This window comes from Kitasatospora sp. NPDC058478 (assembly GCF_042720345.1).
Taxonomy (GTDB): domain Bacteria; phylum Actinomycetota; class Actinomycetes; order Streptomycetales; family Streptomycetaceae; genus Kitasatospora.
Genome location: NZ_JBHXML010000003.1, coordinates 56,170 through 228,855 on the forward strand (window position 1 = coordinate 56,170; position 172,686 = coordinate 228,855).

Sequence of the window (172,686 nt, forward strand, 5' to 3'; positions counted from 1 at the left end):
CACCGCGTCGGCGATGTCGTCGGGTTGGCCGTCGCGCCCAAGCGGGGGAGTGGTGGTGTCCTGGCCCGGCCCCGCGTCCAGGCGCGCCCACTGCTCGCGCGTCGCTAGGCGCTATAGGGGCGTCCTATGGCGTGCCGGTTCCGTCGTACGCCGTCGCCAGCCGCTCACCCTGCGGCCCCGACGTGCTCAGCGGCCACCCGTGCGTGACTATTTGGCGTTACATCAGATGTGGTGTGTGGGTTGAGAGTTGGGGAAGTGAGGCGCCGAGGGCGCAACGGCGGCGCGTTCGTCAACTTTTACTTTCCCCCGCCCGCCCCCGCATAGTGACGGCCCGAACCCGAGAGGAGGCCCGTCGTGCCGTACAGCGATGACCGTGCCGAGTGCCAGGTGCAGGCGGAAAACGTGCAGGTGGGGGCTGTGTGCGCCGAGTACGACCGGCGTCTGGAGCAGGCGCGCGCCGAACTGGCCCGTACCCTCGCCGCGCCCGCCGACGGGGCCGGGGCCGTGTACGAGCGGGACGTGGAGGCCGCGCGGTGGGCCGGGGAGGTGCGCCGCCTGGAAGGCGCCGGCCACGGGCTGGTGTTCGGCCGCCTCGACACCGCCGACGGCACCACGTTGCGGATCGGGCGCCTGGGCCTGCACACCGAGGCGGACGAACTGCCGCTGCTGGTGGACTGGCGGGCCGAGGCCGCCAGGCCCTTCTACGAGGCCACGCCCGTCCACCCGATGGGCCTGCGACGCCGGCGCCACCTGCGTCTGGACGGCCGCACCGTCGCTGCCGTCAGCGACGAACTGCTGGACGGCTCCGACCCCACCCGCGAGGACGTGATCGGCGACGGCCCGCTGCTGGAGGCCCTGTCGGCCCGGCGCACCGGACGCATGGGCGCCGCGGTCGCCACCCTCCAGGCCGAGCAGGACGCGATCGTCCGCTCCCGCCACCGGGGGGTGACGGTGGTGCAGGGCGGCCCCGGCACCGGAAAGACGGTGGTGGCCCTGCACCGCGCCGCGTACGTGCTGTACGCCTTCCCGCGCGCCGCCGAACGCGGCGTCCTCGTGCTGGGCCCCAACGCCCGCTTCCTGGACTACATCTGTCAGGTGCTGCCCTCGCTCGGCGAGAACGACGTCGCCCTGGCGACCTGCGCCGACCTCGCCCCCGCCACCCCCGGCCCGGCGGCGCCCGAGGAACCGCAGACCGCCCGCCTCAAGGGTGACCCCGCCCTCGCCGACGCCCTGGCCGCCGTGGTCCGCGCCCACCAGGCCCCGGCGGCGGACGGCCTGGCCATACGGGTCGGCCAGGAGGAGGTGCACCTGCCGCAGTCCGACCTCGCCGTCGCCGCCCGCGCCGCCACCGCCGACGGCCTCGCCCACAACCGCGCCCGCGACCTGTTCAAGGACCTGCTGGCCGACGCCCTCACCCGCGCCCTCGAACGCGACACCGCCGACACCCTCGACCAGCTCGACGCCGAGGTCGCCCAGCTCACCGGCCTCAACCTCGACCGCGTCGCCGCCGCCGATCTGCGCCGGCTCGGTCTCGACGGCTCACGTGCCCACGAGGCCGTGGGTAGCGACGATGCCGCGGGTGCTGGCGGCACCGCGGGAACCGACGGCACCTTCGACGCCGAGGCCGTTCGCGCGGCCCTGCTGGACGACCCGCACCTCGACCGCGTCCTCGACACCCACTGGCCCGCCCTCACCCCGCACGACGCCGTCCGCGCCCTGCTCACCGACCCCGCCGCCCTCGCCGCCCACCTGCCCCACCTCTCCGACGACCAGCGCGCCCGCCTGCTGCGCGCCCCTGACGCCCCGTGGACCGACGCCGACCTTCCGCTGCTGGACGAGGCCGCCGCCCTGCTCGACGGCCCCCCGCAGCGCAGTTGGGGCCACGTCGTCGTCGACGAGGCCCAGGAACTCACCGCGATGCAGTGGCGCGCCGTGCTGCGCCGCTGCCCCACCCGCTCGATGACCGTCGTCGGCGACTTCGCCCAGGCCGGCCCCGCCGCCCAGGCCCGCGACTGGCACGAGGCCCTCCACCCGCACACCGGGAGCCGCTTCGACCTGCACACCCTGACCGTCAGCTACCGCACCACGCAGGAGATCCTCGCCACCACCACCGACCTGCTCGCCCGCATCGCCCCCGGCCAGGCCCGCGCCCGCGCCATCCGCCACGGCGAACCCCCGCGCACCCTCACCGCCCCGGCCCACGGCCTCGCCGCCGCCGTCCTGGCCGAACTGCGCGCCCAGACGGCCGCCCACCCCGGCGACCTCCTCGCCGTGGTCTGCGCAGACGCCCGCCTGCCGGAGCTGGAGGCCGCCGGCCTGCCCGGACACGTCCGCCTCGTCCCCGCCTCCGAGGCGCGCGGCCTGGAGTTCGACGCCGTCCTCGTCGTCGACCCCGACCAGATCACCGCCGCCCGCCCGGCCGGCGAACGCGACCTGTACGTCGCCCTCACCCGTGCCACCCGCCGCCTGTGCGTGATCAGGACCGCGGGGTAGGCCGGGCAGGGGAGGGGGAGGGTTCGGCCCGGTAGACGGTGAGGTGCCGGCCGGGGGCGCCGGGTACCCGGGCGGCACCGCCTACCCCGCTCCGGCGCATGCCTCCGCCTCCGCCAGGTACCGCGCCACCGGGCCCAGCGTCAGCATTCCACTGGCGGCGCCGGCATGTTCCGCACGGGCACCGCGCAGGGAAGCCCCGGCGCGTGCGGCGATTCCGGGCTCGCCGAGGCGTACGGCGGCGCGGGCGGTCAGGCACCACATGGCCTCCTGCATGTGGTCACGCGCCGGTTCGGGCACCGCGGCGAGGGCGGTACGGGCCTCCTCGACCCGGTCCTGGGCCAGCAGCACGAGGGGGCGCGCCCAAGCCCGGTACGGGCCCCAGTCGAGGTGCGGGTCGGTGGGTGCGGGCCGGTCGTGCAGCAGGCGCAGCCCGAGGAGCGCGAGCGCGAACAGGCCGCGGTGCAGCCCCGGCATTCCGGCCTGCTGGAGGGCGTTCTCGGCGGCCCGGTAGTGCGCTGCGGCCGTGGCGGCGGTCGGCCCGCCCGGTTCGGTGCTGCGGGCGGCCGTGGCCCGGGCCCGGAACCACCCGGTGAGGACGGGGACGAGGGGCGCCTCGGTGGTGGCGGCGAGCCGCTCGGCGGCCTCGGCGTGCGAGGCCGCGGCGTCGAGGTCCCCGAGGGCCGAGGCGGACTGGAGGCGGACGAGTCGGCCGAGTACGGCGAAGTTCGGCAGCTCGTGCCGGGCGGCCAGATCGAGGATCTCGGCGCCGATCCCGTCCCGTACCGCCGCGAGCCCGGGGCGGGTGAAGGACTGCAGGAACACCCCGTTGAGGGCGAAGACCAGCAGGGCGGGATCGGCCAGGCCCCGCGCCAGCGCCTCCGCCTGTTGTGCCGCCTGCCGCGCGCGCCCCAGCTCGGCCGCGGACAGGTCGGCGCTGCGGCTCTCGACGGCGACCGTGGCCAGGAGGCGGGCCGACAGGTCGGCGGGGCCGTCGGTGCTGCCGGTGCTGCCGGTGCCGCCGGTGCCGAGCGCGGTGAGCGTGCGCTCGGCAGCCGCGACGACCGCGCGGGACTGCTCGGGGTCGTCGGCCCGGCTCCAGATGGCGGGCACGTCGTAGGCGCCGATGATCCGGGCGGTCAGGGAGAGGTCTCCCGTGCGTTCCGCCGCCTGAATGGCGGCGAGGCGGTCGCGTCGCGAGTGGACGAGGGCGTCGCCACCCGCCAGTGCGAGGGTGCGGGCCAGATCCACGGTGGTGCGCGGGCCGAGTCGGACGCCGGGGCCGCTCCACCCGGTACGGGCGCCTTCGAGGGTCGCGGCCCCGTTGAGGATGTCCGTCTCCAGACGCCGGAGTTCGGCGCCAGGGTCGAGTCCGAGTTGATCGACAAGCATCGCGCGGGCGCGGCGGAGGGTGGCCAGCGCGTCGGCCTGGCGGCCCGCGCGGTACAGCGCGCGGGCCAGCAGCCCCCAGGCCGGCTCACGCCACGGGTGTTCGGCGACGTGGGCGCCCAGTTCGGCGACGAGACCGGCCCCTTCGCCGGAGTCGAGGAGGAGGCGGGCGCGCAGTTCCACCCCCTCCATCCGCAATTCCTCCAGCCGGGTCCGCTCGCGCCGTGCCCATGCGGCGCCGGTCACATCGGCGTACGCGGGTCCGCGCCAGTCCTTGAGTGCCGCGCTGAGGTCGGCCACCGTGTCGGGGTTGGTCACTGTGTCGGGGCCGGTAGCTGTGTCGGGGCTGGTCACTGTGCCGGGGCGGCGCCGGGCGCGGGCCAGGGTGTCCTGGAAGCGGTGGGCGTCCACGTCCTCACGCGACAGACGCAACGCGTAGCCGGGCCCTTCGGTGACGATGACGCGCGGCGCATCGTGGGGCGGCCGGTCGGGTTCGAGGGCGCGGCGCAGCGCGGCGACGAACGTACGCAGAGCGCCCACGGCGCGGGCCGGTGGATCGGTCCACAGGTCGTCGACGAGGGTGTCGGTGGTGACCATCCGCCCCTCGGCGGCGACGAGCCGGGCGAGCACCTCCCGATGGCGGGGGCCGCCCAGGTCGATCGGGCTGCCGTCGTCGCGGAAGGCTCGCACGGCACCGAGCACGTCGATTCGCATGCCCCCATCCTCCGTGCCGGGGGTCGGCTGCGCTTGACCGTACTGATCGGCTGCTGATCGGCGCGCAGTGACCGGTATGTGCTGGCGGCCGGTACTGATCCGTTGCTGATCGCCGTCGCCCAGGCTGGTCCGGTCAGCCCCCGACCGACAAGGATGGCCCTTCATGACGCTCACCATTCCCGGCTTCGACCCCGTCCGCCTGCCCGGTGCGAACGGGGTGGAGCTGGCTGCCGCCGTCGGCGGCAGCGGGAGCCCGGTCGTGCTGTTGCACGGTTTCCCCCAGACCCACCTGATGTGGCGCCACGTTGCCGAGCGGCTCGCCGACGAACACACGGTGATCTGCCCCGACCTGCGGGGCTACGGCGCCAGCGACAAGCCGGCGGCCACCGACCCCGAGGTGTACGCCAAGCGCACCATGGCCGCCGACGTCGTGAACTTGGCGGCCGCCCTCGGCCACGAGCGCTTCGCCCTCGTCGGCCACGACCGGGGCGCCCTGGTCGCCTTCCGGGCGGGGCTGGACCACCCTGAGACCGTCACGCACCTGGGCATCCTCGACGTCGTGCCGACCCTCGACATGTGGAACGTCCTGCACGGCGTCCCGGCGGCGGTCGGCTACCACCTCTTCCTGATGGCGCAGCCGCCGGGCCTGCCGGAGACGATGATCGCCAACAGCGCGGACGCGTTCTTCGGCTCGTTCCTCGACTCCTGGGCCAACGACGCGACCGCCGTTCCCGAGGATGTCCGTGCCGAATACCTGCGGGCGAGCGCGGCGGCGGTGAGGTCGATCGTCGCGGACTACCGGGCCTCGGCGGGCATCGACGTCACGCACGACCGAGCGGACCTGGACGCGGGGTCGCAGCTGGCCATGCCCGTGACGGTCGTCCAGCAGGACTGGGGCGCGCAACTGGGCTATGACGCGGCAGCGGTGTGGAAGGCGTGGGCGCCGGACCTCGACCACCGGCTGACCCGGGCGGGGCACTTCATGGCCGAGGAGGCTCCCGACGAGATCGCGGAGGCGATCCGGGAGCTGCTGGCCCGCTGAACCTCCCCTTCCCGGCTCGCCGACTGACTGACCGACCGACCGGGCCACGGTCGGTCGGTCGGCGAGCCTTGGGCTTCCTCGGCGGTCGGGAACCTCTTCCCGTGTCGGGTACCCGCCGGGGTCGGTGTCAGGTGTGGGTGCCGTCCGCCGGGGGCTCGTCGGCGAGCTCGGCGAGCTCGGCGGCGTAGCGAGTGGCGGCCTCCGCCAGCTTGCGGGTCTTCCGGTCCGGTTTGTCGCTGAGGTGGGCGGCGACGGCGCGGTGGGCGTCTTCGAGGTTGCCGTCAAGGTCGTCGCCGAGTAGTTCGCGGGTGATCACCAGGGAGTTGTCCGGGAGCACGTGCCGCTGGGACATCCGTTGCTGGACCTCGGCCATGCCCTCGCGCGCCAGCACCTCCCGCAGTTCCTCGATCAGCGGGGCCAGCCACTGGGCACGCAGTGTGTACTCGCCGTGGCCGGCGAAGGTCGCGTGGAGCCCGGCGAGCAGCTGCGCCGGGTACTCCTCCACGGGTTTGGCGAACTGCGGGTAGTCCTTGGCGAATTCGTCCCAGTCGACGTAGAGCCCGGAGATCTGCTCCGGGAGGACCGGCCAGCGCGACCAGCTCTCGTCGGACTGGGTGAAGACCTGCCGCAGCAGGTCGTAGGGCACCTCGTCGGTGCGCGAGAGCAGGATCGCGTCGTAGAGGTCCTTGCCCTGCGGGTGGTTGTCCGAGACCAGCCAGAGGATCTTCCACGCGAGGGAGAGTTGTGGCGTGGCGGCGAACAACCGGCCGGTGACGCCGGGGAGCTGGTAGGACTGCGGTGGGACGGGCAGGTGTTCGGTGAAGACGAAGTCCAACTGGACGGTCCCGCCCGGGACGCCGGGTGCCGACCACGGCAGGATGAGCCGGCGCCCGGGAATCCGGCTGTACGTCCAGATCTCGTCGCTGACCGCCTGGTCCGCGTGCAGCCGCACCGCGCCCGAGAGCCGTTCGGCGTCGGCGGCGAGCTCCTCGAACATGCGGTCCGTGCGCTCGTCCTCCAGCTGCCAGTCCGTCGGGCGGACCACGAAGTCCAAGTCCCCCGGCTCCCGCGCCTGCTCGCCGTACCAGGCCCGCAGCAGGACGCTCCCGCGCAGGACCAGGTGCTCGGACCACTGCGAGCCGGCGACGGCGGACAGTACGGTGTTCAGCGCCTCGCGCCGCGCGGCGAGCCACGGTCGGGCGAGCTGCGGGTCGGTGAAGGCGGGTTCACTGGGCCGCAGGGCCCGGGCGTACCCGGCGAGGGCGGGGTCGAAGACCGGCTGCTGGCTCACCGCCTCGTCGTCGATCGGCCGGACGCTCCTGGGCAGGCCCCGGTCCTCGCGGACGTCCTCCGCTGGTGGCTGTCGGGGGAGCAGGACGCCCTGCCACGGCCCGTATTGCAGTTCCTCCCACGCCACTGGCGACTGGGGCTGGTCCTCGGTCATCGCGGGTCTTCTCCCTCTCCGTACGGTCCGGCACTGTGCTCGTGCTCGTGCTTCTGCTCGTGCTCGCTGATCCATCCGTCGTCCAGGGCCTCGTCGCTGTCCACGGCGACGAACTCGCGCTCCACCGACACCACCTCGCGACCGTCGGCGGCAAGGCCCCGGAGCAGCGCCTCCAGCCGGTGGCCCGCGGTGCTCAGGCCGACCAGGCGGCACCGCTGGGTCACGAACCACTCGCGCCGACCGTCGTCGCGTATTCGGCGCGGGCTGTGCGACAGGTGCGCGCCGTGGCGGACGGCCAACTCGGCGAGGTCTGCAAGGCGGGCAGGGTCGGCGAGACGGGCAGGGTCGGCCGTGGGATGCGGGTCCGGGAGCAGCAGCTTGACGTGGTGTTCGAAGTACCGGCGCGCCCCGTGCAGCACGGCGTCCTCGTCCGAGACCGGAACGCCCTCCGCCCACGGCGTGGCCTCGATCTTCGTCCGCAGGACCGTGAACCCGGCCCGAACCAGCCGGCCCGTGGTGCGGGACGTCGCCGCAGCGACCTCGTCCAACGAGCCGTTGGCGCGCAGGGTGAGCATCGGCTGCGAGGGCGCCGCACCGCGCGCCAGCAGGATGTGGGTGAACTTCAGGCCATGACCGCCGGCCCACCCGGCCAGCGCCTCGGCGGCGCCGGGCTCCACGGTCAGGTGCACCTCGAAGTCACCCCGGAGATCGGGAGGACCGGACCGGTCGTCACGGTGTTGGTCAGGACGGATGGCGAGCATGGGAGCATCCTGCCAAGCCCCTATGACAACGCCTCGCGCGCCCGGGTGCGCAGCGAGCTGATCCCCTCCGCGCGAGTCCGTGACCTTCTGTTCTTGTTGCCAAAGCTCCGCTGGCCAGCCGGACCGGCCTGCGGTGGTTGATGCTGGTCAGCGGCGTTCTTGGCCCTCATGCGCCGTGGATGTGCCCTCGTCGTTTCCGCATCGGTCTCCAGCGCCGTCCGCTGAGGGCGGGGTTGCTGTGTCGGTGGGTCAGTTGGTGGCGGGCGAGTTGGTGGTGCTGCGGTCGTCGAGGACGATGTGCGGCTGGTGCAGGCGGTCGCTGCCGGCCTGCTCGTCGGCGGGCCGGGTGCTGTTGATGACGGCGGCGATGCGCTCGTAGCTGGTGACGGCGAGGGCCCACGTTCCGATGCTGGTGCCGATGCCGCCGCCGACTCCGCTGTAGGCGGTTTCCCGGAGCGCGTTGAGGAGGGCGATGGTGCTGGGGCCGGACAGGATCGTGTCCTCGTTGCCGTCGTTGACCGGCTTCGAGAAGTGGTCGGCGCCCTGGGCCTGGGCGGCCAGGAAGTCCCAGGTCTCGGGGTGGCAGGAGATCGCGACGGTCTTCACGGCTGCGGCCTTGAGAAGGGTGTTGACGTGGTTCTCCCAGAGGAAGGGCTCCGGGATGAGACCGGACACGTCGTCGGCGCGGCCGCTCGGGAGGTCGTCGGTCACGGCCTGGTCCGGCGCGACTGCTTCCGTGTTCTCCAGATCGACCTTCGTGTCCTGCTCCGTGGGGCCGGAGGGACGGTACAGGTCTGCGAGTTGGGCGGCCACCTCGGCGGCGATCTGGCTGAGCTGGTCCTTGGTGAGGACGTGCGGGGCGGTCGGCGCGTCGTCGGCAGGGGTGGTCTCGGACACGGTTGTCTCCTCGCTGTCAGATTCCGTGGCCGCGCCGGTCACGGAGGGGGAGGCCGGCTCTGTGGCCTGCTGTGCGGCCTGCTCGGATGCCGGGGGCTCGGCTTCGGGGAGCTCGTTGGCACCAGGGGAGTTGCTGCTGCTGGCATCGCCGCCGGGCGGGTGAGCGGCTTCCGTCGGCTGGCCCGCGGCCTCGGGGGAGTCGATGGCGGGCAGGGGCGCCTCGGCGGGGCCGCCGTCCAGGGGGACGCGGCCACTGTTCTGCCGAGCGCTGAGTTCGTTGCGCAGGTTGCCCAACTGGAGGTGGAGGCTGCGGTTGGCCTCCTGATGTTCTCTGGCGATCGCCTCGAAGAACTCGTCGCGGTGTTCGCTCAGGCCGGCCGCCAGTGTCGCGGTGAGTTCGGCTCGCAGGCTGTCGGTGTGGTTGCGGATCTCCTCCAGGCCGGCCTGAAGGGCCGTCCCGACTTCTGCGCGTAGCAGTTCGACCTGGTGGGCGGTGCCCCTCGCCATGTCCCCTCCTGATCTCGCGCACCCGTAGGGGTGGCGGCGGGTACAGCGTGGCGGCAAGGGCCCGTGCGTGATGAGCGGATCAGTGGGACTGTCGAGAACGCGTCGATCACCGTCTGAAATCGGATCATCACGCAGATGTGTCACATTGTCGGTTGATAGACCGAATGGAGCGTCATGCTGGTGTTCATCACGGTGCGGACTCCTTGTCGGAGTTCCGGAGGATGTCGGTGGTCCAGGCCGGCCTGATCGCATGCCAGCTGTACCGGTAGCCGTTGGTGCCGTGGTGGGGCGTGGTGAGGATGTGGTGGAACTCGCACCATGCGGCGAACTCCCGCCAGGAGCAACCGGGAAGACCGCGTTGCTCGGGATGGCGGTTGTAGGCGGCTACGGTCCGCCGGATGGTGTCCTCGGGTAGGGGGCCGGCGGTCATGGCGATGGTGACGATGATCTTGGCGAGGTCGTAGCCGAAGGGGGCGAGGGTGAGGGAGTCGAAGTCGATGACGGCGACCGTGGTGTCGGTGATGAGGAAGTTGCGCGGGTTGGCGTCCTTGTAGAAGGCGGCGGGCATGGTGGCGGCCTGCTCCAGCCAGCCGTCGATCGCGCCGGGGGTCAGGAGCGGGGCCGGTACGGTGCCGGTGGCCAGAAGCCGGTGGAGGCGCTCGCGGCGGCTGTCGGCGAAGTCGGCGATCGTGACCTCGGCGGTCGCGACGTCGGCGGTCGCGACGTCGCCGCTGGTGTGGTCGGCGCTGGTGTGGGGTGTGTTCAGGTGGGCGGCGTGCAGGTCGTGGGTGTGGGCGGTGGTGTGCTGGTGGCCGAGGAGGTCGGCCAGGGTCAGCAGGTCGTCGGGGGTGCCGTGGTGACCGTCGAGGTGCTCGAAGTCGATCGCGGTGGGGTGGATGTGGACGACTTGGGGGATGCGTACGTCGGGGTTGGCGCGGGCGATCCAGCGGTGGTGGGCCAGGGAGCGCTGCTGGGTGTGGGGGTCCGTGAACGTCTTGGTGAAGATCCGCATCATCGTGTGTGCTCCTCCTCAAACGTGGCCACACCGGCCCCGCAGGCCCGCGCTGCTACAAGGACGGTACCGGCGCACGGTGGACGTTCACAGGTGGCGTCGGCACGGTATGAACAACTGCGAGTCGCTCTTTGAAGTGCCATGGGGCTGGCGCTGGATCTCGGCATCGCGAGCCTGAACTCGCTGCTGGGGAAGGGCTATCCGACAGTGGCCAGTCTCCCCAGGTTCATGCCGGCGGTCTTCGCGGCCCGCAGGGCCGTCCTGGCGCAGGCCACACCGCGGCGGGTGGCCGCCTCGCCCCCACCGACGGCGAGCGTTCGTGCACCGAGGCCTGCGCATGTGCGGCAGATGCCGGGGTGGGGGACTGGGTCGTGGCATTTGGTGCACTCGGTGTGGCGGGTTGCTGTGGGTCGTTCGGCGGGTTGGTCGGGTGGCATCTTGTGCTGTAGGCGGTAGCGGAGCACGGCGGTTGCCGAGTGCATCGGGGTGGGCAGGCCCGGCAGCAGGGCTTGGGTGAGGTCGGTGGGTGTGCTGCCGCGTTCGAGCCATTGGGCGACCAGGGGTGCGAGTTCGTGTGCTTCGGCCTCGCCCAGGTGCAGGCGCGGTTCGGGGCGGATGACCCGGAACAGGGTGGCGACCGCCTCGCGGAGCTGTTCGTCCGGCGCGTCCTTTTCGGAGTCCCCCTCCCGCCTTTCCGTCCCCGGGGTGGTGACGGGCTCTCGGGACTGCCGGGAGGGGTGGGTGGGTTCTTTCGCCGGGTTCTTTACCAGGGCGTCAGCGCCGCCGGTGGTCGCTTCACCGGGCGCCGGGCGGGTGGTACCCGGCGGCATCAGCTGTGGGGTGTCGTAGACGTGGGTCTCGGTGATGATCGTGCCGTCGGGCATGCGGATCTTCTCGACCCGGTAGAAGCCCGCCTCGGTCAGTTCCTTGAGCGCCTTGCGGATGGCGCTGCGCCCCTGGGGGCTGGTGTCGGCCATGTGCCGGCCGTCCTCGCGCCAGCCGTCCGGGCGGGAGAGGAGGTCGGCGAGCAGACCGCGAGCGGTGTAGGACAGCCGCCGGTACTGGAGCATGGTGTTGGGCAGCACGGTGAAATCGCGCACGTGGGCGCTACGATGGACACGCATCGGGAGGTCTGTCTCCTGTTGCCGGACCCCGGAGCGTTGGCGCGCTGCCGGGGTCACCTATGTGTGGTTAGGGCACGGAACGTAGCACGCACACCGATCGAAGGTCGACACGGTCGGCGAGCGCTCACGTTCACACATCAGTCGGTCAAGAACGGCCTCTCCTTGATCGCTGATTGGCAGTCAGATTCCCCGAGGCTGCCGACAGAAAGGCGCTGGCCTGCACCGTGTGGTGCAGGCCAGCGCTCACATGCACAACCCCGGCCCGAACCGCATGAACCAACAGGTCAGAGCACACACCGATCTGCCCTCCGGCCTTCTGCAACAAGCTTCAGGGCCGGTGCGGGCCCGGGGGTTCAGGGGGGTTTGCCGGTTCCCTCGGCCCACAGGGCCAGGGCCCGGCGGTCGATGGCGTGGATGCCGACGTTCGCGCAGAACGCGGCGGCGGCCTTGGTGAACGAGCTGGTCGTCACCACGGCCGCCAGGTCGCAGCGGTGGACGTCGCGGTAGGTGCCGTTGACCTTCTGGACGTCCTGGGAGCCGACGGAGGTCCGTGGCCCGTACCGTTTGGCCTGGATGAGGAGCCGCTGTCCGGACGGGGTGGTGGCCAGGACGTCCGCCGCGAGGTCGCCGGCCCCGCCGACCACCGTCACCTTCGTGCACCCGTCCCGCCTGCACAGGTCCGCCAGCGCGTGTTCGAACGCCTTCGGACTCATGGTCAGGAACGGGCCGATGTGCCGCAGCTGCGCCGTGCGCGCAGCCAGCTCCCGCCGCCGGGCCAGTTGCCGCAGGCGCAGCACGACGGCGCACACCACCAGGCCGACGGCCAGCAGCGCGGCGACCAGGAGCAGGTGGTGGGCCAGCCACGTCAGCACGAACGACACCACGGCGACCGCGACCAGCGCCGCGATGCCCAGCGTCAGCGCGTTGTCCCGGGCCTGTTGTGCGCGGCGGGCGGCAGTGGACCGGCGTCGTCGTACGGGCCTACGGGCCACGGCGTTCCCCCCTCGGACCATGGTGTGGACGCGAGCGTAGAAGCAGCCGCCGCCCGGCCGCCGACGGTCCCGGCGAATTCGGACGGCTGCGGGCCCGAGTTGTCCGGATCTCGGTGGCTGGTGGCTGGTGGCTGGCGGTCGGTGGCCGGCGGCCGAACGCCCGGTGTCGGGGTGCGCCCGGCGTGTAGGGCTGCCCCGGGCTACCGATGGGCTCTCACGCGCTGGGCTGGATGCCGAGGTCGGTGAGCAGGCCGCGGATCCGGGTCTCGATCTGGTCGCGGATCGGGCGTACCGCGTCGATGCCCTGGCCGGCCGGGTCGTCCAGCTTCCAGTCGAGGTAGCGCTTGCCGGGGAAGTACGGGCAGGCGTCGCCGCAGCCCATGGTGATCACCACGTCGGAGGCCTGCACGGCCTCGGCGGTGAGGACCTTCGGAACCTCGGCGGAGAGGTCGATGCCGACCTCGGCCATGGCCTCGACCACGGCGGGGTTCACGGTGTCGGCGGGGGCGGAGCCGGCGGAGCGGACCTCGACCCGGCTGCCTCCGAGGTGGGTGAGGAAGGCGGCGGCCATCTGGGAGCGTCCGGCGTTGTGGACGCAGACGAAGAGCACGGACGGCTTGGGCTCAGGCACGGACGGAACCTCCGGGAGCGGCGGGTTGGGGGAACAGGCGGCGGGCGGCGAGGGCGACGTGGACGAGGCCGATGAGGACGGGCACCTCGATGAGGGGGCCGACGACTCCGGCGAGGGCCTGGCCGCTGGTGGCGCCGAAGGTGGCGATGGCGACGGCGATGGCCAGTTCGAAGTTGTTGCCCGCGGCGGTGAACGCGAGTGTGGTGGCCCGCGGGTGGTCCAGGCCCACCGCGCGGCCGAGGAACAGGGAGCCGGTCCACATGAGCGCGAAGTAGACCAGCAGGGGCAGCGCGATCCGGGCGACGTCCCACGGCCGGGAGGTGACGGCCTCGCCCTGGAGGGCGAACAGGATGACGATCGTGAACAGCAGTCCGTACAGGGCGAAGGGGCCGATGCGCGGGAGGAGCGTGCCCTCGTACCAGGTACGGCCCTTGGCCTTCTCGCCCAGGCGGCGGGTGAGGTAGCCGGCGGCGAGCGGGATGCCGAGGAAGATCAGCACGCTGCGGGCGATCTCCCACACCGACACGTTGAGGGCGGTCTGTTCCAGGCCGAGCCAGCCGGGCAGGACGGACAGGTAGAACCAGCCCAGCGCGCCGAAGGTGACGACCTGGAAGACGGAGTTGAGGGCGACGAGGACGGCGGCGGCCTCCCGGTCGCCGCAGGCCAGGTCGTTCCAGATGATCACCATGGCGATGCAGCGGGCGAGGCCGACGATGATCAGCCCGGTGCGGTACTCCGGCAGGTCGGGCAGGAGGAGCCAGGCGAGGGCGAACATCAGCGCCGGGCCGACGATCCAGTTCAGCAGCAGGGAGGGGACGAGGAGGCGGCGGTCGCGGGTGACGGTGTCGAGACGGTCGTAGCGGACCTTGGCGAGCACCGGGTACATCATCACCAGCAGGCCGAGCGCGATCGGCAGCGAGACGCCGGAGACGGTCACCTTCGCCAGTGCGCCCCCGAGGCCGGGCACCAGGCGGCCCAGTCCGATGCCGAGGCCCATCGCGGCCAGGATCCACAGCGCGAGGTAGCGGTCCGTGAACGACAGCCGGGCCGCGACTGGAGCGTTCGGTCTGGTCGGTGCGGCTGGTGTGGCTGGTGCGGCTGGTGTGCTCGGTGCGTTCGGCGCGTTTTCGGTGCTCACGAGGCGGACCCGGCGGGTGCGGGCAGGGGCTCGGCCGCCGGGCGGGTCAGGATGCCGGCGAGGCGGTCGGTCATCTCGGGGACCAGCCGGTAGTACACCCAGGTGCCCCGGCGCTCGCAGTCGATCAGCCCGGCCTGCCGCAACAGCTTCAGGTGGTGGGAGATCGTCGGCTGGGACAGGTCGAAGGCCGGGGTCAGGTCACACACGCACACCTCGCCCCCGGCCCGGGAGGCGATCATCGACAGCAGCCGCAGCCGCACCGGATCGCCCAGCGCCTTGAACACCCGTGCCAGTTCCACGGCCTGGTCCTCGTCCAGTGGGGCGGTCAGCAGCCCGGGGCAGCATCCGTCCGCGTCGTCGTCCTGGCCGAGCACTCGAAGTTCCTGATTCGACATACGTCTATGTTGACGAACTTCGATCCAGGGCGCAAGGTTGCATCGGCAGATATCAATCCAGCCTGTGAGGACACCCGCATCGACCATCTCGGCGTCGAAGTCGCCACCACCGACCAGGTCACTGCGGCCACCGCCCGCCTCACGGACGCCGGCCTCGCCACCAACCAGCAGCACTCCCGTCACCACGGCCTCGGGGATTGCCGCAGCAGAGCCGACCGGACGGCCGGACCGTTCAGCGGGGCGGGTGGCCGATCGGGTGGCCGGTGGGGCGGGGGAAGCCGTGGCGGTGGGCGGCGGCGGTGACGGTCAGGGCGGCGGCGAGCAGGGCCAGGGCGGACCAGGGCAACGTGCTCGGGCCGCCGTGGTCGAGGAGGATGCCGCCGGTGAGCGCGGCGCCGGCGATGCCGAGGTTCCAGCAGGTGACGAGCAGGGACTGGGCGATGTCCCCGGCCGGGCCGGCCGCGTCGGCCACCGCCGTCTGCAGGAGGGTGGCGGCGCCACCGAAGGCGAGACCCCAGACCGCGGCGCTGCCGTAGACGGGCCAGGAGGTGCCGGTGAGCAGGGCGGCGGCGACGGACAGGGCCGCGGCGGAGAGCAGGGCGCAGGCGGCGATCGTCAGGGTGCGCAGGTGGCGGTCGATCAGCGCCCCGGTACCGAGGATGCTCAGCAGGGAGGACAGTCCGAGGACGAGCAGGACGGTGTCGGTCCGGCCGCCGAGCCCCAGGGGTGCGAGCAGCGCCGCGACGTACGTGTAGAGCAGGTTGTGGGCGAGGACGAAGGCCGCCGTGACGGTGAGGACGGCCGCCACCCCCGGGATCCGCAGCACCCGCCGGACGGGGGTGCGGGCGTGGCCGGGCCGCCCCGGGACGGCCGGGAGCGCGACGAGCATCCAGGCGGTGAGTGCCACGGCGACGGCGCTCATCAGTCCGAAGGTGGTGCGCCAGCCCACCAGCGCCGCGACCAGGGTGCCGGCGGGCACGCCCACCGACAGGGCGACCGTCGAGCCGCCCATGGCGACGGCCATCGCCCTCCCGCGCTGCTCCGGCGCGACGATGCTGCGGGCGTACCCGGCCAGCAGGGCCCAGAGCAGGCCTGCGACCAGGCCCGCGGCGAAGCGCGCCGCCATGGTGAGGGGATAGTTCGTCGAGACCGCGGTGACGGCGTTGGCCGCGGCGAAGCCGCCGACGGACAGCAGCAGCAGGCGCTTGCGCGGCCAGCCGGCGGTAGCGGCGGTCAGCGGTATGGCAGCCGCGATGGAGCCGGCCGCGTAGAGCGTGACGGACTGTCCGGCGCCGGACTGGCTGACGCCGAGGTCCGCACTCATCGCGGGCAGCACGCCGGCGGGCAGGGCCTCGGTCATGATGGTGACGAATCCGGCGGTGCTCAGGGCCAGCAGGCTGGGCCAGGGAAGCCGGATGGCGGGCCGGTTCGGGGGCTGGGGAAGCCGGGTGGCGGGCGGGTTCGAGGGGCTGGGGGAGTGAAGTTCGGGCATGGGCCCGATCGTCTATCCTTGACATCCATGTCAAGGTCCAGCCCGGAACGGCACCGGTCGGGCGTGAGGGTGGTCACATGCGTATCGGCGAACTCGCCCGGCTGACGGACACTCCTCCGCGCCTGCTGCGCTACTACGAGCAGCAGGGTCTGATCACCGCGCACCGCGAGGCGAACGGCTACCGCGCCTACGACGACTACCTCGTCGACCGGGTCCTGCAAATCCGCGGACTCCTGGACGCCGGACTGCCCACGCGGATCATCAGGCAGATCCTGCCCTGCCTGGACAGCCCGCGGACGATCCACTTCGCCGACGCCACACCGGAGATGATCGGCACCCTGGAGTCCGAGACGGAGCGGATGACCCGTCGGATCCAGTGCCTGACCCGTAACCGCGATGCCATCCGGGAGTACCTCACCGAGGTCAAGAGCCGGGCCTGAGGCGTGAGCCCGAGGTGTGCGTCTGAGGTGTGTGCCCGAGGTGTGAGCCGACGTCGGGATGCCTGTCGGCTTGACCTTGCCATTGGTGTGATGGTTGGACCCTTCCGTCATGACCGACTCCGCCATCCGGCACCTCGAATTCGGCGACGGCACACCGCTCGTCATGATCCACGGCTACACCGTCGACCACCGGGTCCTGCTCCCCGTCGAACCCGCCTTCGCCGACCGCCCCGGGTGGCGGCGGCTCTACCTCGACCTCCCCGGCCACGGCACCAGCCCCCGGCTGCCGGGGACGACGTCGGCGGCCGCCCTGGCCGACTCCGTCTTCGACTGGATCCACGCCGAACTGGGTGAGCAGCCCTTCGCCGTGCTCGGGCAGTCGTTCGGCGGACAACTGGCCCGGGCGGTGACGGCGAGGTTCGGGGCGCAGGTCCTGGGATCGGCGCTGCTCGTACCGGTCGTGCACTGGGGCCCCGACCGGACCCTGCCCGGCGTGACCGTGGCCGAGCGCGACGACGAGCTCCTCGACCGGCTCCCGCCCGCCGACCGCGAACTCTTCGGCCTCGTCATGGCCCGTCACACCACGCGCAACTGGAAGCTCTTCGAACAGTACGTCCGGCCGGGATGGCGCGCGCACGACCAGGCGGCCGCCGCCGAACTCGAAGCCGACTTCCTGCTGCCGCACTGGCCCGAACACCGCGCGCCGGAGCACCAGGGCCGGCACCTGCTGGTCACCACCCGGCAGGACGCCCTGGTGGGCTGGCGCGACCAACTCGCCCTGCTCGACCACTACCCCCGGATGGCGGCGACGGTGCTCGACGGCGTCGGCCACAACCCGCAGGTCGAGTGCGCCGAGACCGTCCAGGGCCTCATCGGCGCCTGGCTCGACGAACTGCCCCGACCCGCCCGCCAGTGAACGGGGCGGCGCTGTGGTCGCACCGGACCGTCCGCCCGAACGCTGACCTCGTCGCCAGCTCGGCCACCACGGTCACCCCTGCGAGTGGGGGCTGGCCGCTCTACGACAACCCCACGGCGGTCGAGGACATCGACGGACCATGGGGTCATCGTGAATCCGGCCCTGCCACCGATGAGTTGGACGGTCGGAGGAGAATGAGTCGCATGACGTGCTTCCTCGCGAAACTCCGTGCTGTACTCACCATGGAGAAGGCCGAAGCCGTGCAGCGCTGAGCGGCCGGCCGGGACGCGCGGTGCCCCATCTTTCCTGCCGGGGAGGGAGGCGTACCGTCGTGCTTCCGCCAGCGTTTCCCGATTGACCAACCCGCTTGGTTCGCCAGGGCCGGCTGTTTCGGAGTGGATCAGATGAGGGTTCTTCGCCGGGTATTCGCCGTGGCCGCCGCCGTGCTGGTGCTGGCTGTGACGGACTTCGTCGTCACTGCCGTCCATGACCGATCCGCGGCCGGGGACCGTCGCGTCCGGGCGCAGGCCGAGGCCGGGGCGGATGCCCATCGGTACGCGGCCGGGCTGGTACCGGCCTTCACCGCCGGTCCGCAGACGGCCATGTCGCTGGAGGCGCTCGCGGCGCGCACCGCGGTGCACGTCGTCACGCTGGCCGGGGACGGGGGCTCCGTCGTGGTGGGCGTGATGGCTGACGTGGTGTACCCGACGGGGTGGGGGGCCTCCGAAGTCGGGAGCGCCTGCCTGCGAGTCGTCCTCGCCCGGGCCGGCGAATCGATCTCCGAACAGGCATCCGACATTCCGTGCTCGGAGCTTCCCCCCGGCGGGTCCCTCACCGAGGCCTTCATCGTGCGCTGACCGAGGCCTGCTGGCCCCGTCCGGGCAGGCCGGGCCCGGGTGTCGGCAGGGTGGGGCGGCATCGAGGCGCGGTATCGAGGCTGTCTGGTGTCCTGTCGCACCGGACCTCGAGCAGTCTCATCTCACCGTGAGCGCTCATCGGGGTGGCCGCGAACGCGAGAAGGCCCGACCGGTGCGGCGCTTTCCAGGGGCCCCACTGCTCGTGAAGTTCCGGCTGGTAGGACATGTTGTCCCCCGGCCGGAACTTCACGCGTACAGGGCCTCCAAAGCGACCAGTCCCTCGCCCGGCCACCTCCGCAGCGCCGGAATCGGCGCCCGCTCCGCCAGCGCGTACATCGTGCCGGTGGACTGGGCGGGAGACCGGACGGACCGGCCCTGCCGCGTTGATCAGTTGCAGGTCATGTTGACGGGTGCGTGGTCCGGGTCGTTCCGGTGGCACAGGTGCTGCGGGGCCTTCAGGTCCGTGATGGAACCCTGCCACACGGCGCCCTGCCACAGGGCCTGCGGGGAACCGGAGTTCTCCAGCAGGCGCGGGTAGCGCAGGACCTCCCAGGACGGGTACTTGTCCTTGTTCGTGTCGACGTCGAAGCCGGTGAAGTTCTTGTTCTTGTCGTCGTAGCGATGCGGGTAGATGTGGAACGTCGCGTTGATCCGGCCGAGGTCCGCGTACTGCGAGCCAGGGACGTCCACGAACGAGTTGACCGCTGACACGTCCACCCGGATGCCGCCGTCACCGTAGGGCTCCGCCCAGTACTCGTTCTGCGGGGTCCGGTCGTCCTGGACCACCTTGGCGTGCTCGGTACGCACCAGAGGCTTGGCATTACGGCACGTCAGATCCCCGACACAGGACTGGTCGACGTAGATCCCGACCTGGCCCGTGGCGGTGTCCCAGGCGATGGCCACCTTGGAGCTGGCTTCGGGTTCGGTGCTCCACAGGCGGTGGTTGCCCAGGGCGTGGTTGATCGGGCTGCCGTCGTCGCCGATGTAGCCGCGCACCACGACGATGCCCCGGTCGGGGCCCTTGGGCAGCAGCGTGGCGCTCTCCTTCAGGTCGCCCGGGGCCGGGCTGCCCTGGAAGAACTGGGCGTTCGCGCGGGGGATCAGCGGGTTCGCGGTCTCGTTCGGCGACCACCGGATGGGGCCGTGCTCGAACATCTGGGTGACGCCCTCCTGCTGGAGTTCGTCGGTGACGGGGTAGCCGTACACCCCGCCTTCCCAGCCCGCCTGTCCCCAGCGCTGGCCGATGAGGCCCCAGACGGGGTGGACGCCGTTGGAACGTGTGGGATGCCAGTAGAGCGAGCCACCCTGGAACACCTGGCGCTTCCCAGCACCGTCAGGGAGGGACAGTTCGTCGCTGGTGGGGTAGCCGAGGGAGCCCTTCTCCCAGCCCATGGCGGCCCACTTGTCGCGGATGAGGCCCCAGATGGCGTGGGCGTCGGTGGAGGGGCTCCAGTAGATCGAGCCGCCGTCGAAGACACTGAACCGGCCCACCCCGTCGGGAGCGGTCTGCTCGTTGTCCTTGGGGCAGCCGAGCGTGGTCCGGTACTCCCGGTACTTCTCCAGGATGCGGCCCTGGACCGTCTTGCCACAGATCTGTTCCGGGTCCTGCCCGGCGGCGGAGGCCGTCGCCGGGAGGAGGGTGGAGCCGGCGAGAAGGACGGTGAGCAGGAGCGAGATCTTCGCTCCCCGTCGGCGGGTTCGTCCGCGGGGCGTTGAGTGTTCGCTGATGATGTCCACCGAATGATTCTCGCGTACATGTCAACAGGTGGACAGTGTCCGAGGAGCCAAGGAATGGGCAGGTCTGCGACAGAAGCACACGGGTAGGCCCAGTCGAGAGGTTCGCCGCGAAGGGACACCGGTCACTACTGTTCTCGGTGCTCGAATGTCATGTGAATTGGTCGATCAGATATTCGATGGAGGATCGTGTGGCGAGGGGACGGCGCGTCCTGTTCGGCGTGCTGGGTGGGGTTCTCGGTGTTCTCGGCGTGGGCGTGGTCGTGTGGCTGACGTTCCGGCCTTCCTGGCCTGACGTGCCCGACCCGGTCGGACGGTGGAGCGGCGGTACGGCGGTGCTCGAGTTCCTCCCGGACGGACGGATCGGGTCCGCGACGGTGCCGGCCTACGTGTGCGACAGCGCGGCGGCCGATCCGGCACAGCCGACGGAACTGGAGGGGAGTTGGAAGAAGTCCTACCTCGACGACGCCGGTCGGGGGGTGTATGTGACGGCGACCCGTAAGGACGGGGGAGGCAACTGCAGGATCTGGCTGACGGCCATGACCAACGAGAAGGACCTGTGGCTGCTGGCGAGCAAGGGGTTCGTCATGGAGAAGGGCTGAGGTGCCGCGGTGACTTCGAGTACGACGGCGTGGAGTGAGGGGGAGCTGTGGCTGGTCGATGGAAGTACCTGAAGTCCCGGGAGGGCGCTGTCCTGTTGGTGGGTGTCCTGCTGATCGCGGGGCTGACGGGGTATCTGAAGGCCCGGTCGGGCGGGCCGGATCCGAAGGACTACGTGGGGCGTTGGGCGTCGCGGGACGAGGTGATCGAACTGCGGGAGGGGGGCCGGCTCGGTGAGGTGCGGCTCGACGGGTACTTCTGCGCGAAGGATCCCGTCGGACAGGGGGCGGCATTGGGGGAGTACCAGGGGAGTTGGCGGGCGGGGAGTGTGGACGACGCGGGGTCGGGGGTCTTCGTGGTGCTGCGGGACTACTACTCCGGGGGTGACTGCGAGATCTATCTGCAGGAGGAACGGAAGGGCGCGGTGGCCAGCCTGGGCGGTCAGCCGCGGGGGAGCGCGCAGCGGGTCTTCTCCAGGGGGTTGGGGCGTCGGAGAACGATTGCACCCATGACCGGGTGGTCGTCCACGACGGCCCGGCCGGTTGGGGGCATCGACGAACCGGCGGCGATGTCACGGTAGAACCCCGGACCCTGACAGTGCCCGGGCGGAGAGAAACAGCGGCACACCGCACCGCTCAGTGTGATCATCGTAGTCATGACCGGACCGAAGACCACAGCACGGCAACTGGAGCGAACCGTCGCCTCACTGCGCGGCCTGCTCATCGACCAGGTCGACTACGTCGTGCCGACCGGTGGGCCCGACGGGCTTGAGCCCGCGGAATGGGACCTGCGCCAGGGGCACGAGCCGACCTTCGGCTGCCAGTTCACCACGCACCTCGGCGTGGTGTTCACTCTGATCTGGAACGACAGCTTCGACGGCTATGGCATCGAAGTATTCGACCAGCCGATCGAGACGTTCCCGACCAGGCCCGGCAATTCCGGCTTCCCCGCGCTTATATCGGTCACCGACCACCCGCGCTGGTCCGGCCTGCTCCACCGCGAGATACTCCACACCGAGCTGGCCTGGGTCGAATGGGGTTCCGGAGGCGCCACCCCCGTCTGGATCCGGCTCGACTTCGCGCCCGTCCGCCATGACCAGGGCGATCCCCACCGGTCGGACTCGGTCTGGCTCGTTGCAGGACGTTGGGCGCAAGGGCGATTCACCATCCCCGCCGACGATCTGACCGTCATGTTCGACGAATCCGAGGCAGTACGGGCCAATCTCGTACGCCCACGCCCGGCCAGCGTGAATCGGTGACCCGCAGCGCGAACCTGTGTCGTCTCGGCGCCACCTTGCACACCTTCGCGAGAACATGTGCGCTGTGCCGAACGACTCGGTGGGTTTGATGCCGCTTCGACCGCCCGGAACTGGGCGTTTGCCTACGGAACACCTGGATCGGGCAGCTGAGCGCGTTGCTCGCGAGGACGTAGCCGTGCGGGCCATAGGGGCGACCGATCGGAGCATTGTCACGGGCGGGCCGCGGGTCGGTTTGCTGAAACGGCAACAGGCCTCGCCCTCCGCGGTACGCGCGCAGCATGATCGGCACTGCGTCAGCACTGCATCGGCATCACGCCGCCGAACAGCGGGTCGTCGAATGTCGGTTCGCCGAACCGAACTTGGCGTACGCCGGATCGAGATCCCAGGAGGACACATGTCACCGTCGCGGACCACGGGCCCCACTCACCGGCTGGTCCCCTCGCCCGCCGGCCGGATCCACCTGGTGGAGCAGGGCACCGGGCCGCTGGTCCTGCTGCTGCACGGGTTCCCGGAGTCCTGGTACTCCTGGCGCCACCAGTTGCCGGTGCTGGCCGCTGCCGGATACCGCGCGGTCGCCATCGATGTCCGCGGGTACGGGCGCTCCTCCAGGCCCGAGGAGGTGGCCGCGTACCGGATGTTCGACCTGGTCGAGGACAACGTCGCGGTGGTCCACGCTCTGGGTGAACGGTCCGCGGTGATCGTCGGCCACGACTGGGGCTCGACCATCGCCGCCAACTCCGCCCTGATCCGACCGGACGTCTTCCGTGCCGTGGGGCTGCTGAGCGTTCCCTACCTCCCGCGGGGCGGCCCGAGGCCCAGCGAGGTCTTCGCGCAACTGGGCGGCGACGAGGAGTTCTACGTCTCCTACTTCCAGGAGCCGGGCCGGGCCGAGGCCGAGATCGAACCGGACGTGCGTGGTTGGCTCGCGGGCTTCTACGCCGCGTTGTCCGCCGACACCATGCCGGCGGCCGGCGCACCCGACCCGCACTTCGTCAGCCGTGGCGGGACACTTCGTGACCGGTTCCCCGCCGGACGGCGGCCCGGTTGGCTCGGCGCGGAGGAACTCGACGTCTACGCCGGAGAGTTCGAGCGAACCGGCATGAGCGGGGCGCTGGGCTGCTACCGGAACATGGACCGGGACTGGGAGGACCTCGCCGACTTCGACGGTGCCCCCGTCACCCAGCCGTCCCTGTTCATCGGCGGAAGCCGGGACGCCTCCACCACCTGGCTGGCCGACGCGATCGCGGCCTACCCCGCGACCCTGTCCGGCCTGCTCTCCAGCCACATCCTCGACGGCTGCGGGCACTGGGTCCAACAGGAACGCCCCACCGAGGTCAACCGGATCCTGACCGACTGGCTCGCCGCCCTCCCCTCCTGAGCGGGGGGAGCAGGGTGCTGCGCGGGCTCGACGGTCGGGTCGAACTCGCGGCCCATCAGCGCCGTGCTGCTCCGGAGCGCCGCGCTCACCAGGCCACGGTTCGGCCGAGGTAGTCGACGTAGTGCAGGCCCGGGCTGCTCCGGAGGGCGTCGAGCGTCCTGACCACGTTCGGGATGCTCTCGTCGATGCCGAGCAGGGCGTCCGAGCCGCCCATGTCGGTGCGCACCCAGCCGGGGGCCATGAGGACCAGGGGCCGGGGTTCGCCGCTGTGCCGGGCCGCGTAGCTGCGCATGAACGTGTTGAGCGCGGCCTTGCTGCCGCGGTACACCTCGTGGCCGCCGCGCTCGTTGTTGGCCACGCTGCCCTGGCCCGAGGACATCACCGCGATCGTGCCCGCTGGCTCGACGAGGTCCTGGAGGGCCTCGATGACGCGCAGCGGGCTCAGCGCGTTGGTGACCATGACGCGGACGAACTCCTCGGTGGAGGTCTGTGCCACCGTGCCCTCGGGCTGGTTCGTGACGCCGGCGTTCACGAAGAGCAGGTCGAACGTCCGGCCGGTCAGGCGACCGTGCAGCGCCGCGACCTGCTCGGGCTCGGTGATGTCGACGGTCTCGATCTCGACCTGCCCGGCGTGGGCGTCGGCATCGGCGAGCTCGTGCAGGCCGGTCCGGCCCGAGCCGCGCACGGTGGCCACGACCTGCCAGCCGGCCCGCGCCCATTCCTGGGCGAGGGCGAGGCCGAGGCCCCGGGACGCGCCGATCAGGAGCACGCGCCTGCCGGGGGCCGGGGCCGGGGACGGCGCGGAGTGGCTTTCCGAGGTGTTCGTCGACATGACAGCGATTGTGCGAGGCATCACTGCGTTCGGCAAGCCGCCTCCCCGGAAGGGAAGTTGGCAATCCGGGGCCGGGGAGTCTCACGCTTCTCGCCGTGGCGCCGGCCGACGTGCGGCTCAGAGGCCGAAGCGGGCTCGGTGGGAGGCGGGGACCAGGTCGGTGTACTCGGGGTGCTTGGTGATCCAGCTGCGGATGAAGGGGCAGTAGGGGAGTACGGCGAGTGCCTGCTCGCGGGCCGTGTCCAGTGCCGCGCGTGCCAGGCGGCCGGCCAGGCCGCGGCCCTCGAAGCGGGGGTCGATCTCGGTGTGGATGAAGGCGATCTCGTCGCCGGAGCGGTGGTACTCGGCGAAGCCGGCGAGTTCGCCGCCGTCCTGGATCTCGAAGCGCGACTTCTCGGTGTTGTCGGTGACGAGCTGGTCCATGGTTCCTCCGCAAGGTGGGGGACGGCCCTGGAGGGCCGGTGGCGGGGTGGCGCGGCATCGCCACTATAGTTGAAGAATCAACATTTGTCGTCCGGTCGCCGACGAGGGCCCACGGATACCGGCCGGACCGCCAGGTGACCATCCGGCAGTCGAACTGTCGGGCGGCAGGTTTGCCCGGCGCGGCTGCCGGGATACCCATGGCGCATGATTCCCGCTGCGGTCAGTGACGTCCTGCCGGAACTCGTCCCGTTCGTGCGGGCGGTCCAGGAGCGCAGGCCCGACGACGGGACGTGGTGCGAGGCATGGACGGTGCGGGACGTCCTCGCCCACCAGACCGGCAACGCCGAGGAACTCGCCCGCGTCCTGCGCGCCTTCCACGCGGGCGAGCCCGTGGAGACCCGCGGCTTCGATCGGGAGGAACCGTACCGGCGGATGTCCGACGCACAGCTGTGGGAGGCCTTCGCCGCCCGCTGTGCCGAACTGGCCGAGGTCGCCGCGGCCGCGGAGAGCGACCTGCCCCCGGACACCGAGGTGCGGTGGACCGGCCGGACCGTGACGGTGCCGTTCTTCGCCGAGCACCTGCGCGAGGAGCTGATCCTCCACCGGTGGGACCTCACCGGCGACGACCGTACGGCCCGGGAGGCGCTCGCCGAGCCGTGGATGACGTCGCACAGTGTGCGGCTGGTCGGCCGGCCGCTGCTGGCCCGGGGCGTGGCGGGACTCGACCTCGGGCCCGGGGGACGCGTCGAGGCCCGCCTGCGCGTCCCCGGGACCGACGACGTCCTGGTGACCGCGGACGCCGGTGGTGCGTCCATCGCCCTGGCCCCGCCCGAGGGCCCGGCCACCATCGAGAGCGACGCCGCGGTGCGCGTCCTGCTGTTGTGGGGGCGACGTCCGGCGGACCCGGGCCGCTGGCACAGCACGGTCGGTCCGGAGGAGCTGCGACGGGTGCGTGCTCTGCTGAGCGGCTACTGAGGGGCTACTGGGTGACTACTGAGCGGGTGGCGGGTAGGGGGCGCGCGGGGTGTCCGGCTCGGTCCGGGGCGCCGGGGTGACGGACACCCGGGGGAGCGCCTCGGGGTGGTGTTCGCAGATGTGCGTCACCAGGTGCTCGCGGAGCTGGCAGCGGAGGGAGAACGCGTCGTCGGCGTTGGCGGCGGTCGCCAGGAGCCGGACCACGATGGTGGTGGGCGTGGTGTCGACGACCTGTAGGGCGCTGCCCTGGCCGTCCCAGAGGGGGCTGTCGGCGAGGAACGCGTCGAACTCCTTGCGCAGCAGGGGGACCGGGGCCCGGTGGTCGAGGTGGAGGAAGGCGGTGCCGGTGATCCGGCTGGAGCGGCGCGACCAGTTCTCGAACGGGCGGCCGGCGAAGTAGGACATCGGCATCACCAGGCGGCGCTGGTCCCAGGTGGCGATCACCACCGCGGTGAGGGTGATCTCCTCCACGGTGCCCCACTCGCCGGACACCACGACCACGTCGCCGATCCGGACCAGGTCGCCGAAGGCCAGCTGCACCCCGGCGAAGAGGTTGGCCAGCACGCTCTGCGCGGCGATGCCCGCGACCACACCGACCAGGCCCGCCGAGGCGAGCAGACTGGTCCCGATGCCGCGTACGGAGGGGAAGGTCATCAGCATCGCGCCCAGGGCGGCGATCGCGATGATCGCCTGGCAGATCCGGCCGAGCAGACCCGCCTGGGTGCGGGCGCGGCCGGCCGAGGAGGGGTCGCGGCGGTGGACGGCGAGGCGGACGGCGCCTTCGACGACGAGCCCGACCGCCCGGGCGCCGAGCCATCCGCCGGAGGCGATCGCCAGTAGGACCAGGAGGTGGTGCAGCTGCTCCCGGGTCTCCGGCGAACCACCGACCCACGGCTGGACGGCGAGGGACAGGGAGGTGGCGAGCACGGTGACCAGGGGGCGCCGGCAGCTGCGCAGCATCCCCGGCATGACGCTGCCGGGCCGGTGCGGGGCGAATCTGCGGACCAGCCGTTCGGCGGTCCGGTCCAGGACGTAGGTGGTCAGGGCCACCCCCGTACCTGCCAGGAGCAGACGGAACAGGCTCCACCACACGCTCGCTCTCCTCCCGCGACGGCCGCAGCGCGGCGCTGTGGGCCGGCCTTCCCCGGGCCGGCGCTGTGGGCGGGCCTTCCCCGGGCCCGCTTCCCGGACCCCGTTTTCCCGTTCGGCGGGATTCACACCTGCCGGAGGTGAGGTGGGGGCCCGGCAACGGCGATGGGCCGTTCGGGTGAGGGGGGTGGGCCGGGGGAGACGGGTGAGGAGGACGGGCCGAAGGTCCGCGTCGAGGGTTCAGGCGGGGTGCATATCGGCCCGGGAACGGGGCAGCCGGGGCTTGAAGGCCCGCCGGCCGGGCGGGCACCGACATGTCAGGAGGAGCGATGCACCGGATCGAGGAGTCCGTCGAGGTGGCGGCGCCGCTCGGCACGGTCTACGAGAGCTGGGTCAGGTGTGAGGAGTTCCCGCAGTTCATGCGGGGTGTGGTCAGGGTCGACCGGTCGGGCCAGGACACCAGCTGGGTGGTCCGGACCGCCGCCGGCCCGCGCGAGTTCAGGGCCGTGACCACGGAGCTGGTGGAGAACGACCGCGTGGCGTGGGACAGCGGCCCTGGCCCGGTGCGGCACCAGGGTGTGGTCACCTTCCACGCCGTGGGCGACGCCGCCACCCGGGTGATGTTCCAGCTGGAGGTCGAACCGCACGGGCTCTGGGAGCACCTCGCCGAGGCCCTCGGGTTCGTCGACCGGCGGGTGATCGACGACCTGACCGACTTCAAGCGTCACGTCGAGGAGGGCGGCGGACCGGTCGAGGCCACGGTCGACGACACAGCGGCATGAACCTCCGGATCGGGGGCAGCCGAAGCGTACCGACAGCCCGATCCGACAGCCCGATCAGGCAGTCAGACCTGACAGCCAAACCTGACAGCCGGACCCGACAGCCAGACCCGACGACGGAAGGAGACGGTCGTGAGTGATCGCGTCAACATCTGGGAGTTCCGGGACACCGCCGGTCACACGGCGGGCACCGACCTCATCGGCTTCCACGTCGAGGCCACCGACGGAGCGATCGGCAAGATCGACAAGCTGTCCGAGGCCGTCGGCGCCCAGCACCTGGTCGTCGACACCGGTCCGTGGATCCTCGGCAGGCGGGTGCTCCTGCCCGCCGGCACCGTGATCCGGATCGAGATCGGCGAGCAGAAGGTGTACGTCGACCGGTCCAAGGACGACATCAGGAACGGTCCCGGCCTCGACGACGGCGCGGCCGACGTGTCGGCCGACGTCCGCGACCGCTACGGGCTCTACTACGACCCGTTCTACGGCGGTCGGATCTTCTGACGAAAGGGAGCAGCAGCCATGCCGTACGGTTCCACGCAGCTCCAGCCCCAGCCGCAGTCCCGGTTCCAGCCGCAGTCCCAGTCCGTCGGACCCGTCAGTCCGCCGAAGCCGGCCGACCCGTCCGCCCCGCCCCTGGTGCCGGATCCTCCGCTGCCGCCCGGTGTGCCCGAGCCGCCGCCGGATCCGGTGCTCCCGGGCCCCGCTACGCCGTCACCCGCGCCGCCCGGGCCTGAGCCCGAGCCCGGCGTGCCCCGCCCGCCCGAGCCGCCGGACTGAGGAGCCCTGAGCAGCCCTGAGCAGTCCGACCGAGGAGTCCCAAGAGGCGGGCCGGAGCGTTACCCCCAGTACCCCGTGTGCACCGCGGCGGCCTCCTCGAAGAGGTGCGGGCCGGACGCCTCCACGGTGCTGCCGCCGGCGGCGAAGACCTGGCGGCACGGCAGGTCGAGCACCGGTTCCTCCGGGTCCACCCCGGCGATGGCGTTCAGCTCCGCCCCGGCGAGCGCGTAGACGACCTTGCGGATTCCGCTCCAGTAGATCGCCCCGGCGCACATCGCGCACGGTTCGGTACTCGTGTACAGGACGGCGTCGACGAGCTGCGTCGGGGCCAGGGTGCGCGAGGCCTCCCGCACCAGATTGGTCTCCGCGTGGGCGGTGACATCGCGGTCGGTGAGCACCGAGTTCTCGGCCGTGAGGAGGACGTTCCCGGCGGGGTCGGTCAGCAGCGCTCCGAAGGGATGGTTGCCGTGCGCCCGGGCGTCGGCCGCGATCTCGATGGCCGCGAGCAGGTGCTCGCGGGTGCGGTCGGTCATGACGTGCTCCTCAGGGGATCGGCGGTGGGGCGGGCCCATGGTGTCGCGGTCGGGCGGGGTGGTGGTACCAGGTTGCCCCAGCCGCCCTCCGCCCGCGACCACCCCCGGCGGCGGCCCGGGCCCGCGGGCCGGTGCGGAGCGTGCCGCCGGGACCGGCCACCGCCCAGGCGGCCGGGCTGTCGTCAGTGGGCGAACTTCTCGACGGCCGCCGGTGTGACGGGGGTGAAGAAGTTGACGAGGTTGCCGTCGGGGTCACGGAACAGGAGCGACCGGTTGCCCCAGGGCATCGTGGTGGGCTCGGTCACGAAGTCGGTGACGAAGCCGGTCAGGTTCCGGTACACGTCGTCCACGTCGGCGACGAGGAATTCGAAGATCACGCTGTTGTTGTCGGCCGGACGGGCGGAGCCGGGCGCGAACAGTGCCACCGTCCGGGTGCTGCCGATCGCGAGGGTCCCGCCGGCGGTCCGCAGTTCGGCGAAGTCCTCGGTGGACCAGTGCGCCTGTACCCCGGTGGCCCGCTCGTAGAAGCCGACGAGGCGTGCGATGTCGCCCGTGATGATCCGGATCGAAACGAAGTCCATGGTGCGCTCTCCTCAGGTCGGTGAAGCCGTTGCACCCCGGACGGTAGAGGAGATAGTGGACAGAATCGGTCCGGTATCAGCGCTAGGCTCGTGGACATGGGCCGACCTACCAGCCGCGTGCTCACCCTCCTGGAACTCCTGCAGTCGGGCGGCATCAGAACGGTGGCCGAACTCGCCGACCGGCTCGGCGTCGACGGGCGCACCGTGCGGCGGTACGTGGACCACCTGGTCGACCTCGACATCCCCGTCGAGGCGGTCCGCGGCCGCTACGGCGGGTACCGGCTCGCCCCCGGGTACCGCCTGCCTCCGCTCATGCTCAACGACGACGAGGCGCTCGCCGTGCTGCTCGGCCTCGTCGTCGGCCGCAGGGCGGGGCTGCTGACGGCGACCGGGGCGGCGACCGGGACCGCGACCGGGACCGCGACCGGGACCGCGGGTGGGGCAGCGACCGCGACCGGGACCGCGGGCGAGACGGCGGCGGCCAAGATCCGCCGGGTACTGCCCGAGCGCCTCGCCCGTCGGCTCGACGCCGTCCTGGAATCCCTCGCCTTCACGGCCGAGCCCGGCGAGGCGGCCACCCCGGAGACGGGCGTCCTGCTCGCCGTCGCCGACGCGGTGCGCCACCGCCGCCCGATCTCGATCAGGTACACCGCCCGGGACGGCCGGCGGAGCGAACGCACGCTGCACCCGTACGGGATCGTCACCCATGCGGGGCGGTGGTACGTCACGGGCACCGATCCCGAGGTCGATCCCGAGATCGGCCAGGACCGGACCTTCCGGCTCGATCGCATCGCGGACGCGAGGCCCCTGCCGGGCTCGTTCGAGCTGCCCGCCGGGCTCGATCCGGCCCGGCGCGTGCTGTCCGGGCTCGCCAAGGCCGCGTACCGGTACGAGGTGACCCTGCGGATCCACGGGACGGTCGAGCAGATCCGCGCCCGGCTCCCCGCCAGCGTCGCGAGCATCGAGGAGCCCGCACCGGCGCCCAAGGAAGGAACGGATCCGCACACCGAGCGGTGGCTGCACGTCGAACTGCGGGCGGAGCGGCTCGACTGGCTGCCCCCCGTACTCGCCTCGCTCGACCGGCCGTTCGTCATCGAGCGACCGGACGAACTCCGCGGCCTCGTCATCGCGCTCGCCGACCGGCTCGCCGCCTCCGCCCGCCAGGCCTGCGACCCGGGCCGGACCGGACACTGATGCGCCCGACGTGTCCCCACGGACGCCGATGCGCCCGTCCTGGCGTCAAGGACCTGCGGAACCTTCCCGGCGCGGGAGCGTTGGCAGTGCACCGGAGGTCCCGGTCAGGTAGGTAGGAGGCAATCGCCGTGCTCGTAGAACCTGTCCTTGTCACCGGCGCCGGCGGCGGCGTCGGCGGAGTCGGGCGAAGGATCCTGGAGCGGTTGCGGGCGCACAACGTGCCCGTCAGGGCTCTCGTGCACCACGACGACGAACGGGCCTCGGACCTGAGGACGATGGGCGGCGTGGAGGTGCTGGTCGGTGACCTCACCCGTGGTGCGGACGTGGTCGAGGCGCTGGCCGGCTGCCGCCGGGCCTACTTCGGGATGAGCGTGTCGTCCGCCTACCTGGAGGCCGCGGCGACGGTGGCGGCCGCCGCCCGGGAGAGCGCCGGCCTGGAACTGCTGGTCAGCATCTCGCAGATGACCGTCTCGCAGATGGACCTCACCAGCGACGCCGAGTCCCGGCAGCAGCGGCTGCACTACCTCGCCGAACACGTCCTCGACTGGTCCGGGGCGCCGGTCGTCCACGTCCGGCCCACCGTGTTCATGGAGAATCCGCTCTTCACCGAGGTGGCGGCCGCTTCGATCCGGCGGGACGGCACGATCCGCCTCCCCTTCGGCTCGGCCCGGACCTCACCGGTCGCGGCCGCCGACGTGGCCGAGGTCGTCACCGCACTCCTGCTCGATCCTGCTCCCCGGGCCCGCCGCGTCTACGAGCTGACCGGGGCTCGATCCCGCGACATGACGGCCATCGCGGCCGAGTTCTCGGCCGCCCTGGGCCGCGACGTGACGTACGTCGACGTGCCCTACCAGGAGTGGCTGGAGCACGACCTCAGGAACCAAGGCCTGCCGGACCACGTGTTCGACCACATCGCCACGATGGCCAGGCTGCACGGCGAGAACCGGTACGACCGGGCGACGAAGGACGTCGCCGACCTTCTCGGTCGCCCCCCCGCGGGGGTTCGACACCGTGATCAAGGACCTGCTCGCCCGGCAGCCGTAGCCGGCCGGGTGCCGGGGGAGCGGTCGCTCAGAGCCAGCCGCGCTGCGCCGCCTTGAGGCCGGCCTCGAAGCGGCTCGACGCGTCGAGGCGTTCCATCAGCCCGGCCATCTGGCGGCGGACGCTGCGTGCCGACAGGCCCAGGCTCCGGCCGGCGGTCTCGTCGGTGAGGCCGGACGCGAGCAGCCGCAGGAGTTCCTGCTCGGTGGCGCTGAGGCCGGTCCCGGTGTCCTTGCGCCGGTCGGCGCCGAGCGGGACGGCGGCCTGCCAGCCCACGCGGTGCCCGCTCCGGCGAGGGTCACCGTTCCCGTCGTCTGGTTGCGGGTCAGGCGTGCACGGGGCGCTGTGAGTACGACCTTCACCCTCCTGGTGATGGTCTCGCCGTCCTCGCTCCGGGGCGTCGGAAGGCCGATGACGAACGGAAGCGAGGGAGCCTGACGGCCCCCGTGCGTGGTGTCCAGCGATTCCGCCCACCGGGCGGGCAACTCCGGGTCGTCGAGTTCGGAGACGACCGCCCGCCGGAGAGCTGAGACGTAGGCCGCCTGGTCGTCCGCCGGCGCGAAGCGCGGCACGTCCAGGCGTAGGGCCGCGTCGGCGCGCAGCAGGTCGACGACCCAGCCGAGGAGGTCGGCTCCGGTGTGGGAGACGAGGCCGAAGGTCAGGTGGAGGGACTCGCTGCCCTGGTCGGCGGTGACGGCGTGCCACCACCTGCGGGGGAGGTAGAGCATGTCGCCGGCGGTCAGGACGAGGTCGGCGATCGGTTCGCCGGTCGGCTCGGCGGGCGCCTCGACGTCGCGCCAGGTCGGCGCGGTCCGGGTCGGTCCGTAGAGGCGCCAACGCTTCGCGCCGTCCAACTGGACGACCACGACATCGTGGTCGTCCCAGTGGGTGCCGAAGCCCTCCCTTTTCGTCCATGAGGCGTAGGCGTTGGCCTGGACGGGGGTACCGACGAAGCGTTCGAGGTCCTCGGCGGCGGACCGGATCGGTGGGTGGATCTCGTCGATGGCGTCGAGGACGAGGGAGGCCCCTTCGGCCAGGCGGGCGTGGAGATCGGCAGGTTGGAGCCTGTGCCAGGTGGCCGCGCGCCGGTTGGTGGTGGCGGTCGCGTACCGGTGGGCCGGCAGGGTCTCCCCGTCAGCGGAAAGACGGAGTCGGGGCGGTTCCAGACGGTGGGTGGACAGGATGCTGTTCAGGTCGTCCCAGGACAGCAGGCCTGCGACATCGGCGGGGTCGCCCGGGATCACGAGGTGGGAGCGGTGCAGCGTCCGGGCGAGGAACTGGTCCCCGCCCAGACGCGCCGCCCACGAGGCGGTGTCAGGCATCGTGGGCACTCCGGCTAGTTGTCGTTGCCGTCGGAACGGCCGCCGGAGACGTCGGAGGGCTGTTCGGACCTCGCGCGGGCGGCGGCGATGTTCCGCTTGGCCACCAGCAGGCCGTCCTCGTCGGCCTTCGTCTGCACGGTGATCTCCATGCCTTGACCTTCCTTCCCGATCGTGCTCGCCGGTTCATCCGGCGAGACCTCAGAGAACCGCTGCGAACGTGCTTTGAACAGAGCAGAATTGATGCATCGATGAGGCATCCGTGTGGCAAACCGGCGTCTGGCCTGGCATCTCCTGCAGCGGACGGACTTCCAGCGCGGCAGGAGGTGGGTGATGAGTGCACGGCGCGAGCGACTCGTCACGCAACGCGTGAGCGCGGGATTCACGCAGGAGTCCTTGGCGGCCGCGATGGGGGTCGACCGGACGACGGTCGGCCGGTGGGAGCGCGGCGCCGGACTTCCACGCCCGTGGCAGATGGCGAACCTCGCCAGACTACTGAGGGTTGCTCCGACTGAACTCGCCTTGCTGCTGGCGCCTGCCGAAGTGGCGGTGCCCGCTGGCCATGCGCGGTCGGCGCGAACCGCGTCGCCCTCCGGCGGACCTGCTCGGCATGCCACACCCGCGGAGTGGGACGGGTCTGGCGTCAGCGGAGCCCTGGCCGGCGCGGAAGCCGGCGCCGTGTCCATGGCGCTCATGGACGGCGGCGTCCGGGTCGGCTGCCGGACCGCCGACGGGAGGATCGTCTTCGTGACCATGCCGCGCCAGGCCCTGCTGCGGGGTGTCACCACCGCTGAGGGTGCCACTGCCTCGTCGAGGTTCACGGTGCCGGACGTTCGATCCGTCCTTTCCCCGGATGTCCACCCGGTCGAGAACATGAGATCGCTCCGCAGATCGCTGGTCGAGTGCGACAACGTCCTCGGGCCTCGCGAGGTCGTCGCCACGGCACAGGAACACGTCCGCCTCATCCAGCACCTGCGCCGCGAGGCTTCCGGTCGGGACCGGCACGACCTGCTGCAAGTGCAGGCGGAGTACGCCGAGTTCTGCAGCTGGCTCTACCAGGACAGTGGTGACCACCGCGCCGCCCAGTACTGGGCGGACCGAGCCGTCGACTGGGCGACTGCTTCCAGCGACCAGGACCTCACCGCCTACATCATGGCCCGGAAGTCCCAGCTCGCCGGCGACATGCAGGACTCGATCGAGGCCATCGATCTCGCCGCGTCCGCCCAGCGCCTGGCCGGTCCCGGAAGCCGGCTGAGTGCGATGGGGGCGGTGTACGCGGCGCACGGGCACGCACTGGTCGGCGACGAACGGACGGCCCAGCACACCTTCGACCAAGCGTTCTCGCTGCTCGCCGAGCGGCCCGAAGCACCGGTCGGGCGTGGCCGCTGGCTGAACGAAGCGTACGTGGAGGCCCAGCGTGCCCGGTCGTTGACGCTGTTGGGCCGCCACCGCGAAGCGGTGGCAGGATTCGAACAGGCGATCCGGTCCCTACCCGCGACCTACCGACGCGATCGCGGTGTCTACCTCTCCCGCTCGGCCGTCGCCCAACTCTCCGTCGAGGGCCCCGAACGGGCCGCCGAAACCGCCTGTGCGGCGTTGTCGATCGCCGCGGGCACCGGATCAGCCCGGATTTTCACCGAACTGGCCCGACTCGACGCCCTGTTGCGCGGATGGGGTGGTGTACCAGAGGTCGCCCGGTTCCGGCAGGCACTCGACAGCCTCCTGCTCCATGAAGTGTGATCACCAAAGTCTCTGCCGACCTTGAGAGAACGGACCCCACGATGGCTTCCCGCCCCTTCGTCCTGCTGAGCGTCGCCACCACCATCGACGGCCACATCGACGACGCCTCACCCGAGCGCCTGCTGCTGTCGAACGCCGAGGACTTCGACCGCGTCGACGAGGTCCGTGCCGAGTCGGATGCCATCCTCGTCGGCGGCAACACCCTGCGTAGCGACAACCCGCGACTCCTGGTCAACAGCGACAAGCGCCGGGCCGACCGAATCGCGGCAGGCAAGCCCGAATATCCGCTCAAGGTCACCATCTCCGCCAGCGGCGACCTGAGTCGCGACCTCAAGTTCTGGCACTTCGGCGACAAGAAGGTCGTCTACACGACCGACACCGCCGCACCGAAGCTCCGCGAAGCGCTCGACGGCCTGGCCGACGTCGTGAGCACCGGTCCCACCGTCGACTTCGGTGCCCTGCTCGACGACCTCGCCACCCGCGGCGTCGAACGCCTCATGGTCGAGGGCGGCGGGCAGATCCACACCCAGTTCCTCGCCCAGGGCCTGGCCGACGAGATCCACCTCGCCATCGCCCCGCTGCTCGTCGGCGACGCCACCGCCCCGCGGTTCCTCCACCCGGCGAACTACCCCGGTGGCAGCAACCGGCGGATGACGCTTCTCGGAACCCGGACGATCGGCGACGTCGTGCTGCTGCGATACGCGCCCAAGGTCGCGTCCAGCTGATCTTCGGAGGGCTACCCGCCCGGTGGCGAGTCTCCTCGCGACGGCAGGCCACCCCGGTCGACCTCGGGCGTGCCTCTCGACGGACATGGCAGGCCCGGTGGCCCTCCGGCCGGTGGGCAGCCCACGAGTAGCCGGGCGGGCGGGGCGGCCGCGCGGGCGCGGCCGCCGTGCGCCGGGTCAGTCCTTTCCGACGTCCTTGATCTTCTCGCCGGCCTGCTTCAGGTCGCTCTTGATCTGTTTGCCCCGGCCCTCGGCCTCGACGACCCGGTCGCCGGTGGCCCGTCCGGCGGCCTCCTTGGCCTTGCCGTGGACCTTCTCGGCCGCGTTGTGCAGCTTGTCCTTGGCACTCATCGGATCACTCCTCTCGGTAGTGGGGGCTCGGTCCGCCCCGGACGGCGTCTGCCCGGGATCGGCGGTTCCACACCCGGAACATCCGGAGTCGGCTGTTAGCCGTGAGCCGGTGTGGTGCGGACGGGGCCGGTTGGGCGGGCTCAGCGGAAGGCGGCGACGTTGCGGGCGGCCCAGGCGGCGAAGGGGCGCGGGGCGGTGCCGAGGACCCGCTGGACGTCCGGGCTGACGCGCAGCTCGGCCGGGTTCGGGGAGCCGAGGATGTCCAGGGTGTCCTGGGCGAGCTCCACCGGCATGCCCTGGGCCATGGCGGCGCCGGCCTCGTCGCGGGTGAGGTCGTGGAACCGTACCGGCGAGCCCAGGGCGGCCGCGATGGCCTGCGCTTGCTGGCGCGGGGTGATCACCTCCGGGCCGGTCAGCTCGTACACGCCGCCGTTGTGCCGGTCCTCCAGCAGGCAGGCCGCCGCGACGTCGGCGATGTCCGCCGGGTCGACGATCGGCACCCCGACGTCGCCGAAGGGCGCGGCGACGACCCGCTGTGCGCGGACGGACTCGGCCCACCACAGGGCGTTGGAGGCGAAGCCGCCCGGCCGCAGGATGCTCCAGTCCACGCCGGACCCCCGCAGGACGTCCTCCAGTTCGCGCATCGCGATCCGCGTCGGGCCGAAGGGCCTGGTCGCCACGCCCTGCGAGGAGAGCAGGACGATGCGGCGGACCCCGCCGGCCACGGCCTGGCCGATGAGGTCGGCCGGGTTGGCCCCGGCGGCGTGCAGGTCGCCGGACAGCAGCAGGAAGAGCGCCTTCGCCCCGGCCAGCGCGGGTTCGAGGCCGGCCGGCCCGGCCAGGTCGGCCGCCACGTGGCGGACCCCGTCCGGCACCGCCGCCGCGTGTCGCGACACCGCCGTCACCTGCTGGCCCGCCTCGGCCAGCGCCCGCGTCAGCGGCCGGCCCACATTGCCGGTAGCCCCGGTCACCACGATCATGGTCAACTCCTCGTTCGACGTCCGCCGTGGCCGCTGTGGCCTCGGTGGTCCTCACGCTAGGAGCCAGGGCTAACCCTTGGTAAGGACATACCTTGACGTAAGCTCAGGACATGGTGGTAGGTGTGCAGCACAGGCAGGGCGAGGCCGGGAAGCGGTATGAGGTGTTTCACACCGACTGCCCCGCGCGCGACGTGGTCGACCATGTGACCAGCAGGTGGGGCATCTGGGTGTTGATCTCCCTGCAGAGCAACGACCTCCGGTTCTACGAGCTGCGCGAGAGCATCCACGGCATCAGCGAGAAGATGCTCGCCCAGACCCTGCGCGCGCTGGTCCAGGACGGCCTGGTCTGGCGGAAGGTCGAGCCGACGACACCGCCCCAGGTCACCTATGGGCTGACCGAGTTCGGTCAGGACCTCGGCGAGCCGCTGGCCGAGCTGTTCAACCGGATCACCCGAGGGCTGCCGCCGCGCGACGCGGGGTAGCGGCGCGGGGTGGCAGCGCGGGGTGGCGGCGTGGGACGGCAGCGCGGGGTAGCAGCCACACCGAGCCGCCCTGCTGGGGGAGTTCCGGACCCTGTACGCGGCCCGTCACGGCCGGCCGGCCGCCGCGACACACCCCCGGCCTCCTCCCCGGCGTTGTCGCCCGCGCGCCGTAGGTTCGTCGGATGAAGCGACTGAAGACCACACGACTGGACGCCATAGACCGAGCCCTCTTCGACCGCATCGCCGCCGCGCCGCTGCACGGCACCCGCCCCTGGCTGCGGGCCCTGAGCCGGGCCGCCGACCACGGGGTGCTGTGGATGGGCACCGCCGCCGTCCTCGGCGCGGTCGGCGGACGCCGCGGGCGCCGAGCGGCCCTGCGCGGCCTCGGCTCGCTCGCCATCGCCTCGGCCACCGCCAACACCGTCGCCAAGCACGCCACCCGCCGGCCCCGCCCGGTGCTGGACGCCGTCCCGGCCGTGCGTCGGCTGCTGCGCCAGCCCGTCACCACCTCCTTCCCCTCCGGTCACTCCGCGTCCGCGGCCGCCTTCGCCGCCGGTGTGGCGATCGAGTCCCCGCTGCTGGGCGCGGCCGTCGCGCCGGTCGCGGCGGCGGTGGCCCTCTCGCGCGTCTACACCGGCGTGCACTACCCGGGCGACGTCCTGGCCGGTGCGGCGCTGGGTACGGCGGCGGCCGCCGCGACCCTGCACTGGTGGCCGCGCTCGTCCGACGTGCCGCCGCCCGCCGCCCCGGCCGCCTGTCCGGCCCCGGCCCTGCCGCAGGGGAGGGGGCTGTCGGTGGTGGTCAACTCGGGCTCCGGCAGCGGCTCTCCGCTCGCTCCCGCCGCCGAGGACGTGGCCGGGACGCTGCGCGCCCTGCTGCCCGAGGCGGACGTCCGGGTGTGCGGGCCGCAGGACGACCTGGCGAAGACATTGACGGAGGCCGCCGACCGGGCCGCCAGGGCCGGCGGCGCGCTCGGGGTGTGCGGCGGCGACGGCAGCGTCAACCTGGCCGCGGCGCTGGCCGTCGAGCGCGCGCTGCCGCTGGCGGTCTTCCCCGGCGGCACCCTCAACCACTTCGCCCTCGACCTCGGTGCCACCACCCACGAGGCCACCGCCGAGGCCGTCCAGGCCGGCACCGCCGTCGGCGTGGACCTGGGCCTGGCCGCCGACGACGCCGGCGCCCGGACCTTCGTGAACACCTTCAGCCTCGGTATCTACCCCGAACTCGTCCACCAGCGGGAGAAGTTGGAGAAGCGCATCGGCAAGTGGCCGGCCCTCGCGGTGGCCGTCGCCAAGCTGCTGCCGACCGCCGAACCCGTCACCGTCCACGCCGACGGCCGCCCGCACCGGCTGTGGCTGCTGTTCGCCGGCAACGGGGCGTACGAACCGGCGGGCTTCGCCCCCACCCACCGCGCCGCCCTGGCCGACGGACAGCTCGACGTCCGGGTCGTCGACGGCGGCCGGCCCTTCGCCCGCACCCGCCTGGCCGCCGCCTTCCTGTCCGGCACCCTGGACCGGTCCCGGGTCTACCGGGCCGCCCGGCTGCGCGCCCTGGACCTGGACTCCCTCGGCGACGCCGCCCGCATCGCCGTCGACGGCGAGAGCGTCCCCGCGCGCGGGGCCCTGCGGCTGTCCAAGGCCCCGGCCGGGCTCACCGTGTACCGGCCCGCGACCGCCGCCCCGGCGAGCGAGCTGCACCGCCCGGGCCGGGACGGGCGGTAACCGCAGGGGGTGTCACCGGGCGCCGGGGGAGGACGGGCCGTGCGGGCCGTCCTCCCCGGCCCCGCCGGGCCGCTCCCCGTCGTGGAAGGAGACCTCGACGTGCTGTTCGGGGCGGCGCTCCTCCTGACGGGCGACGGAGGACAGCACCTTCTCGTCGGCGGCGGTGAGCGGCGGCTGCAGGAGGCTGCGGGGCCACAGCCGACGGGCGAGCACCGCGTTGGCCTCGGCGGCGTACACGGTGATCTGCGCGGCCAGGTAGAGCCAGGAGAGCAGGCCGATCACGGTCGCGAAGAAGCCGTAGACCTGGCCCGCGTGGCGCAGTTCGTGGGTCACCAGGAGCGAACCGAACGCCTGGAGGACGGTGAACAGCGGCCCGGCGACGACGCAGCCGGGCAGCAGGGCCCGGGTCGGGATCTCGCGCGGGGTGAGCACCCGGAAGCAGGCCAGGCACAGGGCGGTGTTCAGCAGCGCCGAGACCAGCAGGCCCCCGACCCGGGCGGGCACCCCGCCCAGGGCGCTGCCGACCAGCGAGGCGGCCGCCGTACCCAGCACCAGGCCGGCGGCCAGGACCGTGAACAGCAGCAGGCCGCGCGCCAGCCGGGGCCAGTAGCCGGGCCGCTGCACCCCGGGCACGTTCCAGACCTCGGCCATGGCGTGCTGGAGGACCTGCGTGATGCCGAGCGCCCCGTACAGCAGGCCGAGCGCGCCGATGGCCAGCGCCAGGCCGCTGCCCTGGAGGGAGTGGACGTTCTGGCGCAGCTGGTCGCCGATGATCGGGAAGTCGGCGAGCGCCGAGTTCAGCACCGACTGCTGGGCCCCGGGGTGGCCGTGCAGGACGAAGCCGAGGACGGTGCTGAGCAGGAGCAGCAGCGGGATCAGGGCGACGAAGCCGTAGTAGGTGATCAGGGCGGACAGCAGCCCGCCCCGGTCGTCCCCGTACTTGCGCACGACGCCGATGACGACGGCGGGCACCCGGCGGTGCTGCTGGAAGCGGTCCACGGCGCGCAGGCCTTGTTCGATCGGGTTCATGCCCCGGCGTCTGCCCCGGTCCGCGCCCGCGACACCCGCCGGTTCCGCCCCCCCGTGGCGGCTCGGCTGCCCCGGTTCGCCGCGGACATGCGCCTGCCCTGCCCGTCCGACCGCTACCGCACCATCACTCCGACCAGGCAGGTGTCGTCGTCGGTGTCGGCGTTGCTGTAGCGCAGCAGGTGGTCCAGGAGCTCTTCGAGGTTGGCCGAGCCGGTGGCCGAGCCGGTGGTTGACCCGGTGTCCGAGCCGGTGGCTGACCCGGTGCGGGACTCCTCGGCGAGGGCCGTCAGGCTGGTCAGCGACGCCTGGAGGGATTCGTCGCGGCGCTCGATGAGTCCGTCGGTGTACATCACCAGCGTGTCGTCGGCCTCCAGGACGAGCTCGCCCTGCTCGTAGTCGGCGTGGCCGATCGCGCCGAGGAGGATGCCGCCCAGCTGGGGCAGGATGTCCGCCCGCCCGCCACGCAGCAGGACCGGCGGCGGGTGCCCGGCGCGGGCCCACCGCAACCGGCGGGTCGCGGGTTCGTAGAGGCCGCACACCGCGGTGGCCGTGACGTTGTCGGTCAGGTGGTGGGTGACGCTGTTGAGCCAGCTCAGCAGCTGGGCCGGCCCGGCGCCGGTGGCGGCCAGGCCGCGCAGGGCGTTGCGCAGCGCGACCATGCCGGTGGCGGCCTCGATGCCGTGTCCGGAGACGTCGCCCACGCACAGCAGGACGTCTCCCGAGGGCAGGGCGAGGGTGTCGTACCAGTCCCCGCCGACCAGGTGGTCCTTCTCCGCCGGGCGGTAGCGCACGGCGACGCTCAGATCGTGCAGGTCCAGCGGGCCCCGGGTGGGCGGCATGATGGCGTGCTGGAGCTGGAGGGCGAGGCGGCTGCGCTCGGCCGCCTGCTGCTCGCTCTGCGCGAGCTGGTCGCGGGTGGCGGCGAGTGCGACCTCCGTCCAGTGCTGGGCGGAGATGTCCTGGTAGGCGCCGCGGACGGTGCCGAGCCCGCTGCCGGGGTCGTTGCCGGGGTCGCTGTCGAGCCCGCTGCCGGGATCGCGGACGGGCTCCGCGACGACGCGGATGTGGCGGGTGACGCCGTCCGGCCGCTGGAGGCGGAAGGCGGTGGAGGCCGGGCGCTGGTGGTGCAGGAGGGTGCGCAGGAACCGGTCGATGGCGTGGCGGTCGTCCGGGTGGGCGTGGTCGGGGAGCTGGTCGAGGGCCAGGGGCGCGGCGGTGGGCGGCAGCCCGTGCAGTTCGAACACCGTCTCGTTCCAGGCGATCTGCCGGGTCCGCAGGTTCTCCTCGAAACCGCCGATCCGGCCGAGCCGCTGGGCGTGCTGCAGCAGGCGGGCGACGCGCGGGGTGCCGTCGTCGAGGCGCCAGACGACCGCGAGGTGGCTGCCGTGCCGGCTGATGCCCACCTGTGCCCGGGTGGTCAGCGGTACTCCGTCGACCAGGGCGGCGAGGCGCATGTCCTGGGCGCGGAAGGGTTCCCCGGTGGCGAAGACGTGTTCGACCTTGTCGGCCAGGCCGCCCGGTTCGGCCGCCAGCGGGTACGCCTCCAGCAGGCGGGTGCCGGTGAGTACGCCGGTGGGCCGGCCGGCGAAGTCGACGAAGGCCGGGTTGAGGTGGCGGATCACGAACCGGGGCGGGAACTCGTCGCTGTCCGGCGCCGCCCGCAGGATCATGCACGGGTCGAGCAGGCCGTCCGTGAGCTGCCGCAGTTCGCCGAACTGCGCGTCGGCCGGGTCGCAGGCGGCGGGTTCCTGCCCGCTCCAGGACTCCAGCGTGGTGGCGGCCAGCTCGGCGAGCGCCTCGAACTGGCGTTGGAGCGGCTGGGAGCGCTCGGGCAGCGTGTCGGGCCAGCAGATCTCCAGGACGCCGATGAGCCGCCCGCCGACGCCGGCCGGGACGGCGAGCCGGCCGCCGTGGATCTCGTGCTGGCCGATCGAGGGCAGCGAGGCGCCGGCGAGCGTCGGGTAGCCGACCGCCGCGCGCTCGTCCAGGGCACGGCGGGCCGGGGTCGGCACGCCCGGCGGGACGTGGCGCCAGCGGCGTGCCTCCTCCTCGGGGAAACCGGCGCTGCCCGCCAGTGACAGGGAGAGGTCCGGGTGGGCGGCCCAGATGGCGACGGCGGCCGCGCCGAGCGGTCGCAGCGCGTGCTCCAGCATGGAACGCGCCGCCGCCGCGGCGTCACCGCTCGCGAGCACGTCCGCCTCGGCACTGCGCAGCCGCACGGCCACCGCTTCGGTGGGGGGAACCGAGGCGTCGGCGACGAACTCGCGGGCGAGGGCGGAGATCTCGTCCGCCGCGGCCTGGTTGACCAGGTCGGCGGCGAGCGCCAGGACCGTCACCCCGGCCTGCTCCGCGAGGCTGTCCAGCTGCCCGGCGGCCTCGGTGGGCCCGCACCGCAGGCGTTCCACCAGCACGCCGACGCCCATCTCGACGACGGCGCGGCCCGCCGCCTGGGCCTGGGCCCGTTCCAGTTCCAGCCTGAGCCGCTCCACCGTGGTGGCGAGCCGGTCGACCGCCGCGGACTCGCCTTCGGCGCGCGCCCGGGCCGCTGCCTGCGCCTCCGCAGCGCGCCGCTGCGCCCCGACCCTCGGCGTGTCGGCGGCCGGACCGGTCGGTGAGGCCGCTGCGGGACGGTCCGTGGCGCGCGGCTCCTGCGGATGGTGCACGGCTGTCGGCTCCTGAGCTCTGGACTGTCGGGGTGGGTGCGAGGGGACGCGGGGCATGGGGCAGGGCGACTACCGGGTGAGGTGGTCCCTGATCCTGCCGATCACCTCGTCGGCGTCCACCGGCTTGGTGATGTAGTCGCTGGCTCCCGAGGCCAGGCTCTTCTCCCGGTCGCCGATCATCGCCTTGGCGGTGACCGCGATGATCGGCAGCCCCTCGTGCTCGGGCATGGCGCGGATCGCCGCGGTGGCGGTGTAGCCGTCCATCTCGGGCATCATCACGTCCATCAGGATCACGTCGATCCCGGGGTGCGTGCGGAGGGCTTCGAGCGCGGCGAGCCCGTTTTCGGCCTGGAGGACCCGCATGCCGCGCAGCTCCAGGATGCTGGTGATCGCGAAGAGGTTGCGGTCGTCGTCGTCGACCACCAGCGCGGTGCGACCGGAGAGCACCGGGTCGGCTCCGCGGCCCCGGGCGGGGTTCCCGTCCGCGCGGCGTGCCGGGGGCAGGACGCGCCCGGGCCCGTCGGCGCTCATGTGGAGGGCGATGCGTTCGCGCAGCTCGTCGAGGCTGGAGATGAGCTCCAGCGGCCGTTCCCCCTCCCGGCGGACGGCGTGCTCGTCGCCGGTGGTGACGCCCCGGCTGTTGTGGGCCAGCACCGGGACGGTGTGCAGGGCCGGGTCGCGTTCCATCTCCGCCAGGAGCGTGGCCGCCGCGCTGTCCGGCAGGTCGAGCTCCAGGACGACGCAGTGGTACGGGGCGGTGGCGAGCGCAGTGGCGGCCTCCGGGGCGCCGACCGTGGTGACTATCTCGACGCGGCGCTGCGCGCCGGCGGAGCGGGCGAGGTCGGCGACGGCGTTCTCCGCCACCAGGGACAGCAGGCCGTTGGGGCGGCCTTCGACCACGAGCAGGCGCCGCGGCCGGCCGGCGGCGGGAGGCGAGGGGGCCCGCTCCGGCGCCTCGGACGGGCCGGTGCCCCCGGCGCTTAGCGCCTTGCGGGCCCCGTCGGCGCCGGTCTCGGCCAGGTCGGGGCGGGTCGCGGGGACGTAGAGGGTGAAGGTGCTGCCCCGGCCCAGGGTGCTCTCCACCGTGATCGCGCCGCCGAGCAGGTAGGCGATCTCGCGGCTGATGGACAGCCCGAGGCCGGTGCCGCCGTACTTGCGGCTGGTGGTGCCGTCGGCCTGCTGGAAGGCGCCGAAGACGCTCTCCACGTGCTGGGGGGCGATGCCGACTCCGGTGTCGCTCACGTGGAAGGCGAGCACCGGGCCGCCGCGCCGGACGGCGTCGGGCAGGTCGGTCTCGTCGGCGGGCTCGATGCGAAGTTCGACCCGGCCCTGCTCGGTGAACTTGACGGCGTTGGACAGCAGATTGCGCAGCACCTGGCGCAACCGGTAGTCGTCGGTGAGGAGTTCGGCGGGGATCTGCTGGACCGTCCGCACCGTGAAGGCGAGGTTCTTCTGGCTGGTCAGCGGGCGGAAGGTGGCTTCGACGTAGTCGAGCAGCGCGCGCAGCGGCACCGCCTCGATGTTGAGGTCCATCTTTCCGGCCTCGACCTTGGACAGGTCGAGGATGTCGTTGATCAACTGGAGCAGGTCGGAGCCAGCGGAGTGGATGATCCCGGCGTACTCGACCTGCTTGGCGGTCAGGTTGCGGGTGGGGTTCTGGGCGAGCAGCTGGGCGAGGATGAGCAGGCTGTTGAGCGGCGTGCGCAGTTCGTGGCTCATGTTGGCCAGGAACTCCGACTTGTACTTCGAGGCGAGGGACAGCTGGTGGGCGCGCTCCTCCAGTTCCTGGCGGGCCTGTTCGATCTCCAGGTTCTTGGTCTCGATGTCGCGGTTCTGTGCCGCCAGCAGGTCGGCCTTCTCCTCCAGCTCGGCGTTGGAGGCCTGCAACTCGTCCCGGCGTGCCTGCAACTCCTGTGAGCGGACCTGGAGTTCGGCGGTGAGCCGCTGGGACTCGTCGAGCAGCTCGTCGGTGCGGGCGTTGGCGATGATGGTGTTGACGTTGACGCCGATGGTCTCCATGAGCTGGTCGAGGAAGTCCAGGTGGACCTGGGTGAACGGCTGGACGGAGGCCAGTTCGATGACGCCGAGGACCTGGTCCTCGACCACGATGGGCAGCACCACCAGGGACAGCGCCCCGGTGCGGCCGAGGCCGGAGGAGGCGGCCAGGTAGTCCGGCGGCAGGGCGTCGACGGTGATGGCGCGCCGGCTGCGCGCGGCCTGGCCGACGAACGACTCGCCGAGGCGGAAGCGGGTGGGGCGCTCGCCGTCGGGGAAGGCGTAGGAGCCGACCAGCTGGAGCACCGTCCCGACGGGGCTGTCCTCGGCGAGGTAGAAGACGCCGCACTGCGCGCCGACGAGGGGGGCGAGTTCGTCCATGACGGACTCGGCGACGACCCCGAGGTCGCGCCGGCCCTGCATCAGGGCCGAGAAGCTGGCGAGGTTGGTCTTGAGCCAGTCCTGCTCCTCGTTGGCGCGGGTGGTCTCGCGCAGCGACCCGACCATGGCGTTGATGTTGTCCTTGAGGTCGGCGACCTCGCCGGAGGCGTCCACGCTGATCGAGCGGGTGAGGTCGCCGGCGGCGACGGCGCTGGTGACCTCGGCGATGGCGCGGACCTGCCGGGTGAGGTTGCCGGCCAGCTCGTTGACGTTCTCGGTGAGGCGCTTCCAGGTGCCGGAGACGCCCTCCACCTCGGCCTGGCCGCCGAGCCGGCCCTCGGTGCCGACCTCCCGGGCGACCCTGGTCACCTCGTCGGCGAAGGAGGACAGCTGGTCGACCATCGTGTTGATGGTCTCCTTCAGTTCCAGGATCTCGCCGCGCGCGGTGACGGTGATCTTCTGCGACAGGTCCCCGCGTGCGACCGCCGTGGCCACCTGGGCGATCGCGCGGACCTGGCCGGTGAGGTTGCCGGCCATGAAGTTCACCGAGTCCGTGAGGTCGCGCCACGTCCCCGAGACGCCCTTCACGTCGGCCTGGCCGCCCAGGATGCCCTCGGTGCCGACCTCCCGCGCCACCCGGGTCACCTCGCCGGCGAACGAGGACAACTGGTCGACCATCGTGTTGACGGTGTTCTTCAGCTCCAGGATCTCGCCCCGGGCATCGACGGTGATCTTCTGCGACAGGTCCCCCTTGGCCACCGCGGTGGCGACCTGGGCGATGTCCCGCACCTGGGTGGTGAGATTGCCCGCCATCGCGTTGACCGAGTCGGTCAGGTCCTCCCAGGTGCCCGACACCCCGGGCACCTGGGCCTGGCCGCCGAGCCGGCCCTCGGTGCCGACCTCCCGGGCGACCCTGGTCACCTCCGAGGTGAACCGCGACAGTTGGTCGACCATGCCGTTGAACACCGTGGCGATCTCGCCCAGCAGCCCGTCCGCGTCGCCCGGCAGCTTGGTGCTGAAATCGCCGTCGCGCACCGCCGTCAACCCGGCCAGCAGCAGCCGCAGTTCCGGCTCGCCCACCTGCGCGGCGCCCGCCCCCTCGTCCGGGCGGTGCTGTGAGTCGCGGGACGGGGTCGGGCCAGCCATCGAACGTCGCCTCCGTGGAACGCCGGGCCGACTGGCCCGAATCCGGTCGTGGGCACCCCGAAGGACGGGCCGGGGGACCTGGCCGTCGTTCCAGGTGTTGTACCGCCCTCGGAGGCTACCCCAGCCCGCACACCGCCGGACAACGGTTGCCCCCCGGCCGTGCCGCCCGACCGCCGCCCGGACGCGCGTCCGCGCCCCGGACAGGCCGCCGCCCACCTCGGAGCCGTTGCGGGCTTCACGAAACCTCCATGGGGGGCGGCTGCATCGATCCGCCGGCACGGGGTACCGGGGGGCAGACCGCGCCGACACGAGAGAGCACGAGAGAGGGAGTCCGATGGCCACGACCACTGGGGAACTGCCCGCCTCCGCCCACCCGTCGACGGGAGGTCCGTCCCGCACGGCCGCTCCTGCCGGAGAGCCCCGGGACCTGCCTTCGCCGGAACTCGCCGACGCCGGAGGGCTTCGGGACCTGCTCCCGCCGGAGCTCGCCGACGCCGGTGACCTGCGGGAGATCGCGCCGGCCGACGCGCGCGAGCTCAACAAGGTGCTGCTGCGCCGGCTCCGCACGCTGGAGGAGGGGACGAAGGAGTACTCGTACGTCCGCGCCACCCTGGTCGAGACGAACCTGTCCCTGGTGAGGTTCGCGGTCCGCCGCTTCAACTCGCACCGCGAGCCGCAGGAGGACCTGCTCCAGGTCGGCGCGGTCGGCCTGATCAAGGCCATCGACCGCTTCGACCCCGACCTCGGCGTCGAGTTCACCACCTTCGCCATACCGACCGTCCTCGGCGAGATCCGGCGCCACTTCCGCGACACCACGTGGGCCGTCCACGTGCCACGCCGCCTCCAGGAGCTGCGCATCCTCCTGGCCAAGGCGCAGGAACGCCTGTCGCAGGACCTGGACCGGGCCCCCACGGTCGCCGAACTCGCCGAGCACCTCGCGCTCTCCCCCGAGGAGGTCGTCGAAGGGCTGACCGCCGCGAACGCGCACACCGCCGGCTCCCTGGACCTCGGCGGCAGCAACGACGACGACGCCCCCGGCCCGCTGGGCGACCGGCTCGGCGAGGACGACCGGGACCTCGCCCTCGTCGACGACCTGGTGGCGCTCAAGCCGCTCATCGCCGACCTGCCGGAGCGGCAACGGCTCATCCTGTCCATGCGCTTCTGCGAGGACATGACGCAGTCGCAGATCGGCGCCCGCCTCGGGCTGTCCCAGATGCACGTCTCCCGGCTGCTCAGCCGCACCCTGCGGCACCTGCGCGACGGGCTGGAGGACGGCTGAGGACGCGTCGCCGCACGAGCCCCGGGCAGGACCAAGCCGGGTGCACACCCCCGTGTTTGGCAGTCCGGCACAACCTCCGTATGGTCGGAAGGCATGGACATGGAGGAGACGACGATGATGCCATTCGACGACGTTCGGGCGGCCGCCGCGCCGGCAGCGTCCCCGCGCCCCGCGGAACTGGTGGTCGAGACCCGTGCCACGGCCTCCGGTGCGGTGGTGTGCGCCCTCGTGGGCGACCTCGACATCGAGACGCTCGCCTCGGCCGCCAACCTGCTCACCAGCGTGATCGCGCAGCGCCGCGGCGCGGTGGTGATCGACCTCGCCGGGGTGGGCTTCTGCGACTCCTCCGGCCTGAACCTCCTGCTCAAGACCCGCCTCGCGGCGGCGGAGGAGGGGCTGGACCTGCACTTGGCCGCCGTGGCGCCCACCGTCATGCGGGTCCTCGAACTGACCGGCGCGCAGGCGGTGTTCTCCATCCACGACTCGGTCGACGAGGCCCTGGCGGCCTGACCGCCCCGACTCGGGCCGCCAGGGCCTCGGTCCGAGGCCGGCCGGCCGCCCGCTCCGGCCCCGGTTCGACGCCGCCACGGGGCATAATCCGAGAACTGCCGGGAAACCGACCGTGCGAGACCGCCGTCGATCCGAAAGGGTGTCCTCACATGACGATGAGCCGGGGAACCCTGGACGGCGACCCGCACCAGCCGGGCCCGGCGCTGCCCGTCGGCGGCCAGCGCAGGCGGCTGACCCTGTCCGGCATCCCCAAACCGGTCGCCCACGCCAGGACCTTCACCGCCCGTGCCCTCGACGACTGGTACGCGTCCGCCGCCGGGCCCGGCGCCGGCGAAGGCACCCTCGCGGACGTCGTCCTGCTGGTGGCGGAACTCGTCGCCAACGCCATGCTCCACGGCGACGGCCCGTTGGAACTGGTCCTGGACGTCACCGGGACCCGCCTGCGGGCCGAGGTCAGCGACCGCAGCCCGACCCTGCCCACCCCGCGTCGCCCGCACGACCCGGCCCTGCCCGGCGGCCACGGCCTGTTCATCGTGGAGCGGACCGCCGACCGGTGGGGCGCCGAACCGCACAGCCACGGGAAGACGATCTGGGCCGAGTTCGACGCCGCGCGGCTGATCCGTAGCTGACCCGCGGCCGACTCGCGGCTGACCTGCGGCTGACCCGTGGCGGCGCCTCGCCGGATCGCACCAGTGCGCCGACTTCGTCATCCGCGCCCGGCCGGGGCCGCCACGCCGACTCCGGTTCAGGGGCCCTTGCGACGGTGGGTGATTGCATGGCGACAGCATGTGTCCCGGCGAGCGTCTCCGCGTCTTTCTCCTGCGGGTACGGGCGGCCCCGGCAGGAGGAGGAAGCGGATGGCGCAGACCCGGCGGCGGGCCGCCGCCCGCCCGGCGCCCGGCGTGGCCCGTCGGCGTCAAGGCTCGGCGGTGCTGCGGTGGTTGAGCACGACCGACCACAAGGCCATCGGCAACCTGTACCTGACGACGGCGTTCGGGTTCTTCCTGTTCGCCGGGCTGCTGGCGATGCTCATGCGCGCGGAGCTCATGCGGCCGGGACTGCAGGTGGTGAGCAACGAGCAGTACAACCAGTTGTTCACCATCCACGGGACGATCATGATGCTGCTGTTCGCCACACCGACGTTCGCCGGTTTCGCGAACGCCGTGATGCCGCTGCAGATCGGTTCCCCGGACGTGGCGTTCCCCCGGCTGAACGCGTTCACGTACTGGGTGTACCTGTTCGGCGGCCTGATGGTGGTCGGGGGCTTCCTGACTACCGACGGCGCCGCGTCGTTCGGCTGGTTCGCCTACGCCCCGCTGAACGGGCCGCTCCACAGCCCGGGAACGGGCGCCGACCTGTGGGCCGTCGGGCTGATCGTGGCGGGTCTGAGCACGATCCTGGGAGCCGTCAACTTCATCACCACCATCGTCTGCCTGCGGGCACCGGGCATGACGCTGTTCCGGATGCCGGTCTTCACCTGGAACGTGCTGTTCACCTCGATCCTCGCGCTGCTCGCCTTCACCCCGCTGACCGCGGCGCTGTTCGCGCTGGAGGCGGACCGCAAGCTGGGCGCCCACGTCTTCGACCCGGCCAACGGCGGGGCGATGCTGTGGCAGCACCTGTTCTGGTTCTTCGGCCACCCCGAGGTGTACATCGTGGCGCTGCCGTTCTTCGGCATCATCTCCGAGGTCATCCCGGTGTTCAGCCGCAAACCGGTCTTCGGCTACTACGGACTGATCGGTGCCACGATCGCGATCACCGCGCTGTCCGCGGTTGTGTGGGCCCACCACATGTTCGCCACCGGCCAGGTGCTGCTGCCGTTCTTCTCCCTGGCCTCGCTGCTCATCGCGGTGCCGACCGGGGTGAAGTTCTTCAACTGGATCGGCACCCTGTGGAACGGCTCGCTCTCCTTCGAGACGCCCATGCTGTTCGCCCTCGGCTTCCTGGTGACCTTCCTCCTCGGCGGGCTGACCGGCGTCCTGCTGGCCGCGCCTCCGATCGACTTCCACGTCACCGACAGCTACTTCGTGGTCGCCCACCTGCACTACGTCCTCTTCGGGACGGTCGTGTTCGCGATGTTCGCCGGCTTCTACTTCTGGTGGCCCAAGATCACCGGCAGGCTGCTGGACGAACGCCTCGGAAGGATCCACTTCTGGATGCTGCTGCCCGCGTTCCAGATCACCTTCCTCGTGCAGCACTGGCTCGGCGCCCAGGGCATGCCGCGCCGCTACGCCGACTACCTGCCCTCGGACGGCTTCACCACCCTGAACACCGTCTCCTCGATCGGTGCGTTCCTGCTGGGCGCGTCGACCCTGCCCTTCCTGTACAACGTGTGGCGCACCGCCAGGTACGGAGTCCCGGTCACCGAGGACGACCCGTGGGGCTACGGGCGCTCCCTGGAATGGGCGACCTCCTGCCCGCCGCCGCGCCACAACTTCCACGCCCTGCCCCGCATCCGCTCCGAAGGCCCGGCCTTCGACCTGCACCACCCGGAGTATTCGCGCATGGCGCTCGAAGGCGAGGAGAACGCGCGGTGAAGACCGAGTCCTACCTGTTCGCGGGCGTCGCGCTGTTCTTCGCCGTCGCCGCTTCGATCTACGGCTGGTTCGCCCGGGAGCCGGCCGGCAAGGCGGCGCTGGTCGTGGCCTTCATGATGTCCACGCTGATCGCGTTCTTCTTCCGGACCCAGTACTCCCGCCGCGGTCGCCGGCCGCAGGACCGCACCGACGCCGAGATCGTCACCGGCGTCGGGCCGCTGGAGTTCTTCGCACCGCGCAGCTACTACCCGCTGCTCACCGCCGCGGGCGTCGCGGTCACCGGGCTGGGGCTGGTGTACGCCTTGTGGCTCTTCCTCATCGGGGCGGGTGTGACGGGCGCCGGCGTCCTGGGCTTCGTCTTCCAGCACGCCCAGCGCGGGCAGTGAGTCCAGCCGGTCGGCGGTCGGCGGTCGGCAGTCGGCAGTCGGTTGTCAGCGCTGACCGCTCACCGCTCACCGCTGACCGCTGACCGCTCACCGCTCACCGCTGACCGCTGACCGCTCACCGCTCGGCGCGTCCCGCGTCGGCGGGCGCGAGCGGCTCCGGCTGCGGCTCGTCCACCGCCGCCGCCATGTTGTCCCGGTAGTACCAGGAGCTCAGGGCGGCCCGCAGCCGTGCGCGCCGCGAGGCGCCCTCGCCCGGCGCCGGCAGGGGAAGCGGGGCGTCGCGCAGGGCCAGCGTGTAGCGCAGGCCGGCGGGAAGCGGCCGGTGCTCGCCGTGGAAGGCACCCTCGACGGCCTCGTGCACGAATCCGGTCTCGTCTCCCTCCGTCACCCGCTCCAGGTCCCGCTCCTGCAAGGCCAGGCACAGGCGCCGGGTGATCCAGAAGGCCACCGCCGGCCCGACGAACAGGCCCACCCGCAGGAACCAGTTCAGGCCCTCCACCGGCACGTCCAGTGCCCGGGCGACGACGTCCTGGCCGCCGGCGACCAGCAGCACGACGTAGAAGCACGTCCCGGCGACAGCCAGCGCCGTCCGGGTCTGCCGGTTGCGGGGGCGGTCGCACAGGTGCTGCTCGCCGCTCCCCGGGGTGATCCAGCGCTCGAAGAACGGATAGCCGTACAGGGCGGCGAAGAACAGCAGCGGGAACAGCACGGCCGGAATCAGCGGGTTCCAGGCGACGGTGTGGCCCCACAGCCGCGTCTCGGCCCCGGGCATCAGCCGCAGCGCGCCCTCGATGAACCCCATGTACCAGTCCGGCTGCGCGTCGGTGGAGTCCTGGTCGGGGCGGTAGGGCCCGTACAGCCAGATCGGGTTGACCTGGGCGATGGCGGCGGCCAGCGCCAGCACCCCGAAGACCATCGCCATCAGGCCCGCCGTCTGGACGCTGAAGTGCGGGAAGAGGGGCTTCCCGACGACGTTGCGGTTGGTGCGTCCGGGCCCGGCCCACTGGGTGTGCTTGAGGTGGAAGACCAGGATCAGGTGCGCGGTGATCAGGCCGAGCAGGAGACCCGGCAGCAGCAGGATGTGCGCGCTGTACAACCGGGGGACGATGTCGTGCCCGGGAAGCTCCCCGCCGAAGAGGAAGAAGCTCAAGTAGGTGCCGACCAGCGGGACCGACAGGATGAAGCCCTGGGCCGTGCGCAGGCCGGTGCCGGAGAGCAGGTCGTCGGGCAGCGAGTAGCCGGCGAAACCCTCCAGCAGGGCGAGTTGGAACAGCGTCAGTCCCACCAGCCAGTTGACCTCCCTGGGGCGGCGGAACGCGCCGGTGAGGAAGATGCGCAGCAGGTGCGCGCAGATCGCGGCGGTGAACACCAGTGCCGCCCAGTGGTGGATCTGGCGGATCAGCAGGCCGCCGCGCACGTCGAAACTGATCGACAGCGTCGAGGCGTACGCCTGGGACATCCGCACCCCGCGAAGCGGTGGGTACGTTCCGGCGTACACGATCTCGGTCATGGACGGTGTGAAGAACAACGTCAGGAAGACGCCGGTCAACAGCAGCAGCACGAAGGTGTAGAGCGCCAACTCGCCGAGCAGGAAGGACCAGTGGTCGGGAAAGACCTTCCGGAGCAGGCCCTTGGCCCCGTCGAACAGCGGCAGCCGCCGGTCCAGCGCGACCGCCGTGCTCCGGGCGGCCCGCTCCGCCCGCCGCCCGGCCCGCGCCCTCCACCTCGACAGCCGCACGCCGTTCCTCCCGTCCGCTCCGATCGTGTGTCCCGATAGCCATATCCCGTGGCGGCGGGACGGCCGGACGGGGCTCGCCCACCACTACGGGCTTCACTCGGACGGCCGCGGCTCGGTGCTCCTCCGCCCTCCCAGGTTCCGGCGTCGGCCCGCTGACCTGCGGATTCTCCCCGAGCCCTGGTCTGGAGGCAGCGGGCCGACCCACGGACGGCGGGCGTGAACGGACCCCCGCGCTCCGGTCGGGACGTTCACGAAATGATGGCTGCGGGTAGTCGAGTGGGTGCGAAAGGTCATCAGGTGGGGGGTGCGGCAGGGAGCGACGATGCCGGAACACGAGCAGTTCGGCGTGCGGGCCGAGGCGGACGGGCCGGCGAGCCGGACCGGAAGAGTCCCGCCCCAGGCGAGTCCGGAGGAGGCCCCCGGGGCCGCCCCCGCCCCCGGGGAAGGCCCCGCCCCCGCCTCCGGGGAAGGTCGAGTTCAGGGGGAGGGCCGGGCGCCCGGCCGGCCGGCGCCGCCCAGGGCGGAGAGCGGACCCGCCGATGCCGACGGCACGGCGGCCTGGCCGGACCTGATGCTGCCGCTGCTGCGTACCCCGACCACCGACCGCCCGCTGGTGACCGGCGAACCCGGCGCGAACGACCCGGGGCCGGCCGCGGTGGCCGCCGTCCTGGACCTCGCACTGCTGGTGGGCGAGCTGATGCTGGCCTGCGGCGAGGCCGCCGAGGACGTCGAGGCCGCCATGCTCGCCGTCGCGCAGGCCTACCGGGCCCAGCCCTGCGACCCCCAGGTCACCTTCACCCGGGTGGCGATCTCGTACCAGCCGGGCCCCTCGGAGCCGCCCGTGACGGTCGAGCGGTCCGTGCGCCACCCGGCCGGGGACTACGCGCGGCTGGCCGTGCTCTTCCGGCTGGTCACCGAGATCACGACCGGCGGACTCGTCGTCGACGACGCCCACCACCGGCTGAGGGCCGTGCGCCGGCACTGCCGCCACTACCCCGCGTGGCTCCTGGTCCTGTCCTCCGGCCTGCTGGCCGGCGCCGCGACGCTGCTGGTCGGCGGCCGGGCCGACGCCCGGGCCTGGCTGGTGTTCGTCAGCGCCGTCGCCGCGGCACTGGCCGGCGACCGGCTCTCGGCGCTGGTCGGACGCCACGACCTCCCGGAGTTCTACCGGATCGCGACGGCCGCGACCCCGGCGGCGGCGATCGGCATCCTGCTGTCCTTCAACGGGCTGAACCTGGGCGGATCGGTGGTGATCACCGGAGGGCTGTACACGCTCCTGCCCGGATGGCCCATGGTGGCGGCGGCGCAGGACGGCCTCGCGGGTTTCTACCTCACCGCGGCCGCACGCCTGATGGAAACGCTGTACATGATGGCCGGCGTGGTGGTCGGGGTGATGACCGTGCTCTACATCGGCGTCAACAACGGCGCCGACCTGGCGGCCCGACCCGTCCCGGTCGCCGCGTCGAACCCGCCGCTCCAACTGGTGGCGGCGCTCCTGCTCACCCTGACCTTCGCGGTGCTGCTCAACACCGAGCCGGGCACGCTGCCGGCCGTCCTGCTCAACAGCGGGGTCGGCTGGACGACGTACGGCGTGCTGGTCAACGCCGGCGGCGAGCCCATCATGGCCACCGGCCTCGCCGCCGGGCTGGTGGGCCTGTCCGGCCAGCTCATGGCCCGCTACCGGGGAAGCTCCTCGCTGCCGTACGTCACCGCGGCCCTGGGGCCGCTGCTGCCCGGCTCGTTGCTGTACTTCGGGCTGCTCGCCTTCGTCCGGGGCGAGCCCGAGATCGGGCTCGTCGGCGTCGGGCGCGCCACGGCCACGGCGATGGCGGTGGCGATCGGCGTGAACCTGGGCCGCGAGGTCGCCCGGCTGTTCCTCCCCGCCCCGGGCGTGGTCCCGGCGCCCGGCCGCAGCGCCGGGCGGCACCGCCGCTGAGGGCCGGCCGCCACCGTCGCTGACGGCCGGCCGCCACCGTCGTTGAGGGCGAGCCACCTCCGCCGCTGAGGGCGGCGGGCGGCGGGCGGCGCCGTGCGGCTGTCAGCGTCGGCACCCACGTGGTGCCGGGGCCGACAGCCGCACGAGCCGGTGAACGGGCGGATCAGGGGTTGGGGCGGGTGGTGCAGAAATAGGACGAGTGGATCAGTAGTAGTGACGACGCCCGCCGACGGCGTGCCCGACGGAGCCCGCGATCCACAGGACGAGGCCGATGACGGCCAGGATGATGCCGATGGTCCACAGGATCGAGATCCCGGTGACGAAACCGACGATGAGCAGGATGACGCCGAGGACGATCACGAGGTCCTCCCGTGTGGTGACTGGGACGGTTGTCAGGAGGGGCGGTCCGGCCGCTCGATGGTGGTGCCGGAACCGTCCGGGGGTGGTGGAGCCGTCGCTTCTCCGGCCGCGCCCATGATCCGCGTGTACCGCTCTGCGGGCCGGGCAAACCATCCTGCCCGCAGCGGAATGGGTCGGTTCCCCGCTCGGGCATGCCCGGCCCTTCGCCGAGCGGTCGTCGCCGTCGACCGTGGCGGGTCAGGACCGCATCCGGTCGAGGACGGCGTCGATGTCGAGGTGGTCGGATTCGGTGCCGGCCGGCACCAGGGCGAAGGAGTCGAGGAGGAAGGCCGTCACGGCGTCCACGGGAATGCTGATCACGGCCCGGCCGTTTTCGGCGCACAGGGTGACCAGGACCCGGCCCGCCCGCCCGGGCGCGACCGTCACGTCCCCGTGGCCGGCGGGGGCGTGGCGGCCCTCGTCCAGCAGGTCACGCGAGAAGACCCACTGCGCCTCCCCGCCGCCCCCGAGGGGCGGGAAGACCAGGCACACCGCGTACGGCAGCGAGGTGTCGAAGCGCAGTTGCGCCTCGACGGTCACGTCGGGGAACGGGCCTTCGGGCAGCGTGACGGCGGTGGACCAGGAGGTGACGACGGTCATGCGACGGACTCCGTTTCTGGCTGTGGCGCCGGGTTGTCCGCAGCGGCACCGAGCGCCGGCGGCGGCAGCGCTCGGCTACCCGCCCCGGGCCGATTCATGGCCCTGATGCGGCAACCCCGCGTGCGCGGTGTGTTCGCTCGTGCACGGACCGTTCCGGCGCGGCCAGGGCCGGTGTGGCCCGTTCCGGCGCGGTTCCCGGCGCGAGGCGGGTGGTTTCCGTCCGGCGAGAAGGGGCAGCCGCCGCGTGGTCCCGCTGCCCGGCCGGTCGTTCGTCCTCGTCCCGGACGCCCCGGCGCCTCGGAGCACCGTCCTCCGGGGGTCGGGAAACGGCCCGTCGAGGCCGAACCGCCGGGTGGAGGGCCCGCCAGCACCGCGGGGGCCGGCCGACGGCTCCCCCGACCCGGAAGGAACTCAGCGATGGGTATCGTCATCAGCAGCCCGCTGCCGGACAGCGAACGCAAGACGACCGGGGAGGCCCTGCAAGGCACCCTGGTCGATCTGCTGGACCTGTCCCTGGTGGCGAAGCAGACGCACTGGAACCTCTACGGGCCCCGGTTCCGCTCCGTCCACCTCCAGCTCGACGACGTGGTCGCCACCGCGCGCGACTACGCCGACCAGGTGGCCGAGCGCGCCGCCGCGATCGGGGTCAGCCCGGACGGACGGGCCGCCACGATCGCCGCCACCAGCAACCTGCCCGACTTCCCCGAGGGCTGGACGGCCGACGTGACGGCCGTCCAGAACCTGGTGAAGGCCTTCGCCGCCGTGATCGAACGGATGCGGGTGCGCATCGACGAGACCGGTCCGGCGGATCCCGTCAGTCAGGACCTCCTGATCGGACTCACGGCCGAGCTGGAGAAGCACAGCTGGATGTTCCAGGCCGAGAACCAGCACTGACGGCACCCTGTCGACCGCGACGGGCCGGGGCCGGGGTGCGGGCCCCGGCCCGTCGCCGGGCGCGCCGCCTTGGCCGTTCGCGGGCCCCGGCGCGCGCGGTGCGGTCGGCAGGGCGGTCCGGCCGTCAGTGCTTCTCGTCCTGGCCCTCGCGGGACTGCGTACGGCGGGACCGCGTACGGCGCGACTGCGCACTGGCTGCGGACCTGCGGTGGCGTACGCGCCAGACGATGAGGGCGATGACGACCGCCGCGGCGAGCAGGGCGGCGACGACGCCGCCGACCGTGCCCTCGACCTTGGTGTAGGCGGCCCCCGCGAAGTAGCCGAGGAGGGTGAACCCGACGCCCCAGGCGAGGCCGCCGAGGGCGTTGAAGAGGAGGAAACGGCGGTACGGCATGCGGGAGACGCCGGCCAGCGTCGGCACCACGGGGCGGAAGAAGGCGACGAAACGGCCGAAGAAGACGGCGGCCGGCCCCCGCCGGCGGATCAGGTCACGGGCCTTGTCGACCTGCTCCTCATGGCGTCGCAGCATGCGCGTGTCGAGGACCGCCGGGCCGATGCGGCGGCCGATCTCGTAGGCGACGGAGTCCCCCAGGACGGCCGCGCCGACCACGGCGAGGACCAGCCAGCCGATGGACACCCTGCCCTGGTGCGCGAGGAAACCGCCGAGGACGGCGGCGCTCTCGCCGGGGATGAGGAAGCTGAAGAAGAGGGCGTCCTCGGCGAAGACGAGGGCGGCGACGACTGCGTACACGACCGGGCCGGACAGGCCGTCCAGCCAGTCGGTGATCGAGTGCATCAGCCACCCCGTTCGGGATCTGCCGCCCCTTGCGCCTCAATGTAACGCGTGCGTCGAGGGCCGGGGGAGCGGCCGATGAGCAGCCTGCCGGACTGCCGGACTGCCGGACTGCCGGACTGCCGGACTGCCGGACTGCCGGACTGCCGGACTGCCGGGCCGCCCGGACCGGGCCCACTGCGCGTTCGGTCCGAAGCGTCGGCTCGCGCTGAGGAGGCGACCGGCCGTCGGCCGCCGCCCGCGCGCTCGACGCGGTGGGTGCGGTGGGTGCGGTGCTCAGTGTGCGGCGGTTTCCGCCGGGTGGGCGTCGTCCTCGCGGTGCTCCTGGGCAGCCGTTTCGGTGGCGTCGGGTGCGGGGTCCTGCCTGGCGGCCTGGCACGTGCTGCAGGTGAGCCAGTGCGGTGGAGGTTGGTGGGCGTAGCGGTGCGGGGCGAGGGTCATTCCGTCGGTGTCCAGGCCGCACAGGGTGCGGAGGCCGCAGGTGCCCGAGGCTTCCGCGGGGGCGACGTGTACGCGGCGCACCGGGCTCTCCGGGTCCGCCGGGGTGTGGTCGGGGCCGAGGAGCCGCACGTTGGTCGGCATGTCTAGCTCAAGTACGACGACGATGTCCATCTTCTCAACGTCGCTGCTGGGCCGGTCCGCCGCACCCGCTCGGTGGCATCCGGACCAGCCCGGGCCACCCCCGGAGGACGGGCTCCGACCGGCCGCGTGCGCGACGGCAGAGAACGCGACGGCAGAGAGCCTGAAGGTGTGCCCCGCCCCAGCACGACGCCCGTGATCGGTGGAGACGTGGCGCCGGCGGGCGATCACCCCAGGTACCGCGACGGGGTGAAACCCGCGCGGGCCGTGACGCCGTACGTGCCGGGGCGCGCTGACGTGCAGTTGCAGGCTCCGGGCGGGGTCGCCCGCCTCTCCCCAGCGCGGCGGTCACTGCGTGCGCAGGGCGCGCTCGCACTCCTGGCACCGCTGGTCGGCGAGCGTGGGCGGGTACCAGGGCTCACCGGGCCGGACCGGCCGGTAGTGCGTGTGTTCCATCGGGCCGGTCTCCAGCCCGCACAGCGTGTACGGCTGCGGGTCCTCGGGCACGTCGGGATCGGCCCCGGCGGCGTGCACCGCGATCACGGCGGGTTCGGTGCCTTCCGCACTGTCCGTGCCTTCCGCACCGTCCGTGCCTTCCACACCTTCCGCACCGATGGCCCCGTCGGGCTCCAGCTCGAAGAGCACGATGATCGATGCCATGCACCGAGCCTCGGCCATCGCCGGCGGACCCACATCCGGAGGTGGGCCTTTCGAGGCGAGCACCCTTGCCCGGTTCCCGTGCCCTCCCCGGTGCCCGTTCCTGGTTCCGGTGCTGCCCGACGACGGCATGGATCGCGCCCGTCGGGGCCTGCTGCCATGCTCGGGTGATCACACCTCGTGCACGGAAGGAGTCCGTCGATGATCGTGCCGCCCGCGCTGGAACGGTGTCCGGGCGGGCTGCGGTGAGGGGCTGGGTGGTCGGGGCCGTCGGCGAACCGGACGAGCCCGGCGAGCCGGGGCGGTTGCTGGTGGTGCTCGTCGACGGTCGGCGGTTGGTGACGCGCGAGTTGTCCGGGCAGGAGCGGGCCGAGCTCGGGTCGCCCGTCGCCGGGCGGCTTCGAAAGCCGCATCCGGGCGCGCGGTCGATGGTGCGCTGGCTGCGCCCGGTGCTGGCCGTCGTCGTCGAGCTGGAAGCCGGTCAGGTGTGCCGCATAGCCTTGCCCGCGACGGGCGACTGAGAAATTCGCAGCCACCCTTGAGCACGGGCCGTCACGAACAGCGGTGGTGCGGGCGCCTGCCGCGTTCGGGCGCAGATCGGATACACGATGATGACCGAACAGCGCTGCGCGCCGAGCGTCGGCGAGGCCCCCTCATCCCGGTCGGCGGCGACAGCCGGCCGGCCTTCCCCACCTGGGCCGAGGCCACCCTGTTCCCGGCGCTGCGCACCGCGCTCCGAGCCGGATCCGGACCCGTCGGCGCCACCGCGGCGGCCGTCGTGGGGTTCACCCGATTGCCCAGCGTCCGTCCGGCCGGCCCCGGGGCGGACCGGGTGCCCGGGGGCGGGCCGCGTCCGGGCGACGTAGGTTGCGGGCATGACCAGTGACGAGACGACGATCCCGGCGGTAGGGGTGCGCCTGCTGGACGAGGTGTTCGACGCGATCGAGGCGGCCAACGGCCGCCCGCAGCCGTGGACCGGTTTCGACCACGGGATCCTGGGGGCCTACCGATGGGCCGCCGGCGCCCAGGTCGCGGCGCCCCTCACCGCTGCCGCCGCGCTCGGCGCCACCGGGCCGTGCCGGGCGCAGCTCCTGGCCGAGTGCCAGGCCGCCGCCGTCCGTCTGCGCGACACCTCGGCCTTGGTCTCGGCCTCGGGTGGGGGCGACGGCGCGGACGAAGGCGCGAACGCCGCGTACGCCCTGGGCGCCTACCAAGCGCTGGCCTGGCTCTGCGGCCACCACGAAGACCGCCCCTGACCCGGCCGCCCGAAGTGTCGGCATCGGCCCGCCGACCTGTCTGCATCGCGCACCCGCGCACAGGGAGACGACACCGCGGTGAGGGACGAGACGCCTCAGGAACGGGCGACCGGCTCTGGAGCGAGACCGTCACAGCATGAAACCCGAACTCATCCACGTCGCCGGCCACTTCATCGCCACCGGCCTCGTCACCCTGGCCCTGACCATCGCCGCCGCCCTGCTGCTCCTGCTGCGCACCGCCACCGGCAACCCGGTCGCCGCGTGGGCCCTCAGCGCAGCCGTCCTCCTCTGGTTCACCACCACCTGGCTTGTTCTGCCCCAGATCGTGCTGCGGCGTACGGCCGCCCGCCGGACGGCTCCTTAGCGCCGGTCCTGCACGCGTCCGGATCCCGTCGTGGCGTCGTGGCCGGAGCGGCGCCAGGAACGGCAGGGCCCGCCAACCGGATCTCCGAGGCCGTGCGAACGCGTCGCGATCGACGTTCGGGGTAGACGCCGGGGCAACCCGAGGAGGAGAGGCCGTGCCAGCCGGTTCGAGCAAGAAGCAACCACCGGGCCCGCGAGGCCGCCTCCAGAGCGCACCGAATCTGCCGACCGACCTGATGAGAAGGGCTACGCCATGAGCACGCACGACACGGGCACCACCCCCGCGGAGCACGACGCCCCGCGGGACGGCGACGGCACCGTACGGGAGCGGTCCGCTGAGGAACGGAACATCGTGGCGCCCACCCCGAAGGACGTCCGCGCCAAGGCCGACGAGCCCGCCGACGCCGACGACGCGCCCACCCCGCCCGCAGCCGGCACCCAGGCCCCCTGACCGGCGACACTCCCGCCGTCCCGCGACGGCGTGCTCGGCAGGCGCACCAGGTCGGCTGCCGGTGAACCGGGGCCCGGCGAGCTGCTATCACCCGATTCGCCGAAGTCGCCAAGACCCACGTTGGGTAGTTCGTGATCCCGTACGCTGCTTGCTCACCAGGTGGGGCTGGCATGAGGGGGCGTGGGGATGGCCGGTGGAGAGCGTGGGCGCAGGGCTGCGATCGTCCGGTACTGGCGGGCTGTGGAGTTGTTCAGCCCGCAGAAGGTCGACGGGGTGGATCCGTCGAAGGACGTCTATCCGGTCTGGGACGGCCGACCGCTGCCGTGGGAGCCGGACCACCGGCTCCGCCGGCGCTCGCCGGGCCGCGGGCGATCTTGGCAGCACACGGTGTACGCGGGCGTGTTTGAACTCACCGCACTGCGTGACACGCTGCTCGGCGTGTTCGGCACCGACGGGCCCACCGAGGACTTCGACGGCCGTTTGGGCGGCCAGAGCGCGGTGCTCTGCTTCTCGGTCAACGACCAGGGGCTGCTGCTCAAGGACAGCGTGACGATCTCGTCGTGCGCGTGGGCGGTGGGCCGGGCCCTGCGCCCGGGGCCGGCGGACCCGGCCTGGCTCGACGGCTTCGAGAAGGACTCGGAGCTGTGCGTCTCCACCCTCCTGGAGCTGGGCGACGGTCGGCTCCCGGTGGTGGAACAGCGGCGAGGAGCGGGCGGCGCGCCCTCCGGACCCGGATCGGCGCTCGGTGCGATCGCGGGTGTGGCGGTCGATGTCGTGCTCGGCGCGGCCGTCGGCGGGATCGCCTCGACGGTGGGCACCGTGGCGGGTGCCGCGCTGGGCTCGATCACCCAGGCGGTCGCCGAGACGCTGACCGGATCGGCGGCGGACTCGCTCGCGGACCGGGTCAGCAGCCGGGTGAGCGATCACGTGACCCAGCGGGTGGAGGGAGCCCTCGACGGCGCCCTGCACCCCGCGGGTGGTGCCGATTCCGACGCTCTGCATTCCGGGGACGACGCGGAGGCGGCGGAAGAAGCCCAGGAGTCGGACCCGACGAGCGATCTCCCCGTTCCGTTGGGCCTGAAACCGCTTGATGTCAGGGACCTCGCGGCCGTCACCCGCTGGGTCGCCGAGCAGCTCGGGATCGCGGAGGCGCTGCGGCCGGACGCCGTGCGGGTGAAGAGCTACACCGTCCGGGAGTCGCAGAGCGCGGAGAGCGACCAGTCCGACTTCCTCAACAGTTTCATCGCCGCGGACCTGGAACAGGTGACTGCGGCGCTCGCGGAGGGCAGGTCGGGACGGGCGCTGGAGGAGTATCTGCGGCCCACCGCAACTCTGGACTCCGGCCGCCGGACCGACGTGCGGCAACAGCCGCAGATCCTGCTGGACGGTGTCCGTCCGACAGCCGCCCCGCTCGGCCGGTGGCCCGGCAGGAGTGACCAACCCCTGGTCCTCAGCCAGCAGTTCGCGGTGAACAGCGCGTTGGCAGAGCTGGGTGGCGCCGGGGGCAGCGGCCTCTACGCGGTCAACGGGCCGCCCGGCACGGGCAAGACCACCATGCTCCGGGACCTGATCGCCGCCTTGGTGGTGCAACGTGCTGAGCGGCTGGCGGCGTTGGTCTCTCCGGCGGACGCGTTCGGCAAGGTCCACACCTGGAGTTCCGGCCAGTGGAACCGGAGGCTTCACGGGCTGCGGGAGGAGCTGACGGGCTACGAGATCGTCATCGCGTCCGCCAACAACGGCGCGGTCGAGAACGTGACGACCGAGATCCCGTCCGCAGCCGCGGTAGCCGAGGAGTGGTGCGAGGAGGCCGACTACCTCTCAGCACAGGGCAGGCTGCTGCTGGGCGGCGCGGACGCGTGGGGAGCGGTCGCGGCACCTCTCGGCAATCGCGCGAACCGCTCCCAGTTCGTCAGCCGCTTCTGGTGGGGCAAGGAGATGCAGGAGACGGCCGACCCGCGACGCCCCGGACAGAGCCGCCGACAAGCCGTGTCCACCGGCCGGGGTCTGCGTGATCTCCTGCTCCGGCAGAAGGAGTTGAACGGCGACGCCAGACCTGGCCCGGATCGGAACCCGCTCGGTGGCAGCCGCGTGCCAGGTGCCCCAGATGCACCGGACGCGCCGGCCACCGCCGCGCTGGGCGAGCCCTGGCCGCTGGCGGTGCGCCGCTTCACCCAGGCGCGCCAGGCCGTCCAGGAACTGGCCGCGACCAGGGAGGCCGCGGCCGCCGCACGCGACAGCCGGGAGCTCCTGGCGCGACAGCTACGGGGTGCCGAAGCCGCTGTGGCAGCGGCCCGGGCGAACAAGGCCCCGGCCGAGCGCGCACTGGCCGACGCGCACGCCGCGGCGCAGAGCGCGACTGAACGGCTGGCGGCCACGCAGCAGACCGAGCACCAGGTGTCCACGACGTTGGCCGAGGCCCAGGCCACCGTGGAGCTGCGCCGCGGAGTGTGCCAGTCGCGGCTCGACGACCTGCGCTCGTACGACGCGCGGCAGCGTCCTCGCCGGCTACGCGCCTGGCTCTCCTCAGATGCGGAGGAGAGGTGGCTGCGTGGGCGGGAACCGCTGGTGAGTGCTCTGGCTCAGGCCGAAACAGCATGGGAGGCATCGGAGACCGCGCTCGGCCGACTCGGCGAGCTCCTCGCCGGCGCACGAGCCGCCGGCAAGGAGGCCGCTGCCGCCGAGGCCGCGGCGCAGCGCTCGCGCGCGAGCCGACTGGACGGCCTGCGCCGCGCGGAACAGGCCGTCACCGCTGCCGAGCAGGCAGCCGCCACGGCTCGGACCACCGCCGACATCGCCGCCCGCAAGGTCTCCGATGCGACGCGACGGTGGCGCGCACACGTGCCGGCCGAGGACTGGGCCGCACTCCCCGGAGACCCGCAGGCCGATGGCCGGCGGGAGATGTCCGCCCCCTGGATGGACGAGGAGTTCAGCGCCGCCCGCACCCGAGTGTTCCTCGCCGCGCTGGATCTGCACAGGGCCTTCCTCGCGGCGGAGGCGAAGCGCCTGCTCACCAGCTTTCAGGCGGTGATGGAAGTGGTGGGCGGCGACGCCCCGAAGGACCTGCCGCCGGAAACCGTCCGGGCCGCCTGGCAACTGTTGTTCCTGGTCGTGCCGGTGGTGTCGACGACCTTCGCCTCGCTGGACCGCCTCTTCGCGGGCCTTGGCTCCGAGGCCCTGGGCTGGCTGTTCATCGATGAGGCGGGGCAGGCCACCCCACAGCAGGCGGTCGGCGCACTCTGGCGGGCCCGCCGGGCGGTCGTCGTCGGCGACCCGTTGCAGCTCGAACCTGTCGTGACGGTGCCGTGGACGGCACAGCAGCGGCTTCGCACCCACTACGGAGTGGCGCAGGAGTGGGCGCCCGGTCGCACCTCGGTCCAGCGGGTCGCCGACCGCCTCGCCCGGTGCGGCACCTGGCTCCCGGCCCAACTCCCCGACGGCGAGACGGAGGTGTGGGTGGGGTCACCGCTCCGGGTGCACCGCCGTTGCGACAATCCGATGTTCGAGATCAGCAACCGTATTGCCTACGACGGGTTGATGGTGTTCGGCACGGGTGAGCGAGCGCCCTATCCGATCGCCGACCGCAGCGTCTGGCTGGACGTTGTCGGGGGCGAGTCCGACGGCAAGTGGGTGGCTCAGCAGGGGCTCGTGCTGGGCAGGGTGCTGGATCTCCTCGGGGAGCGGCTGCGCGCGCAGATCGAGCAGGAGGAGTTGGAGTCCGCACTACGAGAGGGCCGGCAGCCGGTGGACCTCAGCACCACGACGGCCGCCGAGGTGCGCGAGCGACTCGGCAAGTCCGTGTTCGTGGTGAGCCCGTTCCGTGAGGTGGTCGCCGAGGCGCGCCGGACGGCCGGAAACCGGCTTCCCGCCAAGCGGGTCGGCACGGTGCACACCACCCAGGGCAAGGAGGCGGACGTGGTCATCCTGCTGCTGGGTACCGTGGCATCCCAGAACGGAGCCCGCGACTGGGCGGCTGCCAGCCCCAACCTCCTCAACGTCGCAGTGAGCAGGGCCCGGAGACGACTGCTCGTCATCGGCGACCGGGGACTGTGGGGCCGGCACCGCCACTTCGATGTCCTGGCCGACCACAGGGGCTTGGCCCAATTCGACGCGTCCGGCTGGCTGAACGGCTGACGGGTTCCGTCGGCTCGCCCACGGGTGATCAACGACAGGTGAGGCGTGACCGCCTCCGTCAGGTGCTTGTGCGGCCGCTGATGTGCGCGGCGACCAGTTCGCTCAGGGGGTGCAGAGCCTCGGGAACCAGCAACGGCAGCAACGGGATCGCCCGCGTCCAACTCCCGTCGGCGAGCAGTTCCCGGAGGAGGCCCCGGGCTGCAGCCCTGTCGGCGTCGGTGCGGTCGGGGCGGCCTCCCGCATGAGCGAGCGCGAGGCAGAGCTGAACAGTGCTGTCCTCGGACTCCTCGACGGACAGGACTGCGGGCGCCGCCGCCAGGATGTGGGCGGCAGCAGCCAGCGCAGCGGCACGCGCCGTCGGTGTCGGTGCTGCGTTCGCGGTGCGCAGGGCGTTGGCAGCATCGCCGTCCAGGGAGCCGAGCAGGGCGAGCTCAGCATGGGGAGCCCGTTCGGGTCGCAGGGAGCGCAGCCACTCCTCCAGCTCACCCGCGGCGCGTCCCGGTGAGGGCGCGCAGCCGAGCCGCCGCAGCAGGGCCAGGAGCGTCGTCTCCTCCCGGTCCCAGGTTTGTCGAGGCCTGTTCGTGAACTCCGCGGCGAGCCGGATCGCTTCGCTGAGCTCCGGATCCGGTCGCGTCGGATCGGGGAGTGCGAGCAGCAGTTCTGCCAGCGCCGGAAGTTGGCCGACCGGGCGGCCGGCGACGATGCGCCGCCGTACCAGTTGGACCGCTGGTCCGATCAGTTCAGCGGCACGTTCCGGATCATGCCGTGCCAGGCCGGCGGCGACGAGAACCAGCGTGCGTCGAGCCCTCCTGCCCCGTACGGAAGAAGAAGCCTCGGCGTCTGCCGACTCCTCCATCCGGGCCACCGCCACCGCCGCCTCCGCGTCCCCTGCATGGGCCAGGGCCTGCGCGACGGCTCCTCGCACGGCGAAGTGCGGCGTGCGAGGGATGAGCCGGGCGGCCTCGTGGGCGTACGCAACCGCCTCCGGTGAGCGACCGCCGAGTGAGCACCCCATGGACAGCGCGGCCAAGTGCCGGGCGCGGTCGCCTGGTTCCGTCGAGATGCTGATCAGCTGTTCGGCCTGTCCGAATTCACCGGTCATACCGAGCGCCCGGACCAACTCCTCGGCCGAGCCGGCGCTCAGAGCGATCGGCGCGTCGGGGAGCGAGGAGCGGACAGCGGCCTCCAACTGTTCGCGCCCGAGCTCGAGGTTGCCGCAGTGCACCAGCTGCTCCGCGTACCGGAGCCGGGTGACCGGACCGACGAGGGGCTCGTGGTTCCCGAGCGCCGGGCTTCGGCCCGGGGCGGTAGACGGTGAGGGTTCTTCGTCCGTCCGGACACGACGCCGTGCACTTCGGGTCGGGGGAGCCTGGGCGCGGTTCCGTTTGGCTTTCCGTTCCTTCGTCAGGGCCTTCGCGCTCGCGTCGACCTCCCTCCGGTGGGCCCGTCGCCGCTCCTCCTTCGCCGCGAGATGGGCGGCGTGCTCTGCTGCCACCTGTTCGTCGACTGCTGAGAGAAAGGCCTCCGCCCGCTCCAGTTGGTCGTCGCCGAGAACGCCTGTGCGAACTCCCTGGCTGAGGGCAGCCACCAGCAGCTTGGCGTCCAGGTGAGGTTTAAGGCCGGTGCCGGCCGCGGTCTCGGCGCGGACCACACGGTCCATCGTGCCGGAGAACTCGCGTGCCCGGTGGGCCCGGTCGGCTGGGGAGTCCAGCCTGACCAGGGCGGTGTGCAGACGGTCCCGCGCGATCTTGAGCACGTCCCAGGCCTTCGACCGGCGGCCCATGGTCGCCAAGGCCTGGGCCGCGAGCGCGAGAGTGTCCACCACGATCAGCCCGTCGGACAGGTCGATGGCCTTGCAGAGGCGTTCGATACGGTCCAGGTTCGCGATGTTGCGGGAGCTGGAGGCGCGGGCGATGGTCGCCCAGATGTCCACGGCGATGGCCTGGGCCCGAGGATCGACCTCGCTCAGCTCCTCCGCGTGCTCCTCCAGGGCTTCCACGAAGCGCTCGGGGCCGTCAGCGGAGAGGAGGACCGCTCCTTCGACGAGTGCGTCCATGGCGGCCGCGTCGCTGAGCACCACGGCCCGGAACAGCGCTTTTGCCCCATCCCTCCTGCCGAGTGTGTCCAACGCGCCCGCTGCCTCGGCCACTTCCGCACAGGCGTCCTCGAAGAAGCCACCGGCGCGCGGAGTGAACCGGCCCGCGCGGACCAAGCAGTCGGCCGCCTCGCGCGCGATTGCGGTGGCATCGGGGTGCGAGGCGCGTGCCGCTTCGACGGCAACCTCGGCCAACCGGGCGGCCCGCAGAACGAGTTCCGGCTCCGAGCGGGCCACGGTGCAGGCGCGGGCGACGCTCCCCAACTGCACGAGGAGCACGGGTGCCCGAGGCGGGACCGGTCCGACCCGGCGCTGCACGAGGTCCAGTGCCGCAGCCAGCCGGACGGCGGTCTCGGCTTCCTGCTGTTCAGGATCCGACACCTCGACCGCCTTGAACTCGGATTTGAGAAGCCGTAGTTGGTCGAGCATGACCTGAGGTCCCAGTGCGTCCGCGACCCGAAGCTGTCGCAGTGGGTCGAGCAGGACCCGTCCGCGCTCACCCGCAGTGTCCAGTAACTGCGGATACTCGGTCAGCAGATACGTCGGAGAGCCCTCGGGCCAGCCGGCCTCGCGCCAGCGCGCCGCCCAGGCGTGCAGCCGACGGGTGCAGCGCTCGACGGTGGCCTGGTCCCACTCCCGCCGGATGGCGTGCGGCATGCCGGGGTGGCTCAGCAGGTGGACCCCGGCCGATTCCTCGTTCGAGACGATGCAGCGCTGCTCCCTGCTGTGCAGCAGGCCGTTCACGTCCTCGACGGAGGCCCCGGTCAGCTCCGCGAGGTCGGCCGCTCGCAGCCCGCCCCCGCTGTCCGTGACGGCGAGCAGATCGGTGACGGCCCGGCCCAGGTCGGTTGTGCGCAGCCGCTCCAGGTCCGCGAAGCCAGCCTGTTCGACATCGTGGCTCCAGTCGCCCGCGGTGAGTGGGCGAAGGCACTCGCGCTCGCGCAGCGGATGCCCCTCGGGGACGTCGGCGGGCAGCGGCCCGCTGCGCCGACTGGAGACGATGATGCGTACGTTCGCCGCAGGAGCGGCCGGGAGAAGTGCGGCGATGCTCGCCACCCCGGTCCCACCAGGCGCTCCAGTCGTCGGCCAGGCGCGGTCCTCGTCCAAGCCGTCCACCACAAGGAGGAGTTGCCGCTTCTGCCTTCGGCTTCGCCCCGCGGCCTTGGTGAGCAGGCGCAGGAACTCCGCCTCGGCGGACGGCTTCCTCCGGGGCTCGGGCACCTGGAGTTGTCGGCGCAGGTCATCGATGAATTCGGTACGGGTGTTCGTCCCGTGCTTCTCGGACAGGACACAGAGCAGGAGGTCGGCGTCCTGCGGTGGCTGCCTCGCGTAGTCGGTGAGCAGTGCCGTCTTTCCTACGGGAAGCTGTGCGTGCCACCACAGGTACGAGGCCGCCTGCGGATCCCGATCACGGACGAAGGCATTCATCGCGGCGTGCTCGCGCTTCCTGCCGCGCTTCTCCGAGTCGGCTCTCCATTCGCGCCGGCCCCTGGTCGTCTCTCCTTGCGCGGCATGGAGAGCGGCTTCCCATTCCTCGCGGGGATGGAGGCGTTGGCTGTCCTGGCCCTCCAATTGTTCGACCAGGTTCCAGAACAGGTCCGTTGCGTGAGGAGCGGACTCGCCGCGGCACCAGAGTCGGAGGGTCGATTCCCGTAGCGCGCCGTTCGAGACGAGTCGTGCAGCACCTCGGCGACTGATGCCGCGAGCCTTGATCAACTCCTGCAGCATCACCCCGAGGTTCCTGCGTGCCGTCCCGGGCGCCGTACTTCTGACCATTTCTGCTCCCGCGTCGGTGAATAAAGGCCCCTGACCAGCGGATATCCCGCCAGGACGTGGATGCGCACCGGGACGCCGTCAGATGCTCGGCTCATCGACCGCGGGCCGCAGGCCTCCGACAGAAGGATCTCCCCATGACTGTGCTTTCCATGCTGACCCAGGATGCAACTGCGGCTGCCGTGCTGGCCGCAGGAGCCGGCCTGCTGTACGGGGTCGTCCTCGCGATCGTGGCCCTCGCCTCGGTCCTGGCCCGGACCCCGGACCGCCGCCGTGATGCCCGTTCCACTCTGGCCATTCTCTCCAGGCGCCGCCAGTCCCGGTGAGCGGGCGCCCGTGGTGAGCGGCGGGCGCCCGCCGCGCGCTACGTCCCGGCGAGGTGCCGACTGCGGTGGGCGGGCAACTCGACAGCAGCGAGACGTCTGCCGCCGAAGCGACACGCAGAGTGACTCCGTATGCGCTCCGAAGCAGTCAATCTCTGAGAAAATCGCTGGCGTACCAGGCGTGGGGCCGCCATCGCGGTGATGTCGGCCCCAGTCGCTGGGACCGACATCACGGAGATGAAAGGACCTGAGATGCCTGTGGGGAAACGTGGTTGGTTGAGTGAGCTGGTGCTGCTTTGGCTCGCATCGGTTGCAGCGGCAACGACGGTCCAGTTGGTGGACTTCCTCCGAGCCGTTCTCGGAGCAGCTTAGGCTCCGAGAACGGCCCTTCCAGCCGGCTGTAGGGTCCCGCCTCGTTCGCGCGGAGCGGGACCCGGAACGGAGTGCAGCGATCTCCGGTCATCGAGCAGGCTGGGCAGCCGAGAGAATCGGCGGCGCCTCAGTCTATGGCGCGTCTTCTGCCCCTTTCTCGGGGGTGGTGATGTGATGGAGCCCTGTCAGCATCACGGAAGAGATACCCCCGCGTGCAGCGGGCATGGACCGTCGACGGCAGCGAGCGTTTGCCGGGTCGCTTTCCCCGCGTGTGCGGGGCTGTCCGGTGCCCCGTCGTCCCGGACTGGGATGGCGGGGCAATCCGGTCGATCGAGCTACACGATCCGATCCCGGGTGCTAGCGTCGGGCTCTGCCTGGGAGTCCCAACTCCCTTGCCAGAAAACAGCGATCATATGAAGTGATGGGCAGGGCCTTGCCGCGAACACAGCCTTCGGCCCCGGTTGGGCAGCGCCTCAGCTGGGATCCGCGGCGAGAGCCGTGCATTCCCGTCATAACGCCCGAAGGCTCCAGCGTTCCGCTCTCCTTGTGTGAAATCCTCGACCAGGCCGATAGTTTGACGACAATCGACTGTCCGACCCCGGGCGAGACCGTTGCCGTCATCGAGTTCGTCATGGCCATCTGCTTCGCTTCCGGTACCTGTCCGAGCACGCCCGAGCAGTGGCGGGAGTGGATCCGTGACGAACGCAGCCTCCGCTCCGCAGCCGAGTGGCTGGCCGGTGAGCCGGACGAGCACTGGGACCTGTTCCACCCCGAGACGCCCCTCGGCCAGAACTCCCTTCTGGACCCCTCCTTCGACGAGAGCGGCACGGGGACCGCGCAGTTGGTCATCGAGCGGGCCGGTGACTACAACCAGTTCTTCGACCACCACCACCTCGAGGACGGCGAGCCGCTGCCGGCGGCTGACGCGTTCCGGGCCATGCTCGCCCAGCACGTGTACGGCACGTACGGCAGGGCGAGGATCACCGGCAGGATTCTCGGACCCACCGTCACCAACTTGTCCACCGGGCGGTTGCAGGGACGGATTCGGGTCGTTCCCCTCGGCCGTACGTTCGGCGAGACCTTGCGGCTCAACCTCTATCCGCCCGAGGGAGACCCGGGCCGGCTCAACACCTCCTGGACCAGTGGTTCGGTGAGCCGCCGGAACTTCGCTGTGCGGGCCCGCCCGCGGGTGCCGGAGAGCCCTGCCGACCTGCACAGCGCGCTCGGCCGCTCCGTCCTGTTGCGACCGAAGCGCGATGCGGACGGCGCGATCGTCGTCGACCGCGTGTTGATCGGAGCCGGCGAGGTCCTCGAACTCGACCCGGAAAAGCACATGCAGGACGCCGTGTTCAGCCGGACCGCGGGCGGAGAGGTCAAGCCCCTGTGGCCGTCGCCCACGCGCGCGCTCTGGCAGGAGGCGCACGCCCTGTACAGCGCGGTGAAGGACGCGCAGCCCGGTCTCTACGCGCGACTGCGCTCGCTGCCGCACAAGCGGGATCGCCGGGGCGCGCCCTACCACTTGTGGGCTGTCGGCCTCGTCTCCAACAAGACGCTGCCGGTCTCCTGGACGGACGGCTACTTCCCTTACGCCCCAGCGATGGAGGTGCAGCTCTACCGTGCGTCCCGGCGGGGCTCGCGCATCGCCGAGTACCTGGCGTGGAGTCTCAAACGGGCGGCGATCCTCGCCTCGGAGAAGGTCCACTCGGTGGCGCGGCCGGCCGACGAGGCCCGCCAGATGTCCCGGTTCGACGCGCGGTGGATGTTCTGGCCCGAGGCTGCCAAGCCCTTCGACCAGTTGCTGGAGGCAGTGATCGATGAGGGGTACGACAACCCGGGAGATCCGGTCGCGCCCCTGCTCCTGGAGTACACGCAGACCCTCACCGGTCTGGCCCGTACCCACCTCGTCTACCGCCTCGACACCCTCCCGCCCAACGAGCGGGGCTTCCAGGCCAGGGCGGACGCCCTGAAGCGTTTCGAGGACGACATCAGCCATCCGAAGGCCCCGGCCGAACTCCGGGGGGAGACCGCCCATGACTGAGGACAGCTCCCGAGACGGGTACCCCGTCGAGGACGCCTTCCCGCACGACAGTGCCGCACTGGTTGCCTGGCTCACCACCCTGGTGCGCAACCGCGAGTACGGCACCCTGGCCAACCTGCGCCGGGCCAGGGGCCGGACGAACGCACACATCCGGGCCGGTTGGTACGGCGGGGAGAACCACCGCGACCTGTTCGAGCGGATGGCCTTCCTCTTCGCGCTCTACCACCAGGGCCGTCCGACGCCCGCCTACGGCTACGGGAGTCTCGGTTCGGCGGCGGCGCGCATCGGTGACAGCGTAGGACGGGGCCCGGGCGACCCGGGCGCGCAGCGGCTCGTGGACCGGGTGGTCGTCAGCCGGAGGGTGCCGTGGCGGCACCTGCAGCACACCATCGTCCGGCTCCGGTCCTGTGACCAGCTCCCGCCCTCCTGGACCCGGCTCACCGAGGACCTGATCCTCTGGAACGACCGCAAGGCCCGCATCGCCTACCAGTGGTCGGTCGACTTCCATGCCCCGGTCCACCGGAGCCGGCCGTCCGGCAGTTCGCCGCAGAGCCGGTAGGCCGAGGCCGAGCAGGACCAACAGGCCCGGTACGTCGGACCAGTAGCCCAAGCACGACACGTACACGATCCCGACCGACCATAAGGACGCGACCGCGTGACCGCAGACGCTCGAAGCCCGTTCCTCTCGCTCCACCTCCTGGAGACGCTCGTCGCCGTGCTCCCGGTCAGGGACGAGAACGGTCAGCCCAAGTCCCTCGTGTACGGCGGGTTCGAACGGCACATGATCACCAGCCAGGCCCGGCGACGCGCCGAGCGCGTCTACGCCCGCAACCGGGCCAATGCCGGCATCGGCGCCCTCAAGGGCCGGAGCATGGGCACCCGGACAAGGGAGTGGGCACTCCTCGCGGCGGCCGAACTGTCGTCCGGGAACGGCTGGGAGAAGGAGGAGGCCCTGATCACGGCGCGCGCGGTGATCGAGGCGAGCGGCTTGAAGTTCGGCGACCCGGCCAAGAAGACGGTGGCCAATCTGACCAAGGTGCTGGTCTTCGCGCCCGCCGACGCAGGCACCAGGATCGCCCGGCACATCGCCGAGAACGCCGACGAGATCCGGCCGTGGCGCGACAGCTACCTCGCCGGCCAGCAGAAGGCCTCGAAGAAACCCCGCCGCGGTGCGGCGAAGAACGCTGAGGAGCAGGAGAACGACGACGCGCAGGCAGCCACAGAGTCCGGCACCACAGGCCTCCCCCCTCTCCCCAAGAGCACGCGCAACGCCGTTCTGCTCGCCATCGCGCCCCGTGACGCTGTGGACATCGCCCTCTACGGGCGCTTCCTCGCCGAAATCGCCGACTCGCCCAATGTCGACGGGGCGGTGCAGACCGGCCATGCCTTCACCGTGCACGCCGCAGAGCAGATCGAGGACTTCTACGCGGCGGCCGACGACGCGAAGCTCGACCGTAAGCGCAACGCCCTCAGCTTCCTCGACACGGCGGACGACGCGGGCGCGGGCATGACCGGGTACCAGTCGCTGATCTCCGGGACCTTCTACCGGCACGCCGTCCTGGACCGCCGACAGCTTCGCGCCAACCTCCAGCAGGCCGGAATGGAGACGGAGGAAGCGGAGGAAGCGGCGACCGCCGCCGAGGCGGAGTTCGTCAACGCCTTCGTCGAGGCCGTCCCGGAGGCGAAGAAGAACTCCACCGCCTCCACCGGCTCGCTGCCGGCACTCGTGCTCGCCTTCGAGGGCGAGCGCCCGTACAACTACGCTGCGGCCTTCCAGAACCCCGTGGACGAGAACCCCGAGAGCAGCGGCGGCGAGGGCCCGGCCGGCCAGGCGGCGGTCCGCCGTCTGATGCGGCACCACCTCTTCGTCAGCAAGCGCCGCGGCGACCTGCGGTCCGCACGCGTCCTCACCTACGCACCGGAGATCGCGGACCTCCTGGAGACGGTCGACCCCACCGGGGCCGTGGACGTCGTGGACTCCATCGAGGACCTCACGCCGTGACCGACGCCCCTGCCACGACCGGTCCTACTGCCAGGACCGGCTCCACCGCGACGACCGATGCACCGCAGCACGTTCTGCTCATCAGGTTGGCCGGGCCGCTGCAGTCCTGGGGCATCAAAGGCCGGTTCGCCCAGCGCGACACCCACACCCGGCCCACCAAGTCCGGAGTGATCGGCCTGTGTGCGGCAGCCCTCGGCCTTGACCGGGAGGATCCGCTCGACGAACTCGGGTCCGTCCTCTTCGGCGTTCGCGCCGACCGCCCCGGAACGCCCATGCGGGACTACCACACCGTCGGGGGCGGAAGGTATCCCGTCCGCCCCCGCGACCTCGTGACGGACCACCGCCGGGCCTCGGCCCTGGAAGCGCTCGGGGAGCAGAGAGAGGGCACGACCGCATCCTTCGGCAGCCACGCGCTGGCATCCTGGTACGGCGCACCGAAGCGGATCGCGGCGGACCCCCGTTCCGGGGCGCTGGTCGCAGGTGAGGTGAGCCGCCACGCCATGATCACCGAGCGCTGGTACCTGTCCGACGCGGCCTTCCTCGTCGGCCTCCAGCACTCCGACCGCGCACTCCTCGAACGGATCGCCCACGCACTGGAGCACCCGAAGCGCCTGCTCTGGCTGGGCCGCAAATCCTGCCCGCCCTCGGGCGACCTCTTCGTCGGCATCGCCTCGGGCACCCTGCCGGAGGTGTTCGAAACCCGGGCGTTGCTCCCGGCAGCCGACGACGGGCAGCCGCCGCCGAACGTCAGCCAGACCCGGTGGGCCTGGATCGAGAGCCCGCACCCGCTGCCGGGCGTCGGGCCGGTCCGCGACCAGCCCGAGAGGTTCCTCGCGAGCGGCCCCGTCCACCGGCAGCGCTGGGAGTCCCGGCACCGCATCACCATCTCCCCGCACGCCACCGAATGGGACATCATCCCGTGAACACCCTGCGCACAACCGAGCCCGTTCCCGCCAACAAGGCGGCCAGATTCGTCGCCACACACACCCTGATCACGTTGGACGCCAGGCACCCATATACCGCCAAGTCACTGATCGATGCCCAAGACATGCACCGGACCGTCATGAGCGGCTTCCGCGGCTGGGTCGACGACGGAAGCCGGGACGCCCGCGCCCAGATGAAGGTGCTGTCCAGCTGGACCGTCGACCTGAGCACCGCCCGGCTCTCCCTGGTCGTACAGTCCGCCGTCCCCGGCGACTGGAGCGGCCTGCCCCGAGCGGCGCTGGTCGAACCGCCGCACAGTCTGGTGGTGGACCGCACCTTCCGCATCGGGGACCGACTCGACTTCCGCACGGTCGTCAATCCGGTCAGCAGCCGACCGGCCGGGCCGCCGGCCCCCGGAGGCGGCGGAGGTGGAAGGAGTGTACGGGTGCCGCACACCCGCCCGGAACACGTGAAGGCGTGGTTCGCCCGCCGCCTGCAGCCGGTCGGCGAACCGGCGGTGGCCCCGGACGGAGTGGTCCGGCTCGGCGTCGACTCCGACATAGAACGGCTGGCCCTCCGCATCCTGCCGAAGGTCTCCAGCCACGGCCCCCACCGGGGCCTGCTCATCAGCCGGGCCGAGATCCGCGGAACTCTGAGCGTCACGGACCCACAAGCACTCACGGCCGCCCTCGCCCATGGCTTCGGCCATGCCCGCGCCTACAGTTGCGGCCTGATCCTGGTCCGATGACTGCCTGATGGTGCTGACCGGGCCGGTCGTGCTCGGCGGCGGAGCGGACAGTCGTCGTTCTGGCCGCCCCTGGAGGTCAGGTACCTCCGGGGCAGGCAGGGTTCCTGCTGGTCAGCCGGGAGGCAGGTCCGCTCATGGTGGCGGGCCCGCCCACGAGGGCGTGAGCACTGGCTTCCGCGAGGGGTCGAGGGCGACTCGGTCTCGTGGGCGTCTCGGGGTGTGAGCTGCGGTACGTGGCGGTGGCAGTCGCACGTGGTGTGCCGATGCTGTTCAGGTGACGCCACTCGTGGCGGGGTGCCGCGCAGGACGGTCGCCTTCCAAAGTGGTTTCACTTTCAACTATGATGGTGTGGTGACATGCCGGCCACGAGTGATCCGTTGATCTGCTGATCCGTCAGAGGAGTTCCCGTGAGTGATGTGACCACCGATGTGACCGTTGCCCCGGTGCGGCGGCGGGTGTTCGTCGACAAGCAGAGCCCTCAGGCCTACCGGGCGTTGCGGGCGACTGCCGAGGCGGCCGGGGCGGGGGCGGCGGAGGCCGGGTTGGACCGCAGGGTGGTGGAGCTGGTCAATCTGCGGGTGTCCCAGATCAACGGGTGTGCCTACTGCCTCAATGTGCACACCAGGGCCGCTCTTCAGGCCGGCGACACCGCGCAGCGCCTGGGCACGCTGCCGGCGTGGCGCGACACCGAACTGTTCACGCCGCAGGAGCGGGCCGCGCTCGCCCTGGCGGAGGTGACCACCGATCCGTCGGACGCCGTCGCGCAGGAGGCCGCCTACGGTGTCGCCCGCGAGGTCCTGACGGACGACCAGATCTCGGCGGTCATCTGGGTGGCGATCGCCATCAACGCCTTCAACCGCGTGTCGATCCTGAGCAAGCACCCGGTGCGCCCGATCCCGGCGCAGTGACGGTGCCGCGCGGGCTCGCCTCGGTGATCAGGGCGCGGATCGCCGTGGCCACGGGGGCCGGCCGTTCCTGCATGGCGACGTGGCCGACGCCGGGCAGGGTGAGGAGGCGGGCGTCGCGGAAGGCCGCGTAGGCCCGGGGCGCCGTACGGAAGGGGACGAGGGCGTCGTCCCGCCCGTACACGAGCAGGGTGGGGGCGGTGACGCGGCGGGCCAGGTGCCAGGCCGAGGCCTCGCCCCGCCGAAGGGACGCGCGGACCACCGAGCGCACTCCCTCGGCCAGCATGTCCTGCGCGTACGGCAGTTCGGCGCGGCGTCGGCGCTCGCGTGCCTCCACCGACCGTTGCTCGGTGCCGACGAGGGCGGGGTTCGCGTAGATCAGGCGGTAGAGGTCGTCGAGTTGGCGGTCGGGGCTCTGGGCGGCCAGGAGGCGGGCGTGCAGTCGCGGCGCGCCCGGCAGGCCGAGCAGGGCCACCCGTAGGGCCGGGGCGGGCGGGAACGTCGGCAGCACGGGCGAGATGAGGGTCAAGGTGGCGACCAGGTCGGGCCGTTGGGCGGCGAGGCGCAGCGCGATCAGGCCGCCGAGCGAGTTGCCGACCAGGTGTACGCGGCGGTGCCCGTTCCGGTCGGGGTGATGGTCGGGGTGATGGCCGGGGTGACGGTCGCGGTCGCGGTCGAGGTGGCGGTCGAGGTGGCCGGCCACGGCTACGGCCTGGTGTTCGACGGTGACGTCGCCGTCGGGCGGGGGCGCCGACCTTCCGAAGCCCGGGAGGTCGAGGGCCAGGCAGTGCGCCGAGGTCCGCAGCAGGTCGATCAGGTGGGCCCAGTTGTGGGTCCAGCCGCCCAGTCCGTGCAGGAAGACGGCGGTGCCGGCGGCCGGAGCGGGGCTGCGGACGTACTCGGCGGCGAGGGGGTGGTGCATGGAGGTCCGTTTCTTCGGGGTGGGTCCGCACTCTCCTGCCGACCTGCTCAGCGGCGCAGGGGTGGCCCGGCCGTCTCGGTGCGGGCGAGCCGGTAGTGCTCGACGAGGAGGTCGCCGACCGTCTCCCAGCTGCGCTGCGTCGCCGCGGCACGCCCCGCCCGCCCGAACGCCGCCCGCAGTTCGTCGTTGCGGGCGAGACGTTCGACGGCCTCCCGGAACCCGTCCGCCGCGCCGGGCGGGACGAGGAATCCGGTGTGGCCCGGGCGGACGAGGTCGAGCGGCCCGCCGGCCGCCGGGGCGACGACGGGCAGCCCGCTCGCCATGGCCTCCTGGAGGGTCTGGCCGAAGGTCTCGAACGGCCCCGCGTGGACGAAGGCGTCGAACGAGGCGTAGAGCCGGGCGAGTTCGTGCCCGGACCGGAGCCCCAGGAAGACCGCGTCCGGGAGCACGGTCTCCAGCCGGGCGCGGCACGGGCCGTCTCCGACGACCACCAGCCGGACCCCCGGGATGCGGGACACCTCCGCCAGCCGGTCGACGTGCTTCTCCGGCGCCAGGCGTCCGACGTACCCGACCAGGACGTCTCCGGGGCGGCCGAGGCGCCGGCGCAGGGTCTCGTCACGGTGGCGGGGGTGGAACCGGGTGCAGTCGACGCCGCGCGGCCACAGGTGGACCCGGGGGATGCCGTGCGCCAGCAGGGCGCGCAGCGAAGCCTGCGACGGTGCCAGCGTCCGGGCTGCCAAGGTGTGCACCCGTCGCAGCCGCCACCAGGCCAGCCGGGGTCCGGCCGCGCCCAGCGCCGGCAGGTACGTCCTGGCGTAGGCGGCCAGATCGGTCTGGTAGACCGCCACGGACGGGACCCCTGCCCGGTCGGCCGCCGCGGCGCCGACCGCCCCGAGCGCGAACGGGCTGGCCAGGTGGACCACGTGCGGGCGGTGCCGCTCGATGGCGTCGGCCACCCCGCGCCCCGGGAGCGCGACCCGCACCTCCGGGTAGCCGGGCAGTGGCACCGACGGGACGCGGACCACCTCGTAGCCGTACGCCTGCTCGCGGTGCAGGTCGCGGTGCAGGTCGCGGCGCAGGTCGCCTGCGTGCCGTCGCGCGGCCCGCGCGGCTGGTGCCCGCACGGCGGGTGCCACCACCACCGGGGTGTGGCCCCGGGCGAGGAGGTGTTCGGCGGTCCGGAGGACGCTGTGGGCGACACCGTTGAGCTGCGGGGCGAAGGACTCGGTGACGATCAGGACGCGGAGCCGTTCGCCGCCGGGGGCCGGGCCGTCCGCGGTGCGCGCCGCCGGCCCGGACAGGACTCCGCTCACCGTGCCGCCGCCTCCGCTTCGGGCGCGGCCTGCGGCTCCGGGGCGGTTGGCCGGGTCGGCCCCGGGTCGGTCGGCCGGGCCAGCCCCGGGTCGGTCGGTCGGGTCGGCGGGGCCGACTGCGCCGGGTCGGCGGGGAGGGAGCGGCCGATGGCCCGCAAGTCCCGCAGGATCTCCCGGAAGCAGGCGATCAGGCCCTCTTCGCTGTACGGCACGCCGACCTGGGCGCAGTAGTCGCGCACGATGCGCGAGGCGGGGCGCAGCGCCGCCACCGGCATGGCCGGGAAGAGGTGGTGCTCGATCTGGTAGCCGAGGCCGCCGAAGAGGAAGTGGACGAACCGGCCGGCCCGCAGGTTGCGCGACGGCAACACCTGTCGGCGGAGGAAGTCGGCACGCTCCGCGTCCGGGCCGGTCATCGGCATGCCCTTGTGGTTGGGCGCGAAGATGCACCCCAGGTACACGCCGAGGACCGCCCCGAACAGCACGGCGAAGGCCAGCGCCTGGAGCGGTGCGAGGACGACGGCCAGCAGGGCCGCCGCCAGGGCGTAGTGCAGCGCGGCGAGCGTGCGTTCCAGGGCCGGGTACCGGACGGTGCCGCGGGTCAGGGTCAGGCAGGTGGCGACGAGCAGCCCGAGTGCCTGGAGGGACAGCAGCGGGAAGAACAGCTCCGCCTGGTACCTGGCCGCGAGCCGCCTCAACCCCCTTGTGTGGCCTGCCTGTTCGGTGGTCCGGGCGAAGAGGAGGGAGTCCGCGGCCGGGTCGTGGCCCTCACGGTTCGGGTGCGCGTGGTGCCGGTTGTGGTCGCTCACCCACCACCCGTAGCTCATGCCGACCACCAGGTTGCCCAGCACGATGCCCGCCAGGTCGGTCGCCCGCCGGCCGGCGAACACCGCGTGGTGGGCGACGTCGTGCCCGAGCAGCGCCAACTGGCCGATCACAAAAGCGAACAGGGGCGCGAGGCACAGCTGCCACCAGCTCGCGCCGAGCACGACGAACCAGGCCAGGAGCAGTGCCAGGGCGGCGAACAGCGCGGCGCTCCGGCCCGCGTAGTACAGGGGACGCCGGCGCAGCAGACCGGCGTCGGAGACGCGCCGGTGCAGTTCGGCGAAGTCGCCGCGCCGGGTGGTCCCGGTGGGCGGGGTGTCCTGAACGGTCATGCCACCATTCCGGTCTCGGGTCGCTCCGGTCGCTCCGGCCGGCCGTGGCAGCCGCACCGCGAGGCCCCGGGCAGGGTGGCGTCAGCCTTCCGCATCCGGACCGCCGTTGTCGCGGCGCTGCGCCGTGTCGCGGCCGGAGGCGGCCCGATCGGGTGGCGGCGGGCCCGGCTGCTCCGCTGTGCGTCCGATCGTCGATCGCCCGTTCGGTTTTCGCACGGTTCGGTGTGGTTGAGCAGAGCCGGGGGAGGGCGCCCCGGCGAGGAGGATGCGCGCTTGCCCCGGAACGATCATTTCGGGGAGGCGGCCTGCACCGATCAGTCGAATGGGTGATCGGTGCCTGTGGAATCTCCGGGGCCCCCGATCACTCCTGGCGACCTCATGTGTTGCGGACCGTGACCGGGTGGGTGAGGGTCGCGCTGGGGAATCCGTACGGCGCCGACGGCACCCAGGGCTCGCACTGCTGGAACAGCACCGGCGAGGGCCAGCACCTCCAGTGCGCCAACAGCACCGTCAACCAGGGCCGCCCGGTCACCGGCCACACGTACGCCTTCCAGGTCCGGATCGACCCCGCCACCCACTGGGTGACGGCCACCGTCACCGACGAGACCGCCGGCACCTCCTTCGTCCTCGGCTCGGTCCTGCTCCCCAAGTCGCAGCAGATCAAGCACGACTGGAACAGCTGGGTGGAGTACTTCGACTGGAACAGGCCCGCCTACGCCTGCAACGACAACGCGTACTCCGAGAACCGCTGGGGCCCGATGACCGGCAACGGCGGCACCCTCACCGCCACCAACACCGGCACCTCGACCAGCGGCGCCTGCGACGACATGATCCGCCAGCGGAAGCAGCCCGACGGCACCCTGCTCACCGAACTCGGCCTCGGCCAGTCCGCCCGCTGGCCGCTCCGGTTCGCCAACGGCGCCTGCCTCGACCGCGGCGGCGCCAACGGCGCCATCAGCTACCGCTGCGCCACCACGCCCAACGCCAACCAGCTCTTCGTCCTCGCCCGCGACGGCAGCCTGCACACCGCCCAGGGCAACGAGTGCCTGGCCGCACCCGCGGCCGTCGGCGGCCAGGTGGTGCGCGCCGCCTGCGACGGCTCCGCGGCCCAGCGATGGAGCTACGACGGTGCCCGCCAGGCCGTGGTCAACCCCGCCGGCTGGGCGCTCACCTCCAGCACCGCGGGGCGCAACAGCGACCCGGTGACCGCGCGGCCCGCCGACGGAAGCCCTGAGCAGAGCCTCACAGCGGTCGTGCGGACGGATGCTTAGCTGTTCTGTCCCGTGAGATTGGGGGTTACGCGCAGGTGGCGGCTCACGTCGCCGACCAGGGTGAGGCGAACCCGACGCTCCGCGAACTGCCACTGGCCGTACCGGAGTTCGAAGCGGTCGTGGTAGCGGCCGGCGGCGATGGGCTGCAAGGGGAAGTCGGCCAGGCCGACTTCCCACTCCGGTGCACCGGCCCGGTTCGGTGCCGTCCGGTGCGGTGGAGTCCCGTCCGGTGCGGTGTGAGGCGCGGCTCGGCCCGAACTACGTCGGATGACGGACGCGGGCGCCCGGGGTCGCCACTAACCTGCTCTGACGCAACGTCATGCACCAGGCGGCGATGGGAGAACCGATGAGTGAGCAGGAAAACCGCAAGAACATCGTCCTCGTCCACGGCGGGTTCGTGGACGGCTCCGGATGGCAGGGGGTGCATCAGCGGCTGACCGGGGCCGGGTTCCGGGTGAGCATCGTGCAGAACCCGACGCTGTCGCTGGAGGGCGACGTCGCCGCCGTCCACCACGTCCTCGACGGCCTCGACGGGTCGGCCGTCCTGGTCGGCCACTCCTACGGCGGCGCCGTGATCACGGAGGCGGGCAACCACCCGAAGGTGACGGGCCTCGTCTACATCGCCGCGTTCGCCCCCGACAAGAGCGAGTCGGTGGGCAGCCTGATCGCCGACCCGGCGCCCGGCGCCCCGGTGCCGCCGATCCTGCCGCCCAGGGACGGCTTCCTCTTCCTCGACCGGGACGAGTTCGCCGCCTCGTTCGCCGCCGACGTCCCCGCCGAACTGGCCGCCTTCATGGCCGACTCCCAGGTCCCCTGGGGCGTCGACGCCCTCAACGGCGCCGTCTCCCAGCCCGCCTGGCGCACCAAGCCGAGCTGGTACCTGGTGGCGGCCGACGACCGGATGATCCCGCCGCCCGCCCAGCACGCCATGGCGGAGCGGGCCGGCGCCAGCACCTCCGCGGTGTCCGGCAGCCACGCCGTCTATGTGTCCCGGCCGGACGCGGTGGCCGACTTCATCCGGCAGGCCGCCGACAGCTGACGGCGCGGCCGCCCGATCCGGACCACCCGACGCGCGGGCGGCGAACGGGCCGTCGGCCGCCCGCGCCCGTCCTGGTTCCGGCCGAGGCCCAGGCCCAGGCCGAGGCCGAGGCCGCTGCCGTTACGGTCGTCGCCGTGGGCGGATCCGGATAATCGCTGGTCACGCCGTCCGTGGCGGGCTAGCCTCGCTGCTCGTGACTGACTGGTACAAGATCTACTCCGACGCATGTGCGGTGCCCCCGGGCGGCGATCTGGACGAGCTCACCGCAGAACTGGCGGAGTGCCTGCGGGATCCGGACCCGGAGGTGCGCGACGGCTACCCGTACGTCGTGTTGCGGACCTGGATCGAGCGTGACGTCATCGACGGCGCCCGCCGGGTCCGCCTGGGCGATGACATGGCGGCCCGCTTCGCCGCCGGTTCGCCGATTCAGGCCCGCACGTTCGCGCCGCTGGTCCTGGACATGATCGTCAGCCGCGGCGACCTCCGCCAGGAATGGCTGGACGCGTTCACCCGCTGGTACCCCGCAGAGAGCGACCTGCGCGGACACGACGCGCAGCTGGGCTGGCTGCACGCCGTGGCGCACGGCGCCGACTTGCTCGGTGCCCTCGGCCGCCACCGCGAGGTCGAGCCGGTCGAGATGCTGGACCTCGCGACCGCGCGGCTCCTCGCGCCCACCGACTACCTGTACGCCGAACGGGAGGACGACCGGCTCGCCCGCGCGATCGCGCTGACCCTCACCAACCCGAAGCTCACCGCGGACCAGTCCGTCGCCTGGCTCGACGACATCGGCGCCGACTTCCGGGCCGTGGCCCGGGGCACCACCCCGACATACGTGTCCAACGCACTGCGCACCCTGCGGATGCTCTACCTCCTCACCGACCTCGGCGTCCCGCCGCAGCCGGGGCAGCCGCCTCGGCAGGTCCCGCATCGCGACGCGGTCAAGCGGCGACTCGTCGAAGTGCTGGCGGACGACGCGAAGTCCATCGGCTGACAGCCCGACGCCCCATGCCCCACGTGGCGAGCCGTCCGGGCCTCCTCGCCGTCGCCCGCGGTGCCCTCGTCCCGCTACCGGATCGTCTTCTCGACGATCGCGTGGTCGGGGAAGAGGCCGCTGCGGGCTCCGTTCCAGTTGATGTCGATGCTGAACTCGTTGACGGTGGCGTTGATCGCGGGGGTGTCCGTCGACGGCGCCAGGGCGCCGGCGGGCTGGTGCCACCCGTCCCAGGTGTCACCGCCGGTGGAGGAGGTGTTGATCCAGACGTAGCCGTCGGCCCCGATGCAGGCGAGCATCTGTCGGCGCTGGTTGGCGTACTGGAGGTCGCCCGGGGCGACGGTGTAGTCCTGGTACCCCATCCGCGCGGCCGACACCCCGGAGATGCACACGGCCCCGCCCGGCACCTGGCTCGCGGCTCCGGTCGCCCCGGTGGCGGGGTTGCGCCAGATCTGCCAGACGTGGTTGTCGGTTCCGACCAGGTAGATGTGCTCCATCTCGCCGCCCGCCGCCTCGTTCCAGGCCATGATCGGGCTCGGTCGCCGGGTACCCGTCGTGCCGCTTCCCTGCGGCCCCACGTGCCACTGGCTGTTGGGGAAGCTGATCGCGGTCTGCGAGCGGGTGCCGTCCGGGCGGGTGTGCACGCTGGTGATCCGGTAGAGGCCGTTGACGTCCGCCCAGTCGAAGAGCACCGTGCTGCCCAGGCTCTCCAAGGAGATGCCGCCCCAGGCGGCGGCGTCGCCCTCGATGCGGTGCCACGGTTCCCACTGGTTCGCGGACGGGTTCTGCACGGCGGTCCAGTAGATCTGGTTGTCCACCCCTTGGTGGGCGACCATGACACGGTCCTGCCACTGCACGATGGCGGGGGAGTAGTAGCTCTGGGCCTGGAAGCCGCCCAGCGGCTGCCAGGCACCGTTGTTGAACCGGAACCAGATTCCGTTGTCGAGGCCCCTGGTGACGTCGTAGGTGTTGCCGTTGACCGTCACCGTCTTCATGTAGGACAGGCTGCTGACCCCGACGCCCCGCCAGTCCAGTTCCACCGCCCCGGCGGGGGCCGGGGCGGCCAGGAGCAGGACGCCTCCGGTCAGCGTGGCCGCGATCACGTTCCTGACCCGGCCCGACCCGATCCCGATCCGGCGCAACGCCGTCGTCCGTCGCAGCTGGTGCGCAGTTGTCCGGTGCACTTCGGGCTTCCTTTCGCTGAGGATCCCTCGGCCCCCTCCCCAGGCGAACGTGCCGGGGTGGCCACCGGGGATTCCGCGGACTCGACCTTCTGGCCGTGCAGGAACCGTAGTTGCCGTGCGGTTCCGCAGTGTGCTCTGCGCGCACTCGTCGTTGACGGTCAACGCCGCAGTGGCCGAACCGGCCGCCGACGCGGCGGCTCACCCTGAGTTCGGCGAAGCGGTCGAGGGCGATCGGGCGGGGCTGATCGGCGGGCGGTGGACCGTCGGCAGGCTGTCGGCGGGCTGTTGGCGGGCTGTCGGCAGGCCGTCGGCGGGCTGCTGGCACTGGAGTTGGGGCTGCCGGAAAATTTTTCTTCCGGGACCGATGAGTTCGGGCGGTGGTGGCGGTCATACCTGGGAAAGCAACGACAGCCGACCGGGGAGACCTGAGATGTCCAGCACCGCTACCGCCACTACCACTTCCACCAGCACCACCACCACGGCCGCGAGTTCCAGCAAGGCCGTGATCCGGGTGGTCTGGACGCTGCGGATCCTGCTCGCGCTCTTCTTCGCCTTGGCCAGCGCGCTGCCCAAGCTGCTCGCGATCCCCGCCGCCACGACCGTCTTCGACGCCATGGGTGTGGGCCACTGGTTCATGTACCTGACCGGGCTGGTGGAGCTGGCCGGAGCGGTCGGCCTGCTGGTCCGCCGGCTGGCCGGGCCGGCAGCCACGGCGCTGATCGTCTTCCTGGTGTTCGCGTTCGTCACCCAGCTCACCGCGATGCACGGTGAGAACGCCGGGACCCCGTTCATCTTCATGGTGCCGCTGGCCGTCATCGCCTGGAACCGGCGCGCCGAGACCGCCGAGCTGCTCGGCCGCCGGCGCTGACCGGGTGCTTGCGGGGTCTTGGCCGCACTTTGTGCCGGCCGTCGGCGGGAGGATTTGAATATGATCCGGCCGCTGGCGTCAACGCGCTTGGTGTGTCAGGTAGTTGTGGTACGTTCCGTGGCCTAACCACAAATAGGTGACCCCGGCAGCGCGGCAACGCTCCGGGGTCCGGCAACAGGAGCGAACCTCCCGATGCGTGTCCATCGTAGCGCCCACGTGCGCGATTTCACCGTGCTGCCCAACACCATGCTCCAGTACCGGCGGCTGTCCTACACCGCTCGCGGTCTGCTCGCCGACCTCCTCTCCCGCCCGGACGGCTGGCGCGAGGACGGTCGGCACATGGCCGACACCAGCCCCCAGGGGCGCGGCGCCATCCGCAAGGCGCTCAAGGAACTGACCGAGGCGGGCTTCTACCGGGTCGAGAAGATCCGCATGCCCGACGGCACGATCATCACCGAGACCCACGTCTACGACACCCCACAGCTGATGCCGCCGGGTACCACCCGCCCGGCGCCCGGTGAGGCGACCACCGGCGGCGCTGACGCCCTGGTAAAGAACCCGGCGAAAGAACCCTCCCTCCCCTCCCGGCAGTCCGGAGAGCCCGTCACCACCCCGGGGACGGAAGGGCGGGAGGGGGACTCCGAAGACGACGCGCCGGACGAACAGCTCCGCGAGGCGGTCGCCACCCTGTTCCGGGTCATCCGTCCCGAACCGCGCCTGCGCCTGGGCGAGGCCGAAGCACGTGAACTCGCACCCCTGGTCGCCCAATGGCTCGAACGTGGCAGTACAGCCGCCGACCTCGCCCAAGCCCTGCTGCCGGGCCTGCCCGCCCCGGTGCACTCGGCGGTCGCGGTGCTCCGCTACCGCCTGGAGCGCAAGATGCCGCCCGACCGGGCCGCTGTACGGCCCGCAGCGGCCTGCTACGCCGAGTGCGCCCAGTGCCACGACCCTGTCCCTCAACCCGGCATCTGCCGCGCGTGTGCGGGCCTCGTCAGCCGTCCTGCGGGCGACAGCCGCACGACGGGAATCACCTCCGCAGGAGCAGCGCGGGTCCGGGCCTCGCTCGCTGCCGCCAGAGCCGCCGCATGGGCACCGGCCGCCGTCGCGGCCAGGTGAAACGCCGGCCGGTGCCGGACGGGGTGGAACCGGTATTCGGGCCGTGCGGGCCGGGCACTCGTCGGGCGACTTCTGGGCTGGCATCCGGGTGAAATGGGGCGGAGTCGCCTGGCGCGAATGGAAGCCGGGTTCGACGCTGCCAGAATGCAATTTCCCTGAAGGCCACCTGCACAGGCGGTGCCGCCGGACAGCTGGAGCAGAACATGCGAATCATTCGACCACGCAACAGCCCGGAAGAATCGGCCGGTGGAGGTGCGGCGCGTTTTCCGTGGACGCTGATGTACCACTCGGTGGCGTCAACGAGTGAGGATCCCTATCTGATTACCGTCGACCCTGCGCGCTTTCGCCGCCAGCTGCGCTGGCTGTCCGCCCGCGGGCTGCGCGGGGTGTCGGTCGGCGCCCTGATGCGCTCGCACCGGGGCGGCAGCGCGGCGGGCATGGTCGGGCTGAGTTTCGACGACGGATACCGCGACTTCGTGGAGGAGGCCATGCCCGCGCTGGCGGAGTACGGCTTCACGGCGACGGTCTACGTGGTGGCCGACCGGCTGGGCGGATACAACGACTGGGACCGGCAGGGCCCGCGCAAGCCGCTGATGACGGCGTGCCAGGTCCACGAGGCCGCCGCCGCCGGGCTGGAGATCGGCTCGCACGGGCTGACGCACCGGCGGCTGGCGGGCCTGGGCGCGCGGGAGCTGGCGGCCCAGGTCGCCGACAGCCGCCGCGTGCTGGAGGACCTCACGGGGCAGGAGGTCGAGGGATTCTGCTACCCCTACGGTTCGCTCGACGCCGCCGCGGTGGAGGCGGTGGCACAAGCCGGCTACGGGTACGGGTGCGCGGTCAGCCCCGGGGTCCACAGCGGGGTGTACGCGCTTCCCCGCTGCTACGTCGGTGACCGGGACGGGCCGCTGCACCTGGCGGCGAAGCTGGTGCGCGACCGCTGGCGGCGCTGACGGCCGGCGGCGCCGACGGCCGGCGCTGACGGTCGACGAGGACCTGCCGGAGACGAAAACCTGCCTGGCACCGCGGAGTGCGGTGCCCGGCAGGTCGGCGGGCGGTGGGTGGTGGCGGGAGGTCAGTGGGTGGTGGTGGCGGGTTCCAGATGCAGCCAGGACTCGTGCCACAGCAGGGCGCAGCGGCGGTCGCAGCCGGTGGCGAGCGGTTCGCCGCCGCAGCGCAGGCCGTTGAGGATGAACCAGCGGCCCTTGGTGGGGTGCTGCCACCAGGCGAGGGACCGGTGGCGCAGTTCGGTGGCGCTGTGGCGGGTGTCGGCGTGGAGCTCCATGCCCGGCTGGAAGGGGACGCCGTCCAGTCGCCCGTCGGGGTCGAGGGTGGCGCGGATCTCCGGGAGGCTGCGCACGGTCGCCCAGAGGGCGGCGGGCCGGGCGGCGGGGACCGGCGCGGGGGCGGGCTCCAGCCATTCGTCGCGGAACAGCAGGGCGCAGTCCAGTCCGCAGCCCTGGGCCCCGTCGGCGCCGTGGCAGGTGGCGCCGGCCAGGGCGACGGTGCCGGACAGGCGCCGCACCCGGTAGTGGTCGTCGATCATGCGGCGCACGATGCGTTCGACCTGGTAGACGCCGCCGCAGAACGACCACTGGCTGCGGGTGAACCACAGGCCGCGATGGCGGTCCTTGGCGTCGAGGGTGGCGCGCACCGTGGCCTCGTCCTTCACCCGGACCCAGTCCCCCTCGGTGAAGCGGGAGGGCCGGCCGGGCGTCGGGACGGCGGCGCGGCGCTCACGCAGGCCTTCGCGGACGATCCGCGCGCGGCGCACGACACCGAGCGGGGGAAGGTCGCGCAGGGGGAGGCTCTTGTACTGGCACCGGTTCGCAGCGGTTCCACAACGCAGCTCCGTGGTACGGGTGAACCATGATTCCTCGACGGCCATCAGTGAAATCCCATCGGGTCGGAGATATCGGCACAGGCTAGCGCACCGTGACTTTTCCGCGCTGGCCCGCCGGACCCTGTCGACACCATGTCGAGAGAAATAGCACTAGACGCATTAAGAGCCTTCTGGAGTGAAAGATCCGCGTCGCCGGGGAATCCCCGTTCATGCTCGTGTAATGTTTCCCTCGTTGCCGCGGTGGAGTGGCTGAGTGGCGAGGCGACGGCTTGCAGGGCCGTTTAGATGGGTTCGATTCCTATCTCCACCTTTTCTTTTCGGCGATTTCGCCCGTATTCCTGGCCTGGGAATTGTCCGGGTTCGCGCCCTGATTCGTGCTGAGGGTGAAGACCGACCCGGACGGGCGTGACTCCGGGTCAGTTGGTCACGTCGGCGGCTTCCTGGTTCGGCGGCGGGTCAGTCCTCGGCCGGGACCTCGACGGCTGCGCGGATGTCCCGGGCGCGGTCGGCCAGTTCCTGTGGGGAGCTCTCGCCGGTGCTGTCGACGACGATGCCGACCGTGCTGCCGTCCGCCCACACGCAGGTGGTCTCGGACGTGGACGGGTAGGTGAGCACCGCACACTCGAACGCGCCGCCGAGGGGGCCTGTCGGGTAGTCCTGCCGTTCCGTCACCGTGTCGTTGAACACGTCCGAGGCCGCCAGCCGTCCGAAGTACTTGTTCAGTTCCCGCTGAGGCTCCGCGAAGCTCCCGGTCAGTCCGACCAGCAGCAGCGTGGTCTTGGACGATCCGGTCGTGCCGTAACCGCCCACCGTCAGCTCCCGGTACGGGCTCAGCGCCCTGATCCGCTGCTGGTAGCTGGAGCGTGCCGTCTGGACCGAACCGTCGTCCGGCAGATGAACCTGGTCCCCGATCCGGTCTGGCAGCGCGATCCGGTGCCGCGGCGGGGCGCCGGCGCCTGTCACGGCGGCCACCACCAGTGCGGCCAGGAGGCCCACGGCCAGCGTCGCCGCCACTACGGCCTTGAGGGACAGCCTGCGGTACCAGGGCAGCGGGGCCACCGGCTCCAGGGTGTTTGCCCAGATCGCCTGGAGGCCGTGGGGCTTCTCGGCGGGCCGGTCGGTCGTCTGGTCGGCCGTCTGGTCGGTGGTCTGGCCGGTTTTCTGGCCGGTCACGTCGTCTCGTTCGTGGAGTTCGTGGAGTTGGTGGAGCAGGGGTGGTCAGGTCCTGGGGGCCGGGTGGAGCCAGTGCGGTCCTGTGGTCCAGCCCAGGAGGCGGCGGCCGGCGTCCGCGTCCGCGGCGCCGCCGCGGGCGGCCTGGCGCAGGCCGGCCAGGGCGGGGGCGAGACGGGCCGCGACGTGGGCGGGGTGGCGGGCGGCCTCCCCGCGCAGTCCGGCGATGACCCGGGCCTGCGCGGCGGGTTCGCACAGGGAGAGGTGGAACACCAGGTGGCGCCACGCGTACGCCGCGTCCTTGATGGTGGACAGCGGCCGCGGGTTGTCGTGGATCCGGGCCGTCGCGTGGCACACGGTGGTGAAGCTGCGCCAGGCCAGGTCGTCCCAGCCCGGCTCGGGGCTGATGCCGACCCGGGTGACCAGGGTGGCCAGGTTGTGCGTGGTGAGGATCTGGGCCTGCTCGATGATCTTCCCGTTGGATGCGACCGACCATCCTCCGGACACCTCGGCGCGCTGCGCGCACAGCTCGGTGAACCCGGGGGAGGAACGGGGGCGTCGGCCGCGCGCCGGGGCCTTGCCTGCCTTGTTCGCCTTGTTCGCCTTGTATGCCTCGCCCGCCTCGGCGGTCGCGAGGTCGTGGACGGCCGCGTAGTCGATGGCGTAGTAGCGCTCGTACAGCGTGCCGCTGAGCAGTTCCGCGGCGGCCCGGGCCGCCGCCAGGTACTTCGGGGTGAAGGTGCCCGTGAAGATGTCCGCCGCCAGTTCCTCCACGAACGGTGCGTCGAGCTTGGCCTGCCGGGCGAGCACGCCGAGTTCGCGCACCAGCGGGTTCGGCAGGAGCGTGCCGGGGAACGCCTGCACGGCCAGTTCGCCGAGCTGGTGCAGCGCGGTACGCGCGGGTGCGCGGCCGTCCTCGCCGACGCGGTGTCCGGCCACCGCCCGTACCCAGGGCAGTTCGTCGACCCGCACCTGCCCGGTGAGGTCGCTCAGGAGCAGCGAGCGGCGGTTGCGGAACGCCCGGTAGTTCGCCGCCATCAGGGTGCGCAGTGTCTCGTCCGGGTAGGACTGGGAACTGGTCACGGCGACGAGCTGCGGGACCAGTTCGGCCAGGACCTCGGCCGAGGGCACCATGCCGCGTTCCACGAGCGTGTCGAGCGGGGCGCTGAGCGCGGCCTCGACCACCTGCCGGATCGCTGCGGGCACCGGGGTGCCTGCGGGGAGGCGGGTGTTGCCGGTGTGTGCTTCGTGCGCCGAGACGTCGGCGACCAGCGGGGCCACGTCGGCCACACCCGTCTCCTGGTGCAGCCCGGAGAGGCGGCGCAGCACCAGCTGGGCGAGGTCGTGGTGCGACGGCTGGGCCGCCTGGACGGCCTGGCGGGTGCGCAGTTCGGTGTGCCGGTCGGAGCCCGGCCGGCCGCGCCGGCGCACCATGGATGCCACCGCGTGCCGCAGCAGTCCGAGGCGGCGCGCGTCCAGCGGCCGGCCGGCGGCGGTCTCCGCCAGGGCGCCGCGCAGGATGCCGAGGTTCTCCTTCGGGTCGCGGTGCTTGGTGCAGCGGGTGTGGGTCGCGGCGAGTTCGTCGTAGCGGCGGAGCAGCATCGCGCTGCGCTCCAGCCAGGCGCTGTCGGGCGTACGCTCCAGCACCCGGCCGGCCTCGGCGGTCTCCAGCCAGTGGGCCAGCAGTTGGTCGCCGAACGGCTGCCAGACGGTGAGCGCCTCGCGCTGCGCTTCCACGGCGGCGTTCGGCCGCCGGCCCGTGAGGGTGGTGACGGCGTCGCCGACCGTGCGCCGGTGCACCGCCTCGGAGTCCGGCGCGGGCAGCGCGGACGGCCGGGGGGTGAAGCGCAGCCGGCCGGCGAACGGCTCCAGGACGTCGACGAGTTCCAGCGCACCGGCCGCGTCCCCGGCCCGCACGAGCCACGCCACCGTCAGCAGCGCCGCCTCCTCCGGCACGGCGGCCTCGTAGCGGCCGCTGTCGAGGAGGTCGTACAGCCGGGACAGGCCGGGCTCGGTGAGGCAGTACGCGAAGAGCGCACCGCGCTCGGCCGCCACCCCGGCCAGGGCCGCAGCCTCGCGCTCGTACGGCTGGAGCGGGCCCTCGGCGCTCGCGGCGGAGGTGGCGAAGCCGCCCCGTACGACCTCGGGCGTCACCCAGGCGGGCAGTCCGGCCACCGGGGTGCGCGAGCCGATGGCCAGCCGGCCGTCGGCGATGCCGGCGAGCACGGCGCGCCAGCGGGCGACCCGGGCCTCGGCGCTGCGCCGGGTCTCGGTGCTGCGCCGGGTCTCGGCGTTGGTGTGGGAGTCGGCCGGTGAGGCCAGGAACGCCTGGGCCAGGGCCAGTTGGCGCTGCGGGTAGTGCGCGGATGTCCCGGCCCCGGCGGGGCGCTGCTGGTCAGCGTTGTCGTCCATAGCCGACGTGGCAGGTTCCGCCCCTGCGCCCTCCGGGTCCAGAGCCCGGCGCTCTGCTGCTGAGCTACACGTCGATGGGCGCGAGACTATGCGTCCGGTCGGCGGCCGTGCAACGTACTTTCGCTGCCTCCGCCGGGCTCGCGGCGTAGCCTGGCACTTCGGGTGCCTGATGGGGGGAGCCGCCGTGTCGATCGAGTTCGTTCGCCGCCTGGACGGTCTGGTGTACCACTTCCGCGCGGACGGCGTGTTCAACGGCAGGCCGTCGTACAAGCGGGTGGACCTGGACGTGTGGTGCCGGTGGCTGCCGGAGCGGGGCTGGTGCACCGTCGGCGCCGACGGGGTCGCCAACTCCGGGCCGCTGGCGGGGCGGACGGACGACCAGGAGCTGTTCCCTCCGCTCGGCCCTTGGCGCAGTTGGAAGGCCGGCAAGTCGTACCTCTACGATCTGCGCCGCGTCGGCGATCCGGGCGGTAGCGGTACTGCTGGTGCTGATGGCACTGATGGCACTGATGGCATTGATGGCACTGATGGGACTACTGGCGGTACCGGCGTTACTGCTTGACAGGGTGCGCAATACTGTAACGCGCATCCCAGCAGCTCGGAGCACCACATGCACCCCTTCCTCGACCACCCCGGGCCGCTCGCCTTCGCGCACCGGGGCGGTGACCTCGGCCACCCCGAGAACTCGCTCGCCGCCTTCGCGGCCGCCGTCGCCCTCGGGTACCGCTACCTCGAAACGGACGTGCACGCCACCCGTGACGGCGCGTTGGTGGCCTTTCACGACACCCGCCTCGACCGGGTCACCGACCGCACCGGGGCGGTGGCCGAACTGCCCTGGGACACCGTCAGGCAGGCCCGGATCGGCGGCACCGAGCCCGTGCCGCTGCTGGAGGACCTGCTCGACGCGTTCCCCGGGGCCCGCTTCAACGTCGACGTCAAGGCGGCGGCCGCCGTCGGGCCGCTGGTCGAGACGATCCGCCGGACCGGCGCCTGGGACCGGGTCTGCGTCGGCGGCTTCTCCGACAGCCGCCTCGCCGCCGTCCGCGCCGCCGCGGGCCCCCGGCTGGCCACCTCGCTCGGCCCGCGCGAGGTGGCCCGGCTGCGGCTGCGTTCGCTGGCCGGGCCGCTGCTGCGGGGGCGCGGGGAGCGGGAGCGGTCCGGCGCGCGGTTCGGGGCGCCGTTCGCCGGGGCGCGGTCCGGGGCGTCGTTCGCCGGGGTGTGCGCGCAGGTGCCGGAGCGGCACCGGGGCGTCCGGGTCGTCGACCGGGCCTTCGTACGCGCCGCCCACCGCCTCGGCCTCCAGGTTCACGTCTGGACTGTGGACGATCCCACACGGATCAGGGCTCTCCTCGGCCTCGGTGTGGATGGCATCATGGCCGATCGCATAGACGTCCTGCGGGACGTCCTCGGCGAGCGCGGCTGCTGGAGCGACGGCAGCACCGGCTCCAGCACGGTGATGGGAGCCCCATGACGAGCACCACGGACAACCTGCCGGACCGTCGGCCGGACGATCTTCCGGACGGCCCGCCGGAGCGCGCGGCGGCCGCCGCCGACGACAGCGCCCTGCGCCGGATACGGTTCGGCTGGTACATCAACGACTGGGCCAACGCCGCCTTCTCGGCCACCGTCCTGACGGTGTTCCTCGGGCCGTACCTGACCACCATCGCCAAGAACGCCGCCGACGCGGCCGGCGACGTGCACCCGCTCGGACTGTCGGTGCGCGCCGGGTCGTTCTTCCCGTACACGGTCTCCTTCTCCGTGCTGCTCTCGGTCGCGGCGATGCTGCTGACCGGCACGGTCGCGGACCGCACCGGGCGGCACAAGGAACTGATGTGCGGCTTCGCCTACGTCGGCGCGGTCGCCACGATGGGGATGTTCCTCCTCGACGGCGACCGCTACCTGCTCGGCGGCGCACTGCTGGTGGTCGCCAACATCGCGTACGCGGTGTCGGTCGCGCTCTCCTACGCCTACCTCCCCGGCCTGGCCACCCCCGACGAGCGCGACGCGGTCTCCTCCAAAGGCTGGGCCTACGGCTACGCGGGCGGCGGACTGCTGCTGATCGCCAACCTGGCGCTGTTCCAGGGCCACGACGCGCTCGGCCTGTCCTCCGGCACCGCCGTGCGGATCTGCCTGGCCTCGGCCGGCCTGTGGTGGGCGCTGTTCACGATCGTCCCGATGCTGCGGCTGCCCTCCCGGGCGGGCGCGGCCCCCGGCCGTACCGTCGCCGTGCCCGACCGACCCGCCTCTGCGCCGGACCGGCCCGCCGCCGGCAGCCTGCGCGAACTCGCCCGCACCCTGCGCGGGATGCGCCAATACCCGCTCACACTGCTCTACCTGGGCGCCTTCCTCTGCTACAACGACGGCATCCAGACCGTCGTCTCCCAGGCCTCGCTCTACGGCAGCGAGGAACTCGGCATGGACCAGACCACGTTGGTCGCCGCCGTGCTCCTGGTCCAGATCGTGGCGATCGGCGGCGCGCTGCTCCTCGGCCGGATCGCCCGCCGCTACGGCGCCAAGCGGACCGTCCTCGGATCCCTGGTCGGCTGGGTGGCCACCCTCGCCCTCGGGTACCTGATGCCCGCCCACCAGCCCGTCTGGTTCTTCGCCCTGGCCTGCATGATCGGACTGGTGCTCGGCGGCAGCCAGGCGCTCTCGCGCTCGCTGTTCTCCCACCTCATCCCGGCGGGCCGGGAAGCCGAGTACTTCAGCGTCTACAAGGTCAGTGACCGCGGCACCAGTTGGATGGGCCCGCTGGTCTTCGGCCTCGCCTACCAGATCACCGGCAGCTACCGTTCGGCGATCATCTCGCTGCTGGTCTTCTTCCTCATCGGCTTCGTCCTCCTGCTGAAGGTCCCCGTCCGCCGCGCCATCGAGGCGGTCGGCAACCCCGTCCCCGAACGGCTCTGACGCCCCGGCCGGGGGTGCCTACGGTCGGCTGCCGCTTTTGCCGCCGTCGGGGGTTTACGAGCCGGGGAAGAGTCGGCCGAGGTGGTAGTGCAGGACCGCCACCGCGTCGTCCGCCGTCCGCTGGCCGAGGAGGACGCTCAGGCCCAGGCCGGCGGAGACCGCCAGGAGGACGACGGCCTCCTGGCGGGCGTCCATGCGCGGATCGGTGTCCCCGGCCTGCCGGGCGGCGGTCAACTGGCCGACCAGGAAGTCCTCCATCTCGTTGGGCGCCGTGAGGAACGACTGGCCGGTGAGCGCGGGGTCGGTGATGGAGAGCACCGCGTACTCGGTGTAGACGAGGTGGAAGGTCCGGCTCTCCTCGTCCGTCGGCACGGACTCCAGCAGGACCGCCTCGACGATGTCGCGCGGTGACGCCGCGGGCCCGGCCGCCCTGGCGCGGTCGCGGATCCGTTCCTGGACTCGCTCCTGGACCCGTGCCTGGACCCGCCCTTGGATCCGTTCGCCCATTCGTGCGGCCAGGCGGGTGAGCGCCGCGAGCAGCAGCTGCTCCTTGGTGTCGAAGTAGTACTGCACGAGCCGCACCGAGACACCCGCCTCGATCGCGACGGACCGCATGGTGACGGCGTGCAGCCCGGTGTCCGCCGCCGTGCGCAGCAGGGCGTCGATGATGTGGGCCCGCCGCTCCTCGTGATCCACCAGCTTCGGCATCGGGTTCCCTCCAAACGTTTTTATGGTACAAACATACCATCAAGTGCTGCTGTTTCATGCATTCCGAGCACCGGGAGGGAACATGACCAGGACCAGCGTCGGACACTTCGTCAGCGAGAAAGCCCGAACGAAGTTCCTTGAGGCCTACGACCGTGCGATGGAGCTGTGGCCCGGCCCCCGTCGGGAACTCGATGTCGAAACCAGCTACGGCACCGTCCACGTCCACCACTACGGACCCGACGGACCCGACGGATCCGAAACCGGCGAACCGATCGTGCTGCTGCACGGCCATGCCGGACACCCGTCCAACTGGTACCCGCAGATCGCCGCCCTGGGCGAACACCACCCCGTCTACGCGATCGACACGCTCGACGACCCCGGCCGCAGCGTCCAACGCGCCGTCGCGGCCGGCTCCGAGGAGAACGCGGCCTGGCTCGGCGAGGTCTTCGCCGGCCTCGGACTCGACCGCATCCACCTGGTCGGCCTCTCCTACGGCGGCTGGCTGACCCTCAACCAGGCCATCCACGCACCCGAACGCCTCGCGTCGATCGCACCGATGGACCCCGGCGGCATCGAGAAGGTCCCCGCCCGGTTCTACGCCCACATGATCGGCGGCCTGTTCGGCATGCTCGCCCCGCGGCCGCTGCGCCCCGCGCTGGGACGCCTGCTCGCCAACCCCGCACTCAGCTCGCCGCCCGAGATGATCGCCCCCCTGATGCTCGGCATGCGCAGCTACAAGCCGAACACCCGCCCCGCCGCCAGGCCGTTCACCGACGAGGAACTGAGCTCCATCCGCCTGCCCACCCTCGTCCTGCTGGGCAAGCGCAGCGCCCTGCTCCGCCCGCGCCACGTCCTCCAGCGGGTCACCGCGCTGATCCCGGGAGTCCGGGCCGAGATCGTGCAACGAGCCGGCCACGGCCTCAACCTGGAACGCCCCGACCTGGTCAACGAACACCTGCTGCAGTTCATCACCTCAACCCGGCAGGAGACCCGGAGCTGACGGTCGGCCCCCGCCGCCGGGTGCGCGCACCCAGGGCTCGGCCGAGGCCCGAGAAGGGCCCGGCCGGCGACCCCGACCACCACAGCGTCGGACGCTCATGCCGGTGATGCCGGAGATGCCGTTGAGACGTCAGGCAGTCCTCAAACGATCCAGGAACTCAGGTACACCCGGCACCCGCCGGTAGGGCTTGAACGCGGGCGCGAGTTCACGTACCAGAGTGACGCACCGTTCGGCTCCGATCCGGGTGGCGAGGTCGAGGGACTGGTGGGTGACGGCGAGGGCCTGCTCGACCTCCCGGGCCCGTAGGAGACTGCGGGCCTCGTAGGTGAGGAAGATCCCGCGGGTCTTGTCGCGGGATCGTGGCAGCAGGCTCATGCCCTCGTCGATGCGGGCGTGGGCTTCGCCGGTGCGGCCGAGGTCGAGCATGCACTGGCCGGAGTCGACGGCCAGGTCCGCGGTGCTCATCCACCCGCACCATGCGGGAGCCCGGTCAGGGCTGTCGGTCAGCAGGGCGGTCTCGGCGGCGGCCAGGTCGCGGTGGCAGTCGGCGGCGGAGCCGAGGGCGGCGTGCGCGCGGGCCCGGCGAAGGTGGAGCAGGGACTGCGCGGTGGGGTGCCGAGTGTGGATGAGGGCCTGGCTGAGCGGTTCGATGGCGGCGCCGGGCTGGCTGAGCCAGATCGACTGGTAGGCGAAGTCGGAGAGGATTCCGGCGCCGAGGTCGCGGTCGCGGGAAGCGTGCGCGTTGGCGAGGGCCGCGTTCCAGAGCTTGCCCGCCGCGAAGTGCTGGCCCTGGTCGAACCGGTGCCAGCCGCAGGTGCTCGCCAGGGAGGCGGCCAGTAGGTGCAGTCGCCGGCCGATGGGTTCGGTGTACCGGCCCTGCTCCAGCAGGTCGGTGACCGTCTCCAGCTGGGCATCCATCAGTTTCGCGGTGTGCTGCCGCTGTTCGGTGGGCTGGGCGGTCAGCTTGGCGCTGGTGTCCTCCAGCCAGTCGACCAGTTCGGCGTCGAGCTGCTTGCCGTCCAGTGCGGTGGCGAGCCGGTCGGGTTCGAGCGTGGCCCACTGGGCTGAGAGCCCGGCCAGCGCGAGCGCGCTGAAGGTCATGAAGGTGCGGCGGCGATGGTCCATTGCGGCTCTCAGTGCATCTCGAAGTGCGTGGACGGTGAACGCCGATCCGAGCGGCACCGGCTGCTCCTGGCCGGGCAGCCAGTGCGGCCACTCGAAGGCGTCCAGGTCGCCGATCGAGACGTCGAAGGCTTCGGCGATCAGGAGCTGGGACTCGATGCTCGGCGTCTTGCGCCAGTTCTCCCACTTGCTGACGGCGGCCTTGTCGGTGCCGGAGCGGAGACCCTCGGGCCTGTTCCTGGCGGCGTGGTGGATGCGGGCCGCGAGGTCGGTCTGGGACCAGCCGCGAAGCGCGCGGGCGTACGCGAGGGGGTGCCGGATCTGGTCGTCCACGGGGCCAATCCCATCATCGACGGTGACCGTGAGCCTACTGCCGGCGACAGCGGGACCACCCCGGGACTACGGACAACGTCTGGTTGGTGACTGCGAGTTGAGCTCTACTCGTCATGCATCGACAAGTTCCTTCGCGAAGCGGAAGGAGTCCGCATATGAAACGACGTGCCGCGGTCATCGGCCTCGGACACCAGGCGCTCGAAGACCACCTGCCCGGCCTGCTCGGCTCCAGCAGGGCCGAACTCGTCGCCATCTGCGACAGCAACCCCACCACCCTGCGACAGCGGCAGGAAGCCCTCCAGGTCCCCGGATTCACCCGCACCGGTGAGCTTTTGGACGCCGCGTCCCCGGACTTCGTGGTCGTCGCCGTCCCGCACCACGTCGGCCGGGAGGTTGTCCAGGAGTGTGCCGCCCGCGGCGTCCACGTTCTCAAGGAGAAGCCGTTCGCCACCTCGGTGCGGGAGGCCCGAGAGCTCGCCCAGGTCTGCCGGGCCGGCCAGGTCGAGTTGATGGTCGCCCTCCAGCGGCGCTTCAACCCGATCTACACCAGCGTCGCCGGACTGCTGGACCAGATCGGCACCCCCTTCCTGATCGACGGCCAGTACACCTTCCACACCGACGACCCCGGTGCCGGATGGCGCGGGGACATCCGCCAGGCCGGCGGCGGCTGCATCATCGACATGGGCTACCACCTCATCGACCTGTTGCTGTGGTACTTCGGCCTGCCCAGCCGGATCATCGCCGATTTCTCCACCGCCGCCGTTCCCGGTGGCGGGTACGACGCGGAGGACACCGCCGTCATCCAGCTCGGTTACGACGCCGACCTGTACGGCTCCGTGCTGCTGTCCAGGTGGATGGCCCCGAAGACCGAGCGCCTGTACGTGGTCGGCACCCGCGGCTCGGTGCTGTTGACCAAGGGCCAGGTCCAGCGGTTCGACCTGCACGGCGCGATCGTCGAGGAGCTGACCCGCCCGCACGCGCCCGCTTCGGCCGCGACCGCGCAGATCGACTACTTCTGCCGGGTCCTGGACGGTGAGAGGCCCAACACTTCCGGCGCCGACCAGCACCTGGCGCACGCGGCGTTCATCGCCTCCTGCTACCAGTCCAAGGCAGCGGGGCGCTACATCGACCCGAAGGAGATGCTGTGACCAGCCCTCTCGCCCTGCTCGGCGGCAAGGCCGCCGTCACCGTCGACGGCCCGCACTTCTCCTGGCCGCCGATCGACGACACCACCCGTGCCAAGGTCGGCGCCCAGCTCGACGAGTCGATCTCCATCCCCGGCCGGTCCGGCATCGTCGCCGAGTTGGAGGACGGGCTGCAGGACTACTTCGGCGTCCGGCATGCGGTCACCACCAGCTCCGGCACCGCTGCCCTGCACGCCACCTACTGGGCCGCGAGGATCAAGCCCGGCGACGAGGTCATCGTCCCGGCGTGGACCTTCCACGCCACCGCCTCCCCGCTGTTCCACCTTCGTGCCGTGCCGGTGCTGTGCGAGACCGGTCCGGACGGCAACATCGACCCGAACCGCGTCGAGGAGCTGATCACTCCTCGCACCCGCGCGGTCATGGCCACCCACCTGTGGGGCAAGCCGGCCGACATGACCGAGCTCGTGGCCGTCGCGAACGTCCATGACCTGGCGGTGCTGGAGGACGGGTCCCACGCCCACGGCGCCGGCACCGCCGGGCAGAAGGTCGGCACGTTCGGTCTCGCCTCGGCCTTCTCCCTCAACGGACCCAAGCCGCTGTCCGGCGGTGAGGGCGGGTTCGTTCTCACGGACGACGACGACACCTACCACCGGGTCATCACGTTCGCGCACTACAACAAGCGGGCCAAGACCGAGATCCCGGACGGCCGTCCGCTCGCGCGGTACGCGGTCACCGGGACCGGCCTCAAGCTCCGCATCCACCCCCTCGCCGCCGCCATCGCCCACGACCAGCTCGCCCGCCTCGACGACTACCTCGCCGGCCGGGCGGAGATCGCCCGCCACCTCACCGACCAGCTCGGCCGGATACCCGGCCTGGAGGTCACCGCAATGCCCGACGGAGTGATTCCGTCCTGGTACGGGTTGACGCTCACCTACCGGCCCGAACAGCTCGGCGGCCTGCCGATCGAGCGGTTCCACCAAGCGCTGCTCGCCGAGGGCGCCACCGAGTTCGACCGGCCCGGCTCCACCTGCCCCCTCAACCAGTTGCCGCTGTACCAGCAGCCCAGCACGCTGTTCCCCGGCCACCCGCAGTCCCAGCGCCGGTACAAGGCCGGGGACTTTCCCGTCGCCGAGCGTGCCCACGCGCACATGATCAAGCTTCCGGTCTGGCATCGTGAGCAGGATCTCGAACTGGTCGAGCAGTACGTTCGCGCGGCCATCAAGATCGGCGACCATCACGAGGAGCTGTTGTGACCACCGCCTTCCCCTCTCCCTCTCCCTCCCCGTCTCCTGAGTTCGCGGCCCGGCTCGCGGCCGACGCTGAATCCGCAGGCATCACCGGCTTCGTCGCCGCCGCCGTGATCAACCACGGAGGTCGGGTCCTGCTCGTGCGTCGCAACCCCGGCGACTACCTGGGCGGCCTGTGGGAGGTTCCCTCCGGGACGGTCGAAGAGGGGGAGGGGATTCTGGGCGCCCTGCACCGCGAGACCAGCGAGGAGACTGGTCTGACGATCCATCAGATTATCGGCTACGTCGGCCACTTCGACTACCGGAACAGTCGAGGCGGCACCACTCGCCAGTTCAACTTCGCCGTCACCGTGGAGAAGGCCGAGCCCGTCGTCCTCACCGAGCACGACGCCTACCAGTGGGCCCTACCCGGCGAGTTGCCCGAGGTGAGTGACGCCGTGCGCGAGTTGCTCGCTCGCTGACACGCGCCGCGGAGGTCGCGGAAGGGCTGCCCTCGACTGGGTGGCCCTTCTGCTCGTTTCACGCGGTTGAACAGCGTGTTCGCCGACTCGCCACCCCCGAAATGCGGTGTCGCGTTTCCGCCAGCGCCGGTGTCCCGCTCGCGAGAGAGTCGGCGACGGTTCGTGTTCCTGATCGCGGACCTGCTCGTCTGGCACTTCGCGAAAGGCACAGCGCATGCACGTCGTCCCCGGGCTCAAGATCCTGTACTTCGGAACTCCGGTGGTGCTGATCAGCTCACTCAACGAGGACGGTACGGCGAACCTCGCGCCGATGTCCTCGGTGTGGTGGCTGGGCCAGTCCTGCATGCTCGGTCTCGGCAACAACGGCCAGACCACCGCGAACCTGCTGCGAGAAGGCGAGTGCGTGCTCAACCTGCCCTCGTCGGCGATGGTCGATGCCGTCGACCGGATCGCGCTCACCACCGGGAAGCCGACCGTGGCGGACTACAAGGTGAAGCAGGGCTACCGGTACGAGCCGGACAAGTTCTCGGTCGCACAGCTGACCGAACAGGCGTCGGACCTGGTCCGAGCCCCCAGGGTCGCGGAATGCCCGGTCCAGCTGGAGTGCAAGGTCGTCTCGGCCCACCCCTTCGGCGGTCCCGAGCCGCACGCCACCGCCTTCGAGGTCGAGGTCCTTCGCGCCCATGTCGAGGAGGACCTCGTCATCCCCGGGACGCACTACGTGGACCCGCTCGGCTGGGACCCGCTGATCATGAAGTTCTGCGAGTTCTTCGGCGGGGGAGACAACGTTCACCCGTCGAGGCTCGCCGAGGGCTGGAACATGCCGCACCAGCTCCAGTCGGCGACCGTCTGAACTGCTCTTTTGTTCGTCCTCCTACCAGAGGGTGGCCGGCCCCGAGAGGACCCAGCCGGCGTCGGTGGGCTTGACCCAGAAGCTCAATGACACCTCGATGATCCGTGCGCGGTAGGTGATCTCGACGTAGAAACCGGTGCCTTCGTGGCCCCAGTGGAAGTCCGCGAGATCGAGTTCGCGGAGCCAGGACAAGTCCTGGTCCCACCCGTCGGCAGCAGGGCTGCCGTTTGTCTCGTCCTTGTCCTCGTCCTTGTCCTCGTCGGCGTTCGCCTCGACCGAGCCGGCCCATAGTGACTTGAGCACATGCCGGACCGAGGTGTGATCGACGAGTTCCACGGCCTCGGGGATCCGCTCGGTTCGGAGCAGACTGAAGTAGCGACAGACGACTGCTTCGACGTCGGCTTTGGCAGGGCGCTCCGTCCAGATCTTCACCGTGGGATCTTAAGGGAGCGTCGGACGGATCTCGCCCTCAGCACGGGAAGTCGGCCGGTCCGACTTCCCGTGCTGCGAAAGCCCCATGTGCTGCCTGCGCTCCTCCGCGTCGCTTCAGCGCGCCGGCCCGATCCCCTCCGGGAGGGCGGCCACCACGAGGGCGACGGCTTCCTCCGGCGTCTCGGTGCGCGCGAGCAGCTCGCCGTCGTTCCATACCCCGTACAGCCCCTCGTCGTACGGGCAGATGACGTACCCGATCCCGGCCTTCCTCCTCCAGAACTCCTCGACACTGGTGGAGAACCAGAGGTTGAAGTGGCTGTTGACCGGCATCAGCTGCCGGAGCACCGGCTGGGCGTACGCCGCCGCCAGCAGCGCGTGGGCACGCGGGTGCCGCTTGTACGGCGGGTTGTGGACGCGGTCGAGCTTGACGAGCCACGTCAACTCGACGGCACCGAACGGCTCCCGCTCGTGGGCGAGGGCCCAGGGCCTGAACCGGACGAACGAGGCGCGCGCCCGGGTCTCCTCAAGCCCCGCGCCGCCCGTCCACGCCGCCGTCGCCCTGACCACCTTCGCCAGGTCCGAGGTCCACCCACAGGCCAGGGGCGTGCCGTTGAGGTGGAGGATCACCTGGCAGGTCCGCCGCCGCCCGCCAGGCGGATACACCATCACGCGCCGGCCGCTCCCCGCGTCGACGTACTCCGCGAGGCGACGCCACTGCCCGTCCAACTCGGGCAGGGCGAGCCCGAGTTCCTCGGCCGTACGCCCCAGCGCAGCCTGGAGGGCCCCGTCATCGTCCCAGCCACCCTCGCCAAGCCCCGCCTCGAAGTTCATCACCCCAGTCTGCCCACATCACTGCCGCCTGGTGGCCGTTTCTTGCCGATAACCACTGCCATGGCCTCGGCGATGACGGGCGCCTTCGTGGTAGGTGGGCTACCGACCGCGGCGGTTGTCCTCCCAGTCGTCGAACCAGCGGAGCCAGATGGGCGTGCCGACACCGCGGTGCCACTGGTTGCGAGCGGCTTCCTCCAGCTCCGGGGTCGTCAGACCCTCCTCGTGTTCCAGCCAGTCGATGTACCACTCACCGAAGCCGGCCGGTCGTCCCGCATCCGTCAGCAGCGGGCTGAGGCGATCGCAGGTCGGCCGCCCGTCGAACCACATGCTGCCGCGGTCCGAACCGCTGACGACGAGCAGGGTGCTGAAGTTGTGGCCATGGCCCGCCAGAAACACGCCGCCCGTGACCCGGTCCCGCTCCGCCGCCTCCACGGCCTCGTTCCGAGCGTCCCGGGCGGCCGCGAAGTCGGCAGGGTCGGCATAATCCTCTTCCCGCACGCACTTCTCCCACACCTCGTCACTCGCCGCCAGTGCGGTGTCGTGATCGGGGAACGGCACGTGCAGCCGCTCCAGTTGGGTGTCCGCGTCCCCTGCCCAGTGCCACCCGTGGGGTCCCTGCCGCAACTCCCTGGGCCACCGCCCACCCGCACTCACCCGCAGCAGGAACTCCCGGTAGTCCGCCGGAAACGTGATCCCGAACTGCCGCTCCGCCTCCACCACCTGGATTTCGGCCAGCGGCGCGGCCAGCTCATCCCCCGCCCCGCTCCACGCCCGCTCCTCGCGCACCGCGCGTACCCGCCCCCGGACGTCGTCCCAGTCAATGCTCCGCATGATCGGCCAGGATATGACCTTGGTGATTTATGGCCATGGCAGCAGGGGTGTATGTGTGAGTCGGGACGTGGAGGTGGGGTGTGACCAAGGACGAGGGTGTGGTCCTGCTGAAGGACCTGGCGAACTGAATCGGAGGCGGTGTGGGCTGCCGACCCCCCTGGTGAAGGGGGCCGACAGCCCGTGTCGGGTGGCCTGGCCCTACTGGCCGAGGGCTCGGGTCGCGTCCTGGGCGGCGAGGGCGAGGGCCTTGTCGAGGGCTTCGGTGTTACGTCCGCCGGCGTTGGCGATGGGGCCCTTGCCGCCGGCTCCGCCGCCGACGGCGCGGGCGGCCGCGGTGAGGAGTCGGCCGGCCTGAGTGCCGGTGGCGTGGAGGCTGCGGGTGATGGCGGCGGCGAGGAGGGCCTTGCTGTTGTGTTCGGTGCCGAGGATGACGATGGCGTGCTCGCTACCGAGAAGGTCGGCGGTGTTGGTGGCGAGGGTGCGGAGTTCGTCGGGGCCGAGGTCGGTGACCTTCTCGGTGACGATCCGGCCGCCGGGGACGGTGCGGGCGGTGGCGGCGAGTTGCTGCGCGCGGGTGCGGAGCTCGGTTTCGCGGAGGCCGCCGAGTTCCTGTTGGGCGGTGGTGAGGGCGTCGAGGCGCTTGCGGAGGGCGTCGGGGGCGTCGTGTGGGCGGGTGCCGAGGAGGGTGGAGAGTTCTTCGAGGAGGCGGCGTTCGGTGTCGTGGTAGGTGAGGGCGTCGCGGCCGGTGAGGGCTTCGATGCGGCGCAGGTTGGAGCCGACGGAGGCTTCGCCGAGGATACGGACGGGGCCGGCGTTCGAGCCGTGGGGGACGTGGGTGCCGCCGCAGAGTTCGCGGGAGAAGTCGCCGATGTCGACGATGCGGACGTGGTCGCCGTACTTCTCGCCGAACAGGGCGGTGGCGCCGGCGGCCTCGGCTTCGGAGCGGGTGGCGTGCCAGATGCGGACTTCGGGGTCGTCGAGGAGGTGGTCGTTGACGAGGGCCTGGATGGTGGCGAGCTGGGTGGGGTCGACGGCGGAGAAGTGGGCGAAGTCGAAGCGCAGGCGGCCGGCGTCGACGAGGGAGCCGTGCTGGCGGGCGTGGTCGCCGAGGGTGCGGCGGAGCATGGCGTGCAGGACGTGGGTGGCGGAGTGGGAGCGGGCGACGGCGCCGCGGCGCGGGCCGTCGACGAGGGCTTCGGCCTGCTCGCCGGTGCGGATCTCGCCTTCGCGGATGCGGACGGTGTGGATGTGGAAGCCCTCCAGGCCGAGCCTGGTGTCCAGGACGTCGAGGAGCGCACCGTCGGTGGTGCGGATGGTGCCGGTGTCGCCGACCTGGCCGCCGGACTCGGCGTATAACGGGCTGCGGTCCAGGACGAGTTCGACGGTGCTGCCCTGGTCGGCGCCGGGCACGATGGTGCCGTCGGCGATGAGGCCGAGGATGGTGGCTTCGGTGCCGAGGCGGTCGTAGCCGGTGAAGTCGGTGCGGCCGTGGCGGGAGGACAGTTCGCGGTAGGCGTCCTGGCGGCGCAGGGCCTCGGCGGTCTTGGCCTTGCCGCCGGTCTTGGCGCGCTTTTGCTGCTCGGCGAGCAGGGTGGTGAAGCGGTCCTCGTCGACGGTCAGTCCGGCGTCGCGGGCGGCCTCGATGGTGAGCTCGACGGGGAAGCCGTAGGTGTCGTGCAGTTCGAAGGCGGTTTCGCCGGTGAGGGTGGTGGACCGGCTGTCGCGGCTGTGGGTGACGGCGGCGTTGAGCAGCCGGGTGCCCTGGGTGAGGGTGCGGGTGAAGGACTCCTCCTCGGCGGTGACGACCTGCTCGATGAGGCTTGCCTGGTAGGTGAGTTCGGGCCAGACGTCGCCGAGGTTGGCGATGACGCTGGTGGTGGCGGGGGCGAGGACGGGGTGGTCGATGCCGAGCAGGCGGGCGTGGCGGATCGCGCGGCGCATGAGGCGGCGCGTTCGCTCGGAGTTGTCCTTCAGAGCAAAACCGAGAGCACGGAACGGCGATGGCCCGGGCCGCTGTGCGGGCCGGGCCGTCGTTTGCCTTGGTGGGGGGGTGGGGTCAGGGGGTGGGGCGGAGGGTGGCGGTGGTGGTGCGGGCTAGCCAGACGCCTAGGAGGGCTTGGAGGAGGCTGATCAGGAGGGTGGCGGTGATCATCAGGGAGGCCAGGGCCGGGAGGCCGGCGAGGGCGGCGAGGGTGCGGGCGGTGCCGGCTACGGCTTCGCCGGTGGCGGTGCGCCAGAGGAGGGGGGCGGCCCAGCCGGCGAGGGCGGCTGTGGTGGCGGTGAGGACGGCGGTGCGGGCTCGTTGGCCGCGCAGGGCGGTGGTGGTGCCGAGGGCGAGGCCGCAGAGGAAGGGGAGGTACCAGAGGGACCAGAGGGAGCCGAGGGCTATGACGGTGGTGGCAGTGAGGGTGAGGAGGAGGGGGAGGAGGGGGCGGAAGGTGGGGGAGTGGTGTTGGGGGGTCGTCATGGTGGTCAGGCTCCCGGTCGCAGGGTCCACACCTTGGTGGAGGCGGGTTGGTCGGCGGCCATCAGGAGCGGCGGGTTTCGGCCCTCCCACCAGTAGGGGATGAAGTTCCGGTACCAGGGTGAGGCCGGGTTCTCGCTCTGGCCGCCGGGGTAGACGGCCTGCGCGGTGGCGGTGTCCGGGCCCTTCCAGTCGACGACCATGCGCCAGCTCGGGCCGAAGGTGGAGTTCATGCCGCCGTCGGCCGCGTTGACCGTCCAGCGGTCGCCCTCGGCGGGTTTGGGGCCGTAGCCGAGGGCTTCGGCGCCGGTGAGGGAGGGGATCTGCCGGGTGTGGACGCGGTCCCAGGTCCAGGTGTCGGGGTCGTTGCCGAGGTCCTGGGACAGTTCGGAGACGGCCTGGGTGAACGCGGTCCGCATGGCGTCCGTCGCGGTGCGGGTCGGGCCGCCGGGGGAGGTGAAGGCCGGGTTGGTCGGGTCGTGCAGGGTCCAGGCTTCGAGGTTCTCGTCGAGGCTGGGCAGTGCGCTGGAGACCTTGAGGTACAGGCGGTCGCGTTCGACCGGCACCTTGGCGTGGTCCCACCAGGGCTGGAAGGTGGTCTCCAGGTAGTCGTTCCAGAAGGTCCACCAGATCGGCCCGCCGGCGACGCCGGGTTTCATGGTGTGGTCCCAGCGGTTGAGGACGTCGAGGGCGGCCTGTTGGCGGGGGTCGAGCTTCTGGTCGGCCAGGGCGGTCTTCAGGTGCGGCAGGATGACGGTGGCGAGGTAGTCCGTGACGTCGTTCTGCAGGGTGGCGAAGTCCGCGCTGGTCATCGCCTGGTGGCTCTCCAGGTACTGGTAGATCCGGTTGGCCCGGTAGCCGTTGTCGAAGGCGTTGAGCGTGGTGCCGATGTAGTACGGGTAGTCGGCGGTGACGGGGCGCTGGTTGGCCGTCGCGACCACGTGGTTCGGCGGGTTGTGGACCTGCGGGGTGGCGTCGAAGGGGATGGCGCCGACCACGTCGTACTCGCCGGTGCCGGGCATCGGGAACCAGGGGTTGCCGCCCTTGGTGAGGGGGAAGTACCCGGCGGCGACCACGCCGATGTTGCCGCCGCCGTCGGCGTAGGCGAAGTTGAGCGTGGGGGCGTGCCAGTCGGCGAGCGCGGTGCGGAACTCCTGGTAGTCGCGGGCCTTGTTGACGGAGAGCAGGACGGCCAGGTCGGGGGAGGGGATGTTGCCCATCCAGCTGACCGAGGTGGTCTGCCCGGCCCGGGTCAGGACCGGCCCGTGCACGGTGAGGTCCACGGCGAGGTGTTCGGTGTCGCCGCCCCGGACCGGGATGGTGTACTCCACCCGCTGCATCGGGTGCCACGCGTTGTTCCAGAAGTACTGGCCGGGGTGGTCGGGGCTGGTCTGCTCGCTGTAGAAGACCGTCGACTGGTTCTGCCCGTCCGTCAGGGACCAGGAGATGTTGGCGTTGCGGCCGATCAGCACGCCGGGCATGCCGGCCATGCTGGCGCCGGTGACGTCGGTCTCCGGCGAGGACAGCGCGATCTGGTACCAGTACGAGGGCAGGGTCATCGGCAGGTGCGGGTCGCCGGCGAGCATCGCGTTGCCGCCGGCGACGGCCGGGCCGTTCGCCGCCCAGGCGTTGCTGTCCGGGAAGGTGTGGACCTGGGTGGCCGGGAGCGCGCGGATGGTGTCCAGCAGGGCGTGGGCCGCGGTCGCCTCCCCGGCGGGGTCGGGCTTCCCGGTGGGGGCGACGGGCGCGGGGCGGGGCTCCGACCGGTTGGCGGCGGCTTGGCCGTCGGGCCCGGCGGTGTTGACGTTCGCGGGCAGCGGCGCGATGCCGAGGTCGCGGTACGGCCCGACGTCGTACGGCCGCTGGTCGTTGGGCGCGTGGACCGGGAACCAGTCCATGGTGCGCTCCTCGCCGAGGGACTCCCGGAAGATCGCGTAGTCCAGCGGGGTGCTGGTGAAGTCCATGCTCTGGGTGAGGAGTTCCTGGATGACCAGGCTGTCGACCGGGGTCCAGTCGGCCGGGTAGACCCCGGTGAGGGAGAAGATCGCCGGCCACTGCCCGTTGTGGCGCAGCTCGGAGATCCAGGCGTTGATTCCCCGGGTGTAGCTGGTGAGGGCGCGGCCGGCCGGGCTGTCGGGTGGGGTGGCGGCCCAGGTGGCCTCGGCGGTGCGCAGGAGTCCCATCTGGAGTTCGAAGCGGTCGGACTCGACGCTCCCGGGCCCGTTGAGTTCCGCCAGGCGTCCGCGCCCGGCGCGCCGCTCCAGGTCGAGCTGGGCGAGCCGGAAGCGGGCGTGCAGGTAGCCCTGGGCCTGGAACAGGTCGGTGTCGGAGGCGGCCTTGACGGCGGGGACGCCGTTGTCGTCGAAGGCGACCGTGACCGGCGCGTTCAGGCCCGCCAGGGTGAGGGTCTCGGTGTGCGGGAGTTCGGCGCCGGCGGCGGAGTCCCACGCCCCGGCCCCGGGGACGAGGGCGGTTCCGAGGGCCGGGATGGGCCCGATGCCCAGCGCGAGCAGCGCGAGGACCAGGGCGGAGACTACGGCTGCCACCGCCGCGTGGGTGGCTGTGCGTATGCGCCGCGGCAAGTTGACTCCAGGGGTGCGAGGTTGGGCGGGTGCGGTGGGGTGGGACGAGGAGGGTAGATACCGGGGCCGGGGCTCAGGACCGTCAGGACCAGAAGTCGGCCATCGTGCGGTGGATGCCCTCGACGGTGGCCCGGAGCTCGGGGTGTCCGGGGGCGGAGCCGTAGACCGTGCCGATCAGCCACTCGGTGCCGGCCCGCCAGTCGGCCCGCCAGGACGGGTCGATCCGGGCGTCCACCAGGTCCACCCCGGGGAGGTGCTGGAGGCCGTCGAGCACCTCGGCGGGGCCGGGGACGAGGCCGTCGGCGGGCGGGGAGATGAAGTACTGGAACGCCACCTTCGGGCAGCCTGCGCCCAGGGCGAGCACCGGCTCGGGCGGGTCGAACGCGCCGAGTGCCAGCCGGAGGGCGAGGACGAGCAGGTCCGTCCCGGCGGAGCGCTTGAGGACGTCCGAGACGTGCCCGCCCAGGCGGCCGTTGACCTCGATCAGCCGCGGCCCGTCGGGGGTGAACTTGATCTCGGTGTGGGTGACGCCCTCGCGGATGCCGAGCGCCCGCAGCGCGCGCTGCTCCAGGGCCACGACCTCGTCGGCCAGGCCGGCGGGGAGCAGGGCCGGGGTGAAGTAGCCGGTCTCCCGGAACGGGGGAGCCAGTGGCAGCTTGCCGGTGACCGCGACGGTGCGGATCTCGCCGTCGCGGATCGCGGACTCGACCGAGACGTAGTCGCCCCAGAACTCCCCCACCACGGTGGGGTCGCTGACCAGGTACTCCTCCAGCACGAACACCGCCGGGCTCGCCGCGCCCTCGGTGAACTCGGCGTACCGGTCGGCCAGTTCGGCGGCGCTGCGGACCAGGCAGGTGTCCACGCTGCCGGCCCCCGAGCGGGGCTTGAGGACGGCGGGCAGCCCGGTCGCGGCGAGGGCCGGGCCGAGGTCGGCGGCGGAGTGGACCGTCCGGCAGGCGGTGGCCTGTACGCCCGCCGCCGCCAGGGCCTCGCGCTGGCGGAACTTGTCGACCAGGACCTCGACGGTGGCCCGGTCGTGGAACGGCAGGCCGCACCGCGCGGCCACGGCGGCCGCCGTCCGGAGCAGGTGGTCACTGAAGGTGATCACTCCGGCGGCGCCGAACTCGGCGGCCCGGTCGCACAGTTGCTCCTCGGTCAGGCCGGCCGTGTCCACCACGGTGGCCGACTTCGGCAGCTGGGCCAGGTCGGCGGCCACCTTCGGGTCGCCGAGGTCGCCGAGGAAGACCGCCGTGCACAGCCGCCGCCCGGCGGTCAGGACCCCGCGCGCGGTGGCCGAGCCCCGGCCGTAGACGACCAGCAGTACCGGGGGAGAAAGGGACGCCGGGGACGAAGGGGGCGCCGGGTTCGAGCCGCCCATGTCAGCGCTCCTGCGGCTGGTTCGGGCTGAACGCCGCGCGCTCGGCGGCGACGGAGCGGTGCTCCCAGGCCTCCCGGTCGCGCAGGTAGAGCGGCCGGTCGGCGACGATGGCCCGGGTCTCGGCCGAGCCCGCCGAGAGCCGCCACCGCACCGAGCCGGTGACGGGCGCCGAGCAGACCTCGATGAACGCCTGGCTGGCCCGGCGCAGTTCGCCGAACCAGCGGCCCTCCAGCGCCTCGCGGACCCACAGCTGCTCCTGGTTCAGCTTCTCCCGCAGCAGTTCGGCGGAGAGGGTGGCCGTCTCCAGGTGGCGGCGCGAGCGCAGCAGCAGCCAGGCGGCGGGCATCTCGCGGATCTCCAGCACCTTCGGGCCGTGGCCCAGGTGTTCGAGCCCGCTGTACCGGCCGAGGCCGTGCGCGCCGACCAGGTGGTTGAGGGTGTCGATCAGCTCGGTCAGTGGCAGCCGCCGGCCGTCCACCGCGACCGGACGGCCGGCCTCGAACGCGACCTCGACGGCCTCCGGGGCCTCGGCGGGGCGCAGCGCGCTCCACTGGTAGAGCCGCTCGGGCACGGCGTGGTCCTCGGGGTCGTCGAGGATCCCGGACTCGAACTCCCGGCACCACAGGTTGGAGTCGCCGCTGACCAGCCGCTCGCTCAGCTGCTCCAGGCCGGCTTCCTTGAGCTCGCGCATCTTCTGGTCCCGGTCCACCGGGTCCAGGTCGTACGGGCTGCCGTAGCGCCCGGCGAAGCCGAGCAGTTCGAGGGCGCCGTTGAGCCGGCGCAGGGTGTTCTGGGAGCGGTTGGCGGTGTGCAGCACGGTGGTGGCGCCGAGTTCGCGGGCGGTGTCGACGGCGACCTTGGCGATCAGCGGGCGGCTGAGCGAGGAGCTGACCGGGTGGGTGTCGAGGTAGACGGCGTGTGCGGCGATGGCCGGGCGGACGTAGTCCTCGGCGAACTCCTGTCGGCCGTCGACCAGGTGCAGCCGGATGCCGAGCCGGTCGGCGATCCGCTGCTTGTGCTCGCTGCTCTCGTCCTCGCCGAGGTCGACGCTGACGGCGTGGACGTTGCGGGCGCCGGCCCGGGCCAGGCGGTGCAGCAGGTAGCTGCTGTCCAGCCCGCCGCTGAACAGGGTGACGACGGGGGCCGACGGATCGCGGGCGATCGCGTCGAGCTCGCCGAAGGAACGGACGACCTGGGGAGTCACCGCGATCCCTCCGTTCCCTGCTCGGCCAGGGCGGCGGTGAAGGCCGTCACCGTGGGCTCGTCGTACATCAGGTGCATCGGGACCTCGACGCCGAGCAGCGTCTCCAGCCTGCGGGTGGCGCGGACCACCTTGAAGGAGTCCCCGCCGATCTCGAAGAAGTCGTCGTCCGGGCCGATGGCGGGCAGCCCGAGGACCTCGCACCAGACCGTGGAGACGGTGGCGGCCACGCTGTCGCCGGGCGGTGCTTGCGGTTCGTCGGTGACGGTGGGCAGGACGGCCCCGGCCCGTTCGGTCAGCAGGGCGCGGTCCAGCTTGCCGTTGGCGGTCAGCGGCATCGAGTCGACGGCGGCCAGCGACGCCGGGACCATGTACGAGGGCAGGGCGCCGCGCAGCGTCTCGCGCACGGCGGCGGTGACGCTCGCGGGCTCGGCGCCGGGTGCGAGCACCAGGAAGCCGACCAGCCGGGCGTCGCTGCCGCGGCCGTGGGCCACCACGGCCGCCTGCCGGACCTCGGGCACCCGCAGGGCCGCGGACTCGATCTCGCCCAGTTCGATCCGGTAGCCGCGGATCTTCACCTGGAGGTCGACCCGGCCCAGGAACTCCAGGCCGCCCACCGGGTGGGTACGGACCAGGTCGCCCGAGCGGTAGAGCGAGCCGGGGCCGTCGCCGAGGTGGTCCGGGACGAAGCGCTCCGCGGTGAGCTCGGGCCGGTTGAGGTAGCCGAGGGCGAGGCCCTCGCCGCCGATGTAGAGCTCGCCGGGCTCGCCGTCCGGCACGGGCTTGCCGTCCTCGTCGAGGATCCACAGGGTGGTGTCCTCGATGGCCGGGCCGATGTAGACGGTGTCCAGGCCGGGGTCGCGCGGGGGCACCCAGGCGGTGCAGTAGATGGTGCACTCGCTCGGCCCGTAGAGGTTGGTGAGCGGCGCGGTGGACTGGGCGTGGAAGCGGCGGACCAGCTCGGGCGCGAGCGGCTCGCCGCCGGTGAGGACGCGCCGCAGGCCGTCGAAGCGCTCCTCGGGCCCGCGGGCCAGCAGGAACAGCTCCAGCAGCGAGACCACGCAGTAGAAGATGGTGATGTCGGCTGCGCGGATGGTCTCGGCGAGGTAGTCGGCGTCGCGCTGGCGGCCGGGGGCGGCGATGACGATGGTGGTGCCGGTGATCAGCGGCCAGTACACCTCGATCAGGAACATGTCGAAGCTGCACGCGGTGTGGTGCAGCATCCGGTCGTCCGGGCCGAGTCCGTGGCTGCGCTGGAGCGCCCGCAGGCGGGTGGTCACCGCGCGGTGCGGGATCAGCGAGGCCTTGGGCCGGCCGGTGGAGCCGGAGGTGTAGATGACGACCGCGGGCTGCTCGGCGAGGTCGGCCGCCGGCTCGAACGGGACGGCCGGGCGGGCCGCCGCGCACTCGTCGACGGTGACGATCTCGGTGCCCGGCAACCCGGGGAAGCGGGAGCGCAGTTCGGGGGTGGTGATCAGCAGCCGGGGCGTGCAGTCGGCCAGCATGTCGAGGGTGCGGGCGACCGGGTCGTTGACGTCGAAGGCGACCTGGGCGGCGCCGGCCAGGATCACCCCGGCCACGGCGACCACGAAGTCGGCCGAGCGCTCCAGGTAGACCGCGACCCGCTCGCCCGGGCGCACCCCCCGCTCGCGCAGCAGCGAGGCGACCCGCACGGTGCGGTCCCTGAGCTCGCCCGCGAGCAGGACCCGGTCGCCGTCGACCACGGCGGGCTGCGCCGGATCGGCCTCCCAGCGGGAGAGCAGCAGGGTGTCGAGCCGTCGTTCGCCGTCGTCGAGAATCGTGGCCGTAGAGCTAGCCATGGAGGTTGTGTCCAATCGGTGTGGTCGGTGCAGGGGCGTCCCGGCGGCCGGGGCCGGCCGGGACGCCGGTTGGTTCACTGGTCGGCGTCGGCCAAGGCGTCGGAGCCCGGGGTGTCGGAGCCCGAAGCGTCGGCGTCGGCGTCGGCGTCGGCGGCCAGGGCCGGGCCGATGGCCGCGGTGAGGTCGCGGACCGTGGAGGAGTCGAAGAGCAGCTCGATGTCGAGCGAGCAGCCGAGTTCCGCCTCCAGTCGGGAGACCAGTCGCAGGGCGCGCAGCGAGTCGCCGCCCAGCTCGAAGAAGTCGTCGTCCAAGCCGACCTCGGGCAGGGCCAGGACCTCGCGGAACAGCCGGGCCACCAGCGCCTCGTGGTCCGCCGTGCCGCTCGGCCCGCCGCTCGGCGCGGCCTCGTCGGCGAACCCGGCCGGGGTGGGCAGGGCGAGCAGGTCGGTCTTGCCGGCCGGGGTGAGCGGCAGTTCGGCGAGGACGGTGACCGCCTCGGGGACCATGTACGAGGGCAGCGAGCGCCGCAGCCCGGCCTGGACGCCGGCGGCGTCGAGCGGGGCGCCCCGGTCGGCGGGCACCACCCAGGCGACCAGGCGGCCCTCCCGGACGGCGACCGCGGCGGCCGCCACCTCGGGCAGGGCCAGCAGGACCTGCTCGATCTCGCCGGGCTCGATCCGGTAGCCGCGCAGCTTGAGCTGGCGGTCCATCCGGCCGAGCAGCTCGATCCGCCCGTCGGGCAGGCGGCGGGCGTGGTCGCCGGTGCGGTACATCCGGCCGCCCGTGAACGGGTCGGTGACGAACCGCTCGGCCGTCAGCTCGGGCCGCTGCCAGTAGCCCTGGGCGACGCCGTCGCCGCCGATGCACAGCTCGCCGACGCAGCCGACCGGCAACAGTTCGCCGTCCACGGTGTCCAGCACGTGCAGCACGGTGTTGGCGATCGGGCGGCCTACGGTGACCCGGGTGGTGTCGGCGGTGATCCGCTCGACGCTGGAGTACACGGTGGTCTCGGTCGGCCCGTACATGTTCCACACCGACTCGCCGCGCTCGGCCAGCGGCGCCGCCAGGTCCGCGGGGAAGGCCTCGCCGCAGCTGTAGAGCCGGGGCCGGCCGGCGCCCTGCCAGTCGGAGTCCAGCAGCGCCCGGTAGCGGGACGGGGTGGCCTGGAGCGCGGTGATGCCGTGCTCGACGCTGTAGCGGTCGAGTTCGCGGCCGCTCAGCCCGAGCGCCTGGCTGCCCACGTGCACCGTCGCGCCGACGGCGAGCGGCACCAGTAGCTCGGCCAGCGAGGTGTCGAAGCTGAGCGTGGTGAGGGCGAGGAAGCGGGTGTCGCCGTCGAGGCCGGGGTGACGGCGGGCCAGGCTGTCCACCAGGTTCGCCAGCGCCCGGTGGCCGACGGCGACGCCCTTGGGGCGGCCGGTGGAGCCGGAGGTGAACATCAGGTAGGCGAGGCCGTCCGGGGCGGCGCCCGGCAGCTGGGCGGTCTCCTGGAGCGTCAGGTCGGCGGCGGCCAGGTCCAGGGAGGCCAGGTCGACGGCGGCGCCGTCCCAGCCGGCCAGCGCGGGCGCGCCGGTCGTGTCGGTGAGCACCACGGCCGGGGCCGCGTCCGCCAGGACGAGGCCGATCCGCTCCACCGGGTGGGCCGGGTCGAGCGGGACGAACGCGGCCCCGGCCCGGGCGACGGCCAGCATCGCGGTCACCAGGTCGGCGCTGCGGCCCAGGCAGACGCCCACCCGGTCGCCGGCGCGCACGCCGCGCGCGGCCAGCTGCCGGGCCAGGGCGTCGGCCCGCCGGTCGAGCTCGCGGTAGCTGTACCGGGTCTGCTGGTCGACCACCGCCGGGTGGTCCGGGCGGCTGCGGACCGCGTCGTCGATCAGCCCGGACAGCAGGGCCGACGGCTCGCCGCGGTCGATCTCGCTGCCGTTCCAGGTGTCGAGCTGGCGGGCGCGGGCCGCCTCGGGGACGGCGAGCAGCTCGCGGACCGGGCGGCCGGGCCGCGCGGCGATGCGGGTCAGCACCGCGACGACGTGGTCGAGCAGCGCGGCGGTCTCCTCCGGGGTGATCCGCCCGGCGTCCACCACCGCCTGGAGCTGCATCTCGGCGGCGGCCCGCACGACCAGGGTGACCGGGTAGTTGGTCCGGGTCTCGTAGCGGACGTCGCTGACCGTGACGGCGCCGTGGGAGAGCACCGCCTCGGTGCGGTCCGGGTAGTTCTCGACCACCACGACGGTGTCGAACAGCGGCACGCCGGGCGCGGTCTCGGCCCAGCGCTGGATGTCGGTCAGCGGGGTGTGCTGGTGGTCCAGCAGCGGGTGGCGGGTCGTGGCGTGGCGGGCGAGCCACTCGTCGCCGGGCAGCTCCCGGTCGATCCGCACCCGCACCGGGACGGTGTTGATGAACATCCCGAGCATCTGGTCCGCCCGGTCCAGGTCGACGGGGCGGCCCGAGACGGTCACGCCGACCACCACGTCGTCGCGGCCGGAGCAGCGCGCGACCGTCCCCGCCCAGGCGGCCTCGACCAGGCTGCTGAGCGTGGTGGCCTTGCCGGCGGCCAGCCGCCGCAGCGCGGTGACGGTCTCGGCGGGCAGCTCGGCCCGCACCGTGCGGAAGTCGCCGGACGGCTTGGCGCCCGGGCGCACGCCCGGCAGGCTCAGCGTCGCCGGCTCGCGGTAGCCCGCCAGGTAGCCGGTCCAGAACGCGCGGTCGCGCTCGGCCTCCTGACGGCCCAGCCAGGCGATGTACTCGCGGAAGGCGGGCGGCGCGGGCGCCTCGGCGGTGTCACCGGACAGTCCGGCGGTGACCTCGGCCAGCAGCAGCGCGGCGGACCAGCCGTCCAGCAGCAGGTGGTGGTACGTCCACACCACCAGGTGCTCGTCGGGCAGGCGCAGCACCAGCAGCCGCATCAGCGGCGGCCGGGCCAGGTCGAAGCGCTCGCGGGCGCGCTGCTCCAGCTCCTCGGCGACGGCGCGCTCCCGGGCCGGCTCGTCCAGCCCGGACAGGTCGCGGAACTCGATCGGCAGGTCCGCCTTGGGCAGCACCACCTGGTGCGGGGTGCGGATCCGCTCGCGGACGAAGGCCGTGCGCAGCACCGGGTGCCGGGCGATCGCGCGCTGCCAGGCGGCGCCCAGCTCGGCCAGGTCCAGTTCGCCGCGCACCCGGAAGGTGGTCAGCTCGACGTACAGGCCGTGCTCGGGGGAGGTGGTGCTGTGGAAGAGCATCCCCTCCTGGGTCGGCGAGAGCGGGTAGATGTCCTCGATGTCGTTCACTTGGTGTCCTCTCCTGACCGGAACAGGGCGAATACCCGGGCCAGGTCGTCTTCGCTGAGGTCCGCGTCCGAGAACGCCTCGCCCGACCCCTTCGCGGGGGCCGGATCGGGCTCGGTGGGAGCGGTGGGCGGGGCGGGGGTGTCGGACGCCGGTCCGGCGGCGGGCGCGCGGTCCGCGCGCAGCCGGGCGGCGAGCTGTCCGACGGTGGGGTGGGCGAAGAGGTCGCCGGGGGAGACGGTCAGGCCCTGCCGCTGGAGTTCGGCGGTGATCTGGACGATCAGCAGGGAGTCGCCGCCGAGTTCGAAGATGCTGTCCTCGGGGCCGATCCGGGGGACGCCGAGCAGCCGGGACCAGACCGCGGAGATCTGCTCCTCCAGCCCCTCGGGGCCGGTCGCCGGGGCGGCCTGCGGCGCGGAGGGTGCGGCCTGCGATGCGGACGGGACGGGCGCGGCCGGCCCGGCCGCGCGGGGGCTGACCAGCACGTGCGGGAGGTGACGGTTGGCCAGGATCCGGTCGAAGGCCAGCAGGCCCTCCCGGGTCGGGATGCCGTCTTCCGCGTCTGGGCCAAGAGCGCCCGGGCCAGGAGCGTTCGGGCCGGGGGCGGCCGGGGCCGGGCGCAGCACGAAGCCCTCGACGAGCACGGCCGCAGTGCCGTCCGGCCCGGCGACGACCACGTCGACGACCAGCGTGTCGCCCGCCCCGGCGTCACCGGAGCGGCGGTCGACCCGCACCACGGCCTCGGGGCCGAGCGGGCCGAGCACCACCAGGCGGCGGTAGGCGACCGGCAGGTGGCTGCCGGTGCGGGCGGTGACGGCGCCGGTGGCGGTGTCCAGCAGCGCGGGGTGCAGCGGGTGCGCGGCCAGGTCGCCGTGGAACGCCTCGGGCAGGCGCAGCCGCAGCATCGCCTCGCCGCGCCCGTCCTCGCGGACCTCGGCGACGCTCTCCCAGCGCGGCCCGGTGCGCAGGCCGCTGGCGCCGCCGGGCCGCTCCCCGGCGGCGGAGGGCACCGCGACCTGCGGCACCGGGGCGCAGCGGGCCGCGAGGCCGTCGAGGTCCAGGCGCTCGGGGGAGCCGCCCCCGTACGGGGCGATCCGGCCCTGGGCGTGCGGCCTGGACGGTACGGCGCTGGAGCGGACCTCCCACAGGTGCCCGCCGTCGGGCGCCGGACGCAGCCGCAGGGTGACCTCGGGCGGGGCGTCGGCGGGCATCCGCAGCGGGTGGGTGAAGACCGCGTCCAGCTCGACCGGCCCGTCCCCGACCGCCAACCGGTGCCCGGCGACGGCGAGTTCGAGCAGCGCGGTGCCGGGCAGGACGGGGACGTCGCCGATCCGGTGCTCCTCGGCCGGCCAGACGCTCTGCTCGGTGCGGCGCAGCCGCAGCTCCACCGTCCCGTCCGGCTCCGCCCGGCGGGCGTCGAACAGGGCGTGGTCGAGCACCTCGCCGCCGTCGAGCCAGTCGCGCAGGCCGGAGCGCAGCGCCATGCCGGTCTGCGACCAGCGGTCCCAGCCGATCGACACGGCGGCCCGGGTGCCGGCGGCGAAGCTGTCCAGGAAGGCGTTGGCGCCGGTGTAGTCGGCCTGGCCGACCGCGCCGGTGACCGCCAGCACCGAGGAGCAGAGCACCAGCACCGGCCGGTCCACGGCCGTCAGCCGCTCCAGCAGGACGGTGCCGAGCACCTTGGGGGCGAGCACCCGCGCCATCTCCCCGGCGCTGCGCAGCGCGGTGACGCCGCCGCCGGGCACCCCGGCGGCGTGGACCACCCCGGCGATCGGGCCGTACGCGGCCCGGACCCGGTCGAGCGCGGCGCCGAGCGCGGCCTCGTCGGTGACGTCCGCCTGGACGAGGCAGAGCCGGGCGCCGTGCGCCGTCAGCCCGGCGAGGGCCTCGGCCAGCTCCGGCGGGCAGCTCGCGGCGGGCGCCGCACCCTCGGGGCGCAGGCTCCGCCAGCCGGCACCGTCGGGGACGGCACGGCGGGTGAGCAGGACGAGCGTCCGGTCGGCGTCCTCGGCGAGGTGGCCGGCCACGGCCAGACCGATCCCGCCCAGGCCGCCGGTGACCAGCCACACGCCGGACGGCGCGGCGGGCTGCGGCCCGGCCGGGTCGGTGAGGACGGGCCGCTCCGGGGCCGGCACCAGGTGCGCCCGGCCGCGGACGGCGGTCAGCGGCGCCGCGGCGTGCCCGGCGCGCAGCTGCGCCACCACGGTCTGCGCCGCCAGGGCCAGTTCCTCGGGCTCCCGGGTCGGGCAGTCCAGGTCGAGGGCCTGGACGGTGACGCCGGGCAGCTCCTGCGGCAGCACCCGCACCGCGCCCAGCCCGGCGGCGGCCTGCGGGGTGCGGGCGGGCTGCCCGTGCACCCCGTGGGCGGCGTCGGTGACCAGCAGCATCCGCAGCGGCCGGCCGGGGAACGCCTCGCCCAGGGCCCGGGCCAGCTGGACCGGGACGGTGAGGGCGCGCAGCGCGCCGTCGGCCGCCTCGCCCGGGGTGGCCCGGTGCAGCGGCGGGGTGTCCAGGGCCCAGCAGGAGAGGACGGCGTCCGGTGCGGTGCCGCGCGCGGCCAGGGCGGCGGCCAGCGCGGGGAAGGCGGCGGGGTCGTCGGCGTCGAGCGTGAAGGGGGCGTCGAGCGTGAGCCCGGTGGGCGCCCCGGCGCGGGCGCGGACCAGGCTGACCTGGGCGCCGGCGGCGGCGAGCTCTCCGGCGACGGCCTCGGCGAGGCCGGACTCGTCGGCGAGCAGGAGCACCGACGACGGGAGCGGGCCGGTGCCGGACGGCGGCAGCGCCTGCGTCCAGGACACGACGTGCAGCCAGTCGTCCACGCCGCTCGCACCGTCGGAAACCTGCGCGGAGGCGGCGGGGCTTTGGAGGGTGGTGGCGGTGGGCTCGGCGGCGGCGGGCTCGAACCAGTGCCGGGTGGGCTCGAACGGGTAGCCCGGCAGCGAGACGTGCCGGCGCCCGGCCCGCTCGCCGAGGGCGGACCAGTCGACCTCGGCGCCCCGCTCCCACAGTCGGGCCAGCGCGGTGAGCCGGGCCGGCGGCTGGTCCGGGGCGGGCGCGGCGCCGCCGAGGGCGGGCAGCGCGGGGCGCCCGGCGCCCAGGGTCCGTACGGCGAAGCCGCTCAGGCCCCGGCCGGGGCCGAGCTCCAGCAGCGGGCCGTCGCCCGGCAGCGCGGCGAGCGCGTCGGCGAAGCGGACGGTGTGCCGCAGCTGGCGCGCCCAGTACTGCGGCGACGCGGCCTCCTCGGCGGTGAGCTCACGCCCGGTCAGGCCGGAAATGAGCGGCACGGCGGGCGCCTGGACGGGCACGGTGGCGACCAGCCGGGCGAACTCCTCCAGCAGCGGTTCGGCGTCCCGGGAGTGGAAGGCGTGCCGTACGGCCAGCTGCCGGGCGGCCACGCCGCGCGCGGCCAGCCGCTCGGCGAGCCGGGCCACCGCCTCGGGGGCGCCGGCCACCACGCAGCGGTCGGGCGCGTTGACGGCGGCCAGCTCCGGCCCGGCCGGGTCGTCCAGCAGGGCGCGCAGCTCCGGCTCGGGCAGCGGGACGCTGAGCATCGCGCCGGGCGCCATGGTGCCCATCAGCCGGCCGCGTTCGGCCACCAGCCGGGCGGCGCCGGGCAGGTCGAAGACCCCGGCGGCGCAGGCGGCCGCGAACTCGCCGACGCTGTGCCCGGCGAGTGCGACCGGCCGGATGCCGAGCCCCGTCCACCACGCGGTGAGCGCGTACTCCACCGCGAACAGGGCCGGTTGGGCGGTCTCGGTCCGGTCGAACAGGTCCGGGTGGGCCGGGTCGAGCAGCAGCTCGCGCAGCGGCGCCGTGGTCCACGGCCGCAGGGCGTCCAGGCAGCGGTCGAGCGCGGCGCGGAAGAGCGGCTCGGCGTGGTACGGCTCGGCCGCCATGCCGGGGTGGCCGGCCCCCTGCCCGGGGTAGAGGAAGGCCACCTTCGGACCGGTCGCGACGGCCTGGACGGCCCGGGCGGCGGGGGACGCCTCGCCCGAACGACCGGTCAGGACGGCGCGCCGCCACGGGTGCTGGCGCCGCCTGGTCTGGAGGGTGAACGCGGCATCACCCGCGTCGGGCGCACCGGGGCCGGCCAGCGCCGCGCCGATCCGCTCGGCGGCCCGGTCGAGCGCCCGCTCGCTGCGGGCGGACAGCGGCAGCAGCTCCCACTGCGCCGGCTCGGCGGCGGGCGCGGCGGGCAGCGGCGGCGCGTCCTGGAGGATCAGGTGGGCGTTGGTGCCGCCGATGCCGAAGGAGCTGACGCCCGCGATCCGGGCGCCGTCGCGGCCGGACCACGGCTCGGCCTCGGTCAGCACCCGGAACAGGCCCGGGGCCAGCTCGGGGCTGGGGCTCTCGAAGTGCACGGTCGGCAGCAGCGTGCGGTGCTGGAGCGCGAGCACCGTCTTGATCAGCCCGGCCATCCCAGCGCAGGTGTCCAGGTGGCCGACGTTCGACTTGACCGCGCCGAGCACCCGTCGGGAGTCCGGGGCGTCCGCGAACACCCGGCCCAGTGCGGCGAGTTCGATCCGGTCGCCGAGCGCGGTGCCGGTGCCGTGCGCCTCGATGCAGGAGACCTCGCCGGGCGTGACCCCGGCCACGGACTGGGCCGCCGAGACGACCCGGACCTGTCCGTCCAGGCTCGGCGCGGTGAAGCCGACCTTGCGGTTCCCGTCGTTGTTGACCGCCGAGCCGAGCAGCACGGCCCGCACGGTGTCGCCGTCGGCGACCGCGTCGGCCAGCCGCTTCAGCACCACCACGCCGACGCCGCTGCCGAAGACCGTGCCGGTCGCGTCGGCGTCGAAGGGGCGGCAGTGCCCGTCGGCGGAGAGGATCCCGCCCTCGGCGTGCAGGTAGCCGAGCCCCTGGCCGATCCCGGCGGAGACGGCGCCGGCCAGCGCCACGTCGCACTCGCCGCTGAGCAGCGCCTCGGCGGCCAGGTGGACCGCGAGCAGGGCGGAGGAGCAGGCGCTCTGCACGCTCAGGCTCGGGCCGGTCAGGCCCAGCCGGTAGGAGGTCTGGGTGGCGAGGTAGTCCTTGTCCCCGGCGGCCAGCCACTGGACGTCGGCCCGGTCGGCCAGGTGGGCCGCGTTGGGCAGCAGGTGGTGCGTCAGGTAGGAGTTGAAGCCGGCCGAGGCGTAGACGCCCACGCCGCCCTCGACGCCGTCGGTCAGCTGCCCGGCGTCCTCCAGCGCGGTGACCGCGCACTGCAGGAACAGCCGGTGCTGGGGGTCCATCAGCTCGGCGTCGCGGGGCGGGATGCCGAAGTACTCGGCGTCGAACTCCGCGAGGCCCTCCAGCACGCCGCCCGCCCCGACGAACCGGGGGTCGGCCAGCCGCTCGGCGGGGACGCCCAGGGCCGCCAGCTCCTCGGCGCTCCGGAAGGTGACGCTCTCGCGGCCCGCGACCAGGTTGGCCCAGAAGGCCCCGGCGTCGGGAGCTCCGGGGAACCGGCAGGCGAGGCCGGTCACGGCGATCGCGTCCGGCAGGTCCGGCGGTGCGGCGGCCGGGCCCCCGGGGGCGTGGGTGGTCATCGGGCTTTCTCCTCATGGGTGGTGATGCGACGCGGCTCGCGGGGGTCCGGCGGCCGACACCCGGCCCCCGGGGGGGGGGGGGGGGCCGCCGCCCCGGGGGGGCGCCCGGGGGGGCCGGGGCCGGGGCCCCGGCGGGGGGGGGGGGGGGGGCGGGGGGGGGGGGCCGGGGGGGGGGGGGGCCGGGGGGGGGGGGGGGGGGCCCCCCCCCCCCCCCCGGGGGGGGGGGGGGGGGGGGCGCCCCCCCGGCCGTCGGGGTCAGCCGGTCGGGCCGGTGCCGGAGCCGCCTCGGCGGGCGGCGCGGCGCCGTTCGTGGTGCTGCCGGCGGTCGCCGCCGGCGGGCTGTGCGGTGTCGGGTGCGGCGGTGTCCGAGGCGGGCTCGGGCGCTGATGCAGCCGGTGTCGCTGGTGCAGCCGGTACCGCCTGCGGCGCCGGGGCGGCGGCCGGCCGGTCCAGCAGCTCGGCCAGGTGGCGGATGGTCGGCCGGTCGAACATCTCGACCACCGAGAGCTCCTGCCCGAAGTCCTCGGCGATCCGCCGCTGGACCCGGACCAGGTGGATGGAGTTGGCACCGGCCTCGAAGAAGTTGGTGTCGACGCCGACCTCCGCCCCGTCCATCACCTCCCGCCACAGCTCCGTGAGCCGCTCCATCGCGCCGAGCGCGCTCGGCCCGTGCGCCGCCGGTCGCGCCACCGGTGCCGCCGGGGCCGCCGCGAGGGCGGGGGCGACGGCGACGGCGGAGACGGCGGAGACGACGGCGGGGGCGGGCACCGCGGCGCCCAGCCGGGCGAGCGCCGCCCGGTCGACCTTGCCGTTGGCGGACAGCGGCAGCGCCTCGACCGCCCGCACCCGCTGCGGAACCATGTAGCCGGGCAGCCGCTCGGCGAGCGCGTCGCGCAGCGCGGCCGTCCAGTCGGTGCCGGAGTCGGGCTCGTCGGCGGCCGCGTTCAGCGGCCGGCCGCCGACGAGCGTGTGCAGCACGCGCTGGCCGTCCTCCAGCCGCAGCGCCTCGCGCAGCGGCTCCGGGAAGACGTCGCCGATCGGGCAGAGCGCCACCGCGCAGTCGGCGGCGCGGTGGCGCAGCAGCTGCGCCATCGCCCCGGCCTCCAACAGGCAGAAGCGGTCGGCGAGTTCGCCGTACACCGGGGCGATCGCGGCGGTCCGGGAGACCAGGAAGACGGCGAAGCCGGCCTGGTCGAGCAGCGGCCCGTTGGCCTCGCTGTAGAGCGCCCGGTCCAGGGCCCGGGCCGAGCCCGGTGCGCCGTCGAGGGCGACCAGGGCCGGCCCGGCCGGGTCGACGTAGTAGGTGCCGGCCGGCAGGCCCGCCACCTTGCCGGGGGCGACGGCCAGGTAGGTCTGCACCGGGTACAGGCCGCCGGCCGAGCCGTAGGCGTACCGGGGCACGCCGTCCTCGTCCTGGCGGGCGAGCACGGTCAGCAGCGCGTGCAGGTCGGCCAGCCGCACCGGGGCGTCGGCGAAACCGGTGGCGGCGCCGCGCAGGGCGGCGGCCCGGCGCAGGTCCAGGGTGTCGGTCGGCAGGGCGAACGGCAGGACCTCGCGGCCCGCCAGGTCGGCGCGGCGGCCGGGCTGGCGCAGCCGCGCCTCCAGCCGGCGGACCCGCTCGGCGTCCAGGGCCGGGGCCACCGCGGGAGCGGGGGCGGCGGGCTGCGGGCGGGCGGCCTCGCGGACCACGAAGGCCGCGAGCCGGGCGCCGAGCCCGTTGCCCTCGACCAGCGCCGCCGCCTCCCGGACGCCGTCCATCCGGACCAGCGCCGACTCGATCTCGCCCAGCTCGATGCGCATGCCGCGCACCTTGACCTGGCAGTCCTCCCGGCCGAGGAACTCCAGCTCGCCGTCGGGCAGCAGCCGGGCCAGGTCGCCGGTGCGGTACAGGCGCTCCCCGGTGACCGGGTGGGTCGGGAACGCCCGGGCGGTGAGCTCGGGCGCGTTGCGGTACCCGACGGCCAGGCCCACGCCGGTGATGAACAGGGCGCCGGCGACGCCGACCGGGCGCGGCCGGAAGGCCTCGTCCAGGACGACCATGCCCTGGTTCCGCATCGGCCGCCCGTACGGGATGCTCGGGCGGCCCGGCTCGACCGCGCCGATCGGGTGCAGCACGGACCAGATCGACGCCTCGGTGGCGCCGCCCAGGCTGATCACCTCGGCCTTGGGCGACAGCGCGCGGACGTGGTCGGGCATGCCGACGGGGATCCAGTCGCCGCTGAGCATGACCAGGCGCAGCGACTCCAGGTCGGCGGCCGGGTTGCCGCCGGCGTACGCGAGCAGCATCTCCATCAGCGCGGGGACGGAGTTCCAGACGGTGACGCCGTGTTCGGCGACCAGCCGGGACCAGCGCGCGGGGTCGCGCTCCTCCCCGGGCCCGACGAGCACCAGCGCGGCGCCGGCGGCGAGGGTGCCGAACAGGTCGTAGACCGAGAGGTCGAAGCCGAGCGAGGAGAGGCCGAGGACGCGGTCGGCGGGGCCGACCCGGAAGCGGTCGTTGACGTCCACCACGGTGTTGAGCGCGCCGCGGTGGTCGATCATCACGCCCTTGGGGTCACCGGTTGAGCCCGAGGTGTAGATGACGTACGCGAGGTCCGCCGGGGTGGTGGGTGCCAGGGCCGGCTCGGTGTCGGCCGGGGTGGCCAGCGCCTGGTCGAAGCCCAGCAGGGTGACGCCGGCGGGCACCGAGCCGGCCGCGTCCCAGGACTCCCGGGCGAGCAGCGCGGTGGCGCCGGCGTGTTCGAGCGAGCGGGCGACGCGGGCGGCCGGCAGGCCGGCGTCCAGCGGCAGGTAGGCGCCGCCGGCCCGGATCACGCCGATCGCGGCCGCGACCTGCTCCCAGCCCCGGTCGGCGCGCACGCCGACCAGGTCGCCGGGGCCGACGCCGGCGCCGCGCAGCGCGTGGGCCACGGCGGCGGAGGCGCGCTCCAGCTCGCCGTAGGTCACGGTGCCGGTGGCGGAGACCACGGCGGTCCGCCCGGGGGCGGTGCGTGCCTGGGCGAGGAACGGCTCGTGCAGCAGCCCGTCGGGCCGCGGGCCGTCCGTGGCGTTGAGCGCGCGGTAGGCCTCGGCGTGGGCGGCGGGCAGGGCGGCCAGGTACGGGTCCGTCCAGGAGTCGGGCCGCTCGGCGAGGGCGGTGAGCAGGCCGGTGTAGGCCTCGAACATCGCGTCGAGCAGGCCCTCGGGGAAGAGCTCCTCGACGGCGTCCCAGGTCAGCCGCAGCCGGCCCTCGTCCTCGGAGATCTGGTGGTCCAGCCAGACCTGGGGGGTCTGGGTGATGGTGTGGGCGACCTTGGCACCGAGCTCCCGCAGGACCCGGCTGCCGCCGACCTCGCCGGCGCCGAGCTCGCTGGTGAAGACGACCGGCATGGCGGCGTCGGCCACCCCGCGTCGGCGGGCCAGGTCGCCGCCGACCCGCACGCCGCTGACCAGCTGGTGGTCCAGGTCCTCCCAGAGCCGGTCCTGGAGCCGGCGGGCCCGGTCGGCGAAGGAGCCGGCCGTCGCGCCGTCCACCTCGAAGAGGCTGAGCGCGGTGAAGTCGCCGACCATGGCAGCCAGGTCGGGGTGCTCGCCGACGCGGTTGAACAGGGTCAGGTTGAGGGTGAAGCGGTCGGCCGCCGCCCAGGTGCCGAGCACGGTGGCGTAGGCGGCCAGGGCGAGCGCCGAGGGCGTGACCCGGCCGGCGGCGGCCCGGCTCTTCAGCCGCTCCCACAGCTCGGCGGGCAGGTGCGCCTCGCGGCGGTGGAACCTGGTCTGCGTCAGCTCCTCGGGGCGCCGCGCCAGCGGCAGCGCGGGGGCGGGCGGCAGGGTCTCCAGGCGGCTGTGCCAGTAGTCGAGGTCGCGTTGCAGCGCGGGGCCCTCGCGGCGGGTCTGCTCGGCCAGCACGTAGTCGCGGAACGAGAGCTCCATCGGGCGCGGGTCGAGCGAGCCCTGGTAGATCGCCAGCAGCTCGCGCAGCAGGATCTGCACGCTGCCGCCGTCGGCGATCAGGGTGTCGATGCTCAGGTGCAGCCGGGCGTCGGTGCCCTCGGTCCGGCTGGCGTGCAGTTCGAACAGCGGCCAGGTGTCGGCGGGCAGCACCTGGTGCGACATCCGGGCGCGGGTCCCGGCGAGGGCGTCGGCCCGCTCGGGCTCCGGCAGCCCGCGCAGGTCCTCGACGGCCAGCTGGTACGCGGGCACCTCGGGCAGGATGCGCTGGGTGCCGTCCTCGGCGAAGACCAGGCGCAGCGCGTCGTGCCGCCGCACCAGGGCCTGCCAGGCGTCCTGGAGGCGCAGCGGGTCGACGTCGGCGACGTCCACTTCGAGGTAGAGGTGGCAGGCGACGTCGCCGCCGACGGCGCCGCTGCGGCCGATCCAGTACGCGCGCTGCACGTCCGTCAGCGGGAAGGGCTCGTGGCGGCGGGCCGGGTCGGGCAGCAGCTCGACCGGTTCGGCGGGCGCCGCGGTGGCCCCGCCGGCGCCCAGCGCGTCCACGGCCCGGGCGAGGGCGGCGACGGTCGGCGAGTCGAACAGGGTGCGCAGCGGCAGCTGGACGTCCAGGTCGCGGCGGATCCCGGCGACCATCCGGGCGGCCAGCAGGGAGTGGCCGCCGAGCTCGAAGAAGTCCTCCTCGGTGCCGACCTCGTCGAGGGTCAGGGCCTCGCGCCAGATCGCGGCGATCCGCTCCTCGGTCGGCGTGGCGGGCGCGGTGCGGTCGCGGCCGGCGGCGGGGACGGTCTCGGGGGCGGGCAGCGCCGCGCGGTCGACCTTGCCGTTGCTCGTGAGCGGCAGCGCGTCGAGCGGGATGAACCGGGACGGGATCAGGAAGCCCGGCAGCTGCCCGGCCAGGGCGGCCCGCAGCTCGGCCGGGGCGGGCGGCGCGGCCGGGTCCTCGGGCACCAGGTAGGCGGCCAGCGCGGCCCGGGCGGTGCCCAGGCCGTAGGCGGTGACCACGCACTGGCGGATGCCGGGCAGCGCGGTGAGCGCGGCTTCCACCTCGCCGGTCTCGATCCGGAAGCCGCGGATCTTGACCTGGTGGTCGTTGCGGGAGAGGTACTGGAGGCGGCCGTCGGGCAGGGTGCGGACGAGGTCGCCGGTGCGGTACAGCCGGGCGGCCGACTCACGGCTTGCCGACTCGGGGCCGGTCGTCTCGGGGCCGGCGACGAAGCGTTCGTCGGTGAGCTGGGGCAGCCCGAGGTAGCCGGCCGTCACCCCGGCGCCGCCGATCAGGAGTTCGCCCGGCACGCCGACGGGCACGCGGCGCCCGTACGGGTCGAGGACGCGCACGGTGGTGCCGGCGATCGGGCCGCCGATGGTGACCAGGCCCTCGGCCGGGTCGACCTCGGCGGTGGTGGACCAGACGGTCGTCTCGGTCGGCCCGTACATGTTGCGGATCGGGCCGCCGAGGTGCTCGGCCAGCCGGCGCACCAGCTCGGCGTCGAGGGCCTCGCCGCCGAGCAGCAGCTGCCGCAGGCCGCGCAGGGCCTGCGGGTCGGCCTCGTCGAGCAGGGTGCGGGCCCGCGAGGGGGTGCACTGCAGGTGGGTGACGCCGTGGGCGCGCACCAGCGCCGTCAGGTCGGTGTCGGCCGCGACCGCGAGGGCGGCCGGGGCGGGGGCCGGTGCGGCGGCCGCGGTGCGGCGCAGCTCGGCCAGCCGGGGCAGGGCGGCCAGCGCGACGTCGGTGTCGACGCCGAAGTCGACCAGGCAGCCGATCTCGTCCACGCCGGCGGCGGCCAGCCGGTGCACCAGCGGCAGGCACTCCTCGGCGGTGCCGATCAGCGAGCCGTGGCCCAGGTAGCGGGCGCAGGCGTGGTCGAGCAGGGCCTCCTGGTCCTCCGCGGTGAAGTCGCTGCTGCGCACGTCCATGCCGAGGCTGCGGGCCAGGTTCTCGATCAGGCCGACCGAGCTGCGCAGGTAGTCGCGGAACGGCTGCCAGGCGTGCGCCCGGACGTCGGCGGCGTCCGCGCCGACGTAGCTGTGCAGCATCAGGGTCACGTGCGGCTCGCCCGGGTGGCCGGCCTCGTGCCAGGCCTCCCGGTAGAGGGCGATCTTCTCGCCGAGTTCCTCGACGCTCTGGCCCAGCAGGTGGGTCAGCAGCCGGGCGCCGACCCGGCCGGCCGTGCGGCAGGTCTCGGGGTTGCCCGAGGAGGTGAGCCAGTACGGCAGCTCGGCCTGGACGGGGCGGGGCAGCACCTGGACGTCGACGGTGCGGCCGCCGGGCCCCTCGAAGGGAAGCCGTTCGCCGCGCCACAGCCGGCGCACCTGCTCGATGCCGCTGACGGTGAGCGCCTGGCGGTCCTGGTAGGCGTCCTTGGCGAGGACGAAGTCGTCCGCGTGCCAGCCCGAGGCGAAGGAGAGCCCGACCCGCCCGCCGGACAGGTTGTCGACGACCGACCACTCCTCGGCGACCCGGACGGGGTGGTGCAGCGGCAGCACCACGCTGCCGGCCCGGATCCCGATCCGCTCGGTGGCCTGGGCGATCGCGGCGGCCAGCACCGAGGGGGCCGGGAACGGCCCGCCGAAGGCGTGGAAGTGCCGCTCGGGCAGCCAGACGGCCGAGAAGCCGTTGGTGTCGGCGAAGCGGGCGCCGTCCAGCATCAGCCGGTACTGGTCGGGGCCGGGCTCGGCGCCGGCGGTGTCGCTGGCGAAGTAGAAGAGGCTGAACTCGGGGACGGCCGGGGCGTCCTGCGCGGAGGGAACCGGGGCGGGGGCCGCCGCCGTGCCGGGGTCGGGGTTGACCACGACCCGGTGGCCCCGGCTGAGCGTCCAGAGCAGTTCCAGGACGGAGATGTCGAAGGAGACGCTGGTGACGGCCAGCCAGGTGGCGGGCTCCCCGTCGTCCGCCAGTACGCGGTCCATCGCCGTCAGGAAGGCGGTGAGGTTGCGGCGCAGCACGACGACGCCCTTGGGGCGGCCGGTCGAGCCGGAGGTGTGGATGACGTACGCGGGGGCGTCCGGGTCCACGGATACGGATACGGGTGCTGCTGCAGAGGACTCGGTCGGGGCGTCGAGGTCGAGCAGCGGGGCGCCGGCGGGCGCGGCGTCCCGGGTCGCGGCGTGCACCACGACCACGGCGGGCTCGGCGTCCTCGACCACGTGGCGCAGCCGGGCCGCCGGGTAGTCCGGGTCGAGCGGCAGGTAGGCGGCGCCGGCCCGGAGCACGGCGAGCATGGCGGCGGGCAGGTCGGTGCCGCGGCGCAGGCACAGGCCGACCCGGTCGCCGGGGCGCACCCCGGCGGCCTGGAGCCGGGTGAGCAACTCGTCGACCCGGGCGTCCAGTCGGGCGAAGGTGAGGGCCAGCTCCGGGCGGCCGCCGGGCAGCACGGCCTGGGCGTCCGGGCGGGTGCGCACGGCCTCGGCGAAGGCCGTCACGACGTCCGGCGCGTCCTCGGGCAGCGCCGGGCCGTCGCCGGCCACGGCCAGCAGGGCCTGCTCGACGGGGGTGAGCGCGAGCAGTGCGGAGAGCCGCAGGCCGGGGTCGGCGGCGCCGCGGGCCAGCACCCGCTGGAGGGCCTCGGTCAGCGTGCGCACGGTGTCGTCGTCGAACAGGTCGCCGCTGAACTCGCAGACTCCTGCCGTGAGTTCGCCGTCGCGGGCGAGTTCCAGGCTCAGGTCGGTGCGACACAGGCCGTTGTCCAGCTCGACGAGCTCGACGGTGACGCCGGGCAGGGCGATGTCGGGGGCGGGGACGTTGCGGTAGCCGAACTGCACCTGGTAGAGCGGGGCGTGGCTGAGGTCGCGGTCCGGGCGCAGCTCGCGGACCAGGCGCTCGAAGGGCACCTGGGTGTGGGCCAGCGCGCCGAGCGAGGTCTCCCGCACCCGGTCGAGCAGTTCGCCGAAGGACGGGTCGCCGGAGAGGTCCGAGCGCAGCACCAGGCTGTTGACGAACATGCCGACGAGCCCGGCGAGTTCGGGCCGGTCGCGGCCCGCGGTGGGCACGCCGACGACGACGTCCTGCTGACCGGAGTGGCGCATCAGGACGGCCTGCCAGGCGGCCAGCGTGACCATGAACGGGGTCGCCCGGGCCGCCCGGGCCGCGGCCTCCACGGCCTCGGTGGTGGCGGCGTCCAGGGTGAAGTGCACCCGGCCGCCCCGGTGGCTGGGCACGGCCGGCCGGGGCCGGTCGGTGGTCAGCTCCAGGACGTGCGGGGCGCCCTCCAGCCGCTCGCGCCAGTAGCCGAGCGGCTCGGCCAGCGCGGTGTCGGTGAGTTCGCGGCGCTGCCACTGCGCCCAGTCGGCGTACTGCACGGCGAGCGGCTCGGGGGCCGGGCCGCCCTCGCGGAAGGCCCGGTAGCGGGCGCAGAGCTCCTCCACCAGCACCGCGCGGGACCAGGCGTCGCCGACCAGGTGGTGGTTGACCACGACCAGCAGGGCGCGCTCGGGCGCGGAGCGGATCAGCAGGGCGCGCAGCAGCGGGCCGTGCTCCAGGTCGAACGGCAGGGCCGCCTCCCGCTCGGCCAGCGCGCGCTCCTCGGCCTCGCTCCAGCCGGCTTCGCCGTCGGCCGGCTCGGCCACCCGCAGCACCGGGGCGGTGCGCTCCAGCACCCGCTGCACCGGGCCGTCCTGGCCGGGGGCGATGACGGTGCGCAGCGCCTCGTGCCGCTCCACCAGGCCGTCCAGCGCGGCCTCCAGCGCGGCGACGTCCAGCGGGCCGCTCAGGCGCAGGCCCACGTACTCGTTGAACACCCCGAGCCCGGGGGTGAGCTGCTCCAGGAACCAGAGCCGCTCCTGGCCGAAGGACAGCGGCGCCGGCAGCGCCGGGTCGCGCGGCGGCACGGCCGGGGCCGGGGCGGCGGGGCCGGCCGTGCCGGCCGGGGTGGTGCCTGCGCGGCCCCGGGCGCGCGCCTCGAAGGCGGCGCGCTGCTCGGGGGTGAGCCGGGCGAGGCGGTCCTCGCGGCGGCCTGCGGGGTTGGTCACTGGTTCTCCAGGTCGGCGAGGATGCGGTCTTCGATCTCGGTGGCGAGGTCGGCGACGCGGCCGCCCTCGAAGAAGACCCGGGCGGGGACGTCGACCTCGAACTCGGCCCGCAGCCGGGCCGCGATCTGGGCGGCCAGCAGCGAGTGGCCGCCGAGCTCCAGGAAGTCGTCGTCCACCCCGACCCGGTCGAGGCCGAGCAGTTCGGCGTAGATCTCGGCCAGGCGCTCCTCGGTCGGGGTGGCCGGGGCGGTGTACGGCGTGGCGAGCTCGGGGCGGGGCAGGGCCGCCGTCCGGGGCGCCTCGGCGGCCGGGGCGGCGGAGGTGCGCAGCGTGCCGTCCGCGATCGCGGCGCCGGCCCGGGCCACCACGGCCCGTCCGGGCGGGCCCTCCAGCAGGGCGGCGAAGGCGCGGGCGCCCTGCTCGGGGGTGAGCGCGCCGGCCAGCATGTCGGCCTGGAAGGCCCGCAGGGCCTCGGGGACCTCGGCCCGGCTGGCCATGCCGACGCCGGCCCACATGTCCCAGTCGACGGCCACCGCGTGGCGCTCGCCGCGCGCGGCCTCGGCCTCCGCGACGGCGGCGAGGTAGGCGTTGGCGGCCGCGTAGTCGGCCTGGCCGTAGGTCGGGATCAGGGTGGCGAGCGAGGAGCAGAGCACCAGCACCTCGGCCTCCCCGGGTCGCAGCGCGGCGAGCAGGTGGCGCAGGCCGGTGGTCTTGGGGGCGAGGACGGTGCGCATGCTGTCGTCGGAGCGCAGTTCGACGGAGCCGCCGCCGGGCACGCCGGCCGCGTGGACGACGCCGTCGATCCGGCCGAAGGCCGCACGGGCCTGCTTCAGCGCCCGGTCCAGCGCTGCGGCGTCGGTGACGTCGGCCTGGACGGCCAGCACCTCGGCGCCGCTCTCGCGCACCGCGGCGAGCGCGGCCTCGTCGGCGGCGCCGCGGCCGAGCAGGACGAGCCGGGCGGCGCCGGCCCGGGCCAGGGCACTGGCGAGGGTCAGGCCGATCCCGCCGAGGCCGCCGGTGAGCAGCCAGGTGCTGCCGGCGCGCACCCGGGCCGGGGCGGTCGGGACGGGGCGCTCGGCGGGCTCGACGGTGCGGGTGAGCAGGGCGCCCCCGCGCAGGGCGAGCAGCCGGGCCGGGCCGGTGAGCACGGCGCGCACCACCGCGTCGGCGGCGGCCTCGTCGAGCGCGGCGCCGACGGCGAGGTCGACCTGGGTGCAGCGCAGGTTGCGGTACTCCTCGCCGAGCACCTGGACCGGGCCGCTGAGCAGGGCGGCGGCGGGCCGGGGCTGCTCGCCGGGGGCGGCCGGGAAGGCCCCGGCGGTCACGACGCCGAGCCGGACCTCGTTCAGCACGCTCTCGGCGGACATCGCCCGGGCGAGGTGGACCAGGCCGAAGTAGCCGGCGGTCTCGTCCGGCGTCTCGTCCAGGCCCCAGGCGTACAGGACGGCGGTGGGCGTGCGGACCAGGCCGCGCAGGTCGGCCAGCAGCTTCGCGTACTGGGCCGGGTCGGCGGGGTCGAGCTCGTAGACGCCGCGGCGCACCCGGCGGTAGGCCGGGCCGGGCTGGACGGTGGTGACGATCTGGCCGCGCGCCGTCAGCAGCTCCACCAGGGGCTGGGCGGCGCCGGCCCGGTCCAGCAGGACCAGCCAGGTCTGGCGGCGGCCGGCCAGCGGGTCGTCCCCGGCGGCCTCGGCGAGCGGGCGCCAGTTGACGGTCGCGTGCACCGCGTCGAGGTCCGCGGCGGGCAGCGCGGTGGCGGGCGCCCGGCCGGGGACGGCGGGCTCGATCCAGTGCGGGAGCCGCTCGAAGGGGTAGCCGGGCAGGTCGGCGGGGCGGGCGTCGGCGTCGACGGGCTCCCAGTCGACGGCGGCGCCGTGCGCCCACAGGCTGCCGAGCGCGAGGACGGCGCTGCCGGGCTCGTCCTCGGCGCCGCGCCGCCCGCGGGTGGGCAGCGGCGGCAGGGCGAGCCGCGGCCCGGCGGTGCCCTCGGCGGCCGCGCGGGCCAGGTCGGTCAGCACGCTGCCGGGGCCGGTCTCCACCAGCACCATCCGCTCGTCGAGCGCCGCCAGGCGGGTCAGCCCGTCGTGGAAGCGCACCGGGGCGAGCATCTGGCGCACCCAGTAGCCGGGGTCGGTGGCCTGCTCCGGGGTGATCCAGTCGCCGGTGAGGTTGGACAGGAACGGCACGGTGGGCTGGTGCAGCGTCACCTTGGCGAGCTCGGCCGCGAACTGCTCGGCGGCGGGCGCGCACAGGGCGCTGTGGAACGCCCGCTCCACCGGCAGGCGCAGGGCGCGCAGGCCCCGCTCGCCCAGCTCGGCGGCGGCCCGCTCGACGGCCTCGGCGGTGCCGGACAGCACCGAGGCGCCCGGTCCGTTGACGGCGGCGAGGTCCAGGCCGTGCGCGGCGGCGAGGTCGGCCGCGGCCGCCTCGTCCAGCGGGACGGCCAGCATCGCGCCGGGCGCGGTCTGCTCCATCAGCCGGCCGCGGGCGGCGACCAGGGCGAGCGCCTCGGGCAGGTCGAGGACGCCGGAGAGCAGCGCCGCGGTGTACTCGCCGAGGCTGTGGCCCAGCAGCGCCGCCGGGCGCACGCCCCAGTGCCGCCACAGCGCGGCCGTGGCGTGGCCGACCGCCAGGACGGCGGGCTGGGTGACGGAGCTGCGGCGCAGCAGGTCGGCGTCGCCGCCGCGCAGCAGCTCGACCAGGTCGAGGCCCAGGTGCGGGCGCAGCAGGTCGGCGGCCTCGTCCAGGGCGGCCCGGAACACCGGGTGCGCCCGGTGCAGGCCCAGGGCCATGCCCGGGTACTGCGAGCCCTGGCCCGGCAGCAGGAAGGCGACGGGGGCGGCGCCCTGCCTGGCGCGGGCCCGGACCGACTCCCGGCGGCCGCCGCCGCGCAGCGCGGCCACGGCGGCGGCGGTGTCGTCGGCGACCACGACGCGGCGCTGGACCAGCTGGCGGCGGCCGGTGCGCAGGGTGCGGGCGACGTCGGCCAGCGGGCGGTCCGGGTGGGCGGCGAGGTCGTCGGCGAGCCGTTCGGCGGCGGCGTCCAGCGCGGCGGCGGTGCGGGCCGACAGCGGCAGGGCGACGGGGACGGCGGCTGGCGCGGCGGCCTCGCGCGGGGCCGGCTCGGGGGCCTGCTCCAGGATCACGTGCGCGTTGGTGCCGCCGATGCCGAAGGCGCTGACGGCGGCCCGGCGCGGGCCGTCGGCGACCGGCCAGTCGGTGAGGCCGGCCGGGACGAAGAACGGGCTGTCGGCGAGGCCGAGTTCGGGGTTGACGGCCTCGGCGTGCAGGCTCGCCGGGATGCGGCCGCCGCGGACCGTCAGGATGGCCTTGATCAGGCCGGTGACGCCGGCGGCGGTGTCCAGGTGGCCGAGGTTGGACTTGACCGAGCCCAGGCCGCACCAGCCGGTGGCGGACCTGTCGTCGGCGTCCTGCTCGGCGCGGAAGGCGGCGGTGAGCGCCTCGACCTCGATCGGGTCGCCGATCGGGGTGCCGGTGCCGTGCGCCTCGACGTAGCCGATGCTGTCCGGGGCGACGCCCGCGACGGACAGCGCCTCGCGGATCACGGCGGTCTGGCCGGCGACCCCCGGGGCGGTGTAACCGGCCTTGTTCGCACCGTCGTTGTTGACGGCCGAGCCGAGGATGACGGCGTGCACCCGGTCGCCGTCGGCGAGCGCGTCGGCGAGGCGCTTGAGCACCACGACGCCCGCGCCGTTGCCGAAGACCGTGCCGGCCGCCTCGGCGCCGAAGGGCCGGCAGTGCCCGTCCGGCGACTCGATGCCGCCGGGCACCGGCAGGTAGCCGGAGCGGTGCGGCACGGTGACGGTGACGCCGCCGGCGAGCGCGAGGTCGCACTCCTCGGACAGCAGGCTCTGCACCGCGAGGTGCACCGCGACCAGCGAGGTCGAGCAGGCGGTCTGCACGCTGACCGCCGGGCCGCGCAGGTTGAGCTTGTACGCGGCGCGGGGGGCCAGCTGGTCGGGCTGGTTGCCCTGGAAGAGCATCGGCACGCCGAGGGAGTCCCGCAGGTCGGTGCGCGGCAGCAGGTTGTGGATCAGGTAGGTGCTCAGCAGCGACCCGGCGTAGACCGCGATCGGCCCGGGCGCCCGGTCGGGGTCGCAGCCGGCGTCCTCCAGCGCCTCCCAGGCGCATTCGAGGAAGATCCGCTGCTGCGGGTCGATGACCGAGGCCTCCAGCGCGTTGTAGCCGAACAGCTGGGAGTCGAAGCCGGCGACGTCCGCCAGCACGCCCTTGGCGGCCACGTACCCGGCCTTGCCGGCCTCGCCGTCCGGCACCCCGGCGGCCCGCAGCTCCTCGGGGCCGAACCGGCTGATCGCCTCGGTGCCGGAGGCCAGCAGCTCCCACAGCGCGTCGACGGAATCGGCTCCGGGGAAGCGGCCCGCGAGGCCGACGACGGCGACCCGGCCGTCGGTCTCGGCCTCGTCGGGAATGACCGGCTGTGCGTTCAAGGTGTTCTCCGTGGGTGAGGTGGGCTCCGCGCGCGGCGGGGCGGGCAGGACCGGGTGCGCGGCCGGGGCTCAGACCGCCATGGGGTTCAGGGCTGCCGTGGGGATCAGGGCCGCCGGGCGGCTCAGACCGCCATGAGGTAGCGCTGGAAACGGGGCATCAGGAACTCCAGGGCCCGGACCTCGACGGGCGTCAGCTCCGGGTGCCAGACGTCCCAGAGCAGGACGGCGCGCTGCTGGGTGCCCTTGTTCCAGGCCTCGTGGATGAAGCTGTCGTCGAAGAGGATCACCTTGCCCTCCTCCCAGCCCCGCTCGTCGTCGCCGACCTTGATGGCGCAGCCGGGCGGGACGATCAGCGGCAGGTGCGCGGTCAGCAGCAGGTTCACGCCGCCGGTGTGCGGGGTGATGTGCACGCCGGGGTTGAGGATGGTGAACATGCCGTCGCGCGGCCCGTGCGGGCTCGCCGAGACGGCGGCGTGGGTCTCGGGGCAGCGCTCCAGGACCTCGTCGCGCCAGCTGCCGTTGCGGTACAGCTGGTAGGTGTCCCAGCCCTGCCAGCCGAGCTCCTTGGTGTACAGGTCCTCGTACGGGGCGAAGCGGGCCTGCTCGGCGCGCAGCTCCAGGAACTCGGCCTTGATCCGGTCGTACGCCTCCTCCAGCCGGGCCACCCAGGGCAGTTCGGCGGTGTCGTGCCAGGGCAGGGCGCTGATCCCGGGGAAGAACAGCCGGGTCGGCTCCTGGTCGTCGTGCAGGTACTCCGGGGCCTGCTCGCCGGTGAGGATGCGCAGGCACTCCTCGACCCGCTCCAGCCCCTCGGTGCCGAGGATGCCGTGCAGCTCCGTCATCACGCCCTGAACGTCCATGTCAGTCCCTCCCTGTCGGTGCGGTCCGGGTCGTCGGCCCGGCCGGTGTGTGCTGGTCGGCGGCCGGGCCCTCGGCCCGGTCCCGGGCCTCGCGGCGGGCCCTGGCGCGGGCCCGGACGGCGCTCTGGCGGCGTTCGCCGCGCGGTTCGGCGGTCTCGGCGGCGGCCCGGCCGTCCGGGGCGGCGCCCTCGGTGAGGCCGGCCGCGAACTCGGCGATGGTGGGCCGGCCGAAGATGTCCACCAGCCGGACCGGCCGCTCCAGGCGGCGGGCCAGCTCCAGTTGGAGCCGGGCGGCCAGCAGCGAGTCGCCGCCGGCCTCGAAGAAGTTGGTGTGCCGGCCGACCGGGCCGCCGCCCAGCAACCGGCGCCAGGCGTCGGCGACGAGCTGCTCGACCCCGGCCAGTGGGGCGGCGTCGGCGGGCCGGGCGGCGGCCCCGGGCAGCGGCAGCCGGGCCCGGTCCCGCTTGTTGGTGCGCGTCCTGGGCAGCGCGTCCAGCAGCATCACGGTGTCCGGCACGACCGCCGCCGGGAGCCGCTCGGCCAGGTGCGCCCGCAGCTCGGCGCCGGTGACCCCGGGCGCCGCGACCGCGTAGCCGACCAGCCTGCGGGCACCGCCCTGGCCGTGCGCGGCGGCGGCCGCCTCGCGGACCCCCGGGTGCAGCTCCAGCAGCGCCTCGATCTCCTCCAGCTCGATCCGGTTGCCGCGGATCTTCAGCTGGCTGCCGATCCGGCCGACGAACGCCAGCTCGCCGTCCGGGAGACGGCGGCCCAGGTCCCCGGTGCGGTACAGCCGACCCCCGGCCTGCCAGGGGTCGGCGACGTACGCCCGGGCGCTCTCCTCGGGCCTGCGGTGGTACGAGCCGGCCAGGAAGTCGCTGCGCAGGTGGATCTCGCCGACCACCCCGACCGGGCAGAGCCGGCCCCGGCGGTCCAGGACCACGGCCTCGCGGCCCGGGATCGGGCTGCCGATCGGCATCCCGGCCGGGAACTCCTCGCCCGGCGCCAGCTCGCGGTGCGTCGCCAGCACGCACTCGGTGGGCCCGTAGAGGTTGTGCAGCCGCGGCCGGTCGGGGCGGTGCGCCCAGGCGGCGGCCAGCGCCACCGGGAGCACCTCGCCGGCCATCAGCACGTGGGCGAGGTCCGGCAGGTGCGAGCCGGTGGCGTCCAGCGCCTCGGTGACCAGCTGGAAGAAGGCCGGGACGGTCTGGATCTGGGTGATCCGCTCGGCCCGCAGCCACCCGGCCACCGCGAGCGGGTCGCGGCGCAGCCCCTGCGGCGGCAGGCAGAGCACCGCGCCCGAGCAGAGCGCGGCGAACACCTCGGTGTACGCGGCGTCGTAGGTGAACGGGGCCCACTGGGCGATCCGGCTGTCCGGCCGGATGCCGAAGTGCTCGCGCTGCCAGTGGGCGAACTGGGCGAGCGCCGCGTGCGGCAGGGCGATGCCCTTGGGCGTGCCGGTGGAGCCGGAGGTGTAGACCAGGCAGAGCGGGTCGCCGGGGCCGGCGGGGGAGGCGGCCGGGGCGGGGCCCGCGGGCTCGTCGGCGGCCGGCACCCGCGGGTCGACGACCTCGACCGGGATGCCGGCGAAGTGCCCGTCACCCTCGCGTAGTTCAGGGTGCAGGGCGAGCGTGCTCTCGGCGGCCAGCAGGCACACCGGTTCGGCGTCGGCCAGCAGCGCGGTCAGGCGGGCGTCCGGGTCGGCCGGGTCGAGCACCGCGAAGGCGGCCCCGGTCTTGGCGACGCCGAGGATCGCGGCGCTCTGCACCGGGCCGGCGGGCAGCAGCACGGAGACGAACCGGCCGGGGGCCGCGCCGCGCTCCAGCAGCCGGGCCGCGATCCGGTCGCTCCAGGCGTCGAGCCGGCGGTAGCCGACCGTCACGCCCTCGGCCCGGATCGCGGGGGCGTCCGGACGGGCCGCGGCCCGGGCCCGGAACAGCTCGGACACCGAGGCGGCGTGCTCGGCGCGCGCCTCGCCCGCGGGGCGGGCCGGGCGCGGGGCGGGCAGCGCGGGGTCGGTGAGCTCGACGGCGTCGAGGGGGGCCTGCGGCGAGGCCAGGGCGGCGCGCAGCAGGGCGTGGAAGTGCCGGGCGAAACGGTCCGCGAACTGCGGGCCGAAGCGGTCCGTGGCGTACTCCAGGGCGCCGGCGATCCGGTCGGCGCGCTCGTCCAGGGCCAGGGTCAGGTCGTACTTGGCCGCCCCGGTGGGGACCTGGCGCAGCACGCCGGCGGCCGCGCCCAGCCGGACGTCGGCCGGCGGCGCGTCCTGGAACACCAGCGAGGCCTGGACCAGGGTCGGCCGGCCCGGCTCGCGGGGCAGGCCGAGGCCGGCCACCAGCCGGTCGAAGGCGACCAGCGGACGGCCGAGGTCGCCCGCCAGCGCCCGCCCGGTGCGGGCGGCGAGTTCGGCGAAGGACGGTGCCCCGGCCAGGTCCACGCGCACCGGCAGGGTGTTGGCCAACGAGCCGACCAGCGACTCCAGTTCGGGCCGGTCGCGGTTGGCGACGGGCACGCCCACCAGGACGTCGTCGCTGCCCGCGTAGCGGCCCAGCAGCGCCGCGTACACGGCGAGCAGCAGGGTGAAGGGCGTGGTGCGCAGCCGGGCGGCGCCCTCGCGCAGCGCGGCCGTCAGCTCCGGGGTGAGTGCCACCGGCAGGGTCTCGCCGGCTCCCGTCGGCCTGGTCCGGGTCGGTGCGTCGGCGGGCAGGTCGAGCACCCCGGGGTGCCCGTCGAGCCGCTTCAGCCAGTACTCCAGGTGCTCCTGACGCAGCGTCAGGCCCGCCTCGTCGGCGCAGTCGGCCGCGTAGCCGGCGAAGTCCAGGTCGAGCGCGGGCGGCGGCTCGGCCAGGCCGAGGCGGGCGGCGTACAGCGCGGCCAGCTCGCGCACGGCCACGCCGATCGACCAGCCGTCGACCGCGAGGTGGTGCGCGGTGCACAGCAGCACCGAGCGCTCGGGGCCGGTGCGCACCAGGGTGAGCCGCAGCGGCGGCTCACCGGCCAGGTCGAAGGGGCGTACGGCCTCCGCCCGGGCCAGCTCGGGCAGCTCCTCGGGCGCCGCGTCCAGGACGGCCAGGGCCGGTGCGGCGGGCGGCGCGAGGACCAGCACCGGGCCGTCCTCGCGCAGCTCGCAGCGGGCGGCGAGCACCGGGTGCCGGGCGGTCAGGTCGGCGAGCGCCCCGGTCAGGGCCGCCTCGTCCACCGGGCCGGTCAGGTCGAGCGCGGCGGGCAGGTGGTAGGCGGGCGAGTCGGGGGCCAGGCGGTGCAGCAGCCACAGCTGGCGCTGCTGGTCGGTCATCGGGACGGCGTCCGGGGCCGGCCCGGCCGTCCGGGCGGCGGGCGCCGGGGCGGCGGGCCGCACCCGCGCCAGGGCGGCCGGGGTGGGGTCGGTGTAGAAGTCGGCGAGCGAGGGCGCGGCGCCGAAGCGGGCCCGGACCCGGCCGAGCAGCCGGGTCGCGGCGATGGAGTTGCCGCCGGCGGCGAAGAAGTCGTCGGTGGTGCCGACCCGCTCGGGCGGCAGGCCCAGGACCTCCGCCCAGAGCGCGACGGCGGCCTGCTCGGCCTCGGTGACGGGCGCGGCCCGCCGGGCGGCGGTGAGCTCCCCGGCGCGCAGCAGCAGCGCCGGACGGTCCACCTTGCCGCTGGTGTTGAGCGGCAGCGCGGGCAGCGGGGCGATCACCCCGGGGACGGCGGCGGCGGGCAGCCGCTCGCGCAGGTGGCGGCGCAGCCGGTCGGGCAGTTCGTCGTCCTCGGTGCGGGCGGTGACGAAGGCGACCAGCCGGGGCCCGGCGGGCTGCCCCCGGTCCACGACCACCGCCGCCTGGCGGACCTCGGGGTGGGCGGCGAGCAGGGACTCCACCTCGCCGACCTCGATGCGGTGGCCGAGGATCTTCACCTGCTGGTCGGCCCGGCCGAGCACGACGATCCGGCCGTCCGGCAGGTGGCGGGCCAGGTCGCCGGTGCGGTAGACGGTGCCGCCGGCCGGGTCGACCGGGTCGGCCACGAAGGCGGCGGCGGTCAGCTCCGGGCGGTTGCGGTACCCGGTGCTCACGCCGGCCCCGCCGATCACCAGCTCGCCGACGGCGCCGCGCGGCACCGGCCGCAGCCGCCGGTCCAGGACGTAGCAGACGGTGCCGGCCACCGGGCGCCCCACCGTGACGCCCTCGCCGGGCAGCACCCGCCCGACGGTGGACCAGATGGTCGTCTCGGTCGGCCCGTACAGGTTCCACAGCTCGGCGCAGCGCGCCAGCAGTCGATCCGCGAGGTCGGCGTCCAGGGCCTCGCCGCCGCACAGCGCCCGCAGCCCGGGCCGGCCCGCCCAGCCGCCGTCCAGCAGCCCGCGCCAGAGCGAGGGGGTGGCCTGCATGACGGTGGCGCCGCTGCGCTCCAGCAGCGCGCCCAGCGCCTCGGCGTCGCGGACGCTCTCGCGCGGGGCGACCACGACCCGGCCGCCGGCCAGCAGCGGGGCGAACAGCTCCAGGACGGAGATGTCGAAGGTGATCGAGGTGACGGCGAGCAGGGTGTCGTCGGCGCGCAGGCCCGGTTCGGCGCGGACCACGCTGTGCAGCAGGTTGGCGACGCAGCCGTGCGGCACCGCCACGCCCTTGGGCAGCCCGGTGGAGCCCGAGGTGTACATCAGGTACGCGAGGTCCTCGGGCCCGGCGCCGGGCAGCGGCTCGCCCGCCCCGGAGTCGGAGGCGTCCAGGCCCTCGTCGAGCAGCGCGGCCGGGTCGGCGGCGGGCAGCCCCTCGGCGGGGTCGCCGATCAGCAGGCGGGCGCCGCTGTCGGCGAGCACGTGCTCGGCCCGCGCGGCGGGCATGGCCTCGTCCAACGGGACCAGCACGGCCCCGGCCCGCCAGATGCCGACGATCAGCGGCACCAGCTGCGCGCCGCGCTCGACGCGCAGGGCCACCCGGTCGCCGGGCGCCACGCCGTGCCGGGCCATCAGCCGGCGGGCGACCCGGTCGGCGGCCGTGTCGGCCGCGGCCCGGCTGAAGGCGTGGCCGGGCGACTCGACGGCCGGCGCGGCGCCGCCCTGCCGGGCGAGTTCGCGCAGCGCCTCGGGCACGGTGGCCCAGGCGCGCTCGGCGTCGGGCGCCCGGTTGAAGTCGACCAGGACGCGCCGGCGCCGCTCTTCGGAGAGCACCGGAAGCTCGGCCAGCGGCCGGTCCGGGTCGGCCGCGGCGGCCTCCAGCAGGCACAGCAGCGAGTCCGCGAAGTCGGCCGCCGTCTCGGGGGCGAGCAGCGCCGTGCGGTACTCCAGCGTCGCGTCCAGCGCGCCCGAGGGGCGCGGGCGCAGGAAGAACGTCAGGTCGTACTTGGCCGTGCCGCTGTGCGAGGGCGCCGGCGTGGTCGCGACGCCGGGCAGCTCCAGGGTGGTGGTGGGGCCGCTGTGGAAGGAGTACATCAGCTGGAACAGCGGCGTGCGCCCGCCCGCGGCGCGGCCCAGCCGCTCCAGGACCAGGTCGAAGGGGGTGTCGCGGTGGCGCAGGTCGGCCTTCAGGTGCTGGCGGGTGCGGGCCAGGGCCTGCCGGAAGCTCGGCTCGCCGCCGAGGTCGCTGCGGTGGGCGACGAGGTTGAGCAGCGGTCCGACGACGCCGGCGAGGGCGGTGCGGCCGCGGGTCGCCACCGGCATGCCGACCACCAGGTCGTCCTGGCCCGTCCAGCGGGCGGCGGTGGCGCAGAAGGCGGTGAGCAGCACGGTGGACAGGCTGGCCAGTTCGCCCCGGCCGAAGGCGCTGAGCCGGGCGGCCAGTTCGGCGGGGACGGTGAAGTGGTGCAGCGCGCCGGCCGCCGGGTCGCCGCCGGGGCCGACGTCGGAAGGCAGGTCGGCGGTGGGCAGTTCGCCGCCCAGCCGGGTCTGCCAGTGGTCGATTCCGGCGGCGTGGCTGGTGTCGCTGTCGTCGCCGCGCTGCCAGGCGGCGAAGTCGCCGAAGTCGGGTCCGCCAGCGGGGAAGGGGTCCGGCGCCTCGCCGCCGAGTTCGGCGGCGTAGCAGGCGGCCAGCGACTCCAGGAAGACGCCGAAGCCCCAGGCGTCGACCACGATGTGGTGGGCGGTGAACAGCAGCAGCGAGCGGCCGCCGCCCAGCAGGAACAGCTGGGTGCGCATCAGCGGGGGCCGGGCCAGGTCGAAGGGCACGGCCACGGCGCGGGCGGTGAGCTCGGCGAGCCGCTCCGCGCGCTCGCCCTCGGGGACGCCGGCCAGGTCGACGGTCTCGACGGCCGGGCGGACCAGGTCGGCGAACAGCTGCCACGGCTCGCCCGCCCCGTCGGCGGCGACGGCGCAGCGCACCACCTCGTGCCGCCGGGCGACGGCGGCCAGCGCCCGTTCCAGGGCGGCCACGTCCAGCGGGCCGCTGACGTGGAAGGCGGCGCTCTCGTTGTGCAGGGCGGTGCCGGGCAGCACCTGCTCGGCCCGCCAGATGGAGCGCTGGGCGTAGGACAGCGGCGCGCGGGCGCGGTCGCCGCGCAGCGGCAGGGAGGTGTCGCGGCTCATCGGCGGCCGCCCTCCGACGAGGCGTCCGCGCGGCCGGCGGCGACGGCCGCGGCCAGCCCGGCGACGGTCGGGTCGCCGACGTACACCCGCAGCGGCACCTCGACGCCGAAGCGGGTGCGCAGCCCGTCCAGCAGGCGGGCGATGCCCAGCGAGTCCCCGCCGAGCAGGGCGAAGTCGTCGTGCCGGCCGACGGCGGGCACGTGCAGCAGCTCGCGCCACAGCTCGGCGATGCCGGCCTCCAGGCCGTCCAGCGGCTGTTCGCCGGTGCGCCCGGCCAGGGCGGCGGCCGGGCTGGGCAGCGCCCGCCGGTCGGCCTTGCCGCTGAGGGTGCGCGGGATCGCGGCGAGCCGCAGGTACAGGGCGGGGCGGGCGGCGGCGGGCAGGCCCTCGGCGGCGTGCGCGCGCAGCTCCTCGTCGGTGGCGCCGTCGGCGACCAGGTAGGCGCAGAGCACCGGTTCGCCGTCGGCCTCCTCGACCAGGGCGGCGCAGACGTCCGCCACCGCGGGGTGGCGGCGCAGCAGGTCCTCGATCTCGCCGAGTTCGACCCGGGCGCCGTTCACCTTGACCTGCTGGTCGCGGCGGCCCAGGACCTCCAGGGTGCCGTCGGCGCCGAGGCGGCCGAGGTCGCCGGTGCGGTACCGGTCCGGTGCGACGAAGCCGCCGGCCGCGTCGCCCAGGTAGCCGCGCAGCGGGAACGGGGTGCGGATCTCGATCTCGCCGATCGCGTCCACCACCGGGCGCCCGCCGAACAGCACCCCGATCTCGACGCCGGGCATCGGCCGGCCGGCCGGGACGGTCTCGGCCTCGGCGTCCTCGGCGGTGAGCCGGCGGAAGACCTTGGTCATGGTGGTCTCGGACGGCCCGTAGAGGTTGACCAGCTCCTTGTCGCCCCCGAACAGGGCCCGCCACCAGGCGATGTCGGCGGGGCGGACCGGCTCCCCGGCCATCAGCACGCTGCGCAGCCGCGGCAGGGAGTCGGCGGCCAGCCCGGCGGCGCGCAGGGTGCGGAAGACGGTGGGCACGCAGTGCAGCAGGTCGACCTGCTGCTCGGTCAGCCAGCGGGCCAGGGCCGCGCCGACGGGGATGGCGCCGGGCGCCGGGAGCACGGCGGTGCCGCCGGCGCACAGCGGGACGAGGGCGTCGCGCAGGAAGGCGTCGAAGCCGGGGGAGGTGAGCATGGAGATCCGGGTGCCCGGGGCGATGCCGAACTCGGCGATCTCCCAGTCCAGGAAGTGCGCGACGGCCTCGAAGCTGCCCCGGATGCCCTTGGGGCGGCCGGTGGTGCCCGAGGTGAAGTAGACGTAGCCGGCGTCGGGGCCGCTGATGCCGGTCCAGTCGTCGGCGGCCCAGGGCAGCGGGGTGATCGACTCGGCGGTGAGCAGTGGCAGTTCGCCCTGTCCGGCGACGGCCAGGTGCTGCCCGCCGGTGGTCGGGCCGTGTCCGGCGGCGGCCAGCGCGGAGCGGCCGGCGGCGTCGGCGAGCACGGTGCCCGGCCGGAGGTCCTCCAGCAGGGCCGTCCAGCGGGCGACGGGCTGGCGGGTGTCCACCGGGGCGAACGGGCGGCCGGTGGCGGCGCAGGCGAGGATCGCCGCGACCACCGGGACGGGGTCCGCGCAGGCGACCAGGACGGGGCCGGTGCCGGTGGCGAGGCGGTCGCGCAGGCCGGCGGCCAGTTTGGCCAGCTCCTGGTGGCTCCAGACCCGCTCGGCGGTGGCGAGGGCGGGGGCGGCGGCTCGGCGCTCGACCTGGTCGGCCCAGCGGTCGAGGATGCTCGTGTGGCTCACAACTCTCCGTTCATGATCCGGTGGGCCACGACCGTCAGCGGGTCGAGGGAGGGCAGGGCCTCGCTCAGACCGGCGTCCTCGATCGCCCTGGTGACCAGGTGCAGCTCGGTGCAGGCGGCGACGAAGGACCGCACGCCGTAGCGGGGCAGGGTCTCGCGCAGGAAGTCGATGGTGCGGGCCGGGTCCTCGCCGCGCTTGAGGCGGTGGATCTCCCGGTGCAGCGCCTCCTGGTCCGGCGGGCGCAGGGCCACCAGCTGCCGGGCGGCCCGGGCCCCGGCGGCGCCGGAGGTGAGGATGCCGGCCCGGGCGGTGCCGGAGGAGCAGAGCAGCAGGTGCGGTTCGCCGGCCGCGGCCAGTTCCTCGTGCACCACGTCGACCAGTGAGACGCAGCGCGCCGCGAGGTCGGCCGGCAGGTCGCCGAGCACGTGGTGGGCGGTGATGCAGGCGACCACCACGCGTTCCGCGCCGGCGGCCAGCAGGCCGCGCAGCGAGGACTCCACGGCGCGGCGCAGCTCGTCGAGTTCGCCGCTGCCGATGGCCTCGGTGCGGTCCACCACGGCCGGGTCGGACCAGAGCAGCACCCGCGGGGTGTCCTGTTCGGGGTGGAGCCGGCAGGCCCGGTAGACGGTGCGCAGCAGTTCGACGGAGGCCAGCGGCCCCATGCCGCCGACCACCCCGACCAGCGGGTGGCGCGGGCGGGTGCCGGGGCCGGCGATCGGCCCGGCGGCTGTGGCGGTCATCCCAGGCACGGCAGATCGAACTCCTCGACGAAGAGGGCGAAGGTCGCGACGAGCATCAGGTAGTCGGTGTCCAGGTGGGCGTGCACCTGCTGGCCGTCGCCTCGCTGACGCCGCGTCAGGGCGGCGATGGTGTCCGGGTTGAAGTAGCCCTGGCGGCGGACGGTCGCGGGGGAGACCAGCTCCTCGAACCAGTCGGCGCCGGTGCTCAGCAGGTGGCTGCTGGTCTGGCCGCGGAAGCCGTACTTCTGCCGGCTGAGCACCTCGCCGGGCACCAGGCCCTCGGCCGCCCGGCGCAGCACGGCCTTCTCCCGGCCGTGGGCGAGCATCAACTCCGGTGGCAGCGTGGTGGCGTGGTCGACCACCGCGTTCGCCAGGAAGGGGAAGCGCAGCTCGACGCCGTTGGCCAGGGCCATCCGGTCGCCGTGGTCGCCGAGCAGGTGGTCGGCGAGCCGCAGGTGGTAGTCGAGGTAGGAGCGCTGGTGCAGCGGGTGGCGCCCGGCCAGCCGCTCGGGGTCGACGAGGCGCTGGTTGGTGACGGAGAACTCGTCCAGCCCGTGGGCCAGGTCCTCGGCGTACAGCTCGCGGCGGAACTCCTGGGCGGGCAGCTGGTCCTGCTCGTAGCCGAGGTCGACGCCCCACATCCGTTCGCGGATCTCGCGTTCCAGCCGGGCGTCCAGGCCGGTGAGCCGGCTGCCGCCGAGCCCGGTGGCGTCGAAGCGGTAGCCGGGGTAGCCGCCGAACAGCTCGTCGGCGCCCTCGCCGCTGAGCGCGCCGACCGTCCCGGCGGCGCGGACGGCCTCGGACAGCGCCAGCGAGCAGACGTTGTACGACTCGCGCACGGGTGCCTCGGCGTGGCGCACCATCGCGGTGATCCGCCCGGCCACCTCGTGCTCGCCGACCGGGACTTCGTGGTGCTCGGTGCCCAGCTTGGCGGCGACCAGCCGCTGGTGCGGGCCCTCGTCGAAGTCGCGGCCGGGGAAGGTGACGGAGAAGCTGGGCCAGGCGTGGCCGGGCCGGGCCCGGGCCATCAGGGCGCCGATCAGGCTGGAGTCGAGGCCGCCGCTGAGGTACATGCCGATCGGCACGTCGGCGAGCAGCCGGCTGCGCACGGCCTCGTCGAGCAGGTCGGCGGTGCGGTGGGCGTACCGGTCCAGCTCCCGGTCCAGGGCCTCGGGGGCCACCGGGTCGAGGTCGGCGGCGAGCGGGAAGTCGAGGTCCCAGTACCGTTCGGTGCGCACGCCGGAGCGGTCGGCGATCAGCCGCTCGCCGGGGCGCAGGGCGCTGATGCCCTCGAACATGGTGCGCGGGCTGACCAGTCCGGGCAGCGTCAGCACCTGGTCGAGGCCGCGCAGGTCGACCCGGGCGCTGACGGCGGGGTGGCGCAGGATCGCCTTGATCTCGGAGGCGAAGATCAGCTGGCCGTCGGCGACGGTGTAGAAGAGCGGGACGATGCCGGCCCGGTCGCGGGCGAGCAGCAGCCGCTGCGCGGCGGCGTCGTGCAGCGCGAAGCCGAACTGGCCGTCCAGGTGGGCCGTCAGGTCCTCGCCGTACTCGCGGTACAGGTGGACCAGCACCTCGGTGTCGTTCTCGGTGCGGAACCGGTGGCCGCGGCGGCTCAGCGCGGTGCGCAGCTCGCGGTGGTTGTAGATCTCGCCGTTGCAGACCGAGACCAGGGTGCCGTCCTCGGTGCGGTGCGGCTGGTTGCCGCCGGCGAGGTCGTTCAGGGCCAGCCGGCGAAAGCCCAGGCACAGGCCGTCCGTGGCGTAGTGGCCGTCGTCGTCGGGGCCGCGGTGCACCAGGCGCGCCGTCATCTCCCGGACCACGGCGGCATCGGCCGGGCGACCGCCGCCCAGGACGAATACGCCGGTTATTCCGCACATTCTGTCCGCCCTCTCCCGTCGTGCGTTCGGAACTCGTCGTCGGAACTCGCCGATCGAAATACTCTGGAAATATCCGAAAGAAACCCGGACGAGGAGCACCGTAACAGAGCTCGGTGTTCCGGGAAAGACTCAAGATCCTTATGCGCCAACCGACTATTTCAGGGCACAACTGAGCTGCAGCATCGCCTGGTTGGATCTGCCCAGGGCATGCCGGAATACGGGCTGGACCAACCCGTGAATTACCGCATAAAGTCGTGCGGGAGGCCTGTTCAGGCTTCGCGTAATTGACTGGGAAAGAAAAAGGAGCAGCGATGACCGGTTCGTCCGCCGTACAGCACGACGAGGTGGCCCGATGGACGCCGTGGCACCGGGGCGCCGCGCCGAACGGGCGGTCCGGGCCCGTACGCGTCTACTGCCTGCCGCACGCCGGCGGCTCCGCGAGCGCCTACCTGCCGTGGGCCCGGTCCGGCGAGCAGCCGGGCCTGACGATCGTTCCGGTGGAACTGGCGGGCCGGGGCACCCGCCTCGCCGAGCAGCCGTCGGCCGTCATGGACGAGGTCGTCGACGGCCTGCTCGCCCTGCTGGCGAGCCGCCCGGCGGACGAACCGTTCATCCTCTTCGGCCACAGCATGGGCGCCCGGATCGCCTACGAGACGACCCGCCGGCTCGCCGCCGAGGCGCGGCCGCTGCCGCTGTCCCTCGTGGTCTCCGGCGGCCGGGCCCCCGGCACCCCGGACGTCACCCGGCTGCACGGACTCACCGACGACGAGCTCCTGGAGCGCATCGTCGGCCTCGGCGGGACCCCGGCCGAGGTGCTGGAGTTCGCCGACCTGATGCAGATGATCCTGCCGGTGCTCCGGGCCGACGTCACCCTGCTGGGCGAGTACAACGACCGGATCCGGCCGACCGTGCTGCCCTGCCCGGTGCTGGCGCTCGGCGGCGCCGACGACCTGATGGCCGGACCGGAGTGGATCACCGGCTGGCGGGCCACCACGGCGGCCGGCTTCCGCCACCGCATCCTGCCGGGCGACCACTTCTTCCTGCACCAGCAGCGGGCCGAGGTGCTCGCGGAGCTCGCGGCGCAGGCCCGGGCGTGCCTGGACACCGCGGACGGCCCCCAGGAGGGCCGGGCGCCGGGCGCCTGACCCCGGCCGCCCGGTTCCGTACGACGGGGCCGGGCGGCGGGTGGCGGTCCGTCCGGAACGCTCCGGACGGACCGTCATCGCCGGCCCTCGTCGGCCCGTCGCAGGACGGCGGCGACGACCCGGGCGATCTCGTCGATCGGCCCGGCGTCGGCGAGGTCCAGGTGCCGGGCGGCGAGCGGGTGGTTGGCCACCGGCCCGGTGGCGTGGGCCGACCAGACGGCCACCGTGTCCTGCGGCCGGTGGTCGCCGGTCGCGGTGAAGGTGGTCAGCGGCGCGTCCAGCACCCCCGGCGTCCACGCCGCCATCAGAGCGGCGTGGTAGCGGCAGGAGTCGAGGAACACCGCCAGCTCGTCCTCGTCGCGCGGCGCGGCCTCGCGCAGCGCCACGGCCAGCCGGTCGAGCAGCTCCGAGGGCTTGGGCCGCCACTGCTGCGCCAGGACGGCCGCCACCTCGGCGGCGGGCGCGCCCGTCGCCGTCAGCAGCTCGGCCAGCACGGCGGTGTCGGTGACCTCCCCGGCGTCCGGCGGCGCCGGGTGGCTGTCCAGCAGCGCGACCAGGTCGACCTGCTCGCCCTCCTCGCGCAGCAGCACGCCGATCTGGTGCGCGACCAGCCCGCCGAAGGACCAGCCGAGCACCCGGTAGGGGCCGTGCGGCTGGACGGCGCGCATCCGCGCCAGGTACTCCCGCGCCAGGCCGTCCACGTCGGCCGGCCGCTCCCCGCCGCCGACCGGGCCGATGCCCTGGAAGGCGTGGACCGGCTGGTCCGGGTCGAGCCCGCGCAGCAGGCCGATGAAGCCGAGGCCGTCGCCCGTCACCGGGTGGACGCAGAACAGCGGCGCCCGGTCGCCCGTGGCCCGCAGGGCCAGGAGCGGTTCGAAGGGGGCGTCGGCGCGCCCGGGCCGCGGCCCGGTCAGCCGCTGCGCCAGCGCGGCCGGGGTCGGGGCCTCGAACAGCGCCTTCACGGGCAGGTCGACGCCGAACTCCGCGTGGATGCGCTCGACCAGCCGGATCAGCAGCAGCGAGTGGCCGCCGAGCAGGAAGAAGTCGTCCTCCGGGCCGACCGCGGGCACGCCCAGCAGCTCGGCGAAGACCGCGACCAGCGTGCGTTCGGCCGGCGTGCGCGGCTCCCGGGCCCGGCTCTCGACGTGGGTCTGCGGTTCGGGCAGCGCCCGGCGGTCCAGCTTGCCGTTGGCCGTCACCGGCAGCGCGCCGAGCAGCACGTAGGCGGTGGGCACCATGTGGTCGGGCAGGTGGCCGCGCAGGTGGGCGCGCAGCGCGGCGGCCGTGGGCGGCTGCGCGGCGCCGTCCGGCACCACGTACGCGACCAGCCGGGCGGTGCCGGTCCGGTCCTCGCGCACGGTGACGGCGCAGGCCGTGACCGCAGGGTGCTCGCCGAGCCGGGTCTCGATCTCGCCGAGCTCGATGCGGTGGCCGCGCAGCTTCACCTGGCTGTCCACCCGGCCCAGGTACTCCACCACGCCGTCGGGGCGGTGGCGGGCCAGGTCGCCCGTGCGGTACATCCGGGTGCCCGGCGCGCCGTGCGGGTCCGCGACGAAGCGCTCGGCGGTGAGCGCCGAGCGGCCGAGGTAGCCGTACGCGAGCTGCTCGCCGGTCAGGTAGAGCTCGCCCGGCACGCCCGGCGGGACGGGGTTGAGGGCGGTGTCCAGCACGTAGCCGCCGGAGTTCCAGACCGGCCGCCCGATCGGCACCGGGTGCGCCTGCTCGTCCGCCGGGCCGCACTTCCAGGCCGTCACCTCCACGGCGGCCTCGGTGGGCCCGTAGAGGTTGTCCAGCCGGACGCCCGGGAGCACCTGCCGGAACCGGCGCACGGTGGCCGCGGGCAGCGCCTCGCCGCTGGCCACCACCAGGCGCAGCCCGGTGCACTCGGCGGCTCGCGGGTGCTGGAGGAAGACGTCCAGCATGGACGGCACGAACTGGGCGACGCTCACGCCCTCGCGCTGGATCAGCTCCGCCAGGTAGGCCGGGTCGCGGTGCCCGTCGGGCTTCGCCAGCACCAGGGTGGCGCCGGTGATCAGCGGCCAGAAGAACTCCCACAGCGAGATGTCGAAGCTGGCCGAGGTCTTCTGCAGCACGCCGTCCCGGGCGCCGAGCCGGTACTCCTCCTGGCCCCAGCGCAGCCGGTTGGCGATGGCGTGGTGCGGGACGAGCACGCCCTTCGGCCGCCCGGTCGAGCCCGAGGTGTAGATCACGTAGGCCGGGTCCCCGGGGCCGGGGGCGGTCAGCGCGACGCCCTCGGGCGCCGGCAGGTCCTGCGGCGACAGGCAGGGCACGCCCTCGGCGGGGCGCAGCGCGGCGGCCTGCTCCGGGGCGGCGATCACCGCGGCCGGGCGGGCGTCCGCCAGCATGTACGCGAGCCGGTCGGCCGGGTAGTCCGGGTCCAGCGGCAGGTAGGCGCCGCCGGCGCGGTGGACGGCGCACAGCGCCACCACGAGCTCCACCGAGCGGGGCACGGCCACCGCGACCCGGCTGCCCGGGCGGACACCGACCGCGGCGAGCCGGCGGGCCAGCGCGTCGATCCGGCGGTCCAGCTCGGCCGGGCCGAGCGCCCGGCCCTCGAACACCAGGGCGGGGGTGTCGGACGGCGCGGCGAGCCCTGCCGACACGAGGGCGGCCAGCGTGGTCGGGGCCAGCTCCCGCCGCTCGCCGGCGGAGCGCTCCAGCAGCCGCGGCCGCTCGCCCTCGGCGGACAGTTCGAGCCGGGAGATCGGCCGCTCGGGATCGGCCGCGGCCGCGCCGAGCAGCCGCGTCAGATAACCGGCGATCGCCTCGACCGTGGCCCGGTCGAACAGGTCGGCGCGGTACTCGACGGCGCCGGTCAGCTCGTCGTCCGGGCCGGCGGGCGTGCCCAGGGTGACGGTGAGGTCGAACTTGGCCGGCGCCGGGCCGGCGGTGACCAGCTCGCTGTCGAGGCCGGGGATCTCCACGGCGGCGCCCGCCTGCTCCATCACCAGGGCGACCTGGAAGAGCGGGTGGCGGCCGGGGGAACGCTCCGGGTTGACCAGCTCGACGATCCGCTCGAACGGCAGGTCCTGGTGGGCGTAGGCGGCGAGGTCGGCGTCCTTGACGCGGCGCAGCAGCTCCCGGAAGCCCGGGTCCCCGTCGGTGTCGGTGCGCAGCACCAGCGTGTTGACGAAGAAGCCGACCAGGTCGTCCAGGGCCTCGTCGGTGCGCCCGGCGATCGGGGTGCCGATCGGCAGGTCGGTGCCGGCGCCGAGGCGGGTGAGCAGCGCCGCCAGACCGGCCTGGACGGCCATGAAGAGGCTGGCGCCGTCGGCCCGGGCGAGCTCCGCCAGGGCGCGGTGGTCCGCGCCGCTCAGCCGCAGCGGCACCCGGCCGGCCTGCTGGCCGGTCTCGGCGGTGCGCCGCCGGTCCACCGGCAGCGCGATCTCCTCGGGCAGGCCGGCCAGCGCCCCGCTCCAGTACTGCCACTGCCGGGCGGCGGTGCTGCCCGGGTCCTCGTCGTCCCCGAGCAGCGCGAGCTGCCACTGGGTGTAGTCGGCGTACTGGACGGGCAGGGCGCTCCACTCGGGGGCCCGGCCGGCCGTGCGGGCCTGGTAGGCGGCGCCCAGGTCGCGGGCGAGCGGGCCCATCGACCAGCCGTCGCAGGCGATGTGGTGGACCGTCAGCAGCAGGACGTGCCGCTCGGGGGCGAGGGCGAAGAGGTGGGCGCGCAGCGGCGGCTCCGACGCGAGGTCGAAGGGCTGGGCGGCGGCGGTGCGCAGGGCCTCGGCCAGGCCCTCCTCGGTCACCGTGGCGGTGCCGGACTGCCCCAGCAGCGGCGGGAGTTGCTCCGGGGCGAGGATCCGCTGGCGGGGGGCCGCGTCCTCGCCGCGGGAGAGCGGGAAGACGGTGCGCAGGGCCTCGTGGCGCACGGCGCAGTCGTGCAGCGCGGCGGCGAGGGCGTCCCGGTCCAGGGCGCCGGTCAGGCGCAGGGCCAGCGGGATGTGGTACGCGTCGCTGTGCGGGTCCAGCTGCTGGAGGAACCAGAGCCGGCGCTGGGCGTGCGAGAGCGGGATCCGCTCGGGGCGGGCGGCGGCGGCCAGCGCCGGGCGACATCGCCCGGCGTCCACCGCGCGGGCGAGCCCGGCGGCCGTCGGGCTCTCGAAGACCGCCCGGATGGGCAGTTCGGCTCCCAGGGCGGTGCGCACCCGGCTGACCAGCCGGGTGGCGAGCAGGGAGTGGCCGCCGAGCGCGAAGAAGTCGTCGTCGGGGCCGACCTCGGCCACGCCGAGGACCTCGGCGAGCAGCGCGCACAGCGCGGCCTCGCGGGCGTCCCGGGGGGCCCGGGAGCGGCCGGTGGCGGCCCGCAGCTCGGGCTCGGGCAGAGCGGAACCGTCCAGCTTCCCACTGGAGTTGAGCGGGAGCCGGGCCAGCACGGCGTAGGCGGCCGGGATCATGTAGTCGGGCAGCTGCCCGGCCAGCAGCTCGCGCACCTCGGCGAGGTCGGGGGCGTTCCCGTCCTCGGTCACCAGGTAGGCGGCGAGGTGGCGCTCCTCGGCGCCGGCGCCCCGGGCCAGGACGGCGGCCTGCACGATCGCGGGGTGGCGCAGCAGCACCGCCTCGATCTCGCCGGGCTCGATCCGGAAACCGCGGATCTTGATCTGCCCGTCGGCCCGGCCGAGGTACTCCACCTGGCCGTCGCGGCGCATCCGGGCGAGGTCGCCGGTGCGGTACATCCGGGCGCCGGGCGGGCCGTACGGGTCGGCGACGAAGCGCTCGGCGGTGAGCGCGGGGCGGCGCAGGTAGCCGCGGGCCAGGTGCGGCCCGGACAGGTAGAGCTCGCCGGGCACGCCGAGCGGGACGGGGCGCAGCAGGTCGTCCAGCAGGTACGCCCGGGTGTTGTCGAGCGGGCGGCCGATGACGGGGGTGCGGCTGTCCGCCAGGGAGCAGGCGAGCGCGTCGACGGTGCACTCGGTCGGGCCGTAGTAGTTGAACACCGCCACGTCCGGCAGGGCGGAGAGTTCGCTCCACAGCGCCGGCCCGACGGCCTCGCCGCCCAGCATCAGCACGGCCGGGCGGTGGTGGCCCTCGGCGAAGAGGCCGGCGGCGGTGAGCGCCGGGACGTACGTCGGGGTGAGGTCCAGGAAGTCGAGGCGCTCCCGGCGGACGTAGCCGACCAGGGCCTGCGGGTCGAGCCGGACCTCGTCGCTCAGCAGGTGCAGCGGGTGGCCCTCCAGCAGCCAGAACAGCGGCTCCCAGGCGGTGTCGAAGGTGATCGAGGCGACCAGGCCCAGTTGGAGGCGCCGGCCCTGCGGGCCGCCGGACGGGCGGACCATGCGGGTGCGGTGGTGGTGCATCAGGCTGCTGAGGCCGCCGTGCGGGATCACCACGCCCTTGGGCACCCCGGTCGAGCCGGAGGTGTGGATGACGTAGGCCGGGTCGTCCGGGCCGGTGGGGCCGGTGCGGTCGGCGTCCGTCAGGTTCCCGCCGGGGTGGGCGGCGACGGCGGCCCGCGCCCCGGGCTCGTCCAGCACCAGGACGGGCGCGCCGTCCGGCAGCCGGCCGGCGTCGGCGGCCGTGGCGAGCACGCAGACCGGGGCGGCGTCGGCGAGGATGCCGGCCAGCCGCTCGCGCGGCATGGCGGGGCTGACCGGTATGTAGGCGGCGCCCGACTTGAGGACGGCGAGCAGCGCGATCAGCAGGTCGGTGGTGCGCGGCAGCGCCAGGACGACGTAGCGCTCGGGGCCGGCCCCGCGCCGCACGAGCTCCCGGGCGAGCCGGTTGGCCCGCTCGTTGACCTCGGCGAAGGTGAACCGGCCGTCCTCGGCGACGAGGGCCGTGACCTCGCCCTCCAGGGCGGCGCGCTCCTCGAAGGCGCCGTGGTACGTCACCGCGGGGGTCGGCAGGGTGGGCAGGGCGGGCCCGTGGGCGCGCTCGAACAGGTCGAGCCGCTCCTCGGCGCCGAGCAGGTCGTACCCGCCGATCCGCTGGTCCGGGTCGGCGGCGGCCGCGGCGAGCAGCCGGCCGAGCCGGGCGGTCAGGGCCTCGGCACCCTCGCGGGTGAACAGGTCGGTGCTGTACTCGACGAAGCAGCCGAGCCCGGCCGGGGCGCCGTCGGCGTCGTGCACCTCGCGCATGTTGAAGGACAGGTCGAACTTGGCACCGCCCGGGCCCGCCTCGGCGATCTCGGTCTCGATGCCGGGCAGCGCGAGGGAGGCCTCGGGGGTGTTCTGGAAGGCCAGCATCACCTGGAACAGCGGGTGCCAGCCCAGCGAGCGGTGCGGGTTGAGCGCGGTGATCAGCCGCTCGAACGGGAACTCCTGGTGGGCGAAGCCCTGGAGGTCGGTGCGGCGCACCCGCTTGAGCAGCTCGCGGAAGGTCGGGTCACCGGAGGTGTCCAGGCGCAGGACCAGCGGGTTGACGAAGTAGCCGACCACGTCGTCGTAGCGCTCGTCGGTGCGGCCCGCGATCGGGCTGGCGATCGGGATGTCCGTACCGGCCCCCGACCGGGTCAGCACCGTCGCCAGCGCCGCCTGGAGCACCATGAACATGCTGACCCGGCAGGAGCGGGACAGCGCCAGCAGCTCGCGGTGCAGCTCGGCCGGGAGGTCCCACGGGAAGTACTCGCCCCGGTGCGACATCACGGCCGGGCGGGGGTGGTCGGTGGGCAGCTCCAGGAAGTCCGGCAGGCCCGCCAACGCCTGGCGCCAGTAGGCGAGTTGGCGCCCGCCCTGGCCCTGCGGGTCGTCCAGGTCGCCGAGGTTCGCGTGCTGGCGCACGGCGTACTCGGCGTACGTGCCGGGCAGCGGGGACCAGACGGGCGCCCGGCCCTGGCTGCGGGCCAGGTAGGCGGTGCTCAGGTCGCGGGCCAGCGGGGCCAGCGACCAGCCGTCGCCGGCGATGTGGTGCAGCACCATCAGCACCACGTGCTGCTGCGGGCCGAGCACGAACAGGTGCACCCGCAGCGGGGCCTCGGCCTCCAGGTCGAAGACGTGCCCGGCCCCGGCCTCGATCAGGGCGGGCAGCTCCTCCTCGGTGACGGGCACCACGGTGAGGACCGGCGCCAGCTCGGCCATCGCCAGCACCTGCTGGCGCGGCACGCCGTCGCGCTCGGGGAAGACGGTGCGCAGGGCCGCGTGCCGCTCCACCACGTCGGCCAGGGCGGACCGCAGCGCCTCGTGGTCGACCGGGCCGGTCAGCCGCAGCGCCACCGGGACGTTGTACGAGGCGTCGCCGCCTTGGAGGCGGTCGTTGAACCAGAGCGCCAACTGTGCGTACGACAGCGGTGTCTCCGCGGGCAGGCTGTGTTCGCCCAGCACGGGGCATCCCTCCAGGTGGAACCGCCCCGCCGGCCGGGTGGGTCGGGCGGGCCGGACGGTGGTTTCCGGTGGCTCTTGGCCGTTGTGGGCCCCGGCCGTGGTGAGTCGCGGGGCGTCGTGGGCCCCGGGGCCGTCGGGGCCGCGGCCGTGGTGAGTTCAGGCCGTTGTGAGCCCCGCTGTGGTGATGTGCGGGCCGCGGTGATTCGCGGGCCGTCGTGGGCCCCGGGGCCGTCGCGGGCCCCGGCCGTGGTGGCCTCCGGGGATCCTTGTGGGCTCCGGGGCCGTGGGGGCCCGCCGACGTCCCTCGGCGGGGGGACTGCCGGCTACCGCGCTGTGCGGGCGGGAGTCACGCGGTCCAGCGGTAGGTCATGTCCGGCTCGTTCTCCTCGTTGCGGCTGCCGTCGTTGGTGTCCACCACGACGAAGCCGTGCCGCTCGTAGAAGGCGCGCGCCTCGGTGTTCTTCTGGAAGACGTGCAGCGAGAGCTCCTGCGGGCTGGCCGACCTGACGGCCTCCAGCAGCACCGTCCCGATGCCGCGGCGGCGCGCCTCGGGGCGCAGGTAGAGGTGGTCGAGCAGGCTGCCGTCGAGCGAGGCGAAGCCCAGCACGGCCCCGGTCCCGGCGTCCTCGGCCAGCCACACCCGGGTGTCCGGGAGCACGACGTGGGTGATCCAGCTCAGGGTGGCCTCGTCACTGTGCAGACGGGGCAGGTACGGCATGGTCGCGGTGCGGGAGGCCAGGAAGACCTCGGTGACGACACCGGCGTCCTCGGCTACCGCGGCCCGCAGGCGGACGTTCGCGGTGAGCGGTCCGTCGGACTGCATCCACATCTCCTCGGTCAGGTGCGTGAAGGGGTGGTGGTGCCGCGGGTGACGACCGAAGGAGGAATACGTGATCGGCACCCGTCGCACACCGACGCTACGGTCGCGAACTATGGGCGATGGAGCCGAATTTCCCCCCGGATGGGCCGACATAGTGCGTCCCGGCGGCATTGATCTTCGAGCAACCTAACACCTGGTCATGGACAGGGGAACCCCCGAAAGCAGGTTCCTGACAAGTCGATTCTGCGGTTAGATGATCGCGCGGGCCCGGCCCCCGGGGAGCGAGGATTTCGGCGCACCGGGCGGTGACATTCCCCGACTTCCCTTGTACCTTCCCCGACGCCGAACTTCCCCTGGCCTCGCCCGACTTCCTCCGCCTTCTCCTCGCCTTGCCCTGCACATCCCCTGCACATCCCCTGCGCTTCTCCTGCCTTCCCCGACTCCCCGAAAGGAGCGCCCGCGTGGACACTCCTGCCGTCCGAATCAGCGGCGCGGTCAAGACGTTCGGTGCCACCACCGCGGTGGGCGGCCTGGACCTGGAAGTGCCGCCCGGCATGTTCCTGGGCCTGCTCGGGCCCAACGGCGCGGGCAAGTCCACCACCATGCGGATGCTCACGGGGCAGACCCGCGCGGACTCGGGCACCGTGGAGGTGTTCGGGCACCGGATGCCGGAGGACTCCCGCCGCGCCCGCTCCCTGGTCGGCGTCGTCCCGCAGCACGACAACATCGACCCCGAACTGACGGTGCGCCAGAATCTCGACGTGTTCGTCCGGTTCACGGCCCTGCCGCGCGAGCGCTACCGTGAGGCGGTCGACCAGGCGCTGGCCGCCGTCCGGCTGACCGACCGCGCGAACACCCGCGCCGACGCGCTCTCCGGCGGCATGCGCCGACGGGTCCTGCTGGCCCGGGGCATCGTCAACAACCCGCGGCTGCTGCTCATGGACGAGCCCACCGTCGGCCTGGACCCGCAGATCCGGCAGGACCTGTGGGACGTCATCGACGGGATGCGCGAGAGCGGCACCACGGTGGTCATGTCGACCCACTACATCGAAGAGGCGGAACGGCTCGCCGACGAGGTGGCCGTGGTGACCGGCGGCCGGGTGATCGCCCGGGGCACCCCCGCCGAACTGCTGCGCGCGCACGCGGGCGCACAGGCCGCCGAGTACCGGGGCGATGCGGCCCGGCGCGAACTCGTCGAGGCCGAGGCCGCCCGGGCCGGACTGCCCAGCCGGCGGACCGGGCCGGCGGTCTCCGTCCTGCGCGCCGAGACCATCTCCGCGCAGCTGCGCGAGCGTCTCGGCCCGCCGGACGTGCTGCGCCCGACCTCCCTGGAGGACGTGTTCGTCGCACTGACCGGAGAGCTGTTCGGCTGAGCCCGGGCCGGCCGCTCCCTCGCTCTCTCGCTCCCTCGTCTACCGCCTGCCCGCCCGCCCGCCCCCACAGAGAGGACACCCGATGACGACGGCGACGCCCATGCCCCGCACCGAGGCCCAGACCGGCCCCGCCCCAGGCCTCCCGCCCGCCCTGTGGCCGACCATGCGGGCGGTGTGGCTGCGCGAACTGCTGCTCTTCCGCCGCTACTGGCCCGCCATCACCTTCGGCTCGCTGATCGAGCCGCTGGTCTACATGACCGGGTTCGGCATCGGCTTCAGCCGGCTGATCGACTCGGTCCAGGGACACCCGTACCCGCAGTTCGTCGGCGTCGGCATGGTGGTCACCTCGGTGCTCTTCGCCTCGGCCTTCGCCGGGATGTTCGAGAGCTTCAACCGCCGCAAGTACCAGAAGATCTACGACGCCGTCCTGTGCCAGCCCGTCGACGTCTGGGAACTGGTCACCGCCGAGGCGTCCTGGATCGCCGTCAAGTCCTCCGTCTACGGCACCGCGCCGCTGCTGGTCTGCCTCGCCATCGGCCTGCCGCCGGGGCCGGAGCTGCTGCTGGTGCCGCTGGTGGCGCTGGTCTCCGGCTTCGCCTTCGCCCTGCTCGGCATGTGGGTGTCCTGCCTGGTGCCGGCGATCGACTGGCTGCGGCTCGTGGTGTCCGGCGTGCTCACACCGCTGGTGATGGCCGCGGGCGTGTTCTTCCCGCTGGACGGGCTGCCCGACTGGGTCCAGGGAGTGGCGGCCGTCAACCCGATCTTCCACTGCACGCAGCTGGTGCGTCACGCCGCCTTCGGGACGCTCGGGGCGGGCGACGCCCTGCACGGGGCCGTCCTGGCCGCATTCGCCGTCCTCGCCTGGTTCCTGGCCGTCCGCGGGATGCGCCGCCGACTCATCGACTGAACCGGCCCCGGACCTCCCGGAGCAACACGCAGACCCGCAGACCCGCAACACGTAGACCGTGCAGCACGCAGACCAAGGAGAACCACCCCGATGACAGCCCGCGCCGCGAGCCCGCGCCGTTTCCTGATGTGCCGGCCCAGCCACTTCGGCGTCAGCTACTCCATCAACCCCTGGATGCACCCGGAGAAGCCGGTCGACGGCGCGCTCGCGCTCGCCCAGTGGACCAGGCTGCGCGACCTCTACCGCGAACTCGGCCACACCGTCGAGGAGATCGACCCGCTGCCCGGACTGCCCGACATGGTCTTCGCGGCCAACGGCGCGACCGTGGTCGACGGGAAGGTCCTGGGCGCGCGCTTCCGCCACGCCGAGCGCACCGCCGAGGGCCCGGCCTACCTGTCCTGGTTCCGCGAGCGGGGCTGGTCCGAACTGCTGTGGCCCGAGCACATCAACGAGGGCGAGGGCGACTACCTGCTGGCCGGCCGCCGGCTGCTGGCCGGCACGGGCTTCCGCACCGACCCGAGGTCGCACGCCGAGGCCCAGGAGTTCTTCGGCGTCCCGGTGACCAGCCTGACCCTGGTCGACCCGGAGTTCTACCACCTGGACACGGCGCTCGCCGTCCTCTCCGACGACGAGATCATGTACTACCCGGAGGCCTTCACCCCCGGCAGCCGGGCGGTACTGCGCGAACTGTTCCCGGACGCCATCCAGGCGACCGCCGAGGACGCCGCCGTCTTCGGCCTCAACGCGCTCTCCGACGGCCGCCACGTCCTGCTCCCCGAGTCGGCCACCCACCTGATCGGCGAACTGCGCCGACGCGGCTTCGAACCGATCGGCGTGGACCTCACCGAACTCCTCAAGGCGGGCGGCAGCGTCAAGTGCTGCACCCTGGAACTGCGCGGCCACTGACCGCACCGACAAGCTCACCGGTTTTCACCGAGCACGAGAGGACGACGTGGTGACGAATCCCTTCGACGACCCCGACGCCGACTACCTGGTCCTGGTCAACGCAGAGGGCCAGCACTCACTGTGGCCCGCCTTCGCCACCGTGCCCGACGGCTGGAAGACGGTGTTCGGCGCAGCGCGACGCCAGGCCTGCCTCGACCACATCGAGCAGACCTGGCCCGACATCCGCCCCCGAAGCCTGACCCACGACTGACCCCCACACCGCCCCGCCCACTCACCCCGCCCGGTCGTGCCGCAGAAACGCAGCACCCCTCCCCGGCCCGCAGACGGCTGCCCTACGGAATGGCAGAGTTCCTGCTGAGGCCGCTGCGCGACGAGTTCGACGGACGGCCGATCAGGAAGTGGGCTGGGAGCTGCCGGAGAGCCACAGGGAGTGACCTGCCGCGCCCGGCTAAGAACCTTTGGGGTGGGACGTTGTACGCGGAGAGGCCGGTCAGGGAATCGGCGCGGGTGATGTGGGAGCACAAGGCGCTGCTGCTCCTGCCCGGGATCGCCGGTGTGGTGCTCGCCGGGTTGGTCGGGGCGCTCGCCTTGGGGGTGGCGGGGCTGTGGTCGGGGGCCGTCCTGGGGAACGTGGCATTGGCGGTGGTCGCGATCCTCGTTGTGGCGGTCTTCGCCACGTTCTTCAATGCGGTGCTGATCGCCGCGGCGGATGACGTGTTGCGGGGGCGGCCGGTCGGGATCGGGGCCGGCTACGGGCGGGCGCTGCGGCGGCTGCCGGCGATCGTGGTGTGGGCGCTGGTCGGTGTGGTGGTGATCTTCTTCGGGTCGCTGCTGCTGGTCGGGATTCCGTGGGCGATGGCTTCCTACCTGGTACTGCCGGCGATGATGATCGACGGCATCGGGGTCCGTGAGGCGATGCGGACTTCCCGGCAGGCGTTCCGGGCCCACGGCGGGGACACCGCGCGCAGTTCGACCTGGATCGCTCTGCCCGTCACGCTGTCCTTCTTTCCGTCGGTGGCGGTCTTCGGCGTGGGCCTCACGGCGGTCGACCGGGCCTTAGGGGTGCTCGCCATGGCGGGCTCCACCCTGTGGCTGGCGCTCGCCGTGACGGTGACGGCGGGTCTGTCCGGGGTGTTCCGGGTGCGCCATTACCGCGAGTTGACGGGACGACCGGCCACGGCGCCCACGCTTCCTGCGCTGCACGTTTCGCCGGTGGAGTAGCGCGGGTGGTCGGCGGCCGTTCGACCACCCGCGCTCTCGTACTCACCGGGGAGGCGGCGTCGAATGACGTACGCGCTCGGTCGGTGCTACTTGGAGTCGACCCGGCCGAGCGGGTCGGCTTCGGCCGCCAGCGCCTCGCATGCCGTCTGCCAGGCGGGGTCGCCGGGGTGGAGTGCGGTGCGCAGGTAGGCCCAGGTGAGCCGTTGGAGCAGCGCGACCCGTGCGGGGTTCTCGTCCGTGGTCTCGGCGACGTCGTATCCGGAGATCCCGCCGAGCCCGTGCTCGGCGTCGAACAGGGTGAGCAGCGACTTGGGGTCGGGGGAGAGGGTGTACGGATCGGTGTGCCAGTTCGGGCCCCGGACCGTCAGGTGGGCGGAGGCGTCCTTGTCCCCGGCGACCACGAGCGTGGGCGTCGTCATCCGGGAGAAGTCCGGGGTCGAGAGGAAGGGGTAGTTCTCGGCCACCTGCGGGGTGAGGGCGTCACCGCCCCTGCCGGGTGCGGCCAGGAGGACGCCCGCCGTGATCCGGGGCTCGGCCAGGTTCACGGTTGTCCCGTCGTCGGGGTCGGTGAGCCGGGCGCCGAGCAGCAGGCTCGCGGTGTGCCCGCCCATCGAGTGCCCGGCGACGGCGACCCTGCCGTGGTCCAGGCGTCCGAGGAGCTGGGGGACGGCGGCCTCGATCGTGTCGAGCCGGTCGAGGATGTGCGTCATGTCCTCGGCCCGGGACCGCCAGTACATGGGGGCCCCGGGGGTGTCGGGGGCGAGGTCCAGCGTCGTCGAGCTGAGGTGGGTGGGCTGGATCACGGCGAAGCCGTGCGCGGCCCAGAAGTTGACGAGGGGGGCGTAGCCGTTCAGCGAGGAGAGGTGGTTCGAGTGGCCCTGGCCGTGGGAGAGGAGGACGACCGGCAGGTCGGTCCCGGTCAGTGGGGCGGAGACCCGCACCTCCAGGTCCACGGCCCGGCCGGGCACCGGCAGGACGACCGGACTGACGGAGAGGACGGGGACGGGGGCGGGCGGGCCGAAGGTGCCGGCCGGGTGCGTCGATTCGCTCATGGTGCGCATGTCCCTTCGGGGGCCTCTCCCGGTCGGGCCTGAGCGGCCGGCGGCGGGCGAGGCGGTCGGGAGCGTCCGGTTTCGGCTATGCTGAAACCGGAACCTTGTTCCACTTACTATACGGAACATCGTTCCGCTTAGTCAACGGCCAACGGCCAACGGTCATCGGCTGTCGGCTGTCGGCTGTCGGCTGTCGGCTGTCGGCTGTCGGAAGGAGAGCATCGTGTCCACTGCGGGCCAGTCCGGGGAGACCCGGCCAGAAGAGACCCCGCCCGGGGAGTCACCGGCGAGGGGAAGGCGGGCCGACGCGCAGCGCAACCGGCAGACGCTGCTGGCCGCCGCCGCCGAGGTGTTCGTCTCCTCCGGCGTCGACGCGCCGATCCGCGAGATCGCGACCAGGGCGGGCGTCGGAACGGGAACGATCTACCGCCACTTCCCGACCCGCGCGGATCTCGTCGTCGCCGTCTACCGCCACCAGGTCGAGGCCTGCGCCGAAGCCGGCCCGGCCCTGCTCGCCGAGGCCGACTCCCCGTTCGCGGCACTTCGCCAATGGGTCGACCTCTTCGTCGACTTCCTGGTCACCAAGCACGGACTCGCCAACGCGCTGCAGTCGGACGGCAGCGGCTTCGACGCGCTGCACGCCTACTTCCTCGACCGCCTGGTGCCCGTCTGCGCACAGCTGCTCGCCGCCGCGGCCGAGGCCGGCGAGATCAGGCCCGGAACGCAGGCCTACGAACTGATGCGCGGCATCGGCAACCTCTGCGCCGGCCGCGACGGCGACCCCCGCTACGACCCCCGCCGCCTGGTCGACCTGCTCCTCCAGGGCCTCCAGCGCCCCCCGTCATCCTGACGCGCGAGGGCCTTCCGCAACCGCGAGCTCCCCGGCTCAGCCCGTCCTGGCCAGCATGGCGTGGACGGACCTGATCACCACGTCGGGGCGGTCGAGCGGGACGTCGTGCGAGCTGTTGTCGGCCACGACCAGGTCGCGGTCGGGGGCGGCGTGAGCGAACGCCGCCTGCGCGTCGCGCCAGAACCGGGCATCCTGCGGCGAGGTTTCGAACGGTGTCCTGGCCGAGGCGATGACCGTCGCCGGAAGGTCCTGCGGCCAGGACGCCTGGTGGTACGCGCGGTGCATGGCCGCGTAGTCCTGTGCCACGGAGAGCAGTTGGCGGGTCTGGGGAGTGGAGGGCTGGGAGGCGAGAGCGGCGACCTGGTCCTTGTTCGCGGCCACGACCCGGTCGATCTCGCCGTCGGTGTAGAAGTCGGGCAGGCTGGCGTCGATCAGAACCGCACCGCCGACCCACCCGGGGTGGCTGCGCACGAAGTAGGTGGCGATCTCCCCGGCCTCCGAGTGCGAAGCCAGGACCACGTGACGCGTGGCGCCTGCCGCCGTCAGCACCGCCGCCAGATCCGACACGGCGTCGTCGACCCGCCACGGTCCGGCCACCTCCTCGCTGGCACCCAGACCGGCCCGGTCGTACGTGATGATCTCCGCACCGGTGTCCTTGGCCAGGGCCGGCACCAGGTCCTTCCAGTAGGACGAGTCCTGCCCGCCGCCGGCATCCAGCACGACCGCCGGCAGACGGCCGGGCGTGACATGGAAGACCAGCCGGTGCCCGTTGTCGACGACCGTCCGGGCGGAACCGTCGGAGCCGTCAGAGCCGGCCGCCGAACCGGCCGAGCCGACCGCACCCGGCACGCGGGACGTGCCGCACGCGGCCGCGCTTCCCAGTGCGAGAGCAGCGGTGGCGAGCAGGAGCACTGCCCGCCGACTGCGTGACGTCATGATCCGTCCTCCGATTGCATGATGAAGGCGCGTCAGGGCAAGCCACCCGCCACCGACACCCGACCCTCGCCTCTGCGAGACGACCACCAGTCTTCGCCGCCGCCCCGCCCCCGGTCGATGCGACCAACCCCCCGACACCCCCGGGGGCTCCCCCCCACCACCCACACCAGGGCGCACCCCCGAGCCGCGTCGAACCCACGACGCCCGCCGCGCCGACCGGTACCAAGGTCGTCAACGGCCCCACCCGCCGACGCTGACCCGCCGGAACAGCCCGATGCCCGAGCTTAGCCAGCAGCACAAATCCCCAGCCACAGAGCCTCCTTGCCGATCTCTTGACGTCGTCCGCACGCCGTCAAGGCGCTATGCTTTGGCCAGGCGACCACGCTCGCCGTTACGTCGGACCCGGGCTTCTCCCGCAGCCGCCCGGGGTTGAGGGCGCAAAGTGCCGTCGGGCGCGCGTGGTGCAGAGCTGTCGTTCCTCCGATGGGGCGCAGTGGGCGGGAGCACTGAGTCGCGCCCACCGGGAGCCGGACATGACGCTCGACAGGGACATCGTTACGCTCACACGCCGCATCCAGCGTGAGTCCGGGGACACGATCCCCTTCCGGCAGGCGCGGTTGACAGCCGCGCGCGAGTTGGGCGGGCTGCCCGTCCACACCATGACTGCCGAGGAGCGGATCCCGCTCCGCATCCAGTACACCGCGGAGAGCGAGGCCGCCGAGACACGGCGACGCCTACCGGGTGGTGCTGGGCACTGCCACGCTCGAACTGTGTGACGGGAAGGGCTGATCCGTGCCGTTCCTCACCGACCACCCGGGGTCCGCGCCCGTTTTGGTGGCCGCTGTCATCCTCGGAGTCCTCCGCTTTACGTTTCCGAAGGATTCTCGCCACCGCCTGGAGCTGTGGAAGGCCCTCAAGCACCGACGTCGGCGCTGGCAGGTGACGGAGCGTCGCCGCATGACGGGAGAGGTCCGGAAAGCCTGGCCGGCCGGATCACCCTGTTTGAGCGGCACGACGCGACGGTCACCGATCGCGCCGCGCGGACCTCAGCCGACCAGCATCCCGCCGGGGCCGTTCACCTGACAGGTGAACGGCCCCGGCAGGCCTACACAGTCTGGTTCGGAATGCGCGGGATGGCAGGGGAGGCGTCGGGGAGCCGCTAGCGTCGAGGGCAGGCCGCCCCGGGACGAGCGGGCGGGTGCGTCGATGGATCGGAGCCGCCGTGGTCCCCATGACCCTGAAAGAGATCGCCGAGGCTGTCGGGGGCGCTCTGCACGACGTCCCCGATCCGGGCGCGGTGGTGGACCGGCCCGGGGTCATCGACTCGCGGCTGGTGGAGCCGGGGGCGCTGTTCATCGCGTTGCCGGGTGAGCACACGGACGGGCACCGGTTCGCGGAGGCCGCCGTCCGCGCCGGGGCGACGGCAGTGCTTGCCTCTCGGCCGGTGGGGGTGCCGGCGGTCGTGGTGTCGGACGTCCAGGACGCGATGGGTGCGCTGGCCCGCGCGGTGCTGGACCGGCTGAAGGCGCCGACCGTGATCGGGCTGACCGGCTCTGCCGGGAAGACCAGCACCAAGGACCTGCTGGCCCAGGTGCTGGAGACCATGGACACCACGGTGGCCACGCCGCTGTCGTACAACGGCGAGATCGGCCTGCCGCTGACCGTATTCCGGGCGGACGAGAGCACTCGCCTGCTGGTGCTGGAGATGGGCTCGCGGGGCGCCGGGCACATCAAGTACCTGACGGGGATCGTCCCGCCGAAGGTCGGCCTGGTGCTGAACGTCGGGACCGCGCACGTGGGCGAGTTCGGGGGCGGGAAGGAGTCGATCGCGGTCGCCAAGGGCGAGCTCGTCGAGGCCCTGCCCGTCGACGGCCTGGCGGTGCTGAACGCCGACGACCCGTACGTCATGTCGACGGCGTCGCGCACGGTCGCGCCGGTCCTGACGTTCGGGGTGGAGGCCGGGGACGTGCGGGCCGTCGACGTCGAGCTGGACGGCGCCGGGCGGCCGTCGTTCACGCTCACGTGCCGCGGCGAGAGCGCCCCCGTGAATCTCGGGCTGCACGGCGCCCACCACGTGTCCAACGCGACGGCCGCCGCCGCGGTGGCGATCGGCCTGGGCGCGAGCGTGCGGCAGGCAGCCGACGCGTTGACTGGCGCCCGGCAGCTGACGCCGGGCCGGATGGACGTCACCGAGCGGCCGGACGGCGTGACGGTGATCAACGACGCGTTCAACGCGAACCCCGATTCGATGGCCGTCGCCCTTGCCGCGCTCACCGCCATGGCCGGCGGCGGGCGCAGGACTGTGGCGGTGCTGGGCGAGATGCGGGAGCTGGGCGAGGAGTCCGAGGCCCACCACGCGGAGCTGGGTCGGCTCGTCGCCCGCAGCGGGATCACCGACCTCATCGCGGTCGGCGACCGGGAGGCCCGGCTGGTGCACACCTGGGCGGTGGAGGGCGGCGTCAACGGCACGCTGGTGCCCGACCGCGACGCCGCCCTCGATCTGCTGCTGACCTGCCTCAAGCCCGGAGACGTGGTGCTGGTGAAGGGCTCCCACAGCGTCGGGCTGGAGGACACCGCGATGCGCCTTGCCAAGCCCGACGCCGCACGCTGACTACGCCGCGACGATCGGGGCCTCGGCCAGCCGCAGCAGGACGGCCCTGCCGACGCGACCGGCGGTTCCGGTGCCCATCGTCACCACCAGGTCGCCGGGCCCGGCCAATTCGGCGACCACGTCCGCCGCATCGCGCCCGTCGCTCGCAGTGTGGGCCCGGCCGCCGCAGGCAGCGACCTGCGCGGCCATCGGCGCGGTGCTGATCCCGATGAGCGGGGTCTCGACCGAAGCGTGCACGTCCAGGAGGACGACCTCGTCGGCCGCCGCGAGCCGGCGGCCCATCTCCTCGCCGAGGGCGGCGGTGCGGGTCCAGCCGGTGGGCTCGAACACCGCGATCACCCGGCCCTCGGTGAGCATCCGGGCCGTGGCCAGGTCGGCGGTGATCTCGCTCGGGTGGTGGGCGTAGGAGTCCAGCACCGTCACCCCGGCGTAGGTGCCGGTGGTGGTGAGCCTGCGCTTGATGCCCTGGAAGGCGTTGATGCCGGCCACCAGGCCGGCGGGCTCGGCCCCGAGCGCCCGGCCGGCGGCGAACGCGGCGGCGGCGTTCAGCGCGTTGTGCCGACCGGGGACGGCCAGGGCGAACTCGTGCCACGACCCGTCCGTGTCCTGGACGGTGACGTGGCTGGCCGTCCCGTCCCACAGCACGCGCAGCACCCGCACGTCGGCGTCCTGGGCCTCGCCGACGGTGACGACGCGCGGGCCGGGCGCCGCCTGGAGGCGCTCGGCCAGCAGCCGGGCGCCCGGGTCGTCGGCGGAGACGACGAGCACGGAGCTGTTACGGGCCAGGCGCTCGAAGACGTCCAGGACGTCGTTCAGGTCGACGTACTGCTCGGGGTGGTCGTCGTCCACGTTCAGGACGACGGCGACCTGCGGGTGGTAGCGGCCGGCGGTGCGGTCGCTCTCGTCCGCCTCGGCGACCAGGAGGCCGCCGAGACCCTGGTGGGCGTTGGGGCGGCCGACGGGGGTGCCGCCGATGGCGTACGACGGGTCGAGGTGGGCCAGCGCGGTGCTGAGGATGCCGGTGGTCATGGTCTTGCCGTGGGTGCCCGCCACGGCGACCGACTGCTCGACGGTGGCGATCAGGTGCGCGAGCACGTCCGAGCGGTGAACCACCGGGATGCCGGTGCGGCGGGCGGCGGCGACTTCGGGATTGCTCGGGGTCACCGCGCTGGACCACACGAGAACGGTGGCGTCGGCGGGCACGTTGCTGGTGGTGTGGCCGATGGCGACGGCGGCACCGGCGTCCTCCAGCTCACGCAGGGCGGCGGTGTCGCTGGTGTCGGAGCCGGAGACCCGGCTGCCGCCTTCCAGCAGCAGGCGGGCGACGGCCGACATGCCGACGCCGCCGATGCCCACGAAGTGCGGGCGGGTCAGGTCGACGGGGCCGTCGTGGACGGGGACGATCACGTTCCTGGTTTCCATGCTGTGCGCTCCAGTTCGGAGTCCAGCCCGTGATGGGCGATGGGTGGAAGGCGCTACGCGGAGGTGCCGCCGTCCGGCGCCGAGCCGGCAGCCGGGTGGGCACCGATTCGGGCCGAGTCGAAGTCGTCGTGCACGATGACGCCGAGCAGAGCGATCACCACGGCGTTGCCGACCGCCCACAGGACACCGAGGAACGCGCCGACCGGATCGCGGTGCTGGCCTCGGTGACGGGACGGGGACTCGTACACGGCTAACTCCTCACGACAGACGGGGAGATGGGGACTGGTGTTGACCGGGCGCTTGAATTTCGTGCCCGATGGGGTCATGAGAGCCGAAGGCAGGACCGTGACGGGATGGTGAGCTAAGGTCACTCACGGTTCATTCATCACTCACTGGGGGCGGAGCGGATGGAGACGCAGGCCGACCACGACGCGGTCGACCAGGCCATGGAGGCGTTCGCCGCCGAAGTCGCCCACTGGCGCGAGGTGCGCGGCCTCTCCAAGCGCGCGCTGGCCGGAAAGATGGGGTTCGACCCCTCGTACGTCAGCCACATGGAGTCCGGCCGCCACAAGCCCACCGAGGAGTTCGCCCGTCTCGCCGACGAGACCCTCAACGCCGGGAAGGCCATCTGGCGACGCTGGCTCGACTACGACGCCGCCCGCTCCCGTAGCCGCACCCCGACCACGCCGCCGCCACCCCGCCGGCCCGAGCAGCCCTACGCATCCGGCTCCGCGCTCGTGGTCGAGCACGACGAAGCCGCGCTCCAATTCGACGGCTCCACCTACCGGTTGACCATGCGCCGTCGACTACGCAACACCGGAGCCGAGCCCATCACCCGCTACCTCATCCGCATCGCCGTCGACCGCTACCCCGGCGAACCCGAGCGCTCCAACGCCCACTACCGTGAACACCCACTGACCTGGGACGAACTCGCGCTCACCGCCTCGTGCCGGGGCGAGGACATGCGGTGGCAGGCCAAGCACGACCGCGACGCCTTCAAGGAGGTCTGGCTCCTGTTCGACAACGAGCACGGCCGCTTCCCGCTCTACCCGGGCGACGCGACCTGGATCGAGTACGCCTACAGCGTCGGCGCCGACAAGTGGGGCCACTGGTTCCAGCGCGCCGTCCGCCTGCCCACCGAACACCTCGCCGTACGCCTCGACTTCCCCGCCGCCCTCGACCCGGTGGTGTGGGGCACCGAAACCTCCATGACCGCCGAAGCCGTGCCCCTCCGTACCGCCGTCAGCCGCCGCGACGACGGCGAGCGCCGGCACTTCGCCTGGGCGACCGACAACCCACCGCTGCACGCCCGCTTCCGCCTCGAATGGCGCTTCCGCACCACCGCCAACAACCCGCAGCAGACCAAGGAGACCAGGTGATCGAGGTGCGGCCCAGCCAGCAGATGCAGTCCCTCGGCGTGATCCAGCAGGGCACCCCCATCCTCAACCGCCCCGCCGAGCCCTTCGACCTCCCAGTCGAACGCGCCGCCGCCCAGGCCGTGATCGACGAGCTGTTCACCGCCGTCGACCGGATCGGCCGCGTCCACTCCTTCGCCAAGGGCATGGGCCTCGCCGCCCCGCAGATCGGCATCCCCCGCGCCGCCGCCCTTGTCCTGCCCCCGACCGCCGGTGCCGACCCGATCATCCTGCTCAACCCCAAGGTCACCGCCGTCTCCGACGAGACCGACGAACAGTACGAGGGGTGCCTCAGCTTCTTCGACGTCCGCGGCATGGTCCCCCGCCCCCTCCGCATGAACGTCACCGCCACCACCCTCGACGGCATCACCACCACCGCCACCTACGAGTTCGGCCTCGCCCGCCTCATCGCCCACGAGATCGACCACCTCGACGGCCTGCTCTACACCGACCGCATGCGCCCCAACGCCCACCCGATCCCGGTCGAGGAGTACCGAGGTACCGGCTCGACCTGGGCCTACTGACATCCGGGGCAGGTGGCGCCTGGCGCATGTCACTCCACACAATCAGTTGATAGAACCATCGAAATCCTGCATGCCTGGTCGCGATGAGCTCTGGCCATCTGTCAGCAGTGAAAATGTATGGAGAGGCATCCCGGACGGGGTTGAGCCCTTGCTCCCTCTGGCCGGGATGCAGCGAACCGCTCTGCCGAAGGCCCCCCGGTTCCATCCCCAATGCCTGTACGTCAACCCGGATTTCAGACCCCCGCCCATAGGGCGGAGGGGTCTTTTCGTTTCTAGGCAGCCCACCGCGTTCTCGTACGCCCCCGTACCACCTTTGGTGCGGGGGTCTCGTCGTCCCTGGAGGTCTTGATGATCGATAACACCATCACCTACGGCGCTTGGTTGAGCATCACCTGGATGGTCACCATCTTGCTTTTGGTGCTTCTCATCTCGTTTCTCACCTGGCTTGCCCTGCGCAAGGCGCAGCCGGGGGAAGTTGTCGATGTCCTGGCTGAGGTGCGGCGGATTATCGTTGCACTGGGTACTTTCACGCCCGCCCCAGTCCGACGAGTCAGTCGAGGCCCAGGTGCCAGTCCCGTTGGCCGGCTAACCGGTCGGCCTGCGTCACGAGAGGTGACGGATCAGCCGGATGGCGCCGAGCGGCCCATGATGCGGGCTCCTTCCTGCCCAGCTTCGGCCAACAGGGGCGGAGCGTCGTGAGCTGGTCGCTGCGCTGACCGGGGCCGCGGTGGTCCGGGCGGAGCCACACCACGTTCTCGTCCATCGGTGCTTCCTCCCGGCTCGATCACGACAGGGACGTTGACTGGCGGCCACGAGCGCAGCCCACGTGGCCGCCCGTCGAATGCATCCCTCCCACCGAGGGCCCGCGTGACCACGACCGGTGGCCCCGTCTTGCGCACCTCGCCCCGGGCCTGCACGGCCACGCACCTCGTCTCGGGCCTGGCCGACCGCGTTGAGATGGTCCGGCGGAGTGACTATCTTCGTGAGGTGAGTGAACGTGTGATGCAAGAGCCCACCCTGATGGTGTTGACCGCCCTCGCGGACGCGCCCCGGCACGGATACGCCATCGCGCAGGAGGTCAAGGTGATGACCGGCGGCCGGGTCGCGCTGCGTACGGGTGCGCTGTACGGGGCCCTGGACCGGCTGCTGGCCGACGGTCTGATCGACATCGACCGCGAGGAGATCGTCGACGGCCGGGCCCGGCGGATCTTCACCCTGTCCCCGGCGGGGCGGGAGCGGCTCGCGGTGGAGGCCGAGCGCCTGGCCGCGGCGGCGAAGGAGGCCACCCGCCGCCTGTCCGTCGCCGAGCCGCCGGCGGCCTCCGCATGATCGAGCGCGTCCTGCGGCTCTATCCCGCCGCCTACCGCCGGGCCCACGGCGGGGAGATCGTCGCGACCTTCCGCGAGATGACCGCGGGCGAGCCGCTGGGCTCGCGGCTGCGGGAGGGCGCGGGTCTGGCGGCGCACGCGATGAGGATGCGGATGGGGCTGGGCACGGCCGCGCCCGTCGCGAAGGTCCTCGCGCTGGCGTACCCCTTCGCGCTGGCCGCCGCGGCCGCCGCCTGCGGCCTGCACCTGCTGAGCTGGTACGCCGGCGTCGTCTCCTCGCCCGCCCCGCTGGGGGTGCGAATCGGAACCGACCTGTCGGGGGCGTGGGGCGCACTGCTCGTGTCGTCGCTGGTCGTGGTCGCGGGGTCGGTGGCGGCGCTGGCCGGCCGGTGGCGCCTCGGGGTGCCCTGCGCGGTGGCCGGGCTGCTCTCCTTCGCGGCGGCCGCGGTGGTCAGCGGGCGGGCGTTCGGTGACCCGGTGGTCACCCCGGCCGCGATGGTCCTGGCGGCGGCCGTGCTGCTCGCCTGCCCGCAGGACCGGCGGGCGGAGGGCGTCGCGGCGGGGCGGGCGGGCGCGGCCGCTGCCGTGGTCGCGCTCGTGGTCGTGCCCCGGGCGGCCATCGCCTCGCACGGGGTGCCGTGGGTCAGCACCGACTACGGGTGCTGGCCGCTGGTCGTCCTGGCCGCGACCGGTGTCGCGCTGACCTGGTCCAGCGGATCGCGGGGCGGCCGCGAGCTGGCGGCGATGGCCCTGGCCTCCCCGCCGCTGCTCGCCCACGCCTACACGGTGGCGTGGGGCGAGGCGGCTGTCGTCGCGTGCCTGGCGGCCGCGTTGCCGGCCACCGCGGTGGTCGCCGGGCTCGCCGGCCGCCTGAGGCGAAGCGGTCGCATCCTCCGCTGAACGGCCTGCCGCGGCTGCTGAACTCGATGGGGTGATGTCGGAGCTGGTTTCTTCGGAATGGCTGGGGCTCTGGCTCACCTTCCGCCCAGGAACAGATGCTTCAGGCAGCAAGAGGGCCCAGCCGCAACCAGCGGCTGGGCCCTCTTCGCATCCTCGTTCAGCCTGGCTGCGAGCTGCTTGACGTCGGGTGCGAGGTGTCCGGCCTACGGGTCGGATCGACGTCGGCCGGGATGCGCGGTGCGTCGAGCGGATGGTCGCCGTACGGGTCGGGCGAGCGGGTCAGCTCTTCCCGCCCTCGGCCCAGGTGATGTCCATCTGGTCGATGAAGTAGCGGCCGTCGAAGCAGAGGAAGACCTTGGACGTGGTGTCGTTGTCCGCGATCCAGGTCTTGTTCCACTGCACGACGGTGCCGGCGCCGTCGCGCTTGGGGAAGTAGAGGCCCTCGCGGCGCTCGGGCTGGTTGTAGAAGCCGTGCCCGTTGGCCAGCCGGTGCGGCGTCCTGACGAGGGCACCGCTGACGTCGGCGTAGAGCGCGGCGGGGAAGTTGGTGCGGGCGACGAGCTTCGGCGGAACGTAGTGGACGTCGACCTCCCCGGAGTCCACGTAGCGGGCGGGTTCCCCCGGCAGCCGGTGGAAGGCCCTGCGCGCGGCGCCCGCCGTCTCGTAGCTGTCCGTGAAGGTCACGAGGCTTCCCTCCCGCCCCTCCTTGTACCAGTCGCCCTGGGAGTACTGGTCGAAGTCGAAGGCCTCGATGCGGGTGCCCGGGGCGAGGAGCTCGCCGGGGACCTCCCGGAAGCTGGTCTCGTCGAAGATCTGCTCGATGGTTCGCACGTGCTTCTCGAAGCGGCGGGCCGGCACCCGGACCCGTCCCGTTCCCACCGGGAGGTCGGTGGCCTTCGGCGCCGGAGCGGGTGCGGGCTTGGGCGGTGGGACGGGCGCGGGCGCCCAGGCGGTGCAGGAGCGGTCCTCGGCCCCGGCGCCCTTCTCCAGGACCAGCGGTCCGCCCGGCCGTTCGGCGGCCGGGTCGGCCAGGCCGAGGAGGCAGTTGGAGGAGTCGTGGAGGGCCATCAGCCGACCGGTGTCGCGCTGGACGAAGGCCCGCCACGCCTGCCGCCAGTACGAGGAATCGCTGCCGGTGTCGGGGAACTTGGGCCGCAGGGTGACCGTGGCACCCCGGCTCGACTCCTCGGCGGTCAGGTAGAGGCCGGTGGCGACGTGCCGGATCCGGTGGTTGATCACCCGGAACCGCTCGGCCACCCACTGCTCGCCGTCACCACCGGTCTCGGGTCCGAGCACCACGGGGGTGCCCTCGGGGCTCCCCGCCGGGGCACCCGCCACCAGGCCGGGAATGCGGTGCAGGCGCAATACGAAGGTCTCGGCGGGCCAGTCGACCAGCATCGTGAACAGCCTCTCGGTAGTCGAATATGACATGAAGTCACAACATGATCACCTGATCGGGTGGGGATGCGCCATGGCGTACGGCACACCGTGGGCGCCGCACCAGGAGGCTGTGCTCCGGCACCCGCCGAAGGCCACCCGCCGAAGGGCGCCGGCGGGTCGGGCCCCGGCCGCGCGAGGCGCACCTGGGACCCGACGGTCCGTGCAAATCCTGCTTGCAGGCCATCCGGGCCGAGGATGATGCGCAGTGGGCCCTGGGTGTCCAGGACGCCCGGCCGCGCCCGCTCCAGCTCATCGTCGGCACCCACCGCCGTGGCCGTGGCGGAACCGGCGGAGGCGCCGCGCCGGGCCGTGGCGGAAGGGGAGTACGTCAAGGTGCGGTAGTCGTCACGGACGGCACACTGCACCGGGTGTCGGCCGCCGTACGCGTTCCCCGCGTAC

Annotated in this window: 127 protein-coding genes, 2 tRNA genes and 4 pseudogenes (1 of these 133 only partly in view); 65 read left to right on the forward strand and 68 right to left on the reverse strand. The window is 73.4% G+C overall.

The features are described 5' to 3' along the window. Positions 1 to 105: pseudogene (locus ACFWPT_RS02405) on the reverse strand (hypothetical protein); its annotated part reaches 113 nt to the left of the window's first position; the annotation flags it as partial. Between the two features lie 249 nt (positions 106 to 354). On the opposite strand from ACFWPT_RS02405, the gene ACFWPT_RS02410 reads away from it, so the two are divergent. Next, the gene (locus tag ACFWPT_RS02410; RefSeq protein WP_380478894.1) at positions 355 to 2,493 is read left to right on the forward strand and encodes a HelD family protein; all 2,139 of its coding nucleotides are present in this window, start codon (positions 355 to 357) and stop codon (positions 2,491 to 2,493) included. A gap of 81 nt (positions 2,494 to 2,574) precedes the next feature. Here the strand turns inward: ACFWPT_RS02410 and ACFWPT_RS02415 are convergent, their stop codons facing one another. After that, positions 2,575 to 4,593, reverse strand: coding sequence for a BTAD domain-containing putative transcriptional regulator (locus ACFWPT_RS02415; protein WP_380478896.1), 2,019 nt, complete (start codon positions 4,591 to 4,593; stop codon positions 2,575 to 2,577). Positions 4,594 to 4,756: 163 nt separating this feature from the next. Here ACFWPT_RS02415 and ACFWPT_RS02420 point away from each other — a divergent pair, with 163 nt between their 5' ends. Continuing rightward, positions 4,757 to 5,635, forward strand: coding sequence for an alpha/beta fold hydrolase (locus ACFWPT_RS02420; protein WP_380478898.1), 879 nt, complete (start codon positions 4,757 to 4,759; stop codon positions 5,633 to 5,635). Positions 5,636 to 5,762: 127 nt separating this feature from the next. Here the strand turns inward: ACFWPT_RS02420 and ACFWPT_RS02425 are convergent, their stop codons facing one another. From ACFWPT_RS02425 to ACFWPT_RS02465, 9 genes are all read right to left on the reverse strand, one after another. Beyond that, a complete protein-coding gene (locus ACFWPT_RS02425) occupies positions 5,763 to 7,079 on the reverse strand; it encodes a nucleotidyl transferase AbiEii/AbiGii toxin family protein (protein WP_380478900.1) in 1,317 nt (438 codons plus the stop codon). Continuing rightward, positions 7,076 to 7,768, reverse strand: a complete 693-nt coding sequence (locus tag ACFWPT_RS02430; RefSeq protein ID WP_380478902.1) for a hypothetical protein — start codon at positions 7,766 to 7,768, stop codon at positions 7,076 to 7,078. The genes ACFWPT_RS02425 and ACFWPT_RS02430 overlap by 4 nt, the downstream gene beginning before the upstream one ends. A 321-nt stretch (positions 7,769 to 8,089) precedes the next feature. Then, complete coding sequence (locus ACFWPT_RS02435) at positions 8,090 to 9,244, reverse strand: hypothetical protein (RefSeq protein ID WP_380478904.1); 1,155 nt, start codon at positions 9,242 to 9,244, stop codon at positions 8,090 to 8,092. A 187-nt stretch (positions 9,245 to 9,431) separates the two neighbouring features. Beyond that, positions 9,432 to 10,259, reverse strand: a complete 828-nt coding sequence (locus tag ACFWPT_RS02440; RefSeq protein WP_380478906.1) for a phosphotransferase — start codon at positions 10,257 to 10,259, stop codon at positions 9,432 to 9,434. 194 nt (positions 10,260 to 10,453) lie between these two features. Continuing rightward, entirely contained in the window at positions 10,454 to 11,380 is a 927-nt protein-coding gene (locus ACFWPT_RS02445) for a hypothetical protein (RefSeq protein WP_380478908.1), read from the reverse strand. Positions 11,381 to 11,733: 353 nt separating this feature from the next. Then, positions 11,734 to 12,372 (reverse strand): restriction endonuclease, encoded by a 639-nt coding sequence (locus tag ACFWPT_RS02450; RefSeq protein ID WP_380478910.1) that lies wholly within the window; start codon positions 12,370 to 12,372, stop codon positions 11,734 to 11,736. Positions 12,373 to 12,586: 214 nt separating this feature from the next. Next, positions 12,587 to 12,943, reverse strand: a complete 357-nt coding sequence (locus ACFWPT_RS02455) for an arsenate reductase ArsC (protein ID WP_380479073.1) — start codon at positions 12,941 to 12,943, stop codon at positions 12,587 to 12,589. 52 nt (positions 12,944 to 12,995) lie between these two features. After that, on the reverse strand, positions 12,996 to 14,000 hold the full coding sequence (gene arsB, locus ACFWPT_RS02460) for an ACR3 family arsenite efflux transporter (RefSeq protein ID WP_380479075.1): 1,005 nt from the start codon (positions 13,998 to 14,000) through the stop codon (positions 12,996 to 12,998). A gap of 137 nt (positions 14,001 to 14,137) precedes the next feature. Next, positions 14,138 to 14,536, reverse strand: coding sequence for an ArsR/SmtB family transcription factor (locus tag ACFWPT_RS02465; RefSeq protein ID WP_380370889.1), 399 nt, complete (start codon positions 14,534 to 14,536; stop codon positions 14,138 to 14,140). A 69-nt stretch (positions 14,537 to 14,605) separates the two neighbouring features. On the opposite strand from ACFWPT_RS02465, the pseudogene ACFWPT_RS02470 reads away from it, so the two are divergent. After that, positions 14,606 to 14,710, forward strand: a pseudogene (locus ACFWPT_RS02470) (glyoxalase/bleomycin resistance/dioxygenase family protein); the annotation flags it as partial. 58 nt (positions 14,711 to 14,768) lie between these two features. Here ACFWPT_RS02470 and ACFWPT_RS02475 read toward each other — a convergent pair. After that, complete coding sequence (locus ACFWPT_RS02475) at positions 14,769 to 16,028, reverse strand: MFS transporter (protein ID WP_380478912.1); 1,260 nt, start codon at positions 16,026 to 16,028, stop codon at positions 14,769 to 14,771. A 77-nt stretch (positions 16,029 to 16,105) separates the two neighbouring features. Between ACFWPT_RS02475 and ACFWPT_RS02480 the strand changes: the two genes are divergently transcribed. The 3 genes from ACFWPT_RS02480 to ACFWPT_RS02490 all read left to right on the forward strand — a co-directional run bounded on the left by ACFWPT_RS02480 (position 16,106) and on the right by ACFWPT_RS02490 (position 18,241). After that, positions 16,106 to 16,468 carry a MerR family transcriptional regulator gene (locus ACFWPT_RS02480; RefSeq protein ID WP_363584314.1) on the forward strand — a complete coding sequence of 121 codons (363 nt, stop codon included), beginning with the start codon at positions 16,106 to 16,108 and terminating at the stop codon, positions 16,466 to 16,468. Between the two features lie 109 nt (positions 16,469 to 16,577). Continuing rightward, positions 16,578 to 17,384, forward strand: coding sequence for an alpha/beta fold hydrolase (locus ACFWPT_RS02485; RefSeq protein ID WP_380478914.1), 807 nt, complete (start codon positions 16,578 to 16,580; stop codon positions 17,382 to 17,384). A 431-nt stretch (positions 17,385 to 17,815) separates the two neighbouring features. Continuing rightward, positions 17,816 to 18,241 carry a hypothetical protein gene (locus ACFWPT_RS02490; protein WP_380478916.1) on the forward strand — a complete coding sequence of 142 codons (426 nt, stop codon included), beginning with the start codon at positions 17,816 to 17,818 and terminating at the stop codon, positions 18,239 to 18,241. Between the two features lie 387 nt (positions 18,242 to 18,628). Here the strand turns inward: ACFWPT_RS02490 and ACFWPT_RS02495 are convergent, their stop codons facing one another. After that, complete coding sequence (locus ACFWPT_RS02495) at positions 18,629 to 19,978, reverse strand: LGFP repeat-containing protein (protein ID WP_380478918.1); 1,350 nt, start codon at positions 19,976 to 19,978, stop codon at positions 18,629 to 18,631. A 176-nt stretch (positions 19,979 to 20,154) separates the two neighbouring features. Between ACFWPT_RS02495 and ACFWPT_RS02500 the strand changes: the two genes are divergently transcribed. The 4 genes from ACFWPT_RS02500 (at position 20,155) to ACFWPT_RS02515 (ending at position 23,211) form a co-directional block, all read left to right on the forward strand. Continuing rightward, a complete protein-coding gene (locus tag ACFWPT_RS02500) occupies positions 20,155 to 20,577 on the forward strand; it encodes a hypothetical protein (RefSeq protein ID WP_380370874.1) in 423 nt (140 codons plus the stop codon). Between the two features lie 47 nt (positions 20,578 to 20,624). Then, a complete protein-coding gene (locus tag ACFWPT_RS02505) occupies positions 20,625 to 21,155 on the forward strand; it encodes a hypothetical protein (protein ID WP_380478920.1) in 531 nt (176 codons plus the stop codon). 75 nt (positions 21,156 to 21,230) lie between these two features. Next, entirely contained in the window at positions 21,231 to 21,833 is a 603-nt protein-coding gene (locus tag ACFWPT_RS02510; protein WP_380478922.1) for a hypothetical protein, read from the forward strand. Positions 21,834 to 22,227: 394 nt separating this feature from the next. Next, a complete protein-coding gene (locus tag ACFWPT_RS02515; protein WP_380478924.1) occupies positions 22,228 to 23,211 on the forward strand; it encodes an alpha/beta fold hydrolase in 984 nt (327 codons plus the stop codon). A gap of 85 nt (positions 23,212 to 23,296) precedes the next feature. Here ACFWPT_RS02515 and ACFWPT_RS02520 read toward each other — a convergent pair whose 3' ends face one another. Together ACFWPT_RS02520 and ACFWPT_RS02525 are read right to left on the reverse strand one after the other, a co-directional pair. Continuing rightward, complete coding sequence (locus tag ACFWPT_RS02520) at positions 23,297 to 24,043, reverse strand: SDR family NAD(P)-dependent oxidoreductase (RefSeq protein ID WP_380370864.1); 747 nt, start codon at positions 24,041 to 24,043, stop codon at positions 23,297 to 23,299. A 117-nt stretch (positions 24,044 to 24,160) separates the two neighbouring features. After that, positions 24,161 to 24,466: a GNAT family N-acetyltransferase gene (locus tag ACFWPT_RS02525; RefSeq protein ID WP_380370862.1), complete on the reverse strand. Its 306-nt coding sequence runs from the start codon at positions 24,464 to 24,466 to the stop codon at positions 24,161 to 24,163. A 204-nt stretch (positions 24,467 to 24,670) separates the two neighbouring features. Here ACFWPT_RS02525 and ACFWPT_RS02530 point away from each other — a divergent pair, with 204 nt between their 5' ends. Further along, positions 24,671 to 25,441: a maleylpyruvate isomerase N-terminal domain-containing protein gene (locus ACFWPT_RS02530; protein ID WP_380478926.1), complete on the forward strand. Its 771-nt coding sequence runs from the start codon at positions 24,671 to 24,673 to the stop codon at positions 25,439 to 25,441. A 15-nt stretch (positions 25,442 to 25,456) separates the two neighbouring features. On the opposite strand, the gene ACFWPT_RS02535 is transcribed toward ACFWPT_RS02530, so the two are convergent. Then, positions 25,457 to 26,533 (reverse strand): mechanosensitive ion channel family protein, encoded by a 1,077-nt coding sequence (locus ACFWPT_RS02535; RefSeq protein WP_380370858.1) that lies wholly within the window; start codon positions 26,531 to 26,533, stop codon positions 25,457 to 25,459. A gap of 326 nt (positions 26,534 to 26,859) precedes the next feature. Between ACFWPT_RS02535 and ACFWPT_RS02540 the strand changes: the two genes are divergently transcribed. Together ACFWPT_RS02540 and ACFWPT_RS02545 are read left to right on the forward strand one after the other, a co-directional pair. Next, a complete protein-coding gene (locus ACFWPT_RS02540) occupies positions 26,860 to 27,312 on the forward strand; it encodes an SRPBCC family protein (RefSeq protein WP_380370856.1) in 453 nt (150 codons plus the stop codon). Between the two features lie 129 nt (positions 27,313 to 27,441). Then, the gene (locus tag ACFWPT_RS02545; RefSeq protein WP_063352503.1) at positions 27,442 to 27,810 is read left to right on the forward strand and encodes a hypothetical protein; all 369 of its coding nucleotides are present in this window, start codon (positions 27,442 to 27,444) and stop codon (positions 27,808 to 27,810) included. Positions 27,811 to 28,145: 335 nt separating this feature from the next. Here the strand turns inward: ACFWPT_RS02545 and ACFWPT_RS02550 are convergent, their stop codons facing one another. Together ACFWPT_RS02550 and ACFWPT_RS02555 are read right to left on the reverse strand one after the other, a co-directional pair. After that, the gene (locus tag ACFWPT_RS02550) at positions 28,146 to 28,619 is read right to left on the reverse strand and encodes a nucleoside deaminase (RefSeq protein ID WP_063352502.1); all 474 of its coding nucleotides are present in this window, start codon (positions 28,617 to 28,619) and stop codon (positions 28,146 to 28,148) included. Between the two features lie 182 nt (positions 28,620 to 28,801). Continuing rightward, a complete protein-coding gene (locus ACFWPT_RS02555; protein ID WP_380338495.1) occupies positions 28,802 to 29,200 on the reverse strand; it encodes a VOC family protein in 399 nt (132 codons plus the stop codon). Between the two features lie 96 nt (positions 29,201 to 29,296). On the opposite strand from ACFWPT_RS02555, the gene ACFWPT_RS02560 reads away from it, so the two are divergent. After that, positions 29,297 to 30,394, forward strand: a complete 1,098-nt coding sequence (locus ACFWPT_RS02560) for a helix-turn-helix transcriptional regulator (RefSeq protein ID WP_380478928.1) — start codon at positions 29,297 to 29,299, stop codon at positions 30,392 to 30,394. A gap of 128 nt (positions 30,395 to 30,522) precedes the next feature. Further along, positions 30,523 to 31,494 (forward strand): NAD(P)H-binding protein, encoded by a 972-nt coding sequence (locus ACFWPT_RS02565; protein ID WP_380478930.1) that lies wholly within the window; start codon positions 30,523 to 30,525, stop codon positions 31,492 to 31,494. Here the strand turns inward: ACFWPT_RS02565 and ACFWPT_RS02570 are convergent. The 3 genes and pseudogenes from ACFWPT_RS02570 to ACFWPT_RS02580 all read right to left on the reverse strand — a co-directional run. After that, a pseudogene (locus ACFWPT_RS02570) lies at positions 31,466 to 31,591 on the reverse strand (helix-turn-helix transcriptional regulator); the annotation flags it as partial. The gene ACFWPT_RS02565 and the pseudogene ACFWPT_RS02570 sit on opposite strands and share 29 nt — an antisense overlap. Beyond that, a complete protein-coding gene (locus tag ACFWPT_RS02575; protein ID WP_380478932.1) occupies positions 31,534 to 32,757 on the reverse strand; it encodes a cupin domain-containing protein in 1,224 nt (407 codons plus the stop codon). The gene ACFWPT_RS02575 and the pseudogene ACFWPT_RS02570, both read right to left, overlap by 58 nt. A 14-nt stretch (positions 32,758 to 32,771) precedes the next feature. Then, positions 32,772 to 32,906: a hypothetical protein gene (locus tag ACFWPT_RS02580; protein ID WP_380370842.1), complete on the reverse strand. Its 135-nt coding sequence runs from the start codon at positions 32,904 to 32,906 to the stop codon at positions 32,772 to 32,774. Between the two features lie 181 nt (positions 32,907 to 33,087). Here ACFWPT_RS02580 and ACFWPT_RS02585 point away from each other — a divergent pair, with 181 nt between their 5' ends. Continuing rightward, positions 33,088 to 34,494: a helix-turn-helix transcriptional regulator gene (locus ACFWPT_RS02585; RefSeq protein WP_380370839.1), complete on the forward strand. Its 1,407-nt coding sequence runs from the start codon at positions 33,088 to 33,090 to the stop codon at positions 34,492 to 34,494. A 41-nt stretch (positions 34,495 to 34,535) separates the two neighbouring features. After that, positions 34,536 to 35,219 carry a RibD family protein gene (locus tag ACFWPT_RS02590; RefSeq protein ID WP_380478934.1) on the forward strand — a complete coding sequence of 228 codons (684 nt, stop codon included), beginning with the start codon at positions 34,536 to 34,538 and terminating at the stop codon, positions 35,217 to 35,219. A 177-nt stretch (positions 35,220 to 35,396) separates the two neighbouring features. Here the strand turns inward: ACFWPT_RS02590 and ACFWPT_RS02595 are convergent, their stop codons facing one another. After that, entirely contained in the window at positions 35,397 to 35,570 is a 174-nt protein-coding gene (locus tag ACFWPT_RS02595) for a CsbD family protein (RefSeq protein WP_063352486.1), read from the reverse strand. A gap of 140 nt (positions 35,571 to 35,710) precedes the next feature. Next, positions 35,711 to 36,550 carry an NAD(P)H-binding protein gene (locus ACFWPT_RS02600; protein ID WP_363377008.1) on the reverse strand — a complete coding sequence of 280 codons (840 nt, stop codon included), beginning with the start codon at positions 36,548 to 36,550 and terminating at the stop codon, positions 35,711 to 35,713. Positions 36,551 to 36,660: 110 nt separating this feature from the next. Between ACFWPT_RS02600 and ACFWPT_RS02605 the strand changes: the two genes are divergently transcribed. Continuing rightward, positions 36,661 to 37,032, forward strand: coding sequence for a helix-turn-helix domain-containing protein (locus ACFWPT_RS02605; protein ID WP_063352484.1), 372 nt, complete (start codon positions 36,661 to 36,663; stop codon positions 37,030 to 37,032). A 182-nt stretch (positions 37,033 to 37,214) separates the two neighbouring features. Beyond that, positions 37,215 to 38,753 (forward strand): bifunctional phosphatase PAP2/diacylglycerol kinase family protein, encoded by a 1,539-nt coding sequence (locus ACFWPT_RS02610; RefSeq protein WP_380370829.1) that lies wholly within the window; start codon positions 37,215 to 37,217, stop codon positions 38,751 to 38,753. Positions 38,754 to 38,765: 12 nt separating this feature from the next. Here the strand turns inward: ACFWPT_RS02610 and ACFWPT_RS02615 are convergent, their stop codons facing one another. The 3 genes from ACFWPT_RS02615 to ACFWPT_RS02625 all read right to left on the reverse strand — a co-directional run bounded on the left by ACFWPT_RS02615 (position 38,766) and on the right by ACFWPT_RS02625 (position 45,967). Then, positions 38,766 to 39,782 carry a YihY/virulence factor BrkB family protein gene (locus ACFWPT_RS02615; RefSeq protein ID WP_380478937.1) on the reverse strand — a complete coding sequence of 339 codons (1,017 nt, stop codon included), beginning with the start codon at positions 39,780 to 39,782 and terminating at the stop codon, positions 38,766 to 38,768. Between the two features lie 113 nt (positions 39,783 to 39,895). Next, complete coding sequence (locus tag ACFWPT_RS02620; protein WP_380478939.1) at positions 39,896 to 42,502, reverse strand: SpoIIE family protein phosphatase; 2,607 nt, start codon at positions 42,500 to 42,502, stop codon at positions 39,896 to 39,898. Positions 42,503 to 42,514: 12 nt separating this feature from the next. Continuing rightward, positions 42,515 to 45,967, reverse strand: a complete 3,453-nt coding sequence (locus tag ACFWPT_RS02625) for a HAMP domain-containing protein (protein WP_380478940.1) — start codon at positions 45,965 to 45,967, stop codon at positions 42,515 to 42,517. A gap of 334 nt (positions 45,968 to 46,301) precedes the next feature. On the opposite strand from ACFWPT_RS02625, the gene ACFWPT_RS02630 reads away from it, so the two are divergent. The 5 genes from ACFWPT_RS02630 (at position 46,302) to ACFWPT_RS02650 (ending at position 50,679) form a co-directional block, all read left to right on the forward strand. Further along, positions 46,302 to 47,246, forward strand: a complete 945-nt coding sequence (locus tag ACFWPT_RS02630) for an RNA polymerase sigma factor SigF (protein WP_380478942.1) — start codon at positions 46,302 to 46,304, stop codon at positions 47,244 to 47,246. 93 nt (positions 47,247 to 47,339) lie between these two features. Then, a complete protein-coding gene (locus ACFWPT_RS02635; RefSeq protein WP_079136550.1) occupies positions 47,340 to 47,756 on the forward strand; it encodes an STAS domain-containing protein in 417 nt (138 codons plus the stop codon). Between the two features lie 149 nt (positions 47,757 to 47,905). Beyond that, positions 47,906 to 48,385, forward strand: coding sequence for an ATP-binding protein (locus tag ACFWPT_RS02640; RefSeq protein WP_380478945.1), 480 nt, complete (start codon positions 47,906 to 47,908; stop codon positions 48,383 to 48,385). Between the two features lie 228 nt (positions 48,386 to 48,613). Further along, positions 48,614 to 50,293, forward strand: a complete 1,680-nt coding sequence (gene ctaD, locus ACFWPT_RS02645; RefSeq protein ID WP_380370815.1) for a cytochrome c oxidase subunit I — start codon at positions 48,614 to 48,616, stop codon at positions 50,291 to 50,293. Further along, entirely contained in the window at positions 50,290 to 50,679 is a 390-nt protein-coding gene (locus ACFWPT_RS02650; RefSeq protein ID WP_380338451.1) for a cytochrome c oxidase subunit 4, read from the forward strand. Before ctaD ends, ACFWPT_RS02650 begins: the two co-directional genes overlap by 4 nt. A gap of 115 nt (positions 50,680 to 50,794) precedes the next feature. On the opposite strand, the gene ACFWPT_RS02655 is transcribed toward ACFWPT_RS02650, so the two are convergent. Next, positions 50,795 to 52,417, reverse strand: coding sequence for a cytochrome bc complex cytochrome b subunit (locus ACFWPT_RS02655; protein WP_380370812.1), 1,623 nt, complete (start codon positions 52,415 to 52,417; stop codon positions 50,795 to 50,797). Positions 52,418 to 52,739: 322 nt separating this feature from the next. On the opposite strand from ACFWPT_RS02655, the gene ACFWPT_RS02660 reads away from it, so the two are divergent. After that, on the forward strand, positions 52,740 to 54,353 hold the full coding sequence (locus tag ACFWPT_RS02660; protein WP_380478947.1) for a threonine/serine exporter family protein: 1,614 nt from the start codon (positions 52,740 to 52,742) through the stop codon (positions 54,351 to 54,353). Between the two features lie 204 nt (positions 54,354 to 54,557). On the opposite strand, the gene ACFWPT_RS02665 is transcribed toward ACFWPT_RS02660, so the two are convergent. Together ACFWPT_RS02665 and ACFWPT_RS02670 are read right to left on the reverse strand one after the other, a co-directional pair. Continuing rightward, a complete protein-coding gene (locus ACFWPT_RS02665) occupies positions 54,558 to 54,713 on the reverse strand; it encodes a DUF6131 family protein (RefSeq protein ID WP_363584371.1) in 156 nt (51 codons plus the stop codon). A 237-nt stretch (positions 54,714 to 54,950) separates the two neighbouring features. After that, complete coding sequence (locus ACFWPT_RS02670; protein ID WP_380373977.1) at positions 54,951 to 55,352, reverse strand: SsgA family sporulation/cell division regulator; 402 nt, start codon at positions 55,350 to 55,352, stop codon at positions 54,951 to 54,953. 417 nt (positions 55,353 to 55,769) lie between these two features. Here ACFWPT_RS02670 and ACFWPT_RS02675 point away from each other — a divergent pair, with 417 nt between their 5' ends. Continuing rightward, entirely contained in the window at positions 55,770 to 56,246 is a 477-nt protein-coding gene (locus ACFWPT_RS02675; RefSeq protein WP_363584375.1) for a DNA starvation/stationary phase protection protein, read from the forward strand. 124 nt (positions 56,247 to 56,370) lie between these two features. Here ACFWPT_RS02675 and ACFWPT_RS02680 read toward each other — a convergent pair whose 3' ends face one another. The 3 genes from ACFWPT_RS02680 to ACFWPT_RS02690 form a co-directional block, all read right to left on the reverse strand. Then, positions 56,371 to 57,042 carry a DedA family protein gene (locus ACFWPT_RS02680; RefSeq protein ID WP_380478950.1) on the reverse strand — a complete coding sequence of 224 codons (672 nt, stop codon included), beginning with the start codon at positions 57,040 to 57,042 and terminating at the stop codon, positions 56,371 to 56,373. 273 nt (positions 57,043 to 57,315) lie between these two features. Then, positions 57,316 to 57,651 (reverse strand): hypothetical protein, encoded by a 336-nt coding sequence (locus ACFWPT_RS02685; RefSeq protein ID WP_380373982.1) that lies wholly within the window; start codon positions 57,649 to 57,651, stop codon positions 57,316 to 57,318. 315 nt (positions 57,652 to 57,966) lie between these two features. Then, complete coding sequence (locus tag ACFWPT_RS02690; protein WP_380478952.1) at positions 57,967 to 58,278, reverse strand: hypothetical protein; 312 nt, start codon at positions 58,276 to 58,278, stop codon at positions 57,967 to 57,969. Positions 58,279 to 58,532: 254 nt separating this feature from the next. Between ACFWPT_RS02690 and ACFWPT_RS02695 the strand changes: the two genes are divergently transcribed. The 5 genes from ACFWPT_RS02695 to ACFWPT_RS02715 all read left to right on the forward strand — a co-directional run bounded on the left by ACFWPT_RS02695 (position 58,533) and on the right by ACFWPT_RS02715 (position 64,476). Then, a complete protein-coding gene (locus ACFWPT_RS02695; RefSeq protein ID WP_380478954.1) occupies positions 58,533 to 58,796 on the forward strand; it encodes a hypothetical protein in 264 nt (87 codons plus the stop codon). 354 nt (positions 58,797 to 59,150) lie between these two features. After that, positions 59,151 to 59,531, forward strand: coding sequence for a hypothetical protein (locus ACFWPT_RS02700; RefSeq protein WP_380478956.1), 381 nt, complete (start codon positions 59,151 to 59,153; stop codon positions 59,529 to 59,531). A 136-nt stretch (positions 59,532 to 59,667) separates the two neighbouring features. Then, positions 59,668 to 59,895, forward strand: a complete 228-nt coding sequence (locus tag ACFWPT_RS02705; protein ID WP_380425651.1) for a DUF6328 family protein — start codon at positions 59,668 to 59,670, stop codon at positions 59,893 to 59,895. Between the two features lie 252 nt (positions 59,896 to 60,147). Continuing rightward, a complete protein-coding gene (locus ACFWPT_RS02710) occupies positions 60,148 to 60,345 on the forward strand; it encodes a hypothetical protein (RefSeq protein WP_380478958.1) in 198 nt (65 codons plus the stop codon). 240 nt (positions 60,346 to 60,585) lie between these two features. Next, positions 60,586 to 64,476, forward strand: a complete 3,891-nt coding sequence (locus ACFWPT_RS02715) for an AAA domain-containing protein (RefSeq protein WP_380478960.1) — start codon at positions 60,586 to 60,588, stop codon at positions 64,474 to 64,476. A gap of 58 nt (positions 64,477 to 64,534) precedes the next feature. Here the strand turns inward: ACFWPT_RS02715 and ACFWPT_RS02720 are convergent, their stop codons facing one another. Beyond that, on the reverse strand, positions 64,535 to 68,302 hold the full coding sequence (locus ACFWPT_RS02720; RefSeq protein ID WP_380478962.1) for a hypothetical protein: 3,768 nt from the start codon (positions 68,300 to 68,302) through the stop codon (positions 64,535 to 64,537). Between the two features lie 179 nt (positions 68,303 to 68,481). Between ACFWPT_RS02720 and ACFWPT_RS02725 the strand changes: the two genes are divergently transcribed. The 7 genes from ACFWPT_RS02725 (at position 68,482) to ACFWPT_RS02755 (ending at position 75,659) form a co-directional block, all read left to right on the forward strand. Continuing rightward, positions 68,482 to 68,670 carry a hypothetical protein gene (locus tag ACFWPT_RS02725; RefSeq protein ID WP_380478964.1) on the forward strand — a complete coding sequence of 63 codons (189 nt, stop codon included), beginning with the start codon at positions 68,482 to 68,484 and terminating at the stop codon, positions 68,668 to 68,670. Between the two features lie 790 nt (positions 68,671 to 69,460). After that, complete coding sequence (locus ACFWPT_RS02730; protein WP_380478966.1) at positions 69,461 to 71,077, forward strand: type I-E CRISPR-associated protein Cse1/CasA; 1,617 nt, start codon at positions 69,461 to 69,463, stop codon at positions 71,075 to 71,077. After that, positions 71,070 to 71,636: a type I-E CRISPR-associated protein Cse2/CasB gene (casB, locus tag ACFWPT_RS02735; protein WP_380478968.1), complete on the forward strand. Its 567-nt coding sequence runs from the start codon at positions 71,070 to 71,072 to the stop codon at positions 71,634 to 71,636. Before ACFWPT_RS02730 ends, casB begins: the two co-directional genes overlap by 8 nt. Positions 71,637 to 71,732: 96 nt before the next feature. Next, positions 71,733 to 73,079, forward strand: coding sequence for a type I-E CRISPR-associated protein Cas7/Cse4/CasC (locus ACFWPT_RS02740; RefSeq protein WP_063352463.1), 1,347 nt, complete (start codon positions 71,733 to 71,735; stop codon positions 73,077 to 73,079). Beyond that, positions 73,076 to 74,002, forward strand: coding sequence for a type I-E CRISPR-associated protein Cas5/CasD (gene cas5e / locus ACFWPT_RS02745; RefSeq protein ID WP_380478970.1), 927 nt, complete (start codon positions 73,076 to 73,078; stop codon positions 74,000 to 74,002). The genes ACFWPT_RS02740 and cas5e overlap by 4 nt, the downstream gene beginning before the upstream one ends. Beyond that, the gene (locus ACFWPT_RS02750; RefSeq protein ID WP_380478972.1) at positions 73,984 to 74,751 is read left to right on the forward strand and encodes a type I-E CRISPR-associated protein Cas6/Cse3/CasE; all 768 of its coding nucleotides are present in this window, start codon (positions 73,984 to 73,986) and stop codon (positions 74,749 to 74,751) included. Before cas5e ends, ACFWPT_RS02750 begins: the two co-directional genes overlap by 19 nt. Before the next feature lie 407 nt (positions 74,752 to 75,158). Next, on the forward strand, positions 75,159 to 75,659 hold the full coding sequence (locus ACFWPT_RS02755) for a carboxymuconolactone decarboxylase family protein (protein WP_380478974.1): 501 nt from the start codon (positions 75,159 to 75,161) through the stop codon (positions 75,657 to 75,659). On the opposite strand, the gene ACFWPT_RS02760 is transcribed toward ACFWPT_RS02755, so the two are convergent. From ACFWPT_RS02760 to ACFWPT_RS02770, 3 genes are all read right to left on the reverse strand, one after another. Then, entirely contained in the window at positions 75,604 to 76,578 is a 975-nt protein-coding gene (locus ACFWPT_RS02760) for an alpha/beta fold hydrolase (protein ID WP_380478976.1), read from the reverse strand. The genes ACFWPT_RS02755 and ACFWPT_RS02760 overlap by 56 nt on opposite strands. 47 nt (positions 76,579 to 76,625) lie before the next feature. Continuing rightward, positions 76,626 to 77,816: a glycosyltransferase family 4 protein gene (locus ACFWPT_RS02765; protein ID WP_380479077.1), complete on the reverse strand. Its 1,191-nt coding sequence runs from the start codon at positions 77,814 to 77,816 to the stop codon at positions 76,626 to 76,628. 71 nt (positions 77,817 to 77,887) lie between these two features. Continuing rightward, the gene (locus ACFWPT_RS02770) at positions 77,888 to 79,045 is read right to left on the reverse strand and encodes an acyl-CoA desaturase (protein ID WP_380478978.1); all 1,158 of its coding nucleotides are present in this window, start codon (positions 79,043 to 79,045) and stop codon (positions 77,888 to 77,890) included. Between the two features lie 404 nt (positions 79,046 to 79,449). On the opposite strand from ACFWPT_RS02770, the gene ACFWPT_RS02775 reads away from it, so the two are divergent. The 3 genes from ACFWPT_RS02775 to ACFWPT_RS02785 all read left to right on the forward strand — a co-directional run bounded on the left by ACFWPT_RS02775 (position 79,450) and on the right by ACFWPT_RS02785 (position 82,346). Beyond that, positions 79,450 to 80,316 (forward strand): ricin-type beta-trefoil lectin domain protein, encoded by an 867-nt coding sequence (locus ACFWPT_RS02775; protein ID WP_380478980.1) that lies wholly within the window; start codon positions 79,450 to 79,452, stop codon positions 80,314 to 80,316. A gap of 346 nt (positions 80,317 to 80,662) precedes the next feature. Further along, the gene (locus ACFWPT_RS02780) at positions 80,663 to 81,355 is read left to right on the forward strand and encodes an alpha/beta fold hydrolase (protein WP_380478982.1); all 693 of its coding nucleotides are present in this window, start codon (positions 80,663 to 80,665) and stop codon (positions 81,353 to 81,355) included. Between the two features lie 193 nt (positions 81,356 to 81,548). Further along, positions 81,549 to 82,346 carry a DUF2785 domain-containing protein gene (locus tag ACFWPT_RS02785; RefSeq protein WP_380478984.1) on the forward strand — a complete coding sequence of 266 codons (798 nt, stop codon included), beginning with the start codon at positions 81,549 to 81,551 and terminating at the stop codon, positions 82,344 to 82,346. A gap of 74 nt (positions 82,347 to 82,420) precedes the next feature. Here ACFWPT_RS02785 and ACFWPT_RS02790 read toward each other — a convergent pair whose 3' ends face one another. Continuing rightward, a complete protein-coding gene (locus tag ACFWPT_RS02790; protein WP_380478986.1) occupies positions 82,421 to 83,530 on the reverse strand; it encodes a hypothetical protein in 1,110 nt (369 codons plus the stop codon). Between the two features lie 430 nt (positions 83,531 to 83,960). Between ACFWPT_RS02790 and ACFWPT_RS02795 the strand changes: the two genes are divergently transcribed. From ACFWPT_RS02795 to ACFWPT_RS02805, 3 genes are all read left to right on the forward strand, one after another. Beyond that, a complete protein-coding gene (locus ACFWPT_RS02795; RefSeq protein WP_380374031.1) occupies positions 83,961 to 84,398 on the forward strand; it encodes a DoxX family protein in 438 nt (145 codons plus the stop codon). Between the two features lie 192 nt (positions 84,399 to 84,590). Continuing rightward, entirely contained in the window at positions 84,591 to 85,514 is a 924-nt protein-coding gene (locus ACFWPT_RS02800; RefSeq protein ID WP_380478988.1) for a hypothetical protein, read from the forward strand. 290 nt (positions 85,515 to 85,804) lie between these two features. After that, complete coding sequence (locus ACFWPT_RS02805; protein ID WP_208869253.1) at positions 85,805 to 86,464, forward strand: polysaccharide deacetylase family protein; 660 nt, start codon at positions 85,805 to 85,807, stop codon at positions 86,462 to 86,464. A gap of 122 nt (positions 86,465 to 86,586) precedes the next feature. Here ACFWPT_RS02805 and ACFWPT_RS02810 read toward each other — a convergent pair whose 3' ends face one another. Then, entirely contained in the window at positions 86,587 to 87,399 is an 813-nt protein-coding gene (locus ACFWPT_RS02810) for a hypothetical protein (RefSeq protein WP_380478990.1), read from the reverse strand. Positions 87,400 to 87,593: 194 nt separating this feature from the next. On the opposite strand from ACFWPT_RS02810, the gene ACFWPT_RS02815 reads away from it, so the two are divergent. Continuing rightward, positions 87,594 to 87,664 (forward strand) — tRNA-Cys (locus ACFWPT_RS02815). A gap of 146 nt (positions 87,665 to 87,810) precedes the next feature. Here the strand turns inward: ACFWPT_RS02815 and ACFWPT_RS02820 are convergent. The 3 genes from ACFWPT_RS02820 to ACFWPT_RS02830 form a co-directional block, all read right to left on the reverse strand. After that, positions 87,811 to 88,527 carry a hypothetical protein gene (locus ACFWPT_RS02820; protein WP_380478992.1) on the reverse strand — a complete coding sequence of 239 codons (717 nt, stop codon included), beginning with the start codon at positions 88,525 to 88,527 and terminating at the stop codon, positions 87,811 to 87,813. Between the two features lie 45 nt (positions 88,528 to 88,572). Continuing rightward, complete coding sequence (locus tag ACFWPT_RS02825; RefSeq protein ID WP_380478994.1) at positions 88,573 to 90,936, reverse strand: hypothetical protein; 2,364 nt, start codon at positions 90,934 to 90,936, stop codon at positions 88,573 to 88,575. Between the two features lie 2 nt (positions 90,937 to 90,938). Then, positions 90,939 to 91,010, reverse strand: a tRNA-Gln gene (locus tag ACFWPT_RS02830). Positions 91,011 to 91,120: 110 nt separating this feature from the next. Between ACFWPT_RS02830 and ACFWPT_RS02835 the strand changes: the two genes are divergently transcribed. From ACFWPT_RS02835 to ACFWPT_RS02845, 3 genes are read left to right on the forward strand one after another with little or no spacing between them, the layout of a single operon-like run. Beyond that, positions 91,121 to 91,498 (forward strand): hypothetical protein, encoded by a 378-nt coding sequence (locus ACFWPT_RS02835; RefSeq protein ID WP_380478996.1) that lies wholly within the window; start codon positions 91,121 to 91,123, stop codon positions 91,496 to 91,498. Between the two features lie 48 nt (positions 91,499 to 91,546). After that, complete coding sequence (locus ACFWPT_RS02840) at positions 91,547 to 92,407, forward strand: glycerophosphodiester phosphodiesterase (RefSeq protein WP_380478998.1); 861 nt, start codon at positions 91,547 to 91,549, stop codon at positions 92,405 to 92,407. Continuing rightward, positions 92,404 to 93,843: an MFS transporter gene (locus ACFWPT_RS02845; RefSeq protein ID WP_380479000.1), complete on the forward strand. Its 1,440-nt coding sequence runs from the start codon at positions 92,404 to 92,406 to the stop codon at positions 93,841 to 93,843. Before ACFWPT_RS02840 ends, ACFWPT_RS02845 begins: the two co-directional genes overlap by 4 nt. Before the next feature lie 54 nt (positions 93,844 to 93,897). On the opposite strand, the gene ACFWPT_RS02850 is transcribed toward ACFWPT_RS02845, so the two are convergent. Next, positions 93,898 to 94,551 carry a TetR/AcrR family transcriptional regulator gene (locus ACFWPT_RS02850; RefSeq protein ID WP_380479002.1) on the reverse strand — a complete coding sequence of 218 codons (654 nt, stop codon included), beginning with the start codon at positions 94,549 to 94,551 and terminating at the stop codon, positions 93,898 to 93,900. Between the two features lie 82 nt (positions 94,552 to 94,633). On the opposite strand from ACFWPT_RS02850, the gene ACFWPT_RS02855 reads away from it, so the two are divergent. After that, positions 94,634 to 95,551, forward strand: a complete 918-nt coding sequence (locus ACFWPT_RS02855) for an alpha/beta fold hydrolase (RefSeq protein ID WP_063352449.1) — start codon at positions 94,634 to 94,636, stop codon at positions 95,549 to 95,551. A gap of 129 nt (positions 95,552 to 95,680) precedes the next feature. Here ACFWPT_RS02855 and ACFWPT_RS02860 read toward each other — a convergent pair whose 3' ends face one another. Further along, positions 95,681 to 97,006: a helix-turn-helix transcriptional regulator gene (locus ACFWPT_RS02860; protein WP_380479005.1), complete on the reverse strand. Its 1,326-nt coding sequence runs from the start codon at positions 97,004 to 97,006 to the stop codon at positions 95,681 to 95,683. Positions 97,007 to 97,161: 155 nt separating this feature from the next. Here ACFWPT_RS02860 and ACFWPT_RS02865 point away from each other — a divergent pair, with 155 nt between their 5' ends. The 4 genes from ACFWPT_RS02865 to ACFWPT_RS02880 all read left to right on the forward strand — a co-directional run bounded on the left by ACFWPT_RS02865 (position 97,162) and on the right by ACFWPT_RS02880 (position 100,712). Continuing rightward, entirely contained in the window at positions 97,162 to 98,154 is a 993-nt protein-coding gene (locus tag ACFWPT_RS02865) for a Gfo/Idh/MocA family protein (protein WP_380374061.1), read from the forward strand. Beyond that, the gene (locus ACFWPT_RS02870) at positions 98,151 to 99,404 is read left to right on the forward strand and encodes a DegT/DnrJ/EryC1/StrS family aminotransferase (RefSeq protein WP_380374063.1); all 1,254 of its coding nucleotides are present in this window, start codon (positions 98,151 to 98,153) and stop codon (positions 99,402 to 99,404) included. Before ACFWPT_RS02865 ends, ACFWPT_RS02870 begins: the two co-directional genes overlap by 4 nt. After that, positions 99,401 to 99,859, forward strand: coding sequence for an NUDIX hydrolase (locus ACFWPT_RS02875; protein ID WP_380479007.1), 459 nt, complete (start codon positions 99,401 to 99,403; stop codon positions 99,857 to 99,859). Before ACFWPT_RS02870 ends, ACFWPT_RS02875 begins: the two co-directional genes overlap by 4 nt. A 214-nt stretch (positions 99,860 to 100,073) precedes the next feature. Further along, positions 100,074 to 100,712, forward strand: a complete 639-nt coding sequence (locus tag ACFWPT_RS02880; RefSeq protein ID WP_380479009.1) for a flavin reductase family protein — start codon at positions 100,074 to 100,076, stop codon at positions 100,710 to 100,712. Between the two features lie 21 nt (positions 100,713 to 100,733). On the opposite strand, the gene ACFWPT_RS02885 is transcribed toward ACFWPT_RS02880, so the two are convergent. The 18 genes from ACFWPT_RS02885 to asnB form a co-directional block, all read right to left on the reverse strand. Continuing rightward, positions 100,734 to 101,144, reverse strand: coding sequence for a hypothetical protein (locus ACFWPT_RS02885; protein ID WP_380479011.1), 411 nt, complete (start codon positions 101,142 to 101,144; stop codon positions 100,734 to 100,736). 114 nt (positions 101,145 to 101,258) lie between these two features. Further along, a complete protein-coding gene (locus tag ACFWPT_RS02890; RefSeq protein WP_380479013.1) occupies positions 101,259 to 101,975 on the reverse strand; it encodes a DUF6193 family natural product biosynthesis protein in 717 nt (238 codons plus the stop codon). 99 nt (positions 101,976 to 102,074) lie between these two features. Beyond that, complete coding sequence (locus ACFWPT_RS02895; protein WP_380479015.1) at positions 102,075 to 102,761, reverse strand: SMI1/KNR4 family protein; 687 nt, start codon at positions 102,759 to 102,761, stop codon at positions 102,075 to 102,077. A gap of 243 nt (positions 102,762 to 103,004) precedes the next feature. Then, positions 103,005 to 104,747 (reverse strand): alanine--tRNA ligase-related protein, encoded by a 1,743-nt coding sequence (locus ACFWPT_RS02900; RefSeq protein ID WP_380479017.1) that lies wholly within the window; start codon positions 104,745 to 104,747, stop codon positions 103,005 to 103,007. A gap of 115 nt (positions 104,748 to 104,862) precedes the next feature. After that, positions 104,863 to 105,273, reverse strand: a complete 411-nt coding sequence (locus ACFWPT_RS02905; protein ID WP_380479019.1) for a hypothetical protein — start codon at positions 105,271 to 105,273, stop codon at positions 104,863 to 104,865. 5 nt (positions 105,274 to 105,278) lie between these two features. Next, a complete protein-coding gene (locus ACFWPT_RS02910) occupies positions 105,279 to 107,816 on the reverse strand; it encodes a penicillin acylase family protein (protein ID WP_380479021.1) in 2,538 nt (845 codons plus the stop codon). Positions 107,817 to 107,934: 118 nt separating this feature from the next. Then, entirely contained in the window at positions 107,935 to 109,230 is a 1,296-nt protein-coding gene (locus ACFWPT_RS02915; protein ID WP_380479023.1) for an acetyl-CoA carboxylase biotin carboxylase subunit family protein, read from the reverse strand. A gap of 1 nt (position 109,231) precedes the next feature. Then, a complete protein-coding gene (locus ACFWPT_RS02920; RefSeq protein WP_363375589.1) occupies positions 109,232 to 110,434 on the reverse strand; it encodes an argininosuccinate synthase-related protein in 1,203 nt (400 codons plus the stop codon). Next, positions 110,431 to 112,251: a non-ribosomal peptide synthetase gene (locus ACFWPT_RS02925; protein WP_380479026.1), complete on the reverse strand. Its 1,821-nt coding sequence runs from the start codon at positions 112,249 to 112,251 to the stop codon at positions 110,431 to 110,433. Before ACFWPT_RS02925 ends, ACFWPT_RS02920 begins: the two co-directional genes overlap by 4 nt. A gap of 74 nt (positions 112,252 to 112,325) precedes the next feature. Continuing rightward, entirely contained in the window at positions 112,326 to 115,517 is a 3,192-nt protein-coding gene (locus tag ACFWPT_RS02930) for an amino acid adenylation domain-containing protein (protein WP_380479028.1), read from the reverse strand. Beyond that, positions 115,514 to 121,039 (reverse strand): SDR family NAD(P)-dependent oxidoreductase, encoded by a 5,526-nt coding sequence (locus tag ACFWPT_RS02935; protein ID WP_380479030.1) that lies wholly within the window; start codon positions 121,037 to 121,039, stop codon positions 115,514 to 115,516. Before ACFWPT_RS02935 ends, ACFWPT_RS02930 begins: the two co-directional genes overlap by 4 nt. Positions 121,040 to 121,294: 255 nt before the next feature. Continuing rightward, positions 121,295 to 129,934, reverse strand: coding sequence for an amino acid adenylation domain-containing protein (locus tag ACFWPT_RS02940; protein WP_380479032.1), 8,640 nt, complete (start codon positions 129,932 to 129,934; stop codon positions 121,295 to 121,297). Next, positions 129,931 to 134,403 (reverse strand): SDR family NAD(P)-dependent oxidoreductase, encoded by a 4,473-nt coding sequence (locus ACFWPT_RS02945; RefSeq protein WP_380479034.1) that lies wholly within the window; start codon positions 134,401 to 134,403, stop codon positions 129,931 to 129,933. Before ACFWPT_RS02945 ends, ACFWPT_RS02940 begins: the two co-directional genes overlap by 4 nt. A gap of 122 nt (positions 134,404 to 134,525) precedes the next feature. Then, positions 134,526 to 135,263, reverse strand: a complete 738-nt coding sequence (locus ACFWPT_RS02950; RefSeq protein WP_063352428.1) for an aspartyl/asparaginyl beta-hydroxylase domain-containing protein — start codon at positions 135,261 to 135,263, stop codon at positions 134,526 to 134,528. Between the two features lies 1 nt (position 135,264). Next, positions 135,265 to 141,753, reverse strand: coding sequence for an amino acid adenylation domain-containing protein (locus ACFWPT_RS02955; protein WP_380479036.1), 6,489 nt, complete (start codon positions 141,751 to 141,753; stop codon positions 135,265 to 135,267). Further along, complete coding sequence (locus tag ACFWPT_RS02960; RefSeq protein WP_380479038.1) at positions 141,750 to 143,537, reverse strand: non-ribosomal peptide synthetase; 1,788 nt, start codon at positions 143,535 to 143,537, stop codon at positions 141,750 to 141,752. Before ACFWPT_RS02960 ends, ACFWPT_RS02955 begins: the two co-directional genes overlap by 4 nt. Further along, positions 143,534 to 144,277: an aspartate/glutamate racemase family protein gene (locus tag ACFWPT_RS02965; protein WP_380338999.1), complete on the reverse strand. Its 744-nt coding sequence runs from the start codon at positions 144,275 to 144,277 to the stop codon at positions 143,534 to 143,536. Before ACFWPT_RS02965 ends, ACFWPT_RS02960 begins: the two co-directional genes overlap by 4 nt. After that, positions 144,274 to 146,157: an asparagine synthase (glutamine-hydrolyzing) gene (gene asnB / locus ACFWPT_RS02970; protein ID WP_380479041.1), complete on the reverse strand. Its 1,884-nt coding sequence runs from the start codon at positions 146,155 to 146,157 to the stop codon at positions 144,274 to 144,276. The genes ACFWPT_RS02965 and asnB overlap by 4 nt, the downstream gene beginning before the upstream one ends. Before the next feature lie 311 nt (positions 146,158 to 146,468). On the opposite strand from asnB, the gene ACFWPT_RS02975 reads away from it, so the two are divergent. Then, positions 146,469 to 147,302, forward strand: coding sequence for a thioesterase II family protein (locus tag ACFWPT_RS02975; RefSeq protein WP_380479043.1), 834 nt, complete (start codon positions 146,469 to 146,471; stop codon positions 147,300 to 147,302). A 74-nt stretch (positions 147,303 to 147,376) separates the two neighbouring features. Here the strand turns inward: ACFWPT_RS02975 and ACFWPT_RS02980 are convergent, their stop codons facing one another. Together ACFWPT_RS02980 and ACFWPT_RS02985 are read right to left on the reverse strand one after the other, a co-directional pair. Then, entirely contained in the window at positions 147,377 to 154,582 is a 7,206-nt protein-coding gene (locus tag ACFWPT_RS02980) for an amino acid adenylation domain-containing protein (RefSeq protein ID WP_380479045.1), read from the reverse strand. A 346-nt stretch (positions 154,583 to 154,928) separates the two neighbouring features. Further along, positions 154,929 to 155,405, reverse strand: coding sequence for a GNAT family N-acetyltransferase (locus tag ACFWPT_RS02985; protein WP_063352790.1), 477 nt, complete (start codon positions 155,403 to 155,405; stop codon positions 154,929 to 154,931). A 458-nt stretch (positions 155,406 to 155,863) separates the two neighbouring features. On the opposite strand from ACFWPT_RS02985, the gene ACFWPT_RS02990 reads away from it, so the two are divergent. The 5 genes and pseudogenes from ACFWPT_RS02990 (at position 155,864) to ACFWPT_RS03010 (ending at position 159,809) form a co-directional block, all read left to right on the forward strand. Continuing rightward, positions 155,864 to 156,775, forward strand: a complete 912-nt coding sequence (locus ACFWPT_RS02990) for an ATP-binding cassette domain-containing protein (RefSeq protein ID WP_380479048.1) — start codon at positions 155,864 to 155,866, stop codon at positions 156,773 to 156,775. An 82-nt stretch (positions 156,776 to 156,857) separates the two neighbouring features. Then, positions 156,858 to 157,682 carry an ABC transporter permease gene (locus ACFWPT_RS02995; RefSeq protein ID WP_063352421.1) on the forward strand — a complete coding sequence of 275 codons (825 nt, stop codon included), beginning with the start codon at positions 156,858 to 156,860 and terminating at the stop codon, positions 157,680 to 157,682. Positions 157,683 to 157,766: 84 nt separating this feature from the next. Next, positions 157,767 to 158,588, forward strand: a pseudogene (gene ddaH / locus ACFWPT_RS03000) (dimethylargininase); the annotation flags it as partial. 49 nt (positions 158,589 to 158,637) lie between these two features. Beyond that, complete coding sequence (locus ACFWPT_RS03005) at positions 158,638 to 158,838, forward strand: MbtH family protein (RefSeq protein ID WP_380479050.1); 201 nt, start codon at positions 158,638 to 158,640, stop codon at positions 158,836 to 158,838. Positions 158,839 to 159,098: 260 nt separating this feature from the next. Beyond that, positions 159,099 to 159,809, forward strand: a complete 711-nt coding sequence (locus tag ACFWPT_RS03010) for a hypothetical protein (protein ID WP_380479052.1) — start codon at positions 159,099 to 159,101, stop codon at positions 159,807 to 159,809. A gap of 86 nt (positions 159,810 to 159,895) precedes the next feature. Here the strand turns inward: ACFWPT_RS03010 and ACFWPT_RS03015 are convergent, their stop codons facing one another. Beyond that, positions 159,896 to 160,861, reverse strand: a complete 966-nt coding sequence (locus ACFWPT_RS03015) for an alpha/beta hydrolase family protein (RefSeq protein ID WP_380479054.1) — start codon at positions 160,859 to 160,861, stop codon at positions 159,896 to 159,898. A 328-nt stretch (positions 160,862 to 161,189) separates the two neighbouring features. Here ACFWPT_RS03015 and ACFWPT_RS03020 point away from each other — a divergent pair, with 328 nt between their 5' ends. After that, a complete protein-coding gene (locus tag ACFWPT_RS03020) occupies positions 161,190 to 161,711 on the forward strand; it encodes a TetR/AcrR family transcriptional regulator (RefSeq protein WP_380345893.1) in 522 nt (173 codons plus the stop codon). A 36-nt stretch (positions 161,712 to 161,747) separates the two neighbouring features. On the opposite strand, the gene ACFWPT_RS03025 is transcribed toward ACFWPT_RS03020, so the two are convergent. Continuing rightward, the gene (locus tag ACFWPT_RS03025; protein WP_380479056.1) at positions 161,748 to 162,647 is read right to left on the reverse strand and encodes an alpha/beta fold hydrolase; all 900 of its coding nucleotides are present in this window, start codon (positions 162,645 to 162,647) and stop codon (positions 161,748 to 161,750) included. Positions 162,648 to 163,869: 1,222 nt separating this feature from the next. Between ACFWPT_RS03025 and murF the strand changes: the two genes are divergently transcribed. Further along, the gene (murF, locus tag ACFWPT_RS03030) at positions 163,870 to 165,258 is read left to right on the forward strand and encodes a UDP-N-acetylmuramoyl-tripeptide--D-alanyl-D-alanine ligase (protein WP_380479058.1); all 1,389 of its coding nucleotides are present in this window, start codon (positions 163,870 to 163,872) and stop codon (positions 165,256 to 165,258) included. On the opposite strand, the gene murC is transcribed toward murF, so the two are convergent. Beyond that, positions 165,259 to 166,680 (reverse strand): UDP-N-acetylmuramate--L-alanine ligase, encoded by a 1,422-nt coding sequence (gene murC, locus ACFWPT_RS03035; RefSeq protein ID WP_380479060.1) that lies wholly within the window; start codon positions 166,678 to 166,680, stop codon positions 165,259 to 165,261. A gap of 53 nt (positions 166,681 to 166,733) precedes the next feature. Beyond that, positions 166,734 to 166,928: a hypothetical protein gene (locus ACFWPT_RS03040; RefSeq protein ID WP_380479062.1), complete on the reverse strand. Its 195-nt coding sequence runs from the start codon at positions 166,926 to 166,928 to the stop codon at positions 166,734 to 166,736. Positions 166,929 to 167,087: 159 nt separating this feature from the next. On the opposite strand from ACFWPT_RS03040, the gene ACFWPT_RS03045 reads away from it, so the two are divergent. The 4 genes from ACFWPT_RS03045 to ACFWPT_RS03060 all read left to right on the forward strand — a co-directional run bounded on the left by ACFWPT_RS03045 (position 167,088) and on the right by ACFWPT_RS03060 (position 170,847). After that, a complete protein-coding gene (locus ACFWPT_RS03045) occupies positions 167,088 to 168,059 on the forward strand; it encodes a helix-turn-helix domain-containing protein (protein ID WP_380479064.1) in 972 nt (323 codons plus the stop codon). Then, complete coding sequence (locus ACFWPT_RS03050; RefSeq protein WP_380479066.1) at positions 168,056 to 168,619, forward strand: peptide deformylase; 564 nt, start codon at positions 168,056 to 168,058, stop codon at positions 168,617 to 168,619. Before ACFWPT_RS03045 ends, ACFWPT_RS03050 begins: the two co-directional genes overlap by 4 nt. 987 nt (positions 168,620 to 169,606) lie before the next feature. Next, positions 169,607 to 169,948: a PadR family transcriptional regulator gene (locus ACFWPT_RS03055; RefSeq protein WP_380479068.1), complete on the forward strand. Its 342-nt coding sequence runs from the start codon at positions 169,607 to 169,609 to the stop codon at positions 169,946 to 169,948. Then, on the forward strand, positions 169,945 to 170,847 hold the full coding sequence (locus tag ACFWPT_RS03060; protein WP_380479071.1) for a hypothetical protein: 903 nt from the start codon (positions 169,945 to 169,947) through the stop codon (positions 170,845 to 170,847). The genes ACFWPT_RS03055 and ACFWPT_RS03060 overlap by 4 nt, the downstream gene beginning before the upstream one ends. Before the next feature lie 279 nt (positions 170,848 to 171,126). Here the strand turns inward: ACFWPT_RS03060 and ACFWPT_RS03065 are convergent, their stop codons facing one another. Next, entirely contained in the window at positions 171,127 to 172,278 is a 1,152-nt protein-coding gene (locus tag ACFWPT_RS03065) for an RICIN domain-containing protein (RefSeq protein WP_380379061.1), read from the reverse strand. Positions 172,279 to 172,686 lie beyond the last annotated feature (408 nt).

What these genes read in the sequence shown, in the direction of transcription:
- ACFWPT_RS02415 (WP_380478896.1), bottom strand. Translation starts at nt 4,593, where the DNA reads ATGCGAATCGACGTGCTCGGTGCCGTGCGAGCCTTCCGCGACGACGGC.
- ACFWPT_RS02420 (WP_380478898.1), top strand. Translation starts at nt 4,757, where the DNA reads ATGACGCTCACCATTCCCGGCTTCGACCCCGTCCGCCTGCCCGGTGCG.
- ACFWPT_RS02425 (WP_380478900.1), bottom strand. Translation starts at nt 7,079, where the DNA reads ATGACCGAGGACCAGCCCCAGTCGCCAGTGGCGTGGGAGGAACTGCAA.
- ACFWPT_RS02435 (WP_380478904.1), bottom strand. Translation starts at nt 9,244, where the DNA reads ATGGCGAGGGGCACCGCCCACCAGGTCGAACTGCTACGCGCAGAAGTC.
- ACFWPT_RS02440 (WP_380478906.1), bottom strand. Translation starts at nt 10,259, where the DNA reads ATGATGCGGATCTTCACCAAGACGTTCACGGACCCCCACACCCAGCAG.
- ACFWPT_RS02445 (WP_380478908.1), bottom strand. Translation starts at nt 11,380, where the DNA reads ATGCGTGTCCATCGTAGCGCCCACGTGCGCGATTTCACCGTGCTGCCC.
- ACFWPT_RS02455 (WP_380479073.1), bottom strand. Translation starts at nt 12,943, where the DNA reads ATGGCCGCCGCCTTCCTCACCCACCTCGGAGGCAGCCGGGTCGAGGTC.
- arsB (WP_380479075.1), bottom strand. Translation starts at nt 14,000, where the DNA reads ATGGGCCTCGGCATCGGACTGGGCCGCCTGGTGCCCGGCCTCGGGGGC.
- ACFWPT_RS02465 (WP_380370889.1), bottom strand. Translation starts at nt 14,536, where the DNA reads ATGTCGAATCAGGAACTTCGAGTGCTCGGCCAGGACGACGACGCGGAC.
- ACFWPT_RS02475 (WP_380478912.1), bottom strand. Translation starts at nt 16,028, where the DNA reads ATGCCCGAACTTCACTCCCCCAGCCCCTCGAACCCGCCCGCCACCCGG.
- ACFWPT_RS02480 (WP_363584314.1), top strand. Translation starts at nt 16,106, where the DNA reads ATGCGTATCGGCGAACTCGCCCGGCTGACGGACACTCCTCCGCGCCTG.
- ACFWPT_RS02485 (WP_380478914.1), top strand. Translation starts at nt 16,578, where the DNA reads ATGACCGACTCCGCCATCCGGCACCTCGAATTCGGCGACGGCACACCG.
- ACFWPT_RS02500 (WP_380370874.1), top strand. Translation starts at nt 20,155, where the DNA reads ATGGAGGATCGTGTGGCGAGGGGACGGCGCGTCCTGTTCGGCGTGCTG.
- ACFWPT_RS02510 (WP_380478922.1), top strand. Translation starts at nt 21,231, where the DNA reads ATGACCGGACCGAAGACCACAGCACGGCAACTGGAGCGAACCGTCGCC.
- ACFWPT_RS02515 (WP_380478924.1), top strand. Translation starts at nt 22,228, where the DNA reads ATGTCACCGTCGCGGACCACGGGCCCCACTCACCGGCTGGTCCCCTCG.
- ACFWPT_RS02520 (WP_380370864.1), bottom strand. Translation starts at nt 24,043, where the DNA reads ATGTCGACGAACACCTCGGAAAGCCACTCCGCGCCGTCCCCGGCCCCG.
- ACFWPT_RS02525 (WP_380370862.1), bottom strand. Translation starts at nt 24,466, where the DNA reads ATGGACCAGCTCGTCACCGACAACACCGAGAAGTCGCGCTTCGAGATC.
- ACFWPT_RS02530 (WP_380478926.1), top strand. Translation starts at nt 24,671, where the DNA reads ATGATTCCCGCTGCGGTCAGTGACGTCCTGCCGGAACTCGTCCCGTTC.
- ACFWPT_RS02540 (WP_380370856.1), top strand. Translation starts at nt 26,860, where the DNA reads ATGCACCGGATCGAGGAGTCCGTCGAGGTGGCGGCGCCGCTCGGCACG.
- ACFWPT_RS02550 (WP_063352502.1), bottom strand. Translation starts at nt 28,619, where the DNA reads ATGACCGACCGCACCCGCGAGCACCTGCTCGCGGCCATCGAGATCGCG.
- ACFWPT_RS02555 (WP_380338495.1), bottom strand. Translation starts at nt 29,200, where the DNA reads ATGGACTTCGTTTCGATCCGGATCATCACGGGCGACATCGCACGCCTC.
- ACFWPT_RS02560 (WP_380478928.1), top strand. Translation starts at nt 29,297, where the DNA reads ATGGGCCGACCTACCAGCCGCGTGCTCACCCTCCTGGAACTCCTGCAG.
- ACFWPT_RS02575 (WP_380478932.1), bottom strand. Translation starts at nt 32,757, where the DNA reads ATGCCTGACACCGCCTCGTGGGCGGCGCGTCTGGGCGGGGACCAGTTC.
- ACFWPT_RS02580 (WP_380370842.1), bottom strand. Translation starts at nt 32,906, where the DNA reads ATGGAGATCACCGTGCAGACGAAGGCCGACGAGGACGGCCTGCTGGTG.
- ACFWPT_RS02585 (WP_380370839.1), top strand. Translation starts at nt 33,088, where the DNA reads ATGAGTGCACGGCGCGAGCGACTCGTCACGCAACGCGTGAGCGCGGGA.
- ACFWPT_RS02590 (WP_380478934.1), top strand. Translation starts at nt 34,536, where the DNA reads ATGGCTTCCCGCCCCTTCGTCCTGCTGAGCGTCGCCACCACCATCGAC.
- ACFWPT_RS02595 (WP_063352486.1), bottom strand. Translation starts at nt 35,570, where the DNA reads ATGAGTGCCAAGGACAAGCTGCACAACGCGGCCGAGAAGGTCCACGGC.
- ACFWPT_RS02600 (WP_363377008.1), bottom strand. Translation starts at nt 36,550, where the DNA reads ATGATCGTGGTGACCGGGGCTACCGGCAATGTGGGCCGGCCGCTGACG.
- ACFWPT_RS02605 (WP_063352484.1), top strand. Translation starts at nt 36,661, where the DNA reads ATGGTGGTAGGTGTGCAGCACAGGCAGGGCGAGGCCGGGAAGCGGTAT.
- ACFWPT_RS02610 (WP_380370829.1), top strand. Translation starts at nt 37,215, where the DNA reads ATGAAGCGACTGAAGACCACACGACTGGACGCCATAGACCGAGCCCTC.
- ACFWPT_RS02615 (WP_380478937.1), bottom strand. Translation starts at nt 39,782, where the DNA reads ATGAACCCGATCGAACAAGGCCTGCGCGCCGTGGACCGCTTCCAGCAG.
- ACFWPT_RS02620 (WP_380478939.1), bottom strand. Translation starts at nt 42,502, where the DNA reads ATGCCCCGCGTCCCCTCGCACCCACCCCGACAGTCCAGAGCTCAGGAG.
- ACFWPT_RS02625 (WP_380478940.1), bottom strand. Translation starts at nt 45,967, where the DNA reads ATGGCTGGCCCGACCCCGTCCCGCGACTCACAGCACCGCCCGGACGAG.
- ACFWPT_RS02630 (WP_380478942.1), top strand. Translation starts at nt 46,302, where the DNA reads ATGGCCACGACCACTGGGGAACTGCCCGCCTCCGCCCACCCGTCGACG.
- ACFWPT_RS02635 (WP_079136550.1), top strand. Translation starts at nt 47,340, where the DNA reads ATGGACATGGAGGAGACGACGATGATGCCATTCGACGACGTTCGGGCG.
- ACFWPT_RS02640 (WP_380478945.1), top strand. Translation starts at nt 47,906, where the DNA reads ATGACGATGAGCCGGGGAACCCTGGACGGCGACCCGCACCAGCCGGGC.
- ctaD (WP_380370815.1), top strand. Translation starts at nt 48,614, where the DNA reads ATGGCGCAGACCCGGCGGCGGGCCGCCGCCCGCCCGGCGCCCGGCGTG.
- ACFWPT_RS02660 (WP_380478947.1), top strand. Translation starts at nt 52,740, where the DNA reads ATGCCGGAACACGAGCAGTTCGGCGTGCGGGCCGAGGCGGACGGGCCG.
- ACFWPT_RS02670 (WP_380373977.1), bottom strand. Translation starts at nt 55,352, where the DNA reads ATGACCGTCGTCACCTCCTGGTCCACCGCCGTCACGCTGCCCGAAGGC.
- ACFWPT_RS02675 (WP_363584375.1), top strand. Translation starts at nt 55,770, where the DNA reads ATGGGTATCGTCATCAGCAGCCCGCTGCCGGACAGCGAACGCAAGACG.
- ACFWPT_RS02680 (WP_380478950.1), bottom strand. Translation starts at nt 57,042, where the DNA reads ATGCACTCGATCACCGACTGGCTGGACGGCCTGTCCGGCCCGGTCGTG.
- ACFWPT_RS02685 (WP_380373982.1), bottom strand. Translation starts at nt 57,651, where the DNA reads ATGGACATCGTCGTCGTACTTGAGCTAGACATGCCGACCAACGTGCGG.
- ACFWPT_RS02690 (WP_380478952.1), bottom strand. Translation starts at nt 58,278, where the DNA reads ATGGCATCGATCATCGTGCTCTTCGAGCTGGAGCCCGACGGGGCCATC.
- ACFWPT_RS02700 (WP_380478956.1), top strand. Translation starts at nt 59,151, where the DNA reads ATGACCAGTGACGAGACGACGATCCCGGCGGTAGGGGTGCGCCTGCTG.
- ACFWPT_RS02705 (WP_380425651.1), top strand. Translation starts at nt 59,668, where the DNA reads ATGAAACCCGAACTCATCCACGTCGCCGGCCACTTCATCGCCACCGGC.
- ACFWPT_RS02710 (WP_380478958.1), top strand. Translation starts at nt 60,148, where the DNA reads ATGAGCACGCACGACACGGGCACCACCCCCGCGGAGCACGACGCCCCG.
- ACFWPT_RS02725 (WP_380478964.1), top strand. Translation starts at nt 68,482, where the DNA reads ATGACTGTGCTTTCCATGCTGACCCAGGATGCAACTGCGGCTGCCGTG.
- ACFWPT_RS02730 (WP_380478966.1), top strand. Translation starts at nt 69,461, where the DNA reads ATGGGCAGGGCCTTGCCGCGAACACAGCCTTCGGCCCCGGTTGGGCAG.
- casB (WP_380478968.1), top strand. Translation starts at nt 71,070, where the DNA reads ATGACTGAGGACAGCTCCCGAGACGGGTACCCCGTCGAGGACGCCTTC.
- ACFWPT_RS02750 (WP_380478972.1), top strand. Translation starts at nt 73,984, where the DNA reads ATGGGACATCATCCCGTGAACACCCTGCGCACAACCGAGCCCGTTCCC.
- ACFWPT_RS02760 (WP_380478976.1), bottom strand. Translation starts at nt 76,578, where the DNA reads ATGCACCACCCCCTCGCCGCCGAGTACGTCCGCAGCCCCGCTCCGGCC.
- ACFWPT_RS02770 (WP_380478978.1), bottom strand. Translation starts at nt 79,045, where the DNA reads ATGACCGTTCAGGACACCCCGCCCACCGGGACCACCCGGCGCGGCGAC.
- ACFWPT_RS02780 (WP_380478982.1), top strand. Translation starts at nt 80,663, where the DNA reads ATGAGTGAGCAGGAAAACCGCAAGAACATCGTCCTCGTCCACGGCGGG.
- ACFWPT_RS02795 (WP_380374031.1), top strand. Translation starts at nt 83,961, where the DNA reads ATGTCCAGCACCGCTACCGCCACTACCACTTCCACCAGCACCACCACC.
- ACFWPT_RS02800 (WP_380478988.1), top strand. Translation starts at nt 84,591, where the DNA reads ATGCGTGTCCATCGTAGCGCCCACGTGCGCGATTTCACCGTGCTGCCC.
- ACFWPT_RS02810 (WP_380478990.1), bottom strand. Translation starts at nt 87,399, where the DNA reads ATGGCCGTCGAGGAATCATGGTTCACCCGTACCACGGAGCTGCGTTGT.
- ACFWPT_RS02825 (WP_380478994.1), bottom strand. Translation starts at nt 90,936, where the DNA reads ATGGACGACAACGCTGACCAGCAGCGCCCCGCCGGGGCCGGGACATCC.
- ACFWPT_RS02840 (WP_380478998.1), top strand. Translation starts at nt 91,547, where the DNA reads ATGCACCCCTTCCTCGACCACCCCGGGCCGCTCGCCTTCGCGCACCGG.
- ACFWPT_RS02845 (WP_380479000.1), top strand. Translation starts at nt 92,404, where the DNA reads ATGACGAGCACCACGGACAACCTGCCGGACCGTCGGCCGGACGATCTT.
- ACFWPT_RS02850 (WP_380479002.1), bottom strand. Translation starts at nt 94,551, where the DNA reads ATGCCGAAGCTGGTGGATCACGAGGAGCGGCGGGCCCACATCATCGAC.
- ACFWPT_RS02855 (WP_063352449.1), top strand. Translation starts at nt 94,634, where the DNA reads ATGACCAGGACCAGCGTCGGACACTTCGTCAGCGAGAAAGCCCGAACG.
- ACFWPT_RS02865 (WP_380374061.1), top strand. Translation starts at nt 97,162, where the DNA reads ATGAAACGACGTGCCGCGGTCATCGGCCTCGGACACCAGGCGCTCGAA.
- ACFWPT_RS02880 (WP_380479009.1), top strand. Translation starts at nt 100,074, where the DNA reads ATGCACGTCGTCCCCGGGCTCAAGATCCTGTACTTCGGAACTCCGGTG.
- ACFWPT_RS02890 (WP_380479013.1), bottom strand. Translation starts at nt 101,975, where the DNA reads ATGAACTTCGAGGCGGGGCTTGGCGAGGGTGGCTGGGACGATGACGGG.
- ACFWPT_RS02900 (WP_380479017.1), bottom strand. Translation starts at nt 104,747, where the DNA reads ATGCGCCGCGCGATCCGCCACGCCCGCCTGCTCGGCATCGACCACCCC.
- ACFWPT_RS02905 (WP_380479019.1), bottom strand. Translation starts at nt 105,273, where the DNA reads ATGACGACCCCCCAACACCACTCCCCCACCTTCCGCCCCCTCCTCCCC.
- ACFWPT_RS02915 (WP_380479023.1), bottom strand. Translation starts at nt 109,230, where the DNA reads ATGGGCGGCTCGAACCCGGCGCCCCCTTCGTCCCCGGCGTCCCTTTCT.
- ACFWPT_RS02925 (WP_380479026.1), bottom strand. Translation starts at nt 112,251, where the DNA reads ATGGCTAGCTCTACGGCCACGATTCTCGACGACGGCGAACGACGGCTC.
- ACFWPT_RS02935 (WP_380479030.1), bottom strand. Translation starts at nt 121,039, where the DNA reads ATGACCACCCACGCCCCCGGGGGCCCGGCCGCCGCACCGCCGGACCTG.
- ACFWPT_RS02950 (WP_063352428.1), bottom strand. Translation starts at nt 135,263, where the DNA reads ATGGACGTTCAGGGCGTGATGACGGAGCTGCACGGCATCCTCGGCACC.
- ACFWPT_RS02955 (WP_380479036.1), bottom strand. Translation starts at nt 141,753, where the DNA reads ATGAGCCGCGACACCTCCCTGCCGCTGCGCGGCGACCGCGCCCGCGCG.
- ACFWPT_RS02965 (WP_380338999.1), bottom strand. Translation starts at nt 144,277, where the DNA reads ATGACCGCCACAGCCGCCGGGCCGATCGCCGGCCCCGGCACCCGCCCG.
- asnB (WP_380479041.1), bottom strand. Translation starts at nt 146,157, where the DNA reads ATGTGCGGAATAACCGGCGTATTCGTCCTGGGCGGCGGTCGCCCGGCC.
- ACFWPT_RS02975 (WP_380479043.1), top strand. Translation starts at nt 146,469, where the DNA reads ATGACCGGTTCGTCCGCCGTACAGCACGACGAGGTGGCCCGATGGACG.
- ACFWPT_RS02985 (WP_063352790.1), bottom strand. Translation starts at nt 155,405, where the DNA reads ATGCAGTCCGACGGACCGCTCACCGCGAACGTCCGCCTGCGGGCCGCG.
- ACFWPT_RS02995 (WP_063352421.1), top strand. Translation starts at nt 156,858, where the DNA reads ATGACGACGGCGACGCCCATGCCCCGCACCGAGGCCCAGACCGGCCCC.
- ACFWPT_RS03010 (WP_380479052.1), top strand. Translation starts at nt 159,099, where the DNA reads ATGTGGGAGCACAAGGCGCTGCTGCTCCTGCCCGGGATCGCCGGTGTG.
- ACFWPT_RS03015 (WP_380479054.1), bottom strand. Translation starts at nt 160,861, where the DNA reads ATGAGCGAATCGACGCACCCGGCCGGCACCTTCGGCCCGCCCGCCCCC.
- ACFWPT_RS03025 (WP_380479056.1), bottom strand. Translation starts at nt 162,647, where the DNA reads ATGACGTCACGCAGTCGGCGGGCAGTGCTCCTGCTCGCCACCGCTGCT.
- murC (WP_380479060.1), bottom strand. Translation starts at nt 166,680, where the DNA reads ATGGAAACCAGGAACGTGATCGTCCCCGTCCACGACGGCCCCGTCGAC.
- ACFWPT_RS03045 (WP_380479064.1), top strand. Translation starts at nt 167,088, where the DNA reads ATGGAGACGCAGGCCGACCACGACGCGGTCGACCAGGCCATGGAGGCG.
- ACFWPT_RS03060 (WP_380479071.1), top strand. Translation starts at nt 169,945, where the DNA reads ATGATCGAGCGCGTCCTGCGGCTCTATCCCGCCGCCTACCGCCGGGCC.
- ACFWPT_RS03065 (WP_380379061.1), bottom strand. Translation starts at nt 172,278, where the DNA reads ATGTCATATTCGACTACCGAGAGGCTGTTCACGATGCTGGTCGACTGG.